Raw genomic sequence first — 230,686 nt, 5'->3', positions numbered from 1 at the left:
TTCTTATAATTCTCGATCGTGGTCTTGAAGACGATCATGATCTTGCGGTTCGGAGCCGGAATGCCGCCCAAAAGGACATCATCGACCTTGCGCTCGATCTCTTCTTTCTTGACCTTGACGTTCTCGTCAATGCCCAGATAGAGATCAAACTCCTCGCCTGGCGCTATCGCCGCCAACTGAGAAACCCCCACAAAATCCCCCTCCAAAAACACATTCATGCGGCCGGGCAGGAGCTGCAGATCCTTCTGGTTGGTGACGCGCGCCGTCAGGTAAGCAAAGGCGCTTGCCTTCGGATACGCCGAATACTGGAATTTGGCGTCAAGGTCCTGCGCCAGGACCGGCAGCCTCTCTTCGGAACCGTCCGCCTTGATCGACGCTTTCTTGGAAATCTTATAAACGATGGAAACGCCTTTCTCTTCAACGGCGGCATACTCCATCTTGGCCTCTTCCTCTGCCGGCGCCAAAGCACCCGCAACCTCCATCAACTCCTCTTTATCCATCGCCTGATCTTCAGCAACAAGCATTGCTTTCGAGCTAAAAATCCCTTTACGTCTGGAGGCAGACTGAGGCGGCTGATAAGGCCTCAGGATCCACGATGAAAGCTCCGGCATGTGCCCCGAGACCGTCGGCTTGGCCGTGGAAAGCGTCACCTCCACGTCCTCCCAGTCTTCGCCTGTCTTCTGGCGAACGACGCCAAAACCTACAAGCTCCACCCGGGATTTATCAAAATGCGTGCGCGCCTCATACACCGGATACCAGGACGCGCCGCGGACCAGATACGTTACTTCCAACGTCAAAGAACCGGCCCTGGTTGCCTCCACATCGACGGCGATGGACCTCTTCATTTTCTGGGAACGGGATATCTGGGCCAATTCCCTCTGCAGGACGTCCAGCTGTTTACGGACATCCCTTTCCTTGACATCCAGGCCTTGAAGAACGGCGTAATAATCCTTATAAGAAGCGTCCAGGAAACTCAAGAGATCGCCCAACTCTTTGGCCTGGGGCATCTTCGTCGCCATGTCCTCGGGCAACTGATCCGAGGAAAAACTTAAAACCGCATCCAGCAGTTGTTTCTTGGAAATCGCGACACTTTTGGCGTCGCCGATCTTCCTAAGCTCATCTGCCGCAGCCTGGATCTGTTGTTCAAGTTCTTTGACGTGCGTCCCGGCCGCTTCCTGCAAAAATTCCTTTTTCACGCGGGCGCCCATGATCTTGACGGAAGCCGTCCCCTTGCCGGAAACCTTCAGGGAATCCTCATCGATGTCCGGGACGATATCGGCAAATGATATCTCTTGAGCGCCGACGGCCAGCTCGACCGTACCTACCCTTGTGATGAGCGCACTATCAGGATAGACAGTCACCTGGCTGATACGAGAATCGACGTCTTTGGCGAAAACGGGGCATGCCGCAACCAACGATAATGCGACGATAAAGAAAACCTTGAAGACCTTCATCCCTCGCTTCATGGATTCCTCTCAATTTCCCGCTGAATGAGTTTGTGCGAAATTGACCCCGAGCTTCCTTCAGCGCCTATCTCAGAAACGAGGGGCCTTAATCTTTACTCCAGGGGTGAATTGACCCCGAGTCCGACTTTTGGACGAGGGGCGTTCCTTGATGTCGAGCACTATGCGCCGCACTACGTGCCCATCTCCCAATGAGGCCCAAGCTTATGGAACATACGTGAACATAAGCTTGCCGGCCGAATTGATCCCGACAACAGCGAAAAAATTTCAAAGAAATTTTTGATGCGTTTTGTTGTCGGGACAATTCCTTGATGTCTGGCGCTATGCGCCGCACTACGTGCCCATCTCTTAATGAGGCCGCAACTTAAGGAACGAGCAACGCGAGTGAACATAAGTTGCCTGGCCGAATAACCCCGAGTCCGACTTTTGGACGAGGGGCGTTCCTTGATGTCGGGCACTATGCGCCGCACTACGTGCCCATCTCCCAGCTTGCCAGATACTTCTTCTGTTCCATCGTCAGGCGGTCGATCGTAACCCCCATGGAATCCAACTTCAATTCTGCGATGCGGCGGTCGATGTCGACGGGAACTTTATACACTTTTTTCTCAAGCTTGCGGCAATTCTTCTTCATGAATTCCGCAGACAGGGCCTGGTTGGCAAAACTCATGTCCATGACCTGTGCCGGATGCCCTTCGGCGGCGGCCAGGTTGATCAGGCGGCCGTCTCCGAGAAGATAAATCCTGCGGCCGTCGCGCAAAATGAACTCCTCGACAAAATCGCGGGTCATGCGCTGTTTGCGGCTCAACCGGCGCAAGCCGGGGATATCGATCTCGACATTGAAATGCCCGGAATTGCAGACGATCGCCTTGTCCTTCATGACAAGGAAATGCTCGGGTCTGATCACGTTGATATCACCTGTGACCGTCAAAAAAATATCGCCGATCTTCGCCGCGCGGGCGATGGGCATCACCTGGAAACCGTCCATGACCGCTTCCAAGGCTTTGAAAGGATCCACCTCGATGACGATCACGTTGGCGCCCAGCCCCTTGGCGCGCATGGCGGCGCCGCGGCCGCACCAGCCGTAACCACAGACGACAAAATTCGTGCCTGCGACGAGCTTGTTCGTCGCGCGGATGATGCCGTCGATCGTCGACTGTCCCGTGCCGTAACGGTTATCGAAAAGGTATTTCGTCTGGGCGTCGTTGACGGCGATAATAGGATAAAGAAGCTTCTTTTCTTTCTCCATGGCCCGCAGGCGGATGACGCCCGTCGTCGTCTCCTCCGTCCCGCCCAAAGGAATATGCCCTTTCCTCTTATGGATGACCGAAACTAGGTCGGCGCCGTCGTCCATCGTCAAGTCAGGCTCTGTGGCCAGAACGGCCTCGATATGCTTGTAATACCTTTTATGATCCTCCCCTTTGATGGCAAACACAGGGATCCCGTAATCTTTGGCGAGAGATGCCGCCACGTCGTCCTGCGTCGAGAGCGGATTGGATGCGCACAGGCTCACCTGCGCGCCGCCCGCCTTGAGCGTCAGCATGAGAACGGCGGTCTCCGTGGTCACGTGCAGACAGCAGGCGACCTTTGTCCCGGCCAGCGGTTTTTCTTTAGCGAATCTCTTGCGGATAAGATTCAGGACCGGCATGTTATCGTCCGCCCACTCGATCCTAAGCCTTCCCTTTTTGCTCAACGACGCATCCTTGATATCGTAAGGCATCTGTCTCCTCTATTTAACCAAAAGTTTGTCGAGTTTTTTGAGTTCGTTGAGTCTCTTGGGCTAAAAACGACACGCGGGCTTCACTCAAAACAAACTCAACGAACTCTATCAACTCAATGAACGATTTTTTACTTAACCTCTTTCTTCAGCGCTTCCACCTTGTCCGTCTTTTCCCACGTAAAGCTCTCTTCGCTGCGGCCGAAGTGGCCGTAGCAGGCCGTCGCCAGATACTTGGGCTTGCGCAGATCGAGATGCCTGATGATCCCCTGCGGCGTCAGATCAAAGATCTTGCGCACGGCCAACTCGATCTTTTCATCCGACGCCTGCCCTGTCCCAAAGGTGTCGATGAAAAGGCTCACCGGCTCCGCCTTGCCGATACAATAAGCCAGCTGGATGAAACATCTCTTGGCGAGCCTGGCGGCCACGATGTTCTTGGCGATGTAACGCGCCATATATGTCGCCGAGCGGTCGACCTTGGTCGGATCTTTTCCGGAAAAAGCGCCGCCGCCGTGCGACGTAACGCCGCCATAGGTATCGACGACGATCTTGCGGCCGGTCATCCCCGTATCCGACTGCGGGCCGCCAATCACGAACTTGCCTGTCTCGTTGACGAAATAAGTGGTCTTGGCATCCACGAGCCCCTTGAGGACGGGTCCGCCCACGACATCGATGATCTCCTGGCGGGCTTTTTTCGTGATTTTATTGCCGGACTTATCCAGGATGTCCTCGGTATGCTGACAGGCCAAAACGACATTGTCGACCCTCTTGGGCAAGCCGCCCTCGTATTCAACGGTCACCTGGGATTTGCAATCAGGCCCCAGATAGGGCAGGATCCCCTCTTTGCGCACCTGGGCAAAACGGCGCACCAGCTTATGCGCCAGCATGATCGGCAACGGCATAAGCTCATCGGTCTCGTCATTGGCATAACCGATCATGATGCCCTGGTCTCCGGCGCCGCCGGCGTCAACGCCCTGGGAGATATCTGGAGATTGCCTGTTGATCGCATTCAGGATGGCGCAGGTATGAAAATCGAACCCGTACTTGGGGTGCGTATAACCGATGTTCTCCAGGACGCGGCGCGTAAGACCATGGATATCGATATGAGACCTGGTGGTGATCTCGCCGCCGACAATGATCAGGCCCATCGTCACATACGTTTCGCAGGCCACCCGCCCCTTTTCGTCATTCTTGAGCACCTCGTCCAAGACAGCGTCCGAGATCTGATCACACACCTTATCGGGATGCCCCTCGCCTACGGACTCCGACGCAAAAAAATATTTCCTGTTCGTCATTTAAGATTCCTCCTTAATCCGCCTCCGGCGGATTAATCCCGAAGCGTATCTTGAAAATTTATGGATGCCCGCCGAAGCTCTGGCGAGGCTGGGTGCAGACAAAAATTTTCAAGATGATTACGCAAGGGATAATGTTGATTTTGCTTTCTATAAATATATTTTTCTTAACAGTATGACCTATGTCATCTCCCCATTATACCTGCCGATCACCTGCTTATACGAATCCAAGTGGCCGATGTCGACCCAATGGTCTTGTTTCAACACAAGGCCATAGACGCGGCCCTTCTCCATGAGCCAGCGGATATAGTTGCCCGAGGCGTCATTGGATGTCGTCTTGTCCTGCGCATAGACCTCAAGGTCCTGGAGCGTCGAGGCCGGAAAATAATACAGGCATGTGGCCACAAGCGTCGAGGCCGGGCGCTCGGGCTTTTCTTCGAACCGGACAACCCTGTCGTCTCTGTTGATGCTGACGACACCGAAACGGCCGGCTTTCGTTTTATCTCTGATGTCAAACAGCCCCAGAGAGGCGTACGGCCGATGCCGCCTGGCAAACCGGATAAAGCCGTCAAACGGCCTGCCGAAAAGATTATCTCCGCCGACGACGAGAACATCGTCTTTGATCTTCTTCTTGGTGACGACGTAGTGAATGTCGCCGATCGCCCCCAGCCGGTCTTCATTGGAGAGGGTACCGTCGTCCTCGATACGGATCAGACGGCCATGCGGATGACGCCGCGCCCATGCGTTAAAATCGCCGCTGAACTTATGGTTCGTGACCACCGTGATGCGCCGCACGATGCCCGCAGACACAAGGCCGTCGACGATCAGATCGATCACCGTCTTGTCGCTCGTGATCCGCAAGAGCGGCTTCGGGATCCCCAGCGTCAACGGATACAGCCGCGTGGCATAACCGGCGGCCAGGATGATGGCCTCCAGAGAACCCGACGTCTCCTGCGGTCGCTTTTTCATCTTTCTGAATCAGGCTAGTTCCCGTACATCTGCGGAAGAAGATCTTTCAATCGGCTCGTCAAAAATGTGTTGACCTCCTGGCCCGTCGCCAGACCCAAAGCCTCCTCGGCAATCTTCTTGGCCGTTTCATAGCTGATGGCACGGATCACATTCTTGATCTCAAGCAAACTCGCCGAAGGCATGCTGAACTCATCCAAGCCCAGTCCCAAAAGCAAAATGGCCAACGAAGGCTCACTCGACATTTCACCGCACATTCCCACCCAGATATTGGCGCGGTGGCCCGCCTCGACGACATTCTTCACAAGACGCAGGACCGCCGGATGCGTCGGTTCGTACAGGTAAGCGATCTTTTCGTTTGTGCGATCGACAGCCAAGGCGTATTGGATCAGATCGTTGGTGCCGATGCTGAAGAAACCGACCTCGCGCGCCAGGACATCGCTGGTCAGCGCCGCCGACGGCACTTCGATCATGGCGCCGATCTCGATGCCGGCGTTATAGGCAATGCCCCGCCCTTTAAGCTCTTTTTTTGCCTCTTCCACCATCTCTTTGGCGCGCCTGAGTTCCTCAACGCCGGAAATCATGGGGAACATGATCTTCAGATTCCCGAAGACGGACGCGCGCAGGATCGCGCGCAGCTGGGTCTTGAAGATGTCGGGCCGGCCCAGACAAAAACGGATCGCGCGCCACCCCATGAAAGGCGACATCTCCTTCGGCAGGTTGAACTGGGAAATAAACTTATCCCCGCCTAGGTCCAGCGTGCGCACGATCACCGGCTTATCTCCAAAGGTCGTCGCCAGGTTCTTGTAGGCCTCGAACTGCTCATCTTCCACCGGCAGGTCCTTGCGGTTCATGTAGAAATATTCCGTTCTGTAGAGGCCGACCCCGTCGGCACCATGCTCCAGGACAGAAGGGATCTCGTCCGGAAATTCGATATTGGCCGCCAATGTCACATGCCGGCCATCCGTGGTTTGGGCCGGGAGGTTCCTGATGGCGGCCAGCGTCTCCGTCTGTCCTTTGAGTTTTTCTTCCTGGACCTGATATTTCTTGAGGGTGTCGGCATCCGGAGACACGATCACGGTCCCGGAAGCCCCGTCAACGATCACGATGTCGCCGTTCTTGATCTGTTCGGTCGCTATCTCAAGACCGACGACAGCGGGGATCTCCAGCGACTTGGCCATGATGGCGGTATGCGATGTCTTACCGCCGATGTCCGTGATAAATCCCTTCACGCGGTTCTTGTGCATCGAGGCGGTATCCGACGGAGAAAGATCGTGGGCCACCACCACCACCTCGTCCTCAAGCTCTGCCAGGCCTTTTCTCATCCGGCCCAGAAGGTTGCGCAGGATCCTGCGGCCGACATCATTGATATCGCTGATGCGCTCCTTGAGGTATTCGTCCTCGATCTTGGAAAAAACGTGGGCATAACGCTTCAACACCTGCGAAAAGATATAATCGATATTAAGCTTTTCTTTTTTGACGCGGGAGATGACCTCCTCGATCAGCATGCGGTCTTCCAGGACCAAAAGATGCGCATCGAACACCTCGCCGTGTTCGCTGCCCATATCGGCGGCGATCTTCTTCTGTAGCGCGATGATCTCCTGGCGCGTCTGGATCAACGCGTCTTCAAAACGGGAAATCTCCAGAGGGACCTGGTCTTCCGTAATGTCGATGGGGGCGACATCCAGGTCTTCCTTGCCGAAAACGAAGGCCTTGCCCACCACGATCCCCGGCGCTGCCGGTATGCCTTTTAAAATATTCTCATTCATCGGATCTCAACAGAACTTCCAGTTCATTGACGGCCTGCTCCGCGTCGGCGCCTTCGGCGACGATCGTGATCTCGCAGTCTTTTTCTGCCGCCAGCATCAGGATGCCCATAATGGATTTGCCGTTAACGACCTCATTGTCCTTGACCACCTTGATCGCCGAATCATATTTATTGGCGATCTGGACAAAAAGCGCCGCAGGTCTGGCATGCAATCCCTGTTTGTTATTGACCTTGACTTTTCTTTCCACTCTCTTGATCATGAAAAACTTCTGGAGCCCAACAGGCATGACCCGTGGATCTCTTTTGTTCGCCCCTGGCCGCCCCGGGCGGACAGGGAACTCTGGCAAAAGGATCAGGAATTCCCCGCGCGTTGTAAATTCAACAAATCCGCCACAATCCTGGCCAGCTTGCCGGCGTCGTGCCTGACATGATCGCTTGCGCTGACCAGGTCCTCCTCGATGACGCCGTATCCCATGTCCTTGATCGCCTGGGTATCGGCCTCAACGGGAACAGAAGATTCCCGACCATACTTATCGAGAAGGCAGACGGGCACGCTGCCGGTGTTCACGATGCAGGCGTCCAAAATCTTCGGGTGCGTATGTTTCACCAGTTCCCCGATGTGATCGGAAGCCTTAAAGCCGTTCGTCTCTCCGGGCTGCGTCATGATATTGCAGACATAGATCTTGGAGACCTGCGAGGCGACCACGGCCTCCCGAATCTCCCTGATCAGGAGATTTGGGATAATGCTCGTGTAAAGGCTCCCCGGGCCGAGGATGATCAGCTCCGCCTCAAGGATTGCCCGGACGGCATCTGGTGCGGCCGAAGCGCTGTTCGGCCGGATAAAAATCTTTTTTATGGGAGATCCTGCCTTCGGGATCTGGGCTTCTCCTTCTGTCAGGCGGCCGTCGGCATGTTCCGCCGCCAGAACCACCTTTTCCAGGGTAGACGGCAGCACCCGTCCGCGGATCGACAGAACCTTGCTGGATTCCTTCAATGCCTTCTCAAAATCCCCCGTCACTTGCGTCATCGCCGTAATGAAAAGGTTGCCGAAACTATGCCCGCTGAAATCCGTATCCTTTTCAAAACGATACTGGAAGAGCTGATTCATCATGGTCTCTTCATTGGCCAGGGCCACCAGGCAGTTGCGGATGTCGCCCGGCGCCACGATATCGAACTGCTGACGCAGACGGCCCGAAGAACCTCCGTCGTCGGCCACGGTCACGACCGCCGTAATGTTAGACGTGTATTCCTTGATGCCGTGCAGAAGAACGGACAAACCCGTCCCGCCTCCGATCGCCACGATCCTGGGACCATGCTCCAGGAATCTCTTCTGATAAAGGATATCGATCAGGTGGCCGTCCTTATGGGGAAGGATCAAGGAGACGACGGAAATCATCATGTTCTTGAACCCCGAAATCAAAAGCATAATGCCCAACAGGACGTTGGCATAATACACGAACGCGATCGGCGCGGTCAGGCCGCCGCGATAAGTCATGATCCCGCCCACACCCACCATCATGAGGATAAGACCTAAAAGAGACAGGAAGGCCCACCTCTTGACACGCATGCCGGGATACAACCATTTGAAGAACGCCCTGAACTTATAATTTTTTATCATCTTCCGTCTCGATGATCCTGATGACGTCTTTTTTGTCTTTGGCGGCCTTGAGAGTATCGCGGAAATACTTGTCCTTGATCAGCCTCGAGATCCTTGCCAGCGCCTTGAGGTGCGGGCCAGCGGAGTCCTGGGGCGCCAGGAGCAAAAAGAAAATGTAGACAGGCTCGCCGTCCAGCGAATCAAAATCCACGCCCTTGCGCGACAAGCCAAACGCGCCGACGAGGCTTTTGATGCAGTCCGCCTTGGCGTGCGGGATACCGACGTTATGCCCGATGGCCGTCGAACCCAAAGCTTCACGCGCCAAAAGCAGTTCCACCACCTTGTTCTTGTCTTTCTTATCAACATCGCCGCTGACAATCAAAAGCTCCACCAGCTCTTTGATCGCCTCGGTCTTGTTGACGCTTTTGAGGTCGGTCGTTATCGCCTCCTCTGAAAGAAAATCCATGATTTTCATCAGGTCCTACCCTCCTTGTTATCGTAAAAACTTGATTTGTATTTTCGTATCGCGAAAGGCTGGTGTCACGCCTGGAATGAGATCCTCTGCAGCAAACCAACAGAGGGGCTTAGGTTTTTGCGGCCTTATCTTGCCCGGATGAAAAAGCCGCGGTTAGATGAACCCATTTCTTCGAAACCGCGCACACAAGCAGCACGGCGATTCACAAATTGGAGCGGCACCGTTCCGGCCTGCTCGCCTTATCCTCTTCGAGGAGACTTGCGCACTCGGCTCACAACGGCCTTCTCGGTATTGGCCAATTTTTTTCTCTGCCGCAAAAATTGGCCAAGAGACGGGATTTTTCCTCTTCCGCCCTGTTCGTTAAAGACAAGGGTAGGATCCCGCCCTCGAAAAAAATCATAGGCGGGAAAATCCCGTGTGCACTTATAAAACGTAACTCTCAAATGGAGCGGGAGACGGGATTTTTCCTCCTCCGCCTCGCCTTCGCTCGGCTCCTCCGGAACCGGGCACCCTCGCTCGAAGCAGTGCCGCTCGGGTTGCCTTCAAATCCCGGTTTACCTCAGTAACAAACCGGAACTTGAAAGAATAAAACGTAACTCTCAAATGGAGCGGGAGACGGGATTTGAACCCGCGACATCAACCTTGGCAAGGTTGCGCTCTACCAACTGAGCCACTCCCGCATAAAAATCATTGTCAAAAATGCAAGCCATCGGGATTTTCCGTCTCGGCCTGCCCCTGAACAAATTTTGCCGGCATGCGCGCTTGAATTCCCTGAACATCTCGCCATCTCATGCCGCGGGAGAGACTCGAACTCTCAAGTCCTTGCGGACATTAGGTCCTAAGCCTAACGCGTATGCCAATTCCGCCACCACGGCAAAATTTTTACGGGGCAATACTGCCTGCCGCCCTTGCGGAAGGACCCGCAAGGAACGAATAATCCGCCACCACCATTTCCCTGACGGATGTACTCTACTGGAACATGGGCGCACGGCCGCCGGCGCATTAGCTGAGGCCGCCCGCCGACGTTGTGTCGGAAGGCGTCACGTCCACGGCATCAAAGCCGGCTTGTCAAATTTTTCAAAGAAAATTTGGTGAGCCGGCCGCGGCTGGAACGCGTCGCTCCTCGCGTGCCTGCTTATCGCACATTAATGAGCAGGCAGCTCGGTCGCTCCCCAAAGGGGCCCTGCCCCTATGGCGGGCTCATCCGCTTGCGCGGCTTCGCTTCTGTTGCCCCGAAAGCGCGGGGGAACTTTTCCCCCGCACCCCTTTGCGTTCTCGCCGCAAAAATCGAAGCAATTGTCAAAAATCAAATGGTGAGCCGCCCGCGGCTCGAACGCGGCACACCCGCCTTAAAAGGGCGGTGCTCTACCAAATGAGCTAGCGGCCCGAAATTTTCGATCCAGCCGCTAGGCACCTCAAAGATTGCCCGCCAAAGTTCTTGGCGGGTCCGCCACGTCTCGTGGCGGAAGCTAGCGGCCCAAGGTTGTACCTCTGTTTGTGTCCTCTGGACACATCGAGGTTATTCCAAAATGTTTACGTCCTGAGCAAAGCCCTTCGCTCTGCGAAGGGCGGCCCGTAAAACTCACGTTGTTCGTCAGGGACCAGTCCCGAGTGACCGTCAAAAACCCTGGTCGCGAGGGGCGGCCTCAATCTATACTTCCGTTAATTCTTTCTCTTTATCTTTCAGGATATTCTCGAGATCGGCCATGCATTTATCCGTGATCTTCTGAATTTCATCCTGGGAACGGAAACGCTCATCTTCCGGTATGACCTTGTCGGTCTCCAGTTTCTTGACGGCATCATTGGCGTCCCGGCGGATCGTCCGCAGGGAAATGCGCCCTTCTTCGGCCATCGTCTTGACCACCTTTTTCAACTCTTCGCGGCGTTCCTGCGTCAACTGCGGGATCTGCAGACGGACCAGCTTGCCGTCGTTGAAAGGCGTGATCCCAAGGTTCGATTTCGAAATGGCTTTTTCGATCTCGGGGATGACCGTTGCGTCCCACGGCTGGATCACGATCAGGCGCGCATCCGGCACCGTGATGGACGCCAAAGACTTCAGGACCGTCGGGGTCCCGTAATAATCCACGTGCAGGCCTTCGACCAAGTGCGGAGAGGCCCGGCCCGTGCGGATCTCCGCGAAATTGCGCCGTGCCGCCTCAATGGCCTTCTTCATCTTGCTCTCTGCATCCTTGACGATGTCGCGCGTCCCCATAGACACCCCCCTGCGTAAACCCCAAACCCTAAGCTCTAAATCCTAAACAAAAAGATAAACTCAAAAGTCAAAAAAGATAAACAGTATGATATTTTGAGTCTTGGGTTTGCTTAGGGTTTATTAATTAACAACTGTCCCTATCTTCTCACCCAAGATGATCTTCTTGATATTGCCAGACTTCGTCTGGTCGAAAACGACGATGGGCAGATAGTTATCCATGCAAAGGCTGACGGCCGTTGCATCCATCACCTTCAATTTTTTGTTCAAGACGTCCATATATTTCAAGGACGCGAATTTTTTGGCCTTCTTGTTTTTCATGGGATCGTCCGAATAGACGCCGTCGACTTTCGTCGCCTTCAGGATCGCGTCGGCATTGATCTCCATGGCCCGCAGTGCGGCGGCCGTATCGGTCGTAAAATAAGGGTTCCCCGTCCCGGCGACAAAGATGATGACGCGTCCCTGTTCCAGATGCCGGATGGCCCGGCGGCGGATATACGGCTCGGCGATCTGGTGCATCTCGATCGCGGTCATGACGCGCGTGGCCACGTCCTTTTTCTCCAGGGCATCCTGAAATGCCAGGCCGTTGATGACGGTCGCCAGCATCCCCATGTAATCGCCGACCGCCCGCTCGATCTTGTAGCGCGTCGTGCCGGACTGCCCGCGGAAAATGTTGCCTCCGCCCAAAACCACGGCGACTTCCACGCCCATGCGCCGGATCTCGGCGATCTGCTCCGCCAGGGAATCCAGGATGGAAGCGTCGATGCCGTGGGCCTGGCGGCCCTGCAGGGCCTCGCCGCTCAATTTGAGGACCACGCGCTTGTAAACGGGTTTATTTCTCATCTTCGCCCAGTTTAAAGCGGCAATACCGGCGGATCACGATGTTCTCGCCGATCTTGGCCACCGTCGCCGTCAGATAATCCTTGACCGATTGTTTCGGGTCCTTGATGAAGGGTTGGTCCATCAGACAGCGGACTTTGAAGAAATCTTCCTTCTGCGCGTCGTTCAAATCCTTGATCTCATCCGCCGGGACATCCTCGCGCTTCAGGCACTGCGGGTCCGTCGCCGCCACCTGCATGGCGATATCCTTGGCAAAACGGGCGAACTCCTCGTTGCGGGCGACGAAATCCGTCTCGCAGTTGATCTCGACCATGACACCGATCTTGTTGCCTGTATGCACATAGGCCTCGATACGGCCCTGGTTGGCCGCGCGCGACGCCTTTTTGGCGGCGATCTCCAGCCCCCGCTGCTTAAGCAATTCCGAGGCCTTCTTGATGTCGCCCTTGGCGTCATCCAGGGCTTTCTTGCAGTCCGAAACCGACGCCGACGTCAACTCCCTCAACTCTTTGATGATCTCTATCGAAACAGCCATTGCACGACTCCTTTAATGAGCGGACAATTTACGCGAAGCGAATAACACAAGCGAGCGTAAATTGTAACAGCGACAAAATATCGGTGCGTCCGCGAATTAAACCCAGCACTAATTTTACCGCTGAGCATTACTTAACAAAAAACGATTTATCCCAACACCGACCGGCTTGCCGGCCTCCAGGCCTTCAGTAAAATTGGTGCTGGGTTAATTCGGCCATGCAACTTATGCCATTCGCTTCGCTCGTTCCCTGCCTTCGCGGGCTACGCCCGCAAGGCAGGCATAAGTTGCGGCCTCATTAATCTTTCTCTCTCCCCTTTTTCGCCTTAGGGGCCTTTTCTTTCCCCGCCCCTTCCTGGTCGATAGCCAGCTTCTTGATCACCTCTTCTTCGGCCTCGATCACGCTGGATGCGGTCGTCTCTGCCTCTCCCGCCTCTTCCGTCTCCGCTTCCTTCAGTTTCATGGCCGCCTTGACTTCGTCAAAACGCTTGCGGCCATCCAGGACGCTGTCGGCCATGAATTTGCTCACCAGACGGATCGATTTGATCGCGTCGTCATTGCCGGGGATCGGATGCGTGATCAGATCGGGATCGCAGTTCGTATCGATCAGGGCCACGATCGGGATGCCCAGCCTCTTGGCCTCCAGCACCGCCGTCTCTTCCTTTTTTGAATCGACGACAAAGATGGCGCCGGGAAGCCTGTCCATTTCGATGACGCCCGACAGATTCTTGACGAGCTTCTCGCGTTCTTTTGTGAGCGCGGCGATCTCCTTTTTCGTCAAACTCTCGAAGATGCCGTCTTTTTCCATCTGTTCGATCTCTTTGTAACGGCGGATGCTCTTCTTGATGGTCTGAAAGTTCGTCAGGAGCCCCCCCAGCCAGCGGTGATTCACGTAAAACGCCCCGCACCGCTTCGCCTCTTCCTCAATGACCTCTTGGGCCTGCTTCTTGGTTCCGACAAAAAGGACCGGCTTGCCCTGGGCCACCATCTCGGAAATGAATTCCCGAGCCTCATTGAGAAACACCTCCGTCTTCTGGAGATCGATGATGTAGATGCCGCTCTTTTCACCGAAGATATAATTCTTCATCTTCGGGTTCCAGCGCCTGGTCTGGTGGCCGAAATGGACCCCCGCTTCAAGCAATTGTTTGATGAGTTCTGTGGTAGTCAATGTCTGTTTCTCCTTTCCTTACCTTATATGCGTCTTTCCGATACCTTCCCAATCCTTGATTTATGCTTAACTTAAACCCACATAATATAACACAAGAGCTTTTGAATTCAAATAATTTTTTAACGACGGCGGCCTTGCGGCTTCGACAGCAACGAGGCACTCGTTTCGGGTCGGAACGACACCGATCTGCTTCGATGAAATCTTCAGACAATGGATATTTCCTGCGGATCCCCCTGGCGGCGGCTGTTACGCTTGGAATTGTAAGTCATAGAGACGCTTATAGACGCCCCCTCTTTCCAGGAGTTCCTCGTGGCGCCCCTCTTCCACGATCCGGCCTTCCTGCAAAACAACGATTTTTGTCGCATTCTTGACCGTAGAGAGCCTGTGGGCGATCACAAAAACAGTCCGGCCGGCCATCAGCGTATCCAGCGCTCCCTGGACAAGCCGCTCGGCCTGGGAATCCAGCTGGGAGGTCGCTTCATCCAGGATCAGGATGGGCGGATTTTTCAGGATGGCGCGGGCAATGGCCAGGCGCTGGCGCTCGCCTCCGGAAAGCTTAACGCCCCTGTCGCCGATATAGGTGTCGTAGCCCTGCGGCAGATTCAGGATAAACTCGTGCGCAAACGCCTTTTTGGCCGCATCGACAATTTCGTCGTAACCCGCCCCCGGCTTGCCGTAAGAGATGTTATCTTTCACGGAATCATTGAACAGGATGGTCTCCTGCGTCACCATACCGATCAACCCTCTCAAGGAGTTAACGTTGAGCGTACGGATGTCCCTGCCGTCGATATAGACGCCGCCCTTCTGTGGATCGTAGAAACGCGGGATCAGGTCCACCAGTGTGCTCTTTCCGGCGCCGCTGGCGCCCACCAAAGCCACCACTTCGCCCTTGCGGCATCTGACGCTGATGTCCTTGAGCACTTCGGCCTCTTCATAACGGAACCAGACACCCCGCAGCTCCACCTGATCGCGGATCTCCTTGATTTCCCAGGCATCGGGCTCGGACTTGATCTTTGGTTCGATCTTCAAGACATCATAGATCCTTGTCGAGGCGGCAAAGGCCTTTTGCATGATGGCATTGACCGCACTCAGTTTCTTGAACGGCCGGATCATCATCATGACCGACCCCAGAAAGAGGCCGAAGACGCCGAAAGACAAAACACCGTCTATGACCTGACGGCCGATATACAATAGAATGGCCACACCCCCCAGGACGCCGATAAACTCCGTGGCCGGCCCCAGGGCCAGGGTGCGCCTGATGGATTTCATGTTGAGCTTATAAAAATCCTGGTTTTGGCGGCTGTATTTATCGACTTCGTGATTTTCCGCGCCGAAAGCCCTGACGATCCTGACGCCGGAGATCGTCTCAATAAGCAAGGAATTGATATCCGCGACCTTCTCCTGGGTAGACGTGCTGATCTTGCGAAGTTTTTTGCCCACCAGGACGATCGGGATGGAAATGAACGGGACCATCAGGATGGCCACGATCGCCAGCCGCCAATAAATCAACAGGACGATCGCCGAAAAAAGGACGATCTGCAGCGTCTGATACACCAGGTCCGTGAACCCGTACGAAACGGCGTTCTCGACGTTCCCGACGTCGTTGGTGATGCGCGAGATCAGCTCGCCCGAACGCTTGCGGGTGAAATACTCGAGATCAAGGGCCTGATACTTCTTATAAAGTATGATCCGCATGTCGCGCATGACGCGCTGGCCGACATCCGACATGAGCATCCCCTGGAGATAGGTAAAAAGGCCCTTGAGAAGGAACATGACGACCAGGAATCCCGCCATGTAGTAAAGAAGGCTGAGTTGCGACATACTGTTGAGCTTGGCGATAAACTGTTCGGCAAAGGCGGGCAGCTTGCCGGGAACAATGATCTTGCCGTTGGAAAGGATCTTGTCGGAAAACGGCACGATCATGCTCATCGAGACGCCGTCAAAAATGGTCGAGATCATCATGCAGAGGACAGCCCAGCCCAACAGACCGAGTTGCGGACGGGTAAAAGCGAACAAATCGTAATAATCCTGAAATAAACGCTTCTTTTGCTTAGGCACAAAACTCCTTTAAATATAAGTTATTACGATTATTGGGCTTCCTGTTTTCTCTTGGGACTGTCTCCCCTGAAAGATTTTCCCTAATCATATACCCGGTAAGGGTTTTTTATATTATCACACTTATTGACATCCCACAAGATATTTGTTATGATGTGAGGCCTTAAGTTAGGGAGCAATCAAAATACCACCCAGCGACCTAACTTAATGGCCGAACATCACCCGCCGAAGCATTAGTGGCGGGTTAATTCGCAGACGGCTAAAGCCTGCGACTTATGTCGTAGCGATCTCTCCGCTTAAAGCGGTGAGGCGACAACTCCCTGCCTTGGCGGGCCATGCCCACAGGGCAGGCAGGCATAAATCGTCTGCTCATTTAATGCCTCACGAACTCAAGGTAGCTGTCATCGGTTGCGGCCGGCTGGGGTCCATCCACACGCGTGTGTACACAGAGATCCCCTACATCAGGCTCGTCGGCGTCTGCGACATCGATGCCGTCCGGGCCGAACAACTCGCACAGACACACCACACGCAGGCCTTCACGGATTACAAGACACTCATCCCCCAGGCCGACATTGTCAGCATCGCCACTCCCACCAGCACCCATTTTGAGGTCGCGAAGTTCGCGATCGCGCACAAGAAGCACGTCCTGATCGAAAAACCCATCACGAACGACCTGCGCCAGGCGCGCAAGCTCATTCGCCTCGCCCGCAGGTTCCGCGTCATCCTTCAAGTCGGCCATGTGGAACGCTTTAATTCCGCGTTCATCGCGGCGCAGAAGATCGTGCACCAGCCGCGCTTTATCGAATGTCACCGCCTCAGTCCCTTCCCGAACAGGTCGCTGGACATCGGCGTGGTCTTCGACCTCATGATCCACGACATCGACATCATCCTGGGGCTCATCCAGTCGAAGATCACACACATCGACGCCGTCGGCGTCAACGTGCTGACGCCTTTCGAGGACATCGCCAACGTCCGCCTGCATTTCAGAAACGGCTGCATCGTCAACCTGACGGCCTCGCGCATCTCCGACGAGGTCATGCGCAAGATCCGCATCTTCCTCAAGGACACCTACATCTCGCTCGACTACCAGGTCCAGGAGGCCTTTGTCTACAAAAAAGAGAACCACTCCATCACCAAGACCGCCATCCCCATCGAGAAAGAGGAACCGATCAAAAAAGAGATCGAATCTTTCACCGTCTGCGTGCGCAACCACCGCCAGCCGGTCGTCTCCGGCATCGAAGCCTACGAGGCCCTGAGACTTGCCACCAAGATCACGCGCATCATCCGTCACAGGGCGGCAAAGATCGTCTAGAACACTCGCGACAGAAACCATGCCTAAAAAAATCCTGATCATCGCCGGGGAAGCATCCGGAGACCTTCACGCCTCGAACCTCCTTTTAGAGCTCAAAAAACAGTATCCCGACCTCTACGCCTTCGGCCTGGGCGGCGAAAAGCTCAAGAATGCCGGCGCCGAGATCATGACGGACCTGACGAAACTGGCGGTCGTGGGGTTCTTCGAGATCCTCAAGAACTACTGGAAATTCCGCAGGATATTCTATGACGTTCTTAAAAAAACAGATGCCGTCAGGCCTGACGCGGCGATCCTGGTCGACTATCCGGGCTTCAACCTGAAGCTCGCGGCGGAGCTCAAGAAACGGGGCATCAAGATCATCTACTTCATCAGCCCGCAGGTCTGGGCGTGGGGCAAAAAACGTGTGGACTTCATCCGCAGCCACATCGACCTGATGCTGGTGCTCTTCAAGTTCGAAGAGATCCTTTACGGCGGCCATGTCGAGGGAGGTTTCAAGGTCAGGTTCGTGGGCCACCCTCTCCTCGACGCGATCAAACCGACGAAATCGGCGCAAGAGCTTCTGGACGAATTCGGCCTGCGCCGGACCGGCCGGACCATCGCCCTCCTGCCGGGCTCGCGCATGAAAGAGGTCACACAACTCCTCCCTGTCATGCTTAAAAGCGCGCAGATCATCTTCCGCAAAGAACCGCAGGCGCAATTCCTCATCTGCCGCGCTCCGACAATCCCACGTCAGATCGTCAAAGACCTGATCGATGCGGCCAATATAGACTTCCCGTATAAGGTCATGGAGAACGAAACCTACAACGGCCTGGAGGCCTCGGACTTTGCCATTGTCGCATCGGGAACGGCGACCCTCGAGACGGCCATCCTCAATAAACCGATGGTCATCGTCTACAAGACGTCGCTATTGACCTGGTTTTTGGCCAGGCTCCTCATCAAGATCCCCTATATAGGCTTGGTGAATGTGGTGGCGGGAGAAAAGATCGTGCCTGAACTGGTGCAGTTTGACGCAACACCCAGAAAGATCGCCTCAACCGTCCTGGCCATTCTCGGCGACAAGCAGAAAATGGAAAAGATCCACGCGGAGCTCTACGCCCTCAAGAACACCCTCGGCATCCCCGGCGCCTGCCAGCGGGCGGCGGAAGAAATAGCGGAATTCCTCGGTTAACGCGCAATCAGGCATGCGCTATCTCTCTCCAAATCCTCTGATAAATGTCGTAATCTCTCTGCGAAAAACACACGTAGCGGATTTCCCCAAAATCCCTCTCGAATTCCCTGCCGACAGACAAAGCGATCCGCGCCGCCCCTTCGATGGGATATCCGTAAACGCCCGTACTGATAGCGGGGAACGCGATTGTTTCCAAAAGGTTTTTCTTGGCAAGGAGAAAACAGTTGCGGTAACAATTGCGCAGGAGCCCGGCCTCATTCTCCCTGCCTCCATGCCACACCGGCCCCGCCGTATGGATGATCTTTTTGGCCTTGAGGTTTCCGGCATTCGTGATGACCGCTTCGCCCGTGGGGCAACCGCCGATCTTACGACACTCCTCCATCACCGTCGGGCCTGCGGCCCTGTGGATCGCGCCGTCCACGCCCCCGCCACCGCGCAGGCCGGTATTGGCGGCATTAACGATCACCTCCACGTCTTCTTGGGTAATATCGCCGAGCTTGATTATGATCATATACAAGTTAGCGGATAGGCCCCGTTAGAGAACGAGTTTTCTAACGGGGTTTACTTATCTTATATTTTCTCAAGCTCATATTCCAGGCTTCCCAATCCTGTCTTTTGGGCATACCGGAACATCCCGCGATACGCCTGATGTTGTTTCAAGAAACCAAACGCGTCCTTCATCAAGTCGGTCGTCGCCTGATCTAAAGCGAGGGGGTCTTGCGACGCCAAAATGCCGATGTCGGGGCTGATGAGCTTATCGTCTTTCGTCGAGATGCAATCGCAGTCCTGAGTGATCCCAAAAGCAAACGTGATGAAAACTTTCTTCTTAAAACGCGACAGGATCCCGGCAGCAGCCTCGACCATGCGGCTGCAGAAGACGTCCATTTCTTCATCCCAGTTCACCAGCACCGCCTCAAACCTGCAGGCGCACAGACACTCCCCGCAGCCGATGCATTTCTTGGTGTCAATGATGGCCCTTTCCGTCCTTTTGCCGTCTCGGCTTCCGGCCAGGGCGGCAAAAGGCGGATGCCCAAGCCCCGGGCTTCGGTGCCGCTTTGGCCCAAAGACGATCGCGTTGACGGGGCATGAGCGGATACAGGCGCCGCACGCCGTGCACTTCTCTTCGGCAATGGACGGCTTCAGGGACGAGTGTTGGACCTGTTTTGTGGGCCGACAGCTCATGCCCATGGCCACATTCTTGATCGCGCCCGCATAGCCGCTGAAGACATGGCCTGTGGCATGCGACAGGACGACAAGGTTTTCCAGGATCCCCACGAACGACGGCACGCGGATCTTCTTGATGTGCGCGGCATTGATCTCATACTCCCGGCCGTCGTGGCCCAGGAGCCCGTCGGCCACGATAAAAGGCGCGCCCACAGCCGCTTGATGGAACCCCTTTTTATACGCGAGACCCATGTGGTCCACGGCATTCTGGCGCGAGCCGTGATAGATGACGCTCGTGTCGAACAGGAACGGCCTGGCGCCTTGCGCGCGGATGACCTCCACGACGAGCCGGACGAGCTCAGGCGGCATGTGGTGCACACAGGCGCTGTCGCCGATAGTCAGCTTGATGGGAACAAACGCACCCTCGTCATATTGCATCGCCGGCCGCAGGGCATCGAGCACCTTCACAAGCGCCGCCTGCCTGGCATGGCGCGCGTCCTCCGCTATGGGGGCCAGATAAACCTTGGATTTCATTTCTCTTCTTTCACCCGCAAGGCGCCCGCTGTCCTTTCTTTTTCGATCCACGCCATGATGAGCTTGACGATAAAATCCTGGTGCTCTTCATTCAGCATGATCCCCTGCCGTATCTTGTGCCACTTCTCAAGGCAGGAACGGCAGCAGGTCCCCGTGGCATGCTGGGCGACGAACACAGGGTGCCCGGAAAAAGGCGTCTGGCGGCCGTCATCGGCGGGGCTGCGCGGCGCGATGCGCGCCGCGATAAACTCACAGGCGTGCCTGCGGATCGTCTCGATCCCTTTCTCTTCGATATAGGTGACGTCGGCGTCCTTAAGACGGAAGTGGCTGCGGAAATGCGAACCTTTCAGCCTGTTAAAAATGCTCTCGTGGGATTCGTTCATCTTCTCAGACCTCCGAAAGCGGCCATGCGGCAAAAAGCATGCCGCAAAAAATGTTCCGGCCAGTTTTTACGACGGCGGTATTTCGTGGGAATATTTCGAGGTATAGTAGAGGAGTCTTTCGCGGTCTTCGTCGGATATCTCGACAAAATCGACACCGACATCATAATGCTTCCTGTCCTTGGCCATCACAAAGACCGAAGGCCGCACCCACACGACCCTCCCCTTGACTTCAATAGGATTGCTGCCGTCCAGGAGAAAAACCGTTATCGACAGGATGATGTTCGGCTTGATCTCTTCATTCACAAAGATGCAGATCCCCGTCGCGCTGACATTCTCCGCGAAGGCCTGGTACTTCTGTTCAGGGGCGCCTTCCGTGCGGCAATATTCAACAAAACTCGCATAAACGCGCCTGGCCCTGCGGCGTTCGCTTCCATCTTTTTTGGGGACCGTATCCATAGCATCTTATCTTACTTCAACTACGCGAATCTTTCAACGGAAAGAGTTGGCGGACATCGCCAATCTTATCACCGTCCCAAGCCCTTCAAACACATAAGGGACGATCCTGACCGTGCTTCTTCCCTTGTCCCTCTCCTGCCACGACAAAGGAACCTCTTTGACCTTGAGCCCCTTTTTCAAGGCAAAAAACAACAATTCCGTATCAAAACACCAGTGATCGCTTTTGACAAAAGGCAAAATGCCAAGCACCGGGCCGCGGCGCACAAGCTTAAAACCGCACTGCGCGTCGCTAACGTCGATCTTCAATATTTTTTTGACCAGCACATTATAACCGCATGACAGGGCTTTCCTGAAAGGCGAACGCGTCACGCAAGACCCTCGAGCCAGGCGCGTACCGACGGCGATATCGCAGCCCTCCGCGATAGCGGCATAGAGCTCATCAAAAGCCCGCAGGTCGCCCGACAAATCTATGTCCATGTATCCGACGATCTGCGCTTTTGACTGCAGGAGGCCGTATCTCAAGGCCCTGCCCCGGCCTTTCGCATCCAGCCGCAGCATCCCCACCCGTCCCGCGAACTTTCCGCAAACCGCTTTTGAAACCTCCGGCGTCCTGTCCGTCGAACCATTATCAACGATCATCAGCCTATAATCCCACTTCTTCTCGGCGTCAAGATATCTCACCACCCTCCCCACATTCTCTTCCAATATGTCGGATTCGTTATAGACAGGCAGTAAGATTTCAAGTTGGAGGGCAGACATAGGGGTATTATAGCATAGGACGTATCACGAATGGCTAATAGAAAAACACTTAGCGGATAAATCCCGTTAGAGAACGAAGTTCTCTAACGGGATAAACGGGTTGGCGAATAAGCAAATGCATAAAATACGTGAAAACATAAGGACGACGCAACAAACTGATCGAAGCCGAGCTTCAATCAGGGGCTTTCCATACGAATTTTGATTGAAGCTCGGCTTCGATCAATCAAGGAAAATTCGGCTAATTCGGGTCTGAGACGAGCCAGTGGGAGTAGTCCACGGCGCCGTTGAATTGAGACGCCTGAGGGTCTGCTGTCCCCCACCAGTTGGATTGCGCGGAGATCGTCGAGGCCTGAAGGTTATTATAATCATAAAGGACATTGCTGTAGATGGAGTTGAGCCCTTCGGAGCCGAGAGAGCCTCCGCCAAAATCGACGTTATACGTTCCGTTATAGTTCGCCACCGTCGAACCGATGCGGACGCCGACGGGATCGTTGCTGCTGATGATGTTGCGGTAAACCGAGATATTGAGGGTCGTGCCGTCCTTGGCAAGAAGGCTCAGGCCGTTATGGTTAGCGGCGCCGCTGCCGTTATCCGACATGGTATTGCCCGAGACCGAGGACGTGATGGCGCTGGAATCAAAAGATTGCAGAACGATGCCGTTATTCGTGTTGTCCGTCACCGTATTTGCCGATACCGTATAAGACGGAGCGCTGGAATTGTAGGAACGCAGATAAATCCCATAACCATTGCCGGTCGCCGTATTCGACGAGATCTCGCACGCAGGGGAACCCGTATAGGTTTTGATATCGATGCCGTTGGAAACGTTGTCCGTAAAAACATTGTTTTTTATGGTCACCGACACCGACTCCGCATAGACGCCATAATAACCGTTCTGTATCCTGACGCCCATCAGGACATTGGTGTGGCCGAGGGTCACGACGTTCCCCGCGCCTCCTCCGTCAATAACAGGATAACCGGGGGCGCTGATCCCCTTATAGCCTCCGTCGTAACCACTTCCCCAGAGCGTCGTGTCGTCGGCCAGCACATAGTTGCCTGTATAACCGGCGGCTGTGCCGTCGCCCTGGGCGACATAAATGACCTTGGCTGTTCCGCCTTGGCCCACATAGCGGGAATCGTTCAAGGCCTCATCCAGCGTGTTCCAGGGACAAGCGAGGGTGCCGTCCTCAGTACCTGAGGTGTTGGAGTTGTCCGCGAATATAGTCTCCATGCCGCTGACATCTTCCTGCTTTTTTGAAGTGGCGGATTGTATGTCCAGATCCCTGACCACCCTCTCGAAGATGCGGTCTTCCACATAGCTGTTGGCTGTGGCCGGAGCCGCGATCCGCCGCTTGCCCTTAGAAATGTTGCCCCAATCGAACGGAAAGATGAACCTCACCCCGCCCATAAACTCGACCTTGCCGCCAGCCTTGGCATCGACAATGGTGTCAAGGCTGAACCAGGGAGTGAGGCTCGTCTCAGTGCGGAACCTGAAACCATTGACATCCTTGGCAAGCCTGGACTGATAGAAGAACCCGCCGACATAGGCCCTCGTCCTGGTGCACCTGTCAAAGACAGGGCCTCCCAATTCAAAATCAAGGCCCTGCAAGGGCTCTTCCTTGTTTTCCCAATACTGCAGGCTGGTCGAGCCGAACGCATAACCGTCGTCCACCACCTTGGCCGCTGTCAACGGCTTATACCAATTCAGGCGGATGTCCAGAGGATAAGAAAGATATTCGAGGCCGAGGCCTGCCTGGGAATACCATTTGCCGGCATGGGACTGCCGGCGGTCGAAAAAGACGTTTACCCCCAAAATGAAAGAATCGTTAAAGATGTGGCGCAGGCCGAGACCCTGGTTGATTTCATTCGCCTCAGGCGTAGTTGCGGTATATTTGGGATCAAAGAAAAAAAGCGTATCCTTGCCCGAAGAATAATACAGGGGCACGATGAAATCCGTCGTAAAAAGGCCTCTCTCGTTCTTTTTATTGGTAGCGTAGGAAGAGATGTATATCTTCACGGGCGCGGCCGAAGGGTCATTAGGAGAAGACCCGGCATCTTGCGCGGCATCGAGGGAAAATTCGAAACACAAGCAGAAAAAAACCAGTATGGCGATGGAAAATATTTTCTTATGCATCTTGCCGCTCGTTCTTGTTTATCCAGCGAAAATGCCGCCAAACGACAAAAGCAACAATGCCGATCAAAGCCGAGACTGCCAGAGGCGGGCCCGGCCCAAACCCTTAACGCGAAAGCCAGGACACGAAGTTGTAGCTGAAGTGATAGCTGAGTTGATAGAGAAACAGGGCCACCAGATACATGGTGATGTATTGCGGCGAGAACAAAAGGCTGACGAGACACACCCCGTAAAACCAGAGGTAAAGAGAAAAAACAGGCATATTTTTCGGCTTATAGACACAGTTGAAAAAATTATACCGCGTCCAGTTGAAGGAAAAGATGCGGCCTTCGGCGTTGAGCCTCTCAAAAAGCCTGGAGCCGGGAAACGGCGTCAGAAGCGTAAGATAGGAACGCCACAGGCGCGCCCGGGCCAGGAACCACAGCAATTTGAGGTAATCCGCCGGCCCGTCCTCATCGGCCCCCACGATAAAAGAACCGACCGCGCCGATCCTGTGCCTCCGGAGATTCCCGAGGGCCGTCAGGTAATCTTCGCTGCTGCGCACCTGCCGCAGGGACGTCTTCTTATACTTGTGGGGATGGATGGTCTCAAAGCCGATCAAAAGGACCCGGCAGCCGCTCTCTTCGGCCAAACGCAAGGCCTCTTCATCAAAACACATGTCAATGGAACAATTTGCCCCCCAGTCGACGCCGAAGGCCGCAAGTTTCCGGAAAAGCTCCTTGGTATAAGCGGGATTTGAAAAAATATTGTCGCAACGGAAAACGACAAAAGGTTTTCTGAGATAAAACGGGCGCGGCGCCTGTTTGATCCTCTCGACCAGCTGTAAAACCTGCTCCATTTTGATCGAACGGCACCACTCCGAGATCCTGGCGCAGAAATCGCAGCGATACTTGCACCCGCGGTCGATATGAAGGCCCAGCCGGCTCAGGAACGCCGGTTCCATGCGGCGATAATAATCATACACGGGCGAAAAAAAATCCTCCAGCGGCTCGCCCTGGTATCGAGCCTTGAGCCTACCCGCCTCAAAATCAGCCAGCACGTCCTTCCAGACGGACTCCGCCTCCCCGATCACGACACTGTCGGCGTGCTGAAGGGCCTCCTGCGGCAAGGCGCTCACATGAGGACCGCCCAAAACAACCTTAGAACCGGCGCGGCGAAAACGGTCGGCGAGCCGGTAGGCATGACGGGCCGCGGACGTCAAGCACGTGATCGCCACAAGCTTGCCCGCGCTGAAATCTTTTTTCTTCCAGAAAATCTTTTTATTGATGAAGGTGACACGGTATGAGACGGGGGTCAAAGCGGCCAGTGTCACCAGCGCGTGCGGAAAAGGATTGCCGGTAAAACTATTCTGGATCGCGTCGATCAGGCGATACGACGCGCAGGGATTGATGAGGAAGAGTTCGTTTTGAGGAGGCGTTGTCATCTCTACGGCACGAAATCTCATGTTCAATCGCGGACGAAAAGGTCGAAAAGAATGACGTGCAAGTATTATACAATAATCGCGGCTAAAGGGGTAGACCTGCTTGATCAAGACAGCCAGAAGCCATCCAGATCCGGCCGCGAAAGACTCGAGTCTCGCCTGGCCTTTGGCCTGCGCTCGACACCGGCCGCCTCACCGACCTGGATAAACTTCTCAAGCAACTGATCGAAGCCGAGCTTCAATCAAACACGTGAAGCGAGTGATTCTGATTTCGCCTCCGGCGAAATCACCCCGCAGACGGCGAAGTGAATTTCACGTGCGTCTCTGGTGCTTGCGCGTGAAATTTACGAGCGACTTTGGCAAGGGGCTTCTTCTCACCCACCCCCCAGTATTCGAATCCGACAAAAAAGCCACACGAAATCGTGTGGCTTGACTCTGGCCCCTCGCCTAAGCGCTTGCAAATTTTCGCCATGACGGGTCGGCAAAAATTTTCTGCGCAGGCTTCGGGGTAATTTTTGCTTCGCAAAAATTTATGAGCCGCGAAGGACTCGAACCTTCAACCCCCTGATTAAGAGTCAGATGCTCTACCGATTGAGCTAGCGGCCCGAATAATGCTTTGCTACTTATCTATGACCCTCTCCCCCAATATACCACAACTCTACCTCCGCCACTAAAACGTTGGCGGATCTTCGCCAAAAAACATGGCTCGAGATTGAGCTAGCGGCCCAAGATTGTACCTCTATTTGCGTCCTCTGGACACATCGAGGTTATTCCAAAATGTTTACGTCCTGAGCAAAGCCCTTCGCTCTGCGAAGGGCGGCCCAAAACTCCCTCTTTATTTTACCCCGTTAAAAAGCCAACCCAAGGGTGGAATTGTTTTAAGGCGGTTGTGCGAAACAAGCCCCGCGGCGGCTTTTTCGTTAGAAAGGACGGGGTTCTTTCTAACGGAGTTTGCCCCAAAACAGGGCTAAATATTACCAGATTTCAAACGGGGTGTAAAGAAAATTCACTTGACGTCCCGTCACTCTTTTTCAAACCTGATCTTGGCGATGAAATAACCGAGACCAACCCCTAATACAAAGATGCCGAAAACATAATTGGGATAATTGTTCTTCAGGGCGAAATCCGCCAGCAAATACGTGTAAATCCAGATCAGAAGGCCGTGAAGCAAGATCTTAAGAAAAATCTTAAGCTTGAGCCCTTTCATCTCTCCCCTTCCTTTCTTGGAGTTGGTCCCATTTTTCCCATCCATGAACCACCTTGCGCCCCCAAAAAAAGGCCATGGCGGGATGGACGGGAGCCTACCCCATCTTCCTCTTGAACTGGAGCGTGCTCAAGACGATGACGCACATCCCGATGAACAACAGCGGCACCATCTGCTGCCAGAGGACCGTGATGCCGACGCCCTTCAAAAAGATGCCGCGGATGATGATCATAAAATACCTCAAGGGGTTGAGGTAGGTAAAGATCTGGATGGCCTGGGGCATGTTGGCAATGGGATAGGCGAACCCGGACAACAGGACCGTCGGCAGATAGAAGAGAAAGACCGACATCATAGACTCCTGCTGGGTCGAGGAGATCGTCGAGATGAAAAGCCCTATCCCCAGGGTCGTGAACAAGTAGATGCAGGTGGTAAGCAGCAGCAACAAAGAATTCCCCCTCAAGGGGATGCGGAACCACAGGACGCCGAGCGCGGTGATCAGGACAACTTGCACGAGGGCGATGATGCCGAAAGGCAAAAGCTTGCCCAAGATCAGCTCGATGGGCCGCAAGGGGCTGACGATCAACTGCTCCATCGTGCCGATCTCCTTTTCCTTGACGATGGCCATGGACGACAAAAGCAAAGACATCATGGTCACGATAATCGCAATGACGCCGGGCAAGTAATAATTGCGCGAAATAAGGTTGCCGTTGAACCACGCCCGGTCGCGCAGGTCCACGCCGGGGGCGTATTTGATGCCGCCGCGCTCCAGGGCTTCCTGCTTGAGAAGGTTGTACTGGTAATCCTGCATGATCGTGTTGGCATAGCCCATCACCACCATCGCCGTGTTGGAGTCCGTGCCGTCGTAGGCCAGCTGGATCTGGGCGTCCTTGCCCGCTTCGAGGTCGCGGCCGTAGCCGCGGTCGATGCGGATGACGAGACTCGCCTGGCCCTTGTCCAAGACAAGGTTCTCGGCCTCTTCGGTATCGATGAAATACTTGGGGACGAAATATTTGGAATACGTAAAGTCGCGCAACAGCTCGCGGCTCTCCTTGGTGTTGTCCCTGTCGAAGATCGCCGTCGGGACGAAATTGATGTCCTTATTGGCGGCATAACCAAAGAGGATGATTTGGATGAGCGGCGTAATAAAGATGATCGTCTTCATCCGGGGATCCCGGAAGATCTGCTTGAATTCCTTGATGAAGATGGATTTGGCGCGTTCCCACATAAGCGTTTTACGTGATGACCTTCTTTTTGAACCGCTTCATGGCCGAAAAAAGCATGAGAAAGGCGAACAGGAAAAGGAACGTCGCCTCATCCCACATGACCCTAAGCCCTCCGGCCTTCAGGAACAGCTCCCGCAGGATGACGATGTAGTATTTGGCCGGCACAAAATACGTCACGGCCTGGATCGCCTTGGGCATGTTGAAGATCGGATAGATGAAACCCGACAACAACATCGTCGGGATGAGCGTCGTCAGGCTCGCCAATTGGCTCGCCATCAGCTGTGTCCTGGCGACGACCGAGATATAGATCCCCTGCGACAAGGCGCCCGTCAAAAACAGGGCGCTCAAGAACACCAGCGTCAGATAATTCCCCCTGAACGGCACGGCAAACAAGAACCGCGCCATGAGCACTCCGACGATCAGATCGAAGAACCCGATGCAGAAATAAGGGATGAACTTGCCGAAAACCAGCTCCGGCGCCTTGACGGGGGTGGCGATCAGCTGTTCCATGGTGCCCCTCTCCCACTCGCGCGCGATGCACAAAGACGTGACCAAACCCGAGATGATCATGATGATCATGGCGATAACGCCCGGCACGATGAACCATGTGCTGGTCAGTCCCATGTTGTACCAGACCCGCGTGCGGGCGTCCACCGTCCGCTGCGGCGCAATCCCGCGGCTCTCCATGGCGCTCGTCATCAGGTTGACGTTGTACTGGGCGACCACCGAGCGCACGTAATTCATGGCGATGGTCGCCGTATTGGCGTCGCTGCCGTCGACGATCAACTGCAAAGGCGCGGTCTTGCCGGCCTCCAGAAAATGCGAGAAATCCTTGGGGATGACGAGCGCCAGCATCACATCGCCGGAATCGATGCGGTATTCGATGTCCCTGTAGTTGTCCGTGTAGGCGACGATCTTGAAATACTTGGAGTCCTTGAAATTCAGGAGAAAGTCGCGCGTGACCTTGGAGGACGCGTCCTGGTTCCAGACGACGGTGCGCACGCGGTCGATGTCCAGAGAAAGGCCGTAGCCGAAGATGACCAGAAGAAAGATCGGGATCCCCAGCGCCAGGGCTAGCGAGCGCGGGTCGCGCTTGATCTGGACGAACTCTTTCCAGGCGATGGTCTTGACCCTTTTCAAGTTCACGATGCATGCTCCTTGTCGTAATTCTCGATGGCCGAAACAAAGACGTCTTCGAGAGACGGCATGATCTTGTGGATGTCCCCGACGTCGGCGCCTTTGGACGCCAGATAGGCCTTCAGGGCCGGGATCGCCTTGGCGGCGTCATAGACGACCGCGTGGATATTGGCGCCGAAAAGCGCCGCCTCCTTGACCGTCTCAAGCGCATCCAGCCCGTCGATCCAGTCCTGCGCGGCGCCGACGACGATCTCCAGGACGTCGTTCTTCATGAACTTGGTCTTCATCTCGGCCGGCGTGCCCATGGCGATGATCGTACCGTGGTAGATCAGGACCATGCGGTCGCAATTCTCAGCCTCATCCATGTAGTGCGTCGTCACGAAGATCGTGACGCCGTTGTTGGCCAGGTCCTTGATGATCGCCCAGAAGTTGGCGCGCGTGATCGGGTCGACGCCCGACGTCGGCTCGTCCAAAAAAAGCATCCGGGGATGGTGGATGAGCGCGCAGCCCAGAGCCAGGCGTTGTTTCCAGCCGCCGGAGATGACCTTGGTCGGCCGCGTGCGGAAATCCTCCAGGCCCGCCAGCCGGATCACCTCTTCCTTCCTCTCTTTACGCTTGTCGTGAGGAATGTTGTAGATGCCGGAATAGAAATCGATGTTCTCCTCGACGGTCAGGTCGTCGTAGAGGGAGAATTTCTGGGACATGTAGCCGATGTTTTCCTTGATCTTGCCCTGCTCGTTGATGATGTCGAAGCCGCCCACAGTGCCCGAGCCGGACGTCGGGGCGTAAATGCCGCAGAGCATGCGGATGGTCGTGGATTTGCCGGCGCCGTTGGGACCCAGGAACCCGAAGATCTCGCCGCGGCAGACTTCGAAATTCACCTTGTTGACGGCGGTGAAGCTGCCGAACTTCTTCTCTAAATCCCGGACGCTGACGATGATATCAGGCGCGCTGTTCATGTTTTTCGGCGTCCTTGATGATGGCGATGAACGCCTCCTCCAGCGTCTTGGCGTTCCATTGTCTTTTGATCTTCTCCGGCTCTTCACAATGCAGGAGCCGGCCTTTATGGATCATCCCCACCCTCTTGCAGCGCTCGGCCTCGTCAAGATAGGCCGTGGAGCAAAAAATCGTCACCTTCTCCTTCAGGAGGTCGTAGAGGATCTTCCAGAAATCCCTGCGCGAGACGGGATCGACGCCATTGGTGGGCTCGTCGAGGAAGAGGACTTTCGGGGTGTGGATCAGCGCGCACGCCAGGCCCAGCTTCTGTTTCATGCCGCCGGAGAGCTTACCGGCAAACCTCTGCTTGAACGGCAGGAGGCCCGAAAACCCCAAGAGCCTGTCGATCGTCTCCTGCCGGTGGGCCTTTTCGATGCCGTAGACGTCCGCGTAAAAATTGATGTTCTCCAGGACCGTCAGCTCTTCATAAAGGCCGAAGCGCTGCGACATGTAGGCGATGTTTTCCTTGAGGGGCTCGGCTTCCTTGACGATGTGCTTATCATACACCCAGCCCTCGCCGGACGTCGGGTCCAGGATACCGGTCAAAAGCCTCATCGTCGTGGTCTTGCCCGCGCCGTCGGGGCCGACGAGGCCGAAGATCTCGCCCTCCTCAACCTGCAGGTTCAGGTTGTCCACAGCGACAAGGTCCCCGAACTTCCGGGTCAGGTTCTGCGTCCTGATGGTGATCATATCATTCGAGGATGATATAGGCGTCCGCCGGCATGCCGGGCTTCAGCTCAAGACTCGAGTTGTCCACCCGGACCTTGATGCGGTAGACAAGCTTGACCCGCTCGGTGGTCGTCTGAATGAATTTAGGCGTGAATTCGGCCTGGCTGGAGACAAACGAGACCCTGCCTTTGTATTTTTTCCCGCGGTAGGTGTCCGTCATCACGTAGGCCTCCTGGTCGAGCTTGACCTTCCCTAAGTCCGTTTCGTTGATGTAGGCGGTCACCCAGATGTTGTTGAGGTCTATGGCCGTAAAGACCGGCGCGCCGACCTGCACCACCTCGCCGGCAAGGGCGCTCTTGACCAGGACGTAGCCGTTCAAGGGTGCGGCGAGCTCGGCAAACCCAAGGCGGGTCTCTGCCAGCTCAAGGTCCGCCTTCGCCTTCTCGACGTTGGCGCGGCTCGAATCGTTCTTGGTCTTGGCCTCGTCGCGTTTCTGGGTCGAGATGGAGCCGGCCTTCCAAAGGTTCTCGGCGCGGACATAATCCAGCTTATCCAGGGAATACTGGTATTCGGCGGCGTTGAGCGTAGCCTTGGCATTATCCCTGACCTTGGTCAACTCATCGGTATTCAGGCGTGCCACGATATCGCCTTCCTTGATGACCTTGCCCTCATCCGTCAGGAGCTCCAGGATCTGGCCGGCGGCCCTAAAAGAGATGCGGACGTCGTCGCCCTCGATCGTGCCGGAGACTTTGAGGAGCCTGGCGTTCCTCTCCTGCTGGGTAACGCCGTAAAGATAAGACAGGGCTGCGATCAACGCCACAACGCCCACAAGGACAACAATCTTGATTTTCTTCGGGATATTCGGCATCTTCATATTTTTTTCTCCGCTTTGGCCGGAACTTCGCCGGGCACGTCCGGTTTCTTGTCATCTGAAATCTTTTCTTCGGCGGACAGGTTGCCCGTGTCGCGGTCCAGGGCCGCCTGCGCCATCATATAATCGTATACCCCTTCAGCCAGGGTCTGCTCGATCTGTGCCAAAGACACCTGCGCATCCAGAACATCCAGGTTCGTGCCAACGCCGTTGTCATAGCTGACGATCGCGATCTGCAGGGCCTCTTTAGCCTCGGAGACATTGTCTTTCTGGGAATCGATGATCGCCTGGGCTTCACGGAGATTGAGACAATCCCGGCGGATCAAAAGGGCGGTCTGGTCCGCCACATCCTCTTGGCTCAATTGGGACTGGGCGTAACGGGCCTTGGCTTCCCGGACTTTGGCCAATGACGAAAAACCGTCGAAGATTGGGACGCGGACGGAGACGCCCACATCCCAATTATTGTGGCGCTGATTGAACATGTCGGAATAGTCGTCCGAACGGTAGTAATAGTCTGCACTCAGATTCACCTGGGGACGGTATCCGGCGTGGGCCGCCTTGATGGACCACTTGGCGATATCGATGCCCAAAAGCTTGATGATCATCTCCGGCCTGTGGATGTAGGCCTTGGCCAAAAACGCCTCCTCAGTGATGGCGACCGGCAGATAGACAAGCTTGCCGTCGACAACCAGGGGATCATAGACCCCCAGGCCCAGTTCTTTGTTCAGGTCGGCCATGCTCAAGCGGATGGCGTTCTTGGCACGGATCAACTCCGGCATCACCTTTGTCACCTGGACCTTGGACTGCAAAAGGTCGAAACGCGACGCCGTGCCTTCCTTATATTTCTTTTTAACATCCTCATAATGGGCCGCGGCCTGGTCGAGCAGGTCCTGGGCGATGCGTGCGATCTCATAGGCCAGCAGCAACCCGAAAAACAATCTCTTGGTCTCAAACGCCGCATCCAACTTAAGCGCCCGCAGCGTCTCTTCCTGGACCTTGAGGCCCAATTGCTGCTGCCTCAAATTGGCCGTGTTGGCGCCGCCCGTATAGAGGGACTGGTCGACGGCCAGACCCCACTGATTATCATTCTCGTAACCGACATAAACGCCGTAATCTTTCTTGCCGGAGATGGCAGCATTGGCCTGGGGGACGGAGCCGACGCGCTTATAGCCGCCCTCGACGTTCACCTGCGGCATAAAAGCGCTCCGGGCATCCAGGATCTGGGCCCTGGCCGCCTCCACCTCTTTTTCCTGGATCAGGATGTTCTTGTTATTGGCAAAAGCCGTAGAGATGGCGCCGTCGATGGTCATCGCCCCGCGCCCGGCCGACTCTTTGGTGTTGGCTGCCTGCGCCGGCGCGCATGCGAGCCACGAAGCGAGGCCAAGAAGGATAAAAGCGCCAAAGCCTTTCTTGAAAAGCTTCTCATACTTCATCACCAGCTCGCGCAGTTCGGCATAGACCGGCGACTTGGTATTGGCCTTAAAGAACCTTGCGTTGGCCTTGTATTCGCTAACAAGGACCCCTTGCTTCTCCAGGCCATTGATGGTCCTCTGGAAGACGCCGGGCTTCTTGCCGAGCATGCGCCCGATCTGCTGCATATAGAACGCTTCGTCTGGATGGGTATAAAAGAGTTTCAGAAGACGGATCTTGTTTTTGGTCAATTCAATCATGGCAGGACGATATTCTCTTGTATGCAAATACATATAATCATATACTTATGCATATTATTATATCTATGCGCATACAAAAGGCAAGGAATATTTTTTATTCGGACTCAACAAAAACAAAAGGCGGTCAGAAGGAGAGATGCTAAAAGGGAACGCACGGTCATGCCGCCGGCAGCGGCCGGATGATCACGGTGTAGACGGCCTTCCGGGCCGGTTTTTTATCCTTCTCCCAAAGGCGGACGTATTTGAGATAGATCTTTATCTTGCCGGGACTCAAGGCCTTAAAGAGCAGCAAATCCTCCCCTGCTTCGCCGGCGCGGCCGTCCGACAGTTTCTTGTATTTACTACAGATGAATTCGGCCTTTTTCTCGTTGAGAGGGCGCGCCAAGACCCATTGGTACCCTGTGGTCCGGTTGGCATCAAGGGCGATCACAAAGACCTCCCCCACTTTTGTCGTCACCGTCCGGCCGCCGGCGGACGCATCGGTGCCGGCAGCGAACACATGCGAACAAAAACAGAAAAAAAACAGCAACCCTATCCCGCGTACGGCGGACAGACGTCTCATATCACTCTCCCGCGGCGCCCTGTTTCTCCCCCAGGCATTGGCGTATCCTCTCCAAAAGATCGTCGGATTGGAACGGTTTAAGAATGAAATCGTCAGCCTGACACTGCTTGATTTGCTGTATGATCGTCTCGGGATGGATGGCCGTAAAAATGATGACGGGGGTCTTTTTCAGGGCCGGGTCCTCCTTGACCTGCCGGCATACCTTGAAACCATCGACGCCGGGCAAGCGGAGATCCAAAAGGATCAAGTCCGGTTTCTGGAGCCTGATGACCTCAATGGCAGCCAAGCCGCTGCCGACCACCTCCACGTCGTAGCCCGCCTTGCGCAACCGCAGGCCGACCAGTTTCTGGATATCCGCTTCGTCATCAACAATGAGGATCTTCTTAGGCATGGGCAGAGGGATTTTGTTGTAATGGCAGGGTGAAACACACGACCGCGCCCTGGTGTTTTCCTGGCTCGATCCAGATGTCGCCCTGATGATGCTTGATGATTTCTCGCGAAATGACCAGACCAAGGCCTGTCCCGCCGGTCTTGCGATATCCCTTTTCCTGGATCTGGGCAAACCGCTGGAAAAGCCTGGGGATATCTTCCCGCTTAACGCCTATGCCTGTGTCTTCGACGGACACCAACACATGGGGGCCGCGGCTGGACGCAGAGACCACGACGCTTCCCTTTTCGGTAAACTTGATGGCGTTGCTCAGGATATTGCTCAAGACCTGCGCGATCTTGTCCCGGTCGAAGAGACAAACGAGAGGTCCGGGCCCCAAGCGCATCGAGAGGTCCAGCCCCTTCTTCTGGGCCGAGAAGGCCATCGTCTGGACGACCTCCCGGATCAAGGCGTGGAGATCGTTCGGCCTCATATCAAAAGCCATCCTCCCCGATTCCAGCCTCTGAAAATCAAGGATATCATTGATCAACCGCACCAGCCGCTCAATATTGCCCTTGACGATCTGAAGACAATCTTTCTGTTCGGCGTTCACGGGTCCCAAGCTGCCGTCGACGACCAACTGGACCCCCTCCCTGATGGCGGCCAAGGGTGTCTTGAGCTCATGGGAGACCGTCGAGGTAAATTCGCTCTTGATCTTGAGGGCCCTCTTCAGATTATCCTCGGCCTGTTCCCTTTTGAGGTTCGTCTGCCGCAACGACTGCGTCATTTTGTTAAAAGATTTTGCCAGACGTTCAACCTCGTCTCCCGAATGAATGTTTACCTGGTAATCCAGGTCTCCGGCCGCAACCACTTCCGTGCCGCGGCTGAGCTTCTCCAGAGGTTTGACCGTCATGGTCCCGAAGATAAAGGCGAAAACAAGAAGAAGCGCCAGCATGCACCCCTCCGCCAGGACCAAACGCAGCAAAAACAGGTATAGCGGCCGCATGATCATGTCTTTGTCCTGGATGATAATAACCTTCCAGTGCAGGCCGTTGACCACAAACCACGGATGCACGACATCGGCATAAGCCAGAAAAACGCCGGCCGGCCTCTCACGAAAACTGGAATCATTGACGATCATCCACTTGCGGCCGCTCTTCTCCATGGCCTCAAATTCAGGCAAGCTGCGGCTCAAAGGCTGGACGCCGGCATGAAAAAGGATCTCGTTGCGGCTGTTCAACAACGTGATACTGACATCCTCCTGTTTTTCATAATTTACCAGGATATAAAAGAAGGCGTTGATATCCACAACGACCTTGAAGACGCCGACGAGATGGCGTTCCGTATCCCTCAAGGCAAATGCCAAAGGAACCGAAAAAACACCGCTGGAGGCGTCATATTCCGCCTCCCCCACATAGACGTTTCCTTTCTGGGCGACCGCCTTCTGCCACCACTCTTCATCGGCCTGATAATAGTCCGTTGTCTTTCCGGATGCCGCTACCAGGCCGCCATGGGCGTCCGTCAAGAGAAGTTCGCCGATCATATAGCTGTCTTGTTTCTGCAACCGGTGCAGATCGTCGCTCACATCCCTGTTGAGATATTGCCTGTAGGAACCATCCTGCGTGATCCGGGACCACTTCTTGTCGATCTCCTGCATCTGGGAGACGATCTCTTCGGGATTGATATCGCGATAACGGCTGTTGGCGACGGCAAGGACGTCTCCATACCCCCTGAAAGCCAGAAGCGCGGGGAAATCCCGAACTCTTTCATCAATGATCGCGCTAAGCGCATAAGCAAGTTGCTGCGCAGCACGGGCCTGGTTAGAACCGATGGTTTCGAGCCGGGGGAGATAAAGATAAAAATATCCCAAGAGAAAAGCTGTGCAGAGGATGGTAATGATGGAAAGGCCGATGAAGACGATAAACTTCTTTCGGATGCTCATAGGTCACGCTGGTAAGCGTCGCGGCACAACAGAGCGCGGACGGTCGACAACCTTTATTTATATTATACACCCGCTGGAACCAAAAATCCTCAAAAAGACTCCCTTGACAATACACAAGACAGTATGGTAGCTTAAAAAGAAGATTCCTCCGCATGGGGCGAGAGGACGCTGTCGAAAAGGAGGACGCATGAGAAATGCAGTAAGGTTGATTGCTGTCTGCGCTCTTGTCTTGAGCTTGGCCACGCCTGCCATGGCAAAGACCCCCGGTGATAAATTGGCACGCGGTATCGCCAATGTCGCAACGGGTTTCCTCGAAGTACCTCAAACGATCGGACAGGAATGGAAAGAAAGCAACAATGCCGCCGTGGGCATCTTTGCCGGATTTTTCAAAGGCATGGTCCAGGCCGTTGTCCGCACAGGATCGGGCGTCTGGGATGTGCTGACGTTCCCGGCCGCTATCCCCAAAGATTATGAACCTCTGTATCACCCGGACTACGTTTTCGATCAGGTAGAACAAGCAGACAAAACCGGCAGCAAATAACCGACATCTGCCGTCGAAATAAAAAAGGCGCCCTGGAAAGGGCGCCTTTTTTTGGCTTCCACAACGGTGGTGCGGGATAAAAATCAAAGAGTTGGATCCTCATGGCCGAGCTTGCGCGCCTCCTGATAACAAAAAGCCGCCTTCTCGAATTCCTTGAGCCGGGTATAGATCAAAGCCAGATTGACCCATGTCGCGCTCGAGGAAGGATCCAAGGCAATGGCCCGCTCAAAATGCCCGATCGCCTCCCGCGGCCGGCCGGAAAAAACCAGCGCCATGGCCAGGTTGTTATGCGTCTGCGCATCTAAAGGCCGTAGACGTAAACTCTCCCTCAAAAAATTCTCGGCGGAAGCATAGTCTCCCTTCTCCAAAAACAGAACGCCAAGGTTATTCAGGGCTTCGGGTGAAGGCAGGCCGCCTTCAACAGCCCTGACAAAGTACTGTTGCGCCTTCAATTTTTCACCCAGACGATAATAGACTCCTCCCATATTGCTGAGCGCTTCCGGCGAATCCGGATCAAGCTCCAAGGCCCGGCGGCATGCCGGCAAAGCATCATTATACCGGCCCAAATCCGCATAGGCCTGACAAAGATTATTGTAGGCAGGGGCATAATCTTCTTTCAATGCGATGGCCTTCCAATAAAAATCCAGGGCTTCCCGCGGCCGCTTTGTCTGTCTATAGTACTGGCCGAGATTATTATAAGCCTTGGCGTACCGCGGCGACATCCGGAGCGCTTTCTCGAAAAGCTGCCTCGCCTCTTCATAACGTTGCTCTCTCATATCAAGGATACCCAGTTGATTATAAATCCTGGGGCTGTCCGGCGCATAGACAAGGGTCCTCTCATAGAAATACCGCGGGTCGCGCCAATAGCCGAGCTGGAATGTCGTCATCGTCGCATAACAGATGACGAGTAATCCCGCCGCCGCCCAAAGACCGATACGCCTTGCCGTCCGCCGCGGGGCCGCGTCAAGAGCGCCATCCCACAAGGCAGCCACCACCAGAAAGAACCCCGCCGACGGCAGATAAAGCCAGTGCTCGGCTATAGCGGCATTCAAGGGGATGAGATTGGAAACCGGCAAAAGACCGGCCAAGAACCAGCAACACCCGAAAAAAATCACCGGCCGCTTTTTTACCGCAGACAGGCATAAAACCACAAGTCCTATAAAAACACCCACCCCTGCCATCACAACAGGGTCCCTGAAAGAATAGACCTTGAGCCCATATTCCATATGCAACGGCCAGGGGAAAAACAGGAGACGCGCATACGTTGCGACGGCGGCAAAAAATCCGGCGCATCTCTGCATAAACGGCAAGGCACCGTGTTGGCTCAAACCGGGGATCCCCAGGGCAAGATAACGGACGGACGCATAGAAAATAACCGCCGCCAGCATCCAAAACAGTTTTCTCCAGGAAGGTCTTGCCGTGGTGACGACGTGCGTGATGAGGCATAAGACCGGGAAAACCAGACTGCTTTCTTTGGCGAGAAGCGCCAGGACGAAGGAAAAAAACAAACCCGCATCATAAACGAAACCTTTCAGGGACAATCCCTGAAGATAACAGATCAAGGCGAGGCAGATAAAAAACAAAGAAAGGATATCGGCACGACCCGAGATATAGGCGACGGCCTCCGTATGCAGCGGATGCACGGAAAAAAACAACCCCGCAAGACACGCCAGCAGGAGACGACGGAAAAGAACCCAAAAAAGAAGTCCCAGCAAAAAAGACGTCAGACCGTGAAGAAGGACATTCGTTGCATGATAACCAAAGGGGTCAAGGCCGCAAAAAGAATAATTCGCGGCAAGAGAAAAAAGCTGGAGAGGACGGAAAAAATTCCATTTCTCCCCCGCGCAGGCGCCCAGGTCCGAGGCCATGGCCTTCAGGAGCCCTCCGGCGCTCCGCAAGGCGGAATTATTTCCTATAAGATATTCGTCATCCCAAAGGAAAGGAGCGGACAACACCCTGGCATAGACGGAAAAGATGAAGGCGAAAAAAACAAAGCAACAAATGAAAAAAATAAAACGTCTGCCGGAAGGATTTTTTTGAGATAAAAACATTTGCCGCTCCGCTAAAATCTCACCTGCCGAAACAAGCGCATACCGAAAAAATTCCCGACGCCTCATACGCCTCGAGAGGTCCGCTTCGGCCTGGCTTCAGCCAGGCCGAAGCGGAAACTCATATATCCATGAATTGCCATTAAGGCCAAGCGAAGACCGGAACCTGTTGAATAAGGATTTTTGTGCGCCTGAGTGGAATCGAACCACCAACATCTTGCTCCGAAGGCAAGCGCTCTATCCAGTTGAGCTACAGGCGCATAGTAAATGCGCACTTGCGCAATACCACATAAGTGCAAGGTGCGCAAAACAGGATGTTTTGCACCGGCGCAATTCCATATAAGCGCCGGGTGCGCAAAAAAAATGAAGAGCTAAAATTACCCGTTTCCCACGGCTCTTTTAACAAATGATATCGCAATTCCTGCCGAATATTTTCTTTGCTGTTTTCAGCGTGGTCTTCGTCGGGACCTTAACCCAGCCCTGGGCCGGCGGCCTGACAGGCGCGATGATCTGGACGCGGCCGGGATTGATCTGCCGGACGGTTTTTTCCATGAGCCTCAGGTAGGCGGGGCTGTCGTTGATGCCCCGGACCAGCATGATCTCAAGCCACAACCCGCCGCCGAACATCTTGCGGAAACGCTTGAGACCGTCGATCACGTCTTCAACCTTTAAGCCCCCCGCCGGCCTGTCGATCTTATCGAAGACGCCCTGCGTCACAGCGTCCAGCGAAGGGATGACGACGTCGGCGGCCAAAAGGTCGCGTCGCGCACAGGAACGGACCAACGTCGATGAATTCGTGATCACGACCACCGGTACATCCGTCATCCTATGGACGGCGCGGATCAGGCGGCCGAGGCCCGAATGCAGGGTCGGCTCCCCCGCCCCTGAAAACGTCACATAATCCAGCTTTATATCTTTTGGCTGCTGGGCAAAAAAAGTTTTCAACTCCTCGAGGATATCGGAAGCCTTGACATAAGCCTTCCTCTCTAACGTCTTGTGCGTCGTCTCCTTCAGCTGGCAATAGACGCAGTCAAAACTGCACACCTTGTACGGGACTGTGCTCACCCCCAAGGAAAACCCAAGCCTGCGTGATTTCACGGGACCATAGACATATTTCACTTCTACGCCTCCCTTAATGAACAAAGGATAGCCCTTTTCAGGGCTATCCTTTGTCAAAAAAGATCTCTTCAGCGCGTACCGGTTATTTAACCACCAAAACGCTGTTCTCGCTTCCGAAAGAATTGATGGTGCGGCGCGAGCAACCCGGGTCAACAATCCAGGAACCATCCACCACAAATTTATATTCGTATGTTCCGGTCGGGACGGATGCAGACGCTCTCCAGATGCCGTTCTTGTCTTTTTTGGCGGTCAGGCTGTCCGGTTTCCAACTGTTGAAATCGCCAGCCACGCCGACCCAGTTCGCCTTTGGTGCCGAAAGCTTGAATTCGATCTTCTTGCTTGCCAGACTTTTCTTAACTGCCATAGACGCCTCCTTTTATCAGAACAAAAATATTCTAAGCACTCTGCGAAGGTTTGTCAAGCATGAAAAACACTGACCATTTTCGCCGGCCGTCTCCGCGTCCCTGGCTTCCCTAGATAGCGACGACGGCGATACGCCAGCGGTCGGCCAACCTGATGCAGACTTCCCTGTCGATCACCAGGGTCTTGTGGGCCTCGATGGCCAGGCAGCGCGCCTTGACTCGGCGCAGATTCCTGATCGTCCGCGGCCCGATAACGGGAATATCAAAACGCATGTCCTGGTTCGGCTTGCTCACCTTGATGACGACCACGCCGCCATTGGCCACCTGCCCACCGCGGCGGATCGCGGCATCCGTCCCTTCAATAGCCTCGACCGCGACGATCGACCCATTCTTGACGACCAGGGTCTGGCCGATATCGAGCCCCGCCACGCGCTTGGCCATGTCAAAGCCGAGGCGAATGTCCGCCCATGTCTTCTCATCGGGTTTCGTCTTCGTCAACGTCCCTTTCTCCGGCAGGAATCTCTCCAGAAGAAGCGTGGAATCCACCAGCTCGATATCGTGCTGGGCCAGCATATCGGCCACAGCGCTAAAGACAGTGTCCGGCCTCTTGTCTTTGATCGCGCTCAGGAGGCGCTGGAGCATCTCGTCCCCCATGTCCTTGTAAAAAAGATTCCGGGGATTCACCTGGCCTGCCATGATCACTTTCTTGATCTCTTCTTTTTCAAAGATCTCGAACATCCTGGCATAATCCTTGAGGGTCAGCCAGTAGACCTTCTTGACCAAAGGCCCGATCAATAGAGACGTATCTTTCTTGATGGCGATCGCCACGACATCAAGCCCGTGCAGGGAGGCCTCCCGGGCGAACAAAAGAGGAAATTTACCGTTGCCGGCGATGAGGCCGATCTTTTTTGTGCCGTTCAATTTTCTCAGTGACATAGGCCCCGGCTCGAAGACGCAATAAAAGAAATCAGGTGGTCTATCTCTTTGGACATCTGAAGGGACTTTTTCATCTCTTCGAGGGCATGTTTTTTGTTCAGGCCCGATTGGAAAAAGATCCTGTATGCGGCCTTCAACTCGTGGATCGACTCTGCCGGGACGCCGGCGCGCTTGAGTCCTACAAGGTTCAAACCGTAGAACCTGGCGGGATGGCCGTCGCAAGTCGAATACGGGGGGATGTCCGTGACGACCTTGGAGCATCCACCGATGATGGCGAGCGTGCCGATACGGACAAACTGATGGACCGCCACGAGCCCTCCCACGACAACCCTGTCTTCGATCGTAACGTGGCCTGCGAGGGTGCCGCCGTTGGCAATGATGCAATGGTCGCCGATGAGGCAATCGTGGGCGACATGGCTGTAAGCCATGATCAGGTTATGGCTGCCGATAACGGTCGCCGCCCCTTCGGTCGTGGCGAGATTGACGGTCACATATTCACGGATGACATTGTTATCGCCGATCAAAACACGGCTGGGCGCCCCGGAATATTTAAGGTCCTGGGGGACGGTGCCGATGCAGGCCCCGGTGAAGATCTTGCACTCCCGGCCGATCGTGGCATCATTCTCGACCACACAGAAACTGCCGACGCGGGTGCCGGCGCCGATCTTGACCTTGCCGCCGATCACACTGTAAGGGCCGATCTCGACATCTTTATCGAGCGCTGCGCCTTCGGAGACAATGGCTGTCGGATGGATATGCGCCATAGGTTATTTCTCCACGAGGGCGAACATAAGTTCCGCTTCCGCCACCATTTCTCCGTCGACAAAAGCCTGCGTCGCCACCTGGCCGGTCCTGGAACGGAGCTTGCCGACGACGACCTCGATCCTGAGCTGGTCGCCGGGGATGACAGGTTTGCGAAACTTGACGTTATTGGCTGCCATGAAGAATGCGAGCTTCCCACGGTTCTCCGCGGGACTCAGCATCAGGACGCCGCCGACCTGGGCCATCGCCTCGACGATCAAGACGCCGGGCATGACCGGACGACCGGGAAAGTGCCCTTCAAAGAAATAATCGTTGACGGTGACGTTCTTGATGCCGACGGCCCGCCGGCCTTCCTCCATCGAAATGACGCGGTCCACCAAAAGAAAGGGATAACGGTGCGGCAGAATCTTCATGATGGTCCCGATGTCCACCTGGGCTTCCCGCGGCGCGCACTCCGCCGCCTTGATGGCTGCGACATACTGTTTGTCCAGCTGGTCTTTCATCTTTTGCGCCAGCCGCAGGTTCATCGTATGGCCGCTCTTGATGGCAATCACATGCCCTTTCATCGGCATGCCCAAAAGGGCCAGGTCGCCGATCAGATCAAGCATCTTATGACGGATAAATTCGTCCCCGAAACGCAGGGTGTTCTTGATGACCCCGTTTTTGGAAACGACAAGCGTATTCTCGTAATTGGCCCCCTTGCCCATGCCGCTCTTCATCAGCTCCTGGGCCTCCTCTTGAAGGCAGAACGTCCTGGCAGGGGCTATTTCTTTCTCAAAGACGCCGGCATCGATTTTAAGGTCCAGGAACCTGTCTCCCAGGACAGGATGGCTGTAACTCAAGGTATAGGAAATCCTGAAATCGGACGACGGGAACACCGCGATGGCCGAAGTCTCACCTTCCACGAACAAGGGTGCCGTGACCTTGAATGTCCTGCGGGGCGCTCCCTGTTCCGTCACGCCCGCCTTCTTGACGGCCTCGACGAACTTCAAGGCGCTGCCGTCCATGCCCGGAACCTCGGGACCATTGATTTCGACAAGGACATTGTCGATCCCGAGACATGAAAAAACTGCCATCAAATGCTCGATCGTCTGGATCTCGGCGCCGGCGCAGCCGATGGCCGTGCGTCTCGACTGCTTTTTGGCCGCCAGGGCCGCCTGGATGTCGGCGCGGGCCATGGGTTTCTCAGGCAAATCCACCCTCTGGAAAATAACGCCCATATCGGGGCCGAGAGGACGCATCCTCAACTCCACATCCTCGCCCGTATGGATACCCTTGCCGCGCAATAAAATTTCTTCTTTGATCGTCTTCTGCAACGCTTATCCTCGCTGTTTTAGGCGCTCTTCGAGCTCTTCAACCTTCCTCTTAAGTTCGTTGACAGCCTTCACCATATCCGGCAGGCGTTCGAAAGCCGCATACATCTTCATGGCCTGATGATGGGGCTGCGCCGGATAACCGAAAACCATGGTGTTGGGAGGCACATCGCGCATGATCCCGGACTGTGCCGCCAGGATCGCCCCGTCGCCGACCTCGATATGCCCGACCAGGCCGACTTGTCCGGCGATCGTCACGTTGTTACCGATATGCGTGCTTCCGGAAATACCGACCTGCGCTACGATCACGCTGTTTTCCCCGATCACAACGTTATGGGCGATCTGGACGAGATTGTCGATCTTGGTCCCGCGGCCGATGAGGGTCTTATCGAACCTTGCCCTGTCGATCGCAACGTTCGCCCCGATCTCCACCTCATCCTCTATCACGACCGTCCCCGTCTGGGGAATCAGCTTGTAGACACCGTCGACCCTGGTATAACCGAAACCTTCGGAGCCGATGACGCTGCCGCTCTGGATAAAGACCTTGTTGCCGATCGTCACGCGCTCGCGCACCGAGACGTTGGCATAAAAAATGCAGTCAGCGCCGATATGTGTGTCGTGACCGATAAATGAGCCGGCCTGGATGACGGTGCGGTCCCCGATGACCGCGCCTTCTTCGACAACGACGTACGGACCCAAACCGACATCCTTGCCGATCTTGGCGGTTCTGGCGACCACGGCGGTCTTGTGGATGCCTTTCGGGTGGCGGATGACGACGGGATGGAATATTCCGGCAACCTTGGCAAAAGCCAGGGACGGATCAGAAACGCGGATCGCAGGCTTTTTGCCGGCTTCCACGGTTAGCGGCACGATTACGGCGCAAGCACGCGTCGTTTCCAGAAGGGGCGCATAACGGCGGTTAGCCAGGAAGCTGATGTCCCCTTCCCCTGCCTCCTTAAGACCCGCCACTCCCGTAACCATCGTCTCAGGGTCACCGGATAGCTCTCCGCCGACAAGTGCGGCAATTTCCTTTAGCGTTCTGCCCATGCGACCTTCTATCCGCAAAACATCGAAGATTTATCTTTTCTTTGACGACTGCTTTTTGGAATCCTGTTTATACTGATTGTTCAGCAGGTCGATGATATCCTGTGTCACATCCGCGCTGGCCGTCCCGTACAAAAGCACGCGATCGTTCAAGATAAAGTCGTACTGGTTCTTTTGCGCGTACGACTGGATGACCTTCTCGATGTCCTGGAGGATCTCTTTGAGTCTGTCGTCGCGCTCTTTTCTCAGATCCAGGGCCACCTGCTGGCTTTCCTGTTTCAGCTTGGCGTTCTTTTCATCCAGCTCTTTCTGCTTGGAGGCTTTTTCTTTCTCGCTCAGCAAAGGCATTTTGTCTTCGATGGCCTTGATGTCATCGGCCAATTGCGTCAGGTCTTTCTCTTTTTCCTTTTGGATCCGACCGAGCTCGTCGTCAAAGACTTTCGTCTTCTCATATTTATCGAACGTCGAAGAAAGATCGACATAGGCGATCTTCCCGGCCGCGAAAGCCGCGCCGGCGGTCATCAAAAACATGCATACGAACGCTAATCCCCTGACCATCGTCTTCCTCTTCATTTCTTTCCTCCCTGCCTGCCCTCCGGGCTCAACCGCGAAAGCAGACGTTTTTGTTTTTGACAAGGATAACCACGGATGTCCGTCAAACCATCCGCGCAAATCTTCCCTGTTTCCTGCCCGATGAACGCTCCATGAGCGTAAATTCGCGTCTTTAAAAACCGTGACTCATGCTGAAATGGAAACGGCCTTCCTTGCTTTCCTTGCCCGGCTGCTTGTTGAGCGGAATGCCGTAATCGAGCTTCAACGGCCCGATCGGCGTCTTGATGCGCACGCCGAAACCGATGCCCGTCTTAAAACCTCCGAGGTCGAAATCGGACACCTTTCCCCAGACGCCGCCCGTATCGATGAACAAAGCGCCTTTGATGAACTCCACGATCGGGAACGTGTATTCGATGTTGAAAATCATCAGGGCTTCGCCGCCCAGAGGATCGGAAGTCACGGGATCTGCCGGCCCGACGCTGCGCTCTTCATAGCCGCGAATCGTATTGGCGCCGCCGGCATAGAACCGCTCGTAAATCGGCACTTTCTTCTGGTCGCCGTAAGGCGTCACGATACCGGCGCGGGCCTGAAGCTGCAGGACATTCTTGCCGAAAGACGGAAAATATTGCGAGGCCAGACCGAAAATTTTGTTGAATCTCTTGTCGCCGCCCATGGGGCCGCCGGCGATCTCATAGGAACCGCTCAACACCAGGCCGCGGGAGGGGTTAAAGACATTATCCGTCGTGTCACGTGTCAGGGTAAACTCCATGCTGCTGATGAGATTCTTGCCCTGTTCGGCTTTAAGATCGTCCAGGGCCGTAGAATCGACGCTCGAAATATCTACCTGCTCCAAACGATAAATGATGCCTCCCTTGACATATTCGCTGAATTCCTTACCCAGACGGAGATCTCCGCCTATACGCTTTTCACGATAGCCGTAACCGACGTCGGAATCCTTGTCATGGACGCGGCTGTAGAGATCGAAGCCGAAAGAAATCGGATGGTCGAACATCCACGGTTCCGTGAAACTCAATTCGAAATTTTCCCTCACGGATCCCAATTCTCCGCGCAGCTTCAAGTCCTGGCCGGCGCCGGTAAACGTCTTCCAGTTCTGCCAGTCGAAATTTTTCTGCTCGATCTCGACAAACCCCACGAACTGGTCGATCGAGCTGTAGCCGCCGCCGAAACTGAAGGAACCGGTCTTGGCCTCTTTGACGTCCACGACGAGATTGCGGTTGTCGGGCGCGCTGCCCTGCTCCGTATCGTAGTTGACCTCATCGAAGAAACCGAGATTGTAAAGACGTTCCTTGGTGCGTTTAAGCTTGTCGCCGTCGAAGCGTTCGCCGGGCTTGATCCTCAGTTCGCGACGGATAACTTTGTCCTTGGTCTTGATATTCCCGCGGATCAGGATCCTGTCGACATAAACGATATCGTTTTCCGTGATCGTATACGTGATATCGACCTTCCCTGTTGCGGAATCCAGGGCCGCGGATTCATTGATCTGGGCGTAAATATACCCTTTGCCGAAATAGAACCCCTGGAGATTGGTCACATCCATCTTCAGGGAATCATAAGTGAAAACTCCTCCCACCGGGCAGGCCTTGATGCTGTCGGAAAGCTCCTTGTCGGTGGCCTTGACATTGCCCCTGAACGTGATGCTGCCGACGCTGTAGGATTTCCCTTCTTCGACGTGGATACGCAAATAAATATCCCCCTTGGCGTCGTAATCAAGGCGGTAATCAACGGCGGCATCCAGATAGCCGTTCTTCTGATAAAAATCCTTGATCCGTTCCAGGTCGTCGTTGAACTGGTCTTCCTTGAAATAACCGGGATTGAACCAGCCGGCGCGCTTGGTCTTGATCAATCCCAGGATCTTGCCGTCCGGAAAATGGAGATTCCCGTCCACATAGATCTTCCTGATCTTGATGCGCCGGCCTTCATTGATTTTGATGGTGATCTTGGCCTTGTTCGTCTTGGGGTCGGTGGTCACACTCTGGTCCACCGTCACATCGGGCTGGCCCTTCTTTTCATATTCTTTCTTGATCAATGTCAGGTCGTCCTTGAGAACGGCCAGATTCATGTACTGCCCCTGTTTGGATTTGAGCTTGCGCAGGAGTGTGCTCGTGCGGAACGTCTTGTTGCCTTCGATGGCGATATCTTCGATGATCGGCCTCTCCTCCACCTTGAAGGTCACCTTCAGGCCGCCCTCGACATCTTCCAGATCCAGGCTGATATCCGAGAAAAATCCGGTCTCATAGAGCCGCTTGATGTCGTCGCGGGCCGCTTGCGGAAAATAAACCTGTCCCACCCGCGTTTTGAGCTTGGCCATGATCGTGGCGGTACTGATGGCCTTGTTGCCGGTCACTTCAACGGATTTGACGATCTTGGACGGGGTTGCTTCTGCCTCTTGAGCCTCCTCTTTCTGGGCGAAGACAGAAACAGCGCAACAAAGAAAAACGATACTTATAAGGTAGGTTTGAAGGCGTCTCACTATAGCCCTATGATTGGTTTTCTCAACCCATTCGATGCTCAGGGTCGATGCTGAGCGGACTTTTCACGCATCCCGCCCCCCAGATATGGATGCGAGTGATTTCCCGCGAATGTATCAAATTATACGAAAGCCTTAACCGAAAGTCAATCACTGAGTTATCATTCCACGCGTTATCCCGGTATCAGCCGTTTTGCGCCTCGGCGCCGGTCAGATTCTCAAAACGCGTATACTCCTTGATAAAGGCAAGCTTCACGGTCCCGACAGGCCCGTTGCGTTGCTTGGCGATAATGGCCTCGGCGATGCCGCGATTCTGCTCCGAAGGATTATAATATTCCTCCCTAATCAAAAGCACCACCACATCGGCGTCCTGTTCGATGGCGCCAGACTCCCTCAGGTCCGACAGCTGGGGCCGGTGGTCCGTACGGCTTTCCACGGCGCGGGACAACTGGCTGATGGCGATCACAGGAACGTTCAATTCCCTGGCCAGCGCCTTAAGAGAACGGGATATCTCGGAAATCTCCTGCTGCCGGCTCTCCACCCCCGCCGTGCCGCGCATGAGCTGGAGATAATCCAGGGCGATCAGGCCGATATTGTGATGGGCCTTCAACCGCCTGGCTTTGGCCCTTAATTCCAGAACGGAGATGCCGGGCGTATCATCGATAAAAATAGGCGCTTCGGACAGTTTGCCTGCCGCCGTCGTCAGGCTCGGCCAGTCGGACGCCGAGAGATAACCCGTCCTGACCTTGTGGGCGTCCACGCGGGCATGCGAGCACAAGAGCCTTTGCACCAGCTGTTCTTTGGACATTTCCAGGCTGAAAAAGGCCGTCGGGATCTTCTCGATGATACTGGCATGCTCGAGAATATTGATGACAAAAGCGCTTTTCCCCATGGAAGGACGACCGGCGACAATAATCAGGTCCGAAGGCTGAAGGCCGGCAGTCTTGATATCGAAATCCGTGTAGCCTGTCGCAACTCCCGTCACATGAGCTTTATTCTGATAGAGCCGATCGATTGTCTCAATAGAGTCTTTAATGATCTCTTTGATGAGGATAAAACCCGCCTGGCCCACACGCCTGTCGGCGATCTCGAAGATCATCTTCTCGGCGCGGTCCAGGACATCGCCGACCGCATCTTCGGTGTCATAGGCCTCGGTCACGATCTGGGTCGCGTGGTGGATCAAAAGACGCAGGACATTTTTCTCTTTGACGATGCGGGAATAATGGGAGACGTTCGCCGCGGTAGGGACGGTATTGGTCAGGGCCGTCAGATAACTGGCGCCGCCGACTTCCTCGAGGACGCCTTCATTCCTGAGCCTCTCGATCAACGTGATCAGATCGACGGCCTTGCGCTGATCATAAAGCTGGACAATAGAAGAAAATATCTTCTTGTGAGCGTCTTTATAGAAGTCTTCCGCCGAGAGATTCTCGACCGCCAGGCCAATGGCGTCTTCCTCGATCAACATACAGCCCAGCACCGCCATTTCCGCTTCGATATTCTGCGGGGGCAGCTTCTCGATAGGCGCCAGGGCCCCGGCAACTCCTTCTTTGTCATGACGTTTCGGCGATTTTTTCATAGAAAAAATATGGAAACCTCGAAGGAAATATCACCAACAACGGTTCATTGAGCCTATGGAGTCAAGCCATAAGAACTCGATAAACTCAAAGAATTCGCTTTTCCGACCTATTTCTTGACCACCCAGACCTTGATCTTCGACGTCACCTCAGGATGAAGTCTGACGTCGATGTCATATATGCCCAGCGCCTTCAGAGGGGCCTCCAAGACGATACACTTTTTTTCCACGTCGATCCCCTCGCCGGCCAGGGTTTTCTGGATGTCCTGGACCGTCAAGCTCCCGTAAAGCTTTTCTTCTTCATTGACCTCGACGGTTATGGTCAGGGAAAATCCGTTAAGCTTCTGGGCCAGCTCTTCGGCCTTCTTTCGCTCCTGGGCAAGCCTGGCCTGCCGCTTCTTCTGCTCCAGCTCCATCTGCTTCAAGGCATGGTCCGTCGCTATCACAGCCAGGTTCTGCGGCAGAAGAAAATTACGGGCAAAACCGTCCTTGACCTGTTTGACTTCGCCAATCTTGCCAATCCCGGGAACATCGGATCTCAAAACAACTTTCAACATGGCAACCTCTCGAGTAACAAATAACCAAACAATGACCAATAACCAAATTCAAGTTTCCAAAATATCTTTTTATTCAATCCCGTTATTTCTTCAAATACGGCAAGAGTGCGATAAAACGGGCCCTCTTGACGGCTTCGACAACACAGCGCTGATGTTTGGCGCATGTTCCTGTCACGCGGCGCGACAGGATTTTACCGCGCTCGCTCACCAAGCGCTCCATGCGCTTCAAATCCTTATAATCCAGATTGTTAACCTTCTCTTCGCAAAAACGGCACGTCTTGCGGCGGAAGCGCCCCTCAAGATCGTCTCGCCTCTCGCGTCTGCGCGCACCCGGCTTGGCCGAACCTCTGCCGCCGCTGTCACGCGATCCTCCCCGTCTCCCCATCTCTCTCTTTTGATAAACCATAGATCTCACGACCTCCTTAATTTTGCCTATAACAGGGTTTCTATTCCTTACACCTGGCCATATCGGAAGGGCCAGTGCGCCGCTTTCTGCGGCGCAAAATTAGGCCCTTCGCTTATTCGGAATTACCTGGCTCAATCGGATGAGCCAGTATGCCGTCCAGTGGGACGCACCCGCTTATCCTATTAAAGCGGGGTGCAGCTTTCTGCGGCATGCGAAGGCCTACCCCCTTGTGGGGTTAACTCCGCACTTACTCGGTCTGCTGTTTCAGCAGACCAGGAAAATTTGTGCCGGATGGCCGTCCTGGCCGGCTGCGCCAGGCCGACGGCCTAGCCATGGCACAAATTTTCAAGTGCCCAAGTGCGGAGTCAACGCTTATTCCTTAATTTTGCCTATAATGGGTAATTTTCCTTGCAAAATCAACCCCGAGCTTACGCAGGAAATTTTCCGAAGGCCGGTTTAGCCGGCCGGAGAGAAAATTTACAAGTGCTTAAGCGAGGGGTCTCCTAACTCACATCCTCTGCCGCATCCTGACCCCAGGAAACGTCGTCGGTATCCGCACCGAGTGCCGGCGCAGCCTGTTTTTCTTCAGCCGTAGAAACATGCTCTTCGGCAGCAGTCTCGCCTTTCTGGCCCGCCTGCCCCAAGAACTGGATCCGCTCCGCCCTGACCTCGACGACGCTTCTTTTCTTGCCGTCGTTGCCGTCCCAGCTGCGGGTCTGCAGGCGGCCTTCCACGAACAACGGACTGCCTTTACGCAAATACTGGTTGCAGACCTCCGCCTGCTTGTCCCATGCCACAACCGTGATAAAACATACTTCCTGTTTCATCTCGCCTGTCTTGTCCTTGAAGCGACGGTTTGTCGCCATCCTGAGATTGACGACCGCCGTGCCTCCGGGCGTATAGCGCAATTCAGGGTCTTTGGTAAGATTGCCGATCAAAAAAACCTTGTTGAGATTAGCCATATGGACTCCTTTTTTCCCGACACCCGGACTTCATCTTCGACCGCGCGCATTAGGCGGCTTTTTTCTCGTCGATCTTCAGGATGATATACCTGAGGATGTTTTCATTAAGGCCGTAGGCGCTCTTCAGCGTATTGACAACCAAAGGATCCACATCAAAATTGACCAGATAATAAAGCCCTTCCTTATAGCGGGTCCCGCCCCCTATCGGGAACAGGTCGTACGCCAGTTTGCGCCGTTCCGCCCACACCTGGTCCTGGGTCACGGTACCCTGATGCTTGACAACCTGGTCTTTGATCCCTTTAAGGACGGCATTTTTGTCTTCTTCTTTAAGGTCCGGTCTGACGATGAACATCGCTTCGTACTTTTTCATACCTTCTTACCCCCTATTTCTTCTTTGCGTTAAATAAATTCATGCTTCTGTCAATGCCGGCTTCCAGCCACATCTCCATGGCCCGGACAGCCGCCGCCGTCATTTCCTCGACGGCCGGCCCCTCACGGACGGTGAACTTCGCAAGTACGTAATCCGCCAGATCGCCTTCCTGTGCTTCGCGGCCGACACCTAATCTCAGACGGTTAAACTCATCCGTCTTGATATGTTCGATAACGGATTTCAGCCCGTTGTGGCCGCCGGCGCTTCCGCGGACCTTGAAACGCATCTCTCCCAGCGGCAAAGCCACATCATCACAAACCACAAGCAGGTCCCGAGTTTTCAACCTTTTCTTTCTAAGGCCTGCGGCGACGGCTTCGCCCGAAAGATTCATATATGTTTGCGGCAAAACCAGATAAATCTTAGCCTCAAAAAGATCACCCGCTGCCCACAAGCTTCTGGTGAACCTGCTGTTCTTGAGTCTCCAGCCGTGCTTGCGCGCCAATGCCTCAACGGCCCTGGCTCCCGCATTATGCCTTGTCAGGCGGTATTGGGAACCCGGATTGCCCAGGCCAACGATCATCTTCGCGTCGGTTCCTTGAGCCCTCATCGCCGTTCTACGCACCCTTGGTTTCTTCAGTTTCCTCGACAGGTTTCTTCTCTTTCTTGATGACTTCCGGCTCGGCAGTTGCCGCTGCCCCTTCGGCCGCGGCGGCTTCCGCAGGCGCCGCCTCTTCCTTAAGAGGCGCCAACAAGGAAAAGACAATGGAATCCAGATCGTGCTTGATCACGACACCCGACGGCAAAGACACATCCTTCAGATAAATCGTATCGCCGATCTTCATCTGGGAGACATCAACGGTCAACTTTTCGGGGATCTGGGTCGGCAGACATTCGACCTCTACTTCCCAGATGATGTGTTCCAGCGTCCCGCCTTCCTGCTTGACGCCTACAGGTTCTCCGACGGCTTCTATGGGCACAGGAACGGTGATCTTCTTCGTCAGGGATATCTCGTTAAAATCCACATGGAGAATATCACTGGTGACCGGGTGATTCTGGATCTCTTTGATCAGGACCGCCTTCTCTTCGTCTTTTTTGCCGCCGGCGATCTTCAGGGTGATCACCATGTTTTCGCCGCCGTGATGCGCGTGCATGAATTTGATCAAACGGCTCCGCTCGATCTTCAGAGGCAATGTCTTCTTGCCCTCACCGTAAACAACGCACGGCACAAATCCTCCACGGCGCAGGATATGGCTCTTGCCGACCTCGGCGCCTTCCCGCACCTTCGCTTCCAGATAAATCGCTTCCATCGTCGTATTCTCCTTGATTTTGCCTATAATGGGTAACTTTTTCCCTACAAAATCAACCCCGAGCTTACGCAGGAAATTTTCTGAAGGCCGGTTTAGCCGGCCGGAGAGAAAATTTACAAGTGCTTAAGCGAGGGGTCAACATTTCTTCCCTTATATCTCAAATCTCTCATCAAACAAACAGCTGATCGATTCTTCGTGGTGGATCCGCTTGATGGCCTCCGCCAAGAGGGGCGCGACGGACAAGACCTTGATCTTGGAACTCGCCTTGTGGTCATCCTTCGGGATCGTGTTGGTGATGATCAACTGCTCGAGGATCGAACTTTCGATTTTCTTGACGGCGTCTCCGGAAAGAACACCGTGGACAACAGCCGCATAGATCTTCTTGACTCCCGCCCGTCTCAAGGCGTTCGCGGCCTCGATCAGGGATCCGCCGGTCGCAATCAAATCGTCCACCAGGATGGCGTTCTTGCCTTCGACTTCGCCGAGGATATTCATGGCTTCTGCCTTTTCGGGGGAGATGCGGCGCTTATCCACGATCGCCAGGCCTACCCCGAGCCTCTTGGCGTACGCCCGCGCGGTCTTGATGCCGCCGACATCGGGAGAAACCACGACATAATTCTCCAACTTGAGCTTTGAGGTGATGTATTCGACAAAGACATTAACGGCAAAAAGATGATCCAAGGGAATATCAAAGAACCCCTGGATCTGCCCGGCATGGAGATCCATCGTCAAAATACGGCTGGCCCCGGCCACGGTCAGGAGGTTCGCCACAAGTTTAGCTGAAATCGGCACACGCGGCTGGTCCTTACGGTCCTGGCGGGCATATCCGTAATACGGCACAACAGCCGTGATGCGCCCGGCGGAGGCGCGCTTCAAGGCGTCGATGATGATCAAAAGCTCCATGAGGTTTTCATTGGGCGGCGGGCAGGTCGGCTGGATCACAAAAACATCTTTGCCCCGGACATTGTCGTCAATCTTGACCCTGATCTCCCCTTCGCTGAAACGCTCCACCATCATGCCGCCAAGCTTCTTGCCCAGCTCCTTGGCGATCTCCTCCGCCAACCCCTTGTTGGCGTTCCCTGAAAAAATCTCAAGCTTGTTCATATCATGACTCCTATGATTACCGCTTCTGCGACCTAAATAAATCCATCCGCCACCAAAGCTTCGGCGGATTAATTCGGCCATATGACTTACGTCACCAGGAGCAACGTGACGGTTCCCTGCCTGCCTTGGCTGAAGACCAAAGGCAGGCGTAAGTCATGGCCTCAATGAATCTCCCTGTACTCGCCCTGTTCGAGCAGAATGAGCACAGGGTTTCTTTCCTGGAGACCTGCGCATCGTAAGATATCGGAAAAATTTCTTACCCAGGGCTGCCGGGCGCCAAATTTTTCCGATACTCGCGGGGTGACCCAGAAAGGGTAGACCTTCCTCATTCCACATAAAGGAAGGGTCTGATCTTCGCCGCATTCTGCGGCTCGATCAAAATTATTTACGTTTGGGTTTCAGGGCCCGGGCCGGCACGCCCGCCACAACCGCCCGGTCCGGAACATCATGACGCCGCGTCACGACGCTTCCGGCGCCGACCACGGCCTTCTTGCCGATGACCACTGGCGCAATCAAAACCGCATCACTACCGATAAAAGCCTGGTCTTTAATGATGGTCTTGCTCTTTTTCTGACCGTCAAAATTGGCAACGACGGTGCCGGCCCCGATATTGACCCTGCGGCCAACCTCCGTATCGCCGAGATATCCCACGTGATGCATGACGCTTTCTTCTCCCAGGGTCGAATTTTTGACTTCGGCAAAATTTCCTACAGCCGCCCGGTCGCCGAGGACAACCCCGGGACGCAGATGGCAGAAGGGCCCGATGGAGCAATCGCGGCCTATCACGACATCTTTTTCGATATAGGTGAATGGACGAACACGGGAGCCCGATCCGATCATTGCGGCAGGGTCGATAAAGGTCGACTTCGGGTCCTCGATGACGACACCCCGCTCCTCAAATGATTCCAGGATACGCATCCGGAGGACTTCCGAGGCCTCCCGCAGGTCCCGGCGCGAATTGACGCCCAACACTTCCTGAGGATCTTCCGCAAGGACCGTCTCGACCTTTTTGTTGGAACCAAAAAGCCAACCCAAGACGTCTGTAAGGTAATACTCACCGCTTCTGTTGTCGGGCCTGATATGCTTCAACCCTTCCAGAAGATCGTCTTTTTTAAAACAATAAAGGCCCGTGTTGATCTCCCGCACGGCCTTTTGGGAAACTGTCGCATCTCTTTCCTCGACGATCGCCAGAAAGCGACCCGCATCGTTGCGCAAGACCCTGCCGTAACCCCGCGGATCGTTCAAAAATGTCGTCAACACGGTGCAGGATGCGCTGCTCGCCACATGGGCTTCATAGAGGCGGCGCACCGTCTGTGGACGGATCAGCGGCGTATCGCCGTAAAGCACCATGACGTCGCCTGAATCTTTCGGGATCTCCTTGACCGCCGCTGCAACGGCATCGGCCGTGCCGAGAGGACTTTTCTGGAACGCAACAGCCACGGACTTCTCGAGGACGCCGCGAACCTCAGGCCTCTTGGGACTTAAAACCACAACGGTCTTTCTGGGCTTCATCGATACGGCGGCATCCATAACGAAGCTCAACATAGGACGCCAGGCCACTTCATGCAGGACCTTCGGGGTGGCGGACTTCATCCGTTTCCCCTCTCCTGCAGCCAAAACGATAACGCACAACTTTAACATAAGTTTTAGGAATTCCCCGGGATTTTCTTTCGCCGTGAAACGCGTGATTGCTGATAAAAACCGGAAGGCTCACCGGCCTCTCGACAACATCCGTTGCCTACAAAAAGGTCGGTGATTGCATGATCGCAGGAACACGCCATGGCCTTGTGGTTAGCAAACTCTTCGATGCGTCCACCGAAGGTGGACTTGCTCAGAGCATAACCCTGAGTCTGTCGAAGTACAAGCCCCCGCGCTTGACAATGCGTCAACGAACGACGGGGGGACGCGTCAATATATTATTTTGGTTCCCTGCCTTTGGCCTTAGCCAAAGCAGGCAGGTCGCCAGGCCGGCCATGAAACCGACCAGCGCCCTTTGGTTCTCGCCAGGCCGATAATCAAGCTGCCCAGCCTGGGCTCCGGCGCTGCGCGCCTAGAACCAGTCTCTTCGTTTCCACTCCGCTCCCCAAAGGGGCTCTGCCCCTATGGCGGGCTCATCCGCTTACGCGGATTCGCTCCTGTTACCCCGAAAGCGCGGGGACGGTCTCCCCGCACCCCTTTGGTTCTCGCCAGGCCGATAATCGAACTGCCCAGCCTGGGCTCGAACCAGGATACTCAGATCCAAAGTCTGATGTGCTACCAGTTGCACCACCGGGCAATATCTCAGAAAATCTATCTCATTCTTCGCTGTCGTGACCTGAAAAGGAAGAAGGGCCTTTGGCTTTTTCGCTCTCAAAGGCATCTAAAACCTTTTTCTGCAAGTAATCCCGGAAGGTCTGAGTGATCGGATGGGCGATATCCCTGTGTTCAGACTGAGCGCCATCCGCATTGGATTCTACAGTCACCGGCCGCATGACAGCCGGCAATTGCGTTGCGCACTGGTTGCAATATTTACTGCGGACCTCGTTGCGAAAATTACACTTGGGACATGCTGTCTTGAGCTTTCGAGAAGGCATGGCGATAAAAAGGCCGCTGCCCCCCTCGATCACTTTAATGTTCCTGACGACGAAAGCGTTGTCGAACGTCACCGTGGCATAAGCTTTAAGTTTCTTGTCAGGACTATCCTTGAGAAAAACCCTCACCTCAGTGATTTCCATGGATCGTCCCCTCCCTGTGTAACCGACCAAAAAATACAATAATTACAGCGTTGCGGCGATAAATACGTGGCATTTATCTGAAAGCCTGGCGCGCGCCTTATCATAAACCCGCTGCGCGTATTTTTGGTCTTTACATACAACAAAAAGGGTCGGCCCGCTACCTGACATGTGTAGCCATTTGAACCCGAGTTTAGAAAGATCAGTTCTTAGTTCAGAAACGAAACCATATGATTCTATTACGATTTCGCTTAACCGATTGTAAATCTTCCTGTTAAGAAAACGGAGATCTCCCTCTTTAAGACAAGAGAGTAGTATATTAACATTCTCATTATTCTTTGTCAACGTTAAAGTTTCTCTGGGATTCCGGCCTGTTCTGCTCCTTTGAGACCCCCTATCAAAGAGCGCATAGACATCTTTGGTCATAATGTTCTTCGGCGGAACAAAAAGAACGTGCCATAAACGCACTCGGGGAGGAATCGAGACGCCCGTCAGATCGCCTCCGCGGCCCCGGCCGATGGCAAAACGCCTTCCAGAAACAAAAAAAGCCACATCGCTGCCCAGACGGTTGGCCAAATCGACCAGTACCGGCCGGCTTAGACGCATCCCGAAAAGCCTGTTCATGCCCAAAAGGACGGTAGCGGCATTGCTTGACCCTCCCCCCATGCCGCCGCCCACAGGAATCTGCTTCTGGATTTCGATCTTGACGCCTTTCTTGACACCAAAGGACCGCCGTAGCAGATCGGCAGCCTGCCACGCCAAATTAGCAGCATCGGAGGGAACCAGGCGGCTGTCACAAGACAAGACGATCTCGTCCGTCTGGATCTCCGTTAGGCGGACGGTGTCGCAAAGAGAGATACGTTCAAAAAAAGTCAGGAGTTCGTGGTAGCCGTCGGGCCGCCGGCCCAGGACGTCAAGATAAAGATTGAGCTTGGCGGGAGAGGAAAGTAAAAGAGAATTAACGGAGGCCATTGGACTGGGGATCTCTTATGCCAAAATGGAGTGGGCACCCCTGACGATGTCAGCGCACGTCAGCTGGTATTCCGTCAGCAAGGCCGCCTCATCCCCTGATTGACCGAACCTGTTCTTGACACCGACGCGGACGATCGGTGCAGGATGCTTCTCGCTTAAAGTTTCCGCAACAGCCGAAGCAAGTCCGCCCGTCACAGAATGCTCTTCACAAACCACAAGTCCTTTCGTCTGACGAGCGGCTTCCACAAGGATATTTTCATCGAGCGGCTTAATGGTGGGCATATTGATAACACGGGCGGATATCTTGTTTTTAGCCAATTCAGCGGCCGCCTTCAGGGCTTCCTGAACCATGATGCCGCACGCCACGAGCGTAACGTCGCTGCCCTCTTGCAGGAGACCGCCTTTCCCAAGACGAAACTCCGGCCTCTTGTCGATGCTTGGCACCTTGGCACGGCCCAGACGGATATAAAACGGCCCCGAGGTCTCAAAAGCGGTCAGGATAGCTTCCCGCGTTTCCGGCCCGTCACAAGGCACAATAACGGTCATATTGGGGATGGCCCGCATGATGGCGATATCCTCAAGCGCCTGGTGACTGGCGCCGTCGGGACCGACGGTGACGCCCGCATGGGTCGCCACGATCTTGACATTGAGTCCGCTGTAACAGATGGTGTTGCGCACCTGGTCCCAGGCGCGGCCCGAGGCGAACATGGCGAATGTGGACGCAAAAACGACCTTCCCGCAAGACGCCAAGCCCGCCGCCGTCGCCATCATGTTCTGTTCAGCAACACCGAAATTGAAAAACCGGGATGCGAATTCCCTGGCAAAAAACGCCGTGCGCGTCGAACCGGACAAGTCCGCATCGCACACCACGACATCCGCCGTGCGGCGGCCGAGTTCAACCAGCGTCTTGCCGTAAATATCGCGTTGATAAAGCATTTCAGCCATGGTATCGGTCCGATTCTTCCTCTACGATTCGCCCAGTTCTTTCATCGCCAGATCCTCTTCCTCCCGGCTGGGCGCCCGGCCGTGGAAATCCACGACGTTCTCCATGAAAGAGACGCCTTTACCCTTGATCGTCTTGGCGATGATGATCGTCGGTTTTTCCTTGATCTTTTTCGCTGTGGCAAAGGCTTTATGGATCGCGGCCATATTATGTCCGTCGATCTCAAGCACATACCATCCGAAGCTGCGCCATTTCTCCGCCAATGGCTCAATCGCCATGACTTCCATGACCCGGCCGTCGATCTGAAAACCATTGTAGTCCAGGATAACGCAAAGATTATCGCATTTGTAGTGCGCGGCGGCCATGGCCGCTTCCCAGACGTTGCCCTCCTGGATCTCTCCGTCCCCCAAGAGACAATACGTCCGGTAATCCTTGCGGTCCAGTTTCGCTGCCAAGCTCATCCCCAATGCCACGGAAAGCCCTTGCCCCAAAGACCCGCTGCACACCTCAATGCCAGGCGTGTGACGCTCCGGATGCCCCTGCAAGAGACAACCGAACCGCCGCAGTTTCCACAGCTCCTCTTTCGCAAAATACCCCTGCTCTGCCAAGACCGCATAAAGCGCCGGACAACAATGTCCTTTCGACAAATGAAAGCGGTCGCGGTCCGGCCATGAAGGATCCCTGGGGTTATGGCGCATGACAGCGTAATAGAGACACGTCAAGATGTCCGTGCTGGACAGAGACCCGCCCGGATGGCCCGATCCGGCACGCGCCAGCATCTGGACGATCATGATGCGGATCTCCCTGGCCTTATCTTCCAATTCTTTGATTTTTCTTGAATCCAAAAGCATAGGTTATCTTTTGATGATCTTTAACTTTTCGCGGATATCCCCCTGGGACGGATCCAAGGCCAGGGATATCTCCCATTGTTCTCTGGCTTTCTCCGTCTCACCCTGCCTTTCATAAGCGGCAGCCAGATGATTGAGAATCACCGGATCCACCATGACCTTTGAAGCCTTTTCAAGAAACGCGACCGCCTTGGGGGTGTCACCAAGCTGAAAATACACCCATCCGAGAGTATCCAGGTAGGTGCCGTTATCACCCTGGGCCTCTGCCGCCCGCAAGGCCAGATCCAGCGCTTCAACAAGATGCTCTCCTTTTTCGGCATACAGAAATGCCAAGCTGTTGGCGGCATCAATATCGTCGGGATAATACCGCAGGACCTTTTGAAAGAACCTTTCAGCCTCTTCGCTTGACCCTTCTTCGCTGGAGATCAGGCCCATAAAAAACAAGGCTTCGCGATCCAACGGGTCAAGCGCTAAAATCTCCTGGCTGTATTTCCTGGCCGCGACAAAATCGCCTTCCAAAAAATAGAGCTGAGACAGGATCCGTCTCAGCTGTGTCTTTTGCGGTAAGGCCGCAGCATCTTTGAGCAGGATTTCGCATTGTTCGGCGGCCTTCTTGTAATCATTGAGCTGCGCATAGATCAGTGCCAGAACATACCGGGTCTGCGCGTCGCCGGGCGCCGAGAGGAGGGCCGTCCGGAATTCAGCGGCGGCCTTTTGTAAATCCCCAAGCCCTACGTAATCCCGCCCCAGCTGAATATGGGGCAAAGGCGACTTTTGATCCAGGCTTCGTGCCCGGCGATAATGGGCCGCCGCTTCTTCAAACGACCCGAGGCGGTCTGCCAGAAGCCCTTTCATATAAGCGCCGTAAGAAGAGGATGTTCTGCGGACGCTTTCATTGACGGGCGCACAGGAGATGATCCCGGTCGCCGCCAGGGCCAGGAGGCTGCAGACAAAAAGAAGCCACCTCTTTTTTAAAAACATCTCGTCAGCATCCCGCAAACCCTGTTATAGAACATTCCCTAACGGGGCAAAAACTTCACAGATACGGGACAAGCCCCCGCCCCTAAAGGGGTGGACGGGCCCCTCATCAACCCCAATCTCTCTTCTTGAGGTGTCTGAGTTTGCGACGCATCTTTTTTCTCTTGTGAGTCTTGATCTTGCGTCTTTTTCTTTTTCTGCCACAAGGCATATAGCCTCCTCTTCAGGCGACCCACCGTCCCGCTTCGTCCTTCGACAAGCTCAGGACTCACCCTGAGCAAGATTAGCTTTGATAGCCGCGTCAAAGGGCTCCGCTCGACACGCCGCCTCCCTATATATGTCTAGTCTCGCTTAACCTTCAATAAAAAGCAAAGGAAGCGCTTCGACCTCGGCCCGCCTCACCCTCTCGGCGGGCGTCGCTAAACGTGTTGCGGCTTATTCGCCGCAACAGCGACCTCACTTTGCTCGGGGGAAAACAGACAACAGACAACGGAATGATTTTGTTTTTTCTGTCCTCTGTGCTCTGTTCTCCGTACTCTGTCTTTCACACGATCAATTTATTCAAGGAATACTCGATGATTCCCTCAGCTCCAGCCTCTTTGAGTTCGGGGATGATCTTGCGTACCAGCTTTTCTTCAATCACGGTCTCAACCGCGACCCATTTTTCGTCGGAAAGGTGCGAGATCGTCGGCTTGCGCAACGCCGGCAGGACACGCAGGAGCTGCGGCAACGCCTTGGCCGGGATATTCATCTTGAGGCCCACCTTGCCTTCAGCATCAATGGCCCCGCGCAGCAGCATAATGACCTGGTCCATCTTCTTCTTTTTCTTCGGATCTCTGACCGATTTCTTGTTGGCGATGAACTGTGTTGTCGACGTACAGATCGTGGCGATCTCTTTCAAATTGTGGGCACGCAGGCTCGATCCTGTCTCGGTCAACTCGACGATCGCATCCACGAGGTTGGCGGCGACCTTGACTTCGGTCGCTCCCCAGCTGAACTCTACATCCGCCGCAACATTATTCTTCTTAAAGTAGTCTTTTGTGACCTCGACAAGCTCGGTGGCAATCCTCTTGCCCTGAAGGTCCTTGACGGACTTGATGGAAGACTGTTCCGGGATGGCCAATACCCAGCGGACAGGATTCATGCTCTGTTTGGCATAAGCCAGGTCGGCCAGCTTAACGACATCCGAACGGTTCTCCAGGATCCAATCGTTACCGGTGATGCCGCAATCCAGGACCCCGTCTTCGACATAGCGGGACATCTCCTGTGCCCGCAGCATGATCGGCTGGATCTCGGGGTCGTCGATCACAGGGACATAAGACCTGGAGCTGACGACAATGCTGAAACCCGCCTTGGCAAACATCTTGATGGTCGCCTCGGTCAGGCTGCCTTTCGGGATACCTAATTTGAGTTTTCCGTCATCTTTAGTCATCATAGCGGGGGTCATTATACATTTGAAAATATGCTTTGTAAAGAAAAAAGTGGCGGAGTATAATTAAGACTTTGATAAATAACACCTGACAAATCAAGGGGTTAAATATGTTGAGACAGCTCCGCAAAAAGAAGGTCGCCAAAAGAATCTTCTATGTGCTTGCCGTCCTTATCATCCCGGCATTCGTCATCTGGGGATCGGCCAGCGTCATCAACAAGAAAGACCGCGTCCCGAACATCGCAGGCCGGATTTTCGGCAAAAATGTCAGTTACGACCGCTTCCAGCAATCCATGCAGGCATGGAAAACGCACATCCTGCTTCAATACGGCGAAGAGGCGGAAAAGAACCTCAGGCCCCTTTTAAACCCCATCAACGGCGCATGGGACCGCCTGATCATGCTTCACGAAGTCCGCCGGCGCGGCATCCGCATCAGCGATCGGGACGTCGTCGACCATATCACCCGCCTGCCTTTCCTCCAAAAGAACGGCCGCTTCGATCCTCAATCCTATGAGCTCTTCCTGAAATATACCCTTCGCATGGATGCGCGGCAATTCGAAGAACAGGCGCGCCAGGACATTTCCATGACCAAGGTCTATGAAGAGGTAACCAAGCCGGTCACCATCACCGACGATGAGGCACGGGCAGAATACAAGAAGCAGCATACCGAGACGCGCCTGCGCTACGTCCTCTTCTCCCCGCAAAGTTATAAAAATAACATTGCCGTAACAGATGAAGAGCTCAATAAATATTATGAAACATCCAAGGAGACCTTTAAGGTCCCGCCGCAGATCAATGCCGTTTTCTGCATGATCCCCTATGACGAGAAAACAACTGAGGAAGAAAAGGGCAAGGCGCAAGAAACCATGCAGAAGATTGCCCGAAAGGCCAAGACTGCCGGCTTGAAAGCAGCCGCGCAAGAAGCAGGGCTCGAAGCCAAAGAAACCGGATTTTTCGGATTTAACGACCCTATCCCCGCCCTGGGGTGGCTGCCGCAAATCAAGACAGCTATCTTTGATACACCGCAAGGCGCCATCACCCAACCGTTAGAAACAGAACGGGGAATCTATCTCTTCGGTATCCTTGAAAAAAAAGACGCTTATATCCCTGACTTTAAAGAGGCCAAGGACAAGGTCAGGACCGCCCTCATTGAAGAAAAAGCCTCGCAGATCGCCTTCCAGAACGCCCAGGACTTCCTGAACCGCGTCAGGAATCCCGAGGCCAAGGAACAGCCACGGGGTCCAGAGAAAACCGAAAAAACGCCCGTCCGGCCGGCCATGCCCTTTGACCGTGCGGCTGAAAACCTGAGGCTGGACGTCAAAGAAACGCCGCCGTTCACCAAAGATTCCTATATCCCCGAGTTGGGATTGGCGACCGTCCTCAAGGATGCCGCCTTCGGCTTGAAAAAAGACGAGATTTACGATAAACCCGTAAGTACGCCCCAGGGTTTCCTCGTCATCCAGAGCCTGCAAACACCCTCTCTCGACGAGGACAAGCTCAAAAAAGAATTCGACGATTTCAAGAAAAGCCTGCTGGAACAAAAACGCAACGAAGCCTTTAACTCGTTTTTCGAAGACTTAAAAAAACAGGCGCATCTGGTCAGTTACGTCAACCAGATTGGCCGTTACGGCATGCCTGTTGCTGCGGCTGAAGGAAAGTGAGGCTCCGCCGACAGGAGCCGGCGGCTTCCTATTTAATAAAGATATCGGGGCAACCTGCGACTTCCAGGAAAGGCCGTCTAAATGTTTCCCAAGTGGACGTGTTTAAGCTTCTTTTCGGCGATAGCCTGCGCCTCAAAAAGTTTTTCCGGCGGGGTCGGCGGGATCGTCATTTTATAACAGGGGAAGTAACGAGAGAAGTGCAGCGGAATATTCGGACCGACATTGGCGGCAATCCAGTCGACCAGCCCTGAGATGTCCTCGGGGCTGTCATTGAGCGTCGGGATCAGAAGATTTGTCAGCTCGACATGACACCTGCCTGCCATGGCCTTGATCGTCTCCAGGACGGGTCCGGCGCCCCCAGAACATACCTTTTTGTAAAAATCATCCCGGATAGACTTAATATCGATATTGGCCGCATCGATATAAGGCAGGAGCTCCGCCAGGGGCTCCGGATTGACAAAGCCGTTGGTCACCAGGACATTCTTTAATCCAGCCCCCCTGGCCGCCTCTGCCGCTTCCACAACAAACTCATACCAGATAAAAGGCTCATTGTAGGTATAGGCGATCCCAAAAGAATCCAGGCGGCGCGCCTGTACGATCAGATCCTCGACCGTCATAGGTTCTGTCGGCGTCTGGACTTCCCGGGAAATGCTCCAATTCTGGCAGAAAAGACAGGAAAGGTTGCACCCAACGGTGCCGGCAGACAAGATCATCCCGCCGGGATGAAAGTGATACAGCGGCTTTTTTTCAACGGGGTCAAGCGCAAGAGAAGCCACCCGGCCGTAATTAAGAGTATAGAGGCTGCCGCCTTGGTTGATCCGGACACCGCAAAATCCCTTGGCCCCCTCCTTGATCCGGCAAAATTGAGGGCAAAGCCGGCAACGCACGCCACCATCTTGGCTCTTATCGTAATACAGAGCTTCTTTCATGACCGCCCCCTGTTTCACCTTCGGCCCCTGATCCATCCGGCCGCCACAAAACGGTAGTGGATTGTTTTATCTCGGCCTGGCCGGAGGCCGAGCCGAGATAAAACAAAAACACCACCCGCTCTCATAGAAGAACGGGTGGTGTGGTCCTTGCGGAAACTACTCCACCTTGATCGCGTTCACAGGGCACATATCCGCAATCTCCTGCAGATTGCAACTGGAACACTGCTGGGCCTTGACATGAGCGATGCCGTCATCCTTGACTTCAAATACTTCTGGACAGTTCTGTTCGCATAGGCCGCAGCCGACGCATGTGGCCGCATCAACGGTAACTTTTGCCATTATTGTCCTCTCGATTTCCCGCTGAATTTGTTTGTCTGACATCGACCCCTCGTCTCTATCAGCGTTTAAGTCGGAAACGAAGGGCCTTCTTTTCTTATTTCAAGTTTTCGAACATCTCTTCGTGCGTCACTTCTTCGGAAAGGATATGGGTCGCCAACTGATAAACCACATCCTCTTTGCCGAGGGTTTTCTTGGCGATCTTGCGGTAAACCTCGATGGCCCCGCCTTCGGCTTCCATCACAAACTTGATGATCTTGTCGTAATCATCCGTTTCTTTGGGCGGCGCCGGATACGGGAAATTGGCATTCTTCTCGATCTCCCCGAACGCCCTGAAGGGCATGCCGCCGAGCTTAATGATCATATCCGCCAATTCGCCCTGGTGTTCCAGCTCGTCGCCGGCAATCTTCTTGAGAAACTCTTCCATATCCTCATAGCCCTTGCCGGAAACAACGGAAGCCATATAGGTATAAGCGTAATACGCCAGCCATTCATCGCAATAGGCGCGGTTCAGATCCGCGATAAGTTCCTTAAGATCGACCCCTGACGTTTCTCTGAATTTTTTACCCATGGATACCCCCTTTTTTCCCGTTTTAGCGTTCTCTTTTTACAGTTCTCCGGACCTGCTTGCCTCTCATCTTTGGGCCGCTTGGACTACCACTTTAGCATAATCCGCCAGTTTGCTCAACTCTTCTTCTGAGGGCACATACTGAACTTCGAACGGAGGACCGATCGACTCCAGCCCCATGGCCTCGACTTCACCGGCGATGCGCCGCGATGCACCCTCGGCCCAGCCGTAGGAACCGAATATCCCTACTTTCTTGTTTCTGGGTTTTAGCCCGCGCAGATATGTCAGGAAACCGCCCATGGTCCAGAACATATCGGCGTTGAGAGTAGGCGACCCCAAAAGCAGGACGCGCGCATCCAGCACATCGCGGATGATCTGGCTGTTATCGCTGCTGCGGATGTTGTAAATCTTCACCTCCACGCCCGGGACGGCGATCTCCTCCGCCAAAGACCTGGCCAGTTTATCCGTGGATCCCCACATTGTATCGTAAACAATGACGACCTTGGAAAGGGTCTCTCTTGCGGTCCAGCGCCCATAAGCCTCAACGACGCGCATCGGATTTTTGCGCCAGATGGCGCCATGGCTCGGGCCGATGATGTCGATAGGCAGCTGCAATGCCGTGAATTCTTCAAGCTTTTTTGCAATGACGTCGCCCAGGGGCATCAGGATATTGCCGTAATACTTGGCGGCCTCCTCCATACAATAATCCTCGCCTATCTCGTCGGCGAAACGCAAAGGATGCCCCAGATGCTGACCGAAGGCGTCATTCGGCAAAAGAACCTTATCCTCCACGCAATAGGTAAACATGCTGTCCGGCCAATGAACCATAGGGGCCGTAAAGAATAAAAGAGTCTTGCGGCCTATCGAAAGCCTGTCTCCTGTTTTCACCAGATGGAATTCCCTGTCACGAATGCCGTAATGCCTCAAGAGCCCTTCTTTTCCCTTCGGGGTGCAATAGATTTTAGCTTTGGGGGCAGCCGCCAGGACCTCGAGGATGGAACCCGAATGGTCCATCTCCACATGATTGATGATGAGGTTATCTATCTTCGCCGGGTTTGCGATCGAGGCCACATGGCGCAACAGGTCGCACCCGAAATCTTTTTTGACGGTGTCGACCAAGGTGAGCCTATCATCCACGATGAGATAAGCGTTGTAACTTGTTCCCTGAGGCGTGCGATAGCCATGAAAATCCCTGATGTGATGATCAACAGCGCCGACCCAGTAAATCTTATTTTTCAGCTCGACGGTTTTCATGATGCACCTTCTTTTTTCGACCCCGGCGCCTGCTCATGCATCTCAAGTTCCTGCGTATCCCTGATAACGGCACCGGAAGGCCCTCCCAAGCGCACCTGCCCCGTCTCGTCGGAATAAAAAACAAAACGCCCCGAAGCATTCATCTTTACGGGAGACGCCTGGACGGTAAAATGACTCTCGTCCTGCTTGATGTAGGAATAAACGTAGCCGCTGGCGTTGTTGGGGTCGCTTACATCATCGGTAACGGACCTGGAAATATATTTTTTCAAGACATCGAGGTTCACGGGATAAAAGCCCAGCTCCTGTTTATAGGTCTTGGCGGCATTAACGATGCTGAGCGTATACATGTAAGCGGTCATGTCGTTCAACCTCATGACCTGGCTGCGGAGCTCCGGATAGAACTTGATCAGGGTCCGGTTCAGGGCCGGCCCGACGGAAAGCGCAAGGAATGATATCAGTAAAAACGGCAGGATAACGGCGGACGTCACCGCCCGCCAGACCGGGACACCATAGAGTTCGCGTACGCCTATCAAAATGAGGGCCAAACCCCAGACCGACGCAAACAATCCCCCCACAACAGGAAGCGCATAAAAAATGTCCGCCGCACTCTTGTAGCAAACAATGAAAAAAACCGGAAAGAGGGACTTATCGAACCCAAGGACAAGCTTGATGCCGGCCGAAACAAAGACCAGGGTGACGGCCAGGACCAAAAGCGGCCGCAGGACGAAAAACGGCGAGTGCATGGCCGAAAAGGTGACAAACGACATCTGGGCCCGCAGCTCAGGGGAAATGACATGGCTCGAAAGATGTTTCAGCCAAAAGATGTTGGCGACATCGAAGGCCAATTTGAGATATCCCAAGAGGAGGGCAAAGACCAGCGCGCGGATGACCCTCTGGCGGACAGGGACGCCGCCGGCGCTCTTGAGTGTCCGGAAAAAATCAACGGGACGCAGCAATAATGAAGCGACGGCAACAGCCAAAGACCGCAGCATGGCCCCAAATCCGTCTGCCTGCTCCCAGGCGACGATGGAAGAAGTCGGAATTCTCTGCGACATAGGCGAAATCAGGCGAGTTTGCGGAAATTATCTTTGGGGACGCCGCACTCAGGGCAAACCCAAGTGTCGGGGATATCTTCAAACCTTGTGCCCGGCGCAACGCCGTTGTCAGGATCGCCTTTGGCGGGATCGTAAATGTAGCCGCAAACGGTGCACTCCCATTTTTCCATTGGTTTTGTCCCTTCCGGGCCATCGCCCTGCAAAACCAACTCCCGGTCTGCTTGATAATTTTTCCCGGCTGGCCGGCCCTGTCCGGCCGAACCCTGGAAAAAATCATCAAGCGCTTAAACAGGGAGCCGCATAGGTTTTTCTTATCCCTGCGCTTTAAACGGAGAGGCCGTACTTACGGATATTGTAATCCGCGACGGCCTGGATTTCCTTGAGGCCTTTCTCGTCCTTGAGAAGATGCTTAAACCGCCCCTGGATCTTAAGGTATTCCTCGACGGGCTTGACAGAGGCGATCTTGCGCGGGACGAGCTGGCCGTTCTCGTATTCGAAGATCGGATAAAGCCCTGTCTCAACCGCAAGCTTGGCCACTTCGGATGTCTGGGAAGATTCATGCCTCCACCCCAGGGGGCACGGCACATGGATCTGGATGTATTTCGGCCCTTTGATGCTCAGGGCCTTCTTGACTTTCTTCTGGATATCCTGAGGATAGCCGACGGAGGCTGTCGCCACATAGGGGATGCCGTGGGCGGCGGCGATGTCCGGCATGGGTTTCTTGGGCCGGGGATTGCCGAAAGAAGCGGATCCCGGTGGAGTTGTCGTTGTGTTGGAGGTCGTCGGCGTTAAGCCGCTGCGCTGGATCCCCGTATTCATGTAAGCCTCATTGTCATAGCAGACATAAAGCACATCGTGGCCGCGCTCCAGCATCCCGGAGAGCGCCTGGAGGCCGATATCGGCCGTCCCGCCGTCTCCGCCCTGCGCGATCACGTTGATCGCGTCTTTCTTACCCAGATACTTCAGCCCGGATTCAACACCCGAAGCCACAGCCGCGCAGTTCTCGAAGAGCGAATGGATCCACGGAACGCACCATGCCGATTCCGGGTATTTCGTCGAGAATACCTCCAGGCACCCGGTATTGTTGGCGATCATGGTGTTTTTTCCGGCGGCATCAATGACCAGGCGCGCCGCGATCGCCTGACCGCATCCTGCGCACGCTGTATGACCCGGCTTGAATAACGTCTCTGTCATTGTTAAGCTCCTTAATTTTGCCTATAATTAGGCCCTTTCCTTACAAAATTAGACCCTTCGCTTATTCGGTATTGCGCAGGTCTACCCCCTTGTGGGGTTAATCCCGAGTCTGCGCAGGAAATTTTTGCCGACCCGTCGTGGCAAAAATTTACAAGCGTTGAGACGAGGGATAAACGTTTATTCCTTATTTTGCCTATAACAGGGTTTCTCTTCCTTACACCTGGCCATATCGGAAGGGCCAGTGCGCCGCTTTCTGCGGCGCAAAATTAGGCCCTTCCTTTAATGGTATGGGGAAGGCCTACCCCTCGTGGGTTACAAAATTAATCCCGAGTCTCGGCAAAACTCCATTTTGCCAGGTAGGAAATTTTTGCCGACTGGCCAGCTTCGCTGGCCGAGTCTTGGCAGAAATTTTCGAGCGTTTCGAGCAAAAGTTCAATGCTCATTTCGTCTCCGCAAGCAATTCCTGCTTTAAGCCGATAAAGGCGCAATCCACCTGCTTGCCGCCCAGCGCCTCATAAACGTCGAGGATAGACTTGACCCGGATGTCACGGCCGCCCAGACCCAGGACGAAACCGCTCGTCTTGGGGGCCTTCGTCCCCAAAGACGACAAGGCCGACGTCACATCCGTGTAAAAAGGACCGAAACCTCCCAGAGAAATACTCTTATCCACGACCGCCACTTCCCTGACATTCTTGAGGCTGGCGACGATCGCATCTTTCGGGAAAGGCCGGTAGGTGGCTATCTTGACCAGCCCCACCTTCTTTCCCTTGGCGCGCAACTCGTCGATCGCGTCGCGGATCGTCCCGCAGACAGAGCCGGCCGCCACAAAAGCCTGCTCGGCATCTTCCATGCGATAGGTCTGGATAAGGCCGCCGCTCTCGCGGCCGAAAGCCTTCTTGAACTCGGCGGCGAGCCCGGGGATCTTGCTCAAAAGCTCCCTGTGTGTCTCCTGGACCATGTAGCGGATCTCCAGATAATAATCCGGATCCGCCAGATACCCCATCGTCTGGGGATTGTCGATATCGAGCTTATAGGTCGTCTTGTAGGCAGGCAGATACCGGTCCACCTCTTCCTGAGAAGGCATGTCCACAACCTCCATGCCGTGTGTGAGAATAAAGCCGTCCATATTGACCATCACGGGCAGCATGACATCCGGATCCTCGCCGAGCTTGTAAGCCTGGAGGTGCAGATCGACAGCCTCCTGGATGCTTTCGGCAAAGAACAAGACCCATCCGGAATCCCTGACGACCATGACATCCTGTTGATCGTTCCAGATGTTGATCGGAGCTGAAATGGCGCGATTGGCCGTCGTCATGACGACGGGCAGACGCATGCCGGCGATATTAAAAACGACCTCGGCCATCAAGAGCAACCCCTGGGAACTCGTCGCGGTATAAGAACGCACGCCCGTGGCTTCGCCGCCGAGGACCACGGATGCCGCGGAATGCTCGCTCTCGACGTTGACGAACTGCGCGTTCAACTCCTTGTTCGAAACCATCTGGGCGAGGTCCTCAACGATATGCGTCTGCGGCGTGATTGGATACGCCGATACGACGCCGGGGCGGCACCTCTTGATGATCTCTGCTACCGCATGGGAACCTTCTACAAACTCTTTCATATGAACATCCTCTCTGGTAAATAGACCCCGACAAAACAAGGCCGGGACAGGCTATATCTTCTCGTCCTCAGAAACCATCTCGATATCCTTTTTCGGACAGATGGCCGCGCAGCTCCCGCAACCCTTGCAATAATCCAGATCGCAGCCAAACGTGTTCTTCCCTTCGCCGGAGATGATCCCTTCGGGACAAATATACACGCACATCCTGCAGGCGATGCAGTTCTTCCTGAGAAACTTCGGCTTGACTTCCGTGCGCCAGGAACCCGTCTTGTTGGCGACGCTGGAACCCGGCTTTGACGTCATATGACCTTTCATGCGTATCTCCTTTAATGAGCGGACAGTTTATGGAGTCCAAAGGACGAGATAAACTGTAGTCCCGGTTTCTTGCGGGACGTCCGCGAATTAAACCCAGCACGAATTTTACCACATGGTGGCACAAGAAACATAATTGCTGTTTTACGTGCCATCCTTCCTTGTTTGAAATAAGAACACAGTAAAATTTGTGCTGGGTCAAATGCGGCCGTATAATTTACATCGCTATCGCTCTGTAAATTATGGCCTTATTTGACAAAATCAAATCCGCGCCTCAGCGCCTCAACGTTCATGTCGACGACCTTCTGCCCCTTGCCGCCGAACCGCTCACGGATGGCCTTTGTCAAATCATCAAGCGTCAGCTGACCCGTCGCCGCCGCATAGGCCCCCAAAAGCACGGTATTGCCCAACAGGGCCTTACCCATGATATCCATGGAAATCTTGTTGCCGGGAACAATAAAAAGCTTCTGTTTCCCTTTGGGTTTGGGGATCTCAACGCCGTCCCTTTCATTCACCACCGCGACGCCGTCATCCTTGAAACCGACATAGCAATTATATCCTCTCATCAGCGTCGCATCCACGACGATCAGATAATCCGGCTCGTAGACCTGGCTCCTCAAACGCACAGGCTTATCGTCAATACGCACAAAGGCGTTCATCGGCGCGCCCATCCGCGCGGCGCCGAAATGAGGAAAGGCATAGGGAAACTGGCCTTTCAAAAAATAAGCGTAACCCAGGATGCCGGCGGTGGTAATAGCCCCTTGTCCGGCCCTGGCGTGTATCCTGATCTCCTTCATATGAATTCCTCCTTAATTCCGCCTCTGGCGGAATCAACTCCACGTGTATCTTGAGAATTTATGGCTGCCCGTCCGAGCTCTGCGAGGACTGGGTGCAGGCATAAATTGTCAAGATGCTTACACGGGGAGCAACGTTTATTTCCTTCATCCTTCCGCCTCTGGCGAGATTAGACCCTCCGCTATGTGGAATGCGGAGGTCTGCCCCCTTATGGCCGTCCTGGCCGGCTGCGCCAGACCGACGGCCTACCCTGGAAAAACTTACAAGCGCATAAGCAAAGAGCGATGTTCCCAAGCCGCAAAGGATTTTCCATTATATTAGGTAAAGAAAATAAAATCAAGGACATTGATTGCGAAAAAACGAACACCCTCAAGACACGAAGGGCATTTTTCAACGCACGATCTGCCGCGCATTACAAGCGTCGCAAAGACCGAAGAACTCCAGTCTGTGCGAATAAATCCTGAAGCCTGTCAGGGTGCGCACCCTATCATCCAACTCTTTGATGGAAGGAATGCGGATATCGTAGATTTTGCGGCAATTCTTGCAGATAAAGTGATAATGCGAATGCACAACGGCATCGAAATGACTGAGGCCCGTACCGAAGTCCAACTCCCAGATTTGACCCTGTTCTTTCAAAATCCGCAGATTACGATAGACCGTGCCCAAGCTCAGACGGGGAAACTTTCCCTTGAACTTTTTATAAATCTGATCCGCCGTGGGGTGTTCCCTGGTGTTGGTCAAAAGCTCCAGGATCTTTTGCCGCTGCTTCGTGATCCGGTAGTTTTGAGACATCTTTTTCATGGTCATTCTCCCAGACGCACCGCACAGGGCCTCACCCACGAAAAGCCTCTCCGTGATTGCGGGGCGGCTTTGCAGGGACAAAAATCCCTTGCCGGTCTCTTTAAAGCCGTTGCCGATGATTTGGAAGGCGGGAAAATCTCGTGCCTGCTCGAGCGTGACGGGTACTAAATAATAATCATTCTTATTATTATTTTAAGGATTTTGGGAGATCCTGTCAAGGGAGTCTTTTGGAGATGTTTCAGCGCCCCAGGAGCTTACGATAATTACCCGGCAATTCGTTCCCCGTCCAGACGACGTCCCCGTCAGAGGAGATCAAGACAAAGGTCGGCACGCCGACCACGCCGTAGCTTTCAGCGACGAGGGTGTTGCTATCCAGAAGGACCGCAAAAGGCAGCTGTTGTTTTTCGATGAACGCCTTCACCTTGGCCTTGCTTTCACCGGCATCAACAAGGAGAAGCTTGATCTTGCCCTCCTCCATCTTCCGGCGTTCACCCGCCAGCAATGGAAGCTTTTCGCGGCAATAGGGACACCACGTGGTAAAGAAAAAGAGAATGACGCCGTGGCCGTGCAAATCCCGCAGCGCCACTTTGGTGTCAGCAGTTGTTTCCAGGGTGAAATCCGGAGCGATGCTGCCGACCAACTGTGTCCGTCTCACGGATGCCGAGGCCGAAACGTTGTGGACGCAAGAAAACACGGTCAATATCCAGACAAAAATAAAACAACGGACCATCCTCAGCCTCATATCAAAGCCCTCCCCATATTGACAAGAAAATATTCTCCTGTCAGGATCAAAAGCACGCCGCCGATTTTTTCGATCGTATACATCCATTGTCCGGACTTGGGCATTCCTGCCAGCAAACCGCTGAATGTCCCTGCCAGGATCAACAAAGCCCCCATGCCGTAGGCAAAGCTGAAAAGAAGAAAAACACCGTAAAAAAGGTTCTGCTTGGTCGCCACATAGACAAGGATGGCGCCCAGGACAGGGGCCGTGCACGGCCCGACGATCAACCCCGAAGTCATCCCCAGAAGGAAAACAGAAAACTTCGACTTGCGTCCCTTGATCTTGTTTAAAAAGAAGTTCGGCAAGTGCATTTCAAAGACCCCCAGCATCGAAAGACCAAAGACAATGCAGATGTTGCCGATGATGAAGAAAGAGATGGGGCTGGAGCTGATCTGTCCGAAAATCTTCCCCGTCATGCTGGCAAAGACACCGAGGATGCTATAGGTAATGGCCATGCCAAGGACATAAATGAGGCTCAAAATGAAAGCGTGAAGCCTGTCTTTCTGGGCACCGGCGCCGATATAGCCGATCGTCACAGGCAAAAGCGGATAGACACAAGGCGAAAAACTTACCAGGACGCCTGCGCCGAAAACCAGGATGAACTCAAATGGATTACCACCCGAAATCATGCCGTTCTGCCCTTTCTTAAAGAAGCTGAGATCCATTCCAGATAAGGGGCGCTGCCCGCGACAATCGGCATCGCAATGATCTCGCAGACACTGTAACTATGCACCCGGCGGACCTCCCGTACGATCTTCTTCAAAAGCCGCTGCTCGGTCTTGGCGATCAGAAGCGATTCCCTGGCCGCATCGATCCTTCCCTGCCACCAGAAAAAAGACGCCATGCCCTTGACGATATTGACGCACGCACAGAGCCTTTTCTTCAAAAGCATATCTGCCAGAGACCTGGCCTCGGGGCCTTGCGGCGCCGTCATGAAAACCATGCAGTATTTCATCTTCTCATTTTTCCTGCATCAAGTAGCGGGAAACACCCAAGACCGCCTTGGCGCCTTCGCCGGCGGCCACGATGATCTGCTTCTCAGGCACGGTTGTGACGTCGCCGGCGGCAAAGACGCCCCGAACACTGGTCCTGTTGAGGCAATCGACGACGATCTCACCGGCATCATTCCTGTCCACAAAATCCGCAATCTCGCTGTTGGGAATCGAACCGATCTCCACGAAGATACCGCTCACAGCCAGTTCCCGCGGCTTTCCCGAAACTTCAACCTTCAGAGATGTGACAAAACGATCGCCCGCGATCTCCACTGTCTTTGCGTTATTCAAAACCTCGACCCTCGGCGATACCTGAACCTTGCGGCGCATGATCTCGTCGCCGCCGAGCGCGGCATTGATATCGACGAGATATACCTTCTCGGCGATATTCACCATCTGCAGCGCCGCATCCAGGGCCGAGTTGCCGCCGCCGATGACCGCCACCGTCTTTTTGGAAAACAGCGGCCCGTCGCATGTCGCACAGTAACTGACGCCCTTGTTGCGAAATTTCTCTTCGCCGGGCACTCCCAGCCACCGGGGCCGGCGCCCCGAGGCGATCAACACGGAACGGCACGCATAAGAGGCCTTGGCGCTTTCGACGGCAAACCCGCCGCCGGCCCCTTCGGCCTGCCAGGCAATCCGCGTCACCGCTTCGCCGTTATAAAAGGTGATGGCGAATTGACGCAGATGCTCTTCGAACTTGGCCGCCAGGTCCGGTCCTGTGATGAACTGATAGCCGGTATAATTCTCCACATCGGCGCTCAAGGCCGTCTGGCCGCCCAAGTCCTCAGACACAAGGACAAAGTCGATTTTTTTACGGGCGGCATAAATCGCAGCCGTAATCCCCGCCGGGCCTGCGCCGATAATGACAAGATCCAGCATACCTTAAAGCCCCAACTTCTGGTCGATCCTGGCCTGGTCAAAGCCCACAATCACTTCGCCGTCGATCACCAAGACGGGCACGCCCATCTGTCCCGAAACATCAACCATCTGTTTCAACGCTTCTTCATCGGCCGAGACATCGATATTCTCAAAATCAACACCCTTATCCGACAAATATTTTTTCGCACGGATACAATAAGGGCACGTCGGCGTAGAATACACTTTGACACGGACCATATCGACCTCTCGTTTTCCCGCTGAATCTATTTGCCTGAGCTTGACTCCGGGCCTCCTTCAGCGTCTTTGTGCCTGAGACGAGGGACCTTTTGTCTTGTTCATTCGAACACCTTGTTCAGCCAACTGGATTGTTCAGGAACTTCTAGGGAGCTTTCCAGTTCCCGGCGCTGCGCGTAGGCCTTCTCCTGCCGAACAGCCTTCAGGTGCAAGCCCTCCTCCTTGATGATCTTTTTGAATAACTCCTTCTCGGCGGGCTTGATCCTGGACTTTGCGAGCTTCTTATAATAAGCCAGGAGCTTCTCCTCAAGCCGAATGGCCATTTTCATCGCTCCCAGAAGGGAAAAACCATAGGGTTTCAGACCTGGATCGACGATCTTTTCGGCCGGCTGGTAGGACTCGCCGGACAACTCCTTATACTTCCTCCCCAAGATCTCATGGTGCGCTATGGACTGGTGCTGCAGTTGACGGAAACGTTCCTTGGCCCGGCCGTTGCGCACGTTGGCAGCCACATACTTATAGAACTGGGCGGCCGCATGTTCCAAGTCCATGGCGTTCTTCAGTTCAGCCACTGGCCCGCCGGTGCCGGCGTCTTGACCCAAAACAACCCGGATCTGCCCCTGGATCTCTTCGATCTCGGGAAAAGTCTCCTGCCGGGCCGCCAACTCTCCCCCTTTGAAATACAAAAGTGTCGGGATCACCCGTACGCCGTAATCCTTCCAACGCCGGCTTTCGTTGACGTTAAGCCGGAAAAAAAGCATCTGGTCCAGGTAATCGCGGGCGGCTTCACGGACGCGCTGGGCCATCGCCTTGCAGATAATGCATTCCGGGCTGGCGCACTCGACCAAGACGGGCAAGGAAGCCTTCAACACCAAGGCATTGAATTGCGTATCGTTGATCTCTATCAATTTGACCATGATTTTTCACCTGTCCCCGTCATCTTACCACGAATAATATGCCTGCGCAACGCCGCGCAAAACAGAAAAACGCTCAACAAAGCCTCAGGACGGACACCTGGCGTCCTGCCGCCTCTCCCTGACGCCTGTAGGAATAGAATTCCCCGTTCCGGCAAGACGTGCAGATACCGCTTTCCACGATCCTTCCTGCCGGCACGCCGCACGCCTCCAACTCCGCGCGGGCGCACGAGGCCAAATCCATGAAGACGTCTCTTCTGCGGCGCACAACGGCCGAGGGAAACATAGAAACAAATTCCTCGCCTACGCGGTAACAACAAGGCCCTATGGCCGGCCCAAACGCCGCCAGGACATCCTCGGGCCGGCTGCCGAAACTCTTCGTCATCGTCGACATTGCACGAGAAACGATCCGCAGATGCAGACCCCGCCAGCCGGCATGGACCATCGCAATGACTCTCTTTTCCGTATCAAGCATAAAAACGGGCAGACAATCAGCCGTCAAGACCGACAAAGAAACCCCTTTTGTGCCGGTCACAAGGGCGTCCGTGGCCTGGATGGCTGTCGGCCGCCCTGCGACGCCGGCCCGCCTGTGTTGCCAGCCGGCGACAAGGACGCGATCGCCGTGCGCCTGGGAAAGGCACACAAGCTCCCCTGTGTCGATGCCGGCGGCCGCGAGCGCCCGGCGCCTGTCGGGATTCTCAAAAGACATGTCCAAAGGCCGTGTTGTAAAAAACGCCTGCGCGCCAAAAGCCTCAAAGACTTTAAGCCTGTAGCGGTTCCCTTCCTTGTGGAGAACAAGCGCCTCTGTCATTATCCGGGGATTTCAACGATCTTGGTATGCGCGTGAAGACCCTGCCTGATACGGACATCGCTCTTGCGGACAGAGAAATGCTCGGCGATGAGTCCAACCAAAGCCTTGTTGGCTTTGCCTTTTTCAGGCGCAACGCTCACATAGACCTTCAGGCGGTCGGCTTCCTGCACGACCTCATTGCGGGAGGATTTTGGAATGACCTTGACTTCAAGAATCACGAGGCCCCTCGAGCTGTGCGGCGTCGTCCGCCTGGCGCAGGTCTTCGATCTTTTTGATCTGCCTGTCAAGCTGGTTCTTGCGCGTAGTGACAAGCGCATCATATTCTTTGCGGGCATCTTCCAGCCGCTCGCCCATCTTCTCCAACGACGCGCAGAACGCCTGATACTGTTTCTTGAAAGATTCAAGGACGGAAAATATCTGGCGTGTCGTGCCTTCCAGACGGAACATATCCATGGCCTGGCGGATCACCGCCAGGATCGCGTAGAGCGTCAGAGGCGAACAGAAGATCACGCGCTGCTTCATGGCCTCATCCAGGATCATACGGTCATTCTGATTGATGAAGGCATAGACCTGCTCATTCGGGATGAATACGATCACATAATCCAGCGTCCGCTCCTGGGGATCGATATAATCACGCGTCGTGACTTCCTTGATGCGCTGGCGTACATCGCGCAGGAACTGCGTCTTATAGGCATCCTTCTCCTGCTCGTTTTTGGCCTCAAAAAACCTCTGGTAATTCATCAGGGGAAACTTGACATCCATGTTGAGCTTCAACCCCTGCGGCAAGAAAAAGGTGTAGTCCGGTCGGGTCTGCCCCTGGGCCTTCTGTTTGGCATAATTGACGCCTTCGATGAAACCCGCCAGGCGCAAAACATCCTCTGCCATGCGTTCCCCCCATTGACCGATGGCCTTGGTCGAAGCCAGGGCCGTCCGGAGATGGTCGGTCGTCTCCTGGAGCCTGGAAGTCTCGACGTTCATCCGCTCGATGTCCTTCGATAGGTTGGCGAATTTCTCCACGCGGTCCTTCTCCAGGCCGTTCATGAGGTCTTTGACACGCAGCAATTCCTCCTTCATCTCTTCCAGCGTCCTGTCGATGAGCTCTTTTTTTCCGGCGAGGTCCTTCTCGCCCATGGCGCTCAAGCCCTGGAATTTCTCATGAGCCAGTTTAAGAAACTCCTCGGAATTCTTGGAAAGCGCCTCCAGGGACAAGCTGGCGAAAATCCCCTTGAGCCGATCCACGGCCTGGGTCAGCTGCTGTTCCTGGCCCAGGGCTGTTTTGCGTCCCAAAAGGCCTTTCACCCAAAAAACGACCAAAGCCAGGACCAGACCGGCAGCCATGCCGGTCAGTATGTGTAAAAACGGCACACTCATGCATGCTCCATTCTAAGGATATCTCCCTCTTTGACTTTTTTAAGGATGAGGGGATCGCCGACGATCCGCCCTAGGAAAGTGACGGAACTCGCCGGCATGATCTTGCCGCCGCGGCTGTTCGGCGTCAGGCCGAAAAACAGACAGAAACACGGCCCCTTTGGCCAATAGGCCACATCGCCGACCTCCATCACGTCGCGGGTGTATTCTTTTTCAAGCCCGGCCCTGGGTGTAATATAACAATAAACCTCCTGACCCCATAACTCGGCTTTTGACTCCAAGGGAAGCCTGGAAATAATCAGTCGGCTCGTTTTAGACTCATTGAGCTCGGCAAAAACCGTGACTTCCGCGATCGTGATCTTGATGCGCATACGGCATCATTATAACGTAAGGAGACGAGGACGTCTACGCCCCGGCCCCTGTTCATTTTCCGGCCAGCGTGTATTTTTTGACCATCGCGCAAGGCTTGTAGGATTCCTTGGCCTGACGCAACCCCGGCACGCCAAGGTCCTGCTCCCTGTTGACGAAATCAAACCCTGCGGCCGCGGCGGCGCAAAACATCTGATTGATCGCCTGGTAAATCCCTGTACAGACATCGTTCGCTTTCTCGATGTGAATCACGAATGTTCTAGGATTCAACGCCTCGCCGATGGTCACAGCTTCCACCTTGCCGCCGACGCGGATCATCGCCCCTCTGACGCCGAGGCCCTCAAAATTCCCGAGGATCTCCTCGACCGCTTCCCGCTCATGAGCCAACCCTTCGGTACGCTGGCAGTCCTTGGCCAGGCACCACTCTTCCTGGAAAGACAGACAGCTCTCCACATCCTCTCTTTTCATTTCTATGAATTCAAAGGCGCATGTCTCCTTAAACCGCTTAATGAAATTCCTCTTGCCGTCATAGGCAGCGCCCTTCAGCCCGATCAGGTCACTGGTGCGGTAAAGGTAATCAAAATGATCCCTCTCTTCCTTGACGGCAAAGCGGCCGGACGCCTGCAGAGGAACGGCTGTCTCTTCGGGCAGACGCACGAAGACCACCGGCGCGCCGGCCGATGAACCAAGGCATTGCTCGACCACTTTCCGCTTTTCTGCCGCCGGACACAGGGGATCAAAAATATCCAGACGCTCCCGGCGGCGGGAGACGATCAGGACCGTTTCACCGAGGCGCGAAAGACAAAAATCATATGACGTTCTCCAGGCAAAAAGGTTCGTAAATGTGTACTCCGAGATCGTCAGAGGATAAGCGATGAACAAGCGGTCCAGGAGAGCTTTGTCATCCCGCCGCAACGGCCGTAGGCGAGGGAAAAAAGGAATATCCGCCGTACCTTTCGTGTCGACAATCATGCGGGCACCTGTGGAGAAGATCAACTCAAGGGACTCATTTCAACAGCCTCTTTTTCATCAAGACGATAGCGATGCAGCACGAAACAATGCCCAGGGCCGCCAGAACCAGCATATCAAGCAGTATCCCGCCTGTCGGACGGCCCAAGGCCAGGCCTCGCAAGGCGGAAACCACATAGGTGAGCGGAAAGATCCGTGCGACGGCCTGGGCCCATCCCGGGAGGGTCTCGAGGGGAAAAAAGACACCGCTCAGCAAAAACATAGGCGTGATAAAAAGGAAAACCGGGAAATTGAACATCTCGATGTTCTTCACCAGGCCCGTGAAACACATGCCCAGCCCCGAAAAGACCATGCCCGCAAGCAAGGCGACGGCAAGAACCCACAGCCCCATCGGAAGAACGATCAGCCCAAAACCCAACAGGACGGCGAACATGATCGCCGCCGCCATGAACGCCTTGGTCGCCCCCCAGACCAATTCCCCGAAAATAATATCCTCTATGGCCAGGGGCGTCGAGAGGATGGCGTCGAATGTCTTCTGGAAATACATCCGGACAAAAGAAGCGTAAGTCGTCTCAAAAAAACCGTGGTTCATGACGGCGACGGCCACAAGACCCGGCGCGATAAAGGCCATATAGGAAATGTCGGCGTGCATATAGGAAACCTTCTGGACAAGCCCGCCCAACCCGATGCCGAAGGCAAAAAGATACAGCACGGGCTCAAGCAAAGGCGGGATAAAATTCACTTTCCACGTCGCCAGATAGACGTCGAAATTCCTCTGCCAGACACGCCAGAATTTCCAACTGAGTTTTTTTAAAATCATCTTGTTTGAATGACCAAAGAATACCCGAGTTCCAACGACCAAACAAAAGCTTCTGTTTGATCATTGGTTATTGAGAATTATTTGGTTATTATTTCTTGGTCATTGATTATTTTGTTATATCAATCCCTCAAGTCCCTGCCCGTCACCTTCAAGAAAACATCCTCGAGGTTCGCCATGCGCAAAAGGCAATGCTCCTCTCCGAAGCGATCGACAAGCAGCCTATAGGCGGCAACGCCATCCTCAGTAAAAACATAGCAGTGGGTGGCCGAGGCCTCAAACGACAGGTGCATATCGCGCAGCGCCCGGACGACAGGCGGCTCGGCGCTGGAAATCTCGACGACGTGACGGCCGACATTCTTGGCCACAAGCTGACGGGGAGAACCTTCCTGGACGATCCGGCCCTGGTCCATGATAAGCAGACGGTCGCAAAGGTGTTCGGCCTCGTCCATATAATGTGTCGTCAAGACGACCGATGTCCCTTGGCGCTTGACCTGAATGATCGTCTCCCAAATCTGATGCCTGGCCTGCGGATCGAGGCCCGTTGTCGGCTCATCCAGGATCAAAAGCTCCGGCTTATTGAGGAGCGAACGGATCATCATCAGGCGTCGTTTCATGCCACCGGATAATTCTTCGATCGCCGCTTTTCTCCTGTGGTAAAGGCCGATAAAGTGCAGCAGCTCTTCACAGCGCTTCTCCACGTCGGGACCCGTGATATCGAAATAGCGCGCAAAGACACGCAGGTTGTCCCAGACGTTTAGATCGGGATCAAGATTGTTCTCCTGGGGGCAGACCCCCAGGCGTGCCTTGATCCGGCTTGGTTGCCGGCGCACATCTAACCCCAGAACCTCCAGGAGGCCGGCCGTAGGCGGGATAAAACAATGGATCATCCTGACAGTGGTCGTCTTGCCGGCGCCGTTGGGCCCCAAGAGACCGAAACACTCGTGAGGACGGACGTCAAAATCAATGCCCGAGACCGCCGCCGTCTCTCCAAAATTCTTGGTCAGCTGCCGGGCCCTGATGGCAGGCGGAGCGGTGGAAGAATCAACAGACGTCATCATCTAAAGGTCCCTCCCTCGCATTCAGGGCATTGACTTTCGATAAACTCGAGCGACTTCACTATATCCTCAAAAGGCGGCAGGCCTGCGGCCGCCGTCGCCACATACTCGAAAAATACATCCCCGTACCTATCCGTGATGAAAAGGGCGGTGAAGGCCTCTCTGTCGGCAAAAGAGATAAATTGGCGCAAAACCTCCATCTTCTCGTCCGAAAGGACGGCAAACGAAAGACGATGCGCCTGATACAAAGCGCCGATGACCTCCGAACAGGCGGGAGAGACGACGGCGATAACGGCGTTTTGCTGCCTGATGGCGGCCGCGGCCTCGTCGAGCCGCATCAAAAAATCCAGATCCGGCCGCGTCATGAAAAACAGGACCAGGTTCTTTTTGCGTTTATAACCCGAGGAGTCGAACACCTCGCCGTCTCTAGCCTGGAGATGGAACTGGGGAATGATGCTGCGTTCCGGAACAAGGGATTTCGCCATGCACGCCTCCGATGACGTTTCCGTAGCTTCTCTTTAGGAAAGGACCGGCGCACAGAGAGATGAAGCGATCGTTGCAAAGGCGCGCTCGCTCAAGTCCTTGCGCGCAAACTCCTTCTCGCTGCCGCCGGACAAAGAGATCGTTTCATGGATAACCACATCCACATCAATCGAACGGTGACCCAGGAGACGGAAAAAATGATCCATGAACGTCATCTCTCCGTACCAGTAGACCTGCCCGCGGTTCTCAGGCGTCAAAGGTCGACCGTCAAGGGCCCGGTAGCGCAACGTCACGGGGACGACGCCGCAGCCCGCTTTCAGGGGCGCTTCAAAAAAAGCCGATTTGAATGGCAGGAGCTTATCTCCGTTCGTCGACGTCCCCTCCGGAAAGAAAAGGACATTTACCCCCTGACGCAGGACGCCGGCAATATCGTCGATATACTCGCTGATATGGTTCTTCCGTTGCCTGTCGATGAAAAGGGTCCCCGACAATTCGGTCATGGCCCCGATCAACGGCCAACGCTTCAACTCGCTCTTGCTGGTATAAATAAGGGGAGAAAGCGCCCCGAGGACAAAACCATCGAGATAACCGACGTGGTTGCTGACCAAAAACAGACCACCGGCTGGCACCTGTCTTGAACCCACCAGGCGCATGCGCACGCCAATCAGACGCACGAAGCATGAGGCGAGCGCCCGATTCAGGCAAGCGATCGGAGCCCACCGCCTCTTCGGTCTCAAGACAAAAAAACTCAGCCGCACAAGACAGGCGGCCAGGAGAAAAACGATAAAACACACTACACACGGGATCAGCTTGAGTAAACGCCTCATGCGTCCTTTCTCGGACGCATGCGATCCACATATGCCGAAGAGATCTTGTCCATTTCCAGGAGCATGAAAAAATCGACTGTGCCGAATTCTTCGTCAAAGACAGGCTCGCCGCAGACAAAGGCGCCGAATTTGAGATACGAACGGACCAGGGAAGGAACCTTGAGCATGACTTGCTTCTCGCGTCCCTCAATGCTGCAATGCCGGTCGAGCCGGCCGAAGACCTTGGCTGCCAGGGGGCGCACGCGCAGGGCCGCCGGAGCAAAATGATCACGCTTGAGCAAGGCAAAGATAGCGCTGACATCCGCGGCATCCGTCGTATAGACACTGGGGCACCCCGTAATATACTTGACGCGATGCCGACGGACATAATCGATAATTCCAGCCCAAAGGAGCATGACGATCGCATTGCGGCGGTATTCCTTATGAACACAAGACCGGCCCATTTCAAGAATATCGTCCTTGATGCCCTTGAGATCGGAAAGATCGAATTCGTTCTCGGCGTAGAACTTCCCCAGCGGCCCCAGCCGCCGGCCCAACAAAAGCCGGTAAGTTCCAATGACCGATTTTTTCGCTTTATCGATGATGAGGATGTGGTCGCAGATCTCGTCGAAGGCGTCACAGTCCAATCCGCGCGCGTAAGAAGCCTCCAGTCCTTTCTTCATCTCAAGGTTAAACACCTCGAAACGAAGGCGCTGGGCGGATTCGATCTCTTCTTTTGACGATGCCAGCTTGATCTCGAAATCGTTCATGACAGGGCAGAAACAGCCGCTCCGGATGATGGAGCCTCCATCAGATGAACCCAGAAAAAACGGGAAAAACTGACATCACTCTTCCCGCTTGACGCCCCCCCGTACAGCCGCAGCAAACTACGGCCTCACCTAAGAAAACGGGGCCACCACCGGGGCGTGGCACGGACATAGGCGGCATACTGATCGCCGAACCGAACGGTTAGGGATCTCTCTTCTATCAGGACAAAAAAATGCATGATAAAAAAAATAACCGCCGCGTAAACCAGGATACCCCAAGAGCCAAGCAGGAAGCTGCTTCCGAGAAGAAAGATCACGGTCCCCAAGACCATAGGGTTGCGCACATAGCGATAAGGCCCGATGGAAACAAGCTTTTTGGGATGAAAATACGGCAGCGGCGTCCCTTGCCCCTTTTTGATGAAAAGCATCACGCACCAAACAGCCAGAGCATATCCCAGAAGAGAGACGGGGCCGCCAAGCCACTTCAGAAACACGCTATGAAAACCGCCGATCCTCGGGTCGATAAAACGATGGATGAGGTACGGGCATCCGATCCACAGGCACATGATGAAACTGCCGCCGATCAAAAAAGTTTTAAGGCCGTTATTCCTCTCTTCCCTGTCGCAAATATTGATGAACATGGCAATCTCCTCGCCTAAAATATTCCGGCGGCAAAAGAATGAACTGTGCGAATTTAAAAAAACCGCAAAGCCTCTCTTTTTCAGCCTTGCGGTCAGTCTCAATCTAAAAGCGTATCACGTTCTTGCATCACAAAATACAAGTAGTGTCTTGCTTGAAAATTTCCGGGCCGGATGTTAACGATGCCGGTCTCATGGCTGGTCTTCCACAACGACTTTAAGGATCTTCTGCTCCTTGAGCGGCCTGTCGGAACCGTCCACCGATGTTGCGGCTATCTTCTCGACAACGTCATAACCGCCAATGACACGGCCAAAAATCGTATGGTGCATATTCAGCCACGGTGTGGCCGCCACGGTGATAAAAAACTGACTGCCATTGGTCCCCGGTCCAGCATTGGCCATGGCGAGCAGCCCCGGCGCATCAAAAGCAACGTCCTTGCTGACCTCATCCTCGAAGGGTTTTCCGAAGATGGAGACGCCGCCGGCGCCCGTTCCCGTCGGATCTCCGCCCTGGATCATGAAACCTTTGATCACCCTGTGAAAGGTCAGGCCGTCATAATAACCCTTTTGGGCCAGGCCGACAAAATTCTTGCAGGCCAAAGGCGCCACGTCATCAAACAACTCCAGTTCGATATTCCCCTGGTTTGTCTGCAGGATGACCCGTGTCTTATGCTGAGGTGTCTCTTGGGCTCTTGATGTCATCGCCAAACAGAACACGCACAGCCATGCGAGAAAGAGGCGTCTTCCCATGTGTCCCTCCCCTTAAACGGCCGGCGGATTAAAGATAGCATCGATCTCTTCAAGTTGTATGGGTTTATGGATAAACAAATCGCCGCCGATCTTCTGGACGATCCGGCTGTCGACAGCCGGAAAGCCGGAGATCAGGACGATCCTGGCCCCGGGGTTTCTCTGGCGCGCCTTCTCGATCAGCTCCAGCCCCGTGATGTTGGGCATGCTACAATCCAGAAGCACATAATCAAAGTTGTCTTCTTCGATAAGCTTCTTGGCTTCCTGGCCGTCAAAAACGACGGCCACCTTCATTTTCTTCCTCTCAAGGTATCTCTTAAGATAAAGACAGGTGTCTTTTTCGTCGTCAGCGACCAAGACTTTTCTCGAAACAGACATGTCATTCATGGAAAATATTCTACTATGCCGTTGAAATATTGCAAGGCTAATCTCGGCGGTCCGGCCGGATCCAAAAAGAGTGCGGCGCCTCACGCAACAGAAGAAAAAATCGGAGCAATCCTGATCGGACCGGCCTCAAACACCCCCTCGTCATCGGAAGAACAAAACAAAACCCTCCCAAAAAACCGCAGAGGAAACCGAGCAAACGCTCCAAGCAGCGCCCTCTTCGCAACCCTTACGGCCTCTTTTCCCAGGCGACGTTGACTTCGCCTCTTCTGAACTTCATGAAAGCGACGACAGCCGCCCAATGCGAAACACAAAATTCGTAGGGGCCGGACAAGATCCCTGCACCCCTTTTTGATCCCGTTTCCAGGAAGGCCAAAAGGTAAAAGACGGCCTGGAAAGCGAAGAAGGCCGAGAAAAACGGTCCCCGGCGCAAAAGGAACGCATTGGAGAAAAAGAGGGCCGGCAAAAAGTAAGGAACGATCAACCTCAGGAGCTTGTGTGAAATCATCTGAAAAGCAACCTTGCTCTTGGCAGGGATAAGCAGCTCTGGCATCAAGGCAAAAATCTGCAATTGCCCCGCAAAGACGCCCACCTTCCGGATGAATTCCTGCGGCGCCATCTCGACCGCCATGCCGTAGGCCTTGGCCGCAGGCTCAAAGACAGCTCTCTTGCCAACGACAACGGCATTCATCAACGTATAGGTATCCTCCAGAACCACATCAGGCAGGTAGTGAAAAAACTCTTTACGCACGGCATAAATCCCGTCTGCCGCCTCGAGAATAGAGCCGATATTGCCTTCCAGCCGGCGCAGCCATCTTTCATAGAGCCAAGAAAAACCGAGACGCCGCAGGTCCCCCCCGAGGATAAGATCGCCGCTGACGGCGCCGACCTCACCGTCGGCGAATGGCCGCACGAGATTCCTGATGGCGTCTTTGGCGAACCTCTGGCGGGTATCGGCAAAAATATAGATGTCGCCCTTGGCGTCCTTGGCCATCTTGTTGAGCATGGCCGCCTTACCGAGACGCTGAAAAGAAACCGTGTAGCGGATGCTTTTTTCTTCGGCGAGACGCTTGATGGCACGGTAGGTTTCGTCCGTTGATCCGTCCGAGCCGACCATGATCTCCAGCTTGTCCTTGGGATAGTCCGACTCCAGAAGGTTTGCGACCTTGGCTTCGATATGCCTGACTTCATTATACGCCGACACGAAAACCGTCACCGACGGCAAGATATCCGCCTTTTTGACGCGGCCCGACGACGTCACCTGCATCAACAGCAAAAGCAACGGATAACCCACGTAGGCATAAACGACGAGCGCCAGGCTGAAATAAAAAATGAAGCTGAACATATTTTCTCTCCCTGTCCTGCGGGAACGCACCGTCCCCGCCTCTCCCAGCTCACCTTGTGCCTCTTGTCCCGCCGGCCAAAAACGCCGCGCGACGGAACCTGTCGTAAACCTGATAGCCCAGCGCCCGCCTCAAGGAAGACCTCGTTCTTTCCATGGCCTGGACGCGCAAAGACGGAAAACCGCCCACGATGGATTTGAAGATATTGAGCCCATAGCCCTTCCTGACGGGGAAACGCCGCAAAAGGAACATATGTTCATCAAGAAAATCGTTATAGCCTGTGTCCAAGGTGCAAACGGCCCTGAACCCGACATCGCGGGCGATGGTCAGGACTTGCTTGTTATAAAAACCGTCGGGGATGGCCAAAAAATCAACCCGCTTGCGCGTGTACTTTTCTAACACCTGCTTGGAAAGAATGAGTTCATTGAGCACCGCGTAATTGCTCTGCCCCGTCAGGAAAGCGTGCGACATCCCGTGAGAGCCGATGTCCATGCCGCCCTTTACCAACTCGTAGATCATCGTCCAGTCCATTCGGCCGGGCTTGCCGATCTCGTTAACGACGATGAAGAATGTCGCGCTGAAACCAGCCTCTTTTAAGATCGGAAAGACAAAATCGAAATGGCTTTTGTCCCCGTCGTCAAAGGTCAGGACGACTTTTTTGCGCGTATCTCCTGTCACCTCTTCGGGTTTCAAGGGGCGGCCGTCGGCCTTTTTTTCTCCTCTGACATATTCGCGTTCCGCCAGAAGGCGGGCCAGCGACACACACGCATAACCGTTGTGATGGAGATATTCCATCTGCCGGCGAAAATCATCCTGCAGGACATTGAGGCCGCTGGAGGCGGCATCCGGCGACGGGCAACAATCATGATAAAGCAAAATAGGGATCTTGTTCATAGATATCTTAGTATACAATTTTTATGCCGCAAAAGCTACGGCCGTCTTACCACCTGCGGCCATAACCCAAAAATACCGCGCTGCCATCCGACCTTTTCAGCAGACGCAAAAAGGCCTCGCCGCCCCCTATTTTCCCGGAAAGAGTGACCGCAGCACCCAGGGGTTCGCCGCGAGGAGCTGTCAGCTCGACCTCCGCCGTGACGCCGTTTTTCAAGCGTGCATATCCCCCAAACGCCATCCGCGAAAGACGGCCTTCCTTATGCGTCAGCTCAAAATTAAACCCGTGCGTCTTGTCAAACCGCCACTTTCCGAAAAAAATCAGCTTTTTCTGCCACGGTTGGACCGCTCCTCCAAGGACAAAAACCAACCTGTCCGAGAACGCATGTTCCAACGACGCCTCAAGATCGATACGCGCAGAAGTATCTGCGGAATTGCTTTCAGCCAGACAATAAGTCAGCCGGTCACGGCCGCTGACGACCCAGGAACCCTTGAATTTAAGCGTCTGGGGGCTGCGGCCGGCGCGGGAAAAACAGTATTCCAATTCATGGTCCCCATTGAGCGTCCAGGAACCTCGGAACCGCAAACGGTCAGGCCGACCCGATCCCTTCTCCACAAGAAAATTCAGGCGGCTGTCCGTATCCACTTGCCACGAACCGCCGAACGTCAGCAGGGTTATCTTTTCGTTGCCGTCGCGATCCCGGCTGTTCAAAGTAAAAACGAGCTCGTGGCCTGAAACGCTGAGCACCTCGGCCCCCAGAACCAGCTTGCCGCCTGCAATGTGACGGCTCCACTTATCCAAAGAAAAAACAAGGCGGTGCCCCGCATCCAGTGACCAGCTCCCGCGGCATCTGACCTGTTGAGGTTCGTTCTTGGCCACAGGCCGCTTGACGTGATAGACAAGTTCATCATCCTTCGATATCTTGAATGTCCCGTCCAGGACCTGCCGCAACCCTCCGCCGGTCAAGACCAGTCGTTGATGAGGATCGATCTCGTATTTGATACGTCCGACAGGACCAAAACCTTGTCCTTCAGGGCGGGGAAGCCGGCGCCGCTCGGCATCAACTTTGAGCAGATCTCCGCCGGTTGTTCTGCGCTTACTTGAAGAACGAACTGCTGAAGCGTCGAGTGGGTTGATTTTTCTCATCGATTATCCGCCGGATCTCAGGCATGCAGGATGTCGCAGGCGCCAGCCAATTTCTTGCGCAAATCGAAAAGGGAATCCCTGCCGTCCATGCCGACGCGCCGCAACTCCAAAGGATTGGCTTTCACATCGTTGATCCCACAAGCGACAGTAAAAGCGGCCTTGATACCCAATCCTTCCAGGATCTTCAATGTCTCCCGGTTGTACTCGCCGTAAGGATAGCAGAAGATGGGCCTTGTCTCGCCTTCCTCGAACCACGAAGCCAGCGCCGCCGTTCCCTGCTCAATCTCGTTCTTCTGTTCCTCCGGCGATAACGCACCCAAATGAGGATGATTCACCGTATGCGAACCGAACGTTACGCCATTACATGCCATTTCTTTGACGGCCGACCAGCTCAGCATGTCCGGGCTCGGCAGATGCTGGTAACGCGGCCTTTTTTTATCGGTCCCGATCATGCCCGTGATCAAAAAAATCGTCGCCGGCAGGCCGAATTCTTTCAAAACAGGATAGACATTCGTATAATTATCCCTGTAGCCGTCGTCAAAGGTAATGACGACCTTCGGCCTCCTGGAGCCGGCGGCGGAGGATATGGCGCGTCCTGCGAGGACCTGCAGCAAATCATCCATGGACAAGACGTCGCAATTCTTGGCGAGATACTCCATCTGCCGGCGGAACGCGGCGACAGGCACGGCCAGCTCGTGGGGCGGCAGTTGGTCCGTGACGCGATGATACAAAAGAACGAGAAAACCTTCCCGCCTTCTGAAAAATGAAAAAAAATAAATGAGGGTGGTTACGAAGGAAACGAAATATCTCTTGAGGGATCCTGACATTTTCGCAAGATGCCGAAGTTTCTTCAGGGTCGAAAAATGGCTCCAAAAACGCCCCGCGGCGGAAAACTAATGGCCGGCGCGGCCCGCCCCGCCTTAACCCTGTTTGAAATACTCCACCGTCTTCTTTAATCCTTCCTCAAATCCCACAACGGGCCTGAATCCCAGGGACCGCCTGATCTTGGAAATATCGGCGCGGGTCCTGAAGATATCACCGGCCCTGACCGGTAAAAACCTAGGCCTGATCTTCTTGCGGAAAATCCTGTTCAAACTCTCGACGATATGCAGGACCGTGTTATCCCTGCCGTTGGCAACATTGAAAACACTGTGTCTGATGCCCGGCGCGGCGGCGACGAGGATATTGGCGCTGACGACATTGTCGATATAAGTAAAATCGCGGGACTGCCTGCCCGTCCCGAAGATAGGCGGTTCTTCATCATGCATGATGCAATGGATGAACTTAGGGATCACAACGGCATACTCATCGTCCAAGGCCTGCTTGGGCCCGAAGACGTTGAAATAACGCAGGACGACCGTCTCAATGCCGAAGAATTCGGAATGAATGCGGCAGTAATATTCGCCGGCGAGCTTGCTTAAAGCGTAAGGGGAGATCGGCTGGGGACAAAAATCCTCTTTTTCGGGGAAACGGCCGGCATCGCCGTAAACTGAACTGGATGACGCCAGGACAAAACGCTTCACCTTCTGGGCGGAGGCCGCCTGCAGCATATTGAGCGTCCCGCCAATATTGACCTCATTGTAATTTTCTGGATACTTGAGGGACCGGGGCACGGAACGCAGGGCCGCCTGATGCAGGACATAATCCATGCCGCAGCAGGCGCGCTGGCAGGCGGCCTTGTCGCGGATATCTCCCCGGATAAGCTCGTATTGCTCAGGGCCCAGGTCTTTGGCAAACGCCAGATTAGACTCCCTGCCCGAGACGAAATTATCGAGGATCCTCACAAAATGACCCGCAGCGGCGAGTTTCTCGGCGATATTGGAACCAATAAAGCCTGCGCCGCCGGTGACCAGATATCTCGACATGCAACCTCCTGATTTTATTATTCCGACGGAAACAAAGCCGCCGGCCCCCTCCTGCCGGGGGGCGTCACTTACGGCACTATAATTTAACAACCTTGGGTGACCGCACTTTGACGGCATGGCGCGTGTCAACGATCAATCTGGCATGCTTCACGATCATCTGATGATCGAAACAATCGTGGTCCGTGACGATCACGACGCAATCGGCCCTCTTGAGCATCGCCGGTGCCAGCCGGCTGCTCTTCATCTTGAGCTGCATATGTTCGAAAGACGGCACAAAAGGATCGCTGTAAGCCACCTTTGCCCCCTTATGCAACAACTCTTCCATGACATCGAAAGCCGGCGATTCCCTGTAATCGCCGACATTCTTTTTGTAAGCGACGCCCAAGATCAGGATGCGGGCCCCCTGGATGCTCTTGCCGCGCGCATTCAGGGCATCGGCGACTCTGGCGACGACATATTCCGGCATGGCGCCGTTGACCTGGGCCGCCAGTTCGATGAATCTCGCCTCAAAACCGTATACACGCGCCTTCCAGGAGAGATATAAAGGATCAATGGGGATGCAATGGCCGCCCAGGCCCGGCCCGGGATAAAATGCCATGAATCCGAAAGGCTTCGTCCGGGCCGCATCGATGACCTCCCAAACGTCGATATCCATCTTATGACACATCAGCGCCAGCTCATTGACGAGCCCGATATTGACGGAGCGGAAGGTGTTCTCCAGGAGCTTGACCGTTTCGGCGACGCGGGTCGAAGAAACCGGATACACCGTGTCGACCGCCTGTTCATAGAGCGCCCGGGCGGCCGCGGTGCAGGCCGGCGTCACCCCGCCCACAACCTTGGGGATGTTCCTCGTTTGATATTTCCGGTTGCCCGGATCCACCCTTTCCGGCGAAAATGCCAGGTAGAAATCCCGGCCGGCCTTGAACCCCTTGGCTTCAAACATGGGCAGGAGCACTTCTTCGGTCGTGCCGGGGTAAGTCGTGCTCTCCAGGATGATCAGCTGTCCTTTCTTCAGATAACGGGCGATCTGTTCGGCCGACTGGACGATATAGGAGATGTCCGGCTCTTTGGTCTTGCGTAAAGGTGTAGGGACGCAGATGTTGACGGTATCCACGCCGCTAAGCGCGGTATACGCTGTCGTCGCCGACAAAAGCCCTCGGGAAACAAGATCCGCCACTTCAGACGAAGATACGTCCTGGATATAGGATTTTTTCCTTCGGATGGCGTCGACCTTGGATGCGTCAAGGTCTATACCGACGACCTCAATGCCGGCCTTGGCAAATTCTACCGCCAGCGGAAGGCCGACGTAGCCGAGGCCGATGACGGCGCTGCGGACTTTCCTTTCCTTGATCTTCTTGATAAGATCCATTCATCCTCCCAAAAATTACAGATGGCAGACTGACGCGGCCAAATGCAGAAGCCGCGGCATAAAAACGATGATGCCGATGACAAAAGCGTTGGCCGAAGCGATGAACACGCCTCCGGCAACAATGTCTTTCAACAGCTTGACGTCCGGATGGTAACGGTCGCCGTGCACAAAATCCAGTAGAAGCTCAAAAGCCGTATTGGCCGTTTCGGCGATCAACACCAGGGCGATCGAAAAAACAATAAAAATGAACTCGATGGGCGCCACTCTCAAAAACAGACAAAGCGATACAGCCGCCGCACCGAAGACAAGATGAACCTTCATGTTGCGTTCATTACGGACCACAAAAAGGATCCCGCCGAGGGCCAGCTTGAAACTTTGGACCAATGTCCGTCGATACATCCTTTAGCTCTCCGTCTGACGAACCCGGTATTCCAACAACAGCACCAGCCCCATGCCGGCGCAGGCGCCCAAAAGAACACCGGCGGCTATCGCAGCCAAAAGATTCGGCGCAACGGCCCTCGAGGGCATCTGCGGCCGCCTATAGACGGCGAAAGCCCCCCCGTGCCGGGCGATAAACATGTCATCAAGGGTGCCGACCACGGCCGCGGCTTCGCCGGGACGACGGCCCCTGAAAGAAATCTCAAACAGATTCTGTCCTTTCAGGCGCACAGCAATCTTCTTTCTCAGACCCAGGACCAGCCTCTCGTACTCTTTTTCCGTCTTAAGGTCCCGCGCGAGATTCAGACGATCCACCACCTGCACGAGATTGTTGATATCAATGATCTGCTCGCGGATCATGGATATGCGGCGGCCGACACTGCTGCCAAAAAAAGGAAGAGGCGTCCTGGCCTCCTCGGCTATGATAAGGCTGGAAGATTCATAGACCCTCGGCTGCACGGCCCAAAAGATCACGCCGCCGACAAAGCCGGCGATCACAGGGGCCAATACGCACCACCTGCGGCGCAGGAACATTTTTTTATCATCGAAGGCCAGCCGTAAAATATCCACAAGAGAATCGCCCATCGCATGCCTCCCGATCCTTCAAGTGCCCGCTGCGAAGAATATCTCCCCGAACCTCTCAAACCTTCTTTCTGTTATAACGTAAATCGGCGGTTTTGACCATAGTTTTCTGTCGGAAGCACGCTGCGGGCCGTCGGCCCTACCGAGATCGAAGCCGAGCTTCAATCAAACTGTAAATCACCCAGAATAAAACTATCTGCACTCGCTTTTACAAAATCCTCATGCTCTGCGACTGTCTGGAACTGATCGCTAACAATACTCCTTTTGCGGCCACTAAGATAAGCCTGGAGACTGGACCATGGGTAATTTTTCAAAGCACACCAATCGACGAAACTATCCTTGGAAGATTTTATTAACGCTTCAGGATTCAAATGGATATATCGGCTAAGATGCAAAAGATATGTTTCATTCTCAATACGCTTAGCCTTATAAGCCCCCTGAAAAAGAACGCCGCTTCGGTCATATTTCTTATTGAAGTATTTGGTATAACTCGTACCCAACTTATGCATAAAAACAGGAACACCACCTTCTGCCAATTGTTGCAGGATTAAATGAAAATGATTGGGCATGAGGCAAAAGCATGTAATATCGACAAGCTGGAATAAACCAGTTTCTTTTGATTGAAGCCGAGCTTCCATCAGAGAACGACGGCACAAATTCAATACCTCACCTTTTTGGTTCAGTTCACTAAGCGAAATCAGAAAACGTCTATAATCAGAACAATCTAAAAAAACATCTCTTTTGTCCGTCCCGCGATTATAAATGTGGTAATACTCCCCCACTATAAACTTGGTTGTTCTCACGGCATCCTCCTTGAATATAAATCTTCAAGAGTTGCCCGAATGAAGGGAAAATGATCGAAGCCGAGCTTCAATCAAAGATGGCTTCGCATTGGAGGGATTTCGGACATGAGGGAAATTGACTATATTTTATCAAAATAACATTCTTCGGCGACAGCCCTCTATCTGAAGATGATTGAAGCTCGGCTTCGATCTGAGGTTTCGATCGGACGTCAGGCGAGTTCGACCATCTTGTCGATGGCGCGGCGGGCGCGGCGGCGGATATCGTCGGAAACAGAAACGACGGTCTTGTTCTCTTCCAAAGACCAGAGAACCTTTTCCAGGGTCGTGCGTTTCATGTTGGGGCAAACCGCGTTTTCGGATGCAGGATAGAATTTCTTGTCCGGATTATCCTTCTGGAGCCTGTGGATCATGCCGGCTTCCGTGCCGACAATGAACTCCTTGGCCGAGGATTTCTTGGCAAAGGCGCACATCTTCCCCGTCGAAAGCACCTCATCCGCAAGCTCGACGACCTCAGGCCGGCATTCGGGGTGAACCATGACCTTTGCGCCCGGATGCTGGCGCACCTTTTTGATGATGTCTTCGGGAAGGATCTTGACGTGCGTGGGACAATACCCCTCCCAGGCGATCAGGCGCTTGTTGGTTTTTTTGGAAACATAATCCGCGAGATATTTATCGGGAACAAAAATGATCTCTTCATTTTTGAGTTTGGAAATAATATCCACGGCATTAGTCGATGTGCAGCAGATGTCCAATTCTGCCTTAACATCCGCGGGTGTGTTGACATAACCGACGACAATAGCCTTGGGGTGGCGCGCCTTGAGCTGGCGGACATCCTCGGCATCGATCATATTGGCCATCGGACATCCGGCCATCGGATCGGGGATCAAGATGGTCTTGTCGGGGCACAGGATAGAGGCCGTCTCCGCCATGAAATAAACGCCGCAGAAAACAATGACTCTTTTGTCGGACTTGGCGGCAATCCGGCTGAGTTCCAGAGAATCTCCGCAATGGTCGGCGATATCCTGGACTTCGGGCAGCTGGTAATTGTGCGCCAGGATCACGGCATTGCGCTCTTTTCTCAGCCTGTCGATCTTCTGAACCATCTCCTTATGAGGCATCGGATTTCCCCTGCTCGATCCTGGCCCCCCCGAGGACCAAGTCGTTGTTGTAGAAAACAATAAACTGCCCCGGTGTGACGGCACGCTGGGCTTCGGGAAAGACCACCTCCAGACGCGTCCTGGTCAAACGCGTAATCTTCGCCGGGACTTGCGGTTGATTATACCTTATTTTGGCTTCTACGTGCTTATTTTTCTCAAAATTTTGCGTGCAACGCGCACAAAACCAGTTCGGCCCGACGGCGGTGAGGCCGCGGCTGAACAACGCTTCCCGAGGGCCGACAATGACTTTGTTTTCTTTTTCGTCCAGCCTGACCACATAAAAAGGATGAGATGCGGAAATCCCAAGGCCCTCCCTTTGGCCGACGGTATAATTAAAGATACCGTGGTGGCTTCCGAGGACCTTGCCGGACATATCCGTGATAGCCCCGGGCCGGAAACAGGCCCGGTTCAGGCGTTTCCTTAGGAAGGCGCGGTAATCGTTGCCGGGCACAAAACAGATCTCCTGGCTCCCCGGCTTATCTGCAACCGACAGCCCTCTTTTCAGGGCGATCCTGCGGACCTCCTCTTTCGTCATGCGGCCCAGCGGAAAGAGAACGCGCGCCAGATCCTTCCTTCTGACAAGACACAGGAAATACGACTGGTCCTTTTTCGGATCCACCCCTTTTTTGAGGACATAACCCCTCCCTTCTTTTTCCAGGCGCGCATAATGTCCCGTCGCCAACTTTGTCATGCCCAAGGCGCGGGACTTTTGCAGGAGCTTTCCGAACTTCAGGTATTGGTTGCATCGGACACAAGGATTAGGGGTGCGGCCCAGGAGATATTCGGAGACAAAATCAAGAACAACCGTCTCTTCCATGTCCCTGGCAAAATTCAAGACGTAGTGAGGGATACCGATATCGCGGGCGACGCGCCGGGCGTCTTCAATCCCCTCCAGACCGCAACAGGCCGGCCGTCGGCCCGCCGGCCCCTCTGCCTGCCGCCGGGACAGGGAAAAACACATCGTCACCCCGACGACGTCGTAACCTTGCTCTTTGAGGATGAGCGCCGCGACAGAAGAATCCACGCCGCCGCTCATCGCGACCATCACTTTTTTAGACATAATATGAATTAAAAATTAAAAATGAACAATGAACAATTACTTTTTAGAATTTTTAACGATTGAAGCAAGAATTTTTTTAATTTCAGTAGATTCTTGCAGAAGAGATTTTAACTCTGAAGCATCGCTCAATTTTGCATCAAAAATCAACCTTAACCATAAATTTGTCTCAAGGGCCTCCTTAAAAGCCGTCTGCATTTTATAGATAAAATCATCTTTACTGAATGCCCCTTGGGCTTCTTCAACGTTCGCCGCAATAGAAGTTCCCGAGGCGACCAATTGCCTTCCCAAGACGAAAACAGAAGTCTCTTTTGGAAGAGTTTTAACAAATTTAATGATCCGCAGAGCTAAACTATAAGTTCGCTCAACAATATCTCTTTTAATTGTCAACCCATATTCCCCGGCCTGCCCCTGGCCGGAGGCCGAGGGCAAAGCCAAGGGCAGGCCGGGGCTTGTTTCGGGTTACTCTAAGCGACCACAACACTCTTGCGCCCTAAAGGGCGGAGCTTTAGGTCGGCGCAGAGTTAATTTTTCATTGTTCATTGTTAATTGATATTTACCAGTTCAATGTCGCGCCGAGGGTCACCGTCCGGCCCTCTTCCGGGATACCTTCGATATCCTGGAATTCGGCGCCAAAAAGATTATACACCTCGAAAAATACCTGCCACCGGCGCCCGATGTCAACGCTAAGCTTGTCGCTTACGATCACCCAGGCCCTGCGGATCGGTTTTTTCTTCATGAGAACATCGGCACGGTTGCGCCAGGCGCCGAACCGCTGCTCAAGCCCCAGGTCGATCATGTGCTGAAGATAACTGAAGCCGTACTTATAAATAAGCCCTTTGTCGTTAAGGTCCTTGTTCGTATAGGCATAGCGCAGGTCGTAGCTGAAATGCCTGTCGGCATCCCAGCGCCCGTAAAGATTGACGCCGACCGTGAAGGCCTCGCTGATATTGCGCGCCACGAATTTCGGATCGGCCGGCGTCATCTTGGTGAATTCGATCGTGTCGTATTCCTGGCGGATAAAGCCTCCTGCCTCGATGCTCAGGCCGCCGCCCAAGCGTTTGCGCCATCCCGGCTCAAGACTATAAGCAGTCTCGGGCTTAAGATTGCTGTCGCCTGCGGTCGTCGGATCGCTGTAATAAAGCTCGGTGAATGTCGGCACGCGTATGAGGCGGCCGAGGGAAACATAGACTTCTTCCGCTTCCCCGAGCGCCTTCTTGAGCAAAAACGAACCGGTCCATTCTTCCTTGAAAGTGGAATAATCGTCGAGGCGGACGACGGCTCCGGCCGATACCTTTTCCGTCACGTTCCACGACGGCTCCGCCTGGAGGGACCAGTGGCTGCGCGTGTGGTCGCCGAGATTGCTGGAAACAATATGCTCCAGGCCGTATTCGGCGCCGGAGGCAAGCTTTCCCGATCCGAACGGCACCGTCAACGTACCGCCCCATGTCAGCATGTCCGTACGGTGGTGGTTCAGGTAGTAATCGGGGTTCTCGACCGTCAGGATGAATTTATCGTACAACTGACGGAAGGCAAACCGCGGCTCAAACGAAAAATGGTCGCCTTCATAGATCATGCGGGCATCCACATTCTTGACATTGACCCATTCTTTGGAAGGAAACCCGCGGCCGGGCGTATAAAAATCGTAGGCGCCGTATTCTTTCTCATTGTAGCCGGCATCCAGATAGAACGACACATTATCCTTAAAAAGCCTGTTGGAGCTGAAAAAATTGCTCATGCGGGCATCGGTGTCATAACGGGATCCGGCCGTCGAATAATTCCATATGGAAAAACGGTTTTCCGTCCCCAGGGCCCCGTAGTAAACATCCAGGGCCTGCTGGGCCGTCGTGTTGTTCCCGCCGGAAGCTGTCAGACGGTTCTTTCCCTTTTGAGGCCCCCGGAGGACGAAATTCACGGCGCCGCCGATCCCGTCGGGGCCGAATTTCGCAGAGGCTGAGGCGGGAATGATCTCGATCCTCTCGATATCATCCACGCTGAAAGACAGATCTAGATCCTGGTGGGCCGTCTGGGGGTCCTTGACCCGCACACCGTTCACAAGGATCAGGACCTGCTGGAACGTCGAGCCGTTCAAAGAAATATCCCCCTTGATGCCCCGGGCGCCGCGGCCCTGGATATCGACACCCACATAATCTAAAAGATCCTGAGGAGTCCTGGCGGGGAGACGGCGGATCTCTTCCTGCGCCAGGACGGCGGAAACGACGCCGTGCCCTGCGCTTCCGTAAGGCAGACGGCGGACAATGATGGGTTCTAGGTCGTTCTCTTGCGTCGCTGGCGCAGCATGACCATGAGAGGTAAAGACCTGCCAAAAAAATATCAGACACGCGACTCTGACTTTTTGTTTCATGATCCCCCTGACTGGCACGGAGAAAACCCCTAAAAGGAGGGCCTTTTAAGATTTGTGAGCATAAACCTTTTGGAACGCTGCCGCTTAAGGAAGCCGGTTTTCTCTAACGGGATAAAGCGGAGACATGGCGCGCAGTTTGGCGACGACCTTGGGAAAAACGTCGAGGAAACGGTCCACCTCTTCCTCCCGTGTGTAGCGCCCGAGGGTCAGACGGATAGATCCGTGACAAAGCTCGTGAGGACGGCCGATGCTTAAAAGGACGTGGGACGGCTCCAGGTCTCCGGACGTACAGGCAGACCCCGTCGATGCCGCGATACCCAACATATCGAGGTTGAGAAGCATAGATTCCCCTTCGATATACTCGATGGAAAAATTCACGTTATTGGGTAGTCTCCGGCTCGCATGGCCGTTCAGATAGACCCGATCGATCCTCTTCTGAATGCCGGCGATAAGCTTGTCGCGCAGGCGCGTCTGCACCACAATTTCTTCAGCCATGCGCTCGCCGCAAAGCTCAAGGGCCTTCCCGAGCCCCGCGATCCCCGGGATGTTTTCCGTCGAAGCGCGTCTATGCCTCTCCTGGCCGCCGCCGCGCAGGAAAGGCGCGATACGCGTGCCTTTCCTGACATAGAGACAACCCACTCCTTTGGGACCGTAGAATTTGTGGGCCGACAACGACAAAAGATCCACGCCCATCTCGGCGACGTTCACGGGGATATGGCCGACCGTCTGGACGGCGTCGGTATGCATATAAGCGCCCTTCTCTTTGACAAGCGAGGCGATTTCCTTGATCGGCTGGATGGTGCCGATCTCGTTATTGGCGTGCATGACGGATACCAGGACCGTCTGGTCGGTCATGGCGGCGGCGATGTCTTCAGGATGGACCAACCCTTCCCTGTCGGGACGCACGGACGTCACCTTGTAACCCAATTTCTCCAAAAAACGGGCCGGCTCGAGGATAGCGTGATGCTCGATGGCCGTCGTCACGACATGGTTACCCTTGGCGGCATTCGCCCAAAGCACGCCAAACAGGGCAAAGTTGTCCGCCTCCGTCCCGCTGGAAGTAAAAATGATCTCTTCCAGCTTGGCGCCCAAGAACGAAGCGACCTTTTGGCGCGCGTCTTCCATGGCCCCTCTGGCCTCGCGGCCGAAGGAATGGATGCTCGAGGGATTTCCGAAGGCCTTGCCAAAAAACGGCTTCATCGCCTCCAGGACCTGCGGGTCTGTCGGCGTCGTTGCCGCATAATCAAAATATATTTTTTCCATCATTCTCCCCTAATTGAAATCCCCTGATCGAAGCCGAGCTTTGCTTGATTGAAGCTCGGCTTCGATCAAACTTTGCTTCATGCGGACGGCTTCAAGCGTTCATTCAGGCTGCCCATGCGGTAACCGCAGGGGTCGATCTGTATGTCCGCATATCCGGCTGTTTTCAGCGTTCTTTTAAGCCCAGCCGCGCCTTTCAACAACCCCATCTCGGCGGGATCGACTTCTATCTTTGCCAGGGAACCGAAATCCCTGACGCGCAGATTGCCCCGGATACCACAGATATCCCTGACCGTCTCTTCGGCTTTCTGAATGCGCCGAAGCCTTTGGCGGGTAATGACAGAACCATAAGGGATACGGGAAGCCAGGCAGGCCATGGCCGGCTTGCGCCAGGTCACAAGTCCCATCTTCCGGGAAGCCCGGCGTATCTCCTTCTTTGTCAAGCCCGCATCGCACAAAGGAGAAACAACCTTTGCGGCGGTTTTCGCCACAGCGCCGGGACGGTAATCCCTGAGGTCATCGGCATTCGAACCGTCAATCACATATCTCATGCGATGACACAACGCGACCGCATTGAGTTTCTTAAAAAGCTCTTTTTTGCAATGATAACAGCGGTTCGGCGGATTCGAACGAAATGCGTGGTTTTTGAGCTCATGAGTGCGGATAAAACAATGCCGCACGCCCAACCGCCTCGCCGCAAGCCTCGCGTCCCGGGCCTCGGAGGCCGGATAGGTTTCCGACAAGGCGGTGACAGCCAAGACACGCCCCTTCAGGACATTACCTGCGACCGCCAGGAGAAACGTGCTGTCCACTCCGCCGGAAAAAGCCACGACGACCGACCGAAGTTTCTTCAAGCGCAGCCTGAGCTTCCGGAGTTTCTTCTCAAGGATCGCGGCCATCGCTTTTAGCTTTTAGGCCGACAAGACCTCTTTGACTTCCGGGACTTTTTTCTTCAGGATCCGTTCCACGCCCATCTTGAGAGTCATCTGCGACATGGGGCACGACCCGCAGGCGCCGGTCAACCGCAAGGTCACCTTGCCGTCTTCCGTGGCGCTGATCAACTCCACATCGCCACCGTCAGCCTGAAGCATGGGACGGACTTCTTTAAGGGCTTCCTGAACTTTTTCTTTAAGCGACATGCTTCTCTCCTTTTTCTCTGTTGAAACCTTACAGCATATGTCTATTTTAGCGCCTTCAAGACCGCCTTCATGAACGCCGGGAGGTCTTCGGGCTTGCGCGACGTGATCAGGTTGCCGTCCACAACGACCTCCTCATCCATAAACGTGGCGCCGGCATGAATCATATCATCCTTGATGGCAAAAAAGCTTGTCACGGTCCGGCCTTTCAGGATGCCCGCCGACGCCAGGACCCAGCCGCCGTGACAGATCGACGCCACGACCTTCCCTCGGGTGAACATCACCCTGACAAAACCGTTGACCTCAGGGTAACGCCGCAGAATATCCGGGGCATAACCTCCAGGAATGATCACCGCGTCAAAATCTCTCTCAGCCGCCTCCTTGATCGTAAACTCTTGAAGCATCTCATAGCCATGTTTGCTTTTATAAACCTTACTGCGGCCCGTCCCAACGGCAAAGACCTCGTATCCCGCTTCCTTCAGCCGCAAGTAGGGATACCAGACTTCCAAATCCTGATACATGTCCTCAACGAGAACCGCGATCCTTTTCATATTGCTCAGTACACCTCGACTTCCTCAGTAATTCATCCAACCCGACAGAGCCCAAATAAGCCTCGATCCTCTTTTTGAGGCTCTTCCAAACGTTCCTCAACACGCATTTCTTAGAACCCTTACACACCTTGCCGTCTTTTCTCTTGCGGTCGCAGATAATCTCAAAAACATCCCCTTCCACGGCCTCCAGGACGCGGGCGACACTGATCGATGCCGCCGGCACGTTCAAAAGATAACCGCCCTTGGCGCCCCTGACGCTCTTGATCAGACGGCAGCGACGAAGCTTCAAAAGCAGCTGCTCCAAATAATCCAAAGGCAGGCCTTCCTTCTTAACGATACGGCTGATAGCCACGGGCCCGCCGGGGCCGTCGGCCGCGATCCTCAGGATGCACCTGAGCGCATAATCGCCTTGCGTCGTGATTCTCAATTCTGCCTTTCCGGTATTTTGTAAACAAAAGGGGATAGCTGCTTTTATTTATTATATATACCCGATGTTTTTTGTCAAGATTTTATCGGCCGATCAAAGAAAGAGCGCCTCTTGATCGAGACGCTCTTTTGAAACACTCCCCCGGAACAAAAAAGAAGAGTGGAATTTCCGTCCGGGGCTCCTTTTTTCTTTGGAACAATTCCCAAATGATCCTATCGGCTATCCCCTGAAGGGGCTTCCTCCCAAAGGCAACCGCATTCCCGCCGCCACAACTTAGACGGGCCAACCGATCTTTAGCGGCGGGCATCCCCGGCCCTGGCCGCGGGATTAATCCGCAGGTCCGTTATCTGTTTCGTCCATCAACGGGCCGTCTTCCATGCCGCTCAGATTGTCCGGCATCTCTCCGGATTCCTCGGATTGCCGGGCTTGCGTCTTGGCAACGCTCTCTTCGGCCCTGGCGGCGTAGGTATCAGGATCTTTCATGAATTCACCCTTGCAGGCCTCAGAACAAAGATTGTAGATCTTTCCTTTGTATTCTATGCCGTATTTGCCGAGATCCTCCTTAGGAATCTTCTTGCCCGTCACCGGACACACTTTATTGTCGACAGTCGCAACAGTCGTTTGTGGATCCGTCCCATGCATCGCTTCGTCCGACATCGGGGACTGAGCACAAACGGGGGCTATCCCGCAAAGAAAAAATGAAAAAACCAACAGCGTCGTCCGCATCTTCATGATTCCTCCTCATTCCGCCTCTGGCAGAATGACTCCGCAGCCTGCGAAGTTCATTTTGCGAACGCCATGGCCCGCCTCCGGCGAGACCGAGGCGTTCGCGAGCAAAATGAACAAGCGTTTAGGCAAGGAGTCCTTTGGTTGTCAATGAGACCAAATAAACCATACAAACAAATATGCCGCTGCCACGGCCGCCAGCGTAAACGGCAAGCCCATTTTTGCAAACTGTCCAAAACCGACCCTATGGCCCTCTTTCTTGAGCAGGCCGCAGGCGACGATGTTGGCCGAAGCGCCGATAGGCGTGATGTTGCCGCCGAGGCTTGCGCCGATCAGAAGACCGAAGAGAAACAGCGAAGGCTGGATGCCGAGCCTGGCTGCCATCGACATGGCCACCGGCAGCATGGCGGCCAAAAACGGCACGTTATCCACAAAGGCCGAGACAAAAACCGCGACAAAAACCAAAAGCGTATAGCCCAAAAAGATATTGGAACCGACGAGCGAAGAAAGAAATTCCGCCGTCCTGTCGATCCATCCCGTATGGGTCATGGCGCCCACAAGGACAAAAACACCGGCCAGAAAAAACGTCGTGTCCCAATCCAGGGCCTTGAGCGTCGCGCGTACGCCGCCCTTGAAGATGAATTTCCGCCAGAGGATCGCAACAATGCCTGCGATCATGCACAAAACCCCCGCCATGTAAGAAAATCCCGCGTCAAAGAACGACGAAAGCGCCAATAAGACGATGAGGCCCGTCAAAAGAAACGTCGGAAATAACGAAAGGACCTTTTCCGTCCGCAAGAGCTTTTCTTTTTGCTTGAGGCGGCGGAAAAACAGATAGAGGACGGCAAAAGACACCAGGGCCCCCAGTTCCACGGCAAAAAAGATACTCAGCCGGCCCCGGTAAAAGAAAAAATCCATAAAGGTCATCTTGGCATAGCCGCCCAGAAGCATGCTGGGCGGATCGCCGATCAAGGTCGCCGCCCCCTGGAGGTTGCTGGAAATGGCGATGCCGATCATCATGTTGACAGGGTTGATATCGAGCTTTTTGGAGAGGGAAAGCGCGATGGGCGCGACGATCAGCACCGTCGCCACATTCTCGACAAAGGCCGAAATGACTCCGGTCATGACACAGATCAAAAGAACCGCCCAGCATGTATTCCTGGCCTTGTTGATGATGACCTCAGCGATGTAGGCGGGCATGCGGCTCTCCATAAAAACGTCGGCGACAGCCAGCGTCCCCACAAAGATCCCCATGACGTTCCAGTTGATCGCCCGCGCCGCCTCCGGAGGCGACAAGACGCCTGTCGCGACCAAAATGACGGCCCCGGCGACCGCCACAGGCATCCGGCGGGCCGGAAAAACGATAAAAAGGACATAGGCCAGAATAAAAATGATTGCGGCTATCGCGGGATAAAACATATCAAAACCTCATCAGGCAATCCTTGGCGACCTTGCACCAGTAGATACACGAATCTTTTTCTGTGTAAGCGACGTCTTTTTTGCACGACGGACACCGGCGCTTCGGCTCGTCTGAAAAAAACTCAACCTCCGTGCCGCAGAAGGGACACTTGATATACCTCACCTTGATGTCTTTTTCCCTGCCGGGGCAATGAGTGAACATAGTGGTTTTAGCTGGAAGCTGAGCTTTGGGCTGTCATCCGGCAATTGGAAAAGCTCAGCTTCGGAAAGTTTAGCTTCGACCCGTTAAATTAAATATTTCCTTGTTTCTTCGTCACCAAAAGCTTCGACGGTTATAGTCTCTATTTTATCGCCATGCTTGACGTTAACAGAGATATTCTTCGAAGTCTTGGCTGCATCGAAATACCTCGCCGTGATGCCGGCCGCAAGACGCACCGTGTCTCCTTGCGAAAAATCCCCGCGCCCCAGGCCGGAGGCGCCGGCCGCATCATGCGCAGGATAAAAAAGGTAATCGCCCGCCGACGTCAGGGCCTCCAACTTTTCGTTCTCATGCTGGTTCTTCCCCACGACCAGCTTGACGCGATCGGTGAGCCTGAAATACCTGCCGTGGTTCAACAACTGAATATCTTCCATTGTCAGTTCGTCATGGTCGATCAGGTCCCGTATGCGGCGGGAAAAAGCAGGATCCGTCAGAAGACAACCGCCTGCAGGACACGGGTAATCTTTAATGTTGTAATCCTCGGCCAGCTTCATCTGGGGTTTCCGTCCCCGTCCGCTGATGTTCAAGAGCTTCTCGCGGTCCACCCACCCCTCTGTTTCGGCAATGGTCGGCTCAAGCAACCGGGCAGACAGGGGCCGCAAGACCAAGCCTTTGACGCCCGCCTCGCGTTCGATGATGTGCATGGCATCGCGGCGCTGAGACATGGGACGCTGACCCAGCACTTCGCCCGTGATCAGAAACTTTGCCCCCAGATCATCCATCAGCTGCCGTGCTTTTTTAAGCATCAGGATCCGGCAATCGATGCACGGATTGATGTTCGAGCCGTAACCGTGCTTTGGCGATTTAAGAACCTCGAGAAAATCTTTTGTGACATTGACAATCTTCAAGGGGATACCCAGCTGCTCTGAAACGAATTTTGCTTCATGGCGACAGCCTGCCTTCCCATGGCCTATATCTTTGTCGTCCCTCGACTCCGCTCGGGACTCCCTCGGCCCCACGAGAGAAGAACGGCCTCGGTCGCAGCGGCAGAACGGCGAGACAAAATTGGCGGCAATGACATCCACCCCCTGGTCCATCACCACCTTCGTGGCCAGGGTGCTGTCGAGTCCTCCGGAAACAAGCGCAATGGCTTTTATCTTCATAGAACCAAATTAAGGAATCCGCCGGCGGCCAGGGTCGCCAGAACCATGATGCCGGTGGCCGCCAGCAAATACTTCCAGCCCAATTCTTTCAGGAAAATAATGAATGTCGCGATGCAGGGAAACGACATCGACAAGACCACGCAGGCGATCACGGTCTGTTTAAAACCCATCTGCAGCGGCAGAAGCAGCCCTGCGGCGATATCTTTGCGCAAAAAACCGATCAACAAAGGAAAAGCCGCCTCTCCCGGAAGGCCGAGGATGGTACGCGTGACAGGCGCAAAAATGCTGCTGGCGGCCTCAAGGACGCGAAAATACTGCAACAGGTTGACGACAAGAACCCCGGCAATGACAAACGGAAAGGCATCAATAATAAACTCCCTGACCCGCAGCCAAAGCTTGGAAAAGATAATGTTCATCGGCGGAAACCGGTAATGCGGGATCTCAAGAACCAGCTCCGGGCTATAGCCTTTGAGCACCTTGTTGAGCACAAGCCCGATGACGAGCCATGCGACCAACAACGTCCCGAAGACGATCGCCAAGCCCCCCATCCCCCACGGTCCCAGAAGCTTGATCATCATCGCCTGGAGCGCGGCGCAAGGCACGGCGATGGAGATCAACGTCGAGGCGATAAAACGTTCACGCTTGCTCTCCAGAACGCGCGTCGCCATGATCCCGGGCACATTGCATCCAAAACCCAAAAGAACAGGAATAATGGCAAAACCGTGCAGGCCGACTCTATGCATCAAGGCATCCAAAAGGAGCGCGAAACGCGGCAGATACCCTATATCTTCAATAATTCCTAGGATAAGGTAAAAAGAAATGATATAGGGCAACACCATGTCGAATTCGACATAAGGGGCAGTCGTCAACAGGCCGATCGAGTTTTTGAAATCGATCTTGCCATCGATCAGCTCGCCGATCAAGATATGGTGGCCGAACGTCCCCGGCTGCAGAAAGGCGCTGAGCTTCATCAAAAGCGGCGCATACACATCGTTAAAAAGGGGGTCGAAGACATACTGGATCAGACCCTCGCCGATAAAACGCACGCTCTTGAAAACAGCATAAATGACGCCTATTCCGATAAGCAGACCTGTGAACGGCCGGATCGAAAGGTCCTCCATCATCTCGCGCAACGTATGATGCCTGTGCGTCAGGCGCTGGGCCTGGCTGACAATGACGCCGACGGCGCGCCAGATCTCTTCATGGGTCCTCTGCCGCGGCGGCCGGGGGACGCCCTGAAAGAGACGTTCTCTCAAAACCTTGATGCCCACGCCTGTCACGGCGCAGGTCGAGATGACCGGAACGCCCAAGAGCTCCTCAAGCTTGGCGGCATCGATATCTATGCCCCTGTGCTTGATATCGTCGCACATGTTCAAGACCACGACAACAGGATACCCTTTGTCGATCAAATCAAGAGTCAGGTGCAGATTGCGTTCCAGGTTCGTGGCATCGACGATATTGAGGATAAAACAATCTTTTTCCCGGCAGCAGACATCGTCCAAGAACGTACAGGTCACCTCTTCGGCCTTTGAGGTCGGCTCCAGGCTGTAGGTACCCGGCATGTCGATGACTTCATAGGTCTCCTCGCCGACGCTCATGATCCCTTTGCGGTATTCCACCGTCGTTCCAGGATAATTGGACGTGATGACGCGCACGCCTGTCAGGCGCGCGAAAATGACACTTTTGCCGACATTGGGATTACCGATAAGGATGATCTTTTTCATGAAGGCTTGACGGGGGGTTCAGCGCTGACTTCAACGATTACTTTTTCAGCCATGCCATGCCCAAGGGCCAGGGTCGTATGCCCGATCCGGACGGCGACAGGGCCGCGCAGCGCAAAGGCGCTCAACTTCACCAGTTGTTCGCCAGGCCGTAACCCCATCATCGAAAGCCTGTGCGCCACTTCTTTGCCGCCAGCGAGCTCCACGATCCTGGCTTTCGATCCTTTTTTCAGCTGAGTCAGAGAAAGCTTAAGCATGCTACGTTAGATTATAGAGGAAGGCGACGTTTAGTCAAGGAGCTTCGCCCCCTGAACCATCCGTCTCTGCTGGAGCCTTTCGTGCCTCGAGCGGGCGACGTAGAGAGGCCTGCCTGTTTCCGGATCCAATCCCGTGTAATACATGCAGGACGATCGCGTCATGGGCAAAGGAATAAAATCCTGGATCTGCCGCGGCGTATATCCCATGGTCCTGGTGAATGCCGCCAACTCTTCGGCCTCTTTCGGACCGCAGCCGGGATGGGCTGTGATGAAATACTGGGCCAAATATTGCTTCTTCCCAAGCTCTTTATTCAAGGCCGCGTATTCCCTGGAAAACTGTTGCAGGATGTTCTTGCGCGGCTTATGCATCAGATCGCAGATAGCATCTGCGACATGCTCCGGCGCGATCTTGAGCTGGCCGCTGATAAAATACCGGCACAAAAGACGAAAATATTCCCGTGCCTGTGGCAGCAGAAGAAGTTCATAGCGCATCCCGCTCTGGATATGCACCTGCCTGACGCCGGACGCCCGACGCACGGATTCCAGCATCTGCGCCTGTTTTTTAAAGTCCAGCTCCAGATTCGGACAGACCTCCGGCCAAAGACAATCGGTGCGGCTGCACCGGTATCCCCGGCTGCAAGAGGCAGCATACATATTCGCTGTCGACCCTCCCACGTCCGTGATAACCCCCTTGGACTTCCTGTCGCCAGCGATCTTTGACGCTTCCTGCACGAGAGAAGCCGCACTGCGGCCCTGGATCACCTTACCCTGATGCAGGGACAAGGAACAAAAAGAGCACGCCGCCAGGCAACCCCTGTGGCTGACAATGGAGGCCTCGACGGTCTTGAGCGCCGGCACGCCGCCATAACGCATGTAGTCCGGGTGGCAGCGCCGGCTGAACGGCAGGCTATAAAGACTGTCCATCTCGTCCTGCGTCAAAGGCAGGGCCGGCGGCAGCTGGATACAAAAACGCGTGTCCGTCTCTTGCGCAACGACGCGCGCCGTAAAAGGATTGGATTCCTTGCTGTAAAGATTGAAGGCTTCGACGAATTTCTTTTTATCAGACCGCACCTCTTCGAACGACGGCAGGACGACCGGACGATCAAAACCGTCACAGGTCTTGCGGACGATCACCGTGCCGCGGATATCGTCCATCCGGTCTATTTTTTCTTTGGCCTTGAGCCTGGAAGCGATCTCAGTCACCGGACGCTCCCCCATCCCATAGACGAGCATATCGGCCTTGGCGTCAAAAAGAATGGAGCGCCTCACCGCATCCGTCCAAAAATCGTAATAGCTCAATCGCCTCAGGGAAGCCTCCAGGCCGCCGATCACGACGGGCGTCCCGGCAAAGAGTTGACGCAATTTCTGGGTATAAACGATCGTCGGCAGCCTGGGCCTCAGCCCCCTGGCGCCCCCCGGGGAATACTTGTCTTCTTTGCGCAGGCTCATGCCCGATGTGTAGATGGCCAGCATTGAATCCAGGTTGCCGGCCGTCACCCCGAAAAAAAGCTCCGGCCGCCCCAGCTTCAGAAAATCTGCGTCCTTCTTCCAGTCCGGCTGTGCGATGATGCCGACCCTGTACCCCAGAGATTCCAAGAACCTCCCCAGAAGGGCAACGCCGAAGCTCGGATGGTCGCAATAGGCATCGGCCATGACAAAAATCACATCGCAGGCGCTCCAGCCGCGCGCACGCATCTCCTCCTTGTTCGTAGGCAATAGATGTTCCATGGTCTTTGCATTATACCATATTCCGTCGATGAATATCTCACCGCAGGACGACGCGGGATAAAAAGCCCCCGCTCTTGCGAAGCGGGGGCTTTTGTAACCTGCGCTATTCTTTTATTCTAATCTGCGCCTGCCGGCCGGCAGGTAATCGTTTTATTTCATCAAGGTATTGCTGATGACAAACGAAGCAAAAACGATGGAGACCATGGACATGAGCTTAATCAGGATGTTCAACGACGGGCCTGACGTGTCCTTGAACGGATCGCCGACCGTATCGCCCACGACAGCGGCCTTATGGGCGAAAGACCCTTTGCCGCCGTGATGGCCTTCTTCGATATATTTCTTGGCGTTATCCCAGGCGCCGCCGGAATTAGCCATCATAACAGCCAGGACGAAACCCGTAACAGTCGCGCCGATGAGAAGGCCCGCCTGCGCCTCAAGCCCGGCCAATAAACCTACCACAATAGGAGAGATGATCGCAAGCAACGACGGCAGGATCATTTCTTTCTGCGCGGCCTTTGTCGCGATCATGACGCACCCCGCGTAATCGGGTTTAACCCTGCCTTCCATCAGTCCGACGATCTCCTTGAACTGACGGCGGACTTCCACGACAATGCCCGACGCCGCGCGGCCCACGGCCTGCATGGTCAACGCGCAGAACGCAAACGGCAGCATACCGCCGATAAACAAACCGATGATGACCTTAGGGTTCATCAGCGACAAGTCCACGGTCTTTCCGAACATAACAACCTGATCATTATACGCGGCGATCAAAGCCAGGGCCGTCAATGCCGCCGATCCGATGGCGAAGCCCTTGCCTGTGGCCGCAGTCGTATTCCCTAAAGAATCGAGGGCATCTGTCCTCTTGCGTACACTCGGGTCAAGTTTGGACATCTCGGCATTGCCGCCGGCATTGTCTGCGATCGGACCATAAGCATCCGTCGCCAATGTAATGCCCAAGGTAGACAGCATGCCTACCGCTGAAATCGCCACGCCGTAGAGACCTGCATTGAAATTTGTCGCACCGCCGGCAAGGTAATAACTGGCCAGGATCGCAATGCAGACCACGATGATTGGAACGGCCGTTGACAGCATTCCGACGGCCATGCCGCCGATGATCACGGTCGCAGGACCTGTGATGGCGGCATCAGCCACCTTTTTAGTCGGGCCGTAACCGCTCGAAGTGTAGAATTCCGTCGAAATTCCTAAAAGGACGCCGGCGATCAAGCCCGACAGGATCGCCCAATAAACGCCCATGTGCCCCGGGCCCAAAGTATATTTCACGAGAGGATAGGACGCGATCAAGATTAGGATGGCGCTCGTAAAAACACCTTTCCTCAAAGCCCAGAGGAGCGCCCCCTGGGACGCGTCTTCTTTGCTTCTGACAAAGAACGTCCCGATAACCGATGCCAAGACGCCGACAGCCGCCATGACCATGGGGACCGTCACGCCGGCCACGCCTAAACCTGCGGCGACGCCGAGAGCTGACGTTGCAACGATGGAGCCGACATAGGATTCATAAAGATCCGCGCCCATCCCTGCCACATCACCCACGTTATCGCCGACATTATCCGCGATGACGGCGGGGTTCCTCGGATCGTCTTCAGGGATGCCAGCCTCGACCTTACCGACCAAATCTGCGCCCACGTCCGCGGCCTTGGTGAAGATCCCGCCGCCGACCCTGGCGAAAAGCGCCTGGGAACTGGCGCCCATGCCGAAACAAAGCATGGTGGAGGTGATAACGGCAATCTTATCCTGCCCCGGCGCCAACGGATGCATGTTGTACCACCAGTTCAGACCGAAATACCAAATACTCAAATCCAAAAGGCCGAAGCCGACAACGAGCAACCCCATGACCGCGCCTGCGGAAAACGCCACGCGAAGCCCTGAGTTCAGGCTCTTCTGGGCGGCGTTCGTTGTGCGGGCACTGGCATTGGTCGCCATCTTCATCCCGAGAAAACCGCAAAGACCCGAGAAGAAACCACCGGTCAAAAAGGCAAAGGGAACAACCGGAGCCAGGTTCCCGAGCTTAACCAATATGTTCAAAATGACGAAAACGACGACAAAAAAAACAGCGACAATGGTATACTGGCGTTTCAGATAGGCTGCTGCGCCTACCTTGACGGCTTGCGCGATCTCGCGCATCCGCGGTGTACCCTCATCCCGCCTGACGACGGTCCACGCCAAAAATCCGGCGAAACCCAGCGCCAAAAGAGATCCTGCGGGCGCCAAATACAACAAGTCAAACATGTTCCTCCCCCTTTTGTTTTGATCAAAAAGATGTTCTTATATAAAAAATAAAAATTTTTCCCTTACTATAATACAATGCGCCTGTTTTGGCAAGCGTTTATTTAGATGTTACCAGAGAAGCCCGCTCCAAAGCGCAGCGCCCAGCCCCAAAAAGACGGCGGCCATGGCCAGCTTGATCAACCCCAGGCGCTTTTTGGCAAAAGCCTCAAAATCCCTTGAGGTGGCGCCGATGAGAGCGAGGACCAGAACGACAATCAGGGGAATGATAAACATGAAGTTGTAGACGAAAAGATAGAACAGGGCCCTGATGCGCATCGAGCCTTCCCTCAGGACGATGACGATCGTCGGAAGATAAAGCTGCCCTGTGCAGACGGCCTCAAGCACCGATATCAGGAACCCCACGACCAGGGCGCTGATAAAGAGGCCGCCCATGGCCTTTCTTTTTTCGCCGGTGCCTTTGCGATAATACTCTCCCACAATGGCATGGATCTTGTTTTTGACAATGCGGGGCAATTGCAAAGCCATATCATCCGTCCGGCCTGTCTTCTTATAATAAAGGTAGTCCCGGACCGCCAGGCATCCCAAAAAGATGCTGAGCGCCCCCACCAGGAAATACAGCGCCTTGGACAACCAGAAGATCGCATCAATCCTGTAGAGGATATTGAAGAGACCCAGGCCGATGGCCAGATACGTCAAAAAGACCGCCAGGATATAGGCGCTGCCGATCAAAAACATCTCCCTGCGGCGATAGCCCATGAGGCTCAGGAAAGAAACAAAAAATACGATCACGGTGAATGCGCAAGGGTTGATCCCGTCGACCAGACCCGCTCCGATGACGGCGAGCGGACCGAAAGACCGGAAGTGCTCCAGGATGTCGACACCGGGCCGCAAGGGCAAAACCTCCACCCCGCCGCCGCGAAGCTGCCCCTCGATGGCGGATTCCAGGTGGTCGGCGTTATCCGCCAAACCGATCAAGACCCGCTTGCCGACCACAACGGTCGGCGTCCCCAGCTTCTTGCCTATATCCTTTTCCAGCTGTAAAAAAATCTCGTAATTCTCCCTCTGGAGGATATCCAGATACGTCCAGCGGACGCGATTGCCGAATTTCTCCGCCAGCGGCGGGATGACATCATGAAGCAGTCTCACACAGGCCCCGCAGTGAGGCTGATGAAAAATCTTGACCTCCACAACTCCGCCTTCAGGCGCATCAAAAGCAGCCAGACGTCCGCCGAAAGACAAAAACATCCAAAATCCCAACGCCAGAACCAACACGGTCTTGTATCTCATGGCTCCCTCTCGTTTAAAACCCTATCTTTCAGCCGAAGTCAATCTGGAAGTGATCTCCTCCATCAGGTCTTCCATGGCGAGGATCCCCACAAGCTCGGTCCCCTTATAGACGGCCGCCATATTCTCCTTTTGCGGCTGGAGACGCGAAAAGACTTTGTCCAGGCTCTCCTCCTGCTCCACCCGGACGATCGGACGGACCAAAGACGGCCAATCGCGGAACTGCGCATAAAAAATATCGAAAATGTTCACCATGCCCTTGAGCTCCTTGCCGCTGAAAACCGGGAAACGCGTAAAAGACGAAGCGCGGATCTTCTGTTTCAAGGAAACGGCATCTTCGCCGATATCAAAACTCATGACATCTTTCAGCGGGATCATGATGTCTGCGGCGCGCGTCAAGGTCATGTCGAAAATCTTGTCGATCGCCTCCTTTTCCTGAGGCTCCAGGATCCCTTCGCGGGAGATATCCTTGATCAGGGATTTGATCTCGTCTTTGGTCAGGAACGGATTCTTCTTCAGACCCGTCGGGCTGACCAAGCGCGCGATCGTCGAGGCCAGAAAGCTGAAAAAAGCCACGAGAGGCAAAAGGACCCTCGAGAAGAATTCGACAGGGCCGGCGACGGCCAAAACAAGTCTGTTGGCATGATACCGCGCCACGGTCTTTGTCAACAACTGGGCGAAAATGAACGACAAGGGCGTCATGACCAGCGTCGTTGCCAGGGCCGCATAGAGAGGCAGGAATTCTGCGAAAACGGCCGTCGCGCAGGCGGAAGAGACGACGACACAAAGGTTCGTCCCGACGAGCGTCGTCGCCAAAAGACGGTCCGGTTTCTTGAGAAGGTCATGGACGAGAATGGCCCTCTTGTTCTTTTTTTCAATCAGATGCATGAGCTTCAAAAAATTCACGGACGTGAAAGCCGTCTCTGCGCCGGAAAAGAAGGCCTCGCCCATCAATGCCAGACCGATGAAAAAAAGAAGGATACCTAAGCCCATTTTTTAAGGATCATGCTTTTGATGCGGCGGCCTGCGACCTTCTCCACCGTAAACTCGCCGTCCTGCGTCTGGATACTCTCGCCTTCAGACGGGATCTTGCCGAAGATATCAAGAAGAAAACCTGCCATAGTCTCGTAATCCCCTTTTTTGATGCGCAGGCCGCATATCCGGACAGCCTCTTCCACCGGAACCTTTCCGTTCAAGCGAAAAACGCCCTTGCCCAGCGACTCGATCATCCTCTCCGGCGCCTTGAATTCGTCGTTGATCTCCCCGAAGATCTCCTCTAGGATATCCTCCAGCGTCACAAGCCCTGAGGTCCCGCCGTACTCGTCGACAACAACGGCAAGCCTGGCGTCCTGCTTATAAAAATCCTTGATCAGGACGCTGATCTTCTTTGTGGCCGGCACGAACATGACAGGCCTGACCAGCTCTGCCAGGGGTTTTTCGGTATCGAGGAACAGGTCTTTGGCGGCCACGAAACCCTGGATATTATCGAAGGAGTCCTTGTAGGCGGGAAATCTGGAATGCAGGCCTGCGCGGGCCGCGTCCCGGACCCTCGGAGCGTCCCAATCCATAGAGATCGCCTTGATGTCCATGCGGGGCGTCATGATCTCCTGGGCCGTCGTCGTGGTCAACTCCAGGATCGAGACGACCATTTCCTTCTCGTTTTTGCCGACGATACCGTGCTTATGGACGACTTCGATGACGGTCTTGAACTCTTCTTCTGTCAGGGTCGGCTCCTTTTTCGGCTGCCACCCCATGGCAGAGATGATCGCATCGCAGATTTTCGTCGACAAAAACAGGAAAGGACGAAAAAGACGCTCAAAGACATAGAGGGGGCGGGACAGGACATAGCTCAATCGCTCATTGTTGTGGATGGCAATGGTCTTGGGCGTCACCTCGCCGAACAAGAGAAGGACGAAGGTCGTCACGCCGATCGAAACGCTGACACCCGGCTGCCCCAGAAGATCCATCAAGAGGGATGTCATGAGCGCGGCGATCGCGATATTCACAAGGGTGTTCCCGGCCAGGATGGTCGTGAGACACCGCAGGGGGTTCTCCATGAGCCTGATGATCCTGGATGTGTCCCTGCCGCCCTGGCCGAGCCTTTTGATCTTGATGGAATCCAAAGAGAACAGGGCCGTCTCGGAGGCGGAGAAAAAGGCCGAGAAGGACAAAAAAACAACAAGCAGGCCGAATTTAAGAATAACCAGAGACACTGTCATGGTTTAAAGGCGCAGCCGCAGGCTCAGATCGAACAATGTCCGGACAAGAAAAGACTTCAAAAAAATCACAAGGAAGATCGCGATGACAGGAGAAATATCGATTCCAAAACGGAACATCGGCGGCAAGATGCGGCGGATAGGGGCCAGCACGGGTTCCGTCACCGTCTGCAGAAACTGAACGATCGGATTGAAAGGATCGGGGCTGACCCAGCTGATCAGAGCCCGGACGATGATGATCCAGTAATAGGCCGTCAAGGCCATGTCGAGTACCTGCGCGGCCGCAGACAATAGATTTGAAACGGCAAACACCTGGCTTAACCCCCCTTGACCATGTAATGTTTATAACAAATCCGCCGGGGACGGTCAAGACCCCGTTTGTCACGAATTCAGGACTTATGGCACTCCCCGGATTGGCCCTTAGGCCTTCGCCTCCTGTGAAGGCGGATGGCCCAGGCTTTTCTTGAGTGCTTTAAGGCTGGCAAAAAGATAATCCGGCTTCTCGCGTCTCAACTCTTGAAGACTGCTCGAGCCGGTAGCGATGGCGGCGGTCGAGATGCCGGCGCGCCTGCCCGTCTGGATGTCGATCGCCATATCTCCGACATAAACCGCCTCAGACCTGCGACCCCTCAGGGCTTTGAGGATCCTGCGAAGGATCATGGGATGAGGCTTATAATACTTCCTTCCACGGGCAGATGAAAGCTTGTCAGCACACAGGATCTTGTCGAACAGGCGCCCTGCACCCAGATGCCTGATGATAATCCGTGTAAAGCGTGTCGGCCGGTTGCTGGCAACCGCCGTCCGGATCCCTCTTTTTTTAAGGTCACAAAGAAGCTGCCTGGCGTAAGGCATCCAGCGGACGTATCTTTTGAGGTCAACGGCATGTCTCTTCCTGTAACAGGCCAGGACATACGGCAATCGGGCAGCCGGCACAAAAGGTTCCAACAACTTCCTATCGCCCCATCCGACGGCCCTCCTGATGACGGCGGCCGGCCGTGACGGACAACCTTCCGCACGCATGCAGCTGTTAAAACTTTTCACAATGGCGGGATACGCGTCTATGAGGGTCCCGTCCAGGTCAAAGATAAATATCTTTTTTCTCGTCATGGAATAAAGAGCCCCGTTAAGGTGCCGGGCTTAACGGGGCCGGGTCATATCTCCGAACTTTCACCGCATTCTTTCTTCAAAAGACCGGGACTGCCGCTCAGGACGGGTTCTGCGCGTTATCCGTTTCTGTCACGGCGTTCATCGCCGCAACCTCCTCATCCACCTGCCCCTGATCAACGGCTGTATCGCCTTGATCCATCACATCCACCGAAGGCTCTGCCGTCGTATCCACCGTCACATCTGCCGAAGCCGCCTCTCCCTGCGATGCGGAAGAAGTTTCGGCAGCTGAGGAAGAGGTATCTTTCGATTTTTCAACAGCCGGCCTGTCCACGACGATCATTTCGGCAACGCTCTTTCCATCCTGCACCCTGTAATCCGCCGTAATCCGGTCACCGGCCTTGATTTCTGAAAGATCTTTAACATTCTCAAACAATGTCTTGCCGGTCAACAGCAGCGTCGTTTTGACTTCCTCATACGTATTATAATCCAAGTGCTTGATCGTCACCGACGGCACTTCCTTGTCCGTGCTGACGACCTCGCCCCACACCCATTCCGTCGGGGCCTCTTCGTCCTTGATCTCCATCACTTTGGCCTGCGGCGCTGTCTCCGCAATGGCCTGCACAGCCTTCTGATCGGCCCCTGCCGAGACTGCCGCGGTCATAGGAACCGCCGATGCTGCCGCGGCCGCCGGCGCCGCCGTCGTCTGCGGCGCGCCTTCTGCCGGCGCCTGGGCCGGCGCCCCTTCTCCAGCCGGGACTGCCGTCTCGTTCATGACGGCGGGGGCCGGCGCCTCATTCATGACAACCGGGGCCTGCATCGCATTCTCAACAACCTCTGCCGCGTTATCCATCGGGGCCGCCTCTTCGGCATTCTGTTGCGCCTGCGCGGCAGCCGCCGCGGCAAAAACAAAACAAACCGCCGCCAAACCGACACTCCATTTTTTCATAATGAGCATCCCGCACCTCCTTAACTTTGCTCCTAATAGGTTATTTCCTTACAAAGTTAGGCCCTCCGCTATGTGGATTACCTGGCTCCATTGGATGAGCCAGTATGCCGCTTTCTGCGGCATGCGGAGGCCTACCCTTTCTGGGTTAACTCCGAGCTTACGCAGAAAAATTATGCCGAGTGGCTCGGCTAGCGAAGCTAACCAAGCCCTCCTGGCATAAATTTTCAAGTGGTTAAGCGAGGAGCAATGTTTCCTCTATCCATTAAAATATGTATTCAGCCTTTCGGCGAGCTGCGTGCAGGCCGTAAACGCCTCGGCCGTCAAGGCGACCGAAAGTCCGCTGCAACCGCAGCTGGTCGTCACGAGGGCACCATTGGCCAGCAGCTCCCGGCGGGCCATGAGCTCCTGCCATATACGGTCCAGAAGCCCGGGGCTTTCGATATCCTCATTGTTAGGCACGATCCCGACGGCAGGAATACCGCCCCTCTTCAAAAACCTGTTGACGGCCTTCTCATACAAAAGCAACTTATCCAAATAGCCGTAGGCATCGAAATTCAGGATGTCGATGTTGCTGTCGAGGACCAATTCCCAATCGGTATTGCCGCAGCAATGCAGCCCCGCCAAGGCGCCGTTCTCATGGATCACGGCAACGACCTGATTGATCTTTTCCGTGATCTTCTCCTTGGGCAACGCGCACTGGCTTGTCCCTACGGCGACCAGATACGGCTCATCGATGAAAATAATGACTTTTGTCCGGTCCGTCACGCGGAGCTGACGGATCAGCCAGGCGCTCTTGAGCGCCAAAAAACCGCCCAGCATCTCAAAAAAATCCGGGTTATATACAACCGGATTCTTGTTTTCATCCAGGAGCGTAAGCCCCAGGCTGACAGGGCCGATCAATTGGGCCTTGACCCACTGATCCCATCCTGCAGCCATGAGCCGTTCCGTCAAAACATACAACCCTTCGGCATACGGCCGGCTGATGGAAAAATAATCCACTTCGGACGCCTGGATGTTATGGAAGCACTGCTCAAATTTTTCCAGGTAGTCGTCTTTCTGTGTATCCACCCAGACGCTTTTTTTTACCTCGTCCACGCAGATGCCCGGAAGGTTCTCCGTGAACTGAACATACATGTTTTCACAAAAAGAACGGCGGGGCAGCTGCGGCCAGAACGGGATCTGCCGCTGAAAACTCCCCAAGACGCTGTCCACGGCGGCCTGCGGCTCGACGATCGAAAGGCTTCCGACACCTGTCGCCAGAAAGTTCTTGTGGAGGTCTTTTAAGATCAGGCTCATGAGATCAACTGTTCCAACAGCGGCCCGCGCCCTAGGGGGATCTTTTCGGCGCTCGCGCGGAATCCCTGATGATAAGCTCTGTCGACAAGATGATCTTGTTGATCTGGCGATCGGGATCCTGCATGCGCAAATAAAGCTCTTTCACCGCTTCCTGGGCCATCTCCTTGATGGGCTGGCGGACCGTCGTCAGGGCGACGGGACCGTAAAGACAGACGGGATCATCGTCAAAGCCTATGATGGATATATCTTCGGGTACCTTGAGGCCCCCCTCGATAAAGGCCGAAACCATCTCCATGGCCATGTCATCGGAAGAAACCAGGATAGCCGTAGGCCTGGCCGCCGCCATCCCCAGAATTTTTTCGGCGGCCGCACGCGCAGACTTGCGTGAATAATCTCCGCGCAACACCCATTCTTCGGTCATCGCCAAGCCCGCATCTTTCAAGGCGGTCTTATAACCCTCCAGGCGATCCTGGGCTGCCTGCGTCGCCATGTCCCCGGTGACAAAAGCAATCCGGTTATGACCCAAATGGATCAAATGCTCCGCAGCCGTCTTGGCCCCGGCGGCATTGTCAACGCTGACGCTGGAAACATCCATGTCCGCCGCCAGATAATTCATCAAAACCACGGGGGTCCCCGCTTTCAGGAAATCTTCGACATGCTGACGGTTGTTGATCACATCGGCAAAGACAACGCCTCCGACGGCCGCGGCATTCACGGACGTCTTTCCGTCCGTCAGATGCAATAAAAAATCGACGCGGAGGTTGTCGCAGGCGATACCGACGCTGCGGAAGACTTCCATGGCGTAGAAAGAATAGAAGATGCCTTCGTAGCGCGGGATCTCGAGGCCGATCGTGTAATTGGACCCGCTGGCCAGTCTTTGCGCAGCCAGATTCGGCTTGAAATTCAAGCGGCGGATCACCTCTTCGACCTTCCTGCGGTTATCTTCTTTTACGGTAGGAAATTTATTGATAACGCGGGAAACTGTCGTGATGGAAACGCCGGCCGCGCGGGCGACATCTTCAATGCTGACAACTTTTTTTCTTGCTGTCATAACCACCTTCAATGACCTGCATCATCTTTTTGGGATCTGTTTCATCGGAAGCTTTCCCGACGGGAAAGCTTCAAAAAATAAAGGTTAAGGTTCAAGCTGAGGTTAAGAAAATTTGGCAATTCTCAACCTTAACCCTTCCTGTCCTGGCGGGCTTGCCGAAAGGCAAACTCCAAAAACAGGCTTAACCTTAACCTAAGCTAACTGACGAGATCGCCGATCTTGAGTTTGGACCCCGGGGTCACCGACTTGATGTCGGCCGCCGAGATCTCTTTGCGGATCTGGATCACCTCTAGGCTTGCAATCTTTTCCGTGTTCCTGTAGACGTTGAATGTCTGGCCGACCTTGACGCCGTCTTGTTCGCCCATGTCGATGATCACGAAATTATTCTCTTCATTGATGGCCAGGATCTGTCCGGCCCCGGGTTTGCCGGCCGGCGATGCGACCTGCGGCTCCGCCGCCTTGACGACGATCGGTTGCAGCTGAACAACCCTGGCATCCTTGGTGCTGGCTTCTTTGGCTTCGGTCCTGGCGGCCTTCAGGTCATCCTTCACCTGAATGATCTGATCCACACGCTCCTGCAAGATCTGGTCCAGTTCGGCAAGGCGTTTGGAGAGGATTTCACGCTCTTGCTGGAGATCAACAAGCTTACCTTCCAGCGACGTCTTCTTATCGCCCAAGGCCATGAGACGGCTCTTGAGCTCAAAATTTTCCTGCCGGATCGATTCCAGCTGATCGGCAATGGCCTTCTTGTCGCGTTTTTCCCGGACAAGATCTTCGGAGAGGCTCTCCGCCAGCTTTTCGTTATAAATCAGTTTTCTCTCCAGGTCCATCCGGGCCTGGTTAATGGTCTTGAACTGGAGGTCAAGCTTGCGCCCCTCCTCCATGGCATTCTCGCCCTTCAGTTGCGCATCCGACAACTGGGACTTCAAATTCTGGACCTCGATCTCCAAAGCGGCCTTGTCTTTCACGAGCTTCGCCCAATAAGCATCGTCCTGGGAGGCGGTGGTGGAAACGGTATAAGAGACGCCCCCCGTTTCCTTCAGCTTGGCCACCTCTTCCGTCAAAGACTTGTTCTCCTTGATCAGCTCCTGAAGACGGTCGACGGCGCTCGCCCGCTCTTTGGTCACGAGGTCAAATTTGGATTTGACATCATCTCGCTCCTTGACGGCGACGTCGAATTTCCCGCGCAACTCGCTGAGCTCCGATTCCAACTTCTTCTTGGCGATCTGCAGATTGTTAAGCTGATTGGACAAACTCTGGCGTTCAGAAACAAATTCCTGTTCCTTGACGGAAAATTCGTTACGGAGGGCTTTGTTAACGGTATTGAGCTGGAAGGCGATGACAAGCGAAGCAGCGCACACGACGGCAAGTCCAACGAGCAATATTTTTATTTTATTGTTCATCACACCTCCTTGAATGAGCGCACAACTTATGGAACGCTATGAACATAAGTTGTATGCGCGAATTCAACCCAGCACAAATTTTATCTAAAATTCGTGCTGAGTCAAATTCAGGCATATAACTTAGCTCGTTGGCACTCGCTAAGTTATGCCTTCATTTGACCCCGCCGTCACATCGAGGGGACCGGCCCATATATAAAAAAATAAAAGAGGGCCAATCCGAACATCAACCCAGCCCACAAGTTAAGTGTTTTTGCCGGATGATGCTCTCATTTGAACTTAGATATATCATAATAAAGACGCATGTGCAAGAAAAATTTAAACGATCGCATGACCTAAGCGGGAGAAAGTACAGGAGTTACGACGCCGAGAGAGAAATGAAATGGCCTTTTGTCGACGGAAAGACAGCCAAACCTCGAAACTCTGTGGAATCCCCCCGGACTTTAAGTTCGAGACTCCTTTTTTCTTTGGAACAATTCTCCGAATAATCCTATCGGCTATCCTCTGAGGGGGTTTCCTCCCAAAGGCAACCGCCATTCACGGCCGTGGGATTAAAAAAGATGGGGTTGATAAAAGAAAAATAAAAGGCGAGGTTTCTTTTCTGGGGGGCGGAATCCTGAACGGAGAATCCTGTCTGTCCTGCGGGCGCAGCCCGCGAAGGCTGGATTTTTTCATCCACGGATCATATTACTTCTTTTTTTTCAGGGAGTTAAGAAGAAAAAAATCAGTCGTTAAGGGCGGCGAAAAGCTGACGCGTGACAAGGCTCGCAGCGCCAAGGGCCACGCCGTTTTCGCCCAAGCGGGTCGGAACGATCTTGACGGCCCCGGCGGATTCCTCAAAACACCATTCGCTCACAGCGCTCTTGACCTCTTCGATCAAAACAATACCGGCCTCTTCGATGCCGCCGCCGATCACGACCATTTCCGGATTCAGAAGATTAACCAGATAGGCGACACGCAGCCCCAGGCGCCGTCCGGCTTCGCGCACGACGTCCACAGCCGGGGCCTCTCCTCTGCGGCACGCCTCGAAGATCCCGCCCAGGCTCGTATCAACGGCTTCCTTCGACGCTCTGCTCCCGCCGGAGCCGTGGCCTTTCTTCCATTGGAGACGTTTGACGTATTCCGCGCCTATCCCTAAGTCCGCCTCCCATCTTTCCAAGAAATACGGCGCCTCTTTCCTGTCGCTATGGACGGCCACTTCGCCGGCGCAACCGCTTGTGCCGCGGTAAATCTCGCTATTAATCATCAGGCCACAGCCCACGCCGGAGAACATGTACAAGAGATTCCTGATGTCCGAATCCAGCGCCAGCCATTGCTCGCCGAAGCAGGCAAGCGTCGCGTCATTTTCAATGACGACGGGAAGCCGGAACTCCCTTTCCAGAATATCTTTCAAGGGAACAGTAACGTCCAGATAATGATAGCCGTTCTCTATCTTTTCCGGCCAGCGCACTTTTTCTTTGGCCGCGTCAACGATGCCGCCGATACCGATACCGATACCCTTGATCCGCTGCCTGCAGCCTTTCACCTCGTCCAGCAGCTCCGCTGTCGTCGTCAAAAGAGAATCCACGACCTCGCGGCAACCGGATCCGGACTTTCCATTCTTGACCTTATGCAGGATCTTGCCGCTCAGGTCCGTCACGACACCGATCGTCCCCAAGAGGTTGGCCCCGACACCCACCGCATAGCCGGCGGATGTATTCAAATCCAGAAGCAACGGCCGGCGACCGCCCTTGGAAACGTCAAATTCCTTTTCGAAAACGATCTTCTGCCGCAGGAATTCGTCGACATAGTTGGAGACGGTGACGACGTTGAGACCGATCAGGCTGGAAATGTCCGTCTTGCTGATGGGCCCGCGGCGGCGGATAGCGTCCAGGATGAAGAGATTTTTCCTGGACCTTTCCGAAAGATTCTCCCCTTTAAAATAAGATTCTTTCATCATTTCTGATCCGTTTTAAAAATGCAGAAACATCTTTACGTTTGTGCGCGTAGGCGATCGCAAACGCCCAGAAACTCATGTTGCGCATATAATGGTCGCCGAACATAAAACTGCCGTCGACCGACGACACCATGTCCGGCTGGTTCCAGGCATTCAGGGCATTCATCGAAACGTTGTCCCAGGCCTTCCTGGCGAGGGCGCACCCTTCCTTCTCCATCCCTTCATAGATGGCCAAGGCCGCCAGGATATAGGTCATGCTGATCCAGACGTTCTCCGCGTGTCCGTTTGACTTGTCTTTTTCGCCTGAGGGCAAGACAGCGTTCACCACCCCGTATCTAGAGGCCGAACCATTAAGTTCGAAAATAGTCGCAAGCGCCTTTTTGACTTTTTCAGGGGAAACAATATACCCCAGCCCCAAGAGATGCGCGATCCACTGCCCCACCAGCTGAGATGCCGTACAAGAAATGTTGACTTTCTGAAAGCGAAGTTGATGGGAGAGTTGCTGTTCTGACAAATCCTTCTTACTATCATTATAAGCTATAAAATAACCCTTGTGCCACAATTTTTTTTCGAACTGGGCACGGCCGTTCTTGAGCCAGTTTTTGACCTCGCGCACAAACTCTTCGTCCTGCAGGTGCATACCCATCTTTTCCAAGGCCAGGAGGGCCGCCAAGAACACGCCACCCGTATATGCCGTCACGCCGTAAAGCTGCCAAAGGTCGAAAGTCGTATCCGCCCCCTCGCTGTCAGGCAGAAAATCCTTGTTTTTGTCCGTGGCCGCAAGCCAGTAAAAGGCTTTCTTGACAAAAGGATACATTCGTTTTAAAAACGCCTCATCGCCTGTCAAAAGATACCCTCGCCAGACCAAAAGGATAAACTTGGCGTTCAGGTCTTTCCAGAGCAGGCCGTTGGTGCTGTTAGACGGCAAGTCGCTGCGCTTGTTACCCAAGTCGTGCGGGACATACCCCTGGGGCCTCTGGGCTTCGGCAAACTGCGTGATCTCCTTGAGGTCGAGCTGCGTAAAAAACATAGCAAGGGCGACGGACGCAAAAAACCTGACATCGAGGGTCCCCAAAAGAGGGCATATCTCCGGCGCCTCAAAAAACCCGAAACGCTCCCTCTTGGTCCAGTGGCTGCCCGAAGAAAAAGGATAAAGATTGTTCAACAGGGCGTCCTTGATCCACGCGTCCATTTTAAGGCCCAGGAGATCTTTCACCCATCCCCGCGTGGCGGCATAAAGGCCGGCGGCGTTTTTTGAAATGTACAAGCTCAAGTCGTGGACGCCGCGGAACCAATTCTCATACATCTTGCCTTCGGCATATGCCGGGAAAAACCATGTCCAGAAAAAAGTGATCGTGACCGACGTTTTTGGCTTAAGCACGGTCTGGGCTGCCAGCGCCCCGCCCAACTGCACGCTTTCGGACGCCACGACACGCTCGGTATTCGTATTAGGCAGCATCCCGTCGCGGCTGAAGGCGGTCCACGCCTCCTGGAGCGAAAAACCGTTCCTGTCGAAAACAAAGGGCCGCGACTGCATGTTCCACTCACCCAGATACGTGCAAACGAGTTTTTTGTCTTTGACCACTCCCAACGCCATCTCTCCGGACAAAGGATCTGCGGCGCCCTGCGTTTTCTTATTGAAGAAATTCACGCAAAGGCATTCCGGCGTTTCGTGCACCTGGTTAAACCGACCCACCATCCAATCCCCGATGATGTTGCGACCGCAGGCCAAAAGCGAAACAGCCGCCGTCTGAGAGGTAGGATTCGTAATCTTGAAACGAAAAATGGCGGCCGGCGTGCCTGATCTTTTTTCGTCCTGAGGAATTAATGGGGAAAATGCCTCCAACTCGCACCGGACAGGAAGCTCATCATCTTTGTAGTCCAGATGGGCAAAAGGATATTTGCCGTCAAAGACGATCGACGAAATGCCGCTGCAGCCGACAGGGACATTGGTCTCAAGAAGCTTGGCAACTCTTTTCTTCTTGGTGGCCGCAAAAATACCGAAGTGAAAACCAAGGATGCCTTTTCGTCCCGATAGATCAGAAGAACAAACAGGCCTGTGGAGGCTGTTGAGAAACGTGAAATGATCCAAGCCGCCGTGAGGCAAAATCTCCATCTTGCCGGCGCCGAGACCTCCCAGCGGAACCCCTGATTTTACGTTTTGGTCGGATGTGTATATGGGCATGTCTGCTCCACAGAAAAAACAGAGAACGGAGTACAGATAACAGAAAAAATCGTTCTGTCCTCTGTTAACTGTTATCTTTACTCATTCTGAACTTGCACCATCTCAAAGCCGACGCCTTCCAGGCCGTTATTCCCCACCACAGCCACGTGCGTCACTTTGATGCCTTGCATCCCGTATGACGTCGTCAAGGTGGCGCTGTTGGGGATATTGGCGACGGCGCCTGTTTCGCCGGACCATTCATAGGCATAAACAGGCATCATGCAGCCTGTTACGGGATTGGATGTCGTGACGGTAAAAACAATGTCGTCGTTCGCCGACGCCTTGGCCGGCCGGCCCGTCAGATCCACATTCAAAGACATATCCTGCGTTTTACCATCGGCGGACCGGCCGAAGATCCCTTCAAAAAACAACCGCAGGGCATACTTCATGGGTTTCTTCTCTTCGATCTCCTGGAGGCGCTCGCGGCACAAAAGCACAAGCTCATCCTTTTCTATATCGGCCCCCTGGGACGTCGCGGCCGTGATCAGCTCTCCATAATAAGCCTTTGCCGCATCAAGCTGATCTCCCCACTGGCTCAACAACCCCGACTGGTAAAGCGCGGAAAGAACCAGACGATCGCCGGGATAAGCGGTCTTGATATGCTCAAAAGACGCCATCGCCCCTTTAATGTCTTTGGCGGCATAAGCGCTCAACACTCCTATGCGGAACTCGACGCCGGCCCGATCGGGAAAATCCGGATATTCCGAAAGGACCTTGCCGTATTCCCTGAGCGCCCCCTCGAAATCTTTTATGCGCTCAAGGTTGAATGCCCTGGTATATTGCGATGGCGCCGCAAAGGCCTTCTGACCGGCAAGACCAAACGCCTTTTTGTAAAGATCTTCGGCATAAACAGGATCAAGGGCTTCTTCATAGCCGTGAGCAGCGAATTTGTCGGCGATAAGGACGGTCTCTTTGGCCAAAACTTCGGGATTACCGGCGAATTGCTCAAGATATCCTTCAAGAAGTGTTTTCGCCAGATAAATATTCTTTTGTTCAACAAAAGCCAGGCCTGCTTTCCTTAGTTCTTCGGGCTCCGGATGAGACGCCTTGAGCGCTGCGGCGTATACCTCATAAAGCCTGCGGGAAAGATTCTTGTCTTCATAAGAAGCCAGGGAATCGGCCATCTCCTTGACGAGGGTCATCGTCTCCGGCTGCGCAAGAGCGCCCTGCGCCTTGTTGACCACATCGTTGAACAGTCCGACGGCTGCCTCAGGATCGTCTTGCGAGGCGATGAGCCACCTTAAATAAGCGATACGCAGCGCCATGTCCTGCCGGTTCGAAACGAACTTCTCGGCCTTCGCCAGGTCTTTTTCCATGGCTGCTTCAAGCTGCGGCCCCTGGTCATAGACCCCTTCCCAATTCTTGGTCTTTTTCCAAGAATCCAGCTGTGCCTGGCGCGCATAAGCGCGGTAAAAATAGACGTCAGGCAGCCGCTCAAACCCTTTTTTCAAGAGAGAATCCAGGTAGGCGATCAGCTCGTCAAATTTTCCGTCCCCCACATACCAGGCGACGATGGACCTGAGGTTTACCAAGCCCTGAGGGTCATCGGGAGTAACAGCAGTTTTGAGCGCTTCGACCGAAGGGGCGGCCGCCGACACCCCCGTTTCTGACGCCTCCAAGACAGGGGCGAAGGTCCAAAAGCATAGCCATCCGCAAACCGTCAAAAAAATGATACGCTGGGACACGGGACACCTGAAAGTCATGGACGAACCTCCTGGAACAAAGTCCGAGACTCCTTTTTTCTTCTTAGCAACATCCCTCCGATCCCCCGGTTCCGAGACAAAGGGCCGGGCCCGGAGAATTCTGCCGAGGGATTAACGTTTGTTTTTTCCGGCGGCCGCAGGACGCTCCGGGCTCTTGATCGAAGATGACTTAGAAGGATGTCTCCAGAATTCGCGTATGGCATAGTAAGCCTTGCGCGGCACGCGCTTGTTCAAAACCTGTCCGGAAGATGTTTTCTCCTCTTCAGGCAGGAGCTTCACGAGACCGAACCACTCTTCGTTCATGTTCATGTTGCGATCGGCCTTGATATCGAAATAATAGGCGCCGTTCGACCAGTTGGATTCCGTATCATGGACGGACAAACCATTCGCATCCCATTCGTCGTGTTTCCACCATTCGTCCGTCCACTCGAACATGACACCGCCGATGCAATTGCCGACGCCGTCGCCCGCGGCTGCGGTTCCGCCGAGATTACGATAAATCTCCGCCCACTGGTACTCCAGGAAATACGCCTGCATGTCCTCGTCTTCCTTCTTTTCGTAGGCGTTGTAGGCGTCGGCGCCGAATTCGACGAACAAGAGCGGTTTGTCAAAGGTATTCTTCAGGGTCTTGAAAATATTCCCAAATGTCTTGCCGCGATAAATGATACATCCGACGATATCCACGTCCTTGGCGAATGTGCTGGCCACATCGAGACAGATGAGCTCGCCGTTGCCCATGACCACGGGGTGAGCAGGATCGATCTTGTGGATCTCCTGCGCGATCTCATTGACCAGCGTGTAATACGTCTCGGCCCTGGCCAAAAGGCACTGGCGCGGGTCCTGTATCTTGTCGATGCGTTCGCTCGACCATGAATTGATCTTGCCGCTGAAAGAATAATTGTTTTCGTTGCCCAGGACCCAGAAAAGGATCCCCTCTTCGTCTTTCAGGGCTTCGACCATCGCCAGGACATCGGCTTTGACTTTTTTCCGGAAATCTTCATCGTCATAAAAAGGGGCCGGATAATTCCAGAATCCCAGCCAATGCCCCATCATCGTGCGGATGCCGAATTTTTTGTAAAGGTCGGAGACCACCCGGCGGACGGCCGCCATATCTTCTCCCGGCTGATAGAACCTCACCGTGTTGATGCCCATCTTCTTCATGAGCTGGCCGTCCACGAGCCACGGCTGGGCCGGGTCATTCCAGAAATCGTAGTCGTGCGATTCCCCGACGGGAATCGGGTTGTAGCAGACGCCTTTGACGATAAAAGGCCTGCCGGCCACCATGAGCTGATACTGGCCGTCCTTCAGGGTCTTGACGTAGGCCTTCTTCCTGGCCGCAGGGGCCATGCCGCAAAGACAGAGAACAGATAACAGAGTACAGAGAACAGGGAAAAGCCTGTTTCTTCCGCCCCGTTTTCTGTACTCCGCACTCTGTTCTCTGTGCTCTGTATTACTCATACTTTATTTCATCAAGGTAGAACACGGCGCCGTCCGGATTGACATCCAGGTTCGTCGCCCAGGCAAACCCTCCGATAATATAGGAAAGGTCCTTGCCTGTCAGATCGATGGTGTATTGCTTCCATTCCTTATCCAGGACAACCGGACCGATACCGGCCGTATCGGAATCGGAATATTCTCCCATGATCCCGCCGACTTTGAACTCCTCGATCCTCTCGCCGCCCTTCTCGCCCCTGGCCCAAAAGGTCAGTTTTTTGGCGCGGGAAAGATCGAATCCTCCGTCGACACCACCCCAGTTGTTCGCCGGATACTGCCAGTACATCCCTGCCCAGCGCGCGCCGTTGGTGGCCTTGTTGTCGTAGGTGATCTTGATGCAGGTCTTGCCGAAATATGGATTGTCCGTCGAACCCACATCGATCTTCAGATCGCTGTAATCCCCCATCCATCCCGAGGGAATAAAATGGTTCTGGATCGAGCCCTTATCCGCATAAATGTAGAAGGGCATTTCCTGCGTCTTCTTGCCGGCCGGTTTGAGCGCCGGGTCATATTCGAACTTGATATCGTCGATATAGAACGTCGCGCCATTGGGATTGGAATCCGCGTTGGCGACCCAGCACAAAGCCCCGTTGATATAAGACAGGTCTTTGCCCGCCAGGTTGACCGTGTACGGCGTCCATGTCGTCGTCAACTCGATCGGCCCGACAGAGACTTCCGTCGTGTCCGGATACGTCCCCTTGATGCCGCCGACAGCGATCTTATCGATGACTTCTCCGCCTTTATCGCCGCGCATCCACAGGGTCAGCTTATTCAGCCCCGTCAGATCAAAACCGCCCTTTTTGGAACCCCAGTTGTTCGCCGGGTTCTGCCAATACACACCTGCCCATCCCTGGTTCTGCGTCTTTTTGGCCGTGTAAACAAACTTGATCGAGGTCGAACCCGAATGCGGATCTCCCATATACTTATCGTCCATGGAAAGATCTCCGAAATCCCCCATCCATCCCGAGGGAATGTAATGATTATCCGGCGATTTCGCATCCGTATAGACAGGAAAACTCTTGACCTCACCCGTCGCCTTTTCTTCTGCGGCCTTCTCTTCTGCGGCGCATACGTTCCAGCCCACAGCCAGAAGAACCGCCAAACCAACGATCCACTTCCTCATACCGCACCTCCTTGGTTTTGCCCTTAACCAGGCAACTTTTCCTTCCAAAACCAACTCCGCGCACCTGGCTTAATTGGAAAAGCCAGTGTGCCGCTCTCTGCGGCAACCTGCGCAGGAAATTTTTTCCGGATGGCCGTCCTGGCCGGCTGCGCCAGGCCGACGGCCTACCCTGGAAAAAAATTTACAAGCGCATAAGCAAGGAGCAACCCTTGTTCCATCTATTTCCACAGCTTCTCGAACGCATAATAGCTCTTGCGCAGCTGACGCAAGAACGGACTCAATTTCCCGTCCCCCTGGCCGGCGACACCCAGCCATTCTTCATGCATGAAGCCGTCGGGGAAAGGCCCTATCCACAAACCCTTTGTATCGTGAATGGCCGGTTCATAGCCTTTCCACCACTCATCTAAATATTCAAAAAGAAAACCGCCGATGGCATTGCCTGCCCCGTCGCCGAAGGCTTCATTATCCGCGATATCGCCCCAGGAGCCCGTCAGATATTCCATCTGCGCTTCCTCGGCCTGCTCGCGCGTATAACAGTACGCATAGGCGCCGCAACCGTATTCCGTGATGATCGCCGGCCTGTCCGTCAACCGCTTGACGTCCGACCAGAAAGAACCAAACCCCTGATCGCCCCGGTATGCATTGGCGCCAAACACATCGATATCCGGCGCGTTGGCGGCATAACGGTCCAGGTACAGCACGTCGCCGCTGGCGATCGCGACAGGATGATTGGGATCGAGAGACTTGATGAGCTTGGCCGCTTCATTGGCAAATTTAAAGAAACTGTCCGGTTTTTTGTCGGCGTTACAGGCAACGCCGTAGACATTTTCATTGCCCAGGAGCCACATGAGCACGAACGGTTCATCCTTGTATTCCATGACCATCTTGCGGACGGATTCCAACATGTTCTTCTGATGCTCGGGATTATCGTAATCCGTGCCTTCGTGCCAGCTGGCGCCGGAACCCAGCGCATATTTACCCAGGTAATCGCCGATGACGACGCGGATGCCGTATCTTTTGAATGCATCCCTGAAAATCTCCTTTTTCAAAGGCGTCGGCTGATGATACATGCGCAGGGTATTGATCCCCATGCGTTTCATCAGCTCAAAATCACCGACGGCCTTCTCGCCGGGATCCTGCACGTTGTTCCAGTTGGCGTCCACAAACGCATCGTAAGGACCGTCGCACTTGCCGTTATGGTTGTAATCATATTCCATCCAGCTCACCAGCGAGCCGTCGTCCGGGCTCTGGCCGACCTTCACGGGCTGATAGGTGATGCCCTTGATGACGTAGGGCTTACTGTCGACGAGCATCTGCCAATCGCCGTTCTCATACTGCACCAGGCGCACCTGTCCGTTGCCCAGGCGGCGCTTGATCCGGCGCTGCATGATCTTCATGTCGACGTATTTCCTGACCTTGTCCGAGATCGTCTCCGGGATGTGGTTTTTCACGATACGGCCGGGGTTCACGATGAAGACGTCGTTGCGGATATCGTTGTCGAAACCGTTGTCGACCCTGATGGAGGCGCCCACGAGTTTCATGTTCACCTGCGGATATTTTTTGCAGAGATATTTGATGCGCGCGATGGACGCCGGCCCGACGTACCACGGCGTATGCCAATACGTCCAGCCCACCGTCTGAGGAAAATGAACGACAACGGCATAATACGCCTTGATCGCGTGCTTGATCAGGCCAGATTTTTCAAGGATCATGGCCGTGTAATACTGCCGGATACCCGGCGGCTCGGGCGCCATGGCCCACTTGATGAAAGCGGCCTCCAGGTCGGGGGAACGGACAAAATCCCAATGGCTGCCTTCCAGACGCTTCTCTTTCTTGACCTCCTGGAATGCCGGATCCCAGCGCACGCTCGTTGTGTTGGGATAGATCCCTTCGCCGACGGCCTCGGAAAGCCCGTCTTGGGACTTGACGACATACTTATAATCTTTTGTGCCGGGATCGACGAACTCCCCGTACTTTTCGTAATCCACGATCTCTTCCTTGCCGGGATCGGACAGCTCGATCTTCGTCGCCGGAATCGCCCCGCACCTTTCGGCGTTCGGGTCTTTGCCCTGAAGGCGATCGATGGCCTCCTTGGCGACCTCGGCTGTCTTATAAAACCATCCCCGAGGGTCCCAGGCCTGGGCATAGCCGTAATCGCTGACGATCACGCCGAAAGCGGCGATCGCCTCGTCTTTCTTGCCCTCTTTTTTCAGGGCCTCGCCTTTGATGAACTGGGCCTGTGCGACGTTATTCAGGACCGCATAGCTGTTGATTTGCTCGGTAGGAGGAAAATCTTTCAACGACGCCTGCTCCTTGGCCGCCTCGCGACCGAAACGCCGCATCACTTCGTCCACCGTCGCATAGACCTTCGCGAAATCGCCCTCATCCTTGGCCTTTCTGGCCACGGTCACCATCTCTTCCAATGAGACTTCCGCCGGGGCCGTCTCAGACGCCTTTTGACCCGGTTCGGCAACGGCTGCAGCAACCGGAGCTCCTGTCTCCTCTTGAATCATATTAGTTGCCACCGGAGCCTCTGCCACAGTCTCCTGGTTTTGAACGGGCTCATCCTGGGCGCAGGAAACACCGGAAGTCAGAAAACAGAGAACAGAAAACAGAAAAATAAAAGAGCTTAAAAACTGGAGGCTAAAAAAACGACGCGTTACGCTCATAGGAAACCCCGCATATCCACCCATAGCTTTTCGAGTTGTTTTATCCATTTCTCGTTTATCCTTCTACGTCTCTTTGCTGTCGGCGATTAACCGACCACCGCGCCGGCCGTGATCCCTTTGATGATGAACCGCTGCATGACCAGATAAATGATAAGGATGGGCACAACGGTGATGGTCATGCCGGCCATGAGCAACGGGTATTGCGTGATGTGCTCGCCTTGGAAGACCATGAGACCCCTCTGCAGGGGCATCAGGTTCTTCGACGACAAAATCAGGTTCGCCAGAATGTATTCGTTCCAGACGTTGAGGGCGTTATAAATGATGATGACAGCGATGGCGGGTTTGGCCAAAGGCAGGGCCACATGGCGCCATATCCCGAGGCGCGAGCATCCGTCGATGCGCGCGGCGTCCTCCAATTCCTTGGGCATCCTGTCGAAAAACGTCTTGAGCATGTAGATGCTGAAAGAAAGCCCTACGTTGATCATGCAGAGGATGTAGGCCGTGCGCGGATAAAACTGGTCCTCGATAAAAGAAGTGAGCCCGATCACCACGCTCTGCGGAAAGACCTTGAGCAAAAACGGTGTCGAGGCGGCCATCGCGTTCAAAAGGACATTGCGGACATTGTTGACCAGGACATAGAGCGGGACGAAACTGCCGGGCAAGGGGATCATCATGGCCGCCAGGAACATGAAGAACAAAAGGTTCTTGCCGGGGAAGTTCATGCGCGAGAACGCGTAGGCCGCCAGGGACGAGACCATGACGATACCGAAAACAACGATGGTGGTATAAAAAAGGCTGTTCAGGAAATAAACGCCGAAGCCGCCCTTGGTCCAGGCCAGGTAAAAATTCTCCCAATGCATGGAGGCCGGAATGACGCTCATATCGGAAAAGATCGTGCTCTGGGTCTTGAGAGAAGAACCGAACATCCACAAAAGCGGGAATACGCATGTCACGGAGACGATAATGAGGAAAATATTAATGAAGAACCCCGATGCGTGCTGCGCAGCCGTGTATTTGTTAAGTCTCATGCCAAACCCCGTATGAAAAAATCACCAATGACCAAGAAACAAGCACCAAACAAATTCCAATATTCAATAACCAATCATCAAGCGTTACTCAGACCTAGAAATAACGGCCGATAAAATACTTTTTAATTCTCCTGCTTCTTTAAACAGTTGTTGTCCTGCGATCCTATCGTTGATTGGACCTCTCGACAAATCTCTGTATATTCTTATGACCGTTTTGGCAAAATCTGTTGTTCGCCTCTCTAAAAATCAAATTCCCCGTTCATCGTTATTCAATCGTGATTTTTTGTTTGGTTATTGATTTATTGATAATTATTTGGTCATTGTATCTTGGTGTTTGGTTATTTATGCCTATGCCTGTTTCAATTTCCGCGATATCCCCATCTGCGCGAAAGAAACCATCATCAGGATCACGCCGAACGTCAGCCCTTGGGCGCAGGCGTAGCCGAACATCGAAGACCCCTGCATGGACGCCAGGATCCTCGTCACCGGCACTTCCGTATGATAACCGGGACCTCCGCCGGTCATCGACAAGATCAAGACAAAGGCCTGCATGGACCCCAGGATGGTCAGGATCATGACCAGGACGAAGACGGGGATCATGAGCGGGATCGTCACATTCTTAAAGCTTTGCCAGACATTGGCGCCGTCAACCCTGGCCGCCTCGTACAATTCCTTCGGGATCGTCTGCAGGCCGGCCAAAAGGATCATGAACCCCCAGCCGAAACCCTTCCAGCTGTGGATGATGGCGACGCACGTCAGGGCCGTGTTAGGATCTGACAACCAGTTATGCGCCAGATGTTGCAGCCCCAAAAGGCCAAGCGTATAGTTCAGGAAACCGTAATCGCCGTCGTAGATCCAGCGCCAGATGAGACCTACAACGACCTCAGAGAGGACCGGCGGGATGAAAAAGATCACGCGATAGAAATTCTTTGCCCTGATCTGACGGTCACAAGCCAACGCCAAGGCCAGGGCCAGCGCATTCTGGAACGTGAGGGCGATCAGCGTGATGTAGCCGGCATTGCCCATGGATACCCACCAGATCCTGTCCTTCATGATCTCGAAGAAATTGGACAAACCCACAAAGGTCATCTTGGGCGAGATACCGTCCCATGCGTGATGCGACAGCTGAAGGACTTTGAAAAAAGGATAGATATAAAAGATCGAGAAGATCAACAGGGCCGGCACGACGAAGAAGAACGCCGACAGGCTCTTCTTGATAAGATTGGCCAGGACCAGGAAAAGAAGGGCCAGCGTTACAGAACCGTAAGCCAGGACCCAGAAGACGGCAGAATCGTGAAAAAGCAAAAAGAACGTTTCCAGGGCCGCCAGAAGCAAGACGGTGCCGATCACCTTCTGCTTAGGCGTCGCATTGTGCAACAGGTTGTAGAATTGTTTGATCTTGTCAGCAATCATAAGATAAGTGTCATAGCATCATAGTGTCACCGTATCAGAGTAAAGACATCCTGTTTTTTAGACTTTTCGGAAATAATCAGTTTTTTATCCCCTCTTTTCCATCTGTCCCCTTGTCTTTCTCTTTGACGCTCTGATACTCTGGCTCTTTGATACTGCTTTTACTGTTTCGCCATTTCTTCGGCCTTGAGCTTGGCCAGTTCCTCGGCCAGGCCTTCCGGCGTCTTCTCCCCGATGATGATCGACTGGATGCCCTTGTCGAAACGCTCGATGACCTTGGGAAGCTCGTTCACCGGCCAGATGTTCGGGTGCGTCACATTATCCATCCCTTTGGAAAAGTCCGCCAGGATCTCCGAGATCGACCCGGACACCTTCCTGTTGGAAGGCAGGTTGCGGGTCGTCTCCGAGAGATATGCCTGCTGCTCGGTCGCTGTCAGCCATTTCAGGAATGCGATGGCCTCCTCCTTCACCGCCGAGCGGTCGTTGACCAGAAGCGAAGAGCCGGCCCCACCCCAGATATACATGGGGTTTTTAGGATTGACCTTCGGCGGAAGCATCACGCCGTAATCCAAAGACGGATTCATGCCGTGATAGACATTGACGCACCAGGAGCCGTTAAAGGCAAATGCCGAACGCTCATTAGCGAAATTCTGCTCGGCTGTCTTGTTCACCATGGTCACGATACCCGACGCCAGCATGCCGCGGTCGGCCATTTCCTTAAAAAGACCGAACACCTTGACCCAGTCGGGATCCGTGTAAGGGACCTCGCCGCGGATAGTGGCAAAAACCTTGTCCGGCCCCATGATATTGAAAGCAAAGTTCGATGCCAGACAATCGATCATCCAGATCTCGCCCCAGCCGCTGACAAGCCCCTGGATGCCGGCATCCTTCAGCTTCTGGCAATCGGCGACAAATTCCGCCCAATCCTTCGGCGGGCGCGCCGGGTCCAGTCCCGCCTTCTGGAAAAGCTTTTTATTGTAGACCATCTGAATATCCATGACGTCTATCGGCACGCCGTAGATGCCCGCCTCGACGCCATAAGGATTGTCCGCCCTGAATTCGTTGACCGCCAGGGCCTTTTCATACAAGAGGTTCTTCCAGGCTCCCCCCTGCTCGTCCATCGCGCCTGTCAGGTTGGCCACATGGCCGGCTTTGATGAATGCCGCAAAATCCCGCTTTTCGCCGAGAAGGCCGAAGATGTCCGGCAGCGCGCGCGCCTGCGCGGCGGCCCGGACCTTCTGCGAATAGGCATCGGAAGGGGCGTACAACTCGAAGACGACCTTGATACCGGTCTTGGCCTCATATCTTTTGGCCAGTTCCTGGAAGGCCTCTTCGCGGTCCGTCATCCAGTGCCAGACGACGATCTTTTTGCCGGCGGCCTGGGGCGTCTGGGCGCCCTGGGTGCCGCAGCCGCTTAGTCCAGAGAACAAAAAACAGAGAACGGAAAACAGAAAAACAGAGAGGCCGAAAGACCGAAGGACGGAAAAGTCAAAAGAAGGGGGCATTGAAAACCAAGAATGGACGCCTGAACATTTCTGATTTTTTTGTCTCTCCATCATCTTTCCTCCATCTCTGTTCTCTGTACTCCCTGCCTGCCGGCAGGCAGGTGTTCTCTGTTATCTTTCTGTCATTTTTAAAATCATCCCATCACCACACGAACCCTATGTTCTTTGCCGTCGCCGAACGGCTTGACCAGCGTCCCTTCGATCCTGGTGCCGTCGACGTAAATTTCTTTTATGCCCTTCTCAACGCCGTTGGGATTTTCGATCTCGACCTCATACACATCCCCGCGGAACAGGCGGCGGACGGAGCATCTCTTCCAGGCCGACGGCAGGCAGGGGTCGATGCGCAGACCCGCATAATCCCTGCGCACGCCGAGGATCCATTCGGTCGCCGCCATGAACGCCCAGCCCGACGTCCCTGTGATCCACGTGAACTGGCCCTCGCCGTAACGGTAAGGATTCTCCGGCCCGACGAGATATTCGGCATAGACATACGGTTCAGCTTTATAAAGATCGTAATTTTTTTGTTTGTTCGGCATCAGCTTGCACATGGACTCGTAAGCCCACGTGCCGCGGCCCGCCATGCAAAGCCCAACGATCATGAAATGCGCCGCGTGGCAAAAGACCGCCGCGTTCTCTTTCGTTCCCTCGGAGAACATGCTGATGCGGCCCAGCTCCGGCCTGAAATGGCTGAAAGCCGGGTAAAAAAGCGCCAGGCCGTGTTTGCCGTCAAGGTATTTGGCGGTGCTCTTGAGGATCTTATCCGACCTTCCTGCGTCGGCCACGCCGCCCAAAAGGGCCCATGCTTGCGTATTCAAAAAGATCTTGCCGCCGTCGTAATCTTTCGTGCCGTAAGCGATCCCGTCGTCGGTGAACCCCCTCTTATACCACTCGCCGTCCCAGCCCGCCTCGTTGATCCTGTCGGTCATGGTCTTGGCCTTGCGGCTGAATTCCTCAGCCTTGGCCGCATCGCCCGTCAGCTCGCAGAGTTCGACAAAATATTTCAAAGAGCGCACCAACGCCTGGGCCAGCCAGACGCTCTCGCCCTTGTGCCTCTTGCCCGCGGCATCGATCGCGTCGTTCCAGTCCGCGTGGCCTATTTTCGGCAGGCCGCGCTCGCCGACGTCGTTGAAACAAAAATTGAGATTCTTCTCCAGATGCTCAAAGAGCGTGCCTTCCCCGTCTGTCGTTGTGCCGCCCTTATGCTGAAGATCGATGTCCCAACCGCCCACCCACTTGTCCTTGAGATATGGCACATAGGCCTCAAGAATGCTCTTATCCCCCGTTTCCTGGATATAGGCGCGTACGGTCGCCGTCAGCCAGACCTGATGATCCTTGTTCGGACGGTGCTGATTGGGGCCCGACGTGTCAGACCAGCCGGGCGCAGACGTCCCATCCCGACGGATCAAGGCTGCGATCTGCAGGATGCGCTTGCGCGTCACCTCGTGGTTGATGGAAACGATCGCCTCCGAATCCTGGGCTGAATCGCGATACCCGCGGCCGCCGGAACCCTCGTGATAAAACGACGGGGAACGCGACCAGAGATTGCAGATATACACCTGGTATTTCACCCAAGTGTTGACCATGGTGTCGAAATCGCTGTCCGGTGTCTTGACAAGGATATTGCCGGCGATGCGCTTCTTCCAGAGATCCCGCGTGCTTTCAAGCGCCTTCTTGACCTGCGCCAGGTCCCTGTATTTTTCAACGAGCCTGATGGCGCTCGACTGCCCTTCCGTCTCGCCCAGGATCACCACAAATTCCTTTGTCTGCCGGGGCGCGAGCTTCACGGTGTGCTTGAAACAGGCGATCCCGTCCTCGCCGGAACATAAGGCCGTATTCCTGAACTTGCCTCCCAGGATGGCCTCGGGCTTCTCCTCGGTGTTGTAACGTCCCAGGAATTCCGTCTTCCTCGTGGCATATCCCTTGACGTCAAGGCTGGAGGCGAAAAAGCTGAAATTCTTGAATTCTTTGATATTCATCCCCTGCCAGAAGGCGGTCTTCCATCCGAAGATCAATTTGTGGCTCTCGTCGAACCACATCCGGTTATAAAGATTCATGATGTTGCGGTAACGCAGCTCTTCGTGATAGTCGCCGACGAGCCATTCGACATAAGGATAGAGCTCCAGCTTCTTCTCTTTGTTCGTCTCGTTCGTCAAAGAGACGAGCCAAAGTTCGCAATCGTCGTCGACAGGGACAAAATAGGTGATCCGCGACGCAACGCCGTTGTATTTTTGCGCGATCGTCGTATAGCCGAGGCCGTGACGGCATTCGTAGGTATCCGGCTCAACCCTGATCGGTTGATATGTCAAAGACCAAACTTTGGATCTTTTGCTGCCGGCGCGCTCTTCCCGGGCGTAAATGTAGCGGCCGGGCCTGTCGAAATTCTTGTAGTCCGGGGCCCACCGCAGGATCCGGTCTGTGCGGCAGTCGCGGTAGAAGCTGTATCCGCCGGCGCACTGGGAGATGATCGCGCAATATTTGTCGTTCGTCAGATAATTGATCCAAGGGGTGGGTGTTACGGGATGAGAAATAATGAATTCGAGCCCGTCAGATGAAAAATGTCCGTACTTCATGTGCTTTGTCTCTTCTCCTTTTTTAATGAGTAGACACTTTATGGAACCGTCGCCTTATGACAGGCGACATAAAGTGTAGGCCGGAGCTTTCCTTCATCGGAAGAGGAAACTCCGCCCTTGCTGGGCTGGAGCTTTCCTTCATCGGAAGAGGAAACTCCGCCCTTGCTGGGCTGGAGCTTTTGCGCTCGGCCGTCGCGCCTGCCTGCCGCCAGACAGGAATTAAACCCCGCATCAACTTTTCTAAAGAGGTTGTCTTAATGACAAACGCCTGTCTGCAATTCCATTCCTTCTCTTAAAAGCCAAGCTTATGGGAAAAGTTGGTGCGGAGTCAGGTTCAGGCCGATAACTTACATCGCTTTGCTCTGTAAGTTATGCCTTCACCTAACCTATTGATAATTATAGATAAAAATATGTTTAAAAAGTTTATCATAAGCAAGGTAAAAGTCAAGAAATACTTATGCAAATTTAGCGTGCGGAAAAAGGGTAAAAAATATCACGGCGGGAAAACAAAAGCCTCTTCTCGTGCGCTTCTAAAATCTATCCGGAAATCCCCTAAAAACCTGCCTGACTGTCCCTAAACCCCCTGCCACCAGCGTTCCCTGAGCTGCTGCGGATGATGATCGATGACGTAATCCAGGATGCACTGCTTATGGCAGTCTCGAATTCTCCTAAATGCCAATCCTGTCAAATAGTTATATTCCTCCTGAAAACCTTGAGAATGCTTCTGCCAGATCACTTCGGATTCGACACACACCGTTCCCTCAACGTCAGGAAACTCAAACATAACGTTGAGCTTGTCCCCTGGTTCATGTTTTTCAACTGTCTCCACACATGCGCCCGTTGTGCTGAGATCCTTCGTCCTTGCGTATCCTTCGTTATGCTTCGCAAACCCCATGTAGCGAATTGGCAAGATTATGTTCCAACGGACCGAACCTCTCTTCTCATCCATTGAACACCTCCTTAATCCCACCTCCGGTGGGATTAGCTCCGAGCGTATCTTGGAAATATCTGGCTGCCCGTCCGAGCCCTGCGAGGACTGGTCGCAGACAGATATTGACAAGATGCAAACGCGAGGAGTAACGTTAACTTTCCCAAAGCCTCGCCTTCTCTGATCCCGCTCAACTTTAACCTTCTTCTGCCTCTGTCGCTTTCAGTATCCTTGCCATGCTCATGAGACGCTGCCTGTCAAAAGCAACGCCGGTACGCCAGAGAGGTCCATCCGCTTTCGACCACACAACGCGCCCCAGAAGATGCATGGGCTCAAAACCGTCCGGAAAATCCAACCACAACTCCAACGGCGTTTTGGGCCGCAGCTCGCGGACAGTGTCCATGCAGGTCCCACCGCCGCTGATATCCTTGCACGCTCCTTCCCCTCGTGTGCCGATTTTCAGGTCCTTGAAGTGAACAGGGACCCTCTTCACGAGAAAACGGCAGAATGTCCGCTTGTCATCCGGTCCCGGCAGATCGCCGGGGACAATTTCAAGTTCGTTTCTTTTTGTCTTAGGCATGATTTTATTCTACCTCCTTTCCGAAGATTTTTGAAGATAAATCTCATGCTTCTAACTCATTGCAAATCCCCAAGTTATCGTGGAATCCTCCCGGACTTTAAGCCCGGGGCTCCTTTTTTCTTGGGAACAATTCCCCTCGCAATCCTACGGCTGCCCTCCCCCGGGGGTTCCCTCCCAGAGGCAACCGCCATTCATCTCCGATCACGGCCGGGAAATTCTGGCCGTGAAATCAAGAGACCTCTCAGGGGATCCTTATGATTGCGCCTGTCCCCACCTCCTCTCTATCACCTGCCTGAGCTGACAGGGAACCTCGTCCGTCGAAATCCTCAATCGTATAAAGGCCGCCCCGAAGCGCTGAAAGATCGGATACGAACACACGGTTGCCGCCCGACAGCTCATCGTCAAAACCAAATAAAGGCACGGACACCGACGACAAACGAGAGACGGCGCCGGCTGCCGGGCCGGAGGAAACAGCCGAAAAATTCAGGTTCATTACATCCTGTTGCCGACGTCCTGAGCGGAGCGAAGGGCTGGAGATCGAGCTATCCGAGTCGTCACCAACCTGACCTCCGGAAACTGAAACCATCCGGTTGATCTCCGTCTTGAGCGTCTGGGTGATGAACGGCACAAAATTCTGCGGCACCCAGTCCGGCGATTCGGCGATCGTGACCAAGGGCGTGGTCACGCCGCTCGCAGTAAACAAACGCTTCAGGAACCATGTAATTACTTGCCCCAGTTCTGATTCAATCTCCTGCCGGGGTGAACCGAAGGCGATCTTGCGGTAAACCTCTGATTTCATATTGCCCTGCTCGACAAAATAATCCTCGTCGATATCGACCAGAACGGGCCTCTGTTCCCGGCGGAAATCAGGAAGGTCGGACAACCGCAAGACATGAACGCTGATGCGCCGGCTGTTCACAACCATTTCTCTTTCCGACGGCTTGTCTTCGCTGTGCGACGGGACCACATAATAAATCTCATCGATCATGCCGTAATAGACGGCCGGATGGATAAAACTCCCTTCCTTGAAACGCAGGCCCCACAGATCGGCATCCGCGCATTCTTCCCAGCCTGCGGCTGCCGGAACAGCCGTATCCGCGTGGGCATCGGCATGGATCAGAACGGCACCCTTGACGCCCGCAAGCGCCCAGGTGTTAAAAGCCAAGCCGTGATCGGGCATCACCTGGACATGCGGTTTGCCAGCGACCGGCCCAACAACGGCACCGGCGGGCGACGAGAGGGATTTGATTTCTTTCTGGATGGCTGCCACCCTTTCTGCAAAAGGCGGATGCGTTTTCAAAATCTTCCGGCGGTCTTCTTCCCCGTCTTCCTGGACGGCCTCTTTGTCTCTTTGAAACCTGTCCTGAGACGCAAGCCTCAGAAACAGCTGGATCGACGGCTGATCAAGGAAATGGGACTCGAGCTTGGCGAGACTGCTCACCAGCGCCTCCGGCCGGTAGCGGGCTTTCGAGAGGCAATGCACGGCAAAGGCATCCGCTTCAAATTCCTGGCGGTGACACAAAACCTCCCAAGGCCCTTTGTTTTCACCGACGGGCCAGCCATGCCTGGACACAAACCTGAGATACTCGAGCGCATGCTTCTTTCTCTTGTGCCCCAATTCGTGCGCAAGCACGGCGGCCAGTTCGTGGTCGTCGAGAGCGCGCACGGTAGGCTGCCCCAAAAAGATAAAGGAACCTGTCACCGAAGCGTTGTATTCGTCGATCCACTGTTCACCCTTGCTGACAAGCAGCGGTTGACGGCCGGCGATGCGGCTCTTTTTCATCAACCGTTGTAAAATCCGCCTGGACCGGACATAATCCCCTTCGCTGAAATGCAGAAGCTTGTAAGCACAGAATATCTCCAACGCCCGTCGGGCCTCTTCCATCTTGAGATAGTACTTTGCCCACATCATGAAGTCCGACGTCTCCGGCAATGTCAACAGGAGCCTCAGGGCCATGACCTGGTCTGTAAGGTCGGCATAATCCTTTTGAAGACCGAGCCACTCTGTGAAATTTTTAAAGAAAAGGAGAGGAATCCTTTCCTGCCTGAAGGCCTCCATGGTCCTTCTGATCCTCTCGCTGCGGAAGTAAAGCACTCTCCTCTCGGCCGGCGCAGCCGGAGAAGACAGGTCCTTGTCTGAAACAATCTGGCCGGCGCCGTGGGGAGGCGCAATCAGAAAAACCAGGCGGTCGTCCCCCTGCGTCGCGAAGGAAAGGCCGCCGGACGATGTCCAGGAGACATCATCCAGAAGAGAAAAGTTGATGACATCGCCGTATCCGCGGCGCAGGACGGCCGGCCTTCTCTCCGGCTTGATGAATCTCATATAAAGGCTGCGGTCGTCGGTCCTGCCATTGACGACGGAAAATATCGTTTTGCCATGGTTCATGGTCAACCTGAGGGCCGAGGCATAAAGGATGCTGCCCAAGGCTTGCCTGCGATGCCCCTCCTCAACCCCAAGGGCGTAACAATCCTGGAATTTCGCTCCCTCTTTTGCAAACGCGGAGGTCCGCACGGCATGCAGCATCCTGTTGACGGGACCGCTGTCGCCGCCCCATATCTTTAAAGCGTCCCGCCGGGCCTCAAACAAACCCTCATCCATCTCTTCCTGATGGTACGCCATGTGCATGAACCCATCTGACGGCGTAAATCCGACATCCACGTAACCCACCAGATCCATGACCTGGCGGCGGCGAGGCGATACATCAAAGGCCTCGACCGTCAAACCCGTCACGTAACGCGCGTCCGCCCCCACGCACAACATCTCACTGAAGAGGAAGCCGTAATCCCTGCCGGCGAGCGCGATCTTTTCAAACCCTTCATCAGCCAGACGTGTCACGTCAAACACCGCCGGGAATTGTTGTGCGGCCGCAGGAGAATCCGTCGCTATCGGCGGGACTTCCCTCGGCTTCCCTCGGCCTCGTCGAGAGGCGGGCGCAGAGAGGCGAGCGCCGGTTTTGATCAAAGCCGGCGAACTTATCCCGCTGAGAACGGCCTGCGCCTTGGGCTTACCGATGACGTCGCAATTCAACCACCCTCCCCAGGAAATACCCTCCGGATCATAACCCCGGCTGTGCTCCTGGGCCTGTCTGAGATCCTCAAAAAATATCCCGAGCATCCTGGCGAGCCTTGGGCTTTGAACATTGGTAAAACGGACGGAATAGCCGAGGCGAAGGGCTTCATGACGCAGAAATTCAAGCACACTCAAGCCTACGCCGCGGAACCTGGCCGCTGCGGGATGGTTTGCCGTCCAAATGACCGGAACATTGATTTCTCTGTTCTGTGAATCTATCTCTATATGGACCCTGTTTCCTCTGACGGCCCGTCCGTTACAAACAATGTCATAGACAAACGAGTTTTCTTCCCCTTCCCGGGGAGCATTCTCTTGCGACACCAATGCCACGTTCATGCCGGGGTCGATGATATTTCCAAAGAATATCCGACGATCTCCCAGGGCCCCTTCAATCTTATGGGCTGCCGAAGAAATAAAAGAATCGGCTTCAGATACAGAAAACAGCCGTCGCTCGGTAACGCGGCTGATAAACGCCTCCGTCTGGCTCTCGTAAGCGAACTCGCGCGCAAATTGCCTGAACATTCCGATCTCCGTCAGCGCGAAAGGCGCCAGCTCGGGATAATCGAAGATATTTGTTAATCTGAAGGGATGATGACGGACAAACCTGATATAGATTGTCTCCAAGAAACGGATGCGGACAACCTCAACGATGTTCCTTATTTCGTCGGCGCTAAATTTCCTATGAGCGGCTCCATCATAGGCTGCCACCACTCTCAGAAGCTTCTCTTTGTTGTAAAACATGGGGGTAGCTGACGCATTGTGACCCAACACCAGATTATTGATTTCGACGATTCTATCGTCGGACTGGGAGATACAGAAATCGAACAAGCCGACGACTTCTCCTGCATCATTGAATTTAACGTTTTCCGGGTGCAAGTCATTATGAATAGGGACTGTCGCCGAACCGTTGCCTTGATACCGGCGCCGCGCTATTTCGGCCTGGCGCATAAAGAACATGAAATGATCGATAAATGCCTGCTGTTCCGGATGCCTTCGGGCCGGCGGCACCGTCAATACCTCCTCCATATATCCGCGCAACGCCTCTTCCAAATCGTCAAGAATTCCCAGGCGATTTTTCCACGAACGGCTTCCCTCCGGCACGAATCCTTCCATGCTGTTATTGATCCTTGCCGCCAGGCGGCCCATGGCCTCAAAGTGCTCCAGGGTGGCGTCCTGGACCGAAACATTTCTGCCTCTCTCGACGAATTCCTCGGCCCGGTAAAAACTGCGGCCTCTTTCCACAAAATATCTGTCGGCGCCCTGGGCATCGCTGTCTATCCTCGGATAGAGGCGCGCGACAGGAAGACCGAATTCATGCAACCTGGTTGTCACCGAAACAATGTACCTCAACTCCTCCAGCGTCGTTCCTCCCCTGCGCAATATGACTTTACGGGACGGCGTTTCGATCAATACCGGTTTGTGTTTACTGCCGGTACCGTTAAGCATTTGGTGGGCGCCGACAATGTCCCGTATGCCGAAGTGATCGCGGGCAATTTCCTTAGCCAATTGAACACAACTTTCCTTGCCTTTGATGGCGACGGGGCTGGAGCCTTCTTTCATCGGAAGAAGAAGCTCCGCCCTTTCTGGGCTGGAGGAAACAGCCGAAAAATTCAGGTTCATTACATCCTGTTGCCGACGTCCTGAGCGGAGCGAAGGGCTGGAGGAATTGGCCAAAATATAAGGTTTAATACCGTTCAATTCCGACGTCCTGAGGGAAGTCGAAGGGCTGGAAAAAGAATTATGAGCCCCTTTGAGCATAAGACGGATCCGCTCAATGGTTTCTACAATATTGATGGCGGCGACGCCGTCACTCGGAGGATTCATCTGCGTGCGAATCGCCTCGAGAAAAACTTTTAATTCGTGATACAACGACGGCTCGGCGTCTTCGCCCTCGAGAACATTTTGCCCTTGCAGTTGCCGCAACAGCGTCGCATCGGGCGAGTCCGCCTTCAGAGAAACTCCGTTCATCATATCTCGGCGAGACTTCGCCACAGGCGAGCCCAGATCGAAAACGGCCGCCGATTGCGTGGGCGCGACAAACAACTGAGTGAAAGCGGGCTCATGAGACCAATCAAAGGTAGCGCTGAACTTACTGCCATGAACGGTCACATAAACGACTTTACTTGTAAAGTTCCGGTCCATCGTAAGGGTCACAGGGACGTTCTTATAAAGAAGTTCCAACACCACTTTCTCCCAATCCTCCGAACAGACGCCTTTTATCAATCGTGTCGGATGATCCTGCCCAAGCAAGCCATGGATCAAGTAGAACAGATGATAACCCATGCCTTCTAAAGCGGTATGCGTCCGATCATCATTTTGATAAGGATGCATGTACTTGCCTTCGACGGCCAGGACATCGCCCAACCGGCCGCTCTTGACCATAGCCATCAGGCGCTGGAAGTGCGGCAGGTAGAACCGGTTATGTCCCACCATCAAGACAAGACGACGATCGGCAGCCAGAGCGACAAGCTCTCGCGCCTCATCGGTCGTCTCGGTAAAGGGCTTTTCCACCAAAACGTGCTTGCCTGCCGCCAAGGCCTGCTTGACAAGCTCATAATGGGTATTTCCGGGCGTCACGATGATAACAGCTTTTACAACCGGATCATTAAACAGTTCTGCCGCTTCGATCTGACACAATTGCACCAGATCATTATGGCCGAATTTTTCGTATATCGTTGCGTCAATCGTCCGGTCGACGGCGCGCACGCCTACATTCAGCTCGACGAGGGTCTTGAGATGACGACGTCCGTGACGCCCGAGCCCGACAAGGCCGATCACCGCGGAGCCTGCCTCTATCGCCGGAGAGCTGAAAGAAGACGGCTCTCCATTCTTGTATGTGACGATCCGTGGATTCGATAAATCTCTAAGGTAATCGCCGTACGTCACGACTTCCGCCAGCGCCAGAGGATCCAGGAGGCGCTCTCCTTCCTTTTTGTGGAGAACAACCCTGCCGTCGGGATATACAAAAATGGAGATCATGGGGACCGATTGCCGCAAGGGCTCTGTGGCGATCCTGTCTTCGCCGACACCCAGATCCATGAGCCGATAGGCCACCTCGTAAATAAATTCCCTCTCGTCGGAAATCTTCGTATGGACGAACAAAAACCGCGCATCCGGCAGCGCCACCGTCTTTGCAAAATCTTCGATCAGCATGTCTGTGTCGAAGCTATGCTGGATGGGATGGTCGCCGGCATAGCGTCTTAAAAACATCGCCGACGGATGGGCGACGATCAGGGAGGTGCAGAGCGTGATGCGTTCGGCCCACGGGCCGTCTTTGACAAGAACAGGAAAATCGAAATAATCCATTTTATTGAACCGGGAAAAATCCACCAGGTCGCGCGTCCGCACCGGTGAACTCACGTCCGAATCGCTGTAATCGGTGCGGACATACGCCTCCGCATAATCCCGGATGGCGGAATCGACGATGCGGAACTCCAGGTCAACGCCGTTGGCGGGAAACACGCCGTTTGTGTTGCGCATCCAAGGGAAGAACAACGGTATGATGCCGTCGGCGCCCGGCCGGCCGATATGCACGAGGTTCTCAGGCCTGGGGGCCACGGGCCCAAACCCAAAAAATCTTTGCATGATGAAACCCAGGGTGGGAATGATGTTCTCGTGAAGCCAGAACGTGGGGAAGAAAACCATAAACTCCCTGATGAACGGGACCGCCAACCCTCTGCCCCTGAATCCGGCCTCCAGGCGCATCCCCCGGATGCCGAACCGCTCTTGGCCGTCGGCAAGACTCGGCTGGGTCAGGCCATAAATGAACCCGGCGTCCTCTCCCGCCTGGGATGAAAACCGCACCATCGGGCTAAGATTGTCGCCGGAGACCCTCATCTTAAAACGCTCTCCTGCAACCTCAAAAATGTGTTTTCTGGAAGGAGAAGAAATATCGGGGTCGACCTCATACGGCGCCGTGATCATGTCGAGGAACAAAACCTCCAGGTCGTCGAAATCGCGCCGCACAAGCAGAAATTCCCTCCTGCTGTGGCATCCTTCCAGAAGGATCAAGGTCTTGCCGCGATCCAGTGCCCTGCGAAGGACCCTTTTAAGCTCCCGTGCGTAATGCCCGTGACGGAAAAAATGATGGCGATGGGGATCGATCTTATCGCCCTCCAGAACGATGAATTTCTTTCTCATCTCTTTTTGCCGGCGCACCCTGGCGGCGATGCGGCGGACCGACGTCGTCTTGCCCGATCCCGACGGCCCGTCGACAACAATGAGGACCTCGCGGTGCCGCCGCTCCCAGAGAAAGCGAAAAACATCGTCTTCAGAATAAGACTGCAATGCAGCAGGGGAAGAAAGATCTCCCGGCATGTCCTGGCCGTTCGCCGCCGTCCGCGGTCTAAATAGAAGCAGCTCGGAGCGAGGAGAACCCAGCATGGAAAACGCATACATCAGACCGCCGTGGCCGTCGCCGGCGTCAAACTCCTTATCCACATCGATCTGTTCGATGGCCGCCCCATGCTGCCGCTCCATATAATCTTCCAACTGCCCGGATTTTTTAACACCATGCGGTGAAAATAAACTCAAAAATGTCCCGCGGCCGTCATCCTGATCCGGCGTGTTGAGCAGAACAAGATACCCGCGCGTCGAAACAAAGGGAATACCCAAAGAGATGACTTTCCTGAAATCGACATAATTCAACACATCCGAGAGCAACACGATATCGAATGCGCCTTTAAGATCCACAAGGGGCAATGCAGCCGTCTTGCCGCCGAACAGATGGGAATGATCCGGCAGGACCAGGCGATCCAGTTGTTCGGCATTGCCCTTCAGGAAAACGACGTTCCCTTCCTTGTCGATATCGCCGCGGCAGCCGATGTCCACGACCAAGACATTCATGGCGATATCACGGAAACCGCGGCCCGCAAAGATCTCGCCCTGGTGGCCGCCGATATCCAGGATCAACAAAGGCCGGCCTCTCTGCGACAGCCGAAACTTAAACAGGTGTTCCAGCAATGCCCGCATGCCCCACTTTCCGCCGGAATCAGAATAGTTCCTGCTCCCGTAGAGCTCCTCCCAGTAGTTTTTGGTTTTCGCTGACGCACCCTCGCTGAATTTGTTCAAAGCCGGCGAACTTAAAGCTTCCAGTCTCTTCCATACGTTAGCGCGCAGGACTGCCTGCGTCGTCCTCACGGGTTCCCGGAATCCCGCAATGATCTCCCGGTTCCAATCGCCGATGGAAAGCGGCACCGCCGCCTCGCGCATCAGCCGGACCGCATCTATTCCTTTCATATTCTTCGCCGCCATGGCGAAAAGCAGAAGGCTGGAAAATGCAGCGGCCGTGTAGGACGTCGAGCCGTTGCGGTCGATCGCCGGCATGGCGAAATCGCCCGGCAGGGAATGTTCATGGAGTCCGTCCGCGACAGAGGTCAGGGACGCGACGGTGATGACACCCGGCACGCACCCCGGAAAAGGAGCGCGGTAGACGAGCTCTTCGCTGCGGCGGTGCCCCGCGGAGACGATCACGGGAATGCCTTGCTCGCGGATACGCTCCAGGAGACGGTAATGTTCGATGTCCGTTTCCAGATAAAATGCGCCGCCGAAGCTCATGTGCACAACAAGGCGCGCACCGGCATGCTTGCGCGTAAAATCAAGGATGTTCCTCAAGGTCTCTTTCAGAAGCGACTTTTCGATGGCCATGCCGTCCCAATTCCCCGCATTAACCGCCCATGTCTCGCAGAGGGTTCCTGGTTGCGTCTCGACGATGTTACGGACCATGCTGCCGTGAGATGCATGGAAATTATCGATGATGAAACACCCGGCGCGACCTCCGGCTGGTGGAGCAATCTTGAGGATATCCGCAGGGGAAAGGACGTCGCGGCCGAGCGCCGGCGACGAAGGCATCCTGTCCTCCGGGCCGTAGCGCTGAAGTATCTCATATATCGCCTTCTGAACCACCCAATGCATATTCTCCTTGTTCAAAATCCTCTTGAGGACAAAATACTTCTTGATAAGAAAAATCCCCCGTTCCGTCTCGTCGATCCGTTCCGGTGCGTAACTACAGTAACAGCTTTGGAAATTCTTGAGCATTCTCATGACGAGCCGCGGATTCTTCAATTCGCGCAACAGTCCTTCCAGCAATTCAAGGCCTTCCGGGGTAAAATCCCGCGTCACCCAGGCGGGGGGTCCCGGCTGCCACGGACGACGGGGTCCCCCGATCGCCGGCGACGACAAGACCCGGCCGGACGCATCACCATATGCTTCTATCCATGCGCGGAACTCTTCAAATGCTTCCGCGTTCTTCCTGTCCCATTGCGCATAAAGACGCGAAAAGGCACCATTCATCAGCCTCACGGGAATCTGGCGTTCCCACAGATATGCGAGGATCCGGCTGCCGGCGGCCGCGATCTCGCCCGGCTTAACGGCATAAGCTGCCTGGCCGGCACAAGGGGATGTCGTGAAATAATCCAAATCAACCGAAAGAACAAGGCCCTGCGGAAATACCTCCTGCGTCAAAAGCAAGGCGATGTCGCCGGATTGACGATGCAGATATCTGCCGTCGCCCAAGAGGAGACGGCCGCGTTGCGGATACAGCCAAAAGACTTTCCCGATCCAACCCTCCTCTTTCAGCTTGCTCACCCAGTTGGCCGCTCCCGCATCCTCTGACCCCGCCAAGACATCATCGCTGTGATAATCCACCAAAAGAAGCGGCAATCCACGCGGGATCGCCCCCTTCAGGACGGCATTTTTGATATGAGTATAGGCCTGATCATGTGTCTCAAAAACTCGTCTTGCAGCCGCCGCCATCGCCCCCTCCCTCTGTAATGAGACTTTAAGGCCAGACCTTAAAGTCTCATTAAGGATGGAGCGGCCGGCGACGGTGGATTCTTTTAAGCCGCGCAGTTGCTGGGAACCGAAATTTTCTGCACCGGAACTTTGCAGGCCAACACGCGGCGCCCCTTGGGCGAGATCGGTGCGCGGCGCAACCAGCTCGCTCACCACAAGCGCCCCCCGCAACCGCGCGACAGCGGCATCGCGGCGGACAACAGGAGCGTTCTTTTGCCAGACATGTCCTGCCGAGAAGATCGTCATCTCCCGGCTCATTCCATAGATTTGACCCAATGCGACACCGCGGCCCGGGCTCTGCGGACGGCGCACAAACCCCCTGCCTTCGATCATCCGGATGACAGGCACCCCGTCGCTGCCGCGATGGAAACCCGGCCCCACGTCTATCGCCGCAACCCAGATCCGCTCTCCCGAAAATCCAGGGCGCACCACGACGATACCGTAATCGCCGCCGTGCTGCCGGACATTCTCACTCAGGAGGCGGATCGTCTCCTTGACGGGAATACGCAGGCCATCCGCAGATTCCGACAGCCGTCTCCATGCCGATCCGATCGCCAAACACAGGCTATGTTCAGAACCGGACACAACGATATCGCCAACGGATTCCAGGCGCTCCATCTCTTTCAGGAAGGTTTCGCACGCCGCATAATCATGCGGGTCGGCCAGATGACGCAATCTCCAAAGATGGAGGACGTCACCGAGAAAATTCTGTCCTGCGGCCGCCGCCGATGCCGGCGAAGAAAAAACACCTGTCCCGTGAATAACGCCTGCGGGGTCATTCGGCAAACTTCCCTTGAGCGTCTCGACGAGCATCCATATCTGGATGAACTCCAGGTAAAAATTGTCCATGCAGATATCCTGGAATGTCATGACGCGTGAAGAATCGGACCAACAGAGACGATACGCATGCGGAAACCATGCCTTCAGATCTCTTCTTAAATTGATGACGGGCGATATCCTTCCCAGCCCCGTCTGGTCGGCGGTGTAATCTACGACGGCTTCCGTCGGCCGGCCCGCCTGATCAACCACGGGAATGGACAGATGAAAATGATCGCGCAGGCCGCTCCAGCGCACGGAAACATCGAACGCCTCGGCGGTCATGGCCTCGGCCACCAGATAAGCAAAACACCCGCACCCCGTCGGATAAGAAGGATTCTCCTCGTGGTAATAGGCGTCCCGGAAATACCTGTGGCGCGACGCAAAAGAAACGACCTCCCCCAGCGTCGCGAGCCGGGCCGGCGAACTCAGCGCCGCAGGAACCTTCGGGGCTGGGGCGGCAGAGGCCTTCTCCAGGACAGCGAAACTCGTGGCCACCTCTCCCTCAACGACGCTGAAATAAGGGATCCTCATGCGATCGACGAGAACAAAACCGTTTGCCTTCAGGAAAGAACAAAGCCCATCCAGCTGATACTGATAGATGACAACGAGCGCTCCAGCCGGCGCCTCACGGACAAGCTTGCCGCCCAATCTTTCGGCATCGGCCGTCTTGGCATAGATGAAATAAAAATCGAAACCGCCGAAATCGACATCAAAGAAGTTTTCTTTCTTGAACGAAACCCCGTCTTCGCTGCCGAAGCCGCGGTGGACTTGCTCGCTGAAAGCAAACAGCTCATCATCCACTTCATAACCCGTCACGCTTTCAAAGCTCTTTTGCGCAGCGAGGGCCATGACGAGGCGTCCGTCGCCGCTCCCTAAGTCTACGGCGCGGCGCACACCCCTGAAATACGGCTGTACCGGCAAGTGTCTCACCAGCTTTTTGACGTCGGCAAAATACACCGGCGCAAAAAGTCCGCCGACCGTCGGTCCCGGGATAGGCGCCACATTATCTTCGTAGTAGCGTTCCAGTCTCCCCAGAGTTAATTTTTGAACCGCCGGCGAAGAGAGAGACTTAAGCCTGTTTTCTTCCCAAAGACGGCCCACCGCTGCGACGACATCATCCGGGTCCTTTGAAACAATAACGTCAACATACTGCAAAATCTCGGCCACCCTGGCTTGGTCCCGGCTATTCTGCGGATGCAACACAGCATCGTTGTCCGTTTGCATCACAATGAGCAGGCCGGGTTTCAACTGCTTAATATTTGCGGCCAATTGATACCCATCCATTCCCGGCATGTCCAGGTCTGTAACGAGCACATCGACGTCCTGCTGGACAAGCCTTCCCATGGCGGCTATGCCGTCTTCGGCCTTTTCAACCACGGCTCCGTCAATCTCGGACAGAAAATAAATCAAAATCTCGAGCACCTGGGGACGATCGTCAGCCGCCAAAATGCGCGGACCGGCGGTTGCCGCCGAGCTGGCATCTTCCCAAAAATCTCCGGTTTCAACACGGCGCTGTTCCATATCCGCCCTGACAAGAGCGACGTCTCCAGCAGACATGACACAAGATGCCTGGTTCATCACGCCGGGCAAGAACATCACGTCGTCCACCCGCTGATATGCCAGAACCTTCACATATAGGTAACCGAAAAAACCCTTATCTCTCGGCGCAAGGACCGCAAATCCCCTCGCCTTGAGCATGGCGGCGACTTTCTTATCCTGGCCGGGCTTGGCCTTGATCAGGAGCCACCGCATGCCGTTCACCCCAGGATCCTGGTTCTGTGTGGAATTTTGCGCCGCCGACGATATCACTTCTTTACCACGAGAATCAACGGCATACGAAACGAAATCCGGAATCAACGTCCTGACGACTCCGTTTGCATCAGAAACTTCCACGCCTAAATAATCCATGAGTCCCGCGGCATGGGCCCTCTCCGGATGGCCAATGGACGTACCGTTGGATAATTCGATAAAAAGACCACCCCTGCTTTCGTCATACGACATCCCCTGGGCCGGCCGATAGGCGCCGATGACAAGCTCTCCTTTAACAAGGGCAGCGATCGCAACGGCGATACCCCCGTCGATCTTTCTGCCGTGTTCCCGACGCAGGACATCCGTGCAAATCTTGCGGAAATAATCCTTATCTTCGACGCCCAAAGACAGCCCATAAACCCCGAAATCCTGCCGCCTTAAAGCACCCCAGTAGTACAGATCGTGGCTGCTTGGAGACACCGCATAAGAAAGGGGAAATTCCTGTCTTCTTTCCAGGGGTTTGCCAAAGACGGCGGTATACCTTAAATAATGCCTGCGGGAATGCGTATGGATGTCGACCACGGGCAGGAGTGTGGCTACATCAATGTTGTTGTCCCTGATCCACTGCCTCAAACTATCGGCAAACATCGCCTTGAGCCGCAAGTAACGCTCCACATGGTTAAGGCCTTCAGCCTCAAGCTGTTTCTCGGGGAGATCAAACAATCTTGTCAAATTGCCGGCAGCCATGATCAGTCCGTGCATTTCTGTCGCGCTGTTTACCGTCACAGCGGCATACTTCTCAATGTCTTGGAGGGTCTCTTCATTGATCCGGATCGCGCCGATAAAACCATTCCCCCTGGCGGCCTGTGCGGCGGACGACACCCCCGCAACAGCCTCCTCATCTTCCCGCAACGACGAAACGGCGCCAAACTCTTGACGGATCAAAATCTCAAGACCGGCAACATACGCCGCATCAGCCAGGCCATGCAGATAATCCCTGGAATAGGCACCGACCACACAACACGGCTCAACCTCCCCGTCTCTCAAGAACCGGCGGATGAACATCAGGTCTTCCGCGGCTTCGGACAACGAAAGATGATAAGGAGCTACTCCTGCCTGAGGATAATAGGTCCTACCGAGAGAAAAGTAATCGAAGCAGAAAGAAATGACGACGTTGAACCCTCCCCGGCCGGCCTTGACCAACAGCGGCAGGATCTTACCGCTCTCGACACGCCACAGTCTCGGCGCCGTGATCGCCTTCCACAACAACCCCTCCTGTTTGGCCACGGAGATCCAGTTGCCCTCGGCGCTGCGGCCTTCGGCATCGCGGTGGGCGTCGAAATTGATCACGAGGGGCGCGCCAGCCGCCGAGAGATACTGTTTCAAAACCGGGAGGATCGCGTCATGGTGCTCCATAAAATACGCCGCAACATTCCGCGCCGCAGACGAAACAGGACCATCACCGCGAGACGGCTTCGGTTGCGGACCATCCAGCAAACCCGATGCCTTGGCCTGGTAAACATGCTGCCAGAACTCATCCCATTTATAAGCGAGGAGTTGTCGGCGCTGCCCGTCTTCAAAAATAAACGGGATCTTGGCCAAAACCAGCAATGCCAGACCCAACGGCTGGTACATCGCTGTCCAATCCATGAAGTATTGCGGACCGGCATTCCCTTGAGCCGCACTCCTGCCGGAGATCATCTGTTTATGATAGACAATGCAGCTGGCTGCATATATCTCGAAGGAATGCTCCCCGACCTCAAGCGCAAGATGATCGTCATGGACCCCCAGGGCGACGGAAACAAAGAACTCCAGGGGCCTGTCGCCAAAACCGCAGAAATTCTCCGGGAACAGGACAAACAGGGCCTCGCGCACCATCCGCAAGAAATCATACGCGGAGGTGTCCGGGTGTAACATCATCCGCCTGTCGTTGAAGATCTCCGCCACCTTGCCTTGGGCGTCCGGCGTAAAGACCGTCGCCATCTTGCGCTCCCTTCCGCCGACCCGCAGACAATTCCTTGAAAAATCCATATCGACGTAATAATCGTAATAAACGGCGGACGATACGGCCGGGCTGGAGGAACGTCGTGACGGCATCCCGAGGAGAGTCGAAGGACTGGAGAGGTCTCGAGACGTCGGCTTGTTCGACGTATCCTGAGGCCTTTCTTGACAGAACCGCCGGCCGCTCAAGCCGTCGATCATGGCCTGGTAAAATGAAAGGGGTTGCCAATATAACTCGGCGGCGTCCTGGCCTGAAAGCAAACCGTCAGCAGTGCGCCGCGCGAGGTTTTCTGTGGCGTAGCTTTCATAAGCCAGAGGATTGATGCGGCCGGCCGCATCAAGAAAAGCTGATGACAGCCCGGCCAGAACAACTTCCCGACGGAACAAATCCAGCGCCTCTGCAAAGTAATCGCTGAAAGAAGCATCAATGTCAATCTTATAAAGCGGTAGAATCAATTTCGGGACGAAAGTATCCAAGGTTTCGAAAAACATCTTGCGTTCGAAGACATAGCTGTGTTCTCCGGCCCCGATCGCCATTGTCCGTATATTATGGATACGGTCGGCTATCTTCAGCAGCAACGCGATCCAGACTTCCTTCTGGCTCTCTCTGTTCCACATGCCGTCTGCCACCATCGCGGTGACTGTAGCCATCAAACGACCCAGATAGACCGTATCCGATTCGGCTTTCCCGGCGCGCCGCTGCTTCGTCACCAGCCAGACGATAAATGCCACCCTGATACCGAACATCCTCTGCATGGCGCCGTAGCCGATACGATCGTCCTCCATGTGATCATGCAGAAATGCCGCAGGGGCTGCCAAGAGAGCCAGAGGATGACGGACAAAACCGAATTCCTTCAGGAGGATGCGGGCGACTTCGACAGGATGCATCATATAGGGCGTTTTCCGATCCCGACGGGCTTCGCTCAGATGGGCCGCCGCGACCGCCTCTAGAGCCGCAAATAACTCGGGCCCTTGCTTCTCGACATTCAAACCGACATCCCGAATAAACTGCCACAGGATCTTCTTAACAAGGGAGCCGAGCGACAGATTCAACGATCGGCAATCCAGATGTCTCTGGAGGTTTTCAAGAAAATCTTCAAGATGATACTGCAGGATATCCGGCATGTGAATTTCCAAAATATAATGTGTTGTATCCGCCGCCTCTTGGGCGACGGGTGTCAAAAACGAAGCGATGTTGCAGCCATATTCAGCCAGAAGTTTGACGGTCGAGCGAAGATCCGGAGAGAAACGGACCAGATCAAACTCAAGAAGCCAGGCATTTTCGCGCACCTGTTGTTGGCGGACATCCTCCACGTCGGCGATAGCATTCAGGCGATCCAAAAGGTTCCCCGCCCTGCCATTCTCCAAATTCTCTACTCCCAGCGTCAATTCATAGCCGCCGCTGCCATTGCGGGACATTTGTTGCCAGACACAATACGCATCCAGATCATAAATGATCTCAAGGATGTCGGCCAGAAGGCCGGGGCGGTCATGGATAAAGTCAGCTCGGACCATGTGTACGCTGTGACCGTAAAGATCTTCTGTCTTCTGGATGAAGGCACAGATGAACGCCTCCTCTCGATCGGGCCGAGACTGATTGACAGCAGGCGAGCTTTCTTTATCCGAAAGTCCCTGATCCATGATGGCGCCGTCTGCGGCGGCCCTGTTAGCCATTGCCGTAAATACGGGGTCATAAACGGCGTATATTTTTTGAATATCCTTGTCCACGCCGACAAAAGAGCGGACCGCCGGCGAAGAAATGTCTTCATCTTTGTCTTGTGCGCTGCCGACGAAACGCAGACCGGGCTCCAGGAGTTCCAATGCTTCATCGACGGAATCCACGACCTGCAGGAGCCCCGCGTCTTCTTCTTTGATGAGGGCCGCCCCGCGATAAGCCAAGGCCTGGTGCACAAACGTCTCCTTGATCGGCTTCCAGAAACTCCTTCCAACGAGCACCAGCGGACGGCGCGGCATCTTGTGCGTTTGCATGAGGGCCACGATATCGAAAAGACGGTTCATGGTCACGAGGCCTCCTGGAAGAAAAACAAAATCCCTCGTGTTCTCGGCAATCATCACATGATGGTTGGAGATATGGCGGCTCAGGATCACGTGTTCTTCCCTGGGCATCGGCCCATCGATGGAAACATATAACGTCGCCTGCAAGAGGTCGAAATGCGGCCTGGCGCCCTTGGCCAGATACCTGGCTAAAAACTGACTGCCGGAGCCGATGCGCACAGGAACGCCTCTATGAGTGATCTGCCAGGCAAGCTCCTGGGCGACGGTCAATTCTTTAGCACTTGCCGGCCGGGGATGGCCGATGAACGTCACGCTGGGCAACCACGCGTTCAACTTCGCCAAATCTGAGGCGATCTCGACGTTGGCCTCTTGTGTACGTTTGGGATTCACATGATAAGGCGGCATGGCATGCCGTCGGATATGAGCCAGCGCCGTGCGCGGCGCATCCGTCACAAAAGGCATAAAAGGAATTTCCGATATAAGGCCGTGATCTTCCCAGCTTTGCCAGAAGGCCCTCATGATCGGTTTCCAATAGGAAGAGCCGATGAGGACAAGGGCCCCCTTTCTCGCCCAGACCTCGAAAAACTCGTCCATGGTCCCAAAACCGCCGGGGAAAACGCCGATGCCGATGCTGTTATTGAAAAGCCCCATTTTGCGCGTGATGAGGTGGTTAAACTCATAGTTTTCTTCTACGAATGCCGACGTTTTTTGTTCAAAATGGATCTTGCCAGGATCGAAATAGATGCGGATGCCTTGGGTCGTGTTCCATCTCGACCGAGGGTCTCCTGCGAGCCTTCTGGCATCCACATATCCCCTCAAAGGCTCTTCCATCATGGACGGCCCCGCCCCTGTGCGCAACGGCAGCCCCTCTTCATAGACCTCCCGGCCGAACAAATAGGCTTTCTGGCACATCGCATCGGCCGCCGGAATACGGGCGCTGCCGAACACAACGACTGCCGCAGGCCATCGCCTGTGAATCGCATCAATGCGCAGACGTTCCTCTTGCAAATCCCCGGCCAACTCCTCCGCCGGCATGGAGAAATATCCCGATGGGCTGCTGAAATCAACAAAGCCTTTCGCAGCGGAATGAAAGTCTCTTATGCGGGCCGGAGAAGAAAGCTCTATGGCAGCGAGTTGTTCTATCAACTCTACGGCACGTTCCTGATATAAGCGGATGTCGCGATGGCGCAGCTGGCGCAAGATAAGGTAATACATCTGCGGAAGGAATTTGGGATGCTCTTCCAAGGCGACGGCCATCTGTTTAAAAAGGGTGCGGAACCGGCGGGGCGCAGAAAACATTTCCGTCTGCTCATCCAGCCTGCTGTACAAATCGCGGAGCCTCGCCAGGCGGCGCGCCTGTTCATCTCCGAGCCGGCGGCCGACAAAACTCTGCACGGCCAGATCGGCCGTCGCCTGAAAAACCAAAACCTCCCAGAAGAACGGCCGGCCGGACGACAACACGTTCATGTAGAGGATGTTGGCAAGATTGTCCTGCCCGCTGACGACCGTCGGCAGATCGTCGCTATAAAGGAAGAGCTCGTTAAAAAGCTTGCGAGGCACGGAATAGTCCATGATGACGGTGACATTGTTGCCCTGCGACGTGCGCACAACCTCCAGGGAAGGATCGCGGTTGCCGAACACAAAAAGGTTGTAATCATGGGCTTGGGCCAGCCGCGCGATCTCGTCATGGACGCTCTTGTCCTTGCGGCCGCACATGATAAAGAACGTCGTCTCTTTGCCGCGATAGGAAGCGTCTTTGGCGCGGGCGCGCTCGAAGATATCAAAATACCTGTTCACGCTCTGGCCCTCGTGGACATACAGGAAGCCCCACTCGGAAGCGATTGTTCTCTCGAGACCTTCCTGGCCCAAGGCCTCATCCAAAACCTGCCAGCGCGGGAACTTCTGGATGATCCTGCGGCGCTCCCGCCGGATGCGTTCGTCAATGCGGGGATACTTCTTCGAATAAATGTCCTTGGAAACCGGAGAAACAGGGGGCGCGCCGACTTCGTCCGGACCAAAACCGAGATGCGCCTCGCCGTTCTCCAGGGGCTTCTGGATATTGGCATCAAAACCGAGCTCGTAAACATAAACATGGTATCTGGCCTTGCCGCCGTAGCGCGACAAATTGTAATTCGAGATCTCCTTGATCTCTCCGCCCAAGGCATAGACGATCGAGACGTCGTCCTCCCCGACGATATCTCCCTGGATCGCCGCCCAGGCAGAATCCTTGATCCAGCCGCCGCGCTTTTCTTCGCCGTAAATGCGGCTCTTGCTTCCCGAAGCGTTGATGACTTCGACGCCCTCGATCTCCTGACGCACGAGGCCGGGATCGAGTCCTTTAAGGATCTTGGTCTCGGCGGCCAGCAGAAAATCGTCCACCTGGTGGAAGATCAAACGGATCTTCTTGTCGGGGAATGCCGTGGTAAATATCTGGGCGGCGTTGGCGACAAAAACCACATCCCCCAGTCCGGCCATCCTTTGATGCAGGATGACGTTGATAGCCCCGAAATCATCCGGAAGGTAAAAGAAATGAGGTGCGACGTATTGGATATGTCTCAAGATGTCTTTAAATTCCCAGCTCAGGTCCCTTTGCACGGCCCGCAGGATCTCCACCGTCCGGCCTGCTTTTAAGGCCGGCAAAAACAACCTCAATGTTTTGTCTTCCCTGGCTGCGCCATAGACATCGCCGGAAACAACCACGGAAATCTGATCAACCTCTTTTATGCGGGGATGATGCAAGATGATATTGACGGCCCTCAAGGTTTCATACAACGGCATGAGGATCCTGGCTGCCTTGTCTGTATCAATATCAGGACTGCCTGTCACGGGAATGGATATTTCCACGCTCCAGCTCGCAGGGCTCGCCGGCGAAGACCCAGAAACGCCATCCTTTAAAACACCAAAGGCCTTATAGAGGGCACTGATGTCTCCGTCTTTGGCTGTTGCGGCAAGCTCATAATCTGCCATCGCGGCTTCCAGGAGTTCCTTGAGGAAGTTATCCCGCTGTTCTTGCGGGATCTGCTTGCTGAAAATTACCTTTTCGGAAAGGTATCGGGCCAAGAGGCGCAAAAGATTCTTGTGATCGTTGCGGCGCAGAACGGGGATAAGGGTGCCAAAATGCCTGACTTTCAGGACAAACAGGATGCTGTCAGCGGCGCGGAAAACAGGGGAATGTTCGGAGATAAAGACGGTCTTATAGAGGCGGGCGTGCCAGTAGCGCGATATCTGGGGCCTTCCTCTATCGGACCAGGAAGCTCCGCCCTTTCTGGGCTGGAGCCTTCCTCTATCGGACCAGGAAGCTCCGCCCTTTCTGGGCTGGAGCCTGTCAGGCGAACCGCGCAGCATCTGATGGTCTTTTGACCAGTTCAAAAAGACCTTTTCGAAAACCGCATCCGCGTCCTTGTACCCCTTGACCTCCCCAAGGCAAACCGCAAGCCAAAGGGACTGATAAGCGGCCATAAAATGGTTCGTGAAACGGCCTTCCCTGACGATCTCGGCCAGATAGCCGATGTTCTCTGCTGCTTTTTGCTGCTGCGGCGCTGCGGCCGCCTCTTTCCCTGCGGCAGCGGCCTTGGCGCGGCGGATGATAATATCTCCGAGAATTTCCTCTGTGCGCACGATAACATTCCTGGCGCCGATAAAATCAGGTTCCCATAAATATGGGAGATGGAGCAGCCGCGCCACATCATCACGGGCCCCGGCGATATCTCCGGCGGCCACAGCGGCCCTGAGGCGGCTTGCGGCTGCGGCAACCTTTTCAAAACGCGCCTCCCCTATTTCGCGCAGGCGCAGACGCAACTGCTGGAGATGCGCCATCTCCGCGTCGATGGCCGCAAGCCGCAGATCCATATAACTCTCGGCCATGCCGACGATTTCCCTGGCGGGTTTCAGGCGGCCCACCTGGATCAACTTTGCGGCCAGCTCAACTTCCTCGCGGGCCTGCTTTTTTTCTTCCACGCGCACGCCCTTCAAGGACTCAGCGATAGCAGCAAGAATTTTCAAGGTTTCTGCGGAAGACTGTTCCTTTCCAAGCTCGTGCTCAATATCGGCCAGGGCTTCGGCGTATCCCCCTATCTTCAACGACTCTGCGGCAAGAGACTCAAACACCTGGTCGAAAATACGGTGCCAGCGATAGAGGGTACGGCGTTCCGGCTTTTGCTCGAGCACGGCGACGCCTTCTTTCTCAACAAACCTGCCCAAGAGAACCGTCACCTTGCCATCGCGCCCCTCTTCGATCTTCTGTCTGGATTTGATCCTCTCCAGCCGTTCAGCCAAAAGCTCGCGGCGCTGTCTGGCGCAATCATGCGCAAGGGCGGCCAAAATCCAGCTCGCGGCCATCTCGTTGCCTGCTTCGATAAATGAAATAATCTCCTCTGCCCTTGAGATACCGCTTGAGCGCAGTGAATGCTTCAGGGCACCGAGGCGACGGCCGACATCTTGCGCCTCATAACGCTCATAAGCCAGCTCAAGCGTCCTGGACAAGAGACGCCTCACCTCCATATGCCTCGCCTGCGCCCTGGCTTCAGCCGGCAGGATGGTCTGTCGGTACGGCGAAGATTTTGCCGGCGAACTGATATCACGTGTCTCATCAGCATCAAGATCGTCCTCGTCCACAGGAGCTTTGCGGGACGCCTTGCGGCCGCGGCCCTTGCTGGCATAAGATGCGCCGTTAAACGCATGGAAATGCCCGCCTTGCTTCCTTGTCTTGTCGAGTTCTTCCGTCAGCCTTGCTTTTAACGGCGCAAGCGCTTCATCCAGCTCTTTTATTCCCGCCCTGAATTCAACATAGGTGTGGACAAATGCCGGCATATCTTCATACAATGTCCGCGTCTCTGACTTGACAATCAGCCCGCAATCCATGCCCCGGAGCCGGAAATCCATGTTGATGTCGGCCAGCTTGCCGGAGCTCGCCGCTTCGCTCAAGCCGGACACCCCGTGGACCCTCAGGATGGCAAAGACCTCATCCAATCCGACGAATCGCACAAACGGCCTGGCCTTTGCCTCGATATCTTTGACATACGCCTCCAGCTCAGCCGTCTCCATCTTTTTCCAGGCTCCGGCGGCGAGCTCTTCCTGGGTCTCTTCCACAAATTGCCTTCTCGCCTCTTTTTTGGGCCCTTCCTCGGCGCGCAACGCCTCAAGGACTTCAGACCAAGAAGAAAAACCAATCTCTCTTTTGTGCCTCCTGAAATAAGCGTAATGGTTGAGCTTGACGGTGTCCGACGTCGCTTTTTCTTTCATCTCCAGCGCCAGACCCTCAAGGAATTCAGGGCGCGTCTTCTTCCTGAAAATAGGATCAAGCCCGAGTGCCTCGACGACGTCGTTCCATTCCCCAAAGCCCATCTCTGCGCGCTTCTGTTCATCCAGAAAGAGATTATAGATCCAGGGGTTGGTCTTATGGAGCACCCTTGTCGACGGCCTTCCGGCCCCGGCGAGCGCCTCTTGGATATCGCGCAGGAACAATTGCCGCGTGTAAGCCGCCCTGACCGCATCGCCCCACTTTTCAAAACCCCACACTTCCTTGTTCTTGAGAAAGGCCGTATAGAGACCGGAATATTTTTTCTCGATGACGGTCGAGCTGTGGTCGCGCAGCTCAAAAATAATCGTCTCCAACTCAGAAAGGAAAGACGCCCTGTCATAGCTTCTTCGCAGCGGTTTGTAGCCGAATTTCTCGACCACCGCCTGCCAATCTTTGCATCCCCACCACTCCTGCCTGTGCTTGACAACGGCGCGGTAGAGACGGCCGCACCGCGGATCTTTCTGGAGCTTCTCGCTGGAAGTCCCCAGTTCTTTAAAAGCTTCTGTCAGGAGCCCTTCAGCTTTTTCTTTGGCCCACCGTGTTCCGGAAGGGCTGCTGATCTGCCCCGCTTCTTCAAGGCCCACCGACGTCTGCCAACGTCGCTCCTCACCCGGCTTCAGGACGATCAGATTGGCTTCTGCCGCGGCCTTGAGATCCATACGCAGCGCGTCCGTCGAAGATGTTTGAGGTTCGACAGCCACGAAATCTTTTGCGCCCGGCGTATAGATCACCATATTCTTGAAAACTGAGTCAGCTTCCACCACGGTGCGCACGCCTTCTTCGTGATCAATCCACGCCTGATACGGCGCTCCCTCGCCTGCATAAAAGACGTGGTCATAAGCGGGATTGGCCCCGAGCCTGCGACCGGAACGAAAATCAAATGCGCCTTTGACATCGAGCAGACGACCCGAAGGCAGGCGACGGCGGGCATGCCAGAGCTTTTGGCCGGGGAATGTCAGGCGCGCCTTCTCATAGGCGCCGAAAACATTCAGATCATAATGCTGACAGAAACCTATGGGGATCTCATGGTCGCTCTCGTTACGGACATATGTGCGGGTCGTCCAGCGCCCATCGCTCAGGCGATACGTGACTTCAAGGACAAGGCCCTGATAAAGCCCCGGGATCAACGGATAATCGGCCGTGCGGAAGGCGCCTGTCAGATACACATCGTCTTTGGAACCGCAGGCGATAATGTCAAAAGGATGCTTTCTCACCAAACCGTGACGCACAGCTGCGTCGCTGTCTTTGGTCACGAGGCCGCTTGCCAAAAGCTCGGACGTCAACAAAGGTATCGTCCAGACCCGGCCTTGCGTATCTTTCCAGCGCGCCGCGCCTTTCCTATCCACCCTCAGGCGGTTGGCAAACGGGAAAAGAATGGGTGCGCCGCTGGAATGCAGAAGGCTGAAAACCCTGTCTCCCAACCGCACGTCGAAGGCCACGGGATTGAAACCTTGCTGCATACGGACAACCAGATGCGCGCGCTGGTGCGGTTCGACCAGGTGGACGATGCCGCCGTCCTCAAACGTAACGCCTTGCCAATCCTTGCATCCCCACCACTCATGCCCGTATTTGACAACGGCGCGGTAAACACGGCCGTACCGCGGATCGTTCTGGAGCTTCTCGCTGGAAATCCCCATTTCCTCAAATGCCTGCGTCAGGAGTTCCTTGGCTTTTTCTTTAGCCCACCGTGTTACCGACGGACTGCTGACCTGTTCTATTGTCTCCAGCATCGCCTCTGTGGTGCCATAGAACCTGACGGTGATGTCCTGAGGAGAAACCGCATGGAGCCTTCCCAGAAGGTCCTCTGCGTAGCGGCGCTTCAAGGCAAGCGCCTGTTGATGAGACCCGTTGAAATCTTCGGGGCCGATATAAACAAGGTCCAGCGGGACCATGATCTCGGCTCTGATGCCGTACAGGGCCGCTACTTTCGCCGTTGCGACCAGCGACGTGTCGATGCAGGCATCCAGATGGCCGCCGGCATATATGATCCTCTGAACAGGCTGATTGTCGAAAACAGCATGCTCAAAGCTGACGGTCTTTAAGAGACCCGAACGGCTCAACTTCTCAGTGAGTGCGGCGAAGGTATCTTCCCATGCGGCCGGGAAGGCGATCTTAACGACCTGAATCGGCACGGCACGGCCCACAGCCGGCGAACTGCCGTCCTCTTCTTCATCCTCGAAGAAACCCCATCTCATTCCCCTGATCCTGTATTTGTAATAGTCGTCGTTCTCCCGGTGCGTCCCCAGGAAATCCACCTTGATGCCCGGAAGGATCTGTTCGGATTCCATGCGCGCATAAAAATCCTGGATGGGCTTGTTGTCTTTGTGGAGCATACCGAAAACATGGTTGACCCCCCGGCCCTTGAGGTCTTTTAAGGCTTGGCGCATGATCTCCCAGCCAAGATGCTGGTGCCTGTATTCTTCCCTGACAGCCAGATAATCCAGTTCATGATCGTCATAAAAACAGTAACCCAGCATGCGGCGGCCGATGGAAGCAAACGTCAAATATCTGCCGATGCCCTGGCTCTTAAAGAAGTGATACTGCAGGACATCGTCAAACTCCTCATGCCAGTTGCCTTCGTGTCCGTTGATGGCCTTGTTGATGTCCGCCATCGAGGCATATAAAGTTCTGCGCCTGGATTCGCTTCTGATGCTTCCCAAGTGGACCACATCTATCTCAATACCATTAGATGCCAAAGAAGGACTGGAAAAATTGTCCTCTAATGAGACTTTAAGGTCTGGCCTCAAAGTCTCATTAGCCGTGGGTCCGGAAACAGCCCTCAAGTCCTCGATCGCTTCTTCCAGTTCATAAATGCTTTTTACAACCCGGACATTGCCGTTCCACGGCCGATCCGTCTCGATACCCTGCGGATGGACATGAACGGCGGACGCCCCGAGCTCGAGGGCAGGCTCAATGTCCGTCTTGATGCTGTCGCCGACAACGATACAACGCCCCGGCCGGGTCTTGAGCGCCTCTTTAATCACATGCCTCAACAACCCCGGGTCGGGTTTTCTTGTCCGATGCTCAGATGTACAGAAAATATCCTGATGATCGAAATATGCGGCGATCCCCAGGGCCCCGAGGATCGCTTCCGACTGGGCCCGGTTATTATTGGTCCAGAGCGCGAACCGGTATTCAAACGACAAATCTTTAAGGATGCGGGCTAGGTCAAAATCAGGCTTCAGGTAATCGCCGGGCCTCACATGCGCATCCTTCCATTCTTCCCAGGCGGCGAGCGTCACGCCGAGTTCTTTTAAAACCCTCGACTTCGAGACAAGCCTGCCGTCCTGCCTCAGGGAGAGCGCCTTCTCTGTGGCGGAAAACAGAGAGGCGGCCGCGGCGATCCTGGCTTCGGCATCGAGACGGCTGTCGATCTGAGGGCTCAAAGAAGCGATGCAGGCGAATCTTTCGGCCGCATACGCCTCGGCCAAGGGCGAATCGTGCGGATAGAGCGTGTCGTCGGCATCGAAGATCAGCCATCGGCGCGCCGCGGCCGCCGGCGAACTCAAAGGAGATCCGGAAGGGGCCCGCCCGAACCAACTGTGAACGGCCTTGTTCCTCTCCGTGCGATAAACACCGACGAGCGGATTGGCGGAAGGCTGGAGGAAAAGACAGGCCTCTCTTCCGGCTCCATCAAAAGAAACCGCCCGGGCGGCGCCTTCCTGCATTTTTCTGGAGAGGAAGGCGTGGGCCCTTTGCGTCACAAAAATGCCTGCGCCGCGCGAAATGGCCTGTCCGAATGTGGAAATAGGCCCTTCTGCCAATAAACGCTGCGGAACCATATAATACAAACCCCATATCCCTTTGACGAATAAATCGAACAAACAAGGGCCCAGGCACTTCTTTTTCGCCGGGAATGTCTTGCAGATCTTCGCCCTGTCTCCGCCATACATCGTGCAGGAAGAGACAAGCGTCAAGCCCGTCCTTGCGGAATGATCCAGGATAATCTGAAGGGCGCGGCACGGATAGCCGGCGACCAGATAGTCTTCGCTGCCAGGCCTATTGCGATGGTCCGGCTTGAGGATCCCCATGGCAAAATTGTCCCTGAGGAAAGGCCCTTCGCTGCCGTCGCGTTCCATCAGGGCCTCTGCGATCCCTTCAGGGACTATCGCTTCCTTGAAATAACAACAGGCACCGTCAATGCACGTAAATCTCCTGCCCGGCATGCTTCTGAACGTCACGTCGATGTCCTGCGCCGCCGATGAAACAGGAGCAACGCCGCCCCCCGAGGCCAGAATGCGTTCGGCAAGGAGCCGGGCATAGGCAACGGCCGTTTTCTGATCGATGAACTCCGGGCTGGTGGCGATCGTGATCAGCGAAGCGCGGCTGGCCATCGCGGCAAAGACGTCCAGGTGGGAAACAGCTTCTTGCGGCGCCAGACCCGCAAGGACGTCTATATCGATATCCAAGAGGTCGAAAGAAATATCTTCGACGGCGGCCTTTTCTCCCTCGAGGCCTTTGTATTTTCCGTCGGCAAAAGCCATGCGCACGGCGCGGTAATCGTTGAGGTTGTATAACCAATGCCACGATGCGATCAAGCCCCTCTGCACGAGCGGCGCGATAAAACCTTCGATACCGGCCGCATTCATGGCAAAATCATCCGCTTCCGCAAGGCTGGCGGACATATGGTCGAAGGGATCTAGCCTGCGGGCGCGGCCGGCCTGTAACATCTGCGCATCTGCGTGACCGTCGACATGCAATAGGCGGTGGCTGCTCCGCAAAAGCCCTTCCTTGAACATGAGCCACCAGAAAGCATACACATGCGCGTGATCGTCAGTGACAAAGACCGCACGTCCGTCGTTGAGACGGATCACGACGTTGTGGCGTAAACCCATGACCGTGCCGGATCGCCCATGCACATTTTCTTCAATGTCGCAAAGCGAGCCGTTGAGCTTCCAAGACAGCATCACCTGATCCTGCCCGATAGATGCCGAGGAAATCTCACTATGGGCAAGATTAACGGGGCATTCCTGCCCAGGCCGCAAATGTACCATGCCGGCCGGAGAAGAAAGACCGTTCGATGCGCCTTCATCGAAATCTTTCATGAACGGAAGCTCCAGCTGCCGGCTCGAGTGTTCGCCGAAAACCGTCACACGGTTACGGCCCCGGTTCTTGGAGACGTAGACCGCCTGATCGGCGGCCTTCAGGACATCAAGGACCGTCGCTCCATCCTCAGGATATTCCGCTACGCCGATGCTGAGGGTGACATGGCGACGCACGCCTGTCTTGGGATGCGCAAAGGAAATCTCGCGGGCGGCCGCGAGAATCTTCTGGGCCACCTTGCGGCCGACCTCCGCATCGGCGCGCTTGAGGATGACGGTAAACTCGTCGCCGCCGTAACGAGCCACGACATCATCGGAACGGACAACATCCACAAGGACCCTCGACACAGCCAGGATCACCTTATCGGCCGCAGCATGGCCGAACTCCGTATTCCACTCTTTAAGATGGTCCAAATCGATCATCAGGATCGCCGCCTCGTCGTCTTTTCTGAAATGCCGCCCAGGCATGTCGGCCTGCGATATCTTCATATCCAGATACCGACGGTTATAGAGAACGCTTGTCATGCCGTCGCGATACGCCATATGCATCAACTGGTTGCGGTAGATATAAAGAAGAACGCTCAGGACCCCCACGAGACCGATGACCAACAAGTCTCTCACCGGCAACTCAAAGGAAGCGACAAACGATTTGACGGCTGTAAACAGCTTTGAGCTCCTTAACTCCGCATCAGCCAAAACCACAAACTCGCGCAAGCCTGCGCAAATTTCCTGCGGACTCGGCAACGAAGGTGAAGATAACGACGATGCAATAGCCTCGTCCGCAGGGATATGTCTCAAATCTGAGACTTTAAGGTCTGGCCTTAAAGTCTCATTATTTTCGGCAGGGGAACTCTCGCTTTCCTCGGAAGCCCTCTCGAGATCTTCCAGCTCCGCGATCTTGGCGCCGGCGGCAAAAACGGAGAAGCCTCCGTCGCGGCGCATGACAACCTGGATGTCCGTATTCGCCCACGGCGTGCCGAGGTTATAGCGCCTGCCTTCATAACCAAAGCGCCCCTTGTCATCTGTGCGTCGATCAAGCGGCACAAGGACCCAGAAGAAATCACGGGCTGCGTTATACAACGCCACGGCCCGGCCTTCATGGTAAACCCTGAAGCCCTTCTCCCATCCGCCGCGGGAAGGAGCCAGCTCCAGGGATGCATTCCCGAATGAAGCGCCGAGATTGAAACGCCTGCGTTCGTAGCCAAACCGCCCCTTGTCATCCGCCTGGCGGGACAAAGAAGCATATATCATGAACCTGTCCGACAGCGCGTCGTAACGCGCCACGCGCCGGCCGCCGCAGGAAACATCGAATCCATTCTGCCAGTTATCCTCTAAAGGCAACAGGGTCAGCGATACGCCGGCGAAAGACATGCCCAAATTCAAGCGCTTCCGACCGTAAGCAAACCGGCCCTTGTCGTCCGCCGTGCGCCGAAGAGATAGAAGCTGACAAGTCTCCGTTGAAGGATACAACTTTGCAATCAGGACGCCGGCGTCAAAAACATGCACAAGGTCCTCGCCGGTCTTCTCGGCGCTGAGCGTCTTGTGCGCAAAACGGGTGCTTACGTTGTAGCGTACGCCCTTAAAGACGAACCTCCCCTTGTCGTCGGTGCGCACAGGGGACGCCGGCGCCGCAGGCGAAGAAACCGATACCGGCCGCAGAGAAAGAACCTGGATTTCCTTGGCAGAAAGCCCGACCGTCATGCCGTCGCGCTCGAGGGTCTCGCGGCTGACGACCGGATAATGCGCACCGCTGAATGTGTCGGCCACTTCATACTGTTCGACACCGGGGACCAAAAATTCGCTCACGTCGATTCTGGCCCACGCCTTGCCTTCGGCGCCGGACAGACCGATCCTTGCCGCAACCAGAACTTTTTCATCGCCGTATGTCCTGACATAAGCAACGACCTCGGGGTGCCCGCCGCCCGCCATGGGGAACGCCGCATAAGCCGCCCCGTGCCTCAAAATAGGTTGATTGGCAAAGCCGGCGATACGACGGAAATACTCCTGCATCGACTCATCCACAGATCCCCAATTGATGGACGAGATCTGACAGCTGCGATAGGAATAGCCGAGGACGGCCTCCAGTTGGCCGTTAAATAATATGAATGGCCCCGGCAGCGTCGACATCAGGAGCGCAAAATACCTGATCTTGTCGGCATCGAGGGTACGCAGCTTCTCCATGCCGACCGAAAGATCCATATGTTCGGGGTCACGGATATCGTGATTGTCGAAAGCATGCACTGCCGGGTTCATGAAGGAACAGAAGAGGCGGTATTCAAGATACCCCTTGAAATCCCATGGCGGCTTCCAACCTTGCAGGACGTCGAACAGCTTCGTGCTTATCTCGATGTCCATCGTGAAATCGATACCGCAGGCCTCCAGCGTGATGCGGTCTGCGGCCGATCCGAGGGACTCCGCCAAAAAGACAGCATCCGGATAATCGCGGCGCAGGTCGGAGATAAGCATGGCCCAGAACTCCTGCGGGAACATGCGGTCCACCTCCGCTTCCCGGCCCTGATACCAGTTGTGTTTCATGCGCGCCTTCAATAAGCCGAGGGGCGCATCAAGGCGCAGCCCGCCGAAACCGAGGCTCAGTTTGTAACGGGCCACACGGAAAAGATAGGCGACCACTTCCGGATTCAGGAAGTCGAACTGGGCGCAGCTGGCCCAGCCCCATGCCCAGCGCAAGTCTGTGGCATCCACCAATTGACCGTTTTCCCAGATGAACCAATCCGGGTGCTCGCTCACCAATGGGCTGTTTTTAGAGACATGGTTGGGGATATAACAATCCAAGACAACGATTCCCAACCTCTTGGCTTCAGCCAGGAATTCTTGAAGTTCTTCCAGCGTGCCATAGGACGACTCCACCTTTACGGGATCCAGGATGGCAAAAGGCTCGTTGCCGCCAACGTTCTGCCAGGCGCCCATCAACCAGATCGTCTTGATGCCGGCCGCGGCAAGCCTGGGCAGTCCCTGCTTTGTGATATATTCAATGCGGCTTCCGGACTCATCCTGGGGTTTAAAATCTTTGACGACGACCTGGTACCAGATGCCGGCCTCCGCCTCTTTGGAAACCCTGGAGATATTGGTACCCTGGAGGTATTCAAAAAGCGTGAAGACGGAATCGATGGCCGCGGCGACGCTCCAGGCCTGCGCAGGACATCCCTTTCTGTTCCAGTGTCCCGGCCGTTCGCAACAACCATTGAGGATCTCAGGAACCGAATGACGCGTCGTATCATCGTTCAAAAAGGCCTCGAGGGAATCGAACCAGCCGGCCTCCTCCAGGATACGCCGCGTCTCATCCTGCCCGACGGCATACATAGAAGCCTGGACAAACCCCATCATGAGCCACGGCCAGACCGTCCCCTGATGATAAGAATGGATGTAATCCTCATCGCGGTGTTCGCTCCTGTAGGCAGGATCTTTAGGAGAAAGCGTGCGCAAGCCGAAAGGCGTCAATAACTCGTTCCTCACGGTCTGGAGGGCCAGGCGCGCTTTGTCTTTGCCCAACAGATGCAAACCAAACACCTGGTTGGGCCTGACCTGTGCGGCCTGGAGAGGATCGCCGTCGATAACATCATAGAGACACTGATTTTCGGCATTCCAGAACTTCTGGAAGCTCTGATGCACCCGGCCGGCGAGAGCGCGATACGAGCCGGATTTCTGCGCATCCCCTCTCTCTTCCAGGATATCCGCCATCATCACCAGCGCATCATGCCACAGGGCGTTGATCTCAACGGCCTTACCATGGCGGCTGGTCGCCGGCTTTCCGGAACCGTCTTCAGGCTGGGCATCCATCCATGTCAAGTTCATGTTCTCATCGCCAGCGGTGATCAGACCGTCCGCATCCATGCGCACACGGACTGTCTGGACACGGTTGCCGCACCTGTCTTCGCAGGCAATACCGTTTTTAAGGGCATCAAAAACTCCCGCTATGATCTGGAGGATCGTCTCCGGCCCTTCTCCTGTCTTTCTCTGGACCTTGGTATCGAGGAAAGCATAATCGCGTGTCTCTTTAAGGTAAATCCCCAGCGCCCTGAACATCCAGAAGGTAGCATCCACGCTGTTGTAACGGGGGTTGGCGCCGTCACCGATGAAATTCGGCATGAGGCCGTCCTTGACAAAACGGACGTAATTTTTGAATATCTGGCGGAACATCTCCGGATGACCCGTCGACAACGTCAGCGCCGGCAGGGAAATCATGGTGTCGCGTCCCCAGTTGCAATACGGCGCGCCGGCGCGCGGATCGAAGAACGGGATGCCGGCAACGATGGTCAAACCGATATTGTTATCGAAATAAATGAACGGGCATGCGGCTTCCTTGAGGCGGGCCAAAAGCGTGCGGAAGAAAAATTCCGCCTGCGGCCCTGCGCGCACCTGGACAACGGGCGAACTGATATCTTCGTGTTTACGATAGAAATGCGGGGTGCCGTATGACGACGGGACAGCCAGAGGGGGATGGATATAAACGTGATAGATGTTGAATTTCGACTCGACCCTGCCGTCTTCAGCCACGACGCCGAAATGTTTCGCCTCGCCAGCGGCACCATAGATGACGATATCTCCCGGCCGACGGTCGTGGATGCCGACCTCAACAAAGCCGTATTCGGAAATCCTCTCGATGGGGCCGGCCAACATTCCCAATTCCGGCCTGATATGATAGAGATAGGCGGAACAATCTTTCCATGGAAGCTCATGGGCCCTTGTCTTGATGGAAAAACCCGGCAGGGCGCCGATTTCATCTATCTCTGGCGCGAAGAAAAAGACCTTGTTTTCATCGAGCCTCATCCCTTGCTGCGCCAAGGTTCCGATCCGGGATTTCATGGTTTCGAACAAACGATCGATTTCGGCACGGATCGCCTGATCGCCCCTTAATGAGACTTTAAGGTCTGGCCTTAAAGTCTCATTAAGGGCTGGACTGGAGAAATCTTTTTTGATTGCCGTGGCCGAGCTGAAAGGAAGGTATTCGTCGTCGCCATCGGCGCCGGCCGCCTCTTCTTTGAGCGCCTCGATCCCGCGGCCAGCCGGCTCTTCCACAAAAACAAGCGTTCCTTTCTGAGGGATGCTCTGGATCGAGAAATTCCTGAAAGATGCAAGCACGTCCTGGCTTAAATAGTTCAAGCCCAAGCCGAATGTGCCAAGCGTGGAATAACCGGAAGTCAGGGCCCGGCCGATTTCCGCGATTCCCGGCCCCCTATCAAAACAAACGAACCTTAAACCTTGCCGATAAGGCAGGAAGCTAAAAGCAAAATAACCGTAATTGGCATGTTTCCAGACATTCGTCACAAGTTCCCGGCACGCGAACTCGCCGGGGCTCAGTTCATCATCCGGGCCGCATTTAAAACGCCTGGCGATCCCGAGAGAATCTTCCGCCGCGCGGATATCCCCAAACATGGACGACAGATAAATGCTTCCCTGCAGGGTCAACATTGTGACGCGCTTCGCCCCGGCCGCAGGTATCATTTGCGCCACATATAAAGGAGAATCCTTCAATTCCCAGAACGCCTGCAGATCTCCCGAGCGCCGCATCTTTTTAAGGATCCTGGCTGCCGCCCTGTCTTTTTTCCTCTGAAGGGCCTGCCACGCCTTGGTGAATCGGGCTATGGGCGAACTCACATCCAACCCATCCGCGTCGGCCCGCGCAGAAGGGCTGGATAGCTCGACGAAATCGGGCCCGTGGACACGGTGCGCGGCCAACCCCGCAACAACCCCCAGTTGCTGCGCTGGGGACGATCCGATATATTGCCGGGGGCTTATTGGCGAAAGCGCTTTCTTTTCAGGACAAATAAAACCGCTCCCGCTCCATGGGGTCTCTTTGCTCCAGAAGCGCACACTGGACCTTGGACTCCAGGCAACGGGAAGCGTCATTGGAGAGTTCAAGCCATTCTCCGGCAGACGTCTTTCCCTCCACCCGGCCTTCCGTCGAGATGTAGAAGCTGTATTCGTGAAAACATTCGGCATACCGGGCTGAGACGTAAAGACCTCTGGCTGTCGGGACAATGCGGACGACTTCAAGATCCTGTAAGCTGTACATGGCGCCACCTCCCTGTGTTGAGAAACGGTTGAAATACGGATATATTCTTTTTCAGAAAGTAAAGGACTATAGCTAATGAGACTAAACAGGGCAGACCTGTTTTGTCTCATTAGGGCGGGGCTCGAAAGCGAAGAACCGGAAACATCCTGTGGAGAATTTAAGATCTTCACACGGCGAACATCGCGCTCGGCCTGCGAGGGGAAAATATCGAGTATTTTCTGCAAACTTGAAAGCCGACGGCACTGGCCAAGAAAATTCTCCTCCAGCGCAGACATGCCGATGCCCCTCTCTTGGAGATACGTCAGGCGGTTGTAATGCGACAACAATAACCCCAGGGCGAACGCCATGGAGAAAGGAACAAAATCAGGATGCGGCTGCAGCGGATAAAGGTGGTCCATTCTCAGGCCGTCGCGCGCCACGTCCGCCAGGGACCGGCCTTGTTCCGTGAAGAGCTTACCGTCTTCATCCTGCGCCAGCAACGTCACCGGCGTATCCGCGGGCATGCCGCCGGCCAACAAGTTCTGGGCGACAAGACACTGCTCGTTGAGAGTCACCTTCGCATAATCATGGTACCGGTCATCGACGGGATCATAAGAGAGCCAGCCGTGCTGTTTCATGAAACGGACCCTGTCTCTTGTCCAGGGCGCGCCCTGGAAGAGGACAGCCACCTTCCCGGTCTTCAACAATACGAGGGCCCCGCGCAGGGTGTATTGGATATTTTTGTTCGCCTCGGAATCGACGGCAAACACATCGAACATCAAGAGCCGGCCCGGGACAAATTTTGCCGTAAACGCGCCGGCGTATTCCTGCCTGCCGTCCTGCGGCAGGGAAGCGATAAACTTGTTGATCAGACACACGGCCTCTTCCGGCGTCACAAACATGAACAATTCTTCGGCGCCCTGCAGAGAGATATTGTCAAACCTGCCGTTGGAGCCCTGGAACATATCCGAAACCCTCTTGTCCGGCACCGACGAGCCCAAGAGCGCCAAGAGGCTGCGCAACGCGACCCGGGCAGCGGGGTCATGACGCAGCAGCTCAACAGCCTTCTGCGACCGTCCAGGCATATCCTGCTGGATGTCGTGATAGCGTTTGAGCGCCAGGCCGCCGGCGATCTCGGCGTCGTTGACCGCCTGCTGCGCCGATGCGACGATCCAGAAATCGCCGGACCTCGACACATAACGCTTGGCGCCGGCGGCGGCAGGATGATGCCCGTCAAACTCCTCTTGAGTCACCAAGTGGACCCTCGCATCGTTTACGATCTCGATGGAAGCCAAGAACTTTTTGAATTCTTCCCGCAAGGCCATAAAATAACTGACGGCTTCATCGGACTGCGGCATGAGCGCGAACAAATCAACCAGCGATTTCTCCTGCGTCGTGTATTGCGTAGTCTCTACCAAGGCAAAGATGGCGGCGATCTCCAGGACAACGTCTTGAGCAGGCCTACCCCTAAGCACTCCCAGGGCCCTTTCGATGTCTTTCTGGATCGCCGCCTCGCATACCCTGTGATTATAAGAAAGGATCAAAGCGGCGCGCTGCGCCAAAAGTTTGGCCAACCGTCCATTGATGCGCTGACGGTCCGATGAGGTCAAGCGGGAACGGTCAAATGCCGCGGCCCTGAAATACCGGTCTTCCAGGAGCGCCCCACCCTCTGCCTCCTGCTTCGATAGCGACGACAGCTCTTCCAATTGCTGCTTGAGGATCGTACGATAAAAGATGTCGGCCCTCATGGCGTTGAGGGAATCATGCGCCTTTTGGCCTTCATAATGGTGGACATTGACGACAAGATATCCGCCGTCGTAGGCGACATCGAAGCGCGACGCCGGCTCATAGACGAGATAGACACGGGAGATAAAAAGCCTCTCCAGGCCGTTATGGACCAGGGCCGGCAGCACGTGTCGCGCCTGGATGATCTTCAGGTTGCCCGCGAGGTCCAGGGTCAAGAGCAGATCGTCGTAGAATTTCTGGCGGCCGCGGCGGGAGTACGTGCGCCAGTCGGTGGAATAGAGCTTGTGGATGAACGTCTTCTTGGCGCCTTTGGGCCAACTCAACCACAATGTCTGGCTGTGTGTATCCAGGAATTCAGCCACGTTATTGTCCAGCGCCCGTTCCCAGCCGAAGGACATCAGGGCCTGAAAGAGGAAACCTCCGATCACAAAATACAATGCCGGCGCGGCCGGATGGATAGCGAAAAACACCGCAGCCCCCGCAACAATCACAGACCACAACAGATACCGCGACAGCCGCTCGTTGCGGAAGTGCCGCTCAAAACGCTTCTCGATATCCTGCCTGTACTCTTGACGGATGTTGCGGCCGACATAGTGCCATGCGGCGTCCTTCTCCAGAGCCTCAGCCGGCGAGCTGATGTCGTCTGAAGAACGTACAGCCTGGCGGCGCAAAGCATCCATCACCCTTCCGGCCAGCTTCCGGGGCATAAGCTTCTGGGACGAAAGGGCCGCGCCGCTCAGACGCAACAACAACTGCCGGCCGTAATCGCTGCGCAATGTCCTGGCGTCACGGTCCTGGATGCGCGCAGCATCCTGCCGCAGGCGCCCGGCCCTTATGGCCGTCGCAGCCAGGAGCATAACATTGAACGCGCCCGGCCACGGATCCGTCGAACGGACCACCAGGCCGTTGTATTCTCCGTCGAGCCTGTCAACCATCCCCATCAGGTAATCGTTGAGCGAATTGCAAACCGGTCTCATATTGGCGAAGCGGTCAAAAGCCTCCAGCATCTCAGGATTACCGTCGATAGCGCGCTTGATGCAGTTGCGTAAAGAAATCCCTTCTGCGTCTTTGGCCAGGGTGCTTGTGCCGTCGATCGCCAGCGGCTCTTCCCATATATTGATCCTGCCCGCCTCCAGGAATTGCCGCATGTAGGCGGCCATGCCCTGTTCATCGTCCAGAGAGATGTCCGGCCGCTCCTGCATCATGTGATAGAAGACGACGCGCATGAAAAATCCGGGATTGAAGTAGCGATAACCCAAGTGTGCGGCCAGGAGGCGCGCCAAAGTCCTGCGTCCGGAGCCAGCCAGGCCGCAAACAACGATCAGCCTGCCGGGAAAACGGTTCAGGACAAAAGGAAGGCCTGCGACAGGGCCGTTCAAAGGAAGCCTGAAACCGATGGAAACCAGGTCCTGCTGCGGATGGCTATACGCCAAAATCCTGCCTCCGACGACCTCAATATCCTGACGCATGGCCGGAAGGCCCAGGCCATAACCCTCGATCCCTTCGGTCCCCTCGCAACGGCTGCCGGACACAAAAATGTCTTTCAACTCCCGGCGGCTCAGGGGCCTGCCTGTGTTGATGACCCTGATCTCCAGCTCATTCCCCTTGGCCACCGCTGCCCTGACCGTGATTTGTTTTTTATCACCGTATTTCCAGGCGTTATAGAGGAGCTCTTCAAGGTGGGTCCTCGCCATATCGAAATAAGTAAAGACGCCGTTGACGGGGACGTTCGGCGCAATCTCAAGACGCAGGCTTTCGACGGAATAAACAGACCCGAAATAATCGACGGTGCCGGCAAGGAACGTGCGCAGCTGGTCATATGTCATCGACCGTCCCAGCCATGTGTAGAGAAGGGTTTTTGTCCTGGCCACCGTCGCCTCAAGACTCTCACGGACACCCGCGATGGCCTGTTCGCGGGAAGCAAAAGCCGGCAGATCCCCCGCCGCCTCATGCCACCGCGCGAATTCCTGCTCCATACTTACAAATCTCTGGATGTTTTCGCGCAAGTATTCGAGGATTTCCTCATCGCTTGTCTGGCCGCTCAGATATTTGGCAAACACGGCCTCAGTCTTGGCGCCGTTTTCAAAAACGGCCTGCAAAGATGAGACGGCTTCGTCAGATACACCGCTCCTTTCACCGACCCTCTTGAGCAGATTGACCAAGCCGGTTGCGGCCACGACCTTGTTTTTGATATCGTGGACCTCAGTCCTCAAAGAACTATTCCCTGCCTGCGCCGGCGAAGAAACATCCTTGCCGAAAAAGACAAGCGCATCTTCATACAACAGGCTGTAATTGATAGCACTCAACCCCCAGCTGAAATCTTTATGCATGGCCTGCCGGACAATGCGTTGCCAGAGATCCGGCTTCCGGCGCAAATGGACCGCCCGCTGTATTTCACGGAACAATTCCTCATCATTGTAATTGTCGAAAACGAAACCATTCCCTGTTCCTGTCATTTCGTCATAATTCTCGATCGTATCGGCCAAGCCGCCCACGCGCCGAACAACAGGGATCGCGCCGTAACGGCAGGCGATCATCTGCGTCAGGCCGCAAGGCTCATGGAACGACGGCACCAGGAAGATATCGGCGCCGGCAAAAATACGATGCGCCTGGTCTTCATGGATATACGCGGGCAGAACATAAGCCCTCCCCCTGCCGATGGCTTCCCAAGGAAGATTGCGGATCTTGTCCACGGCCTTCCTGTCATATTCGGGACCGCCGATAACCACCTGGACATCCGGATGATCTGCCAGGAATTTACGGATCCTGTCTCCCAGGAGCTCAACACCTTTCTGGTTGTCGAGGCGCGCCACAAGGGCAATGACGATCGCACGAGGATCGACGGTAAGCCCCAGGCGCCTCTGCATGTCCATTTTGTTGACAACCTTGGCTTGCATGGCGCTGTCGGCATCGTAATGCTGCGCGATAAACGGATCACGGGAAGGATCGAAGACTTCACTATCAACGCCGTTCAAGATGCCGCAAAAATCAAATCCTTTGGCCCGCAGGACGCCGTCCAAGCCATGGCCCCCTGCCTTCGTCAACAACTCGAAGGCATGGCTTGGGCTGACCGTATTGACCTTCTGCGCATAGACAATACCGGCCTTCACCAGATTGAAACCGCCATAGAATTCAAGGGCGCCGCCGGCAAATTCACTCCACGGCAGGCCGGTCCTGAAATAATCCCTCTTTTCATAGCGGCCCTGGTGGCTGATGTTGTGGATCGTATAGATCCGCCGCGCGGATGCGAAATATTCCCGATACCGTGGATGCGCCTGCATATAGGCCATACTCAAGGCTGCCTGCCAATCGTGTGCATTGATGATATCAGGCCTGATCCCGAAAGCCATCATTGCCTCCAAGGCCCCTCTGGATAAAACAACCGCCTGCTGCAAACCGATATCGTCCATATACGGGCGGCGCGTGACATAATCATGTTCCAACGTGTAAATGGTGAGCTTGCCTATCTCGGCTTTGCTCACCGTGACGACAACCGCCGGTCTGTCGCCGAAATCCACCCAAACGTTTCCTATCGTCTTTAAGCCGATATTGCCGACGGGATGAGAGGCGTATTTAAAGGTAAACACGCTGACCTCATGTCCCTGGCCGGCCAATTGCCTGGCCAGGCCCGATGTCGCGTCGGACAGACCTCCGATTTTGGCCACATCAAAATACTCCGGCGTGATAAAAGCAAAATGGTGCCTGGCTGCCGACGGCCAAGAATCCCGCTGGCGCTTGATCTGGATTTCGAGGCCAGCGGCGAAATGATGCTGCAGGGTCTCAACGACAGAGTCATTCCATTCTGCTCCACCCAGAAGGATACGCTGCCTCGCTATGCCTGTAGCCACACCCTCCATAAGTCGTAATACCAGATCGGCGTCCGCCCCCTCCTGAATGGATGAAAAGAGATAAAGTTCGCCTGTCGCCGGTTCATACCAGGCGTTCCTCAATTCCGGCAACGCAGGTTTCTGAGGATCGATCAGCACAACGTTGCTGCTCCTCAAACTCCTGTAGGCGTCAACAGACCCTAACCCCAGCGGCAATTCGATCTGGATACCGCTGGTCAGTATCAATGCCTGGTGATACTTATTGATATCTTTCCGGTGGGCCTTGCCCCAGTCCTGGACGGCCCCCTGGAGAAGGACGCCGCGGCCTTCTTCTTTTGCCGCGCGGATCGCCTGACGAATGGATGCCGGATCCGACGCACAAAGGGCCGGCGAGGAAAGCGCTTTCTTTTTTGCATCAACAAAAACAGGCCGGGCCTTGATTGCAGGCGAAGACACATCCGACAACCACGACGCAAGGATGGCAAAGTTCCTGTCTTTGTCTTGAGGGGCGCCGTTTTCAAGGACCCTGTCGAATTCGCCGATCCTCTCTTCAAAAATCCTCAGGTTGGTCACCGCTTCGGCGAGACGGATGTCCAATTCCTGCCCGTTCATCTTGCGATGCGCCATCCTCGAAGACAGCACATGCCTCAGTTCTTTTTCCGTCATCCGGCTCAACTGCCGCCGCGCTACCGGCAGGACAAGGGCCGCATGGACAGACGAGAATTCCGCCTTGAGCATCGTCAGGCTTTCATAGGAAGAGGTATCAAAAAGAACTGCCTTGTCTGCCTGTTCGGCCTCCTCCAACTCCCCGGCGGCGATGCCATACCAGTGGCCATGGCGTTGGCGCACAAGATGAAAGCGATGGAGATGCTGCAAGAAGCTCTTTTCATGGACAAATACGCGGTACCTGTCAGGCGTCTCTCCGTGCCTGGCCGGCCGCGTCGTCGTCAGGCGGGGATAGACAAAAGATTCTGCGCGCTCTTCAAGCAATCTCTCGATATAGGTGCTCTTGCCCGAACCGGAGACGCCGGCAAAAACAACTGCCCGCACAGCCGGCGAAGTAAGACCGTTCTCGTCGAAAAGGTCGTCCCCTGTCAATCCTTCCATCGCGCCCTGGGCCGAACCAGATGTCCCGCCCGCGCTTTTCAAGACCGTAGAATTCAAAGGAATCGATACGCCCCTTGTGGCCCCCTTGTCGGAGATGACAACCAGGTCGCCGTCCCTGAGAATGTAATGCGCGCCCCTGACAAAATAAGTTTCTAAGACCATATGGTTTTGGCTGTCCGCCACGTAGCTGCCAAAAGGACTGACGATCATTTTGTTCTTGGAGCCCTCCTGGCTCAGCTCCGCGGCCAGTTTTTCCAGCGTCGTTCCGGCCGGCCACCGCATGGTGTTGATGGCCAGCGGCCTTTTGCCGGCGGCATTCCTCGTATCGAGGACGTTGACGAAAACATACGGTTCCAGATACTCGGAGATCTTTGCAGAAATATCCTTGATGTCCCTGGTGCCGCTCAAATCGACGGCATTGAATTTCTGCGTCTTGAGCCGCCTGAAAGGAAGCTGGGTGATCTTGAAAGACCAGTGGGCGATATGGCCCAGGAACATCTCCCTGAAAACTTCTTCCGAACAGACCTGGATCTCATATTTCAAGCCGCGGTCATCCACAAGATCGAGGTGATAGCGGAAAAGCATGGGGCGGCCCGGCCCCATGTCGAGCTTCTTTGTATCAACGGCATTGGCCGGGTCCGCCGGAACGAAGCTGCGGCCCGCCAGCCGCAGTTCGCTGTCAGGAGGAAATGCGCCCAGGCAGCTCATGACGGCATAAACATCGGCTTCATCCTCCACGACGATGGAAATGCCGAACAAATCGCCCAACCCCGCAATGCTCGGATATTTGTCGGAGCGGAAGTGGACTTTGAGCCACGTCGAAAAAGCCTTTTTGACCCTCTCGTAAACAGCAACCCTGCCGTCGATCTTCTCATGCAGATAGTTGACGATGGTCATGCCCAATGCACGCAGGTATTCTTCGGCTTCGTTGCGCGATGAAACACGAAGGGCCGTCAGGATCTCGGCTTCCGTGATGAAATAGTGCTGAGGCTGGCTGTGCTTGAAGACTTCTTCCCGGAGCTCCGCCGCCAAAAGGATCAACCCCAACCTCTCGGCCATCGGTGCGTAAATCAAGCCGATCTGGTCAAGAAGATCCTTTTCTCCGCTGTAGGCGGCGATGCTGGCGAATTTGTCCGCCAACACCAGAATTCTCAGGGAATAGGTCGATGCCACCTTCAAGATCAAATCGATACGGTTCTGGATGGCGTATTTATTGCGGTAATCGATACTGGAAGGCAACGATGTCGCCGCCAGGAGGACCTTGACGTGGGCCGTTATCCGCTGGATGCGGTCTTTATCACAACCCGCCTCCCTCAAGATGTCCTTCAAATGGGCAGCTTCTGTCTTATGGGCCAAGGCCGCCAACTGGACATCTTCATCCTCGCAATACTCCCGAACCTTTTCGAGAACGCGCAGGACATGGCCGAAATAGGATTCCCCTGTCGGGAAAACCCGGCCGTGATAATGCGTTTCAAATACACCTTCAATCTCCTTCCACGGCCGCAACGCCTGTTTTCTTGCCTTTGAGCAAGGGCTGGAAAGAAGCGCGCCAGTCCCCGCAGCCATGGCGCGATGGGCATCGCCGGCATACTCTCTCGATTCTTCTCCATACTTGACCACCCAGCTACCTTTGTCCGTGAACAGCTTGTTCAGAAGCACATCGCGATGATCGGAACCTCGGCTCACTCCCCCTTCGCGAGAATAAACCGTCGGTATCGCCAGAGGGTCTAACCGGCCGGCGCCGATATTGCAAGAAAGAAGCAAAAGCCTGTCGATAGAGAACCGGCCGGCGAGCGCGTTGATCAATTCTGCGATGTTTATTTCCGTTTTTTCAACGACAAGGCGGCCATTGACGACATTGCCATGGATCGCCAGATACGGTCCTCTGAAAGACGTTGCTTTTCCCGGCGCAAACGTTTCAAGCTCAAAAATATTTTCAGGATTTAAATTCAATATCCCTGTCTTTTCGGGAAACACCGCTGCGCGAACACTATGGACCGCCCCGTCCACAACGACGACATTGACCCCTGAGCGATACCGCAGGAGCTCGAGTCCCGGGAAAGAGCGTCCCATCTGTCTCAAAAATTCTTTTTCATCCGCCGCGGGAGAGCTCACTTCTTCATCCTGGAGAAGCCCGGACTCACCCTGTTTCCAATAATCCGCCGGTCTCTTAAGATAATCCCTCATCATCGTGATGAGAGAGGCGCGAAAGACCTTCTTTGTGGCTTCGCCCTGGATTTTCTTGTACTGAAATACAGATTCCTGCACAGGCAGGACGAACATCGTCTTGAGCTTCTCTGCAAGACGTTCTGCCAGATCATCAAACAACATGCCGCCCGGCTGGATCCAATCGATATCCCGGAGGTCCTCTATGCTATCAAGGATATCTACGACCAGCGCATCCCTGCCGTCCCTGAAACGACGCAAGCCGCCGATATTGGAAGTGACGACCAAAGTGCCCTGACGCACGGCTTCATCGACCATCAGGTTATAACCTTCTCTCAGAGAAAGCGCTATATAAGGCATCTTGTGATGCGCGGCCAGCCGGTACAGAGAACCGACCTGCCGTCCGTGGGGATTGGCAACAAGATACATGCGGTCTTTACAGGGCGACTTCTCCATCAAGGAACGCAACAATTCGTAATAGGCGGTCCCCTCGGGATCATCGCTTGCGTAATTGCCGAAAATAAGCAAGGCGACATCGCCGGGGACAACATTTTCCGCGACAAGTTTTTCGAAGGCACGCACGACAATGGTCAGGCCTTTCCAGTAATCGAAACGGGCCCCCGAAACAATAACGGGCCTTGAGAAGTCGACCTTCCTTCCAAAAACATCGGTAATCTCTGAAGCGATGATATCCCGCGCCTCGCCGCCGGGGATAACCCTGTTTTTCTCGGCGAGAATGTCGATACCCGGAGGCTGGGAATAAATGGGCGCGCGCATATCATTGGCCTCGGAAGGTATGGAAAACGGCTGGGCCAAGATGGCATCGGAGACGGAATCCAAAAGCCTCAAAGACTCGACAAACCTGGCCCAGACGTCCATGGCGGAAGGATTTCTCTGGCGAATGCCTGAAAGATCGATATGGAACCTGAAGTACATGGGCATTTTTGCAGAAAACATGGTCTGACGGATATGGACAGCGGCCTTGACCATGCTGTTGACCTGTGGATCTTCAAAAAAGACAGCCCCAACGGTTTCATCAGTAAACACGGATTCAAAGATGCGCGCATTGTCAAAGTTGACCGTATCCAAGAGATCGAGCTGATGAGGCTCTAAAACGCTCTCTTTGCCTTGCAGGATGTTGTGGATGGTTTTGGTCACGGTGTAGAATTCAGGGGCTCGCGGATAGATGATATGCCATTCCATCTCGATACCCAGAAGCTTGAGGATGCTGCCCATGGTGAGCATCATCTCTGCGACTCCACCGCCTGAGAACGTCGCGTTGAAAACGACAATTTTGTTTTTGTTGTTGCGCTTCAGCACGGCGACGCTTTCACGGATGTCGGAGAAGATCCTGTCTGCCTCTTCTTTGCCGAGGACAGCCCGGTATTGCTCCTGGTATTCTTCGAGCGTGTGCTTTGGCTGCGTAAATTCATACCGTAAAGTGTCACGCACAAGCCGCGGATTGATCCGTGCACACTTGATGAGGACATTCACCGCAAGCGACCAATTTTTACCTTGGCTGAAATCCTTGTTGAAGAAATTCTCTTTAACGAGAGAAACACTTCTCCTGATCTCCTCGTCGGTTAATGACCTTGCCTTTGCCGTCGTTCTGAGGATATTGACAACATCAGCTGCTTGATTCTTCGCCCCCGAGCTCACCCCCCTCGCAGCCGATGAGACGCTCACCTCTCCTGCCCTGTTGATGGTGATGGCGGTGTTGTCAAGGACAAGAAGATCGTCGCCTGTCTGGCCGAACGTGCCGAAGGCCGGTCTGGGCTTCAGGGAATTCAAATCAAAGATGCCGGCGTAGTCGGAGGTGATGGTGACGGTGTTTTTGAGGATGACGTTGTTGAGCCTGATGCGACCGGTGATGTTCAAGGTGTCGAGGTGCCTGGTCGAGGTGGTGCCAAAGGAGTCGATCACGTTCTGGACATCTGCGTAGAAGCCGTCGTCCTGGGGCCTGCCTTTGTCGTCAAGTTCAAGGTCTCCGGTTTCCTGGGTGCGCTTGTAGCTTGAGAGGTTGATGGTCGGAGGCACCTGATTCTCTGTGGCATCCTGGAGGGTCCAGTTCTTTGCATCGAAGCGGTAGTAGTCGGAGTAGGCCTGGAACCAGAAGTCAAAGGCGGTCTTGACCGGGGTGAAGAAGCGGGTGCGCTTTTCGGTGTCGACGTTGACGACGCGCAGGAGCTTCTCTTGGCCGTGTCTCTGCAGGATGTCCTTGATCCTCTCGTCCTTGGTCGTGGCAAAGAAGGCGTTCAAGTTAAGCAGGCTTGAGCCGATGGCGCCTTCCAATTGGGTATACTTCTTCGAGTCCTTCTTCTCTTTGACGTTTTCGATCAAGTCAGGTGAGACGATGCGCTCGACCAAGTCATGGCCGGACAAGATCTCGCCTTCGTATTCGACGTTCTCCAAGCTTGCGACCTCCCTCAGGATCGGGGCCAGGACCGTGTAGTTGATGAGGGCGATGTTGGTGTTGAAGCACTGGGCGCCGGGCTCGTTGGTGAGGCTTGAGGCCTGGCGGCCCAAGGGGTCCAGGCCTGGGACTGCAGGCGTGCCGGCGAGGCCTATCGCATAGAAGAGCTGCTCGTGTTCTTTGGAGACCTTCTTGGCCTGGGCGAGCTCCAGCATCTGGGCCCGGATGGTGACGCCAGGGCCCTGGGGCCCGAGCCCTGAGGGGGTTGAAGGATCTGATATGACCTGGATGCCGATCTGGCCGCCCTTCTTGTCCAAGCCGGCCTTGGTGGTCGAGATCATGACCAGGGCGACCTTGTTCTTGGCCATCCAGCCGATGATATTGGCATCCGGGAAGTTGGCTGCGCCGTCTCCGTTGTAGAAGGCGCGGATGTAGGTCCTGGGCGCATGGTCTTGAGCGGAAGCAAAGGGCTGGTGGAAGTTTAAGGCCTCAAACAGGAGCCTGACCCCCCATTGGCCGTGTCCGCCTGGGGCAGTGAACTTGGTGGTCAATAAGCCTGTTTCGATGTCAATAATAGGTAAGTCCTTCTGGAAGAGCATCTCGTCTTCACCTTTGGTCAGGCCGACATTCAATTGCTGCATGGCCTCCCGGTAGGTCCTCCTGGAGCCCTGGGGGATGCTCTCATCCAAGGTATCCGGCAGATAGGTGGAATCGAGCAGTTTGCGGTAGCTGGGGGCGGAGTCGTCATTGACCAGGGGCTGGAAGATAGCCTGGCGGTAGAGAATGGCGTCCTTCAAGACGCGCAGGAGCTTGATCTCGGCAATGGAGACGGTCTTCTCAAAGGTCTTGGGGTTGCCTTGGGCATCTTTGCCTTCGATCTCAAAGGTGAAGTAGAGGTCTGTCGCCTTGGCGCCGAGCCTGGCGCGGCCTGTCTTGGGGTCGTCCTTGGGCCGGCTCAGGGTCTCTTCCAGGTAGCGCTCGCGCTTGACCGAGGTGCCCAGGCCGCCGTCCATGGGGTTGAAGGTGATGACCACATCTGAGGCAGCGAGCCTGTTGGAGGCATCGGCTGCGATATCATCGTAGTCGACAGCCCCCAGGAGGGTTGAGCGCTGCTCTTCTGTCAAGAGGGCTGAGGGATAGAAGTTTTGGCCGATGACCAAGGCCTGGGCAGCCTGGTCTTGGGGATTCATGGCCTTCAAGACCTGGTACTTGTGCAGGAGTCCCTTGATGTGGACGACATCCGGGGCCTTGAGATCCAGGGAGGTGATGAACTCCTCTAAGAGGGAGGCGTTGGTGGCGGGGCTGGAGGAATCGGCCAAGACATAAGGTTTAACACCTTCCAATTCCGAGTGCGCAGCCTCCTCGAAAGAGGATGTCCTGCGAAGTCCTGAGCCAGTCGAAGGACGAAGTCCCGAGCTTGTCGAGGGGAGCGAAAGCGAGGGGGAAGAAAGAACCTTGGGCTCCTGAGGCGCCGCACGGGTCTGGTTGACAGAGCCGATGCCGGCGGTCTTCTGTAAATCTTCTTGTGTGCGATTGATAGCGGCAGAGGAAACGCCGTCTGCGCGATCCGCCGCGGCGTTACCCCTCTTCACGAAGGACTTGATGGCGGTAACCCTTTCTTTTCGAGCCAAGGTCTGCGCCACAGCCTCTTCCAGGCGGTCAGCCTGTATTTCAATAAAATCCCATATCCCCTGTTCTGTGACCCGTTCAACGGGTTTTGCGTCAATAGGCAGCTCGCCGTTATCGGCAACGCCCGTCGATACGATCAGGGCCCTGACGCGCTCTTCATTGCGCCGGATAAACTCCCTGATCTTCCGGGCCGCATCCAGATAGGCATCATACCGGACGCTCAACAGAGGATAACCATGCACATTGTAGGAATGATCGTTATAAAAAAGCGGGGCCAGGCTTGTTTCCATGTCGAACGGAATGAGTCGGCCGTCTTTCAAGAGATACTGCGCGTCAGCCCAATACAGCAATAAGCCGAAATACACGTCCAGGAACTCATTGTTTTCCGCCCGGGCGATGCGGCTGGCATCAACGTTGGAACCCAGCTTCGTCGCCACAAGAGTTTGCGCACCCTCGATATATTCCGTGGCGATAAAGGTCTCTCGGCCGCCCTCTCTTTGGATCACCCTGATCTCGGGGACGATGATATGGAGACCGCTGAAATTCCCGTCTGCAAGCATCATGCGCAGCAGACCTGCTGCAAACAACGTCCTCTCCGCGTTGCGACGGATAGTCATGTAGGCCGTCGGCCAGCCGGAGAGGATATCGGGGGTGACGACGTGCTTTAAAACAAACTGCTGCGGCTCGCCGTTAGGCCTCGCGAACCCTTCGATCTCAACGACACAGAAATCACCTTCGACATTGATGATCGAGTCCTCTAAAGCATCTGCGATCCTCTGCTCCTTTCCTTCGCCCTTGATGAGCATGACGAGGCTGACCTTCCTGCCGTCTGCTGTCATGAAAGATCCGGGCCCCTTGACGAAGGAAGACATCCCGGAAGATACGGAGGCCGGCCCGCCCTGCCTCTCCCGGCCAAAAGAAACAGATCCCGGCGCATCCAGAGGTTTACGGCGCACGCGCAGCATCCAGCCGTAATGGCGTTGCGCCTCCGCTACGGCCGTATTGTCGCCGTAGAGAAAATCTGAGAGTCTCTGATCTAATTCCCCGACCCCCGGAATTTCGATCTCGGGCAAGGGCAGCGGAAAATCCTTGCCGCAATCCCAGAAACGATCGGCGTCAGGATCAAAAAGATGATCGTCCGTGACAAAATAACCTCCGGCGCGCATGCGCATGTAGAGCTGACGGATAAACGATTCCTTGCGGTAATAAGCGGCGGCTATTTCATTGGCGGCGCGCTGATAATACACATCGAAGGTCAACGACTCCAACAGAGACCGATATTCGGAAGGCCGGGTCACGTCGGCATTGATCAATGTCACCTGATAATTTTCAAAGTTGGCCGTCCCTGGATAAGCCCATAAGAAAGAGAGACGCGGATATCCCAGATACGTATCGACATAAATGGTTTCCCTGTCTATCTCCAGGGCCTCAAGCTCAAACATACACGCCGCGGCAACCGAACGCCTTGCGTTCAGGAAGGCGCCATTGGCATAGCCGCTAAAATATTTATCCTTATATTCCGGGTCAAGATGGCGCTGAATGAACGGTTTCCACTCTCCGGCCAAAACGCGCTGCAGATAAGGCGCTGAGGTCTTAAAGAATCGACCGGGATATTTGCAGATAAAGAAAGACACGAGCGGATTAACGGCATGAAGCAGCGTGGAGAAGTCGGCGCCTGCAGCGCCTGAAATAGCAACGAGCGGCGCATCATCCGGATTGACGACATCTTTGGTCGCCATGAGGCGCTCCATATGCAAAGGATGCAGCAACCCATTCTTCACCGCGGGCAGACCGGCAACATCGACAGCGGGATTGGAGGAGCCTGCCGACGACGCCCTGCGATCGAAGGAAATCCCGGACAAACCTGTGATGAGCGCAATCGAACCAGCCGAGGGAAGCGAAAGCGAAGGACTGGAAATAAATAAAGGCTCTGTGGACAACTCAGCTAAAACTTGCGGCTCATCGTCGGCCGCCGCCTTGTTTTTCTTGATCGTGCCGCACTCTGTGCAACGATATAAAATCATCCATCCTTTTTTACCGTTATACATGAGTCCGATCGGCTCCAGGTTGCCTTTGCATTTGTTGGCACGGTCACCAGGGGCGTTATCCAGATGTTTCGACCAAAGACAATGCGGACAGTGGTCTCTAAAGCCGCCATGAAGAGGAGAAACCTGAACCCCGCAGTGCTCACAGACAAAAGAAATATTCAGGCTCTTGTCTGCAATGAAAGAGGCGCCGAGGACGCCAACTAAATCAGCTTTATTTATTTCCTGATAGCCGCATTGATTTTGAAGCGAAGGGCTGGAGACTGAAGCCAAAATATCCAGGTTTGTTTCAATCCGAGGTCGACGTCCTGAGCGAAGCGAAGGGCTGGAGTGACTCTGCGATGATGTCCTGCGAAGTCCTGAGTCAGTCGAAGGACGAAGTCCCGAGCTTGTCGAGGGGAGCGAAAGCGAGGGAGAAGACAGAACCTTTGACTCCTGAGGTGCCGCCCTGGTCTGATTCACATCATCCACGCCGGCTGTCTTCTCTGGATCTTCTTGTGTGCTGTTGACGCCAGGAGACGAGATCTCTTCAGCCTGAGGCTCTGGCGTGTTGTTGTTGCCGTTGAGCAGGAGCTTGACGACCTTGGCCGCCTTCCAGACGCCGGAGGTCACCTCCAGCTCCCCTTCCATGGGCAGAGGCAGGTCTGTGGGGATCTTGGTGTAGAACTCCACGTGGCTGTCCACGCGGCGCTTGAGGCACAGAGGCACGCGGATGCCGAAGTCGTTGACCAGATCGGCGCGGACCATGTCAAAAGGTATGATGCCGCTCTTGCCGTAGTTGACGGTGTCCCAGCCTGCCAGGTCGATCTTGGCCGTCAATTCAAGCTCCTCGTTGTTGTCTGCATCCAGGCTGAAGACATCGCCGTTGCGCGCGACGTTCTTGACGCCTTCGGCGCTGTAGGCCAGGAGCGTCACGTCCTCGATGGCCGCCTCGCCGCAGACGCGCGGCTTGGCCGGGCTCTTCTGGTGGTTGAAGATCGCGCTGTTCCACAGACGCAGGTATTCGGCGCCTGTGATGAGCGCGCCCAGGTAGCGGCTCAGACGGATCGACTGGGCCTGGTAGATGCTAAGCGTGCCTCTTTGGAACTCTTCGTTGGCCCAGAAGACGATCCTGCGGTAGTCCCTGTCGCTGGTCGCCGCCGGGATGAGGGTGTTGCCGGTCTGGGTGCGCCTGTTGACAGCCAGGCCCTGGCGCTGGATGATGCCCTCCCAGAAGGGCGCGCCCATCTGCAGGCCCGCATTGGCCGAGACATCGGCCTCGGTGTATTCGGAGGCGCCGGTGTAGCGGTCCGAATCCTGGATCTGGATGTCAGAGGCGGCGAGCAGGCGCCTCTGGTCGTCGATGTTGAACTTGCCTCTGAAGATGAACTGACCCGCGTAACCCGCCTTCGATAATCTCTCCTGGAGATGCTCGAGGTCCTGGCCGATCCGGCGCGACTCCTCATAGGGCTGGACATTGCCGAAGATGACGACCTGGATGCCGGCCTTGACCCAGGCCTCGATGTTGGCGTCGGTGAAGGCCCTGAAGCGTCCTGCCTTTTCAGCCACGAGGCGGCCTGAGTAAGAGATGACCATTTGGTCGGCTTTGAGGCCGAAGCCCGAGTCTTCCTTGGCCTGGCGCTTGCCGATCGCCACTTGTTCGGCCGTCAGGTACTCGTATTCATCGATGTCGTGCTTCATTAAGGCGGCGCGCAAGAATTCAGAAGAGTACATGCGGTTGTCGCCGTTGGTGACGCCATAAAGCCGCACACCCGGATCGCGGCTGTTCATCTCAAAGCCGTGGATGGCGCTGACGGCCTTGGCGACGTCGGCGCAGCGCACGCCGGCCGAGGTGAAGTCCCATATCTTGGTACCGAACTCATCCCTCAAGAAGACCCAGAGCCATTCGTCAGGGACGCCGGCGGCCTTGAGGTAACGTTTGCCGTATTCGAAGTCCGAGATCATGACGCGGTTGCGGTAGGTGTGGGTCGTGCCGCAGAAGACGGCATCCTTGAAGATCTCGTAGGTCTCCAGAAGGTTATTGTCATCGACGTCCGCATGCATGATCGCGGAGGCGTCGCTGTAGAAGATCTTCCTCCAGGCGGCCAGAGGCAGGACCTGGCCGTCGTTGCAGTCGACCAAGGGCGCCTTGTAGCCGGAGCCCAGCCTGTGTTTCTTCTCAAGCTCCAGGTAACGGATGAGCTCCAAGCTCGCCTTGGTGAAGAACTCGGTGAACTCATAGTTGGAGGCCGGGGAATCAGGCGTGCCGTATTCATAGAGGATGTTGACGAACCGGCCGTCGGTGTCGCGGATGAGGTAGGTCAAGACGCCGATGCCGTTAACGGCCGTGTAGGCCTCGAAGGTCACGTACTGGCCCTGGACAAAGGTGTTGAAGGTCTTATCGAGCTTCTGAAGGTCCCGGACAGGCAGCGGCACGGCATGGGGGTCTGTGTAATCCAGGGGGTGGACGGCGCCTGTCTTGTCGCGGTGCTTGCGGTAGAAGGGCTCCATGCAGATGATGTCGGCGCCCAGCTGGTGCATGCCGGTGCCATGATACTGCATGACCCGGCCCAGGCCGCCGGCGAGCAATGAGATCTCGGCGGCGACAAAATAGATGCTGCGGTGCAGAAGCTGAGGCGCCTGCGAGGCCAGCCAGTCGACCGTGGCTGCCTGGGGATCAAGCATCAGGAGCACGGCGTCGATCAAGGGCAGCCTCTCCCACTGGCTGCGGCTCAACAAGTATGAGACCATCTGCTCGTGGTCTCTCTGGCTCATGAGGGCGACCGCGCGCAGGACAGGATAATTGGCTTCCACAGGATAGATGCTCCAGCCTTGGGCGAATTGGGCGTACATGTCTATCGCGGCGAGGAATTCGCGGCGGCCGGCCTTGGCGGCTTTTTTCAAGTCGTGCTGGATGTATGCGGTGTCATCGGCCCAAGTGGCAACCAGGCGCGGATTCAGGTCGAAGACGACCTGGGTCCCTGTGATCGTCTCGATGTCAAAGGCGCCGTTGGCGGCATTGCGGACCAGGCCCCTGCGGCGCAGGCCTTCCAGGAGATCCACAAGCCTGCCCTGGTCAAACGGCAGCATGTGGTCCCTGAAGGCCGCCTCGGCGGCGTTGTAGATGTCGTTGACGGCGATCAAATGGTCCTCGTTGCGGTTGAGGCGCAAGAGGACCCCTGCCAGGACATAAGACTCCAGCCACTCCGGCCGGTTGACCCCGCGGCCGCGCATCATGTCCGGGAACGGGAACGGGATGGTGTAGCAGCGCATGTTCAGGGCGATGGTGGGGGAAGAGACTGTGACCTTATGTGCCGCGAGGATTGCGCCGATAAGATAAGGCGATCCGACAGGATAAGGATAGCCGGATACTTCCAACGTCTCCACACGATAGCCTGCCGCTGCAAGCTTGGCCTTGAGATTGCCGACTTTGCCGCTCTCCACATCCATCTGTTCGACTGTCACGACGAGCAATCCGGAAGGCTTCAAAATCCTGAAGGCCTGCGCCAGCAATTCATCGTCGCGCGTGATATTGTTGATGGTGACTAAATCTATTGAGGCGGAAGCGATGTGATCCTGTGCTTCGCCATAAAGGACTCTGTCGCCATTCCTGGCGGCTTCCGCAACAAGGGCCTTGTCGATGCAGAACGACAATGGCTCGACGCCGGCTACTTTGACCTGTTCAAAGAGACTGAGGTTCCGCAGGAACTTCCCGAGTCTCACGACAAAAGCACCGTCACCTGCATCAAGGTCGGCGGCCCTGAATGTGCCCTTGTGATGACGGAACATCTCCGCGATGGCTTTTGTGAAATTCGCCGGAGAGCTCAAATTTTCCCCAACGACCCCTGCTCCTGTTAAGCCGCACGGATCACTGAGGCCGCGCGAAACAAGATACCCAGCTTCAAAAGCGGAATATCCCGACCGAGACGAAGTCTCGGACATAACAGGAGAATCGGTATCGGTCAACCTGCCACGGTAGGTCCGTACCGCAGGGGCCGTTGGATCAGCAATTATTTTATTTCTGTTGTCGCATATCTCCACCTGCCAGGATACTTTCCCCTTCAAAGCCGGAGAAGAAATAGAAACTACTTCCATCTTTTTCAGAGAAGCAAGGGACATCTCTATGTCGATGGTGTTAACCTCATGATGGACCAACATTGTGGCTGCATCGGCAGCAGAACGGAACAGCCCAACCACATCCCTGAAAGATCCAATCGCATCACGTAGACTCTCAATGCCGAGTTGTCTTTTGCTTTCCTTGTCAGAGAGGCACCAATTGACAAATCCTCCCAGAGATGTCACTTTATTGCGTAAATAATGCTCTGCCGTGCTGATAAAATATATCGGCATCGAAGACAACGCTTCGGTCGCAGACCACAATGAAGCGATATTCTCTACGGAAATGCTCTCTTCGAAAGAAGAAACCCTTTGCTTGATGCCGTCGCCGCCGCACTGCTCAAGCCACTGCTCTATTTCGCCGACAAACCTTTCTGTTTCGGCAGCCAGACGCCTCATGACGAAACCGAAGGCCTGCCGAGATGCGCCTGTCAATTCGACTCTCATGTAGTTCCGGAAAACGCCGGGCGTGACTTCCAGTTTGACGACAGGAGGAAGGATTGCTTTGACCTGTTCGCGGATCGTCTTGAGAGTTTCCCTGGACGCTCCCCTCCTTCCCGAAACCAAAGACAGCGATTTTTCGTGGAAACGAGGAATCCTGCAAACGGCATCGATCTGTTCCCGGCTCGCATTGGCAAACTCAGGAGTCATATAATATCCGACGCGAATGGTTCGCGAACCCGGTCTCTTCTCTCTGGCGAAGCGAAGCAGGCCGCACATCTGAAGGGCCGTAAGCAACTTTTTGGCATGTTCATGGTCTGCCGCTTTGCCAAGCCATGGACAGGTTTTCCCGGCGACGATCAGCGTGCCGTTTGCACGGTACTGGATCGGCTGGTCGGCGGTCTTGTCCTTGTGTTCCCAAAGGCTTTGGATCCATTCGGCTGCCGTTACATAAGAGAATAATCTCCCCGCCTTCTTAACTGAGTTAGCCTGCGAACGACTCACCTTTATCTTCCGGCCGGGGCTAAGAAGGGTTGTATTATTCTTCGCCCCCGAGCTCACCCCCCTCGCAGCCGATGAGACGCTCACCTCCCCTGCCCTGTTGATGGTGACGGTCGTGTTGTCAAGGACAAGAAGATCGTCGCCTGTCTGGCCGAACGTGCCGAAGGCCGGTCTGGGCTTCGGGGGGTTCAAATCAAAGATGCCGGCGTAGTCGGAGGTGATGGTGACGGTGTTTTTGAGGATGACGTTGTTGAGCCTGACGTGACCGGTGATGTTCAAGGTGTCGAGGTGCCTGGTCGAGGTGGTGCCAAAGGAGTCGATCACGTTCTGGACATCGCCGTAATAGGCGTCGTCTTCTGGCTTGCCTTTGTTATCGAGCTTGAGCTCGCCTGTGGCCGGGTCGCGCTTGTAGCTAGCCAGGTTTATGGTCGGAGGCACCTGACCCTCTGTGGCATCCTGGAGGGTCCAGTTCTTTGCATCGAAGCGGTAGTAGTCGGAGTAGGCCTGGAACCAGAAGTCAAAGGCGGTCTTGACCGGGGTGAAGAAGCGGGTGCGCTTTTCGGTGTCGACGTTGACGACGCGCAGGAGCTTCTCTTGGCCGTGTCTCTGCAGGATGTCCTTGATCCTCTCGTCCTTGGTCGTGGCAAAGAAGGCGTTCAAGTTAAGCAGGCTTGAGCCGATGGCGCCTTCCAATTGGGTATACTTCTTCGAGTCCTTCTTCTCTTTGACGTTTTCGATCAAGTCAGGTGAGACGATGCGCTCGACCAAGTCATGGCCGGACAAGATCTCGCCTTCGTATTCGACGTTCTCCAAGCTTGCGACCTCCCTCAGGATCGGGGCCAGGACCGTGTAGTTGATGAGGGCGATGTTGGTGTTGAAGCACTGGGCGCCGGGCTCGTTGGTGAGGCTTGAGGCCTGGCGGCCCAAGGGGTCCAGGCCTGGGACTGCAGGCGTGCCATTGAGGCCTATCGCATAGAAGAGCTGCTCGTGTTCTTTGGAGACCTTCTTGGCCTGGGCGAGCTCCAGCATCTGGGCCCGGATGGTGACGCCAGGGCCCTGGGGCCCGAGCCCTGAGGGGGTTGAAGGATCTGATATGACCTGGATGCCGATCTGGCCGCCCTTCTTGTCCAAGCCGGCCTTGGTGGTCGAGATCATGACCAGGGCGACCTTGTTCTTGGCCATCCAGCCGATGATATTGGCATCCGGGAAGTTGGCTGCGCCGTCTCCGTTGTAGAAGGCGCGGATGTAGGTCCTGGGCGCATGGTCTTGAGCGGAAGCAAAGGGCTGGTGGAAGTTTAAGGCCTCAAACAGGAGCCTGACCCCCCATTGGCCGTGTCCGCCTGGGGCAGTGAACTTGGTGGTCAATAAGCCTGTTTCGATGTCAATAATAGGTAAGTCCTTCTGGAAGAGCATCTCGTCTTCACCTTTGGTCAGGCCGACATTCAATTGCTGCATGGCCTCCCGGTAGGTCCTCCTGGAGCCCTGGGGGATGCTCTCATCCAAGGTATCCGGCAGATAGGTGGAATCGAGCAGTTTGCGGTAGCTGGGGGCCGAGTCGTCATTGACCAGGGGCTGGAAGATAGCCTGGCGGTAGAGAATGGCGTCCTTCAAGACGCGCAGGAGCTTGATCTCGGCAATGGAGACGGTCTTCTCAAAGGTCTTGGGGTTGCCTTGGGCATCTTTGCCTTCGATCTCAAAGGTGAAGTAGAGGTCTGTCGCCTTGGCGCCGAGCCTGGCGCGGCCTGTCTTGGGGTCGTCCTTGGGCCGGCTCAGGGTCTCTTCCAGGTAGCGCTCGCGCTTGACCGAGGTGCCCAGGCCGCCGTCCATGGGGTTGAAGGTGATGACCACATCTGAGGCAGCGAGCCTGTTGGAGGCATCGGCTGCGATATCATCGTAGTCGACAGCCCCCAGGAGGGTTGAGCGCTGCTCTTCTGTCAAGAGGGCTGAGGGATAGAAGTTTTGGCCGATGACCAAGGCCTGGGCAGCCTGGTCTTGGGGATTCATGGCCTTCAAGACCTGGTACTTGTGCAGGAGTCCTTTGATGTGGACGACATCCGGGGCCTTGAGATCCAGGGAGGTGATGAACTCCTCTAAGAGGGAGGCGTTGGTGACAGGAGAAGAAAAAGCATCTTGCCCCACTCCCCCCCGGGCCATTTCAGCCGCTGTCGAAACATGCGGCTTCTTGAAACCCCTCTCCTGCGCAACGCGTCCTTGCTGCCTGCCGACAGACACTGAAGATTCCACAACATCGCTGGCACCCTTACGCGCCCGTTCAATCTGCAACCTCGTCGATTCATAAGAAGCAGAGTCGACAATCCTGCGAATATTGTCCATACGGAAAGGCAGAATCGGCGTTAAGTTCGTCGGCGCCTGATAGGGCCTTTCGTTCGTTTCCAAGAAGTAGATACGGCCATCCTTGGCGAAGGCGAAATCAACGCCGACATTCGCTGCGCCTTCCGCGCCGATCTGGCTTCTCATATAAGCGCAGAGAATATCCATGACACCTACGGCCATAGCGTCGGCTTCAGCAATCTGGCCTTCGGTCAAGATGCCTTCTCTCCAGAGGTTCTCGATCGTGTCTTCACCTTCGGTATTGGCATCCGTGATCAAAGAACCCTTTTCTGCAACCGTGCGGATCAATCTCTGGGAAACAACCCAGCCGCCGTGAATATCTCTCTGGACAATCCAGCGTCCGATGAACCGGCGGCCTTCTGCGTTCTCGGCCAAATCGATCGCCTGCTCAACGTTATAGCCGACCAAGCCGTAAATGGAGCTTACTCTATCCGGTGTAAGCCCTTCAATGATCTCGTCTAATGCCGAACGCCCTGTGGCCGGATTGAATTCCAGCATGGACCTGTCCACATATACAATGCCCTGGCCTTTGGAACCGAGGTCCGGCTTGATCATGACGGCAGAATGCTTCTTGAGCATGACCGTCACGGCATCACGCAACTCAGCCTTCTTAAGACGCAGGCGGCTCTCAGGCAGATGCTGTGTCACGGCTTCAACACCGCTGACGCGCAGCAATTCAAGAACCTTGGCTTTAGAGGGCGAAATCGTCTCAAAATAGAGGGAGTTCACACCGTTGGTGCTCTGGATATCCCAAACTTCGCCCGGCAACGAGAGGAATTCCTGCGGATAGATCTCAGAAGGCTCGGACATCTCGTAAGCCCTGTTCAGGACGACCCAGCCTTCCCTCTTGGCTTGGCCGAAATATTCTTCGAGGCCGTTTCTGCCTGTTACAGGATTGATCCTGGCCTTCATCTCGTTAAGATCCTGCACATCCAGGACCTCGATATCCACCCCGACTTCAGCCGCACGCTCCTTCATGAAATCAACATAGGTCGCCGGCTCTGAACACGGCACAAATCCTTTTTCCGTCCTCTTCTGGACGATGACAACAAGCTTCGGCCTTCTGACGCCGGAGACATCAACGCCCTCGGCACGAGCCTGCGCGGCCATCCCTTCTCTTGCACCAACAACAGCCGCAGGCGCAGGTAAGACATTCTGACCGTATGTGAATACACCGACCTCGCTAAGATCAGTAGCCCTTTCAAAAATAAACTCCAGCCGGCCGTCAGCGTTGCGGCTAAGCTTCTTAAGCATGAATTCGTTATCGAGCAATATGCCGATATTTTGCGTATCGTGGATTTGGAGGCGAGCGACTTCAAGACGGCCCTGGGCCCTGCGTTCGAGACGGACTCCGGAAATATCGACGGAGGAAAACGGAGACTTACGATGCGTAATAAAGAAAGAAAGGGCTTCAAAGATGGACCGCGCTTCTTTGTCTTCGAGCTGCGACACATATTCCGCCAGCACCTGGCTGAATGTCTTTTCAGGCGACCGGTTGCCGAGCTCGAAGATCCTATTCAGATGTTTTCTGGCGGCGTCTTCATCAAAAGCCCCAAAGACTGCATAAATGAAATCTCTGGAAGTAAAGCCGTTGTGGATCTGAGCGTCGAGCGCTTCTCTGACAGCCTCATCGATGTTGAGAGACGCAAGCAATCCGGCATTTTCTTCGACCAACTGTCTTAAGACATCGCGGCCCTGGGCCTTCCCTCCGCCGTGCGTAACGACCGTCCCGCGCAATCCGAACTGGCTGGCGTGGCGGACCGTATCCACATATTCCTCAAAGCTCTGCTCTAAGTCGATCTTGCCGCGAATAGCCAGGAGCGCCAAAAGATAATACAAGCCGACGTAATTTGGGTTGATCGGGATATCCAGGATGCGCAACTCAAGCAGGGACGGCAGCCCTTTGCCTTCGTGGCCATTCAAGACGATCTCGGCATAGTTAAAGATGTTCTGATACCCGGCCCAGGCCTTGCGGTCTTTCAGACCGCGGGACACCGGCGCCCAGATGCCTCTTTGCATAGCGGCATTGCTGAACCAGAAGAAACCGAGAAGCTTTAATCTCCGGTAATACTCCTTGAGCGCCGCCTCATCGACACGGCCGTCCGCCAGCATGGCGCCGAAATTCATATGCATGCTCACGCCGTCCCAGCCGAGGAATGACGGCAAGAGATCCGCCTGCTCAGGATGCGCGACCATGATCTTCTCGATCAAGGCCAGGATCTTCAATGTCTGCTCCGCAAACGTCCTGACCTCATCCGTGATCTCAGAAATCGACCTGTGGCCTGTATTAGCTTCAACGGCTACAGAGTGGTCAAAGACAATGCCCGAATCGCCATTATGTTCCCCAACAGCATCTTTCAGCATCGCATAGCCCACCGGCCTTCTGGAGCCGGGCGCCCAATGCCTGCCCTGGCCCTTCTTGGATCCACCCCTCACACGCTGGCGCTCTACAGCATCTTTCGATGCAGAATCGCCCTGCCGTTCTGTCAATGTCAACTCGATCTCTGTGCCTATCGTCGGCGCAGATTCTTTTTTCTGTGTCTTTGGCGCCGACTCTTCTTCTTTATTGCTTTCCTTCTTGTCTTCCTTCTGATCACTCGGCGCCGGCCCCCTATCCGTCGTCTGTGTTGTCGTCCCAAGGAAGTATCCATATAAGAACAAACCCACAACTATGGCAGTCAAAATCGGCCAATACCAAGCAAGGGTTGTAATATAGACAATGGCTGCCGATCCGAACGTTCCGCTCACCCAGGCATGTCTGAGTTCTCCGCGAGTCAACTCCTTAATGCCGACAACTGTAAGAATGCCGCCAAGAAAACGGCCCAACACCTTAACCGCAGCAATAAACTTAATATGGATAAGGTTAACGGCGAAATCCTTGATAAAGGAAATTTTTGGAGCCTTGAAATCAAAGAGGAACTTAGGCGACGTCAACAAACTCAGAACCAGATAAATGGTTGCGACAGGACCGACAACAGAAAGGTAGGGAATAGAAGTGAGCGCTAATATCGGCAGGAATTGCGGATAGACGGCGCCAGCCAAAAGCTTCAGGCTCCAGAAAATAGCCGCACCGAACCCTAGAGCAGTGACGGCCAAAGCAGATGTCTCAAGGAATGGCTGATCAACCTTACCCTGTAAATATCTCCCCATCTTAACCAGCACCTTATCAATCCTGAAATAGCTTGCCAAAGCAGGCGAAGAAACAGAGTCCTGAAGCCAGGTTTTTATAACATCAAAGGCGCTATTGACATTCCTTGAAATAATGGTGGCTCTCGACTTATCAATGTTTCTTGCGCGATCAGGATGGAACTTTAGCATAAGATCATTTCTTGCCTGCTTAACCTGATCGAGCGAAACACCAAACTCTAACCCAAAGAGCTCGTAGGCCCTTACAACTGTCATACGCCCAGAGAAACGATACCAATTTTCACCCGTCTCAATGTTCTGCCTCTTGATTTCATCTCTTCGCCTTTCTTCAGCCAAACGCCTTTCTTCTTCAGCCTTGCGGCGCTGTTCTTCTTGTGCTTTTCGTCTCTCTTCTGCGCGACGCTTCGCTTCTTCCTGATGCTTTCTTTGTCCTTCTGTATTTTGTTTTGCCTGAGACCGATATTTTTCCTTTATTTTTTCAGTCTTCTCCTTGGTTGTGTCTTTCCAGCTTTCTGTTGTAACACCTGACGTTCCTTCCAAAAAGTATCCATATAAGAATAAGCCAACAACTATGGCGGTCAAAATTGGCCAATACCACGTCAACGTTGCGGCATACACGATAGCTGTCGCGCTAAGCGTGCCGCTCGCCCAAGCATGTATGAGCCCACCACGGGTCAAGTCTTTAGCGAAGAACGTCTTCAAGGCTAGGGCGAAGCTGACAATGGAAAAAACGATAGCGAATGGGCCAACCAAGGCAATAAACGGAGCCGAACCCCAGGCCAACTCAGGCAAAAAATGCGGATATGTACCCTTGGCAAGATATATCAATGACCATGCGCTAGACAATCCAATCCCTACAGCACTGTGTATTGAAGCTGTACTGGCATAAATCCAGTTTGATGCGGCTTCATTCTTTATCCCAACCCATTTCACCTTATCCTGTAAATACTTGCCGGACTTAATCAGAATATCGTCAATCCACGGGAATTCAGCGCCACGAACAACCTTCTTCTGATAAAAACTCTTGGTCTTGCTGGCAGATGAAGCAGGGGAAGAAACCGATTGCGTCTCATGACTTATGGCTAATAGCTTACGGCCAAAACTTCGTGATGCTGCTTGGGCAGGAGAAGAAATAGAATCTCTTCCGATGGAATTAAGCTTATCCTGAAGATTGCTCGGCTTTAAAGAAGAAACAAAATTCTTGAGCTTATCGTAATTTACCTTTCTAATAAGTTCGTATCCTGTTGTTTGCCTAAGTTCATGCCCGACTTTTCCTGGACCATAAGGGTTTGGCTCGCTCCACCGATAGCTCTCTTCTACGCTTCCTTGCAACCCTGCTTGAGCCAGATTTCTACGACCCAACGCAATTTTCTCAGCAACCCAGGAACTCCTTTGTTGATCCCCCCATACTTCGCCACAGGGGCCAGATGCGCCAATATAATATTCCGTCTCAATAATTTTCTGAGCAAAATTTTCAGTAAAATATTCTTCAATTAAAGTCCAATTTGCAATAACAGCCTGCAGAATATTTGTTTCTTGAATGAGATTCAAGAAATCAATCAAATCTAAAGACAATCCTGTCTGCGACGCTGGCAAGGAATGCCCTAATCTACCCTCGAGCTTTGCCCTCGCCGTAGCATATTCCGTAGCATAGCGCCTGCTTATCAATTCAGATTTAGCACTTATCTTATCTGATTTATATTTATCAAAAATTTTCTCTATCAGCGTATCACTGGCCCATATGGCCCCTGAAATGACAAAAAGAATAGTTGTGTAAATTAAAAATTCTTTAGCGCCAGCGGTTATCTGATAGATAGGATCTGCGCTGAATATACTCTTGAAAATATCAGGTAGGCTGATAGTCAAAATACAACCAGAGAGAACAACAAGGGGTTTGGCAAGATCAGCAATAGAAGAAGGCGAGGAAATGGAACCATCTCGATACACAAACTCTATTAACTGATTCAAGTCTTCAGAGGCCACATTAACGGTTGTTTTACGAAGATCTTTTTGCAAAGTCTCTACTCTCTCATAGCCAGCGTTACTGGCTAATACCCGGAGTTTGTTTTTCAAGGAATCGGAGGATGGATAAGTATCCACCAAGACAACGACTTCTTGCCAGAGCGCCGGTGGGATAGCGTTAAGACCTTTAACTCCTCTGTATTCAGGCGTAATATCGCCTTTGGCGGCATAAAGAATGATGCGCCACATCTCAGCCACAACCACTTCAGAAAACTCTGTTTTACTCAACCCCTCAACATCCCAGTCAATTGTGTAGCTTATACCTTGGACATTCAGCCTCTGCCAGGCTTCTGCATAGACGTTAAACGTGGCCTTGGACCTGAACTGCTGTTGCGGGGTTTGGATATATGCGACACGAAGCGCCTCGCCAGCCATCAATCCGAATTCTCGGCGGACTTGCGTCAGTAATGGGATAGCGTGCTCAAAATTCTGCGGCGTGTTTGAAGATTGCTCTTCCAAAAGAATATCGGCCTCTTTAACAATAATAGCTTCCTGAGCTGCCATCGCCAAAATGATCTCTTTTATCATCCTGGCCTCGGAGGCCGGAGCAACATTAAAACCACTCCTTGCGGCTTCTTTGATCAGGGATTCTGTTAACCTTCCCCTTCCACCTGTTGTAATAATCTTCTTCGCTTTACCTTCTTGGTAAAGATGCAAGGCCTCTCTGAAAGTTTCAAGGTTATCATTGCCCAGAATGATCAAGGCATGCACTTCCAAGGCATCTCTTGCAATATCAGAAGCGCTGAAAAAATCTTTGAGGTTTTGAGTAGGAGAAGAAATAACTTGGAGCTGTTGCGGTGCGGCTCGGGTCTGGTTCACATCACCCACGCCTGCTGTCTTCTCCAGATCTTCTTGTGTGCCGTTGACGCCAGGAGATGAGATCTCTTCAGCCTGAGGCTCTGGCGTGTTGTTGTTGCCGTTGATCAGGAGCTTGACGACCTTGGCCGCCTTCCAGACACCGGAGGTCACCTCCAGCTCCCCTTCCATGGGCAGGGGCAGGTCTGTGGGGATCTTGGTGTAGAACTCCACATGGCTGTCCACGCGGCGCTTGATGCACAGAGGCACGCGGATGCCGAAGTCGTTGACCAGCTCGGCGCGCACCATGTCAAAAGGAACGATGCCCTGGGTCCCGTAGTTGACGGTGTCCCAGCCTGCCAGGTCGATCTTGGCCGTCAATTCAAGCTCCTCGTTGTTGTCTGCATCCAGGCTGAAGACATCGCCGTTGCGCGCGACGTTCTTGACGCCTTCGGCGCTGTAGGCCAGGAGCGTCACGTCCTCGATGGCCGCCTCGCCGCAGACGCGCGGCTTGGCCGGGCTCTTCTGGTGGTTGAAGATCGCGCTGTTCCACAGACGCAGGTATTCGGCGCCTGTGATGAGCGCGCCCAGGTAGCGGCTCAGACGGATCGACTGGGCCTGGTAGATGCTAAGCGTGCCTCTTTGGAACTCTTCGTTGGCCCAGAAGACGATCCTGCGGTAGTCCCTGTCGCTGGTCGCCGCCGGGATGAGGGTGTTGCCGGTCTGGGTGCGCCTGTTGACAGCCAGGCCCTGGCGCTGGATGATGCCCTCCCAGAAGGGCGCGCCCATCTGCAGGCCCGCATTGGCCGAGACATCGGCCTCGGTGTATTCGGAGGCGCCGGTGTAGCGGTCCGAATCCTGGATCTGGATGTCAGAGGCGGCGAGCAGGCGCCTCTGGTCGTCGATGTTGAACTTGCCTCTGAAGATGAACTGACCCGCGTAACCCGCCTTCGATAATCTCTCCTGGAGATGCTCGAGGTCCTGGCCGATCCGGCGCGACTCCTCATAGGGCTGGACATTGCCGAAGATGACGACCTGGATGCCGGCCTTGACCCAGGCCTCGATGTTGGCGTCGGTGAAGGCCCTGAAGCGTCCTGCCTTTTCAGCCACGAGGCGGCCTGAGTAAGAGATGACCATTTGGTCGGCTTTGAGGCCGAAGCCCGAGTCTTCCTTGGCCTGGCGCTTGCCGATCGCCACTTGTTCGGCCGTCAGGTACTCGTATTCATCGATGTCGTGCTTCATTAAGGCGGCGCGCAAGAATTCAGAAGAGTACATGCGGTTGTCGCCGTTGGTGACGCCATAAAGCCGCACACCCGGATCGCGGCTGTTCATCTCAAAGCCGTGGATGGCGCTGACGGCCTTGGCGACGTCGGCGCAGCGCACGCCGGCCGAGGTGAAGTCCCATATCTTGGTACCGAACTCATCCCTCAAGAAGACCCAGAGCCATTCGTCAGGGACGCCGGCGGCCTTGAGGTAACGTTTGCCGTATTCGAAGTCCGAGATCATGACGCGGTTGCGGTAGGTGTGGGTCGTGCCGCAGAAGACGGCATCCTTGAAGATCTCGTAGGTCTCCAGAAGGTTATTGTCATCGACGTCCGCATGCATGATCGCGGAGGCGTCGCTGTAGAAGATCTTCCTCCAGGCGGCCAGAGGCAGGACCTGGCCGTCGTTGCAGTCGACCAAGGGCGCCTTGTAGCCGGAGCCCAGCCTGTGTTTCTTCTCAAGCTCCAGGTAACGGATGAGCTCCAAGCTCGCCTTGGTGAAGAACTCGGTGAACTCATAGTTGGAGGCCGGGGAATCAGGCGTGCCGTATTCATAGAGGATGTTGACGAACCGGCCGTCGGTGTCGCGGATGAGGTAGGTCAAGACGCCGATGCCGTTAACGGCCGTGTAGGCCTCGAAGGTCACGTACTGGCCCTGGACAAAGGTGTTGAAGGTCTTATCGAGCTTCTGAAGGTCCCGGACAGGCAGCGGCACGGCATGGGGGTCTGTGTAATCCAGGGGGTGGACGGCGCCTGTCTTGTCGCGGTGCTTGCGGTAGAAGGGCTCCATGCAGATGATGTCGGCGCCCAGCTGGTGCATGCCGGTGCCATGATACTGCATGACCCGGCCCAGGCCGCCGGCGAGCAATGAGATCTCGGCGGCGACAAAATAGATGCTGCGGTGCAGAAGCTGAGGCGCCTGCGAGGCCAGCCAGTCGACCGTGGCTGCCTGGGGATCAAGCATCAGGAGCACGGCGTCGATCAAGGGCAGCCTCTCCCACTGGCTGCGGCTCAACAAGTATGAGACCATCTGCTCGTGGTCTCTCTGGCTCATGAGGGCGACCGCGCGCAGGACAGGATAATTGGCTTCCACAGGATAGATGCTCCAGCCTTGGGCGAATTGGGCGTACATGTCTATCGCGGCGAGGAATTCGCGGCGGCCGGCCTTGGCGGCTTTTTTCAAGTCGTGCTGGATGTATGCGGTGTCATCGGCCCAAGTGGCAACCAGGCGCGGATTCAGGTCGAAGACGACCTGGGTCCCTGTGATCGTCTCGATGTCAAAGGCGCCGTTGGCGGCATTGCGGACCAGGCCCCTGCGGCGCAGGCCTTCCAGGAGATCCACAAGCCTGCCCTGGTCAAACGGCAGCATGTGGTCCCTGAAGGCCGCCTCGGCGGCGTTGTAGATGTCGTTGACGGCGATCAAATGGTCCTCGTTGCGGTTGAGGCGCAAGAGGACCCCTGCCAGGACATAAGACTCCAGCCACTCCGGCCGGTTGACCCCGCGGCCGCGCATCATGTCCGGGAACGGGAACGGGATGGTGTAGCAGCGCATGTTCAGGGCGATGGTGGGGGAAGAGAGACCAGCCTGGTCGTATTCCAAAACAACCTGGGCTACAGCGATAATTTCGTATTGCTCTGTCTTGTCGACGATACCGCGGCCTTCGAAGAAGTTGACAATAAACGGCGTATGCTCCCTGACCCACTCTGTCTCATGACTGGACTTCAGGCTGTAGCGGGTAGCGTAATCCGAAAGCTGTTTGAGCGCAGCTTCCTTGGAACCAAGCTCCCGTAAAAGGATGTTTGCCAGTTCGCGGCCCCGGGCCATGTAGTTGTCAAAAATGTTGTCGGCAGGCGAGCTCACGTTCTGCGCTGCCGATGAGACGCTCACCTTGCCATCCCTGCTGATGGTGACGGTCGTGTTGTCAAGGACAAGAAGATCGTCGCCTGTCTGGCCGAACGTGCCGAAGGCCGGTCTGGGCTTCAGGGAATTCAAATCAAAGATGCCGGCGTAGTCGGAGGTGATGGTGACGGTGTTTTTGAGGATGACGTTGTTGAGCCTGATGCGACCGGTGATGTTCAAGGTGTCGAGGTGCCTGGTCGAGGTGGTGCCAAAGGAGTCGATCACGTTCTGGACATCTGCGTAGAAGCCGTCGTCCTGGGGCCTGCCTTTGTCGTCAAGTTCAAGGTCTCCGGTTTCCTGGGTGCGCTTGTAGCTAGCCAGGTTGATGGTCGGAGGCACCTGACCCTCTGTGGCATCCTGGAGGGTCCAGTTCTTTGCATCGAAGCGGTAGTAGTCGGAGTAGGCCTGGAACCAGAAGTCAAAGGCGGTCTTGACCGGGGTGAAGAAGCGGGTGCGCTTTTCGGTGTCGACGTTGACGACGCGCAGGAGCTTCTCTTGGCCGTGTCTCTGCAGGATGTCCTTGATCCTCTCGTCCTTGGTCGTGGCAAAGAAGGCGTTCAAGTTAAGCAGGCTTGAGCCGATGGCGCCTTCCAATTGGGTATACTTCTTCGAGTCCTTCTTCTCTTTGACGTTTTCGATCAAGTCAGGTGAGACGATGCGCTCGACCAAGTCATGGCCGGACAAGATCTCGCCTTCGTATTCGACGTTCTCCAAGCTTGCGACCTCCCTCAGGATCGGGGCCAGGACCGTGTAGTTGATGAGGGCGATGTTGGTGTTGAAGCACTGGGCGCCGGGCTCGTTGGTGAGGCTTGAGGCCTGGCGGCCCAAGGGGTCCAGGCCTGGGACTGCAGGCGTGCCATTGAGGCCTATCGCATAGAAGAGCTGCTCGTGTTCTTTGGAGACCTTCTTGGCCTGGGCGAGCTCCAGCATCTGGGCCCGGATGGTGACGCCAGGGCCCTGGGGCCCGAGCCCTGAGGGGGTTGAAGGATCTGATATGACCTGGATGCCGATCTGGCCGCCCTTCTTGTCCAAGCCGGCCTTGGTGGTCGAGATCATGACCAGGGCGACCTTGTTCTTGGCCATCCAGCCGATGATATTGGCATCCGGGAAGTTGGCTGCGCCGTCTCCGTTGTAGAAGGCGCGGATGTAGGTCCTGGGCGCATGGTCTTGAGCGGAAGCAAAGGGCTGGTGGAAGTTTAAGGCCTCAAACAGGAGCCTGACCCCCCATTGGCCGTGTCCGCCTGGGGCAGTGAACTTGGTGGTCAATAAGCCTGTTTCGATGTCAATAATAGGTAAGTCCTTCTGGAAGAGCATCTCGTCTTCGCCTTTGGTCAGGCCGACATTCAATTGCTGCATGGCCTCCCGGTAGGTCCTCCTGGAGCCCTGGGGGATGCTCTCATCCAAGGTATCCGGCAGATAGGTGGAATCGAGCAGTTTGCGGTAGCTGGGGGCGGAGTCGTCATTGACCAGGGGCTGGAAGATAGCCTGGCGGTAGAGAATGGCGTCCTTCAAGACGCGCAGGAGCTTGATCTCGGCAATGGAGACGGTCTTCTCAAAGGTCTTGGGGTTGCCCTTTGCGTCCTTGCCCTGGACCTCAAAGGTGAAGTAGAGGTCGGTCGCCTTGGCGCCGAGCCTGGCGCGGCCTGTCTTGGGGTCGTCCTTGGGCCGGCTCAGGGTCTCTTCCAGGTAGCGCTCGCGCTTGACCGAGGTGCCCAGGCCGCCGTCCATGGGGTTGAAGGTGATGACCACATCTGAGGCGGCGAGCCTGTTGGAGGCATCGGCTGCGATATCATCGTAGTCGACAGCCCCCAGGAGGGTTGAGCGCTGCTCTTCTGTCAAGAGGGCTGAGGGATAGAAGTTTTGGCCGATGACCAAAGCCTGGGCAGCCTGGTCTTGGGGATTCATGGCCTTCAAGACCTGGTACTTGTGCAGGAGTCCTTTGATGTGGACGACATCCGGGGCCTTGAGATCCAGGGAGGTGATGAACTCCTCTAAGAGGGAGGCGTTGGTGACAGGAGAAGAAAGAGAAGGAGAAGAAAGAACCTTGGGCTCCTGAGGCGCGGCGCGGGTCTGGTTGACAGAGCCGATGCCGGCGGTGGCTTTAAGTCCTTCGAGCGTGCTATCGAAGGCGACAGGCGAGTTGAAGATAAAATTCCTGGCTGTTAATTCTTGACCCATGATGGCCAGCCGATCACTTGAGACTTGAGACTTGGGACTTGTAACATTCATTATCGGGCTGCTGGTTTTCCCAGAGGCAGGGTTCTGCGCGGCTCCTGAACTCTGAGAAGTCGCCTGCTGAGCGGGAGAACCAGGGGTGGCAGGTGAAGAAGGCTTGGACTTTCTCTCAAAATTTTTCTTAACCCTAAACCATTCTTCCTTAAATGCGTCTTTGAAGAAAACATATAGGTCTTTCAACGTCCTGCCAGCAAAATACCATAAGTTGTTGAATGCTTTATAGAAGGAAAATAGCCAAGTCAATACCGCTGCCGACCCGATAATGCCGCTAACAGGATTGCTGAAGCTAAGCATGGGGATGCCAAGCCAGATGAATATGCCTATGGCTGCATTTGCGGCGGCAAAAATATAAAACCACGTCCTGGAAGTACCTAACATGGCGCCCAGGCGATATCCATAGAAATAGCCGTGACGATCCACGAATGTATCCGCAGAGCTGGGGCCGGAGAGGAACGCGAATGAAGCCAGGAGATACGGTAGGAGCACGGCCGCGCCCGTGGGAGAAGATATGAATGATGCCCAGAACCAACCGGCAATGCCGGCAAGAGCGATAAAGCCGTTGAATGGGAAGGGTTTCTCGAACGAATAGTTCATGATCACGCCTATGACAAAGGTCGCTACGCCAGAGAGGATGATGAAGAACGGCGTGATAGACAGGCTCAAGCCGGCAACTGCAGCAACAACACCCGCGATTGCCATGGCGCCACCGATGCCCTCGAAGATCCTGCTTGCTTTCTTGACGTCGCGGGATATCTTAAATGACAATCTCATGGAGCTTTCATAGCGAACTTTCCTATCGTCCGTGCTCAACTTGGCATCTTTCACTGTGCGGATGAAAGCGAAATCCTCGTTGCTGGACGTGAGAATACCTTTCAAGAAGTTGACTATGAGAGCGACGTAAAGCGGGAAGCCCACAGCTGTTTCATATGCGGTCTTGGCGAGAGCGGCCCAGAAACTACCCGTCTGCCTCATGTGCCTGATGAAGTTGTTAGAGTTAATGGCGTTCATGAAAAGGATGGTCATGGAAATAAAGAACATGACCGGCTTCAAGGACGCGAACGCGCTGAACGGCGATATGAACTGCATGCCGATGAGGAGCGCCACGGCAAAAACCGAAGAGAAATAGTGCATCCAGAATACGTCATGTGTGAGCTTAACGTCATAGCCCGTATCCGCATTTTCGAACACGGCGAACTGGTTGCGGTCCATCTTGAAGCGTGTGACGTTATAGGCGTATCTCATTTCTGTTCCGGCAACGGATTCACCCCAGAGTGCCGGACGGCCCCACTCCCAGACATACCAGTCTATCTGCGTAGAGGTGGCCCTGGCTTCCCGGGCCTGAACGGCCAGGAACGCGGCCGAATCTTCGCCCGGCGGCGAAAGCATCGTGTCACCGGCAGCCGGCGTAATCAAAGCTTTTCCATAGAATGTCAGGAGGCCACGGCGTGCGCGCTGGACTTCCGATGTCCAGACTTCCTGCGCTACCGCATAACGGCGCGTGCCCGGGAAAGAGTTGTTGCTCGACGCCCAGATCTTCATCATCGGGTTGACGATCATGATATGCGGGTTCCGGCCCACCCACGACGCCCAGGCCGTTCTCCAGACGTTCTGCATCGGATACGTCCTGACATGCGCGTCATAGTTAGCGGAGCGGCCATAAGTCAACCACAGGTTCGTGCCGATCCCACCGTTCTTGTTGAACGGTATCACATTATCTTTCTTCGGATCATAAAACGGCAGATAAGCATCCTGGGTATCTGTTCTTGTGATCACGAGAGCCATCTGAACTAAGGCTTCCCATTTCGCATGAGCATCTCTAAAATTCTTCAACATCCCCAATTCTTTCTTTAGGGTCTCATAAAGATCTTGATCGTATGCTTCCCCTCTTTCTATTTTAAGATCTATGTCGCCTTTTTGTTTATTGAGCTTGTTTTCCCAACCGGAAAATTTATTCTGGGTAACAATGGTATTTAAACGGGCGTACACAGCAAGAAGTTCCCGCAGATTTTCGGCCCTGAAAGCAAGGATCGTTGCGGCAATATGCTCAAGCCGATCGGACTCGACAACGAAATGACCCTGTTTTATCAATTGAATAAATTCGACCAGGGTCCCTATCTCTTCTTGGGTAAAAATATCCGTTTTCCCTTCAGCCCACTTTACCCATGCATCTATATCGAAGTTAACAAGAGCTGACAATGTATTCATCTTAAAGCCTGGCTGATTGTTTGCCAAAGCGACTCTTTCCGCATGTCTGCCCCACAAAGAAGCTTCCTGGAAGATCTGCCTGAGCTTGAAGCCCACGAGCTCACTGTAAAGCGGATATTTGGCAACAAACAGTTCCGCCAACTTCGAATCGGTAACCTTAGATGCCTTGTCTCGATAGGCCTCTTCGAGGGTGTTGTAGATCAATACGGCCTGGCGTACGGCCTTGTGATAACCAAGGTCGCCATACTGGGAGGCGATATTCAGGTGATATTCGATATAGTCGTAAGCCTCCGACTCGACAGCGGAGATGTTCGCAGGTCTCAGTTCGTCCATAAAGTTCTCTATCATGGAAACCAGTTCCGCACGTTCCTGGGCAGTCATAAAGCTGAGCCTTTCATTCAAAAGCTTTGTCCAATCGGTGTACTCATTGACCTCTTCAAATTTCGCGGCTCTCTCCTGCGCTTTTTTGGAAACACCTCTTCTCGTGCTTAAGGCTTCTCTCACCGCTCTTTCGAAATGGCCTCCCTTTGCAGCGACCTTTTTCAGCAGGTTGTTCCATTCCGGCTGATGCGTACGGATCACATAGCCCAGAAGAGCTGTCTTTGCGCCATTTTTGGGATTGTTATTAAAGCTCCCCATCTGCGCGGAATTCTCCATGGTATGGGCAAAGAGCTCGCCGGCCGTCTGGACATGCGTAGATGTGCCCTGCAAGAACGCAAAGACATCAGCCGCAGGCTTCTTCTGGCTTAAGGCGTAAAAGGCGTTATAGAGGATCTCGAAGCCCTTTGGAGAACGGGGCATGACAAACGTGCCTGCCCGAGGGTTCCTAATCGCGTTGAGCCACTTATTCCGCTCTGCATCGCTCATGTAATTCTTCTTCCAAAGGAAATTAACGCCTCTCTCAAAATACTCAGCCACAGTCTCACCGTTCTGCGTCAAGGGCATGAATCTCTTTTCCGTATCCACAAATTCCATATACCACTTCTTGAACTGCGTTGCCCAGTTGATGCCAAGATTTAGCTTCCAGCCTTCCGCCGTGGCGGCGAAGGTGACAAGGCGCAGCGGCGACAACGATCTGAGGCCGATCAACGACCTGGCGCGACCGCTCCAAAGGCTACGGCTTAGAGCGATATGGCTCTTTATGGATGTCATCATATGATACATGGAGATCGCTGTCGGGATAAGGGTCAGGCCCCAGAGGATAAACGTTCCCCAGAAACCGGCGGCAGCAAAATTGATGATGCTGAACTTGCCGAAGAGGAAATAGGTCAGAATGCCGCCCAGATACAGAGACGCCGCGGTGTAGGTGGTACTCCAGAAAATCTTCTCAGCGGGGATCTTCACCTTGCCAAGCATCAAAACCGGCAAGCCAATGGAAAGGAGAGCGATTGTTACGCCCAGAGAGAGATAGGGCGTCGCCATAACGATGGCGATACCTGCCGCGAAGCCGCCCAGGGTCAAGACCTTCGCCGCCCACCGCTCTCTGGCTGTTTTGAGACCCCAATACGTCTGAAGTTTCAGCACAGGAGCCACAATCCTTCTCGCATAGAGATGGAGCATGCCTCTGTGATATTTTGTCATGCGATCGAGCTTGGCCGACCACGGTCGGCTCTCGCTAAAGAGCTCAAGCGCCTTGTCTTTCAGCGGCTTTGTAAAGACAATTATCTTTTCAGCAAACTCAAAGAGCTCTGGCTTCTTGTTTCTCTTCACAAATCCCTTATAGTCGTTAAAGATCTGACCCATTACCTGGGCAATAGCGGCATACTGATCATCATAGCTCGATGCCGCGCTCTCCGTCAGCCCCATTCTTTTAGCCTCTTCAAATGTCTTCTCCACGAGAGCTTCGAATATATTGAATCCTGCATCTGATTTTCCATTCAGACCTACGAACAGGTCATAAAGGTCAAGGTCGGAGAAAACATCAATAAGGCGGAATAGGGGTTGCTTGCCGCCCTGTTCGGCAACCTGCTTCAAAAGACCGAGACGCTTGCCGCCATCGACATACTGGAAGCTTATCTGGAAGAGCTGAACAAAGAAATCGACGTGCGTCCTGATCCTCTTCATGACCTGTTCAGCAGACGCGCCAGGCAGCATCCTCATCGCATCCCTTGCCACAAAGTAGGCGAACGGAAAGATATCTGCGACAGCGCCGATAGAATAGCCGCTGGTCTGGGACGGGTTGGCCTGCAGCATCCTGAAAAGGAAATATTCCTTAAGCACATTCGGCTCAAGGGCCCTAGTCATGGAATTGGGATTAAAGACCGTATCATTTCCCTTTTGATCGCTCCCCTTGGGCATGACCGCAGGCGTAAGCAAATAGAACCTGTGGATGTCACTTAAGACGCTTTTAAAAAGCTCCTCCAACTCCTGTGGTCTGACAAAATTGCTCTTCTTATACCCGCCAAAGGTCGCCTTGTAGACATCATCAAACTGAGGCCTAATGATCTTGTCTCTCAATAGCGTCTCCATCACAAATTCCTTCAAGAGCGCATCCGTCTTGGAAGTCCTGGCAATGAACTCTCTGGCCCACTGCTTCATCTCAGCTTCTGTCCCTTCTCCGAAGTGCTTGGTCTCAAGGAGGAACCTGAAGAGCCGCGCCTCGGGCGTAGGCAGGAGCTGACCAAGCTGTTCTCTCCAGTTGTCGCCATCCTGCGCAAAGAGCTCAAAAATCCTGTTCTCAGCCTTGGCCAGGGCCTGAGACTTCAGCCAATTCCAATCTAACACGGTCGCCTTCTCAGCGCCCCTGTTGATGGCCGCCATGAGCTCGCTCGCTTCATCCTCGGTCAACAACCCTCTGGCTATCAGCGTTCTGACCACCATGGCCTGTGGATACCCCGCCTCAGCGGCCTTAGCAACGGTGTCCAGCGTCAAGCCGGCCTTAGCCGGGTTTTCCATCTGAAGCTGGGGCGTGATCTCGGACTCGGCAAAGCGCAGAGCGCCGCGTCTGGCCAGGCCGACGATCAATCCGATCTCGGCCTCGTTGAACATGTTGGAAAGCGTCAGATAGTCGCGCAGATGAGCGTCCTTATCCGCCTGTTCCTTGATGTTGACGCCGATAACGAACGGCCCGGCCACCTGAGGCAAAATAGCGAGGCGTTCCGCAAGGTCCGGATTGCCCACAATTTTGCTCAAGGACTTGACGGAAGCAACGTTGGCATTCCTCTGCGTCTTTCTCTTAATAAGATAGATCATGACAGGTATAACGATACTCGGAAAAGCCAGCAAGGCGATCAGGCCATATCCGCCCAGCGTGTAGATATTGTTAGGCACCCACGCTTCCTTCAGAGAACGAGGCGTCTGCAGGAACTTCCTGAAGGGATCGACATAAATGTTATTCTTGACGGACGCCGGCAGGTAATCGCGATCCAACTCAATCACAACACCGTCTCTTTCAATCATCTCAATCATCTTGGCTACGTCTTGGCCATCTTTGATGAACGTGCCGCGGCCGATCATATTGCCCAAAACCGGCCCATAGATAGAATTGGCAACTCTGTCTCTAAAAGCGCTCAAATCGTATGGATCTGTATGAACACCGTTCTCATCCACGACGGCCCAAAGCACGTTATTCCTGAAGAGGGTCGTGAACGGCTTGGCTACAGGTGTGGACGACTTGATATTCTCAGAAACCAGAAGATAATTATTGCCAGCCGCATCTCGATAAGCCTTGATATCAAACTGACTGTAGAGACGCTCAATGCTTCCATTCGCCAGGTCGGTATACATCGTACCACCGGAATGGGCAAACTGATGTGCACCATTAATAGTTCTGACTTCTTTGACTCCGGCAACACGAGTGATGTAAAGCGGCAGACCATGCTTGGTGTAAAGCTTCCATCCTTCATTAATATAATGCTCCCACACCACGTCTCTCTTGAAATCATAGCCGACAAAGATCGGCTTGTTGCGGAATTCTTCTCCGCCCCTGAACTCATAAGTAACTCTGTAAATATACTCGTCTCCCCGCTTTTGCAGGAATTCCGTCTCTCTGATCACCTGCATCAATTCAGGAGAGATAACGACTTCACCAGCAGAGATACCGAACGGAATACCTGGATGATTGCCCACGTCGTATTTCATAAACCTCAGGGCGCCTCTGTCGAACCTAAGATAATCGCGTTTAAGCGGATCCTGGCGCATGAGATAACGGCTCAGAACCGGAATCTGAATATCTCCTCTGTCATCCACCAAGAGCTTCTGATCGATCCTGACGAGTTTCAGTTGGCCATCCGTAGGAACGCCCTTTTCTTCAAGCATACGGACCAGTTGGTTATTCAGGCCATAGCTCCTGATCGCTTCACCTGGCGCCATCACATTGCCGACCGGCTCAAGCTTGAAGGCTGAACCGAGCGTTGAGAACTGATAACTCTCCAGGACGTCTTCTCCGTTCCATTTGACATTAACAAGGGTATCCGGCATAACATCGCTGGAGATAAATACCAGAATTCTTGCCCAAGGATCTTCTTGTATTCTATAGTTGAACTTGATGCCATCTTCCCTGACTTGCAATTCTTCTTTAACAACATGGATTGTATCTCCGGCCTTCAGTCCCAAACTTTCGATGACTTGCCTCAAACCCTGGTCTAAGCGTTTCTCAAATGCAGCCCTCATGGCAGAAGGCACAGACGAAAATTCGGCACGCAGACTTGCTGTATCTCTACCTACAACGATTGGGATAATATTGCGATAGTAAGAAATCATATAGAGGTCACTGATCTTCTCAAAGTCTGGTGTATTGTAGTCTTTGGCTTCTTGGAATTTGTAAACACCACCTATCTTCTGCGCCGTATATATTAATCTTTCAGCCTTCCGATCTGAACCAATCGTTTTATATTCGGCAATCATCTGAACAAGATAGCCCCCATCAAACAGCTTCGAGATCGTAGCGCGCTCCTCTGCCTTAACGTCAATGGCGCGCGCGATCACGAATTCGCCATCCTTAGAAATCTCTTCGCTGATCAACCAGTCATGCGCATTAATCCTGTCATTCGTCTTAACACCATAACCTCTGATGCCAAGGCTTTCGATTACTTGGTGATTACGATCAATATAATAAATCGTCGTCAACGGTTCATCGCCCTTATAGCCGCGAGATTCTCTGATAGCTTGCGGCAGCGATATCGTCGTTTGGCCAAAATCGAATGCTGCATATCCTCTGACGGCGACGCGATCAATGCGCTCTGGCATCACATAGAACTGTGCGACTTCTTTGCCGGTCTCCGGGTTCACGCCATACCAACGCTCCTTGGCCTTGTCCGTCTGGCCGAGCCTGTGGATGAGATTGTAGGTAAGGCCGTTGAAGCTCTGTTTGGAGAGCACTTCAACCGCGCGGTCTGTTTCCTGTGTCAGATTGTGGTCGGCGTCAATCGCAAAGATCCTGACAAAGGGCTTGCCGTCCTCTGTCTTTTCGCCGAGATTGACGACGGCTTCATTGGCATAGAAGGTAATGAACTGGCCTCTGCGGCCGGTGCCGATAAAACCGCTCTCAACAACGGTTGTCGCCATAGGTTTACCGGCCCTGTCAACCTGCGCGATCAAGCTAAAGGTGTATGCGGCACCTTCACGCGTCTTGAATGTCCTCTCGCCCACATTCACGGCCCAGCCGATATGCGAAACGTTGATATCGCTGACCTTGTCATCTTTGACACCCCACACCTTGCCTTCGTAGATCCTGGAAACAGGCCTGTTGTCGGCGACGCCTTTCAAAGAAGCCAAACCGTTGTCAACCGCCCTGGCCTCGGCAAACGTCTCTTCTGCGTCCACAACGACCTTGTCCTTATACGCCGTCACGACGGTCTTGCCCCAGCCGTCCACGCCGATGAGGCCGATGGGCGGCGGATTGTTGTAGACGCGGACCCTCTTGACCTTGATGGGGAGACCTTGCGGATCGGTGATCTTGATGACGCCCTGATCAACGGAGAGACCGAGGTCCTGCGACGGCTTGCCCTGGGCGTCCAACGTGTAGACATGGGATTCGCACTTCTTGGTCTCGGCATTGTAGAGCAAGAGAACCGCGTGGGACCCTTCAAGTTTCTCGCCGAAGTAATACCTGGCGCTCGTCTGGCCGTCTGCCGTCAGCTTCATGATATTGCCATGGGCCCTGTAAACTTCGGCGAGGTACTCGAAATTCTCAACCATCTTGTCAAGCGGGATATACCTGACTTCGCCGGTGCTGCTGACGGCGATCAGGTGATTGGCATAAATGTCTTCGAGGACCGGCCTGGCGGCGGCATGGAACTCAATGGTTGTGAGCTCGCTCTGCAGGCCGACCTTATACACAGGCTGCCAGCCGTCCAGGAGGTCATTCTCAACCTTCTGGAGCGTCGCCTTGTCTTTCGTCAAATGCCTGTCCGCCGGATACGGCTTCCAAGCGACTTCATCCGTGCCCCTGTCAAACCGGCCGTTGACTTCCCCCCTGTCCCTATACCACATATAGAGATTGTCTGTTGTGCGCCTGACCTGGACCGAAGCCAGGTGGTGGCCGTTCCAGCCGTCTTTTGTAACAAGCTGGCGCAGGATGTTTTCCGTCATGTACATCCTCAGATACCCATGGTCCAGGTCAGGCGCATTGCCCAACATGATCACCCTTGCCCCCGCAGGCACGTCGTTCGGCGTTGCGGCAATCTTGACACGGCCGGTGTCATCCAGATAGAGGCGGCCCTGCCTGTAGGCCAGGTCGCGCTCCGCCATGTAACGCGGAACCGCAACGCCTGCGCCTGTAGCCCTGACGACAAGCTTGAATTGCTCGTAGCCCTTGACCGGCTCGTCCCTCACATATTCCAGGGCGCCGTTCGGATTATTGGGCGTCCGGATCATGGCGGCGACCTGGGCCTCTGTCAAATAAGTCGCCTGGAAGCCGGCCTGTCCTCTCCTGTCGTTCGCGGCAGCGCCAGGCACGACGAAGTAACCGTTGACATTCTGCAGATCCTTGATGGCCTTCATCGCGGCCGGGTGCAGGACGAGCTCGCCCTGGGTGATGCCCTTGAAATTCCTGATCTCAAAGTGGTACTGATCTTCGCCGATCTCGTTCTTCTTGCCCGTCTGGAAGGAATAGATATGTCCGCCGAGGGCGGCGTTGACGACATCTTGGGCCGTCAGCCGCACTGACGGGCCGTTCGCAACATAAACGACCGCATCGGCGTTAAGGTCGGCTTCCGCCATGGCATACCCCTCAAGGGTGAATTCCACGACCGCCGGGTAAGGCGTCGGATTAAGGGCCGTGCCGGGCAGGACGACGAGCGTCTTTTTGTCGCCCAGATAGACGCGATAGGTATTCCCATTGAGGGGCATTTCGAAATAATACCAGCCTTTGTGCGGGCCCTCGGCCATATCCTGCTTGATGCCTGCCTCATCGAGCTCTTTCTGGCTCATAGAGACGAGGGACGTCAAAACGCCGCTTTGATACATCGTCCGGCTCAAGGCCACCGGCAGTTTTCTGTCGGCAAAGAAGTGCAGGATGCCGAGGGTGTTCGACGCGTTGGGCCCGAGGAAGAAGCCGCGCCTCATGGCGTCGGCTTTCGGGCCATAGACAAAGAGTTTTCCGTCAACCGTCGCCGCGACCAAAGGATTGGTTTCAGGCGTAACGCCGGTGAGGCCCACGCGCACACCCTGCGAAGACTGCGGATATGTCGTAACGATCCCGGCAAGAGGATCATCCACGGGGATACCCATCACGCGGCCTTTCATCGGGCCTTCCGTGGCAACGAAGCCGGGGATCTTGTCTCTGCCGATGTTCAAGACCGGTCCAAACGTCACGCCCCAATTGTCCATGCGGCCGCCGTCCTTGTACCACGTCGGCTCATACTTGATTTCCATCGAGGAATCCTTAAAGATCGGAGTCGGCATCTGCAGGCTGACGACGCCGGCGCGCGTATCGAACCTGTCCTTGATGCTGCCGCCGATGCGTAACTTCATTTTCTGCTCCGGCAGGACAAACTCGACCAGGCCCCGGGCCTTGGTCGTGTGGGCGCCGGCATACGCCGCTTCAGCAGCCGCATTGACTTCCAGGTTCTTGCCTTTGTAAATCGTCTGTTTGCCGGCCACGCCGAAATAAATGAAGTTCCCTTCGCTCCACTCGCTCGTGTCGGACTCCGGCCTGATGAAGACCTTGATCATGCTGGTGTCGTTGTCATTGTGCCAGCCGATGCCGGCCGAGGCATACATCAACTTCTCGCGGACCGCCAGGTCAAAGGGCATCTTGACCTCATTGCCTTCGGCGTCATGGGCGATGAGGCTGGCGGTCTCGCTGGCATCGGTGAAGATGGCGCCGGCCTTCAGTTCCCAGAAGAAGTTCTTCGCGAAATCGTCGCGCACATGAATGTTGTGCACCTGGACCAGAGAATTCTGGGTCATGGAAACATCGAGGTAGCCGACATAGGCGGCGCTCGTGCGGCCATTGGAATAATTGAAGTTCTCAAAGAGGACGAGGCGCTGATCCTGGACGTGCTCGGTCTGTTCATTGGTCTGACGGTAGGAATCCCTCGTCTTATAACCGATGGCCAAGAAGTTGTTGGCGTTTTCGCCGAGGGCGCTGCGGATGCCCACGCCGGCCTGCTGGACTGTCGGGGTGCCTTTCTCAAGCTGGAAGCCGACAGAGTAAACATCCACTTTGTGCTTGGCGTCGGCGGTCTCGAACTGGCTGTTCACGAAGCCACCGTTGCCCAGTAAGCCGTCGGACACCGCCATGTTCAGATACCCTTGCGGATTTTCGGATTCGATGATGGTCTCAAGCTTGGTCTTGCCGAAGAACGCGGAGGCCGGCAATTCCGGATGCGCCGCCCTCAGCTTCTGTTCCTGCGCCTCGATACGCTTGGCTTCCTCATAGAGCTTGCGGCGGTCTCTCTGGACCTGCATGCCCTGCTCGGAGATCTCGTTGACGACATCCAGCATATTGTCGCGGGCGGAGAGGTACTTGTAGAGCTGGGTCACGTTCGCATCGACGCTGGCTGTGCGCCGGCTCAGATAATCGCGCACGTCGGTGAAGGCGCCGTTGTCGTATTTCTTCAAGACCTGCTGCAGATAGGCCTGGGCTTCGGGGAGGGACACGATACCGTCGTTCTTATCGACCTTCGTCTTCAAATCATTGAGATAGGCGACCGCCTTATTATGCGTATCCAGGGCCGTGCCCATATAATTATAGGCGTCTTTGATCTTTGAGCCGTCAGCCGGATCATGGTGCTGGCCGTCCCAGGCGGAACCTGTCAGTTCCTGGTAATGGGTCCTGGCGTCGCCGGCGCGCGCCGACCAGTAATCCACGGCATTCTGGAGGATCTTCCTCTCTCTGGGGTCTGCATCCGGAGGCAGGTTGTTCAGTTTTGTCTGGGCCTCGGACACCTGCCAATCGATCCAGGCGATGCCCCACGAGCCTTCATCCGCCCCCGGTTTGAAGTTGTTGGCGGATTCCAGGGTCTGCTGCTCGTCGTTCAATGCCTGATACCCCGTGATCGCCTGCTGGTACGCCGCCTCTGTCTGTCCCAAGCCGCTCTGGGCATTGTTGATCTTGGCCAGGACATAGTCGACACCGCGATAGGCGTCGACGAGTTCCTGCTGCGCCATCTCAAGCTGCGTGCTCGCCCACTTCTGGGATGTCGCCCGCGGATCCCGCTTCCAGTCCTCGGCCGTCGGGATATCGCGCTGCCTGGCCTGCCACTCCGCCAGGCCGTTCTGGGCGTTGACAAGGTCGAGGTTCTCGTCAATGGTGAGGTCCGTCTTCTGGTTAAGCCTGGCGATATAGCTGTTGGCCTGCGTGATCTGGCTGTTAACCTGGGCCCTCTGGGTCACGGCCTGGGCCATAAGATTGTTATAGTAATCCGCCAGGCCGAAGTTCTCGTTGGCGCGCGCCTGGTCCCTCAAGGCGGCGTATTGCTGGATCTGCGTATCGATGGTCTGTATCTGGGCCTGTAATTGCGTCAGACCTTCCTGTGCCTTTGCCAAGGCCTCGGCATGGGCCTTCAACGCGGCCTCCAGCAATTGCTGCTGGGTCAAGATGTTCTTCTGGATCCAGGCCAGCGACTCCGCGCGCCACACGCCGTACTGGGCCATCCAATACTGCATGCCCTTCTTGGCGTCGATATCGGCGAGGACGGCCTCGGCCGCACGCTGGATGTTCTGGTAAGCGTTCTGTTTCCACTGCTGCAGGACTTCCGAATCCCTGCGCGTCTGGGCATTCTTGGCCAGGCCCTTGACGCTGTCGAGATAATCGATGTAATCCCTGCTCAACACGAACGCCGGGTCGCGCTGCCGTTGATCAACAGGCGCCACAGGCAAGTTCACCTGAGCCAGAAGGTCGTTGAATCTCATCTGCGTCAGGCCGCCGGCCGGAGGCGCCTGCAGCGTCGTGGCCTTCCCTGTCTTCGGATCGATCAGCGTGCCGTAGGTGTCCGGCGACTCGGGAGCTGTCATTCTCGGATACTCAACGATCGCCGGAATAAGCACGGGTTTGCCGTCGACCATCCTCTCAACGGCAAACGGCTTGGCAAAGGTCACGGTCGCGCCCACGGGCGCCTTTTCGCCCGTCACAGGATGCGGCGTATTGGCGCCCATGATATAGATCGGTTGGTAGCCCGCGCCGAACTCTATCTTAATCATCTCGCCTTCGCCGAGGGTCTGCGTCGGGACGAGCCGGGCCTCTTCCTGGGTCAAAAGGATCGTGCGCGGCGCCTGATCTTTGAATGTGCGGATCAGCATGGCCGGCACAGGGACGCTGTTCTCTTCCACAAGGACAAATGGCCTGTTGCTCCCCACGGCGCTCTTGATCTGGGCGTAAATGCTCTGTTCAAGATATTTCTGCTCGATGCCTTCAAAGGCAACACGTGTGTCGCGTTCCAGCGTGACCTTGTCTTTGCCGATCTTGATCTCCGTACCCTTGGGCAGGGTAACGACTTTCGGCGCATGGTCGGCATCTAAGACAATCGGCGACTGGGTGCCGTTATTGATCATGAATGTATGATGCTCTCCCACAGTCGTGGTGTTGAAGAGATGGTCGAAATAAGCGACCTTGAGGCCGGGCACGATCATGCGGCCGTTGGCAGGATTGAAGCGCACGAGCTTGAGCTTGTCCGCCGGAAGTTCAGCCAGCGCCCCGTTATTGAACGTGTAGCTATCTTTCGTGACCTGAGGCAGATGGGAAATCTGGACGCCGGCGGGTATTTCCTGGATGCTTGAATAAGGATATATCTGGCGCGTGCGCAGATCGATCTCGCATCCGAAGTTGTTCAGGGCCTGCAGGTAATTGACGCTCCTCTGCAGGTCCAGCATACCGGAGATCCTCTGTAAGCCGTCGGTCTCCATCCAGGCATTGCTCTTTCTTAAGAATGTCTCTGTTTCCATGCCGCCGTTCTTTTCCCTATCGGCCTTTGGATAATACATATCGGCCTCTGACAGCAATGCCGTCTGACCAGTCATCAGGTTGCGACGGAAAATCTTCTGGGTCGCACCTTTACGCTCAATCCAGTATTCAAAATTCGGGTCGGTATTGGTCAGGGCCTCGACCATGGCCTGCTTCTGGCGCAGGCTATAAATGACAACTGCGGAATATCTCTCCGGCTTTTCTCCTTTAAAGATGGCTTTCAGCGCGTAACTGATGACCTCGTTCAAGCCTTCGCCGGGGTTGGTGAGGTTCATGTACCCCTTGGACCCTTGCGGGTCCACGGTATTCGTCTGCAGGTTGATCCTCGGGAAGTAACGGAACTCGCCGAACTCGGTATGCAGGACGCGCATCCCCAGGGCCTCAAATTTCGGATCCGGCAGGAAGCTATGCTTGGAGTTCAGGCCGATGTTGGCGCGCACGATCTTTAAGTCCACGCCCACGCGCGGCGCTTCCGTGGCGATCGTGAATTTGCCGTGATTGAAGCCGAGCTTGAAGAACAAAAGATGCAGGCCCGTGAAGTCCTGGTCCGTCCAATCCGGAACAATGACGCCGCCGTCGCCGTTAAAGAGTTTTTCCGTGTTCGGCTGCTGGATAATGTCGGACAGGGCGTCGACAGCCGCGATACCGGCGAGCGTGTAGCCGCCCGCGCCCTGGATGGTCCCATTGACCGCGCCGTAAGCGATATTGGCGAGGGTGACGAAAGAAGAGGCCTTGCCGTCAAGCTTGACGCCGAAGTTCATGGGACCGATCTGGGCGAGGTTTGCCAGGGCGTTGTTCGCCTGCGTCTCAAGGCTCAGGTACACGCTCAACAACTGGTCTTTCTGCATGACCTTCGGGTCTTTCAAGACCTTCTGGATGCTTGCGTTCAGCTTGGCCATGTCTTCGAGGACCTTGGCAATATCCTGCTGCATCTGGGCCATTGCCGCAAGGGTCTTGGCCGGATCAACAGCCTGCGGCGGGAGATTTTCCATCTGCGCCAGCCGGTCGATGGTCGCTTTCAATTTATCTCTGGAAACTCTCAGCTCTTCTCTGGCCCGTTCAACCTCAAGCCTGGCCTGATATGCGTCATAAGCTTCCTGCATGCCCTGGGCCTTAAGCTCGAGCTGGCTGATCTGCGTCCTGATATCTTCAAGCTGCTCTGCAACGCCGGGGTTGGTCTCGACCTGTTGATTCAAGGCGGCGGCCTGGACCTTGAGCGCTTCGATCTTGGCCCTCAGGCTCTCAAGGGCCTGCTTGTCTGCGGCCCAGTCCTTTCTGTCCGGGACGCCCGCGCCTTCCATCGCGTCCGTCAGCCCCATTTCCTGCTGCCAGAACCTCAACTGCAGGCGCGCGTTGGTCAACTGCTGGTTGGCCGCGGCAATGGCCTTTGTCTTATCTTCCAAGGCCTGGATGAGCTGGGCTTTTCTGGCCTGCAACGCTGCCAACTCGTCGCGGCCCCTGGAGAGCTGCGTCGTGACGTCCGTCATCTGTTTTGTGACGGTCTCGAAACGGACCTTCTTTTCTGCGGCCGCGGTCTCGAGTTCCGGCAGCCTCACAGGCAAGAGATAACTGTTGAATTTAGCGCCCCGCGTCTGCATGCGCACGGCCACGGCCGCGCCCCTGTTGAAGACGCTCAAGTATTTGTGAGGATCATTCTTGACGACGTCATTGATGGTCGGATAGATATGAGAGGGGCCGACCTGAGCGAAGATCAATTTTCCGATGTCGGAAGCAAAGAAGCCGGTCATCTTCAGGTCGCCGGCGCCGGCCACTGTCTTGGCCTCTTCCCTGGCCTTCGCCTCATCCATGCCGTAAGCGCGGCCGATGGCAAAGAGCGCCTGCTCCAGCTGCGACGGCGTCTGTAATTGCGGGTTCAACCCTTTGGCGCGGCCGAGATTATCCAGATGCCATTTGATGAGCGAGGATTCCGGAACCTGCGGAGCCAGGTGATGGAGAGAAGCAACCAAGACCACAACCTGCTCTTCGGACATGTGGTCTGCGGTAATGCCTAACGTATTGTTGATATCCTGCCAATAACGTGCGGCGGCCAGGAAGTGCAGGTCGCTGGCTGAGCGGGCATGATTCGCATCAAAGGCGACATCGTCCCACGCCATGTTCCTGGCTGCCGGCACCTGCGTCTGATAAGCCTCAATAGTGGACTTATCAATCTGATATTGCCCAAGCGACATGGCCCGATAATCACCAATGCCAAGATGTTTGGAAACAAACACCGTTGTATCGTGATGAACATCGGTCAAGCCATATCCTGTGCCCAACGAAAGAATTCCGCCGCCTACCAGAAGCAAGCCGAGCCAGCCGGCATATTTGATGGAACGATTATGTCTCCTAGCTCCAAACCAAATCGTCAAAGAAGAAACCAGGGCAAAGAGACTGAAGCCGACCGCTTCCTTCCACCCTATCTTCCTGCCAACCTGTGACTCATAGTATTTCGTCCCGTCCAAAATACCCTGGTTGTTGCGCTTGTAGGCATTCTCAAGGGCTGTCTTGTTCTTGTTCTTCCAATCCTGGACCGCCGCCAGCGCCGCGTCATTGTCTGCCTGCGCCTGCGTCACGACGGGTTTGAGGGTCGTCAGGTTCGTCTGGGTCTCCGTGATGGTAAGCGTCGTGTTGGATATCTTGGCGTCGATATCCCGCAGCTCCGCCTCAAGGCCAGCCTTCTCTTTCTCCAGGGCATCCACCTTTGCCTGCGCATCCTGCACCGCACGTTTTGCGGCCTTGAATTCCGTCCCCGTCTTGATGACCTGGGCGCGGTCCTCCTCTGTCGTCGGCACGCTCCACGTCTTGGCCAGGGCGGCCACAACGAGTTTCGGCGTACGGTCCGCATTAAAGAGGCCCCAATATTCTTCATTGGCAAAGTTATCGGCCGGCACGCCGCCATGCGCAAAGCCGCCCGCATCATGCGCCTGCGGATTGCCCGCTTTGTGCCACTCATCGGTAAGAGACATGAACGTGACGCCGCTGCAAATGTTGCGATAGGCATCCGCCTGCCTCCAGATCCTCGCGTTGGCATCTGCCTGCATCTGTTCATCCACCTGGCCGGTCACAACCTGGGCACCGGTGGCATCGGTCTTGACTTCGGTCGTCCTGAAAGAATCGGCGCCGGCCTCGGAGAGGTACATCGGCTTCGTGGACAACGCCTCCCATTGTTCGAAAATGTTGTTGGCCTGCTCGTCGCCGGTGAAGGCCGCCGGATCGTTCCATCTATAGGTATTGATGCCCCAGAAATCAACGGAAGGCGTCGCGGCCAGGAATTCCGGCGTCGGCAATTCTCCGTGCGCCGTCGTCACAGGCAGCTTGCGCAGGCCGGGATGCTGGCCATAGAGGCCGTGGATGGACTTGGCCGCTTTTTCAAGCGTCTGGGCCCACTTCATCTGAGCCTGCTGGACCAGCTCGGCCTTGGTCTCAGGAGAAATATCTTTCGGAATGGTGACGAAGTATTCGGGATGCAAGTTATATTCATTGCCCAGCGACCAGGCGAGCACCGCCGGATGATTGGCAAATTTGTGGATGTAAGCAAGGTAATAACCCGCTGTCTCGGGGCTGGCGCCGACAATATCTTCCAGGCTGAAGCCCACGATGACCTTGATATGGTGCTGCTGCAGGGCATTGAGGACCTGTTCGCTGACAGGCCTGTATGTCCTGACGGTATTGGCGTTGAGCTGGACCAGCATGTTGAGGTCCGGCGCGCGGAAGCCCGTTCCGGCGGTCACGCCGCGGATCTGGAAGACCTCATTGCCGATCTTGATCGTGCGGCCGTCGATGATCACAGGCGGCACCTGCAATTCTGCAGACCTGACAGCCCGATCCCGGCCTGTTGCGCCGGAATCCACATAAGCTGTGCCGTCAAGGACCCTGCCGTTCTGGTAGGCGGCGATGTAGTTCTTCGTTTCATTGGGCATCACGCCATTGGCGACCCTATTGATGCCGGCATTGTATGCCCACAGGACGTTTTCAACCGTCACGGCCAAACCTTTATTCCTGAGCATCGCAGGTATCTGTTTGGTCAGATACCACTTGCCCACTTCCAGGTTCTTGGCTGCATCGAACATCTCATCCCAGGAATACGTGTGCCCGGGATGATTGTCGTTGTAATCCTGCAAGGCATCAGGCATGATCTGGGCAACGCCCCTGGCGCCGGCCGGACTCACGGCAGAAGGATCGCCGTCGGCTTCGACCTTCCTGATCCATCTCCACATCGCCTCAAAATCAACACCGCCCTGGACTGCAGGGGCTTTGACCTCAGGCAGGGCTTTCGGGGCCAGCGGATAGAGGTCTTGGGTCTTATCTTTATCTGTGGCCGGCTGTTGGAGCGTCGGCTGAGTGCGCGTCATCGCGTTGTTTTCCCAGTACGGCTGGCCTTTAGCCAGGCCGTAATCCGCCTGATGGACGCCCTGGGCCAACGCTGCACACCCGACCGACATGCTGGACAAAAGAACAATGGCCAACCCTAACAAAATGCCTCTCCTCTTCCACCCCTTGGCCAAGAACAATAAAGGAAGGGCAAGCAAGCCAAGAGCGCCCACAGCCAAATAGGCGCCCTCGTCGGTCCGAGGACGCTCGTAGCTTTGCTGGATCTGGCGATAATGCTCGTCCGGATTGGATATGTCGGCCAGCGACTGCTTCAATTCCGACTGAAGCTGCTGTGTCTGGGCGTCCATTTTGTACGTTTGGACGTATTCTGTCTGCGCCTGGGCCGCCCAACCGCCCGTCGCAATACCCGTCACAAAGACGACGTTGACCAAAGACAACGCCCATTTCGGCTTCACAACGGAGAATGCGATAAAGGCCGCCAGGCCCACAATGCCGCCCGCCAACCCCCATGTCCCCAGTGCAGCGATACTCCACAGACCTAAGAGATGGACCACGCCAACGGCGATGGCCAGCGTGAAGACGGCCATGAATATGTTGCCGCCGGCCGTCTCCAAGGCCACCTGCCAGAGATTGCTGCGGTAATGCGCCTGCCTGAGCCCATCCTGGGAGGATCTCTGCTTATCCACTCTGCTGTGGATCCGGGCCAGGCGAGGCACCAGATAGAAGGCTGCGGCAATGCTGAAAACGACGATGGCCGATGAGGCAAACAGGCTGGCAATGCCTCCTATGGCCAACGCCGAAGTGAACATCGCAGGAGCAAAGGAAGCCAGCGCCGTGACGCCTCCAAAGATCGCCAGGGCGGCCGCGATCCCTTTGATCACGGCGTTGATACCGATGATCTTGTCGCCGGCCCGATAAGGAATCATGTAGACGAAACCAATCAAGGAGGCGAGCATCACGGCTGTGCCGGCGACGGTAACAAATACAGGCAGGCCTAAAATGGTCAATAAGCCGATGCCGGAGAGGCCGACGATTGCAAAGATCGTCGCCTCCACTATCCTCATCGAATGCTTGTAGGGGACTGTCGCGCTGAAACTCAAATCCTTATGGCCGGCGATCATCCTGACGGCTGCTGCCGCGAAACCAAGGATCACAATCAATCCGGCAGCGAGAACCCCGCCGGCGGCCGGGAGGCCCAAAATGACATTGGCCAACAAGAAGACGAGGGCGCCGCTGGCCAGGTACGGCGCGCAATAAACATAAAGCCCTGAGAGCCACTTGACCACGGCCAGGCCCACATTGCCGGAGATGGCGGCGTTGTCCTGCCCTGATACGCCTTTGACAATGCGCCAGAAATCGGCGTCGGTCCTGTCTTTCATCTGCATCGGCTGGATGACCATCTTCTGTACCATCCACAGAAGCCCGACGCCGGATACGACCAATACGATGGTTGCGGCCAGGAGTATCGGATGCGCCAAAAGCGCCGCCTTGAGCCCCGCGACCCATCCGCCGAAACCGAAGAATGAGGCGATCTTGGCCGCGATGCCGGCCTTCAGAAAATAATATCCGCCGGCCACGGCCGCCGCCGTCCCTACCGCAAAGAAGGCCGCCGAGCGCACCCGCATCCTGCTGAACAACGAATTCGGGGCCCGCGCGGACAACGGCTGGTTTCCTCTGATTTTCTTAATAATGTGTTCATAAAGGAGGATCTCTTCATTCCTGATGGTGGTCTTGGCTGCCAGAGCCAGGGCTTTTTCATACTCCACGGCCGCGCTGAATTTCACCCCGGTCCTTCCTCTCCATCCGGCGTTGAACTCGCGGGCCAGATCATTGATCCTTCTCCTGGCCTTGGCTGTCGCGGCGTTGAATTCCTGCCAGCTAAGCCCCAGGATCCTGAGCGCGATGATGCCGTATTGTCTGACTTCGTCGTCGCTTAACGCGTCGGCCGCCTTGGCCCCCAGCCGGTCCCTTAGCCACTGTCTGGTCCTCTCCACCGTCAAGAACTGGCTGCGCCGCTGCTGATGTTCCTTTTCAATGGCTTCGTAGGATTTTTCGGCCTGCTGTCTGACGCGGTTGGCGGCGATGCGCTGCTCGTTGATGATCCGCCTCAATGCGCCGACGATCGCCTCGACCACCTGTCCCTCGAGAGGTTCTTGCGAACCGCGGCCGATCTGGCTGCCCAAAATCCTCTCCGCTTCGGCCACGACATCGGGATGCTGCCGCGCAAAGATGTCGTCCCCTAAAGACCAATATCTCTGCCAGGTCCCTTTTCTGCGGATCCTGCCGCGGGCCTGGATATCCTCTTCTTCCGAGACATCGCAATACCCGGAATAGCCGTGGATCTGTTCCGCCTGGATATCGATCCCCGTGCCGGCAACATTGGTGACGATGGCGATCAAACCTTTTTCCGCGGTCAACCGCCTCACCAGCTCTTCTGTCTGGTCCTGGTTGGCGGCGGTCAACAGGATGATCGCTTCCGCAGGAATACCCGCTGCAATCAATTTCTCCCTTAATGCCTCGGCGACGGCGGACGCGTAGGCGTGCGCCTTGATAAAGAAGGACCAGCTGTCCTTGTCGCGCCCATAGGTCTCGACGACATCCCGGACCAGCGCCGCCGTCCTCGGGTCATCCGCGCCATCCCGCGGCCTGGCGAAGAGAACAGGGGCTTCGACATCCAATTCAGTATTGGCCGATGCGGGCATCCGGTGGACCGTCGTCTGCGGATCCACTTCCCGGATCTCCGCCTCGGCGGCTTCGCTGATGCTTCCCGAGCAACCGGCGAACAGGATGTTGTTCTCCAGGCGCAGGAGGCCGGCTTCGGAAATCCGCGAAAGCGTCTCTGTCTCGGGCTCGATCTCGCGGCCCTCGAGCGCCGCGATGGCCTGGCCCAATCCGTCGCTATAGCGGCGGCCGACCATGTGCTGCCCGCTCTTCTCGTCGACGATCTCGGTGCGGCCGTCGTGCACAAAATGCCTGAATCCGGCATGGTGATAATAATAGGCGGTCAACGCCTGCTTGACGCGGTGCTGCCATTCGTCGAAGTCGCCGTTGGCCTCCTGAGGCATGTTCGCCTTTAAGAATTCGTCGCCCTTCTTGGTGAACGTGATAAGCTCCTGGCTGTCGTCCTTCGTGTAGTGGCGGTCCAGGACCAGGGATCCGACGATGTCCTTGGCGGCAACGATCATCTGTTTGATGCCTTCCCAACCCTCGACCTGCTGGCCTGAAATGATGTGATCGGAAGATTCGCTGTGGATCTCATCCTTGATGGTCGCCCACTCCCTTGACGCCTGTCCCTGCTCTTGCGTGGAAGAAGCAATATCCGCTTCGTAGCGCTGGTCAAAGGCGAATTCGCTGGATATGCCGTAGAATATCTCGCCGTCTCTGTAGGCGGCCGTGCGTATCTGCTGCGGATCGGTCCCCGCGACCCTCTTCAAATCTCCTGTCGCCGGATCATAAATATAAGTGGCCTTGACCGCCTCTTCCCGGCCGCCGATCGCCCTTTCGGTGACGAAATAATATATCTTCCTGTGAGGCAGGATCTTTCCGGCCATGCGGGCGTTCCTTGCGGCGAGTTCCGGCGACTTATCAAAAACGCGGGCGGCCAAGCGAGGATGGGCCTTGCGCATCGTTTCAAGCACGGCTTCGAGCGACGCGATGATGGAGAAGGATTTTCCAGAGTTCGTGGAAGCCTCGACCTTCCCGCCGGCGGCCATTCTGCGGCTGACTTCTTTCTGGGCGACAGCCTTGTCTTCCCTCCAGGCATCTCCTCTGGAATTCAGGACCCTCTGACCCTCGGCCAATCCTCTTTCTTTTTCGAATTCCGCGGCGATCCTGACGAACACCTGATCAACAACGCGCTCGATCCCAGCCGTATCCGCTGAAGGCGCCTTGTTGCGGCTGACAGGCGACGATACCGTCTTCTGCCCAGCCATCAATGAAGAAGTTAATGAGACTTTGAGGCCAGACCTTAAAGTCTCATTAACGGCAGGCGAGCTGACGGCCGCCGGCTTGACAAACCCGCCGTTGTTCTCGATCTTCTGGATGTGGTTCCTGACGTCAAACGGCAGCTTACCGAAGCTTTCCTGCCACTGCTTGTCGGAGGTAATCTGATATTTTTCAACAAAGCCCCTCAAATTCCCCGGTCCCCACGCGTAAGCCGCGATCCCCATCGCCTGGCGGCCGGCAAAAGAAGCATACGGCGCCATCAAGACCACCAGATACGCAGAGGCGCCTGCCATCGCATAGGTATAATGCTGCGGCCGAACCATCTTGTTGTAAATCTCCCTGGCCAATACAGCTCTCTTCCTGTCGCTATTCAGGAGCCTGCGCGTCGCGGCGTCAGCAACATCCAGGCGCGCCATGCCATTCCAGGTCAAGAGGCCTTGCAAGGTCATCAAGGTGGCGTGTTCATAGGCCGGCAGGTGATTATTGGAGGCATATTCGTTCACGAGGTCTCTGACATACTCCAGGACCGCGCCAATCGCATTCTGTTGGATCTGGACGACGCTGCGGGCGCCTGCGGCCACGCCGACATGAATATCCAGATTCGATTCAGCCCTCATGACCGCAAAGATAAGATTGGCGCTGACTTCGCCGTTGGTCATGAACTCGATCTTCCCTGCGGCCTGTTCGACCTTCTCGAAATCCAGCTTGACTGTTGCGGCTTTTCTGGAGGCAGCGAACACAGGCGAAGCAAAAGGCAGGGAATCAACAGCCGCCAGCGCCGCCGTCAATCCAGCGAACTTCAAGAAGTCCCTGCGGCTGATGCTGGCCGGGCTGGAGGAATCGGCTAAGACAAAAGGTTTAATACCTACCGATGAGGAGCGCGAAGCCTCCTCGAAAGAGGACGTCCCGAGCAAGGTCGAGGGGCTGGAGAGAGAAACCGCATCGCTCGTGATATTGATCTTCCTCGTATGGATCTGAAGGTCCTCGTCCCAAGCCGAAGGCGTGAACTCAAACCGGCTGTTGGCATAACCGGTCTTCTCCATGACGCGGACGAGAGGCGTCTGGAGGACAGCCGGGATCGTCTCAAGAACAACACCATTCTCCTCCAAGGCTTCGAGGGCCGGCACAAGGACGGTCACATAGCTGTCTCTCATCGTTGCGATCTCGATGCCAGGAGACGTGGTCAAGCCCATAATGGCCGCCAGGGCTTCCGGCAATACTGTTCCGTTCATGCCAATGAGTTGCGGATACTGCGTCAAGAGGGCGGAAACCCTTGCATCGCTCAAGCTGCGGCCGTAATCGAAAGCGGCCTGATGCAAGACGGCAATGGTCGGCTGGTTGACGATATGGGTCCTTCTGGCGCGGCCTTGCGTATAGGCGGCCACAATGTCCTTGAGGGCGGCCATCGTGAATGTCCCGATCCCGTTGGCCTTGAGATAATTGACATTGGTTTCTTTGACGTCCATGCCCGCAGGCGTAAACTCGACGGACGTGGAAACGATAAGGATCTTATTGCCCCTTCTGGCCGCCGGATGATATTCCAGGGCCGGGCACTCGGAAGCCCTCGGATTCCAGAAGCCATTGATCTCCGCCGCAACGACGTTCTCCATGCCTTCCTGTTCAAAGACATCGGCAGAGAACACGATTCTCGTCGGTCCGACCGTGTGCTGCAGGCCGTTGAATTTCTCTTCGATGGCGCTCTTGAGCGAAACTCCGGCGGCTTTTGTCATCGGTGAGCTGATCGTCGACGAAAAAGTGTCATCATTCACCGAAGCCGTTGTGACAGGGCGCGCTTCAAGAGAGGCATATCCGCTCGTCAAGGCCCCCGCCAACCCTCTGAAAGATGCGCCTTGTGCCAAATCGGCAAAAATGCTTTCCTGTATTTCGTCTATTGAAACCGGGGCTTCCATGGCCGGCGCTGCTTCTATCTTCTTTCTCCAAGTGAAATCGCTATAGAGGAACGGCCCAAACAACATGCTCGCCATGGCCAGAGCCGGCACGATAGAAACGTCGCTCAGATTCTGAGCATACAAACCTTTGAAGGCAAAATAGAGCGCCGCGACAGAGAGACCGAACGCATTGCTCTTGATGACTTCATATAATGTCGGCTGGGTAGCCTTGCCTTTGAAGGTGATCCTGAATCCTTCTTTCTTGCCTGCGACGGCCGCAAGCGTCCCCATGGCAATCGTCGGAACAACCGTATTGAAAATACCGGTCAGCGACGGGATGCGGCCGACGATCTTAATGGCCTTCGCCGTATTGCCGGCCCTCAATTCGCTGATGCTCTTGGCAAGAATAGGAATCATGGGGCTGCCGTAGATCAACAAGAGGCTGGCTGTCACAGACGGCGTATGCGGCAAGAATTCATAACCGAAGGCAAGTGGAATAATGAAGCCGGCGGTAATATAAGTCGAGAGATGGAGGAAGAGGTCGACCTTCTCCTGCCACTTGAATTCTTTCGACTTAAAGATTTTGCCGGTCCTGCCGAGGAAAAGCTGGGTCGTGCCGAAAGACCACTTTCTGACCTGCTTCTGGAACTCAACAAGGGTTTCTGGGGCCCACTCGCCCGTCACGACATACGGAATATACTTACCGTGATATCCTGCGAGTCTGGCTTCAATGGCCGTATCCAGATCTTCGGAAACAGTGGTACGCCAGCCGCCAATCTCCTCAAGGACACTGGAACGCCAGATGCCGTTGTGGCCGCCGAACGTGGTGAAGCCGTACTTCGTGCGGACGGTCCCGAGGGACCTGCCGATTTCAGTGCCGACAGCCAATGTCTTAACGAGCCTGTTCTCATTCTTGTTGGTCACGACCATTTCAAGCTGGACAAAGCCGAGCTTGCTGTCTGCATAGAATTCCGGCAGGGCCTGACGCAACATAAACGGCAGAATGGTGGAATCCACATCAAGGATCAAGATGAATTCACCACGGGCCGTCTGCATACCGAGATTCAAATTCCCCGCCTTATATCCCTCTGTGCCATCCCTGTGGATAAAGACGACATTCTGGCCTGCATGCTCTTCGGCATAAGCTTTCAGCAACTCATAATTCCTGTTAGGCAACCCGTCCTTTGTCCTTATGTCGGAATTATCGATCACCTGGATCTCAAGGAGGTGTTTCGGATAATCCAGGGCCATCGC

Annotated in this window: 136 protein-coding genes, 6 tRNA genes and 1 pseudogene (2 of these 143 only partly in view); 4 read left to right on the top strand and 139 right to left on the bottom strand. The window is 54.9% G+C overall.

The window, feature by feature from the left end; translation table 11 throughout:
* The 16 genes from BU251_RS00865 to BU251_RS00790 all read right to left on the bottom strand — a co-directional run.
* On the bottom strand, positions 1–1,466 hold the 5' portion of the coding sequence (locus BU251_RS00865; protein WP_128699025.1) for a mucoidy inhibitor MuiA family protein. Its footprint begins 223 nt before the window's first position; the window shows 1,466 of its 1,689 coding nt (coding positions 1–1,466); the start codon lies at positions 1,464–1,466; its stop codon lies beyond the left edge, outside the window.
* A 466-nt stretch (positions 1,467–1,932) separates the two neighbouring features.
* Complete coding sequence (ahcY, locus tag BU251_RS00860; protein WP_128699024.1) at positions 1,933–3,180, bottom strand: adenosylhomocysteinase; 1,248 nt, start codon at positions 3,178–3,180, stop codon at positions 1,933–1,935.
* Between the two features lie 128 nt (positions 3,181–3,308).
* Positions 3,309–4,472, bottom strand: coding sequence for a methionine adenosyltransferase (gene metK, locus BU251_RS00855; RefSeq protein ID WP_128699023.1), 1,164 nt, complete (start codon positions 4,470–4,472; stop codon positions 3,309–3,311).
* A 177-nt stretch (positions 4,473–4,649) separates the two neighbouring features.
* Entirely contained in the window at positions 4,650–5,438 is a 789-nt protein-coding gene (locus tag BU251_RS00850) for a nucleotidyltransferase family protein (RefSeq protein WP_128699022.1), read from the bottom strand.
* 14 nt (positions 5,439–5,452) lie between these two features.
* Positions 5,453–7,204, bottom strand: coding sequence for a phosphoenolpyruvate--protein phosphotransferase (ptsP, locus tag BU251_RS00845; RefSeq protein WP_228767818.1), 1,752 nt, complete (start codon positions 7,202–7,204; stop codon positions 5,453–5,455).
* Entirely contained in the window at positions 7,197–7,463 is a 267-nt protein-coding gene (locus BU251_RS00840; RefSeq protein WP_128699021.1) for an HPr family phosphocarrier protein, read from the bottom strand. Before BU251_RS00840 ends, ptsP begins: the two co-directional genes overlap by 8 nt.
* A gap of 92 nt (positions 7,464–7,555) precedes the next feature.
* Positions 7,556–8,821: a gluconeogenesis factor YvcK family protein gene (locus tag BU251_RS00835; protein WP_128699020.1), complete on the bottom strand. Its 1,266-nt coding sequence runs from the start codon at positions 8,819–8,821 to the stop codon at positions 7,556–7,558.
* Positions 8,805–9,275: a PTS sugar transporter subunit IIA gene (locus tag BU251_RS00830; RefSeq protein ID WP_128699019.1), complete on the bottom strand. Its 471-nt coding sequence runs from the start codon at positions 9,273–9,275 to the stop codon at positions 8,805–8,807. The genes BU251_RS00835 and BU251_RS00830 overlap by 17 nt, the downstream gene beginning before the upstream one ends.
* 604 nt (positions 9,276–9,879) lie before the next feature.
* Positions 9,880–9,955: transfer RNA gene (locus BU251_RS00825), tRNA-Gly, on the bottom strand.
* A 111-nt stretch (positions 9,956–10,066) separates the two neighbouring features.
* Positions 10,067–10,150 (bottom strand) — tRNA-Leu (locus tag BU251_RS00820).
* 436 nt (positions 10,151–10,586) lie between these two features.
* Positions 10,587–10,662, bottom strand: a tRNA-Lys gene (locus BU251_RS00815).
* 264 nt (positions 10,663–10,926) lie between these two features.
* Positions 10,927–11,487, bottom strand: a complete 561-nt coding sequence (gene frr / locus BU251_RS00810; RefSeq protein ID WP_128699018.1) for a ribosome recycling factor — start codon at positions 11,485–11,487, stop codon at positions 10,927–10,929.
* A gap of 120 nt (positions 11,488–11,607) precedes the next feature.
* Entirely contained in the window at positions 11,608–12,327 is a 720-nt protein-coding gene (gene pyrH / locus BU251_RS00805; protein WP_128699017.1) for a UMP kinase, read from the bottom strand.
* On the bottom strand, positions 12,317–12,856 hold the full coding sequence (gene tsf, locus BU251_RS00800) for a translation elongation factor Ts (RefSeq protein WP_128699016.1): 540 nt from the start codon (positions 12,854–12,856) through the stop codon (positions 12,317–12,319). Before tsf ends, pyrH begins: the two co-directional genes overlap by 11 nt.
* Positions 12,857–13,151: 295 nt before the next feature.
* Positions 13,152–14,021 (bottom strand): 30S ribosomal protein S2, encoded by an 870-nt coding sequence (rpsB, locus tag BU251_RS00795; protein ID WP_228767817.1) that lies wholly within the window; start codon positions 14,019–14,021, stop codon positions 13,152–13,154.
* Between the two features lie 246 nt (positions 14,022–14,267).
* Positions 14,268–16,079, bottom strand: coding sequence for an ABC transporter ATP-binding protein (locus BU251_RS00790; protein WP_128699015.1), 1,812 nt, complete (start codon positions 16,077–16,079; stop codon positions 14,268–14,270).
* Positions 16,080–16,452: 373 nt separating this feature from the next.
* Here BU251_RS00790 and BU251_RS00785 point away from each other — a divergent pair, with 373 nt between their 5' ends.
* Entirely contained in the window at positions 16,453–17,388 is a 936-nt protein-coding gene (locus BU251_RS00785; RefSeq protein WP_128699014.1) for a Gfo/Idh/MocA family protein, read from the top strand.
* 19 nt (positions 17,389–17,407) lie between these two features.
* Positions 17,408–18,556, top strand: coding sequence for a lipid-A-disaccharide synthase (gene lpxB / locus BU251_RS00780; protein ID WP_128699013.1), 1,149 nt, complete (start codon positions 17,408–17,410; stop codon positions 18,554–18,556).
* A gap of 7 nt (positions 18,557–18,563) precedes the next feature.
* Here lpxB and BU251_RS00775 read toward each other — a convergent pair whose 3' ends face one another.
* The 18 genes and pseudogenes from BU251_RS00775 to BU251_RS00690 all read right to left on the bottom strand — a co-directional run bounded on the left by BU251_RS00775 (position 18,564) and on the right by BU251_RS00690 (position 36,041).
* On the bottom strand, positions 18,564–19,067 hold the full coding sequence (locus tag BU251_RS00775; RefSeq protein ID WP_128700923.1) for an O-acetyl-ADP-ribose deacetylase: 504 nt from the start codon (positions 19,065–19,067) through the stop codon (positions 18,564–18,566).
* A gap of 59 nt (positions 19,068–19,126) precedes the next feature.
* The gene (locus BU251_RS00770) at positions 19,127–20,254 is read right to left on the bottom strand and encodes a DUF362 domain-containing protein (protein ID WP_128699012.1); all 1,128 of its coding nucleotides are present in this window, start codon (positions 20,252–20,254) and stop codon (positions 19,127–19,129) included.
* Positions 20,251–20,637 carry a DUF4186 domain-containing protein gene (locus BU251_RS00765; RefSeq protein WP_128699011.1) on the bottom strand — a complete coding sequence of 129 codons (387 nt, stop codon included), beginning with the start codon at positions 20,635–20,637 and terminating at the stop codon, positions 20,251–20,253. Before BU251_RS00765 ends, BU251_RS00770 begins: the two co-directional genes overlap by 4 nt.
* A 66-nt stretch (positions 20,638–20,703) precedes the next feature.
* The gene (locus BU251_RS00760) at positions 20,704–21,093 is read right to left on the bottom strand and encodes a PilZ domain-containing protein (RefSeq protein WP_128699010.1); all 390 of its coding nucleotides are present in this window, start codon (positions 21,091–21,093) and stop codon (positions 20,704–20,706) included.
* 33 nt (positions 21,094–21,126) lie between these two features.
* Complete coding sequence (locus BU251_RS00755) at positions 21,127–21,852, bottom strand: glycosyltransferase (RefSeq protein WP_128699009.1); 726 nt, start codon at positions 21,850–21,852, stop codon at positions 21,127–21,129.
* A gap of 238 nt (positions 21,853–22,090) precedes the next feature.
* Complete coding sequence (locus tag BU251_RS00750) at positions 22,091–23,983, bottom strand: inverse autotransporter beta domain-containing protein (protein ID WP_128699008.1); 1,893 nt, start codon at positions 23,981–23,983, stop codon at positions 22,091–22,093.
* Between the two features lie 103 nt (positions 23,984–24,086).
* The gene (locus BU251_RS00745; RefSeq protein WP_128699007.1) at positions 24,087–25,424 is read right to left on the bottom strand and encodes a B12-binding domain-containing radical SAM protein; all 1,338 of its coding nucleotides are present in this window, start codon (positions 25,422–25,424) and stop codon (positions 24,087–24,089) included.
* 509 nt (positions 25,425–25,933) lie between these two features.
* Positions 25,934–26,006: transfer RNA gene (locus tag BU251_RS00740), tRNA-Lys, on the bottom strand.
* Positions 26,007–26,421: 415 nt separating this feature from the next.
* On the bottom strand, positions 26,422–26,652 hold the full coding sequence (locus BU251_RS00735; RefSeq protein ID WP_128699006.1) for a hypothetical protein: 231 nt from the start codon (positions 26,650–26,652) through the stop codon (positions 26,422–26,424).
* Between the two features lie 49 nt (positions 26,653–26,701).
* Positions 26,702–27,829, bottom strand: a complete 1,128-nt coding sequence (locus BU251_RS00730) for an ABC transporter permease (RefSeq protein WP_128699005.1) — start codon at positions 27,827–27,829, stop codon at positions 26,702–26,704.
* A gap of 7 nt (positions 27,830–27,836) precedes the next feature.
* Positions 27,837–28,973, bottom strand: a complete 1,137-nt coding sequence (locus BU251_RS00725; RefSeq protein ID WP_128699004.1) for an ABC transporter permease — start codon at positions 28,971–28,973, stop codon at positions 27,837–27,839.
* Complete coding sequence (locus tag BU251_RS00720) at positions 28,970–29,923, bottom strand: ABC transporter ATP-binding protein (RefSeq protein ID WP_128699003.1); 954 nt, start codon at positions 29,921–29,923, stop codon at positions 28,970–28,972. Before BU251_RS00720 ends, BU251_RS00725 begins: the two co-directional genes overlap by 4 nt.
* 37 nt (positions 29,924–29,960) lie before the next feature.
* A pseudogene (locus BU251_RS00715) lies at positions 29,961–30,650 on the bottom strand (ABC transporter ATP-binding protein); the annotation flags it as partial.
* A 1-nt stretch (position 30,651) separates the two neighbouring features.
* Positions 30,652–31,503, bottom strand: coding sequence for an HlyD family secretion protein (locus BU251_RS00710; RefSeq protein WP_128699001.1), 852 nt, complete (start codon positions 31,501–31,503; stop codon positions 30,652–30,654).
* Positions 31,500–33,170: a TolC family protein gene (locus BU251_RS00705; RefSeq protein ID WP_164908793.1), complete on the bottom strand. Its 1,671-nt coding sequence runs from the start codon at positions 33,168–33,170 to the stop codon at positions 31,500–31,502. Before BU251_RS00705 ends, BU251_RS00710 begins: the two co-directional genes overlap by 4 nt.
* A gap of 157 nt (positions 33,171–33,327) precedes the next feature.
* Positions 33,328–33,732, bottom strand: a complete 405-nt coding sequence (locus BU251_RS00700; RefSeq protein ID WP_128698999.1) for a protease inhibitor I42 family protein — start codon at positions 33,730–33,732, stop codon at positions 33,328–33,330.
* Position 33,733: 1 nt separating this feature from the next.
* Positions 33,734–34,123: a response regulator gene (locus BU251_RS00695; RefSeq protein WP_128698998.1), complete on the bottom strand. Its 390-nt coding sequence runs from the start codon at positions 34,121–34,123 to the stop codon at positions 33,734–33,736.
* Positions 34,116–36,041 (bottom strand): ATP-binding protein, encoded by a 1,926-nt coding sequence (locus tag BU251_RS00690; RefSeq protein ID WP_128698997.1) that lies wholly within the window; start codon positions 36,039–36,041, stop codon positions 34,116–34,118. The genes BU251_RS00695 and BU251_RS00690 overlap by 8 nt, the downstream gene beginning before the upstream one ends.
* A gap of 187 nt (positions 36,042–36,228) precedes the next feature.
* Here BU251_RS00690 and BU251_RS00685 point away from each other — a divergent pair, with 187 nt between their 5' ends.
* The gene (locus tag BU251_RS00685; protein WP_128698996.1) at positions 36,229–36,582 is read left to right on the top strand and encodes an exosortase system-associated protein, TIGR04073 family; all 354 of its coding nucleotides are present in this window, start codon (positions 36,229–36,231) and stop codon (positions 36,580–36,582) included.
* 83 nt (positions 36,583–36,665) lie between these two features.
* Here the strand turns inward: BU251_RS00685 and BU251_RS00680 are convergent, their stop codons facing one another.
* From BU251_RS00680 to hisG, 26 genes are all read right to left on the bottom strand, one after another.
* Positions 36,666–38,633: a tetratricopeptide repeat protein gene (locus tag BU251_RS00680; RefSeq protein ID WP_164908792.1), complete on the bottom strand. Its 1,968-nt coding sequence runs from the start codon at positions 38,631–38,633 to the stop codon at positions 36,666–36,668.
* 183 nt (positions 38,634–38,816) lie between these two features.
* Positions 38,817–38,890: transfer RNA gene (locus tag BU251_RS00675), tRNA-Arg, on the bottom strand.
* A gap of 139 nt (positions 38,891–39,029) precedes the next feature.
* Positions 39,030–39,806: a radical SAM protein gene (locus BU251_RS00670; RefSeq protein WP_164908791.1), complete on the bottom strand. Its 777-nt coding sequence runs from the start codon at positions 39,804–39,806 to the stop codon at positions 39,030–39,032.
* Between the two features lie 25 nt (positions 39,807–39,831).
* Positions 39,832–40,113, bottom strand: coding sequence for an isoamylase early set domain-containing protein (locus BU251_RS00665; RefSeq protein ID WP_128698993.1), 282 nt, complete (start codon positions 40,111–40,113; stop codon positions 39,832–39,834).
* 109 nt (positions 40,114–40,222) lie between these two features.
* Entirely contained in the window at positions 40,223–41,047 is an 825-nt protein-coding gene (locus tag BU251_RS00660; RefSeq protein WP_128698992.1) for an LpxI family protein, read from the bottom strand.
* A complete protein-coding gene (lpxA, locus tag BU251_RS00655; protein ID WP_128698991.1) occupies positions 41,038–41,811 on the bottom strand; it encodes an acyl-ACP--UDP-N-acetylglucosamine O-acyltransferase in 774 nt (257 codons plus the stop codon). Before lpxA ends, BU251_RS00660 begins: the two co-directional genes overlap by 10 nt.
* A 3-nt stretch (positions 41,812–41,814) precedes the next feature.
* Positions 41,815–43,125 (bottom strand): bifunctional UDP-3-O-[3-hydroxymyristoyl] N-acetylglucosamine deacetylase/3-hydroxyacyl-ACP dehydratase, encoded by a 1,311-nt coding sequence (locus tag BU251_RS00650; protein ID WP_128698990.1) that lies wholly within the window; start codon positions 43,123–43,125, stop codon positions 41,815–41,817.
* Positions 43,126–43,128: 3 nt separating this feature from the next.
* Positions 43,129–44,169, bottom strand: a complete 1,041-nt coding sequence (gene lpxD / locus BU251_RS00645; protein WP_128698989.1) for a UDP-3-O-(3-hydroxymyristoyl)glucosamine N-acyltransferase — start codon at positions 44,167–44,169, stop codon at positions 43,129–43,131.
* 30 nt (positions 44,170–44,199) lie between these two features.
* On the bottom strand, positions 44,200–44,739 hold the full coding sequence (locus BU251_RS00640) for an OmpH/Skp family outer membrane protein (protein WP_128698988.1): 540 nt from the start codon (positions 44,737–44,739) through the stop codon (positions 44,200–44,202).
* Positions 44,740–44,890: 151 nt separating this feature from the next.
* Complete coding sequence (gene bamA / locus BU251_RS00635; protein WP_164908790.1) at positions 44,891–47,209, bottom strand: outer membrane protein assembly factor BamA; 2,319 nt, start codon at positions 47,207–47,209, stop codon at positions 44,891–44,893.
* 181 nt (positions 47,210–47,390) lie between these two features.
* Complete coding sequence (dnaB, locus tag BU251_RS00630; RefSeq protein ID WP_128698986.1) at positions 47,391–48,782, bottom strand: replicative DNA helicase; 1,392 nt, start codon at positions 48,780–48,782, stop codon at positions 47,391–47,393.
* Positions 48,783–48,889: 107 nt separating this feature from the next.
* On the bottom strand, positions 48,890–49,336 hold the full coding sequence (rplI, locus tag BU251_RS00625) for a 50S ribosomal protein L9 (RefSeq protein ID WP_128698985.1): 447 nt from the start codon (positions 49,334–49,336) through the stop codon (positions 48,890–48,892).
* An 82-nt stretch (positions 49,337–49,418) separates the two neighbouring features.
* Positions 49,419–49,742 carry a 30S ribosomal protein S18 gene (rpsR, locus tag BU251_RS00620; protein ID WP_228767816.1) on the bottom strand — a complete coding sequence of 108 codons (324 nt, stop codon included), beginning with the start codon at positions 49,740–49,742 and terminating at the stop codon, positions 49,419–49,421.
* Positions 49,743–50,245: 503 nt separating this feature from the next.
* Entirely contained in the window at positions 50,246–50,704 is a 459-nt protein-coding gene (locus BU251_RS00615) for a single-stranded DNA-binding protein (protein ID WP_128698984.1), read from the bottom strand.
* A gap of 49 nt (positions 50,705–50,753) precedes the next feature.
* Positions 50,754–51,074: a 30S ribosomal protein S6 gene (gene rpsF / locus BU251_RS00610; RefSeq protein ID WP_128698983.1), complete on the bottom strand. Its 321-nt coding sequence runs from the start codon at positions 51,072–51,074 to the stop codon at positions 50,754–50,756.
* A 13-nt stretch (positions 51,075–51,087) separates the two neighbouring features.
* Positions 51,088–51,681: an aminoacyl-tRNA hydrolase gene (gene pth, locus BU251_RS00605; RefSeq protein ID WP_128698982.1), complete on the bottom strand. Its 594-nt coding sequence runs from the start codon at positions 51,679–51,681 to the stop codon at positions 51,088–51,090.
* A 7-nt stretch (positions 51,682–51,688) separates the two neighbouring features.
* Positions 51,689–52,381, bottom strand: a complete 693-nt coding sequence (locus tag BU251_RS00600; protein WP_128698981.1) for a 50S ribosomal protein L25 — start codon at positions 52,379–52,381, stop codon at positions 51,689–51,691.
* A 150-nt stretch (positions 52,382–52,531) separates the two neighbouring features.
* The gene (locus BU251_RS00595) at positions 52,532–53,485 is read right to left on the bottom strand and encodes a ribose-phosphate diphosphokinase (protein ID WP_128698980.1); all 954 of its coding nucleotides are present in this window, start codon (positions 53,483–53,485) and stop codon (positions 52,532–52,534) included.
* A 381-nt stretch (positions 53,486–53,866) separates the two neighbouring features.
* Positions 53,867–55,078: a bifunctional UDP-N-acetylglucosamine diphosphorylase/glucosamine-1-phosphate N-acetyltransferase GlmU gene (locus tag BU251_RS00590; RefSeq protein WP_164908789.1), complete on the bottom strand. Its 1,212-nt coding sequence runs from the start codon at positions 55,076–55,078 to the stop codon at positions 53,867–53,869.
* Positions 55,079–55,688: 610 nt separating this feature from the next.
* Positions 55,689–55,760 (bottom strand) — tRNA-Gln (locus BU251_RS00585).
* 19 nt (positions 55,761–55,779) lie between these two features.
* Complete coding sequence (locus BU251_RS00580) at positions 55,780–56,199, bottom strand: septation protein SpoVG family protein (RefSeq protein ID WP_128698978.1); 420 nt, start codon at positions 56,197–56,199, stop codon at positions 55,780–55,782.
* A gap of 42 nt (positions 56,200–56,241) precedes the next feature.
* Positions 56,242–57,168 (bottom strand): 4-(cytidine 5'-diphospho)-2-C-methyl-D-erythritol kinase, encoded by a 927-nt coding sequence (gene ispE, locus BU251_RS00575; RefSeq protein ID WP_128698977.1) that lies wholly within the window; start codon positions 57,166–57,168, stop codon positions 56,242–56,244.
* A 15-nt stretch (positions 57,169–57,183) separates the two neighbouring features.
* The gene (locus BU251_RS00570; RefSeq protein WP_128698976.1) at positions 57,184–58,113 is read right to left on the bottom strand and encodes a transketolase family protein; all 930 of its coding nucleotides are present in this window, start codon (positions 58,111–58,113) and stop codon (positions 57,184–57,186) included.
* A gap of 21 nt (positions 58,114–58,134) precedes the next feature.
* Positions 58,135–58,962: a transketolase gene (locus BU251_RS00565; RefSeq protein WP_194946679.1), complete on the bottom strand. Its 828-nt coding sequence runs from the start codon at positions 58,960–58,962 to the stop codon at positions 58,135–58,137.
* A gap of 3 nt (positions 58,963–58,965) precedes the next feature.
* Positions 58,966–59,940 carry a tetratricopeptide repeat protein gene (locus tag BU251_RS00560; protein WP_128698975.1) on the bottom strand — a complete coding sequence of 325 codons (975 nt, stop codon included), beginning with the start codon at positions 59,938–59,940 and terminating at the stop codon, positions 58,966–58,968.
* Between the two features lie 541 nt (positions 59,941–60,481).
* Entirely contained in the window at positions 60,482–61,369 is an 888-nt protein-coding gene (hisG, locus tag BU251_RS00555) for an ATP phosphoribosyltransferase (protein WP_128700920.1), read from the bottom strand.
* 107 nt (positions 61,370–61,476) lie between these two features.
* Between hisG and BU251_RS00550 the strand changes: the two genes are divergently transcribed.
* On the top strand, positions 61,477–63,027 hold the full coding sequence (locus BU251_RS00550; RefSeq protein ID WP_128698974.1) for a peptidylprolyl isomerase: 1,551 nt from the start codon (positions 61,477–61,479) through the stop codon (positions 63,025–63,027).
* A 77-nt stretch (positions 63,028–63,104) separates the two neighbouring features.
* Here BU251_RS00550 and amrS read toward each other — a convergent pair whose 3' ends face one another.
* From amrS to BU251_RS00160, 79 genes are all read right to left on the bottom strand, one after another.
* Positions 63,105–63,956 carry an AmmeMemoRadiSam system radical SAM enzyme gene (amrS, locus tag BU251_RS00545; RefSeq protein WP_128698973.1) on the bottom strand — a complete coding sequence of 284 codons (852 nt, stop codon included), beginning with the start codon at positions 63,954–63,956 and terminating at the stop codon, positions 63,105–63,107.
* A gap of 156 nt (positions 63,957–64,112) precedes the next feature.
* Complete coding sequence (locus BU251_RS00540) at positions 64,113–64,295, bottom strand: ferredoxin (RefSeq protein ID WP_128698972.1); 183 nt, start codon at positions 64,293–64,295, stop codon at positions 64,113–64,115.
* A gap of 94 nt (positions 64,296–64,389) precedes the next feature.
* Positions 64,390–64,863, bottom strand: coding sequence for a ferritin-like domain-containing protein (locus BU251_RS00535; RefSeq protein ID WP_128698971.1), 474 nt, complete (start codon positions 64,861–64,863; stop codon positions 64,390–64,392).
* Positions 64,864–64,926: 63 nt separating this feature from the next.
* Entirely contained in the window at positions 64,927–66,114 is a 1,188-nt protein-coding gene (locus tag BU251_RS00530; RefSeq protein ID WP_128698970.1) for an FprA family A-type flavoprotein, read from the bottom strand.
* Positions 66,111–67,169: a Yip1 family protein gene (locus BU251_RS00525; protein ID WP_128698969.1), complete on the bottom strand. Its 1,059-nt coding sequence runs from the start codon at positions 67,167–67,169 to the stop codon at positions 66,111–66,113. Before BU251_RS00525 ends, BU251_RS00530 begins: the two co-directional genes overlap by 4 nt.
* An 8-nt stretch (positions 67,170–67,177) precedes the next feature.
* Positions 67,178–67,339 carry a rubredoxin gene (rd, locus tag BU251_RS00520; protein WP_128698968.1) on the bottom strand — a complete coding sequence of 54 codons (162 nt, stop codon included), beginning with the start codon at positions 67,337–67,339 and terminating at the stop codon, positions 67,178–67,180.
* Between the two features lie 154 nt (positions 67,340–67,493).
* Positions 67,494–68,363, bottom strand: a complete 870-nt coding sequence (gene porB / locus BU251_RS00515; RefSeq protein ID WP_128698967.1) for a pyruvate synthase subunit PorB — start codon at positions 68,361–68,363, stop codon at positions 67,494–67,496.
* Positions 68,364–68,683: 320 nt separating this feature from the next.
* Positions 68,684–68,806, bottom strand: coding sequence for a hypothetical protein (locus BU251_RS09575; protein ID WP_275405393.1), 123 nt, complete (start codon positions 68,804–68,806; stop codon positions 68,684–68,686).
* Positions 68,803–69,981 (bottom strand): transketolase C-terminal domain-containing protein, encoded by a 1,179-nt coding sequence (locus tag BU251_RS00510; protein WP_128698966.1) that lies wholly within the window; start codon positions 69,979–69,981, stop codon positions 68,803–68,805. The genes BU251_RS09575 and BU251_RS00510 overlap by 4 nt, the downstream gene beginning before the upstream one ends.
* Before the next feature lie 51 nt (positions 69,982–70,032).
* Positions 70,033–70,296, bottom strand: coding sequence for a 4Fe-4S binding protein (locus tag BU251_RS00505; RefSeq protein ID WP_128698965.1), 264 nt, complete (start codon positions 70,294–70,296; stop codon positions 70,033–70,035).
* Between the two features lie 245 nt (positions 70,297–70,541).
* The gene (locus BU251_RS00500) at positions 70,542–71,090 is read right to left on the bottom strand and encodes a 2-oxoacid:acceptor oxidoreductase family protein (RefSeq protein WP_128698964.1); all 549 of its coding nucleotides are present in this window, start codon (positions 71,088–71,090) and stop codon (positions 70,542–70,544) included.
* A 388-nt stretch (positions 71,091–71,478) separates the two neighbouring features.
* Positions 71,479–71,889, bottom strand: coding sequence for a Fur family transcriptional regulator (locus BU251_RS00495; RefSeq protein WP_228767815.1), 411 nt, complete (start codon positions 71,887–71,889; stop codon positions 71,479–71,481).
* 238 nt (positions 71,890–72,127) lie between these two features.
* Complete coding sequence (locus tag BU251_RS00490) at positions 72,128–72,631, bottom strand: peroxiredoxin family protein (RefSeq protein WP_164908788.1); 504 nt, start codon at positions 72,629–72,631, stop codon at positions 72,128–72,130.
* A complete protein-coding gene (locus BU251_RS00485) occupies positions 72,628–73,299 on the bottom strand; it encodes a cytochrome c biogenesis protein CcdA (protein WP_228767814.1) in 672 nt (223 codons plus the stop codon). Before BU251_RS00485 ends, BU251_RS00490 begins: the two co-directional genes overlap by 4 nt.
* Entirely contained in the window at positions 73,296–73,625 is a 330-nt protein-coding gene (gene cutA / locus BU251_RS00480; RefSeq protein ID WP_128698961.1) for a divalent-cation tolerance protein CutA, read from the bottom strand. The genes BU251_RS00485 and cutA overlap by 4 nt, the downstream gene beginning before the upstream one ends.
* Before the next feature lie 4 nt (positions 73,626–73,629).
* The gene (locus BU251_RS00475) at positions 73,630–74,544 is read right to left on the bottom strand and encodes an NAD(P)/FAD-dependent oxidoreductase (RefSeq protein ID WP_128698960.1); all 915 of its coding nucleotides are present in this window, start codon (positions 74,542–74,544) and stop codon (positions 73,630–73,632) included.
* Between the two features lie 3 nt (positions 74,545–74,547).
* Complete coding sequence (locus tag BU251_RS00470; RefSeq protein WP_128698959.1) at positions 74,548–74,781, bottom strand: glutaredoxin family protein; 234 nt, start codon at positions 74,779–74,781, stop codon at positions 74,548–74,550.
* Positions 74,782–74,879: 98 nt separating this feature from the next.
* Entirely contained in the window at positions 74,880–75,695 is an 816-nt protein-coding gene (locus tag BU251_RS00465; protein WP_128698958.1) for a thioredoxin domain-containing protein, read from the bottom strand.
* Between the two features lie 73 nt (positions 75,696–75,768).
* A complete protein-coding gene (gene pgeF, locus BU251_RS00460) occupies positions 75,769–76,503 on the bottom strand; it encodes a peptidoglycan editing factor PgeF (protein ID WP_128698957.1) in 735 nt (244 codons plus the stop codon).
* Entirely contained in the window at positions 76,503–76,721 is a 219-nt protein-coding gene (locus BU251_RS00455) for a DUF167 domain-containing protein (protein WP_128698956.1), read from the bottom strand. Before BU251_RS00455 ends, pgeF begins: the two co-directional genes overlap by 1 nt.
* Positions 76,711–77,874, bottom strand: a complete 1,164-nt coding sequence (locus BU251_RS00450) for a DNA recombination protein RmuC (protein WP_128698955.1) — start codon at positions 77,872–77,874, stop codon at positions 76,711–76,713. Before BU251_RS00450 ends, BU251_RS00455 begins: the two co-directional genes overlap by 11 nt.
* Positions 77,871–78,242, bottom strand: coding sequence for a cyclophilin-like fold protein (locus BU251_RS00445; RefSeq protein ID WP_128698954.1), 372 nt, complete (start codon positions 78,240–78,242; stop codon positions 77,871–77,873). Before BU251_RS00445 ends, BU251_RS00450 begins: the two co-directional genes overlap by 4 nt.
* A 52-nt stretch (positions 78,243–78,294) precedes the next feature.
* Positions 78,295–79,212: a DUF2156 domain-containing protein gene (locus BU251_RS00440; RefSeq protein WP_128698953.1), complete on the bottom strand. Its 918-nt coding sequence runs from the start codon at positions 79,210–79,212 to the stop codon at positions 78,295–78,297.
* Positions 79,213–79,246: 34 nt separating this feature from the next.
* Entirely contained in the window at positions 79,247–80,029 is a 783-nt protein-coding gene (locus BU251_RS00435; RefSeq protein ID WP_128698952.1) for an ABC transporter permease, read from the bottom strand.
* Between the two features lie 119 nt (positions 80,030–80,148).
* Positions 80,149–81,087: an ABC transporter ATP-binding protein gene (locus tag BU251_RS00430; protein ID WP_320416947.1), complete on the bottom strand. Its 939-nt coding sequence runs from the start codon at positions 81,085–81,087 to the stop codon at positions 80,149–80,151.
* Positions 81,084–81,569: a peroxiredoxin family protein gene (locus tag BU251_RS00425; protein ID WP_128698951.1), complete on the bottom strand. Its 486-nt coding sequence runs from the start codon at positions 81,567–81,569 to the stop codon at positions 81,084–81,086. The genes BU251_RS00430 and BU251_RS00425 overlap by 4 nt, the downstream gene beginning before the upstream one ends.
* Positions 81,570–81,602: 33 nt before the next feature.
* The gene (locus BU251_RS00420) at positions 81,603–82,394 is read right to left on the bottom strand and encodes a lysophospholipid acyltransferase family protein (protein WP_128698950.1); all 792 of its coding nucleotides are present in this window, start codon (positions 82,392–82,394) and stop codon (positions 81,603–81,605) included.
* The gene (locus tag BU251_RS00415) at positions 82,391–83,143 is read right to left on the bottom strand and encodes a GNAT family N-acetyltransferase (RefSeq protein WP_128698949.1); all 753 of its coding nucleotides are present in this window, start codon (positions 83,141–83,143) and stop codon (positions 82,391–82,393) included. The genes BU251_RS00420 and BU251_RS00415 overlap by 4 nt, the downstream gene beginning before the upstream one ends.
* Positions 83,144–83,268: 125 nt before the next feature.
* The gene (locus tag BU251_RS00410) at positions 83,269–83,781 is read right to left on the bottom strand and encodes a methyltransferase family protein (RefSeq protein ID WP_128698948.1); all 513 of its coding nucleotides are present in this window, start codon (positions 83,779–83,781) and stop codon (positions 83,269–83,271) included.
* Positions 83,782–83,970: 189 nt separating this feature from the next.
* On the bottom strand, positions 83,971–84,528 hold the full coding sequence (locus BU251_RS00405) for a peptidylprolyl isomerase (RefSeq protein WP_128698947.1): 558 nt from the start codon (positions 84,526–84,528) through the stop codon (positions 83,971–83,973).
* Between the two features lie 12 nt (positions 84,529–84,540).
* On the bottom strand, positions 84,541–84,912 hold the full coding sequence (locus BU251_RS00400) for a response regulator (RefSeq protein WP_128698946.1): 372 nt from the start codon (positions 84,910–84,912) through the stop codon (positions 84,541–84,543).
* A gap of 226 nt (positions 84,913–85,138) precedes the next feature.
* Positions 85,139–86,254 carry a glycosyltransferase gene (locus BU251_RS00395; protein ID WP_128698945.1) on the bottom strand — a complete coding sequence of 372 codons (1,116 nt, stop codon included), beginning with the start codon at positions 86,252–86,254 and terminating at the stop codon, positions 85,139–85,141.
* Positions 86,255–86,303: 49 nt separating this feature from the next.
* Positions 86,304–87,146 carry a polysaccharide deacetylase family protein gene (locus BU251_RS00390; protein WP_128698944.1) on the bottom strand — a complete coding sequence of 281 codons (843 nt, stop codon included), beginning with the start codon at positions 87,144–87,146 and terminating at the stop codon, positions 86,304–86,306.
* A gap of 46 nt (positions 87,147–87,192) precedes the next feature.
* A complete protein-coding gene (locus tag BU251_RS00385; protein WP_128698943.1) occupies positions 87,193–88,290 on the bottom strand; it encodes a hypothetical protein in 1,098 nt (365 codons plus the stop codon).
* 17 nt (positions 88,291–88,307) lie between these two features.
* Complete coding sequence (locus BU251_RS00380) at positions 88,308–89,021, bottom strand: polysaccharide deacetylase family protein (protein WP_164908787.1); 714 nt, start codon at positions 89,019–89,021, stop codon at positions 88,308–88,310.
* A 189-nt stretch (positions 89,022–89,210) separates the two neighbouring features.
* Positions 89,211–90,155: an SDR family oxidoreductase gene (locus tag BU251_RS00375; protein ID WP_128698941.1), complete on the bottom strand. Its 945-nt coding sequence runs from the start codon at positions 90,153–90,155 to the stop codon at positions 89,211–89,213.
* A gap of 76 nt (positions 90,156–90,231) precedes the next feature.
* Positions 90,232–91,524 (bottom strand): nucleotide sugar dehydrogenase, encoded by a 1,293-nt coding sequence (locus BU251_RS00370; protein ID WP_128698940.1) that lies wholly within the window; start codon positions 91,522–91,524, stop codon positions 90,232–90,234.
* A gap of 15 nt (positions 91,525–91,539) precedes the next feature.
* The gene (locus BU251_RS00365; RefSeq protein ID WP_128698939.1) at positions 91,540–91,923 is read right to left on the bottom strand and encodes a diacylglycerol kinase family protein; all 384 of its coding nucleotides are present in this window, start codon (positions 91,921–91,923) and stop codon (positions 91,540–91,542) included.
* 3 nt (positions 91,924–91,926) lie between these two features.
* Positions 91,927–92,547, bottom strand: coding sequence for a hypothetical protein (locus tag BU251_RS00360; protein ID WP_128698938.1), 621 nt, complete (start codon positions 92,545–92,547; stop codon positions 91,927–91,929).
* Positions 92,548–92,705: 158 nt separating this feature from the next.
* Entirely contained in the window at positions 92,706–93,347 is a 642-nt protein-coding gene (locus tag BU251_RS00355; RefSeq protein ID WP_128698937.1) for a transposase, read from the bottom strand.
* Positions 93,348–93,556: 209 nt separating this feature from the next.
* Positions 93,557–94,465, bottom strand: coding sequence for a quinolinate synthase NadA (gene nadA / locus BU251_RS00350; protein WP_128698936.1), 909 nt, complete (start codon positions 94,463–94,465; stop codon positions 93,557–93,559).
* Complete coding sequence (gene mnmA / locus BU251_RS00345) at positions 94,455–95,564, bottom strand: tRNA 2-thiouridine(34) synthase MnmA (RefSeq protein ID WP_128698935.1); 1,110 nt, start codon at positions 95,562–95,564, stop codon at positions 94,455–94,457. The genes nadA and mnmA overlap by 11 nt, the downstream gene beginning before the upstream one ends.
* Positions 95,565–95,600: 36 nt before the next feature.
* Positions 95,601–95,951 (bottom strand): four helix bundle protein, encoded by a 351-nt coding sequence (locus BU251_RS00340; RefSeq protein WP_164908786.1) that lies wholly within the window; start codon positions 95,949–95,951, stop codon positions 95,601–95,603.
* Between the two features lie 166 nt (positions 95,952–96,117).
* Positions 96,118–97,926 carry a TonB-dependent receptor plug domain-containing protein gene (locus tag BU251_RS00335; protein WP_128698933.1) on the bottom strand — a complete coding sequence of 603 codons (1,809 nt, stop codon included), beginning with the start codon at positions 97,924–97,926 and terminating at the stop codon, positions 96,118–96,120.
* 84 nt (positions 97,927–98,010) lie between these two features.
* Entirely contained in the window at positions 98,011–99,189 is a 1,179-nt protein-coding gene (gene nifS / locus BU251_RS00330; protein WP_128700917.1) for a cysteine desulfurase NifS, read from the bottom strand.
* Between the two features lie 77 nt (positions 99,190–99,266).
* Positions 99,267–100,085 carry an ATP-dependent sacrificial sulfur transferase LarE gene (larE, locus tag BU251_RS00325; protein WP_128698932.1) on the bottom strand — a complete coding sequence of 273 codons (819 nt, stop codon included), beginning with the start codon at positions 100,083–100,085 and terminating at the stop codon, positions 99,267–99,269.
* A 12-nt stretch (positions 100,086–100,097) separates the two neighbouring features.
* A complete protein-coding gene (locus BU251_RS00320; RefSeq protein WP_128698931.1) occupies positions 100,098–100,325 on the bottom strand; it encodes a NifU family protein in 228 nt (75 codons plus the stop codon).
* 41 nt (positions 100,326–100,366) lie between these two features.
* Positions 100,367–100,873, bottom strand: a complete 507-nt coding sequence (locus BU251_RS00315) for a type 1 glutamine amidotransferase domain-containing protein (protein ID WP_128698930.1) — start codon at positions 100,871–100,873, stop codon at positions 100,367–100,369.
* Positions 100,848–101,300 (bottom strand): RrF2 family transcriptional regulator, encoded by a 453-nt coding sequence (locus BU251_RS00310; protein ID WP_164908785.1) that lies wholly within the window; start codon positions 101,298–101,300, stop codon positions 100,848–100,850. The genes BU251_RS00315 and BU251_RS00310 overlap by 26 nt, the downstream gene beginning before the upstream one ends.
* A gap of 327 nt (positions 101,301–101,627) precedes the next feature.
* The gene (locus BU251_RS00305) at positions 101,628–102,032 is read right to left on the bottom strand and encodes a YHS domain-containing protein (protein ID WP_228767813.1); all 405 of its coding nucleotides are present in this window, start codon (positions 102,030–102,032) and stop codon (positions 101,628–101,630) included.
* Between the two features lie 141 nt (positions 102,033–102,173).
* On the bottom strand, positions 102,174–103,445 hold the full coding sequence (locus tag BU251_RS00300) for an ArsB/NhaD family transporter (protein ID WP_128698928.1): 1,272 nt from the start codon (positions 103,443–103,445) through the stop codon (positions 102,174–102,176).
* A 1-nt stretch (position 103,446) separates the two neighbouring features.
* Positions 103,447–103,647 (bottom strand): phosphohydrolase, encoded by a 201-nt coding sequence (locus tag BU251_RS00295; RefSeq protein ID WP_128698927.1) that lies wholly within the window; start codon positions 103,645–103,647, stop codon positions 103,447–103,449.
* A gap of 83 nt (positions 103,648–103,730) precedes the next feature.
* Positions 103,731–104,807: a hypothetical protein gene (locus BU251_RS00290; protein WP_128698926.1), complete on the bottom strand. Its 1,077-nt coding sequence runs from the start codon at positions 104,805–104,807 to the stop codon at positions 103,731–103,733.
* Entirely contained in the window at positions 104,804–106,531 is a 1,728-nt protein-coding gene (locus BU251_RS00285; protein ID WP_128698925.1) for a ferrous iron transporter B, read from the bottom strand. The genes BU251_RS00290 and BU251_RS00285 overlap by 4 nt, the downstream gene beginning before the upstream one ends.
* Positions 106,528–106,785 carry a FeoA family protein gene (locus BU251_RS00280; protein ID WP_128698924.1) on the bottom strand — a complete coding sequence of 86 codons (258 nt, stop codon included), beginning with the start codon at positions 106,783–106,785 and terminating at the stop codon, positions 106,528–106,530. The genes BU251_RS00285 and BU251_RS00280 overlap by 4 nt, the downstream gene beginning before the upstream one ends.
* A gap of 30 nt (positions 106,786–106,815) precedes the next feature.
* Positions 106,816–108,513, bottom strand: a complete 1,698-nt coding sequence (locus BU251_RS00275) for a YgiQ family radical SAM protein (RefSeq protein WP_128698923.1) — start codon at positions 108,511–108,513, stop codon at positions 106,816–106,818.
* Positions 108,514–108,663: 150 nt separating this feature from the next.
* Positions 108,664–110,760, bottom strand: a complete 2,097-nt coding sequence (locus BU251_RS00270) for a sodium-translocating pyrophosphatase (RefSeq protein ID WP_128698922.1) — start codon at positions 110,758–110,760, stop codon at positions 108,664–108,666.
* Positions 110,761–110,868: 108 nt separating this feature from the next.
* The gene (locus BU251_RS00265; RefSeq protein ID WP_128698921.1) at positions 110,869–112,047 is read right to left on the bottom strand and encodes a cytochrome c biogenesis protein; all 1,179 of its coding nucleotides are present in this window, start codon (positions 112,045–112,047) and stop codon (positions 110,869–110,871) included.
* A 21-nt stretch (positions 112,048–112,068) separates the two neighbouring features.
* Positions 112,069–113,037, bottom strand: a complete 969-nt coding sequence (locus BU251_RS00260; RefSeq protein ID WP_128698920.1) for a hemolysin family protein — start codon at positions 113,035–113,037, stop codon at positions 112,069–112,071.
* A complete protein-coding gene (locus BU251_RS00255) occupies positions 113,028–114,263 on the bottom strand; it encodes a hemolysin family protein (protein ID WP_128698919.1) in 1,236 nt (411 codons plus the stop codon). Before BU251_RS00255 ends, BU251_RS00260 begins: the two co-directional genes overlap by 10 nt.
* 3 nt (positions 114,264–114,266) lie before the next feature.
* The gene (locus BU251_RS00250; protein WP_128698918.1) at positions 114,267–114,572 is read right to left on the bottom strand and encodes a YggT family protein; all 306 of its coding nucleotides are present in this window, start codon (positions 114,570–114,572) and stop codon (positions 114,267–114,269) included.
* Positions 114,573–114,680: 108 nt separating this feature from the next.
* A complete protein-coding gene (locus tag BU251_RS00245; protein WP_128698917.1) occupies positions 114,681–115,367 on the bottom strand; it encodes an HAD family hydrolase in 687 nt (228 codons plus the stop codon).
* A 97-nt stretch (positions 115,368–115,464) separates the two neighbouring features.
* Positions 115,465–116,313, bottom strand: a complete 849-nt coding sequence (locus tag BU251_RS00240) for a hypothetical protein (RefSeq protein ID WP_128698916.1) — start codon at positions 116,311–116,313, stop codon at positions 115,465–115,467.
* Positions 116,314–116,568: 255 nt separating this feature from the next.
* A complete protein-coding gene (locus tag BU251_RS00235) occupies positions 116,569–117,609 on the bottom strand; it encodes a uroporphyrinogen decarboxylase/cobalamine-independent methonine synthase family protein (protein ID WP_128698915.1) in 1,041 nt (346 codons plus the stop codon).
* 31 nt (positions 117,610–117,640) lie between these two features.
* Positions 117,641–118,660, bottom strand: a complete 1,020-nt coding sequence (locus BU251_RS00230; RefSeq protein WP_128698914.1) for a LacI family DNA-binding transcriptional regulator — start codon at positions 118,658–118,660, stop codon at positions 117,641–117,643.
* Positions 118,661–118,857: 197 nt separating this feature from the next.
* The gene (locus BU251_RS00225) at positions 118,858–120,063 is read right to left on the bottom strand and encodes a hypothetical protein (protein ID WP_128698913.1); all 1,206 of its coding nucleotides are present in this window, start codon (positions 120,061–120,063) and stop codon (positions 118,858–118,860) included.
* A 721-nt stretch (positions 120,064–120,784) separates the two neighbouring features.
* On the bottom strand, positions 120,785–121,999 hold the full coding sequence (locus tag BU251_RS00220) for an ROK family protein (RefSeq protein WP_128698912.1): 1,215 nt from the start codon (positions 121,997–121,999) through the stop codon (positions 120,785–120,787).
* Entirely contained in the window at positions 121,977–124,181 is a 2,205-nt protein-coding gene (locus tag BU251_RS00215) for a GH116 family glycosyl hydrolase (protein WP_128698911.1), read from the bottom strand. Before BU251_RS00215 ends, BU251_RS00220 begins: the two co-directional genes overlap by 23 nt.
* A gap of 77 nt (positions 124,182–124,258) precedes the next feature.
* Positions 124,259–125,923 carry a tetratricopeptide repeat protein gene (locus tag BU251_RS00210; protein ID WP_128698910.1) on the bottom strand — a complete coding sequence of 555 codons (1,665 nt, stop codon included), beginning with the start codon at positions 125,921–125,923 and terminating at the stop codon, positions 124,259–124,261.
* 111 nt (positions 125,924–126,034) lie between these two features.
* Positions 126,035–127,381 carry a glycoside hydrolase 5 family protein gene (locus BU251_RS00205; RefSeq protein WP_128698909.1) on the bottom strand — a complete coding sequence of 449 codons (1,347 nt, stop codon included), beginning with the start codon at positions 127,379–127,381 and terminating at the stop codon, positions 126,035–126,037.
* Positions 127,374–128,540 (bottom strand): hypothetical protein, encoded by a 1,167-nt coding sequence (locus tag BU251_RS00200; protein ID WP_128698908.1) that lies wholly within the window; start codon positions 128,538–128,540, stop codon positions 127,374–127,376. Before BU251_RS00200 ends, BU251_RS00205 begins: the two co-directional genes overlap by 8 nt.
* Before the next feature lie 218 nt (positions 128,541–128,758).
* A complete protein-coding gene (locus tag BU251_RS00195; protein ID WP_164908784.1) occupies positions 128,759–131,209 on the bottom strand; it encodes a glycoside hydrolase family 2 TIM barrel-domain containing protein in 2,451 nt (816 codons plus the stop codon).
* Between the two features lie 86 nt (positions 131,210–131,295).
* Positions 131,296–132,237, bottom strand: a complete 942-nt coding sequence (locus BU251_RS00190; protein ID WP_128698906.1) for a carbohydrate ABC transporter permease — start codon at positions 132,235–132,237, stop codon at positions 131,296–131,298.
* Positions 132,238–132,585: 348 nt separating this feature from the next.
* Complete coding sequence (locus BU251_RS00185; RefSeq protein WP_128698905.1) at positions 132,586–133,650, bottom strand: carbohydrate ABC transporter permease; 1,065 nt, start codon at positions 133,648–133,650, stop codon at positions 132,586–132,588.
* 158 nt (positions 133,651–133,808) lie between these two features.
* Positions 133,809–135,206, bottom strand: coding sequence for an ABC transporter substrate-binding protein (locus BU251_RS00180; RefSeq protein ID WP_128698904.1), 1,398 nt, complete (start codon positions 135,204–135,206; stop codon positions 133,809–133,811).
* 80 nt (positions 135,207–135,286) lie between these two features.
* Positions 135,287–137,722: a glycoside hydrolase family 94 protein gene (locus tag BU251_RS00175; RefSeq protein ID WP_128698903.1), complete on the bottom strand. Its 2,436-nt coding sequence runs from the start codon at positions 137,720–137,722 to the stop codon at positions 135,287–135,289.
* 574 nt (positions 137,723–138,296) lie between these two features.
* Positions 138,297–138,617 (bottom strand): PilZ domain-containing protein, encoded by a 321-nt coding sequence (locus BU251_RS00170; protein WP_228767859.1) that lies wholly within the window; start codon positions 138,615–138,617, stop codon positions 138,297–138,299.
* Positions 138,618–138,846: 229 nt separating this feature from the next.
* Complete coding sequence (locus BU251_RS00165) at positions 138,847–139,230, bottom strand: PilZ domain-containing protein (RefSeq protein ID WP_128698901.1); 384 nt, start codon at positions 139,228–139,230, stop codon at positions 138,847–138,849.
* Positions 139,231–139,471: 241 nt separating this feature from the next.
* A protein-coding gene (locus BU251_RS00160; protein WP_128698900.1) for a peptide arginase family protein crosses the window boundary here: on the bottom strand, positions 139,472–230,686 show its 3' portion. The gene runs 27,846 nt beyond the window's last position; 91,215 of the gene's 119,061 nt are visible here — the last part of the coding sequence; its start codon lies off the right edge, out of view; it ends in the stop codon at positions 139,472–139,474.

This window comes from Candidatus Velamenicoccus archaeovorus (genome assembly GCF_004102945.1).
Classification (GTDB): Bacteria; Omnitrophota; Gorgyraeia; order Velamenicoccales; family Velamenicoccaceae; genus Velamenicoccus; species Velamenicoccus archaeovorus.
This window is presented reverse-complemented; position numbering and strand designations above follow the sequence as displayed.

Bases quoted from the DNA above. Each gene is read 5' to 3' on its own strand.
- ahcY (WP_128699024.1), bottom strand. From the start codon at position 3,180: ATGCCTTACGATATCAAGGATGCGTCGTTGAGCAAAAAGGGAAGGCTT.
- metK (WP_128699023.1), bottom strand. From the start codon at position 4,472: ATGACGAACAGGAAATATTTTTTTGCGTCGGAGTCCGTAGGCGAGGGG.
- BU251_RS00850 (WP_128699022.1), bottom strand. From the start codon at position 5,438: ATGAAAAAGCGACCGCAGGAGACGTCGGGTTCTCTGGAGGCCATCATC.
- ptsP (WP_228767818.1), bottom strand. From the start codon at position 7,204: ATGAATGAGAATATTTTAAAAGGCATACCGGCAGCGCCGGGGATCGTG.
- BU251_RS00840 (WP_128699021.1), bottom strand. From the start codon at position 7,463: ATGATCAAGAGAGTGGAAAGAAAAGTCAAGGTCAATAACAAACAGGGA.
- BU251_RS00835 (WP_128699020.1), bottom strand. From the start codon at position 8,821: ATGATAAAAAATTATAAGTTCAGGGCGTTCTTCAAATGGTTGTATCCC.
- BU251_RS00830 (WP_128699019.1), bottom strand. From the start codon at position 9,275: ATGAAAATCATGGATTTTCTTTCAGAGGAGGCGATAACGACCGACCTC.
- frr (WP_128699018.1), bottom strand. From the start codon at position 11,487: ATGGGGACGCGCGACATCGTCAAGGATGCAGAGAGCAAGATGAAGAAG.
- pyrH (WP_128699017.1), bottom strand. From the start codon at position 12,327: ATGAGAAATAAACCCGTTTACAAGCGCGTGGTCCTCAAATTGAGCGGC.
- tsf (WP_128699016.1), bottom strand. From the start codon at position 12,856: ATGGCTGTTTCGATAGAGATCATCAAAGAGTTGAGGGAGTTGACGTCG.
- BU251_RS00785 (WP_128699014.1), top strand. From the start codon at position 16,453: ATGCCTCACGAACTCAAGGTAGCTGTCATCGGTTGCGGCCGGCTGGGG.
- lpxB (WP_128699013.1), top strand. From the start codon at position 17,408: ATGCCTAAAAAAATCCTGATCATCGCCGGGGAAGCATCCGGAGACCTT.
- BU251_RS00775 (WP_128700923.1), bottom strand. From the start codon at position 19,067: ATGATCATAATCAAGCTCGGCGATATTACCCAAGAAGACGTGGAGGTG.
- BU251_RS00770 (WP_128699012.1), bottom strand. From the start codon at position 20,254: ATGAAATCCAAGGTTTATCTGGCCCCCATAGCGGAGGACGCGCGCCAT.
- BU251_RS00765 (WP_128699011.1), bottom strand. From the start codon at position 20,637: ATGAACGAATCCCACGAGAGCATTTTTAACAGGCTGAAAGGTTCGCAT.
- BU251_RS00760 (WP_128699010.1), bottom strand. From the start codon at position 21,093: ATGGATACGGTCCCCAAAAAAGATGGAAGCGAACGCCGCAGGGCCAGG.
- BU251_RS00755 (WP_128699009.1), bottom strand. From the start codon at position 21,852: ATGTCTGCCCTCCAACTTGAAATCTTACTGCCTGTCTATAACGAATCC.
- BU251_RS00750 (WP_128699008.1), bottom strand. From the start codon at position 23,983: ATGCATAAGAAAATATTTTCCATCGCCATACTGGTTTTTTTCTGCTTG.
- BU251_RS00745 (WP_128699007.1), bottom strand. From the start codon at position 25,424: ATGAGATTTCGTGCCGTAGAGATGACAACGCCTCCTCAAAACGAACTC.
- BU251_RS00735 (WP_128699006.1), bottom strand. From the start codon at position 26,652: ATGGATGGGAAAAATGGGACCAACTCCAAGAAAGGAAGGGGAGAGATG.
- BU251_RS00730 (WP_128699005.1), bottom strand. From the start codon at position 27,829: ATGTGGGAACGCGCCAAATCCATCTTCATCAAGGAATTCAAGCAGATC.
- BU251_RS00720 (WP_128699003.1), bottom strand. From the start codon at position 29,923: ATGAACAGCGCGCCTGATATCATCGTCAGCGTCCGGGATTTAGAGAAG.
- BU251_RS00710 (WP_128699001.1), bottom strand. From the start codon at position 31,503: ATGAAGATGCCGAATATCCCGAAGAAAATCAAGATTGTTGTCCTTGTG.
- BU251_RS00705 (WP_164908793.1), bottom strand. From the start codon at position 33,170: ATGATTGAATTGACCAAAAACAAGATCCGTCTTCTGAAACTCTTTTAT.
- BU251_RS00700 (WP_128698999.1), bottom strand. From the start codon at position 33,732: ATGAGACGTCTGTCCGCCGTACGCGGGATAGGGTTGCTGTTTTTTTTC.
- BU251_RS00695 (WP_128698998.1), bottom strand. From the start codon at position 34,123: ATGCCTAAGAAGATCCTCATTGTTGATGACGAAGCGGATATCCAGAAA.
- BU251_RS00690 (WP_128698997.1), bottom strand. From the start codon at position 36,041: ATGAGCATCCGAAAGAAGTTTATCGTCTTCATCGGCCTTTCCATCATT.
- BU251_RS00685 (WP_128698996.1), top strand. From the start codon at position 36,229: ATGAGAAATGCAGTAAGGTTGATTGCTGTCTGCGCTCTTGTCTTGAGC.
- BU251_RS00680 (WP_164908792.1), bottom strand. From the start codon at position 38,633: ATGTTTTTATCTCAAAAAAATCCTTCCGGCAGACGTTTTATTTTTTTC.
- BU251_RS00665 (WP_128698993.1), bottom strand. From the start codon at position 40,113: ATGGCAGTTAAGAAAAGTCTGGCAAGCAAGAAGATCGAATTCAAGCTT.
- BU251_RS00660 (WP_128698992.1), bottom strand. From the start codon at position 41,047: ATGTCACTGAGAAAATTGAACGGCACAAAAAAGATCGGCCTCATCGCC.
- lpxA (WP_128698991.1), bottom strand. From the start codon at position 41,811: ATGGCGCATATCCATCCGACAGCCATTGTCTCCGAAGGCGCAGCGCTC.
- lpxD (WP_128698989.1), bottom strand. From the start codon at position 44,169: ATGGGCAGAACGCTAAAGGAAATTGCCGCACTTGTCGGCGGAGAGCTA.
- BU251_RS00640 (WP_128698988.1), bottom strand. From the start codon at position 44,739: ATGAAGAGGAAGACGATGGTCAGGGGATTAGCGTTCGTATGCATGTTT.
- dnaB (WP_128698986.1), bottom strand. From the start codon at position 48,782: ATGAAAAAATCGCCGAAACGTCATGACAAAGAAGGAGTTGCCGGGGCC.
- rplI (WP_128698985.1), bottom strand. From the start codon at position 49,336: ATGTTGAAAGTTGTTTTGAGATCCGATGTTCCCGGGATTGGCAAGATT.
- rpsR (WP_228767816.1), bottom strand. From the start codon at position 49,742: ATGGTTTATCAAAAGAGAGAGATGGGGAGACGGGGAGGATCGCGTGAC.
- BU251_RS00615 (WP_128698984.1), bottom strand. From the start codon at position 50,704: ATGGCTAATCTCAACAAGGTTTTTTTGATCGGCAATCTTACCAAAGAC.
- rpsF (WP_128698983.1), bottom strand. From the start codon at position 51,074: ATGAAAAAGTACGAAGCGATGTTCATCGTCAGACCGGACCTTAAAGAA.
- pth (WP_128698982.1), bottom strand. From the start codon at position 51,681: ATGAGGGCTCAAGGAACCGACGCGAAGATGATCGTTGGCCTGGGCAAT.
- BU251_RS00600 (WP_128698981.1), bottom strand. From the start codon at position 52,381: ATGGAAGCGATTTATCTGGAAGCGAAGGTGCGGGAAGGCGCCGAGGTC.
- BU251_RS00595 (WP_128698980.1), bottom strand. From the start codon at position 53,485: ATGAACAAGCTTGAGATTTTTTCAGGGAACGCCAACAAGGGGTTGGCG.
- BU251_RS00590 (WP_164908789.1), bottom strand. From the start codon at position 55,078: ATGAAGTCCGCCACCCCGAAGGTCCTGCATGAAGTGGCCTGGCGTCCT.
- BU251_RS00580 (WP_128698978.1), bottom strand. From the start codon at position 56,199: ATGGAAATCACTGAGGTGAGGGTTTTTCTCAAGGATAGTCCTGACAAG.
- ispE (WP_128698977.1), bottom strand. From the start codon at position 57,168: ATGGCCTCCGTTAATTCTCTTTTACTTTCCTCTCCCGCCAAGCTCAAT.
- BU251_RS00570 (WP_128698976.1), bottom strand. From the start codon at position 58,113: ATGGCTGAAATGCTTTATCAACGCGATATTTACGGCAAGACGCTGGTT.
- BU251_RS00565 (WP_194946679.1), bottom strand. From the start codon at position 58,962: ATGCTTTTGGATTCAAGAAAAATCAAAGAATTGGAAGATAAGGCCAGG.
- BU251_RS00560 (WP_128698975.1), bottom strand. From the start codon at position 59,940: ATGTTTTTAAAAAAGAGGTGGCTTCTTTTTGTCTGCAGCCTCCTGGCC.
- hisG (WP_128700920.1), bottom strand. From the start codon at position 61,369: ATGACTAAAGATGACGGAAAACTCAAATTAGGTATCCCGAAAGGCAGC.
- BU251_RS00550 (WP_128698974.1), top strand. From the start codon at position 61,477: ATGTTGAGACAGCTCCGCAAAAAGAAGGTCGCCAAAAGAATCTTCTAT.
- amrS (WP_128698973.1), bottom strand. From the start codon at position 63,956: ATGAAAGAAGCTCTGTATTACGATAAGAGCCAAGATGGTGGCGTGCGT.
- BU251_RS00540 (WP_128698972.1), bottom strand. From the start codon at position 64,295: ATGGCAAAAGTTACCGTTGATGCGGCCACATGCGTCGGCTGCGGCCTA.
- BU251_RS00535 (WP_128698971.1), bottom strand. From the start codon at position 64,863: ATGGGTAAAAAATTCAGAGAAACGTCAGGGGTCGATCTTAAGGAACTT.
- BU251_RS00530 (WP_128698970.1), bottom strand. From the start codon at position 66,114: ATGAAAACCGTCGAGCTGAAAAATAAGATTTACTGGGTCGGCGCTGTT.
- BU251_RS00525 (WP_128698969.1), bottom strand. From the start codon at position 67,169: ATGTCGCAGAGAATTCCGACTTCTTCCATCGTCGCCTGGGAGCAGGCA.
- rd (WP_128698968.1), bottom strand. From the start codon at position 67,339: ATGGAAAAATGGGAGTGCACCGTTTGCGGCTACATTTACGATCCCGCC.
- porB (WP_128698967.1), bottom strand. From the start codon at position 68,363: ATGACAGAGACGTTATTCAAGCCGGGTCATACAGCGTGCGCAGGATGC.
- BU251_RS09575 (WP_275405393.1), bottom strand. From the start codon at position 68,806: ATGAGCATTGAACTTTTGCTCGAAACGCTCGAAAATTTCTGCCAAGAC.
- BU251_RS00510 (WP_128698966.1), bottom strand. From the start codon at position 69,981: ATGAAAGAGTTTGTAGAAGGTTCCCATGCGGTAGCAGAGATCATCAAG.
- BU251_RS00505 (WP_128698965.1), bottom strand. From the start codon at position 70,296: ATGAAAGGTCATATGACGTCAAAGCCGGGTTCCAGCGTCGCCAACAAG.
- BU251_RS00500 (WP_128698964.1), bottom strand. From the start codon at position 71,090: ATGAAGGAGATCAGGATACACGCCAGGGCCGGACAAGGGGCTATTACC.
- BU251_RS00495 (WP_228767815.1), bottom strand. From the start codon at position 71,889: ATGAAAAAGATGTCTCAAAACTACCGGATCACGAAGCAGCGGCAAAAG.
- BU251_RS00490 (WP_164908788.1), bottom strand. From the start codon at position 72,631: ATGAGGCTGAGGATGGTCCGTTGTTTTATTTTTGTCTGGATATTGACC.
- BU251_RS00485 (WP_228767814.1), bottom strand. From the start codon at position 73,299: ATGATTTCGGGTGGTAATCCATTTGAGTTCATCCTGGTTTTCGGCGCA.
- cutA (WP_128698961.1), bottom strand. From the start codon at position 73,625: ATGAAATACTGCATGGTTTTCATGACGGCGCCGCAAGGCCCCGAGGCC.
- BU251_RS00475 (WP_128698960.1), bottom strand. From the start codon at position 74,544: ATGCTGGATCTTGTCATTATCGGCGCAGGCCCGGCGGGGATTACGGCT.
- BU251_RS00470 (WP_128698959.1), bottom strand. From the start codon at position 74,781: ATGGTCCGTGTCAAAGTGTATTCTACGCCGACGTGCCCTTATTGTATC.
- BU251_RS00465 (WP_128698958.1), bottom strand. From the start codon at position 75,695: ATGGTCAAATTGATAGAGATCAACGATACGCAATTCAATGCCTTGGTG.
- pgeF (WP_128698957.1), bottom strand. From the start codon at position 76,503: ATGACAGAGGCGCTTGTTCTCCACAAGGAAGGGAACCGCTACAGGCTT.
- BU251_RS00450 (WP_128698955.1), bottom strand. From the start codon at position 77,874: ATGAGTGTGCCGTTTTTACACATACTGACCGGCATGGCTGCCGGTCTG.
- BU251_RS00445 (WP_128698954.1), bottom strand. From the start codon at position 78,242: ATGCGCATCAAGATCACGATCGCGGAAGTCACGGTTTTTGCCGAGCTC.
- BU251_RS00440 (WP_128698953.1), bottom strand. From the start codon at position 79,212: ATGATTGTCGACACGAAAGGTACGGCGGATATTCCTTTTTTCCCTCGC.
- BU251_RS00435 (WP_128698952.1), bottom strand. From the start codon at position 80,029: ATGATTTTAAAAAAACTCAGTTGGAAATTCTGGCGTGTCTGGCAGAGG.
- BU251_RS00430 (WP_320416947.1), bottom strand. From the start codon at position 81,087: ATGATGACGTCTGTTGATTCTTCCACCGCTCCGCCTGCCATCAGGGCC.
- BU251_RS00425 (WP_128698951.1), bottom strand. From the start codon at position 81,569: ATGGCGAAATCCCTTGTTCCGGAACGCAGCATCATTCCCCAGTTCCAT.
- BU251_RS00420 (WP_128698950.1), bottom strand. From the start codon at position 82,394: ATGAGGCGTTTACTCAAGCTGATCCCGTGTGTAGTGTGTTTTATCGTT.
- BU251_RS00415 (WP_128698949.1), bottom strand. From the start codon at position 83,143: ATGAACGATTTCGAGATCAAGCTGGCATCGTCAAAAGAAGAGATCGAA.
- BU251_RS00410 (WP_128698948.1), bottom strand. From the start codon at position 83,781: ATGTTCATCAATATTTGCGACAGGGAAGAGAGGAATAACGGCCTTAAA.
- BU251_RS00405 (WP_128698947.1), bottom strand. From the start codon at position 84,528: ATGGGAAGACGCCTCTTTCTCGCATGGCTGTGCGTGTTCTGTTTGGCG.
- BU251_RS00400 (WP_128698946.1), bottom strand. From the start codon at position 84,912: ATGAATGACATGTCTGTTTCGAGAAAAGTCTTGGTCGCTGACGACGAA.
- BU251_RS00395 (WP_128698945.1), bottom strand. From the start codon at position 86,254: ATGTTCAGCTTCATTTTTTATTTCAGCCTGGCGCTCGTCGTTTATGCC.
- BU251_RS00390 (WP_128698944.1), bottom strand. From the start codon at position 87,146: ATGAACAAGATCCCTATTTTGCTTTATCATGATTGTTGCCCGTCGCCG.
- BU251_RS00385 (WP_128698943.1), bottom strand. From the start codon at position 88,290: ATGAGAAAAATCAACCCACTCGACGCTTCAGCAGTTCGTTCTTCAAGT.
- BU251_RS00375 (WP_128698941.1), bottom strand. From the start codon at position 90,155: ATGTCGAGATATCTGGTCACCGGCGGCGCAGGCTTTATTGGTTCCAAT.
- BU251_RS00370 (WP_128698940.1), bottom strand. From the start codon at position 91,524: ATGGATCTTATCAAGAAGATCAAGGAAAGGAAAGTCCGCAGCGCCGTC.
- BU251_RS00365 (WP_128698939.1), bottom strand. From the start codon at position 91,923: ATGTATCGACGGACATTGGTCCAAAGTTTCAAGCTGGCCCTCGGCGGG.
- BU251_RS00360 (WP_128698938.1), bottom strand. From the start codon at position 92,547: ATGGGCGATTCTCTTGTGGATATTTTACGGCTGGCCTTCGATGATAAA.
- nadA (WP_128698936.1), bottom strand. From the start codon at position 94,465: ATGCCTCATAAGGAGATGGTTCAGAAGATCGACAGGCTGAGAAAAGAG.
- mnmA (WP_128698935.1), bottom strand. From the start codon at position 95,564: ATGTCTAAAAAAGTGATGGTCGCGATGAGCGGCGGCGTGGATTCTTCT.
- BU251_RS00335 (WP_128698933.1), bottom strand. From the start codon at position 97,926: ATGAAACAAAAAGTCAGAGTCGCGTGTCTGATATTTTTTTGGCAGGTC.
- nifS (WP_128700917.1), bottom strand. From the start codon at position 99,189: ATGGAAAAAATATATTTTGATTATGCGGCAACGACGCCGACAGACCCG.
- larE (WP_128698932.1), bottom strand. From the start codon at position 100,085: ATGGCCGCGATCCTTGAGAAGAAACTCCGGAAGCTCAGGCTGCGCTTG.
- BU251_RS00320 (WP_128698931.1), bottom strand. From the start codon at position 100,325: ATGTCGCTTAAAGAAAAAGTTCAGGAAGCCCTTAAAGAAGTCCGTCCC.
- BU251_RS00315 (WP_128698930.1), bottom strand. From the start codon at position 100,873: ATGAAAAGGATCGCGGTTCTCGTTGAGGACATGTATCAGGATTTGGAA.
- BU251_RS00305 (WP_228767813.1), bottom strand. From the start codon at position 102,032: ATGAAGATGCGGACGACGCTGTTGGTTTTTTCATTTTTTCTTTGCGGG.
- BU251_RS00300 (WP_128698928.1), bottom strand. From the start codon at position 103,445: ATGTTTTATCCCGCGATAGCCGCAATCATTTTTATTCTGGCCTATGTC.
- BU251_RS00295 (WP_128698927.1), bottom strand. From the start codon at position 103,647: ATGTTCACTCATTGCCCCGGCAGGGAAAAAGACATCAAGGTGAGGTAT.
- BU251_RS00290 (WP_128698926.1), bottom strand. From the start codon at position 104,807: ATGAAGATAAAAGCCATTGCGCTTGTTTCCGGAGGACTCGACAGCACC.
- BU251_RS00285 (WP_128698925.1), bottom strand. From the start codon at position 106,531: ATGAAAAAGATCATCCTTATCGGTAATCCCAATGTCGGCAAAAGTGTC.
- BU251_RS00280 (WP_128698924.1), bottom strand. From the start codon at position 106,785: ATGCTTAAGCTTTCTCTGACTCAGCTGAAAAAAGGATCGAAAGCCAGG.
- BU251_RS00275 (WP_128698923.1), bottom strand. From the start codon at position 108,513: ATGGAACATCTATTGCCTACGAACAAGGAGGAGATGCGTGCGCGCGGC.
- BU251_RS00270 (WP_128698922.1), bottom strand. From the start codon at position 110,760: ATGTTTGACTTGTTGTATTTGGCGCCCGCAGGATCTCTTTTGGCGCTG.
- BU251_RS00265 (WP_128698921.1), bottom strand. From the start codon at position 112,047: ATGAGATACAAGACCGTGTTGGTTCTGGCGTTGGGATTTTGGATGTTT.
- BU251_RS00260 (WP_128698920.1), bottom strand. From the start codon at position 113,037: ATGGGCTTAGGTATCCTTCTTTTTTTCATCGGTCTGGCATTGATGGGC.
- BU251_RS00255 (WP_128698919.1), bottom strand. From the start codon at position 114,263: ATGACAGTGTCTCTGGTTATTCTTAAATTCGGCCTGCTTGTTGTTTTT.
- BU251_RS00245 (WP_128698917.1), bottom strand. From the start codon at position 115,367: ATGACGAGAAAAAAGATATTTATCTTTGACCTGGACGGGACCCTCATA.
- BU251_RS00240 (WP_128698916.1), bottom strand. From the start codon at position 116,313: ATGAAAAAATGGAGTGTCGGTTTGGCGGCGGTTTGTTTTGTTTTTGCC.
- BU251_RS00235 (WP_128698915.1), bottom strand. From the start codon at position 117,609: ATGAGCCTGATCTTAAAAGACCTCCACAAGAACTTTCTGGCGACAGGT.
- BU251_RS00230 (WP_128698914.1), bottom strand. From the start codon at position 118,660: ATGACAGCAAGAAAAAAAGTTGTCAGCATTGAAGATGTCGCCCGCGCG.
- BU251_RS00225 (WP_128698913.1), bottom strand. From the start codon at position 120,063: ATGAACAATAAAATAAAAATATTGCTCGTTGGACTTGCCGTCGTGTGC.
- BU251_RS00220 (WP_128698912.1), bottom strand. From the start codon at position 121,999: ATGATGAAAGAATCTTATTTTAAAGGGGAGAATCTTTCGGAAAGGTCC.
- BU251_RS00215 (WP_128698911.1), bottom strand. From the start codon at position 124,181: ATGCCCATATACACATCCGACCAAAACGTAAAATCAGGGGTTCCGCTG.
- BU251_RS00210 (WP_128698910.1), bottom strand. From the start codon at position 125,923: ATGACTTTCAGGTGTCCCGTGTCCCAGCGTATCATTTTTTTGACGGTT.
- BU251_RS00205 (WP_128698909.1), bottom strand. From the start codon at position 127,381: ATGAGTAATACAGAGCACAGAGAACAGAGTGCGGAGTACAGAAAACGG.
- BU251_RS00200 (WP_128698908.1), bottom strand. From the start codon at position 128,540: ATGAGGAAGTGGATCGTTGGTTTGGCGGTTCTTCTGGCTGTGGGCTGG.
- BU251_RS00195 (WP_164908784.1), bottom strand. From the start codon at position 131,209: ATGAGCGTAACGCGTCGTTTTTTTAGCCTCCAGTTTTTAAGCTCTTTT.
- BU251_RS00190 (WP_128698906.1), bottom strand. From the start codon at position 132,237: ATGAGACTTAACAAATACACGGCTGCGCAGCACGCATCGGGGTTCTTC.
- BU251_RS00185 (WP_128698905.1), bottom strand. From the start codon at position 133,650: ATGATTGCTGACAAGATCAAACAATTCTACAACCTGTTGCACAATGCG.
- BU251_RS00180 (WP_128698904.1), bottom strand. From the start codon at position 135,206: ATGATGGAGAGACAAAAAAATCAGAAATGTTCAGGCGTCCATTCTTGG.
- BU251_RS00175 (WP_128698903.1), bottom strand. From the start codon at position 137,722: ATGAAGTACGGACATTTTTCATCTGACGGGCTCGAATTCATTATTTCT.
- BU251_RS00170 (WP_228767859.1), bottom strand. From the start codon at position 138,617: ATGGGGTTTGCGAAGCATAACGAAGGATACGCAAGGACGAAGGATCTC.
- BU251_RS00165 (WP_128698901.1), bottom strand. From the start codon at position 139,230: ATGCCTAAGACAAAAAGAAACGAACTTGAAATTGTCCCCGGCGATCTG.